Consider the following 230,686-nt stretch of genomic DNA (forward strand, 5'->3'; position numbering starts at 1 on the left):
TGCAGTGGCAGAAAACCTCCGCTTGTGGATGCTGTTTTTATGGCCTCCAAACTTAATCGCTAAGGCAAATGGCAATGTCACCTTGCTGCTGAAAACCGCTGATTAGGAAAATTGTCGTGTACAGAGGATTAGAATGCTATTTTACCTTTGTGAGTGAGCCTGCATAACTCCACTTTGGTTGCTATCACACTGTATGGACAATAATATTATCACTAAAATATGCACAAAGGACGAGACATTTGCATGAAAATTACCCTGCAAATACCTAGTCAATACTTGCTTGATAAATCAGCCTCTGAATTTGGCAAACGCATGACTTTGTATGCCGCGCTGATGATGTTTCAAGAAGGTAGCCTGTCGGCAGGTGCTGCATCCGAGTTTGCAGGTGCTGACCATTATACCTTCATCGCCGAATGCCAGCAGCACAACATCCCACTGGTTGATGAATGCCAGTAGCACAACATCCAACGGGTTAATTTCTCACTAGAAACACTGGATGCGTAACTGGAAGATTTGCGGCGAATACAGTAATGTGAGGAAAATCGTTACTGTACCCACTCCACAGGAGCAACAGCCATGTACACCTTATACAAACTCAATCCGGCTGACTTGAACGAAAACTTCCTGCAAGCCTTGCAACTGCTTTTCAGCGGAAAAACCATTGAAGTCTCTGTACGAGAGGTGGATGCCGCCAATGAATCTACCGATATATGGCAAGCGATTCAGCGTTTCCGCCAGAGCATGACCCCCACGGATTACCCTGACAATGAAGACATTTTTGCCAATGTCCGCGACCGTTCGACAGGGCGAGAGGTAGCATTGTGAGTATCCGCTATTTATTGGATACCAATATCCTGTCGGAGTCGACGCGCCCGATTCCCGATCCAAAGGTAATGCAACACTTACAACAAAAACGCCATCATGTAGCTACTGCCAGCGTTGTTTGGCACGAACTGATGTTTGGCTGCCAACGATTGCCACTATCCCGTAGACGTAGCCAACTTGAAACATACTTTCAAGACCTGCTGCTTTCTGGCTTGGTCATTTTGCCCTACACGCAAGCAGCAGCAGAATGGCACGCCACAGAACGGGTTCGCTTAACAGCAATTGGACAATCGCCCGCATTTGCCGATGGCATGATTGCAGCCACCGCTCATCAACATGGTCTGATTTTAGTAACCCGTAATGTGGATGATTTCAGCGGCTTTTTAGGTTTGCAGATCGAAAACTGGTTTGTGTGAGGTGCATCACAACACCCGCCGATAAATATCCGCCACCGTCACCCGACATTGCAGCGTGCTGATTTCCACCACATCCTGCATATCGTGACACTCGGAATAGACCCACTGCTTATCCGCCTGCCGCTGGTATTTTTCCACGCGGCAATAGTCCTGCGCCACCAATAAGTATTCCTGCAAAGACGGGATCAGTTGGTAATGGAAGAATTTCAGCCCACGGTCATAGGCTTCGGTAGATGCGGACAGGACTTCGATAATCACCAGCGGATTCAGCAACACATCGCTGTTTTCATCTTCGTATCGCTCATCGCCGCAAGTCACAACCACATCGGGAAGCTGAACTTGTTGGTTTTGTCGGTGCGTGTCCTGACCTTCATATCGCTGGAGTACACCCCACAAGGTTTTTCCAGCAGTTGCGCCCCCAATGAAACCACCAGATTGGTAGAAATCTGGTTATGTTCGCGACTTGCTCCCGCCATTGCGTAGACTTCGCCGTTCAAATATTCGCTTTTGAACTCGGCTTGGCGTTCGTGTTGGAGGTATTCCGCTTCGCTCAATAGGCAAGCAGGTTGCGCTGGCATGGTTCACGTCCTTAAATCACTACTGCCGAACATAGCACGGCTGGCAAGCTGTCGCCATCTCGACGGAAACGCTGTGGTCGGCAAGCGCATCAAACTGTATGCTGCTCGCCTTCACATACTCCTTTTAAACACCGCCAGCAGTTTCTGACACCGCGTAGGATTGGCAAAAAACGTTTTGTCCATCAATGAGGTATTCAAAAAGTCGCTATAGCCGGGGATCGCCAGCGCCTCTTCCCCATCCAGATTATGGAAACCCATCGACCAATCGGGGAATTGCCGTTCTGCCTGTTCCCCCTGCAACAAGGTGAGCAGTCCCCGGTGTCGCAGGTCGTGGCTTATTTTGGTGTAAAGCGCCCGCACTGTTTGCTCTTCACCCTCCAGCACCTGCATAAAGTTGCCGTCTTTGTAGAGCAGCATCCCGCTAACGCCCAGCCGGGTATTATTTTCTCTGGCTTTCGCCAGCAATTCGAGTAACTCAGCCTGTGAGAACAATTCATCAGCAGAACTTGCATAGACAAGAAAGAACATCGGTTTCCTCCCCAATAGGGTTATTGTTAAAAATTATGTAGAATCACCTAGCTGCAAATCTTACAACCGACAACCCAAAAAAGTAACCAACCCCAATGAACTTAAGCATTACCGACCTGCTGAGCCAGCTTTCCACCCACCCCACCCAACTCGATTTCGCCAGCGTGATCGCCAGCATCGAAGCGCATTACACCTACACCCCGCAAGCCTTCAGCAATGGCATCGGTGAGGATTGCGTCATCAGCCCCGCCGGAACCAACGCTGGCTCGTGCAAAGTATTCGCGTTTGGGCAACTGCAAGGGCTTTCCGAACAGCAAACGCTGCTCCTTTTCGGCGAACATTACCGCAAAGTGCTGGCAACGCCAGACGAAACCGACCATGCCAATATCCGCACCTTCATGCGTCACGGTTGGGCGGGCATCCACTTTGACGGCGTGGCACTGCAAACCAAGGCATAAGGAGCGATTATGGACTATTTACCTGCTTTCGAAGTTGAACCCACCTCCCCCGCTACTGCCAGCGTCATCTGGCTGCACGGTTTAGGCGCGGACGGGTACGACTTTGAACCCATCATCCCGGCATTGGGATTACCGCCGGAACTCGCCATCCGTTTCATTTTCCCGCACGCGCCCGCAATTCCTGTGACCGTCAATGGCGGTTATGTGATGCCCGCGTGGTATGACATTCTGGAAGTGGAACTTGAGCGCAAGGTGGATGTGGCGCAACTGGAGACATCTGCCCGCGACATCGGCAAGCTGATCGGGCGCGAAATTGCACGCGGCATTCCCAGCGAACGTATTGTTATTGCGGGCTTTTCGCAAGGCGGCGCAGTGGCGTATCACGTGGCACTGAGCTACCCCCAACCACTGGCGGGTTTGCTGGCGCTGTCGACGTACCTTGCCACGGCGGATACCCTCGAACCCAATGCTGCCAACGCGCAGTTACCGATCCATATTTTCCACGGCAGGCAAGATTCCATCGTGCCGGAGTTGCTGGCACTCAAGGCATACCGCTGGCTGAGTGCCAAAGGCTACCAACCCGCGTACTCAGAATACCCGCTGGGGCATAATGTATTCCCGGAAGAAATCGCGGAGATTGGGCGGTGTTTATGTGCGTGGTTGTTAGCCGCGACATAACGCTAGAATGTGCTAGCATTAACGCATTAACTCAACATATTCGGAACGCTAGTATGAAACCACGTAACAACAGAATCGGCGGCTGCCGTGTCGGAGCTGTACCCCCAGATGCCAAACGCCGCAAGGTCGGGCGTGCCGCTGAAAAGCCTTTGCCGCCCAAGGTTGATTTACGCCCTTACCTGACATCTGTTGAAGAACAAGTGGGTAATAGCTGCGTAGCCAATGCCTGCGCTGGGGCGTATGAATACCTCGCCAAACGCAATTTGGGGGAAGCGGCTGATGTTAGCCGCCTGTTCATTTACTACAACGCCCGCCTTGAAGACGAGGATGTTGAGGAAGACGAGGGAACCTCCATGCAATCCGCCATTGAGGGGCTGAAAAAATACGGGGCGTGCCGCGAAGACCTGTGGCCCAACGATGAAGATTCCATTACTGCCGAACCCGTGGAAGACGCCTACCAACACGGTGCGCGTTTCAAAATCGCCGAAGCGGAATATGTCGAAACCGATTTGGATTTGTATCGGCACACGCTGGCAGAGGGCTACCCGATTGCGTTTTGCCTGAATACGTTCACCTCATTCGACGATGCCACTGAGAATCGTGGGCGCGTCCCCGTCCCCAAAAAGGCAGAACAAGTGCGCGAAGAGCACGGTTGGCACGCTATGCTGTGCGTTGGCTACTTGGACAAAGACCAAATGTTCATCGTGCGGAACTCATGGGGCAACGAATGGGGCGACAACGGTTACTGTTATATTCCCTATAAATATGTCATCCACGAAGACCTCAATGGGCATGACACATGGGTTGTAAAATCCGTGGAAGATTTGGATTTTAGCGCTGATATAGAATCCGATGACGATGGCTCTTATTTTGCAGAAGAGGGTTCCATCCAATTGTTTGACTTCTATGTTGCCACCGAAAAGGTTGAAGAGTTTGCCACTGCCCTCGAAAAATTATGTGACAAATATGACAACGAAGAAGAGTTCTATTTCGATTACGAGGAAAGCGAAGAAGACGGTGTTACTTACGCAATTATTAGCAACTTTGATATATCACTGGACGACCCTGAAACATTTTTGGAAAAGCTGGACGAGCTTTGTAAAAAATGGGCGGATGATGAAAATTACAACTTCAGCATAGAAGGTTACGACGACGCCGAAGAAGAATCTGACGAGGAATCCGAAGACGAAACTGAGGAAGAAGAGGAGGAAGACACCGAAGAAGAGAGCGAGGATAAAACGGAGGAAGACGATTCCGAAGAGGCTTCCGTCATTTTAACTGACTTCTACATCTATACCGAAAACGGCGAAACGGTGGTAGGAAAGATAGAGAAACTCTGTTCCAAACACACCACCGACGACGACTACGCGATTGAATGGGAAGAAGATGAGGACGAAAACGGAACCTATGTCTCGTTTACCACCTTTGAAGTCACCCCCGACGACGAGGAAGCGTTCCTGACTGCGCTGGAAGCCTTGTGCGAAAAGCTGGCGGATGAGAACGGCTATAACTGGGAACAAGCGTAAGCAAATCCCCCACAAGCAGACTGCCAAGTGCGCTAATTTGCGGTAAACTGCCCCCCTTTGGAAGCAACCCTCAGGATACGGCATGGAACTCTCCGCACTTACCGCACTTTCCCCCACTGATGGGCGTTACGCCGATAAAACCAAGGCGTTACGCCCTTGGTTCAGCGAATACGGCCTCATTTACCACCGCGTGCTGGTCGAAATCCGCTGGCTGCAAATGCTCGCCAACCACCCGCAAGTGACGGAAGTCCCCGCTTTTTCCGCCGCCACCAATACCTTCCTCGAAAGCATCTTGAGCAACTTTGGTGAAACCGACGCGCTGCGGGTCAAAGCCATCGAACGCACCACTAACCATGACGTGAAAGCGGTCGAATATTACCTGAAAGAAAAAATCGCCGGGGTCGCCGAACTCGAAGCGGTCAGCGAATTCATCCACTTCGCCTGCACATCCGAAGACATCAACAACCTGTCTTACGCGCTGATGCTCAAAGGCGGCATGGAAAGCGTCATCCAACCGCAACTGGAAAATGTCGTACAAGCCATGCGCACGATGGCGCACACTTACGCCGACATTCCGCTGCTGTCACGTACCCACGGGCAACCTGCCACCCCCACCACGCTGGGCAAGGAAATGGCAAACGTGGCTTACCGCCTGCAACGCCAGCAACAACAAATCGTTGCCGGGCAAGTTTTCGGTAAAATCAACGGCGCGGTCGGCAACTACAACGCGCATATCAGTGCTTACCCCGACATTGACTGGCAAGCCACCGCTGAACAGTTCGTCACCTCGCTCGGTTTGAGCTTTAATCCTTACACCACCCAAATCGAACCGCACGATTACATCGCGGAAAACTTCGACGCGGTAGTGCGTTTCAACACCATCCTGATCGACTTCTGCCGCGACGTGTGGAGCTACATCTCTCTGGGACATTTCAAACAGAAAGTGATCGCGGGCGAAGTTGGCTCTTCCACCATGCCGCACAAGGTTAACCCGATTGACTTCGAGAACGCCGAAGGCAACCTTGGCATTGCCAATGCGCTCATGACCCATCTGGCGCAAAAACTGCCGATTTCCCGCTGGCAGCGTGACCTCACCGACTCCACCGTTTTGCGTACCCTTGGTGTAGGTTTGGGGCACTCACTGATCGCTTACCAATCCGCGCTCAAAGGCATCAGCAAACTGGAAGTCAACACCGCCAGCACTGCGGCTGACCTCGATGCCAACTGGGAAGTACTCGCCGAACCGATCCAAACCGTGATGCGCCGTTACAATATCGAACAGCCTTACGAAAAGCTCAAAGCACTGACCCGTGGGCAACGCATCACCCCAGAACGCTTGCGTGAGTTCGTCGATACGCTGGATATGCCGCAAGCAGCCAAGGATGCGCTGATTGCCATGACCCCTGCTTCTTATATTGGTAATGCGGCTGCACAAGCCAAGGCGATTTAATTATGTCCGGTATGTTTGGTGATATTTCGGTTGAAGAATTCCTGCGTGATTATTGGCAGAAAAAACCACTGCTGATCCGGCAAGCGCTCCCCGGTTTCCAATCCCCCATTACGCAGGATGAATTGGCGGGCTTGGCGTGTGAAACCGACGCTTCGCGCATCGTGATTGAGAAAGGTGGCAAATGCCCGTGGGAAGTACGGCATGGCGCATTTGATGACGACAGTTTTGCCGATTTGCCGGAAACGCATTGGACACTGCTGGTCAACGATACCGACCAGCATCTGCCGGAGTTGAAAGCGGTGATGGAACCGTTCCGTTTCATCCCTGACTGGCGCGTAGATGATTTAATGATCAGCTTCGCGGTGGAAGGCGGTTCGGTCGGGCCACACATGGACAATTACGATGTGTTCCTGATCCAAGCGCAAGGCCAACGCCGCTGGCAAATCACTACCCAACCCGCAACCCCGGATAATTTCCTGCCTGACCTTGAATTGCGCATCATGCGTGAATTTCAGCCTGAACAGGAATGGGTCGTTAACCCCGGCGACATGCTTTACCTGCCGCCCAATGTGCCGCATTACGGCGTGGCGTTGAACGAATGCATGACCTATTCGGTCGGTTTCCGCGCCCCCTTGCAGTCCGACATGCTGGAAAAGCTGGTGGATGATTTGCTGGAAGAACCGCGCCTCCAGCAACGTTTCCGTGACGAGGGACGCAGTTTGCAGGAACATCCGGGCGAATTGACCGAAGCAGATATGGATCGCCTGATTGATTTCGTGCTGGATGCATTGCCGCAGGATACCCACGCCTTACAAAAATGGCTTGGCAAATATTTAAGCGAACCAAAAGCCGATGCTGAAGCACCAGAGCCTAGCGACATCAGCAAAGCAGAGCTGGCAAAACTTATTACCCGTAAAAAAACCTTTGAGAAAACACCGAATATTCGCTTCCTTTATTTCTTATCTGGCAGCGACATCTATTTTTTCACGAATGGCCTGCAACATATTTTGCCCATTGAACAGCTTGATTTTGTCCGTTTCTTATGCAGCAGCAACCAATACAAGCACGCGGGGTATAAAGACTTGCTGCAAAACAAGGAATATCTCGATCTTTTCCTTACGTTAATCCAAGAAGGCTTGATTTACATCAATGAATAGCATGTACAAATATGCATCACCCCTGCGGCCTCATTAGTAAATTATATACCGTTCATCGGAAATTCAGGCATAGCCTAATAGACTAACATCATAAACATTTCTATCAACATATTGCATGAGGGGCTATCATGTTGATAGAAATAAATGATGGCTTGATTTTTTATTAACAGGGGAAACGTATGGGTTGCAAGAAATCCATTTTAATTGCTGTGGGCGGCCTCATGGTCGCCAGCGCAGTGGTACTATCACTTCCGTCCATTGCGAATGCGGCGGACTCACAGTACAAAATTGCAATGAAGCGCTCGAATCCTAGCGATCCGATCAGCCGCGACGGAATTTTGTCCGCAGTAAACGACAAGTACAAAGGGCGCATCCTGTCCGTGCAAGAAAAACCATCTCCCAGCACGCCGGATTGCCACATTGTACGTATGTTATCACTCACTGGCGAATACATGACCATTCGGGTGGCGTGTGATTGATGACGAAAAACTAGGCAGGCAAGCAGAGTAGCTTGCTTAAGCGAATGCCCGGAAGTTGAGGGACTTTCCGGGCATTTGTTTTTAGGGATAAATAATAATGATGGTTTTTTATTCTGGATAAGCTAGTGTATAATTTGGGCTGACCTGTTGCCGCGACCTACTTAGCGGACTGGGAAGGGTATTTTGCTTGCTGACTAACCATAAAGATTGCTGTTATGCGCGTACTCATAGTTGAAGATGAAAAAATTATCCGCGAACAAGTGGCCGATGACCTGAAGAAAAACGGCTTCACTGTTGATGTGGCAGCAGACTACTCACAGGGGCTGTACGTTGCCCTTGAGTATCCTATTGATGTCGCCGTCATTGACTTAGGGCTACCCAGTACCAAGGGCGCTGCGGTCAACAACGAGCTGGGGCTGGAAATCATCCGCACCGTCCGGGCGAAAAATAAGGACTATCCAATCATCATCCTGACCGCCCGCGACCGCTGGCAGCACAAGGTTGAAGGGTTGGAAGCCGGGGCTGACGATTACGTCACCAAACCGTTCCACACGGAAGAACTGATTGCCCGTTTGCGTGTCCAACTTCGGCGCACAGGACGCTGGACACAAGCCGAACTGAGCTGCGGCCCAATCCGCTTGAACACGTCCGAACAGCGTGTTTACGTCAATAATGACGAAATCACCCTAACGGCTTACGAATACCGGGTGCTGGAACACCTGATGCTCCATGCGGGTGAAGTCGTGTCGAAAACACGCCTGACAGACAGCCTGTATGAAGAAGATGCCGACCGTGACAGTAACGTCATTGAGGTCTTTATCCGCCGTTTGCGCATCAAGCTTGACCCTGAAGATAGCCTCAAGCCGATTGAAACCCTGCGTGGACGCGGCTACCGCTTTACCCTGTCGCGTAGCTAGGGCGGGCTGAGCACCGAACAACCCCAAAAAGTCCAAATCATGATCAGATCATTAAGAAGTCGGCAATTAATCAGTGGTTTTGGTGTCATCATGGTCGGTATCGTGATGCTCGGCAGTATGCTGCACTGGTTTTCTTATCGCTATAAAATTGACCAGAAACAAGATGAACTGACTGAAATTTCCTACAATGTGCTGGGCTATTTGGAATTTCAGGATGGCAAATTTTCGGTAGTCGACGACCCTGAAATCAAGGGCAAAGTCGAACACATGGTTGACCAATACGGGCTGCGTGATCCTGGGTTAGGGAAATTTTCTTACGTCATCGACTCCTCAACCTCCGAAGTTGTCTGGAGCGCAACCAGCACCAAAAACCCTAACGATGTAAGCAATCCAGACCAGTTCCTCTACTTTGATCTTGATGACCATCAAAGTAACTTCAAGCCTTTTTTCTCGCAGAAAAAACCACGCCCCCCCAAAGACAAGAAAGCACTTGAGAGCAACCCGCAACGCCAACAGTTATACAACCAAGAATACCTGTTGTCTGCGCAAAACTTCTACATGAAGCCCTATGGCAGCTACCAATTTATCGTCGGCATTTCGATTGCTGACGTTGAAAAGGAAATGCAGGCCATGCGCCGCAGCATTGCCATCCTGTTGTTCTTTTCCGCAGTACTGGTCTTGATTGCCCAATTGGCCTTGAGCTTCTGGGTGGTTGCCCCGATCAAAGAGTTTGAGGATGAAGTCAAATCCATCGAAGCGGGCGAAAAAGAAACCATCGGCGACCAGTACCCCGAGGAATTGATCCCCATCAAGAATGCCTTGAACGGCTTGCTGGGTTACGAAAAAGGCCAAAAACAACGTTACAAGGATTCACTCGACGACCTTGCGCACAGCCTAAAAACACCGCTGGCAGCGATGCAGAACCAGCTTGACCAGTTGAACCGGGAAGCCAGCAACAACCCGAACGCACCACCGGGATTGAAGGTGTTGGGCATACAAATCGAGCGGATGCACGAAATTATTGCCCACCAGTTACGCAAGGCAATGGTCACAAACCAAGGCGCAATGCTGATGGCGCAACCCGTGCGTCCGGTATTGTTCCGCCTGCGTGATACCCTGCAAAAGGTTTACCGCGACAAGCCGTTTGAATTCCGCCTCAACGTGGATGAATACGCCAAATGCCGCATGGATGCCGAAGACATGATGGAACTGTTTGGCAACCTGCTGAACAATGCCTGCCGCTTCTGCAAAGACCTCGTGGAAATTTCCGCCCACCATGAAAACAATATGCTGGTCATCGACATTGACGATGACGGCATGGGTTTCCCAACCGATAACCCCGCCAAGCTGTTGCAACGCGGCGTGCGCGAAGACAGCAAGACTGACGGGCAAGGCATTGGACTAGCGGTCAGTACCGAAATCATTTCAGCGATCGGCGGCAAAATTGAGCTGCTGGTTTCACCGTATGTCGGGGCGCGTGTGCGCTTACACCTGCCGATCTGAGTCAGCTTACGGCGGGCTAATCACGCGGATGGATACTTTATCTACCGCGCCAGCGCTGTCCAGCACTACCAAATCATAATCACCGGGCTGCGTAAACGTATAGCGCAGCCCCTTATGTCCCTCATCCACACCTGCCACATCCCCATTGACCAGCCACAGGTAACGGCCTTGCCCGCCTTCCGCCAATAAGTCGATGCTGACACCCCGCGCTTGCAAATACAAACGGGTACTGGCGTCCAAATGGCGGATCAGCAACTCCTTCCCAGCCTGCAAACGCATATCCGGCGGGCAACTGGCATCAAAGGCGGGCAAACGCATCTTATCCAACAAGGCATCTACCAGCCACGGTGACAATTCCACCGGCCATTGGGCAAAAGTGTGCTCCAAACGTTGCGGGGCGGTACAGTCAGCAGTCACGCGCAGCCCTGTCTGCGGGTTTATCCAGTAAGTCTGCAATCGCGCAGACCATGAGTCCTTTTGCAGGTTGGGCAAGGTGGGGGGAATATGCCCATCCAATACCCATGCTTGTTGGCGCACATGGCAATGTTCTGCGGGGGTATTCGCCGCACTTTCCCCCAAAGGCCAACAAATATCCGTGCTGCTGACATCGGGTGGACGCTGGCGGCTATTGCTGGCACGGGCTTTCGGCAGCGCCCGGAAAATATCAAATAAGATTGGGGCAGCAGCATGTGCACCAAAACTGCCCGGCAAGGGTGTGCCATCAGGCCGTCCTGTCCAAACGCCGACGGTATAACGGTCACTTACCCCCACCGCCCACGCATCGCGGAAGCCATAACTGGTTCCGGTTTTCCATGCAATGCCCTCCGGGTTAACCGAACCTTCCGGCGGTTCGACGCCCCGCAGTATGTCTTGGATAATCCACGCAGCCCCCGCCGACAGCATACGCCGCTCCACCACCGGGTCGTCAGGCACAAAGCGCGGGGCAATACTGATGCCATTCCGCGCAAAGGCCGTGAAACCGCGTACCAAATCCTCCAACCGTGTGCCAGCACCGCCCAAAATCACACTCAAGTTAGGCGCGGTATTTTCGGGAAAGCGGATTTCTACCCCACCATTACGCAGGCGTGCGACAAAACGCGCTGGCGTCAGGCGCTGCAACATATCCACTGCCGGAACATTCAGCGACTGCTGCAAAGCTTGCGTCACGCTCACCGCCCCGGAAAAATGGCGGAAAAAGTTTTGCGGCGCATAATCGTCCAACTTAATCGGTACATCGCTTAACAGGCTGGCGGAATGGATCAGCCCTTCATCCAACGCCAACCCGTACAAAAAAGGCTTCAGGGTAGAACCGGGGGAACGCCACGCTTGCACCATATCCACATGCCCAAAGCGCTCGGCACTGTGGAAATCGGCAGAACCGGCATACGCACGCACATACCCCGTCTGATTTTCCACCACCAACACCCCAATAGAGGATTTTTCCGGCAAAGCGTTTTGGCGGGTACGCACCACATTTTCCACCGCCCATTGCATATTGGCGCTCAAAGCGGTCTGTAAGCGTGCGCGGTTTTCCGCAAAAGCGCGGGCTTTCATGCGCTGGGCAAATAACGGAGCCATTAACGGCTGCTGGAAACGCGAACGCACTACGGGTTCCAAAGCCGCATCCGCCACCGTTTCTTCCGACCAAATGCCTTGCGCTGCCATCCGCTGCAATACTTTATCGCGGTATTGTTGTGCCACTTCGGGATGACGGTCGGGGCGTAAACGCGAAGGGGCTTGCGGCAAGACTGCCAGCAAAGCGGCTTCCGCATGGCTCAGGGATTGGGCGGATTTGTGTAACCACGCAAAACTGGCGGTTTGCACCCCTTCTATTGGCCCACCAAAGGGAGCCAGATTCAGGTAAAAGGTAAGGATTTCGTCTTTGCTGTAATGCCATTCAAGCTGCAAGGCGCGGAACATTTGCCGGAATTTGCCGCCCACGTCACGGCTATGTGGGTCAAGGATACGCGCTACCTGCATGGTCAAAGTGGAGCCACCGGAAACGGGTTTGCCATTCACCAACCATTGCCACCCTGCCCTTGCCAAGGCCAGCGGATTGATGCCGGGATGCTGGTAAAACCAGCGGTCTTCGTATTCCAGCAAGGCTTCCACGTAAAGCGGGGAAACCTCATCCAACGTTACTGGGTAACGCCATACTCCCGCACTGTCAGCAAAAGCCCGCAACGGGGTACGGTCTTCCGCTAGAATCAGAACACTGCGCACCCGATCAGGGTCGGGCAAAGGCCATGCCCAATCTGCAAATAGGAACAGCAAACACAGCGCCGTCCCCGCCAACAATACACCCGAGCCATACCGGACGCCCCGCCGCCACATCACTACGGCTTGATCAACAACGTACCGCCAGCCACACCCACACCATTCAATTCAGGCCGGTACATATCTTCAACCGTTGGCGCAGGAACCGTAAAGCTCCCAGCAGAAACCACCCGCACCATGTAGAACAAGTGGTGGCGAGTTTTCGCCTCCAGCGGCAGCGCGGCAATGTAACGATCATCGCGGAACTCTTGGGTACGCAGGGTGCTGCTATCGAGCAACTCGGTAACGGGTTTATCCATGCCCTCCAATTGCAGGGCTTGCAAGGATTCGTTATCGCTCAGGTTAGTGTTTTCCAACTCGAAACCCGCAGGCACAAGGTCAACCACCAACGCATCATTGATGGCGGTTTTACTGCTCACCAGCAAATGCACCAGTAACAAATCCCCCGCCTTGATGTCCTGCGGCTGTACGCGCTTGCCTTTCATGCTGTACCACTCGCGCGTCACTTCCATCGGGTCGCCATCCAACGTTGGTGCGGCAGTGGGGTAGCCATCCAACGACACATCGACGTACAGCGGCTTATTACCTGCCGAAGCAATGCTGATACCTTTGGGCAGGTCGTCGGCATTCAAAGCTCGGCTGCCTGTGCCAGTGCCTGACAGGTCAACACTGCTACCGGCAACGCTCAGTTTGGCTTTCCAGCCTTCCTTGGCTTTTTCCTGCACTTTCAAGCCTGCCAAGAAGGTAAACAACTGTTCTTGGGTACTGAAATAAGCGCGGTTATGCAGCAAGTCAGCCAAATGTTTGATACGTGCCGCTTGCTGTGGGACATCGACTTTATGGCGCAACAACAAGTAAAGCATTGCTGCTTCATCACGCAACTGGCTACCGTAATCGCCCATGTATTGCTTGTCGTCACGCACCAAACCCAAACCTTTCTGGATAGCGTCGTTGCCGCGCTTGCCGTCACCCATCGCATTCAGCGCCAAGCCCAAATGCACCAGTGGTAAGCCGGATGCGGCCTTGCCGAGGTCTTTGTCATACATCACCCGCAACGTCCCCAGAGGGGCTTGCTTAACCCGCGCCAGCACATACCCCGCGTAAGCACGCGCCGCAAGGTCAAGGTGTTCCGGCACTTCGGAAAACTCATAGCGGCTATCAATGTAACGCTCGTTTTCCTGCAAACGTTCTTGCAAATTTTTGAGGGCGCGTTGCAGCAACCACTCTGGCACAACGAAGCCTTGCTCTTTCGCATCCAGCAGGAAATCGGTCACGTAAGGCGTCAACCAGTACTCTTCTTCCCCGTAATCGCCCCACAAGCTAAAGCCACCACTGGACAATTGCATCCCCGCCAAACGTAACAATGCACTGCTGACGCGGGTATTACGCTCCTTCATTGCCAGCGGTTCCAACCCCAGACGGTCAGCAACCCCCGCTTCCAAGAATAGGTAAGGCCACGCACTACTGGTGGTCTGTTCCAAACAACCATACGGATACTCGAATAAGCCCTGCAAAGCACTGCGCATCGGCAATACCGGGGTAGCGGAGAGGCTCAAGTTGGTTTTCAAGCCATTGGGCATGAAACCTTGCAAGGTGGCGGCATTCAATTCCATCACTTCGCCCGGCTTCAGTTCGCGGGTTTGACTAGCATGTTTCGCCGCATAGGGCGGACGCACTGCCACCGACACTTGACGGTGCGCGGTAAAAGTCTTACCTGTCAATTCGAGGCTTACCTTTCCAACACCCAAGGCTTGCTGCGCTGCCAGCGGAAAACTCAAAGTCTTGCGCTGGCCTTTGGTGAGGGTCTCCTCCTGCGTCACGGGCGCAAAAGCCAGTGCGGCATCCGCTTCCAGCTTGAGCTTCACAACCTGCGTGGTATCGCTGGTATTGTTCAAATCCACCGTCAGGGAAGCGCTATCGCCAGTCGCCAAAAAGCGCGGCGCAGCCATACTCGCTACCACTGGGGATGCCACTTTCATGTCACGCTCAGCACTGCCGAAACGCTCGTTGGAAGCCGCAATCGCCATCAGCCGCAACGTGCCATCGAAACCGGGGATCGGTAGGTCAATTTTCGCCTTACCTTCACTATTAAACTGCACCGCACCGCTGAACAACGAAACAATCTGTACTCCCGGCTGTGGCAATACCCCGCCCCGGTGCATACCGGCATCCCCACCAAAACGCTGGCGTAACGGTTTGCCATCGACACTCTCGATAATCTTGCCGTAAGCATCGTGCAAATTAACGCCATAAGCGTGTTGCGCGAAATAGAAAGCAAACGGGTCAGGCGTTTTGAAATTGGTAATGTTCAATACACCCACATCCACCGCTGCCAGTGTCACCACCGCAGGTTGCCCCGCCAAGTTGTCGGAGGCCACGGTCACACTCACGGTTTGTTCCGGCAGAATCTTATCCACTGCCTCAATCGCAAGGTTCAATTTACGCTCGTTGCGATCCAATGGCAGGAAAATGACACCCAAAGCACGGTTAGGGGCAATCTTTTGCTGGCTGCTGGCAGGGCGGAACGCCGTCACCGTGACATACAAATCATGGCGGTTCCAAGACGCATCGACCGGAATGTCAACCGTCATACCCTCAGCAGGCAAGCTGACCCGTTGCGACCACAACAGCGACTCACCTTCCACCGCGACAATCGCTTCACCCGCCGCAGGTGGGGTAATTTTCAGCTTGGCAGTTTCACCCGCACGGTAACTTGCTTTATCTAGCGCCAGTTCAATTTGGTCAGGACGCGCCGCCGTGTTGCCTTCTTGCTCCCAATCCCAACCTGCATGGAAAGGGTAAACCGACTTCAGCCCAGTTTCGGCATCTTCCACTTCCAGCCGATAAGCACCGGACTGCACCGCGAAAGCGACATTGGCATGGCCTTTGCCATCCAACTGAATTTTCTTCTGCACGGTAGGGTATTCGCTGACAACATCCTTGCGCTGCCAACCTTCGGAATCGTTGTATTCCCAGAAGTATTCCTTCTCTTCCCGCACCAGCGTCACCGCCAACGGTTTCACACCTGTAGCAGGCTGGCCTTCGGCAGTGGCACGCACCAGCTCGAAGCCCGCTTCGCTATTCCCATTCACCATATCCCTGGCAAACAGCGGGCGGATACCCACCAGATTTTGGGTAGGCCAGAAAGGTGCATCCAGCTTACGGGTAACAGTGCGCCCCCCGGTTTCATGTAAGCTACCAATAACGCTCAGGGTCAAAGGGGAATTGATCTTGCCAGCCAATGGAGGAACTTCCAAAAATGCACCGCCCGTGTCATTGAGTTGGAGTTCCGGTAAATCTTCGCGCCCGATCAGCTTTTCATCTGCCGGATCACCAAAGAAATAATCCTTAAACGCATCCAAAGGATGACGGTTCACCGCAATGGTACGCACCGAAGTAAACTTGTTACCGCCCGCTGGAGCGCCATACAGGTAATCGCCCTGCACTGCCACCACCAGTTTTTCACCAAGGGTCAGCAACTTATCTTCAGTTTTCAACGCCAGTTTCATGCGTTCGGGCATGAAATCCTCAACATGGAAGCCAAAACTGCTGATCGCTGCTTCGTCTTTACTATTGATGCGCACTTCGGCTTTCCACGCCCCGGTCGGTGCATCTGCTGGGATCGGCAGGTGATAAGCAAAGAACCCCAACGCCGAATTGCTGGCAGTCAGATTTTCTTCCAGCATCATCTTAGTATCAGGCCGCACAATGCGTAAGTTCAGGTTGTTGACGGATACCGGGCGTCCATCACGGTCGCGCAACAGCACCGACAAATCCATGGTTTCACCGGGGCGGAACAAATCACGGGTACTGTAAACAAAAGGCGCAATCGGCTGGTCTGTCGCCCCCGTGACGGGGTATTCCGACAAATCCAAGGCTGCTTCCCGCAAATCCAAGAAAGTAAACTGCTGATCCAAAGCCGCAGTCAGCAACAAATTGCCTGCCGGACGATGGACAAAACTTGCATGGCCTTGCTCATCGGTCGTCAGTTCCAATGGCTCTTTTTCGCCCTGCAACTTGAGTTTGACGTTTGCCAACGGCTTGCCCGTATCCAACGCATTGGCGAATACTTCCACCCCACGCGCATAAAGGCGCACATGCAAACCAATATTGGTCACAACGAACGGCGTAACCCGGAAGGCATCATCCCCGAAACGCCCCGGCTGGCGCATCACCGCAAAATACAAACCGGGCGTTTGCAGTTCCGGGATATTTTCCACCGGAATCACCACCGTAGTACGGGCATTGGGTTTGGCATCAGTCGCATAACGGCTGGAAAACACGCTTTCCGTCACTGCATGGATTTCTTCCAATTGCCACTGCCGCACACCATCACCCAAGGTAACGCTTTTCAACACCTCCGGCAGCTTGTCAGGCTGGACGCGCAAGAATTCCATATCCAGTTCCGGCACATTCACCACGCGGATTGGCAAGCCAGTGGTCAGTTTGGCGGGCAAAATGCTGCCACGGGTAGCAAAGTCGAAAGCAGGCTGCACATCACGGGTAGTAACCGTCATATCCACGGGTTTCTGCAACTGCAACCCGTTTTTGCTGGCAAGCCCCGGCCTGACTTGCACCCGGTAAGCAGTTTGCGGCTGGATATTACTGAAATACAGGCGGCGCGGCTCACTGGCTAACACCCATGCCCCTTCCACGCCCTTGCCCCCGGCAGTCACGGTAATGAAAGAAGTAAAATCGGCGGTTGGCTCCACATCCTGCGAAAAGGTAATAGCAAGCGCAGGGCTGGTATCCAGTGCGCGTTCTGACACATCGACCGCTAACATCTGGGTCAGCAGTTCCTCATTGGTATGAGCAGGCAGAGTGGTAGGCGGGGTAGCAGCGGCTGCGGGGGCATTATCTTCCGCCCACGCAAGGGGTCGCCAAACGACTACCAAGCAAAGCAATAAAAACAGCAGCGAAAGGTTGCGGCGAAGTTGACGACCCATTGTTATTCTCCATCCTTGTAGCCAGCAGACAGGCGGTTATGTATCTGCATTATAGACTTTTGCGGAATGGGAAAGTTACAACAAAGTGAAGAATTCGACAGGCGGAAAAGCCAAGAAAGAGAAAAGTGGCGACCCTACGGGGATTCGAACCCCGGTACTCGCCGTGAAAGGGCGATATCCTAGGCCACTAGATGATAGGGTCGCTGTTTGAACCTACAACACTGCCAGTGTGAGCAATGTTTAATAAAAAGTGGCGACCCTACGGGGATTCGAACCCCGGTACTCGCCGTGAAAGGGCGATATCCTAGGCCACTAGATGATAGGGTCGCTGTATAAAACTACCTAAACTTACTTGCCGTCACCCCGAGGGGAAAACAACACGACAGTTGACAAACCGGCAAACAAAATTAAGAAGCCGAGTGGTACAACCATCAAAAACATTTTCGCCAGTTCGTCTTGTTCTGCGAACATAAAACCAAACCCTAATACAAGTCCGGCAATGGTTAGCACTAAACCCAGAATCAAACTGTAACGACCAATGCGATCCATACTAAAACCTCTCGCATCAATCAAATTTTGGTGGAGCTAAGCGGGATCGAACCGCTGACCTCTACAATGCCATTGTAGCGCTCTCCCAGCTGAGCTATAGCCCCACGGCGAAAGAGAGGCGAATTCTGAAGGAACCCGCCTTTCCTGTCAAGAGGCTTTTAATGAATTTGCAAAAATTGCTTTGTGCACATCGCCCAAGCTAATGATGCCCAATAACTTGCCACCTTCGACCACTGGAATACGGCGGATTTTCTGCACGCACATCATGGAAACAGCTTTCATAACGGGCATATCGGCAGTCGCAGAGGCTACCAACCGGCTCATGATGTCCCCTGTTTTTAACGACAGCGCATCACTGTAACTTTTTTCCATACGCTCAAAATCAGGAACGCCTTCTTCTTTGGCAACATCAGCGATGTCCGGGAACATTTTCCGCAGCACGTCTTTTTCTGACACAACGCCAACGACATTATTATTGTCATCAACAACAGGCAAGCCGCTGATTTTATTAAAGCACATGATTTCCACAATATCGCGTACTGGCGTGCTTACTTTGGCGGTTTTAACGTTTACATTCATGATGTCTTTGACTTTCATGCTTTCTCCTCTCTATACGGATTGTAATGTATCCTCGAACCGGGGCTTGGGGCAAACCCACGCTATGCGCCTGACCGTTAATTTTAGCCAGACGCTGCATGAACATAACACGAAAATACCCCCACAACCATACTGACCTTTAGGGATGGACTACCCAGTGGCAGCACTAGCCCGGATAAACTGCACAGCTTGCTGGATTCGCGCCAAACTGCGTTCACGACCGATCAGTTCCAGCGTGATTTCCAGCGACGGCGAAGAGCTGCCACCCGTTACCGCAACGCGCAATGGCGGGCCGACTTTGCCCAGTTTCAGCCCCAACTTTTCACAGGCTGCTTGGATCGCGGCATGGATCGGTTCGCCTTTCCACTCAGCCAAGGCTGCCAGTTCATCATGCACCACTTGCAAGTTAGCGGCAGTGTCGGCTTTGAACTGCTTTTGGACAGCGGTTTCGTCGTAAGCGCTGAAATCTTCGTAGAAGTAGCGGCTCATGGCGACCATTTCCACCAGTGTCTTGGCGCGGTCACGTTGGACGTTGATCACGTCTGCCAGTGCCGGGCCATTGCTGGTATCCAGTGCTTGGGTTTGTAAATGCCACTGCAATTGGGCTTCCAACTCTTCCACGGGCAAGGTTTTGAGGTAGTGCTGATTCAGCCACAGCAGTTTGTCCGCATTGAAGGCAGCGGGCGCACGGTTGATGGATTCCAGCGAGAAAAACTCCACCATCTCTTCACGGGAGAAAATTTCTTGGTCGCCGTGTGACCAGCCCAGCCGCACCAAGTAGTTCATCAAGGCTTGCGGGGTGTAACCGTCATCGCGGTATTGCATCACACTGACCGCACCGTGACGCTTGGACAAGCGTTGCCCATCGGAACCCAAAATCATCGGTACGTGCGCGAATTTCGGCGGCTCAAAACCCAAGGCACGCATGATATTGATCTGGCGCGGCGTATTGTTGATATGGTCATCGCCCCGGATCACGTGGGTAATGTTCATGTCAATGTCATCCACCACTACCGTGAGGTTGTAAGTGGGCGTGCCGTCGGAACGCGCAATGATCAGGTCGTCCAACTCGGCATTGCTGACGGTAATTTTACCCCGGATCAGGTCGTCGAATTCCACCGCGCCGTCTTGCGGGTTACGGAAACGGATGACCGGCTGGATACCTTCCGGCGGCGTTTCATCCTGACGTTCACGCCAGCGCCCGTCGTAACGCGGCTTTTCCTTGCGTGCCATTTGCCCTTCGCGCATGGCTTCCAGCTCTTCCTTGCTGCAATAGCAACGGTAGGCGTGACCTGTGTCGACCAATTGCTGGATGATGGCTTTGTAGCGGTCGAAGCAATGCGTCTGGTAAAACGGGCCTTCGTCGTAACCCAGCCCTAACCAATCCATGCCTTGCAGGATGGCATCCACGGATTCTTGGGTGGAACGTTCACGGTCGGTATCTTCAATCCGCAGGATGAAAGTGCCGCCCATCTTGCGGGCATACAACCATGAAAACAATGCGGTACGTGCGCCACCAATATGCAGGTAGCCAGTCGGGCTGGGAGCAAAGCGGGTTCTAACGTTCATGTCGTCCAATTCTTGATCTTTACGAAAGTTGTGAAGTTTAACAGTTCACCCGAGTGAAACATACCTTAAGCCTAACTGAATGAAAAATGAGCAAATCATTCAGTTGCAATTCAGTACGCCTGCGTATACTTGGCAACTGTTTAAGGGCTAAAGGGGTTAGAAGAATAATAACAGGGGCTGCACCCCTTCTTTTTATTAAGTAGGCACTCAAAGCGTCCAATAATAATAACAAGCTTTACCTATTAAAAGCCTTCCTTCGGGAAGGCTTTTTGCTGTTCAGGCTCCGGCAAAATGCGCCGCCAACTGCAACAACAGCCACGCATACACACCTGCCAACAAATCATCCAGCATGATACCTAAGCCACCGTGTATCTGACGGTCAGCAATGCGCACAGGCCACGGCTTCCAGATGTCAAACAAGCGAAACAGTGCAAAACCTAGCGCAATCCAAACCCAGCCTTGCGGCGCGGCAGTCATCGTCAGCAGGAAACCAGCGAATTCATCCCACACGATCCCGCCGTGGTCATGCACACCCAAACGCCGCGACGATTCCCCGCAAAGCCAGATGCCCACCACCGACATCACTGCCAGTACCAGCAAATACTCAAGCAAGGATAAATGTGCCAGCAATAAATAGAGCGGAATTGCTGCCAAAGTCCCCATTGTTCCCGGTGCTTTCGGCGACAAACCACTGCCGAAGCCGAAGGCCAGAAAATGCACGGGCGAACCCAAAACGGTACGGCGCAAGTTGTTATCCACTAAGGTTTTCCCCATTACAAATCAATCGTCGTTAACGGCGCACCCCGCATGGCTCCACGCCATACCGGGTCAAGTGGTTCGCCCTCAAAACAAGAAGTCATCACCAAGAGGATTGCCCCATTGCCTGCCGCAGCAATCAAGTTTGCCTGCAATTTCAAAGTATCCATGCTGGCGAGGTGGATGTGTTCCACCACCAACAAGACTGGCTGGTTCAACAGGCATTCCGAAGAACCGCTGACGAATTTCTGTAAAGCCGTATTATCCCCAGCATTGGCAAAATCGGGAATTTGGCGGCGGCAACAAGAGAAACCCCGTGAACCCGCCAATTCAATCATGGCAGTGACCAGCTCCGCTTTTTCGGCGGCATGTTCCCCCCGGAGCAGAAAACCTTGCCCACCGATATTATCCAAAATGCCGTCAATGGCAGTTGTGAACCAATAGAGGATGCGCTCGCGGTAAGATACCGGATTTCCTGCCGCAGTCAGCGGGCTAACATCCAGCCTACAGGATGGGCGGCGGCAGGTTTTTTGCGGCTCGGGCTTCGCCCCAATAAGTGCAGGCTCGTCCCCCTCCCTTCCCAGCAATAATTCATCATGCAATGCCTGGGTCAAGGGATCAGGGGCAACCCCCAATTCGCGTTGCAATACGGTGCGGCAGCGCCTGTACCAGCGCAATGCCGTGGCATAATTTCCCAAGCCTGCGTAAGCCCTCATCAAGGCGCGGTAAGCGCTTTCCTGTAAAGGGTCAATGTTCAGCAACCTTACCGCAACGTAACTAGCCCGGTCATAGTCTTGCAGTGCCAGCAAACTTGCCAAACGCTGTTCAATCGCGGTGGAAGCCCGCACGCTGTAATTATTGCGGTAGCTTGCCAGCCATTCGTCAAACGAATCCGAGTGCGGGTTGCAGCCTTCCAGAAACTCCCCTTTGTACAACTCAATAACTTCGTCCAATGATGCGTCGTCGCCTCGCGCCAGTGCGGCATTGAAACGCACCACGTCAACATCCATCTGTTGGCTATCAAGCAGCAACCAATCTTTGGTCGCGTGCAAAGGGCCAGTGTCATCAGGCATGATTTTGCGCAATTCCCCCAAAGCTTGGCGCAAACTGTGCCGCCCTTGCACTTCATCACTGTCAGGCCATAAAACCGCAGCGAGCTTTTCACGGGGATGTTGTTGGTCGGGGTTAATTGCCAGCCACGCAAGCAACGCCTTGGACTTACGGGCGCTCGGCATGACCAGTTCACCGCTGGCTTTCACCAAACGAAAACCACCAAACAACATTAATTTAAATTTTTGCATCCGCTTTTTTGACTTTGACTATCGGTTGACGCAGGGAGGGTATCCTGCGCCCATTCGGAAAATTGTAACAGATGTAAACGAGGTGCTCCCCATGAAAAAAATGCGCGGCTTTGCCGACCCCATTACCCTTGGCTTTATCCTGACAGCGCTGATTGCTGGTGCTGGCGTGAACACTTCCACCAAACCAACCGACAAGGTGCAAGCCGCCCAACCGCAAGTTGCTTCCGTGAGTACGCAACGAGCGAAAGTAATGCCTGCGCCCGTCATCATTCCAACCAAACTCAAAAAATAACCCTCAACAGCGTGCGTTGAGAAAGCGGACTTTCGCGTTGGCATCGCGTTCGTATTGGGGCAGTGTGTAGTTGCCACCATTGCCCTCTATCCGCTTTAACAAGCGCTTCATGTAATCCTGCAAGGCTCCCGCTTGCTTGTAGCGTTCAAGCGCGGGGCGTGAAAGCGTCAAGATGGAGCCAATGCGCTGGCGGCATTGCGCCGCGCCACATTGACAATTCATCGTCCAATCTGTCGGCGCAACCGTTGTTGAATAGTCGAAAGTCAGCTCTTCGCCTTTGCGGATGTCCCTTAACGCGAACAATTCGCTGGTGCGTTTTACACCGCAATTGGGATCGCAGTTGTGGTTGAATGAGCGCAACAGCGCATCCAAATCAAGGTAGGTCTTTAGCCCGATTTGCAGCGGGTCGTCCCTACGCTCCTCACCTTGGCAGATTCGGTCAACCACGAGGCTGAGCGAGATGCGTTCCCCACCGAGGGTAGCCACGATTTGCCCAGACGCAATGTCTTCTTCCGCGAAAACGCCAGTGCCGTACTTATGTGTGTTATCCACCCGTAATTTCGGGGTTGCAAGTCTCTTTTTCACGGTATTCCTCCTGCTGATACGTGAACGTTTTTCAATCACTGCGGTCATAGCTAACAGTGAACACATCACTGCTGAGGTTTACATCCTCAACCCACAGTATCGCAATACCGTTGAAACGTTTGAGTGGGATGTAGTAAGGTTCAAGGAAGAAGGGATTGGGCGGTTTATTTTACGCTATCAAGGTTTCGACCAGCTTTAGGGGCTTCCCATCTTGCTACTGCCTGCTTACAATTAGCTCAAATAATAACCATTATAAACACACATAGGAGGCTTGCTATGTCTATATTCGCTATATGCACCATGGTCGCAATCCAAGCGGCGCTCATCACCCATTTGATCCGTAAGCACCGGCGCTTGTACTGGCTGCCCGTCATTGTGTGCCCGCCCGGTATTGGTTGCGTAGCTTACGTGTTCACCCAAGTGTTGCCAGATGTAGAGTTCTAACGGGGCAAACACCGCGCTAAAAAGCTACCAATCTGCGGGTCAAATAGTTACCATTTGCTACGTTTGACTTGCGGGACGTATTCAATGAAATTTATCAAACCCTCACGTAAGGTGGTGGCCTTGCTGTTCGTCGCCTTACTGCTAGGGGCACTGGTGTTCGCCCTGACAGGCGCATACAAACGTGCTGACGCGGTGACAAATGGCATTGCCAGCCGGATGATGACAGAAATCGGCAAGATCGTGATACAACGTACCACCACGATTTTGCAGTCCACGGAAACACAATTAAAAACCGACGCCGTGCTGACCCAATACACCAACGGGACAGCCTTGCCGGATGCCCACACCTATTGGTTGCCACTGTTCTGGAAACAACTGGAACTGAACCCGCAGGTCAGCGCCATTTACATCGCCGACACCCAAGGCAACTTCATCAAGGCTGACCGCCTGCCGCGCTGGGCAACACGGGTATTAGATACCCGAAGCGGTACGCCGCTTGAGAAACGGGTGTACCGGCAAGCGGATTACTCGGCATTGGCACACACGGAAACCCCCATCCAATACGATCCACGCACCCGCCCGTGGTATGCCAGCGCCAAAGACGGCAAACCGGGAACCGTGTACTGGTCGGGCATCTACCGTTTTGCCTCGATTGATGCGGTGGGCATTACCGCCTCCATCCCGTTTTTCGATACCCAAAACAAGCTGGCGGGCGTATTGGCAGCAGACATTACTTTGCAAGGCTTGTCCGATTTCCTCTCGGAACAGGCATTCGGCGACCATGACGTAGCCCTGATCATCAACGCCCAGCAGGAATTGGTGGCTTACCCCACCCGCCTTGGACTCGATGCCGCCGCCACGGCTGCGCAACAGGCCGGGCGCTTACCAACCCTTGCCATGCTCGACCCCGAACAAGCGTGGGTTAACGAAGCATACCAGCGGCAAACACAGGGGCAGCAAGCGCAGCCCTTCGCGTTCAACGGCGACAGTTACATCCCGGTCGTGATGGATTTCCCTAACCAACCGGCAGGCTGGAAATTACTGGTTGTCGCGCCGGAAGATGACCTGCTGGCGGGAGCCAACCGTTCCATTGCAGAAAACCTGACCCTTTCCTTATTTGCCTTATTGCTGTTTGGCTTCATCCTGTACGTCACCTTTGGGCGGGCATTCAACCGCAAGGATAACGCTGCATGAATCCGCAACAGGAAACGCAACTGGCACAAGCCTTGCTGAACCTGCAACAGACCCTCCAGATGCAGCAGGCGCTCCAGACCCAAACCGTCAAGCGGGTAAACCTGCTGTACCGGATTTCGTTCATCGCGTTCACCGCGTTAGTGTTCAGCATGTCGTTGATGGTGGCAATCATGGCATTCAACTTGCCCGGTTTGACCACCGCCATCGGCAAGATGAATTCGCATTTCACCCGTATTACCAATGACATGGAATCCATGCGCCGTAACATGGACAGTATGCGCCAGAACGTTGCCGCCATGCCCAACATCGTGCGTGACATGGATGCACTGTACGGCGACATGAGCCACATGAGTGGCAATGTCACTGCCATGAATGGTTATATGTCGCAAATCAATGGGCAAATGAACCGCATGGCCTATAACGTCACGGACATGAACCAATCGTTCCAAACCATGGATCAGAGCGTCGGGCAAATGCGCCAAGACGTACACCACATGGCAGCGCCGATGCGCCTGTTCAATTCCATCAACCCCCTTTGGTGATGATCATGAAAGACACCCCTACTCTGGATCAGGCCATCACCGCCATTGCAGACTTGGAACAACAGGTGCAAGCCGCGCAAGATGCGATTGCAACCGAACACCGCAAAGCCAACCTGACCATGCGCGTGGTGCTGGTGTTGCTGGCCTGCATGGTGCTGGCAAACCTCCAGTTCGTGTACATGCTGACGGCGGAATTCCGCACCGTGGTTAAGGATATGGTCGCCATGTATGAACACTTCGGGCGGGTTGCCGACCGCATGGACGTAATGACGACTTACATACAAGCGATGGAACAGGACATGCGCCTGATGCCGGTGATGCGCGAACAAATGACCCTAATGAGCGCGGATGTTGCCAATATGTCCGGCAATATGGCGAACATGACCCGTGACATGGGCAATATGCAACAGCAAGTCGGCACGATGGACAATGGCATGGGTTCCATGAGCCAGCGCTTCCACAACCTTAATAGCAATGTCGGCAGCATGGGGCGCAATGTGGGGGATATGGCGGATACGGTTCCGTAATCGGCGGCAAATATCCCTATCATCAAGCGGCTAATAATTTCACCGCTCGCAGTTGTTCGTGGTTATAATGTTGGGCAATACCCTATGAGCCGATTTGTTCACGCACAATTGCCGAGCTATGTTGGATACCAATACCCCTGTCCGTTACATTTTCCTGAGCCACAATAGCACTGATAAGCCGGGCGTTGAGCGTCTTGCCGAACTATTGGAAAGCCGCCCACTTGCCAAAGCAAACAATGTCAAAGTTTGGCTGGACAAAAACAACCTACAACACGGTGTCCAGTATACGAACCAATTTGCCGAACATATAAATCACCCCAATACCTGCGCTTTCCTGTTGTTCATGCCGCGCGACCCGATTCGCCCTTATGTTCAATATGAAATCAATATTGCCCTTGACCGACATTTACGTGATCAGGCATCCGGTAAACTGTTCCCTATCCTGCCTGTTTATCCGGGCGCGTGTTCTGGGAGGGTGGAACTTCCAGCAGCTATACGCACCTTCAATTACCGGGAATTTGTGGATGACGATCTGCAAAAAATGGATGCCATCATTGCAGATGCCGTTGGTGAACAACATCCATCTGTAGGAGCCAGCCCTGCTGGCGACCTGACAGAAGAATCGCCAGCAGGGTTGGCTCCTACAAGAGAGAAAAAAGAAGGGTATGACGTATGGCGTTCCTTTGTGCTGGAACAACACGGCAATAACATCCGTGCAGAGGATGATGATGGCAATGTCATAACCGCGCCGCTGGGTGGCTACCAAGGCGTTGAAACTAGCCCAGAACAGTTACGCCCGCTCGCCAAGGTATTGTTGGGCAATCAAGCGGTTGATGGGGTAAAAGGCCGCTTGCGCATCATGACCAATGATCCTCTGCTGGCAATGTTACCGTGGCAACGCCTACCGCACCCCGTGACGGGCAAACCCTTGTTGGAATGCGGTTGGATGCTTGAAACCGGCCCAGTGCAGGGGCGCAGTTACCGGACAGGCTTTACCACCATTGCGCCGCATACACCGTTATTGGTCATCCCCTCAGACCGTAAATACCAAATCGCGGGCGATAAACATTATGCGCTGGTGCAAAGCTATCTGGATGCCCATCTGGGTATTCACAGCCTGATTCCGCGTGTCACCAACCCACAAGCATTGCAACGCGAGTTACGCTTACACCAGCCTGATCTGCTCTATATCTATGCCCGCTTCAACGGTGAACAAGTGGAACTGGATGCAGGGTTAGATGGAGAAGAACAAGTTTCCCTGCAAACCTTGGGCGAATGGATCACGCAAGCGGACATCCACCCCGTGGTTGTTATCAACCTCATTGGCAGGACACTGACAAGCTACCCACAAGCCTTGGTAAAATCTTCACGGCTGGTCTGGATTCAAGCCACTTCGCGCATAAAAAGGCTCAACGATCTGGAAAAAAATCTGGCTCATGTGTTGGAACACACCTCCCGCCACCATGACCTGACCAGCAGCATCATGCGCCAAGATGCCTATGACCATTTGGGGATGCAAAACCTGTTGTGGCTCAGCGGGCAGACCCCGTGTTTGGATAGCAATACCCAACACAAACGCTCGCAACAGTTACGTGCTGCTCTGTTAAAAGTCATGCTAGGGCGCAAGGTACTGAAAAACCATCTAGCCAGCGAAATCCACGAACACCTGAGCCAACGTATCCCCTTGAGTGCTTATGCCATCACCGGAACTGCTGCCGCCTGCCCGCATGATGTCCCCGCCCAAGTCCAACACCGCCTGCAATGGGAGGGCAAGGAACGTAACCTGCCGATCATGCAATTTTACTTCCACATCAACATCGAACCCTGTGACGACATCGCCAGTTTGCTGGACAACACCGTCACTGAAGGGCTTCTACACGGCACAGATGACGCAGAAGACATCCTCGAAGGGGAACTGAAACGGCGCGGACTACAACAACAAGACTGCTGCATTACCCTAAACTGGTTATTTCATGTGAGTGCTGGGCAAGAAGACGCAATCCCCCTCTGGCTGACGAACTGGGGTGCACTGGTCTGCGAATATTTTAGCCCCAACAGAATCAAGTTGGAACGTGCCATACTTGTCAACGCGGTTTGCATGGAAGTACAGACTGAAAACATTGCTCAAAGTGTACAAAGCAAAACCAACAAGGAACTGCGCAAACTCCGTAACGGCGCAGGGATGATGCAACCCATTATCTATGAAGATGCACTCGGCAAACTAAAACCATATGAAATCAATGACTTTTTAGAGTCAAGCCAGCGCTACTGGTACAACGAACTAAAATTGACACAACACGCTATTGACCCGTGGGACTTTGCCGAATGGATTGCCGAACAAACTGGGGGACTATTTGAGGACACCGTAACCCTGATCTGGAAACAATACCAACGCAACTATCAGGAATACCGCAACCATGCATGACCCTTTCCACATCATCAACAAACCGGCTGACTGGGCAACGCACGACCGTGAACACCTGCCCGGTAAACGCCAAGCCTTAGCCGCCAGTGCCCCCATTGCCGATGAACGCAATTTGGATATATCGGCGGAACGTTTCCGGCCTTCGCAAGAATTGCTGAATGCCATCAACGCAGCATTGGCGGCACGAGTCCCCCTATTGCTGACCGGCGAACCGGGGACAGGCAAAACGCAGGTGGCGTGGTTCATCAAACGCTTTTTCCAAGTTCCCTTGTTTGCGTATCAGGTGCATTCCAACAGCCAAGCCAGCGACATGCGTTACGACTTTGATGCGGTTGCCTATTTGCGGGATGCATATCTGGCACGGCATGGGGGAGAAATATCGGGGGAATCGCCTGCTTGGCAGGCTCCTACAAAACCTACCGCCTCTGCTGGCGATCATTCCCCCGACCCGCGAGCGCAAAAGCGTTATTTGAAACCGGGCGCATTGTGGAATGCCTATGAATGCGACAGCGAATGCGTGTTGCTGATCGACGAGATCGACAAAGCGCCGCGTGACTTCCCCAACGATTTGCTGCAAGAGCTTGACCAAAACCGTTTTGAGCATCCCTTCCACAAGGGCGACTATGTGGTGCGCAAAGGTGCGCCGCCCATCATCATTGTCACCAGTAATGGCGAACGGCGTTTGCCGGATGCCTTTTTACGCCGTTGCATGGTGCATCACATTGCGCTGAACAAGGAATTGCTAGTCGAAATCATGCAAGCATGGCAAAGCCAGTTCCCGCGTTTGGATGAGGCCACCCGCAAAGCAGCACTGAAACGTTTCAACGACATCCGCGAGATCAACCGTTTGAGCAAGAAACCGGGCGCGGCGGAATTGCTGCTATGGCTGAGTGTGCTGTCGGCACAGGGGGTGAAAGTGGAAAAGCTGGCGGATACCGTGGCCTTGAAAGAGTTGCCCGCGCTGATGTGTTTGATTAAGGATCATGCGGATTATGTCCACCTTGGTGGGTGAGCCACGCATCCCCGACCTCGACATGCTGCTGGAGCACATCTGCCTGCGTGGCATCCCGGTTGGTGCGACAGAATTGCAACGGCTGCAAAGCGTATTCACCCGTGCGCCCAGCCTGTCACGGGTGGAATTACTTGGTTTGCTGCAAACCGTGTTGGCAAAAGATGAGGGGCAGCGGCGTACCCTTGAACGCTTGTTTGAAACCCTTGTACCGTTTGAGGGCAATGACGCGGGGGAACCGCCTGCATGGCAGGCTCCTACACACACCTCCCCCACTTCCCCTGTAGGAGCCAGCCCCGCTGGCGATCTTTCCGATGAAACACCGACCCAAAAATCCCGCAAACCCCTAAACATCGGCTATCTCGGCCTCGGCATCCTATTGCTGATCCTGCTGCCCTTGCTGACACTCACGCTGCACCAATCCAACGAAAGCAAAAACGAGAATTCTACTACCCAAACACTGCCCACATCGCCACCTGTCGAACCCAAACCCAAAGGCCATGACGATAAGCAGAAAACCGGGCACGAACTCCAACTGCTTGACACCATTGACCTTTGGATACCCACTATCACTATCACCCCGGTTGACCCACTGCCGCGCATCCTACCGCCACTCACGCTACTGATCGGAGCAGGACTTGGCTTTGTCTGGCTGCTGCATCAAGCAATCCAACGCACCCGTGTGCGCCAGCCAGAACCACCGCGAATTCTCTATAGCGGACGTTTATTTTTACCAAACCCGAAAAATTTGCCAGCGTTTCATTTATTGAACATCGAAGCACGCCGGGAAATGGGTTTGGGTATCAGCCAATACTTGAGTGGACAATTACTTCGGCAACTTGATCTTCCCTCCAGTGTCGCGGCAACAGCCCGCAGCGGTTTACCCAGCATCCATTTCCGTGCTGCCAGCCGCGAACGGGAAGTGTGGTTATGGCAAGATCAAAGTAGCAACAATCCCGATTTGTCGCGCTTGGCAGCAGAAATTACTGCCACCTTGAAAGCGGTGAAAATTTTTGTGCAGCTTGGTTATTTTCACGGTTTCCCATCACAGGTAATCAGCACTCAGGGGGAAACCCGTTGGTCTATCCGTCATGAATACCCAGAAAACCAGCCACTGGTGGTGGTACTGAGTGATGGCAACAGTTTGGCGCAAATGGATACTGCACAAGCGGATGAAAAGCACACCACCTTCCGCCAGTTAAGCCACTGGGCGAATTTGTGCATGGTGGATTGCAGCCCACAACCGGGGGAATTGTGCCGACAACTAAAACCCTATGCGCTGAAATGCCTATTGCCGCAAGACGTATCCGGTTGGTTGGCACGGCAGGGCAGCAGCCGCGAAACCAGCAGCAGCGTGTGCCCGCTGGATGAATTGCACCGCTGGGCAATCGCCTGCGCCCTGCCCGACCGCCCGTTGATGGAAGCGGAAATCCGCGCTTTGCATGAAGCCTTGCGGCTGGATTGCGCGTGGCAGTACCACAACCTCAAACGCTATGCGCGGGAAAGCGGCATGGGGTTTGATTTTGCGGGGCAACGCCACGGCTTGTTACAGGACTTTGCCCAAATGGCGCGGGCGGGCAATGAAGATGTGCAACGGACGGTAGCATTCTGGTTGCGGCGCTATGCAGACATTGATGCGGAATTGGGGGAACGCGAAACGGTGCAGCGCCCGTGGAAGGAGAGTAAGCGGCAGCGGTTGTTGGCGTTGGAGGTGGCGTTAACCAAGTTGTGGGATAGGGAAAATAATATTCCCACCACCTCCCCAGTAGGAGCCAGCCAAGCTGGCGATCCTTTCGATTCCGCTGCCACCATACTCTACGACCTGCATAGCCACAGCGAATTGCGCAAAGAGGTGGAGCGCAAGTTAGGGGCGTATGCGTGTTTGGATTGGCCTGCGTTGCCATCCGCCGACGACAAGTGGGTTCGTTTACCGTTTCATTGGGGGGATTTACCAGCCAAGACACGCAAGCAGTTGTTAGCGGCGGGGTTTGGGGGCAAGGCGGAAAATTTGCCGCTGGATTGGGATAAAACCACGGGGGTGTTGTTGGGGGTATTGGCAGGGCTGGCACTTGGTGGGCTGGTGGGGAGTGTGCGGGCAGTGATACCACTCGCACCGAGGGTTGAGGTGCAATTGAATTCGGCGGAACCTGCTAAAAAAATCCAGTATCTGGCGGATGGCAAGCTGCTGTTGGGGACAGCGAAAGCGGGGGTGATTGAACAAACCGTGCGTGAAGATGAGATAGCGCGGGTGAAGTGGGAACGGCAAGCAAACCAACCAGCCCGCTTGCCCGTAGGGCTTGGCAGTGAACTGTGGCGATCAGGGGAACAAGCAAAACCTTCACGCCCCAGTGTGCAAGCTTGGCCTCAAGCCTCGATTGCGGTGATTGCCGCAGACCCGAAAGACCTCAAGGCGCAAACACTGGCAGCAAAACTGTTGGACAATGGCACGGCTGACCAAGTGCTGTTGGGCAATGGTTGGTACGGGCATCACGCAAAGCTAGTAGCACAATGGGCAGGGTTGCCGGATACCCAATGGCTGTACATCGGAATGCCTGCCAAGGATTTCACACACGGAGCGCACATAGCCTATTTCGATATGTCGCCAAGTGAATTGCTCGGAAAATTGAAGCAAGCGGGAATCCACAAGGCAGCGGATTTGCAGGGCACTGGTGTTGAGGGCAATCCCCGCTTGATTGGACTTATGCCAGACAAGGATAGCATTGACCTCTCGCAAGGCATAAAGCTGCTGCCGATTGCGCGTGGCAGTTTCCAAATGGGCAGTGACAAAGGTGCTGGTGACGAAAAACCTGTCCACACCGTCAACATCAACCATGATTTCTGGATGGGCGCTACCGAAGTGACATTCAATCAATACGACGCCTATACCGAAGCTGCTGGCAAGGAAAAAGCGGATGACTCCAGTTGGGGACGTGATACCCGCCCGGTTATCAATGTATCGTGGGACGATGCGCAGGGCTATGTGCAATGGTTGACCAAAAACAATGGGCAAGGCTTAAGTTGCCGCTTACCGACTGAAGCAGAATGGGAATATACGGCACGGGCAGGGACGACGACGGCTTATTTCTGGGGTAATGACATTGGCAAAAACAACGCCAATTGTGATGGTTGTGGCAGTCAATGGGACAACAAACAGACCGCCCCGGTAGGCAGTTTCCTCGCTAACAAATTAAGCTTACAAGATATGCACGGCAATGTGTGGGAATGGGTGCAAGACTGCAAACATGAGAATTATCAGGGTGCTCCTGTTGATGGCACGGCATGGGAGTCTGGCGGCGACTGTGGTCGCCGTGTGTTGCGCGGGGGGTCGTGGTACTTCAATCCCGCCTACCTGCGCTCGTCCAACCGTCTCGACTACTCGCCCGTCCTCCGTAACCTCGACCTCGGTTTTCGTGTGGTTTGCGTCCTCCCATCAACTGAACGCTGAATGGGGAATCGCGAGCATGGCTCGCTCCTGCAAAGAAGCGGGTCATCTCCCCCAACAAACGTGCGGGCACATTCCCGTGTAGGAGCCTGCCATGCAGGCGATTCCCCATCACGCACCCCTAGGACGGCACCTTCCCGTGTAGGAGCCTGCCACGCAGGCGATCCATCCCCACAAACAAAGAGGCGGCACACCGTTCACCCAGCAACATTTGCCTGATTTCGGCGTATTCCCTACCCTCTGGCAACGTCGACCACAACAATATACGCCATGCCCAAAACCGAACACCACAGCCAAACCCTGCGCCAAGGCCGGGTTTCCATCCCGAACCAGCTTTATTCGATTACCACCGTCACCCGCGAACGCATCCCTGTATTTGAAGCGTTAGACGCCGCCCGCAGCCTGATTCAAGTCTTGCGTGAGCATGAAATCAACGGCGACGCCAAAACCCTGTGCTTCGTGGTAATGCCAGACCATCTGCATTGGCTCATGCAGCTTGGGGAGAACAAAAGTTTATCCGCGACGGTGCAAAGCGTGAAATCCATCACCAGCAAATGTTGCGGCTGGGCGCTATGGCAGCGTGGATTTCATGAACGGGCAATCCGATGGGATGAGGATATTGCAGGTGTGGCACGTTATATTATCGCCAATCCGGTACGGGCTAGCTTGGTGGGGAGTGTGTGGGAATATCCGCATTGGAACGCGGTTTGGGTGTGAGATGGGGAGTCGCCTGCGGGGCAGGCTCCTACAGGGGGATGTGCCGCACCCATCCGTTGGGGAAGATGCCCCGCCTCTTTGTAGGAGCGAGCCATGCTCGCGATCCCCCCATTCAGCGTTCAGGTAATGGGAGGACGCAAACCACGCGAAAACCGACGCTGCCGTCACGGAGGCCAGGCGAGTCATCCCGGAAGGACGAGCTCACGCTGGCGGGATCGTTGTCCAACGCCCCCCCGCGCACCACACAGCGACCACAGTCGCTACTTTCCCATGCCGTGCCATCGGTGGGTGCATCCGTATAATCATCATGCCAGCAGTCCTGCACCCACTCCCGTACATTGCCATGCATGTCCTGCAAACCAAATTTATTGGCCTTGAAACTGCCTACCGGGGCGGTCTGTTTACTGTCCCATTGACTGCCGCAACCATCGCAATTGGCGTTGTTTTTGCCAATGTCATCACCCCAGAAATAATCCGTCGTCGTCCCCGCCCGTGCCGCATACTCCCATTCCGCTTCGGTCGGCAAGCGGCAACTTCCCCCGATTTCCTTTGACAACCAATTCACATAACCCTGTGCATCATCCCACGAAACATTGAGCACCGGACGGGTATCGCGCCCCCACTCTTCATCGCCGGGAGATTCGACACTAATCCCGTTCTGATCCATCAGCCAGACGTAGTAATCGTATTCAGCAAAAGTGATTTCGTGTTGACTCATGCGGAAAGGTTGCTTGATTGTCACGGCATGGATGGGTTTTTCAAAATCATACATCGCACTACCCATCTGAAACTCACCCGCCGGGATTTCCACCAGCGTCGGCAACGGCACAAACCCCAACCGCCATAAGGATTGATCATCCTGCGCCCACCACCACGCTACCTGCCCTGCGATCCCCACGATCACCGCCAACAAAAACACCCCCAGCCGCCACCCCCAATATTTCCAGCAACGGCGACCTGTAAAAGAATCACCAGCACGGCTGGCTCCTACAAATTGGGAAAAGATGTCAGCCTTAATGCACCCCGTTTGCCACCACGCGACCAGCATCACCAACGCCGCCAGCACAAACACCACCCACGCAGGCAACGGTTTATACCCCAACAGCAAAAAGCTACCACCCACGCCCACCAGCAGCCCAAGCAGCGACAACAGGGCACGGCTACGCTTGCCCCCTCCCCTGACAAGGGGAGGGCTGGGGAGGGTTTTCTTTCCAAAGGGGTTCTTAAACATCTTCATAGCCCACATTATGTTCGGCAAGCCCAACCAAGAGCAACACCGCCCGAACGCTCCCCCTTCACAAAAGTAGCTTTTCGCCCCAAATACGGCTATATTTTGCCCTACACTCCCCCATACGAAGCCAAGACCAACAACGATAGCCAATGAAAATCATACGTATTTTGGTTATTTCCAACATCGACGCGCTGCGCAGCAACCTTGCCAACACCCTACGGGAAGCGGGGTATGAAGCTGAGGAAGCAGATACCGCAGAAGCTGGTAGCAAAATTGCGTTGCTAAAGCCTGTCGATGCCGCCATTGCGGGGCCTTGCCTGCCACCCGTAAGCGATGAAGTCACCCTGATCAAAACCATCCGGCAATACGACTTGTGGTTCCCGATCATGGCGGTCAGCAGTTGTGAACGTTGGGCGCACATCTCGAATTTATTGACAGCGGGCGCGGATGAATATTTGGCGGAACCCTTCCCCACTGCCACGCTGTTGCTCCGACTGGAAAAGCTGTTGCAGTCCAGCCCGCGCCGCCAGCCGCAAGAACTCAAGCTGAATACCGAATTTGGCACAATCCGGCTACACAATCTGGGGCAACTGGTTTACATCAACGACAAGCCCACCACCGTCAGCAGTTACGATTACCTGAGCCTAAAATGCATCGCGCAAAACTTGGGGGAAAACGGCCTGACACCGCACGCACTCGCCGACCTCGCTTCACACCCCTGTGACCGCAATATGTTTGAATCAGCGGAATACCTGCTGCAACGCATCAGACCGTAAAATGGCAGGCGACCTGCCGCTCCCCTAATTGACGCAATGCTGGCACTTGTTCCCGGCACACGGCTTGCGCCTGCGGGCAACGTGGATGGAATACACAACCGGAAGGCGGTTTCAGCGGCGAAGGCAATTCCCCTACCCCCACCGTGATTCCCGCCAAACGTGCTTTTTCCTGCTGCGGATCAGGCAAAGGGATCGCCGCCAACAGCAAGCGCGTGTAAGGGTGCAATGGCGCGGCATACAACTCTGCGGTCGTGGCGATTTCCATGATGCGCCCCAAATACAGTACCAATACCCGGTCGCACAATTCGCGCACTACCCCAAGGTCGTGGGAAATGAATAGCAAAGTCAGCTTGTGTTCGCGCTGCAAATCCGCCAGCAAGGCCACGATTTGCCCCCGGATTGACACATCCAAGGCACTAACTGGCTCATCGCACAGGATCAGTTGCGGCTCCACCGCCAATGCCCGCGCAATGCCGATGCGCTGGCACTGCCCGCCGGAAAATTCATGCGGGTAACGGTTACGCATGGCACTTTCCAGCCCCACTGCCTGCAACAGCGCGTCAGCCCGTGCGCGGATCGCCGCTTTGCCCCATTCTGGGCGTAAGGCTTGCATCGGCTCTTGCACACAATCGCCCACCGTCATGCGCGGGTTGAGGGCATCCAGCGGGTCTTGGAAAATGCATTGCACGGCGCGGCGGAAGGCTTGCATCGCGGGCTTGTCGCGCACATCAAGGGAATTGCCTTGCCAATGGATTGTGCCTTGCGCGGCGGGGACGAGTTGCAGGATGGCACGGGCAAGCGTGGATTTTCCGCACCCGGATTCGCCGACAACACCCAAGGTTTCGCCAGCGTGCAGCTTAAAGGAAACATCAGTCAGCGCCTGCAACACCTGCCCAGTTTTCAGGCTGAAACGCACGCTACAGTTTTGCACCGCAAGTAAAGGCTGCGGCACTTACGCATCCATCCAGATCAGGCAAGCCATGCGCCCGGTCTGCCCGTCACGGCGATAGGAAAAGAAGCGTTGCGCATCGGTGTAAGTACACAAGTCGCCGCCAGAAATGGCACTAACCCCAGCAGCAGCCAAACGTTGGCGGGCAAGCAGGTAGATGTCCGCCAGCCATTTACCTGCATTGGCAGAAGGCTGGAACGCCGCTTGCGCCGCCGGATCGTGCTGCATGAAAGCTTCACACACTTCCGCACCGACCTCAAAGGCTTGCGGGCCAATCGCAGGCCCTAACCACGCCAACACTTCAGTCGGCGGGCAATCCAGCTTGGCAAGCGTTTGTTCCAACACCCCGGCTTGCAAACCGCGCCACCCGGCATGGGCAGCCGCCACGCGCGTTCCGGCCTTATTGCAGAACAGCACCGGCAGGCAATCTGCCGTCATTACCACGCACACCTGATTTTTGCGCAAGGCCACCGAAGCATCGCCCGTCGGGTAACACGTTCCCACATCCATGCCGCACACATCCACACCGTGTACCTGTTGCAGCCACAACGGTTCGGTGGGGAGGCGCAGCACATCACCCACGATCATACGATTACGCGCAACAGCATACGGGTCATCGCCGACGTGATCGCCGAGATTGAGGCTAGCGAAAGGGGCAACGCTGACACCGCCTTGACGGGTAGTACAAACCGCGCGGACATTGGCAGGCGCAGGCCACTCGGGGGTAAGCCAGTGGGGGTTCACGCTTTCAACCATTCTGCGACTTGCTTGGCGTAATAGGTCAAAATGCCATCTGCTCCAGCGCGTTTCATCCCCAACAAGGCTTCCATCACGCACGCCTTTTCGTTGATCCAGCCATTCATGCCCGCCGCTTTCAACATCGCGTATTCACCGCTGACGTGGTAGACGTAGGTTGGGGCTTTGAATTCATCCTTCACGCGCCGCACGATGTCGAGGTAAGGCATCCCCGGTTTCACCATCACCATATCCGCGCCTTCCTGCAAGTCGAGCGCGACTTCCCACAAGGCTTCGTCGGAATTGGCGGGATCCATCTGGTAGCTGTATTTGTTGCCGCCCTTGAGGTTAGCCGCCGAACCGACCGCATCGCGGAACGGCCCGTAGAAACTGGAGGCATATTTGGCGGAATACGCGAGGATACGCACATTCAAATGCCCATGCTGCTCCAACACGTCGCGGATTTCGCCGATACGCCCGTCCATCATGTCGGAAGGTGCGACTATATCCGCGCCCGCTTCGGCATGGGAAAGGGCTTGCTTGACCAGCGCGGCAACGGTCTGGTCGTTGAGGATGTAACCGTTTTCATCCATCAGCCCATCCTGCCCGTGGGAGGTGAACGGGTCGAGTGCCACGTCAGTAATGACGCCGAGTTCCGGTAGTGCAGCTTTGAGCGCCCGCACGGCACGTTGCGCCAAACCGTTAGGGTTCCACGCTTCTTCCGCCTTGTCGGTTTTAGCTTCTTGCGGGGTCACGGGGAAAATCGCCATCGCCGGGATGCCAAGCTTGGCAGCTTCTTCGGCCTCTTTCAGCAGCAGGTCGATGCTCAGGCGCTCAACACCGGGCATGGAAGTGATGGATTCGCGCTGGTTTTCCCCTTCCAGCACAAACACAGGCCAGATCAGGTCATTGACGGTCAGCACATTTTCGCGCATCAAACGCCGGGAAAAATCGTCGCGGCGCATACGGCGCATACGGGTGTAGGGGTACATTCCGGGGTAGTTAGCCATTGCAAGCCCTGCTCGTGGATAAGGAAGGCTTATTTTGCACGCTTGGGGGCAGAATGCAACCGCACATTAGTTGTTCAGCAGCAAGGCTTCGGGCAGTTCATGCGCTTTTCAATGCTTTGCGCATTTCCTCAGGCCACGTTTTGTACGCATCCGGCAAACGCTTTTCCTGCTGAAGCTTTTCCAAAATCGCGATGGCTTCTTGCAGCAAAGCATCGTGTTGGTCAGCCACAATTTGTGCCATTTGGTACTTGCTGCCGACGATACCCAATTGCCACTCCACCACCGTTGGTTCGGCTTTAGCCAAGGGGGTGAATAGTGTGAGTGCCTCCTCAAAAGCTGCCAAGGCTTTGGCGTTATCTTTCAGGGCGAAATGTGCCGCGCCAATGCGGTTTAAGTTGGTAGCGATTTCCCCACGAAAAGCACTTACGTCGGGCTTTGCCGCCGCCAATTGCTGGTTCAGTTCGAGAGCCTGTTGGTAAGCTTGTAACGCCGCCCGGTTATCGTTTTGCAACTGGTGGGTTTCACCCAAACGCCCGTAATTGAGGTACAAAGCAGTTTTTTGTTCGAGGTTATCCGGCTCAAGGTCAACCAGACGCTTTTGCACCGGAATTACTGCGGCTAACAACGCACCAAGCGCCTTGTTATCGTCAGATGCTTGGTAAAATTGGCGCAAGGTTTCGCCAGTCGTGACAAAATCCCGCTGCCATTGCTGGTTATCCGGGTCGAGTTGCGCCAAGGTTTGGGTGATTTCCCAAGCGTCCTGCTGGGCTTTTAAGGCCGCAGGCTGATCGGCTTTGGCACTGTAAGCTGTTGCTAAACGTTCCAATAAAATGGAGCGGTCACGTTGCCATTCGCGGTTGTGGGGATCACGTTGGGTCAGTTGCTGACTGAGCGTATCCGCACGTTGCAATAAGGGCAAAACCGCTGCGTCATTGCCTAACGCGCCTTCGACCAAGGCCATATTACTCACACTCACGAACAAATCACGCTGCCACTGGAGGTTATCTTTAGCGGATGCGAGTAACTTTTCACGCCATTTCAATGCATCCTGATGCGCCCGTTGCGCGGCGTTAAGATCACCGTGACTGCGGTAAAGTTCACCTGCGCTGCTTAATGCAATCGCAAGGTCACGTTGGCGTTGCACGTCATCCGGCGATTGCTGCTGGAGCGTGGTGTGCCATTTAATCGACTCATCCAAGGTTGCCAACGCTTGCTTGGGGTCTTGGGGAAATTGCAGCTTACCGAGGCTGAGCAAGCTGGATGCCAGTAACTCTGAGGCACGCCCTTTCTCCGGCTGTTTGTCGTGCCAAGTACGGCTGGCTGTCACCGCCGATTGATAAACCTTGAGTGCTTCGGCGTTGCGCTCCTTCAAGAACAAAATATCGCCTTCACCCAGCAACGCAGTGATGTAAACCGCAGGCTCCAACGTTTGGCTGACGTTTTGCTGCAATTGTTGCCAAGCTTGCAATGCCTGTGAGGTGTTGCCTTGTTTCTGCGCCAATAACGCCAGATTTTGCCATGCGGTGAAATTATCCGGCTGACGCTGGGTCACTTCCTGATAACGCGCCGTCGCTTTGGGGTAATCCAGCTTTAATTCGCTGATTTCCGCCAGCGCAAACGCCCGCTGCGCCAGTTGTTGGTCTGCCAGCTTTTGGTCGCGTGCGTAAACCCTTTCCAGCAAGGTTTCCGCCACATCCAAATGCCCTGTTTGCAAGGCTTTGCGGGCTTGTTGGGCGAGTTCGTCGGTAGCCGCATAACTACCCAAACGCGCTTGCAAGGCAACATAAGTTTGCGCAAGTTGACTAAACGCTTCGGTACGGCTGGCTAAATCCACGTTTTTATCCGCCAAGTTTTTCAGCAGCGTGTCGGCTTGTTGCTTGTCCAGTTGCAGCTTGTCTTGCAGTTGCTTAACTGCCTGTTCATCCGCCCCGTAAAAGTTGGTCACGTACTGGATGGTGACGTTGCCTTGCACCTGCGTGACGATGGCACTTTGGTCGCCATCAGTTTTGAGTTCCCCCGTTAGCGGTGCGGTTTGCGTGGGGTTTTGCTCGGTTTGTTGCAATACTTGCCCATTCGCAGTGGTAATTTGCTGCACACTGGCCTTGCCCTCGATACCTGCCAATGTTGGGGTTTGCTTAGTCGCAGGTGTGTCGGTAGTTGATGCGAGACTTTGTTGAGCCTGCGCAATGCGCTCGCGATCAATCACCAAATCCGCCTGCCACGCGCTGTTGTTGGGGTCAAGTTTCACCAACTGCTCAGTAATCAGCAAACTGTCCTGAAAATGTTGCAACGCTGCCTGCTTATCACCCAAAGCAAGGGACACTTCGCCCAATTTACTCAAAATCACCCCTAAACTGCGCTGCCAATCGGTGCGGGTTGGGGCGGCTGCGCTAATTTTTTTGCCAATCACCAAGGCTTGTTGGAATACCTCAAATGCCGCGGTTGGATTGTTTGCCGCTTGCTGCACCTTACCCAGATGGTCAAGCACCACCAACAAATCGTGCTGACGTTCAAGGTTGCCAGGCTCATCAGCCACCAAAGTTTGCACAATTTTCAATGCCTTGTTGTAACTGTCGATAGCGGCAGGTGCATTGCCTTGCTCACGTTGCACGTCCGCTACCGCGCTGTAAACCGGGAGCAATTCACGCTGCCATTGGCTGTTATTCGGCTCGGCTTGTGCCAATTTCTCAATCAGTTCAACGCTGTGCTGGTAAGCGGTTTGTGCGGCTAGCATATCGCCATTGGCGCGCTGAATGTGCCCGCTATAGAGGTAGCTCTGTGCGAGACTGTGTTGCCACGCGCTATTTTGCGGGGACTCGGCAAGCAATTGTTGCGCAGTTTGTTGGGCAAGTTGGTAATTAACCAATGCGCCGGTGGAATCACCTGACGAACCCAAAACCTTGCCCTCATGCAACAGGGCATTCAAGTAATCGGCAGGCGCGTTACTGATACTGGTTTGCTTGCGCACTTGCTGCCACGCGCTCACCGCCAGCGTTATATCCCCCACCCGTTCAGCCAGCAGGGCAAGTTCCGCCCAGGCTTGCCGATTATCAGGCTGTAGCGCTACCGCTTGCTGATAACGCTCAATGGATTTACTGTTTTCCAGCTTCAAGGCACTGAGTTGCGCCAATAATAAAGTGTGCTGTCCAAGGCGTTTATCGGCTTGTTGTTGATCCCGCTGGTAAGCCGCTTCCAAGAGCTTTTCAGCCTTATCCAAATCACCGGCTTGTAAGGCTGCTTGGGCTTGATGACTCAGCGCATCTGCGGTATCGACCTCGCCTAATGCGTGTTGCAAATCGGCGTATTTTCGGGCGAGACGTTCAAATTCTTGGGTACGGCTATTCACCGCCACGTCTTTATCAGCAAGGTTTTTCAGCAGGGCTTCGGCGGCTTGTTTGGAAAGCTTGAGGTCGTCTTGCAGGTGTTTAACCTCTTCGGCATTCGCACCATAGAAGTTGGTGACGTATTGAACCGTTGCATCGCCGCTGACTTGGTTGATGATGGGGCTTTGATCGCCATTCATACCAGCATTTTCGGCAGGCACATCGGTGGCGGCACGCTCGTCCTTGTATTGGATATTGACGTTTCCCGTTACGTCGCTGACCACAGCACTTTGATTACCGCTAGTTTTTGTGGGTGGAACGGTAGGCTCTTTTTCCCCGCAAGCTGCTAACAGCACCAACAAACTGAGATGGAAATAGTTTTTACCGAACATCAACGTATCCCCTTGCTATGGTTTGTCACTGTTCAAGGCTTGTTGTGTTGCTACGAACCATACCTTTTTATCTTCTGGCAAACGATTTTCGCGTTGCAACTTTTCAAAGATAGCGAGAGCATCGCGTAGCAGCTCATCGTGTTTACCGGGCTGTAACTGTGCAATTTCATAACAATTTATCGCTACATCCAGTTGCCATTGGCTATTGCTGGAATCAAGTTCTGCCAGTTTTTTGCTGATGTCTAAGGAATCTTGCAAAGCTTTGAGTGCGGCTGGCTTATCTGCACTGGCTTGGTAGATACCGCCAAGTACATAAAAGCCAACCGATAGGTCACGTTGCCATTGGGTATTTTGGGGGTCAAGTTGCGTAAGTTTCTGCCGGATACCCAAAGAATCCTGAAAGGCTTTCAGCGCGGCGGCATTATCGCCATTGGCTTGATGTACGCTGCCAACCCGTTCAAAGCTGACAGCAAGGTTACGTTGCCAATCGGTATTGCTAGGGTCGTGTTGTGCGAGTTTCTGACGGATTTCCAATGAACCCTGCAAGACTTGCAGCGCGACCGCATTGTCGCCACTGGTTTGGGCGACATCCCCCACATTGTCAAAACTGACCGCCAGATCATCTTGCCATTGGGTATTTTTGGGATCGAGTTGTGTAAGTTTCAAGCTAACGGCGACAGAATCCTGAAAGGCTTTAAGTGCAGCGGCATTATCATTCTTAGCCTGATATATATCACCCACTTTATTGAAACTCACCGACAGTTCGCGTTGCCAGTGGGTATTATTCGGGTCAAGTTTTGCCAGTTTTTGGTTAATCGCGAGGGATTCCTGAAAAGCCTTAAGTGCTGATTCGATGTCGCCATTGGTTTCGTATATTTCACCGACGTTGTTAAAGCTATCGGCTAGGTTGCGTTGCCAGAGGGTCTTATTGGGGTCGAGTTTTGCGAGTTTCTGGCTAATCGCGAGGGAGTCTTGAAACGCTTTAAGCGCGGCGGGATTGTCACCACTGGCTTGGTGCATACGTGCGATATTGTCGAAGCTCATCGAAAGATTGAGTTGCCCATCGGTGTTATCGGGTTCGTGCTGGACAAGTTTTTGTCGAACTGCCAACGAATCTTGAAATGTTTTGAGTGCTAACGCATGGTTGCCATTCATTTCGTATAATTTACCGATGTTATCCAAACTGATGGATAGCCGGTTTTGCCAGTTGAGATTATCCGGTTCTTTGAGGATAAGTTGTTGTGCAAAGGCTTGGGCAGACTGGTAAATAGGCATTGCCTCGGCATTGTTACCCTGCAAGCTCAATAGCTCACCTTCGCCTTCCAGTGCGTAGAGATATTCCGTTGGGTTGCTGGTTTTATCCGCGTTTTTACCCATTTGCTGCCAACTGTTGAGGGTGAGCGTGGTGTCACCGCTCTTTTTCGCGATTTCTGCCAGATTTTGCCATGCTTGCAATTGGTCGGGTTGGCGTTTGACCACATCTTGATAGCGCTGGATGGCTTTTGCATGGTCAAGTTTGAGTTCGCTGATTTCGGCAAGGTCAAAGGCATGTTGTGCCAGTTGCTTGTCCGCCAGTTTTTGGTCACGTTCATAGGCGCGTTGCAACAACGTTTCAGCGACATCCAAATTGCCTGCCTGTAACTCTTGCTGTGCCTGCTGCGCTAATTCGTCGGTGGCAGCATAGCTGCTCAAGCGGGTTTGCAGGTCGATGTAGGTTTTGGCGAGCGCCTCAAATTCTTGGGTACGGTTTTCCAGCGCAATGTTTTTATCGGCAAGATTTTTAAGCAGGGCTTCCGCCTGTTGCTTGTTGAGTTGAAGTTTATCCTGAAGCTGTTTGACTGCCGTGGCATCTGCACCATAGAAGTTGGTGACGTATTGGATGCTGACATTGCCTTTGACACCATTGATGACCGCGCTTTGGTCGCCAGAAGTTTGAAGTGCCGCGTCAGCCGCTTGAGACGAGGCTGCGGGAGCTTGCTCGGTTTTCTCAATCACCTTATCGTTGGCGGTGGTAATGTGCTGGATGTTGGCCTGTCCGTCTACACCCTGAACTACAGGGGCTTGATCCGTGGTTGTGGCTGCTGGATTAAGCTCTTTACTGATCAGGGCAACCCATGATTTTTTATCGGCAGGCAGACGATTTTCCTGTTGCAGCTTTTGCAGGATTGCTAACGCATCACTGAGCAGAGCTTTGTGCTGGTCGGGCTGGAGAAGCGCCAGATTATAGTCATTCATGGCGATGCCTGTTTGCCATCTCACTGTATTAGGGTCGAGCTTCGCCAAACGCTGGGCAATAACTAGGGCTTCTTGAAAGGCTTTAAGGGCTGCGGGGTTGTTTTCATTGGCTAGGTGAATGTTACCAATTTCGGTTTGGTAGCCCATTAAGTTACCTTGCCACTCGGTATTGTCGGGGTCACGTTGCGCCAATGTCTGGCTAATGGACAATCCATCTTGAAAGGCTTTGAGTGCGGCGGGGTCATCACCACTATTGTGGTATACCTCACCAAGACTTCCGTAGCTTGATGCTACATTGCCTTGCCAGTGGGCATTTTGGGGGTCAAGTTTGGCTAACCGTGTGTCGATCACCAATGCCGCTTGGTAAGCCTTCAGTGCTGCGGAATTATCGCCATTAAGTTGGTATATGTTACCGATACGGCTGTGGCTGACAGATAAATTTTGTTGCCATTCAACATTGTTAGGATCAAGGTCGGCGAGGCGTTGGTGAATAGCGAAGCTTTCTTGCTGGGCTTTGAGTGCTGCCTGATTATCACCATTAACAAGGTGTGCATCACCCACTTTTTCAAAACCTGCGGCTAAACTGTTTTGCCATTGGGTATTGTTGGGTGCGAGTTTGCTGAGTTTTTGTTTAATAGCAAGCGAGTCTTGAAAGGATTGCAGTGCGGCTTTGTTGTCACCCTTGGCTTGGTATATTTTGCCAATATTTTTAAAACTGACTGACAAGGTGAGCTGCCAATCAGTGTTATTAGGATCGAGCTGGGTGAGTTTCTTGCGAATAGTCAGTGCATTCTGAAAAGCATCGAACGCGGCATTATTATCACTTTTAGTTTGATAAATATAACCAATATTGTCAAAGCTAACCGTAAGACTCCGTTGCCATGAAGCATTGTTGGAATCAATGGCTGTTAATTTCTTACGGATTTCCAATGAGGCTTGGTAGCTATTAAGTGCGGCATTGCTGTCACCCTTGGCTTGGTATATATCACCCATCCTGTCAAACGTAACCGCAAGATCATCTTGAATATCGGGATTAGCGGGTTCTTTTATGGCAAGTTGTTGGGCGAATGTTTGGGCTGATTGGTAGCGTGCCAGTGCTTCGGCATTGCGTCCGTGGAGACTCAAAATATTGCCTTCACCCATAAGCGCATTGAAGTGTGCCGTCGTATTTTTGGTGACATCGGCATTCTTTCCCAATTGCTGCCAAGCATTAAGAGCCAAGGTGGTATCTCCCATCCGCTCCGCCAGCTCTGCTAAGTTTTGCCATGCTTGCAGGTTGTCCGGCTGCTGTTTGACCGCCGTTTGGTAGCGTTCGATAGATTTACTGCGGTCGAGTTTCAACTCACTCAATTCCGCCAGTAGCATCGAATGTTGCCCCAAGCGCTTGTCAGCCAGTTTTTGGTCGCGCTCGTAGGCTTGTTCCAACAGGCTTTCAGCTTTGTCCAAGTTACCTGCTTGCAGTTCCTTTTTGGCTTGCGACGCCAGTTCATCGGTCGTGGAATACTCCCCCAAGCCCTGCTGCAAATCGGCGTATTTGTGCGCCAGACTGTCGAACTCTTGGGTACGGTTTTCCATTGCCACGTTTTTGTCAGCAAGGTTTTTCAATAGGGCTTCGGCGGCTTGTTTGGAAAGCTTGAGGTCGTCTTGCAGGTGTTTGACTTCTTCGGCATTTGCGCCGTAGAAGTTGGTGACGTATTGGACGCTGGCATCGCCGCTGACTTGATTGATGATGGGGCTTTGGTCGCCATTCGTGCCAATTTCTTTGGCAGGTACATCGACGGCGGAATGGTCATCCTTGTATTGGATGTTGACGTTGCCTGTTACGTCGTTGATAACCGCGCTTTGAGCGCCACTGGTATGGGCTGGCGGGGCAACCGGCTCCTTTTCCCCGCAAGCAGTCAGCAGCAAGACGCTGCAAAGCACGGCTACGCGCATGGGATACCTTTAATATTTGTTGGGAGTAGGAGGAGGGCTACCGAAATTCATATTAACATCGCCTTGGCTACCGTTTACCACTGGACTTTGGTTGCCCGTTGTCACCGGGGCTGAAGTAGTGGTAGAACCCGCCACACTTGGCGTAGCTGCTGGGGCTTGCACGATGCTGTAAGCAAATCCGCCGACAATAATAAGTACACCGAGAACAAACACGAAATTCATACCTTTGTGCAGCAAGCGCTCGTTTGCTTCACTTAACTCGTTGTTACCCATGAAAACTTTGAGAAGCCCCACAAGAACAAACAGGACAAAGCCCGCAAGTACCATTGGGTGTTTAAGGTGTTCGATCCAAGAACCTAAATTATCCATAGTTATCCTCCCGTTACGTATTGTTGTGAATGATCCCGAGTGTAGCACACGGATAGCCAAGCCTTGTGCCACGTTGATAAGTGGCGGGATTGGGGAGGTGAACCTTACCAATCCCGCCAGCCGAACTGCATTACAGGCCGCAGTGCCCAAACTCGACACACTTGCTCGCCAGCATGAACAGGCCATTGATAACCAATTCACGCATATTATCGTGTCTTCCTGCCGTGTCGGTAGCAGGCGCTTGTTCCTCTGGGATGTTCACCATATTATCGGCAGTATTCCCGCCCTGACTGGCGTCAACAGTCGCCACATCCTGTTTGTAGCCAACCCGCTCTGGCGTGCCGCGAGTGACCCGCCGATCAAGTGGGTGGATAACCTGTGGTGCGGCACAGATGCTTGCTGGTACTGGGTTGCCAGCAGCCGACATGCCTCCGCAGCCTTGCAGGGAAAGCATTGAAAAGGAAGCACAAACGATTATTAAGGTTACTTTCATTGGGTTCGCTCCATTCGTGTTGACATTATTTTGTTCAGAGCAAATATTAGCCTCTAACGATGAGCGGTTGTTAACGTTTCATTCAGTTATCGTTCAGCTAATGCTGTATGAAAAGTTTGCATATTGGTAGAATATATGGCATAAAATTAAACCAATTAATATCACTAAAAAGTGAGCATCATGAATCGGGGCAACAAAAAACAAGCCCAGCACATCCCGCAGCAGGGGCAGAAGCTGCGGGAATTGCGGGAAAAGCTGGACAAAACGCAGGCTGAGATGGCTGACTTACTGGAAGCACCACTCAAACCCCACATGGGGACAGGCTTTACCATCCAACAATCTGACATTTCACGCTTGGAACGTGAAGAATCCATTCTGGATGTCCCCAGAATGCTGGCTTACGCACACCAGTTCAACGTCGACATCGGCACGTTGCTGAAACCGCACTTCCAGTCCTTGTGCAAAAGCGAAATGCGCTTGCAGCACTTCCCCACTGATGCAGAGGCTGACCAGTACCTGTGTGAAATGGAAAATAAAGGGCGAATATTGGCATTTAGTCACCTGCCTTCATCCTTTTTTCTTGCAGAAACGAGTAGCCCACGGTTTCAGCAGATCACTCAAGCCAATTACGCGGAAACCCATTTTTACACGCTGGATGCGTTGCTCAACTTCCTGTTTTCACCGATCAGCCGCTACGACAATGCGATGAAAATCAGCACACTGGACAAGTACTTGGGACATTTTCGGAGAAATTTCGCCAAACGCCTGCGGTTTTTTTCACGGGCATCGTTCCCGCGCATGAGCCGTTTCCCCAATCTGGAACTGCTACCGGAAAAATCCACACTGATCATGCTCGCCCCGGTCATGCAATACGACCAAGGGGACGTGTTACTGGAAATCCGCAGCGAAACCATCTGCCAAGAAGTTTTCAACTTTTATTCCAATGTAAAAACCCTAGATGCTGACGTTACCCTGATAAAAATCGGAAGGGAAGCCTTGGAACTGATCCAGCAAGGCAGCAGCATCGAGCAATCCGTGCGGTTTTTCTATCAAGAGGTCGTGAAACGCAGCCCCGAAGACGGCGAGGCCATCTTGGAAAACTTCAATGCCGACATGCGCCCGCAACTGAGCCAATAAAACATAGCCGATTGCCGGAATTAGCTGACATTTTCGTGAGGTTGTCTACAATTAGCAACTTCGCAAGCCAATACAGCAAAGTAGCCAAACCCATGCAGCATAACCAGAACCGCAAAGGCATTATCCTCGCCGGAGGTAGCGGAACCCGCCTCTACCCACTGACCCGCGCAGTCAGTAAACAATTGATGCCGATCTACGACAAGCCGATGATTTATTACCCGCTGTCGGTGCTAATGCTGTCAGGTATCCGCGACATCTTGGTCATCACCACGCCGGAAGATTCTGCGCAGTTCCAAAATTTGCTGGGCGACGGGGCGCAATGGGGACTGAATATCCAATACGCCGTGCAACCCAAACCGGAAGGGCTGGCACAAGCCTTCCTGATCGGTGCGGAATTCCTCGGCAACTCCCCTGCTACCTTGATCCTTGGCGACAATATTTATTACGGCGAAGGGCTATCCAGCCGCTTGCAAACTGTGGCTAAACAGGAGACGGGTGCTACCGTTTTCGCCTATTACGTGCGCGACCCAGAACGCTACGGGGTGGTGGAATTCGATGACTACGGCAAAGCGTTGAGCATTGAGGAAAAGCCGCAGGAACCGCGCTCCCCTTACGCCGTCACTGGCCTGTATTTCTACGATAACCAAGTGGTGGACATCGCCCGCGAAGTACGCCCTTCCCCGCGTGGCGAGTTGGAAATTACCACCGTCAACCAAATTTATCTCGAACGCGGGCAATTGCAGGTAGAAATGCTCAAGCGCGGCACAGCGTGGCTGGATACCGGAACTCATGCTTCCTTACTGGACGCTTCCAACTACATCCGCGTGATTGAGGAACGCCAAGGTTTGAAAATCGCTTGCCCGGAAGAAATCGCTTGGCGCATGGGTTTCATTGATGGCGAGCAATTGCTGCGGCTGGCTGACCCGCTGATGAAAAGCGGTTACGGCATCTACCTGACGGGGTTGTTGGCATGAAACTGGTCAATACCCGCATCCCTGACGTAAAGATTGTCGAACCTGCGGTATTTGGCGACCCGCGTGGCTTTTTCATGGAAAGCTGGCACGCGCAGAAATTCGCCGCACTGGGGCTGGATTTGAACTTCGTACAGGACAACCACAGCCGTTCGCGCCAAGGCATCCTGCGTGGGCTGCATTACCAAATGCAACAAACCCAAGGCAAACTGGTGCGAATCACCAGCGGTAAGGTATTTGACGTGGCAGTGGATGTACGCCGCAGTTCTCCCACCTTCGGACAATGGGTCGGTGTGGAATTGTCAGATGAAAACCACCGCATGTTATGGGTTCCACCCGGTTTTGCCCACGGCTTCTACGTGATGAGCGAGTCGGCAGACTTCCTGTATAAATGCACTGATTTTTACGCCCCCGAACACGAATGCTGCATCCGCTGGAATGACCCGACCTTGGCAATTGACTGGCCTTTGGTCGATGGGCAAGCACCGCTGGTATCCGGCAAAGATGCGGAAGGCAAGCTGTGGCAAGACGCGGAGACTTTCCCATGAAAATATTACTCACTGGTGCGAACGGGCAACTGGGTTCGGAACTGCAAGCCACCTGTCCAGCGCACATTACGCTGATCCCCACCGATTACACCACACTGGACATTACCCAGCCGGAGCAAGTCAAAGCTGCGTTGGATGCACATCAGCCGGATGCCATTATTAATGCTGCGGCTTACACCGCCGTGGACAAGGCTGAAAGCGATGCAGACCGGGCGTATGCCATCAACCATTTGGCAGCAGCCACCCTGGCGAGGGAAGCCCAGCGGCGCGGCATCTACCTGCTGCACGTTTCCACTGATTTCGTGTTTGATGGGCAGCAATCCACCCCGTACTTGCCGGATGCTAACCCACTACCGTTAGGCGTGTACGGCGCAAGCAAACTCGCGGGCGACCAAGCCGTGCAGGAATATTGCCCCACTGCCGCGATCGTGCGCACTTCGTGGCTGTATTCCGCTTACGGCAACAATTTCGTCAAAACCATGCTGCGGCTGATGGCAGAGCGTGAATCCTTGGGCGTAGTCGCTGACCAAATTGGTACACCGACGTGGACGCGCACACTGACTGACACAATATGGTCATTCATCGCACAAAAACCGCAGGGCGTCTTCCACTGCTCGGATAATGGTGTGGCAAGCTGGTACGATTTCGCCATTGCCATTCAGGAAGAGGCACTTGCCATTGGTTTGCTCACCAAGGCAATCCCGGTCAAACCATTGCGGTCAGAGGAATACCCCACCCCTGCCCGCCGCCCGGCTTATAGCGTGATGGACAAACGCGCAACAGAAAATACCTTGGGCTACACTTTGCCACACTGGCGTCCACGCCTACGGCAAATGCTCGCCCAACTGCAACAACAGGCTACCAACACATGACAACAACTTACCAACCTAACACATTGCTGGTGACTGGCGGCGCTGGCTTTATCGGCACAAACTTTGTGCATTATTGGCTGGACACTTATCCCGATACCCGCATCGTGGTATTGGACGCGCTCACCTATGCAGGCCGTTACGAAAACCTGCAAATGCTGGAAGGGCAAAGCAATTTCCGTTTCGTGCATGGCGACATCCTCGACCAGCCGCTAGTAGAAACGTTGTTGCGTGAGGAAGGCATCGACACCATCGTGCATTTTGCCGCTGAATCGCACGTTGACCGCTCGATTTACGGCCCAGATGCATTCTTGCGCACCAATATCGACGGTACACATAGCTTGTTGAAATCGGCGAAAATCGTATGGCTGGATGAAAAACCGGGATTTGCGCACCGCTTCCACCACGTTTCTACCGATGAAGTGTACGGTACGCTGTCTGCAACTGACCCGGCCTTTACTGAAACCACTCCGTATGCGCCGAACTCGCCGTATGCTGCCAGCAAAGCTTCGTCTGACCATATTGTACGGGCGTACCAGCACACTTACGGGCTGCAAACCACCACCAGCAACTGCTCCAATAACTACGGCCCTTACCAGTACCCGGAAAAGTTGATCCCGCTGGCGATTTCGCGCTTGCTGCAAGGCCAAGCTGTGCCAATTTACGGCGATGGACAACAAATCCGCGATTGGCTGTACGTGGATGACCATAACCGGGGGATTGATTTGATCATCCGTACCGGGCGCGTGGGCGAAACTTACAATATCGGCGGCAACAACGAACAGGCTAACCTGAGCCTGATCCATGAATTGTGCGATTTACTGGACGCGCGTTTCCCCTATTCACCGCAAGTACCGCACCGCCAACACATCACCTATGTGGCTGACCGCCCTGGACACGACCGCCGTTACGCGATTGATAACAGCAAGATTTGCCGCGAATTGGGCTATGTGCCTGCGGAAACCTTCCAATCGGGTTTGGCGAAAACCTTGGATTGGTATTTGGCACGCCCAGAATTCTGGCAAGACGGCGTGACCCTGTTTGGCACGCACGGTAAAGCCTGATGGAGTGCCGCATCTGTGGCGCGATCCACGAACACCGCACCTACACCGCCAAGGAAATGATGCTCGGCCTACGGGACGAGCACCGTTATTTTGAGTGTAAACAGTGCGGCTGCTTGCAAATTGTCACCATTCCACCTGACCTTGCACGTTATTACCCAGAAAACTACTACTCCTACAGCGATGCAGCAAAAGCGGGGAATTCGCTAAAAAAGGCACTGATGCGGCTGCGGGATACGTGGGCTGCTACCGGGACGGGTCAGTTTGGACGGCTGGTAAATTTCTTTGCCCCGAATGCCAAACTCGCTAGCTTACGTCCGCTCAAAATTACTAAAGATACCCGCATTCTGGATATAGGCTGCGGCACGGGGCATTTACTGCTGTCGCTGTACGGGGCTGGCTTCAAAAACCTACTGGGCATTGACCCGTTCAACCGCGAAAACATTGCCTACTCCAATGGCTTACGCATTGAAAAACGCGATATTTTCAGTGAGCAAGGGCAATGGGATGTGGTGATGTTCCACCACTCCTTTGAGCACTTGCCCGACCAACGGGCTACCTTGCAACAGGCATTCAATATCCTGAAGCCCGGTGGTGTAGCGCTGGTGCGTATTCCTACCGTGTCGTCCTTTGCGTGGCAGCATTACGGTGTGCATTGGGTGCAATTGGATGCGCCGCGCCATTTGTACCTGCATTCGGTCAAAAGTATGCAAGTATTGGCGGGTAAGGTGGGCTTTACCTTAGAACAGACGGTGTACGATTCTTTCGCCCTGCAATTCTGGGGGAGCGAACAATACGAACAAAATATCCCGCTGCGTGACCCACGCTCGTATGCTGAATCGCCCAAGGATTCGCCGTTTAGCCCCCATAAAATCCGGGACTTTGAAGCCCGCTCACGCGAACTGAATGCGCTGAACCAAGGCGACCAAGCGGCCTTTTATTTAAGGAAACCGGGATGAACGCCCCCCCGAAACTGCTCGCGATTTCCTCTCCCGGCGGGCATTGGATACAACTGACGCGCTTGTGTGAACGGCTGGAAGACCGCTACAGCATCATCTATGCCATGCCGAATACCCTGTTCAACTCCGCAGCAACCTTGGGCGGACGCAAGGTGTATTCGATCACCGATGTCAGCGCCGATGACAAATGGCGGCTCATCCCCTGCACCCTGCAAGTTTTGTATATCCTGCTGAAAGAACGCCCACAAGCCATCCTTTCCACTGGCGCGGCTCCCGGTGCGGTGGCGGTTTGGTTGGGAAAACTACTGCGCATCCGTACCATCTGGGTGGACAGCATTGCCAACGTGCGGCAAATTTCCCGCGCCGGACGGCTCGCGCAGAAACAGGCTGATGTATTCCTGACCCAATGGGAACATTTAAGCGATGGACAAAGTGTGTTGTTCAAGGGAGCAGTGCTGTGATTTTCGTCGCGGTAGGTACACAATTTCCCTTTGACCGACTGATCAGCTATGTGGATGCTTGGGTGGGGCAAAACCACGAGCAAGGCGTAGCACAGATTGCTGGAGGTGAATACCTGCCGCAGCATTTACGCTGGGAACGTTTCATGCCTGCCACGACTTTCAACCAGCATTTGCAGGCCGCCGAACTGATCATTTCCCATGCGGGTATGGGCAACATCATTACCGCACTGGAAAACCATACCCCGATTATTGTGATGAACCGCCAGCACGCACTGGGCGAGCACCGCAATGACCACCAGCTTGACGGGCTGGAATGGATGGGCAAATTACCCGGCGTTTACACCGCTTCCACACAAGATGAATTATACGCGCTGTTGGATCGGCGGCACGAACTGCAAGCCGCCAGTGCCGCACCAGACTCCCGGCGGCAAGCGTTAGCGGATTTCATTGATCAGGCCATCCGCACATGAACCTGAAAAATCCTTCCCTGCTCTTGACCAGTATGCTATCCACAGTGACGCGGTTTGCGGGCGTGGGGTTGAACTTTGCCGTGGCTATCGTGCTGACCCGCACCTTGCCAATGAGCGAGGCAGGCATGGTGTTCATGCTGATGACACTGGTGACGGGTGTTTCGCTGTTCAGCCGTTTGGGCGTGGAACAATGGATCGTGCGCGATGTGGCACGGGTGCAAGAAAACAATAGTGCTGAGCAGGGTGTCTATCTGCGTGACGCTTACCGCATGGTATTACTGAGCAGCGGGGCATTCATCCTCGGCTGGCTTGTTTTCATCCCGGTCATGCAACACTGGCTGTTCGATGACGCGATCCGGCTGCTGCCGTTGTTATTGGCTAGCAGCGGTATTTTGTTTTTCAATCTGGTGATGTTGAACTCGGCGTTCCTCAAAGCTGTCCGGCATACGTCGCATTCCATTTTGGTGCAAAATTCGCTGCCTGCCATTGCTTACATGCTGCTGCTGTTGCTGTTTTGGTTAGTATATCGGCAAGAGCAAAACTACCTGTTGCTGTACACCGTTTCACTGGCATTGGCGGGGCTGGCTTCATTCCATTGGTTACGTCCGTGGTTACACACCTTGCATCCAGCCGTGACAACCCGCTTCAGAATCAGGGAAGTATTGCGCCAGTCGCTGCCATTGGCTCCAGTATCGTTCTTTTCATTCCTGATGCTATGGGCTGATACCTTACTCACCGGATTGTTGTTAAAGAATGCGGATGTGGCGCTATTTACCGTCGCGGCGCGGTTATCATTTGTTAGCCTGTTTTTCTTGGGGGCGCTGGATGCCACCATTTACCCACGCTTACTCGCTATCCACCAGCATAAACCGGAAGCTGTAAGGCGTTTCTTCTGGCAATCGACTGGGTTGGTGGCTGGCATATTGGGGGGTGTAACGCTATTGTTACTGGCGCTGGGTAATACTTTGCTGACAGTGTTCAAGCCCGAATACGTGCAAGCGGGAACAGCTCTTGCCATCCTGCTGGTGGCGCAGTTGGCGCGGGCATTGAGCTTGACGTTTTCGTTCATGTTCATCATCCAGTCACAGGTGCGTTACCTGAATATCATGCTCATGGGAGCGTTGGTGGTGAATGTCATTGCCAATTTGGTGCTAATCCCACGCTATGGGATTGAAGGGGCAGCCAGTTCGACCTTAATTGCCAACCTGCTGATGACGGGGGGCGTAATCGGGCTGTTTTTCAGGAACCACCTGCTGAGCACACCGGGAAAGCTATCATAGAGGTATCATGCTGAGATTACTTGCCATCCTGTTCGTTGTGTCCGTCTTTATTCCGGTCGAGTTTTATACGATGGCAGGGTCAGTGCGGATTGAGCCTTACCGCATTGTGCTGGGGATTGCACTGCTCCATACTTTGCTGAATTTCAAGGCCATGCTGGAACGGGCTGATATTGTTGATGTCTGCCTGATCGGTTTATTGGTGTTGGCATTTGCCAGTATTTGGCATAACCATGATCTGCAACAAGCTGTTGAATCCAGCGGTATTTATGCCATTGAGACGCTCGGGGCATTTTTCTTGGCACGGATGTACATCACCACCCCGGAACGTTTCTACCAAATCAACCAGATGTTCATTGTTACGTTGGCATCCCTGACCCTGTTTGCGGCGTATGAGGCATTCGCCCAGCACCGTTTCCTGCATGAAATTGCCAAACAGATTACCGGGCATGACGCACTGGATTTCCGCCTGTACATGCATTATTACATCCGTAATGGCGTCATGCGGGCGACTAGCCTGTTCGAGCACCCGATCCTCTACGGTTCCTTGCTGGCGTTGTGTTTTCCATTTGCCTTTATGCTGTTGCGGCGCACCCGTAGCATGGTGGCAGGTGTCAATGTCATTGCCTTGATTGTATCCATGCTGCTGACCCTATCTTCCGCACCGTTACTGTCGCTGATTTTCCAATCGGTCATTGCAGTGTTGGTCAAGTTCTGGAATAGCGCCCGGCGTTTATGGATTGCCCTGCTGTTTGCGGGTCTGTCGGTATCCCTCCTGATCAATGCCTTCTCCAACCGAGGATTTTTCGGCATCCTGATTTCGTACCTGACCTTTAACCCCAATACCGGCTATTTCCGCATGTTGCAGTGGGAATACAGCATGGACGACATTGCGGAAAACCCAATTTTCGGCATTGGCTTGATCGGCCCCGGCTTGCACGACTGGACGCGCCCGTACTGGATCGCCAGTTGGTTCGGTAACAGCATCGACAGTTTCTGGCTGCTGTTAACGCTGCAACACGGGCTGTTTGCCGCAGCATTGCTATTGTTCGCCAGCCTGTATGCGTCGTTTAATGCCCTGAACCTGTTACACAAACACGGCGACACGACACGCTGGATGGTGGCAGCATGGGTAATGTCGTTCTTTTCCCTGATCCTGATTGGCTTTACCGTCGACTACTTCGGCAAGCTGCAACCCATGTTCTTTTTTACCCTTGGCGCAATCAGTTGGGCAAAAGATTATCCGATCTGGAACCGCCAAGCGGAAGAATTGGAAACCGAGCAAGCGATTGCCGATACTGACACAGACATAACCCGCAAGGATGGCGATTGACCATGAGATTACGCTTTGTCAACCAACGAGTGTTCATGTGGCTGGTATGGTTCCGCGACAGCTTGCTGTGGCTACGCACTTGGCACTTCCGCACCCTCTACGGGATGAAAATCGCCCCGGATGTACGCATTTCCTTCAAAGCGCGTCTGGACAAGACCAACCCACGTTGCATTGAAATTGGCGAAAAAACCTATGTTGCTTTCGATTCCATCATCCTCGCCCATGACTACGCGACCCGGCGGCACGGGGGTGGCTTTGAGCAAGTTACCCGCATCGGGGCGAACTGCTTTATTGGTTGCGGCGCGATCATCTTACCCGGCATCACTATCGGTGATCAGGTGATCGTCGGGGCTGGCAGCGTCGTGACTAAAGATGTCCCGTCTAATTGCATTGTGGGCGGCAACCCGGCAAAAGTGCTGCGTTCCGGCATCCAGACCATCGCCTACGGGAGACTGGCATGAGCACCCCTGATCTCAGCATCATTCTGGTGTCTTACAACACCGCACCGTACATCCAACGGGCGTTGGAATCTGTCCTGCGCGAAACCAACCTGTGCAAATTTGAAATTATCGTGGTAGACAATGCATCCAGCGATAATTCCGTTGCCATGATCCGTCAGCGCTTTCCGCAAGTGCATTTGATTGCCTCTGACCAAAATCCGGGATTTGCCGGAGGTGTGCGCCGTGGCGTTGCCGAAGCCAGTGGCAAATACCTGCTATTGCTGAACCCGGATACCTTGATCCAGAACTCCGCCATTGACCGCCTACTGCACTTTGCCGAACAACACCCTAGCAATGGCATTTGGAGCGGCGTCACCTTGAATAATGACCAGAGCTTAAACACCCAGCACGCTTGGTCAAAACCAACCTTTACTAGCTTGTTGTTCAGTGCCCTTGGTTTGAGCAAGCTGTTTAGCCATTCCTGCCTGTTCAACCACGCCAATTACGGCGGTTGGCAGCGCGATAGTGTTAAGGAAGTTGACATCGTATCAGGCTGTTTCTTCCTCACCACCCGCGAACTGTGGGACAAACTGGACGGACTTGATGCCAGCTTTTTCATGTATGCCGAAGAAGCCGACTACTGCCTACGGGCAAAAGCACTGGGCTACCAACCCATCGTCACCCCGGATGCCCGCATTGTCCACCACGGCGGCGTCAGCCATAACCAGTTTTCAGGTAAGATGATCAAGCTATTGAAAGGCAAAGTGGAACTGATCAACCGCCACATTAGCCCGTGGAAACGCCCCTCTTACAAATTCATGCTGTATTTGTATGTGCTCAACAAACACTTGCTGCATACCCTGTTGAAACCGGGTTCAGCACAGCGCAGTGAATGGCAAAACGTGTATGCGCAACGTACCGACTGGCTACAAGGATACCGCTGATGGCAACGGTTATTGTCCCCGCCCATAACGAAGCCAGCGTTATCCGCCGCTGTTTGGATAGTTTGAATGGACAAGCAGAGCTGGATACCCTGATCGTGGCCTGCAATGGCTGCACGGATAGCACCGCCGACATCGTGCGCACTCATTATCCGCAAGCCATTTGTTTGGACATTGCCATCCCTTCCAAGGTCAACGCCTTGAATGAGGCAGAAAAGCACATCACAAGCTGGCCTGTGTTCTACATTGATGCCGATACACGCCTCTCCGCCAATGCCATACAGGACATTTCCTCAGCATTGGCAGATGGCAAAACCCTACTTGCCGCACCGGAACCCGTCATCGACACTTCCCACTCTTCATGGGCAGTCAGGCAATTTTACCGGGTTTGGCTACAATTACCGTATATCCGCGACGGCGTGGTTGCCACCTGTAGCTATGTCATCAGCGAAGCAGGCCACCAACGCTTCAGCCGTTTCCCTGACATCATTAATGATGACGGTTTTGTGCGCTGCCAGTTTGACCGTAGTGAGCGACGCAACGTACCCGGCACTTACGTATACATTGCAGCACCGCACAATCTAGCCTCATTGATCAAGATTAAAACGCGGGCACGCTTAGGCAATATGCAACTGGCGGCAACCGGCTTATGTACCCGCAAAGAGCAAAAACCGTATTCGCGCATTCTGCGGGATAAATTGCTCAGCAGGGAGTTCATCCCTGTACTAACCTACCTGTGCATTGCAACCTTGGTGCGTATCCGGGCTGCATGGCAGTACCGTAGCCTGAAAACCTATAGATGGGAAAAAGACCAGACATCCCGTCAAGAACCGACCGGGTAGAAACAGATTTAATTGATCGAGAAAACGCAACCGCTTGTGTGTTTTTTGCGACAAATACAGCCCAAATGGTCTATTATTAAGAGCATGTTTGCAGCCTGAGTGTCATGAATGGCTGAGTATTTTTATTATATTTGTACAGCAAATCGGTAACATAACCCTGTACATCGTAGCCCGATGAGCAAAATGCCGGGTGCAGGCTGTTGCGTTCCTACAACAGCTCGGCATTGCCTCATGCAGGTATAGTGACAATAAAATCCATGATGGCTCAAGGCGCGGCCATCAACAGAGGATAATGGTTGAATGGACAATATCAAGGTAGACAAAAAAATTAGCTCCGAACTAATCTACCGTACTGCGGATACCCTGATTATCCTTGGTATCTTGATACTCGCATCCTTGTACTCCAAGGCATACAACATTGATGGATACCTCGCCGCTGGCTTTGGTGCATCCCTGTTGTTTGGCATGGTAGGCCGTTTCACCGACATCTATACCTCATGGAGTGGACGCCCGTTCTTTCGCGATGAAGTCATCCGCCTCATTGTGACTTGGCTAACCACGTTTTTGTTCCTGATCTTTGTCATTTTTGCGGCAAAAACCTCTGGGCAATTTTCCCGTTTCGTCCTGATCAGTTGGTTGTTTGTTACACCCGTCCTCTTGATCGTTAACCGCTATGCGTTGCGCACCCTACAAGCCAGCCTCAAACGGGTCGGCATCAATAACCGCACAGTCGCTATCGCGGGGATCACCGAGCAAGGCATACGCTTTGCTGAAGCACTGGAAAAACAACCGGACTCAGGCTTCCAGATTGCAGGCTTTTACGACCTTGAAGAAACCGCCCAAACCGTCACCTTGCCCAACCAATATGCCTGTATTGGCGGACAGTCAGCAATGATGGAAGCGGCACGTAACGGCGAGTGGGATCAGATTTACCTTGCCCCATCAAGGGATCAGCAATCCACCTCACTAAACCTGATAAACCAACTATCCGACACCATCACCCCCATCCGCCTGATTCCTGATAACTTTACCAGCTCCTTGCTGCACAGCCGCTTACTGGAAATTGCCAACATGCCGGTACTGTGTATTTATGACTCCCCTTTATCCGTAGAACATGCGTTCATCAAGCGCATTGAGGATGTGATCTGTGGGATGCTGATCCTCTTGTTGGTTTCCCCGCTGATGCTGAGCATCGCTGCCATTATCAAACTCACTTCCCCTGGCCCAGTACTGTTTAGGCAAACCCGACATGGCTTGCGCGGGGAAAAATTTGATGTATTAAAATTCCGCACCATGACGGTATGTGAGAACGGTCACGATATCAAACAAGCTACCCGCAACGACCGCCGCATTACCCGTATCGGCGCATTCCTGCGGAAAACCTCACTGGATGAACTGCCCCAGTTCTTGAATGTACTGCAAGGCAATATGTCCATTGTCGGGCCACGCCCCCATGCGGTTGCCCACAACGAAGAATACCGCCAACTGATTCCCGGCTACATGCTGCGTCACCTGATGAAACCCGGCATTACCGGCTTGGCACAAATCAACGGCTGGCGCGGGGAAACCGACACCTTGTTCAAAATGCAAAAGCGCGTGGAATACGACATGGAATACATCCACCGCTGGAGCCTTGGGCTGGATATAAAAATCATTTTTGTCACAGCCTTCAAAACTCTGTATGACAAAAATGCATACTAAATTGCCGTACTACCAGTGAAGCTCGAACAACTTACTTTTACTCGTTATATCGCTGCCCTGAGCGTAGTATTTTTCCACTATGGGAGTCAGGTATTCCCGGCAAACATAGCGCTGCTGAAACCTGTCCTAACCGCAGGCCCGATTGCTGTCAGCTACTTTTACGTGTTGTCTGGCTTCATTATGGCGATTGCCTATTACCGCCCCGACAAACAAGGCGCATTCCGTTCAGGACGTTATTGGCTGGCGCGGGTAGCACGGATTTATCCGGTATACTTGCTTGCCCTGTTACTGATGATTACCGCCAAACTGGGGGCTGCGGGTAGTGATCCCCTGACGGTATCATTGAGCTTAGGCATGTTACAGGCGTGGATTCCCGGCTATCCGCTAACCCTCAATGCACCGGGTTGGTCACTTTCCGTCGAAGCGTTTTTCTACTTAAGTTTCCCACTCCTGATCCTATTAGCAAAACGCCACCACTTGGTGTTGCTGGCGGGTCTTGCTGCCGTTTTCTGGCTGGCAACCCAAACCCTGCACACCTTGTTGCTGAACTCGCCGGATTATGAGCCCTTTTCCGCGCTGCATGATTTCATCTTTTACAACCCACTCATGCACCTCAACACCTTTCTGATGGGTTTCATCATCGGTGCATGGCTACTGGAAGGGAAACTTCAGTTCCTTGCCCGCCCTGCCCTTAACGCCCAAGGATTGTTCTTAGTGAGCTGCTTGATTGTTTTACTGCTGGCAATACGCCCGACTTTGATTGAATATACGGGGATAGCCTTTGACTACACTAACGGCTTGATTGCCCCGCTGTTTTTGGCTTTCATCACGCTGTTGGGGATGAACACTTCGCGCTTGAGCGTGTGGCTGCAACACAAATGGTTGGTACTGCTGGGGGAAGCCAGCTTTTCCTTGTATATCCTGCAAAAACCACTGCATGGCATCTATGAAAAAGTGGCATCCCATTGGATTGCCCCCGATAGCGCCCTGTATTTTTACCTGTTCGTAGCCTGCCTGACGGGTGCTGCTATTTTGTCCTTTTGGTTCATTGAGACACCATCAAGACGCTTTATCAACGCATTTGGCAGTTCATCCGATAAATCTGGTTAGAAAACCGGGCTAGCGGCAGACTTAGGGCAATAAATCTGAAAATTGGAAGGCACGAAGCAATGATATATTCAGCCGATATTCATCAACAAGTTTGTCAGCCAAATCACACAAGACTTGCTACAATCCGGTGGCGGGCCAGTGACTCCCGAAAACTTTGATGCTGCTGATCCAGTAATTCTACTAAACATTAGACGTATACGACCATGCAACAAGATAAACACAATACGCTTCAGAACCGTAGCAGCCACCTCCAACGCTCCGACGTAAAATCGCAGGATACCTTGGATTTACGTGAATTTTGGAACACGCTGGTACGCCATAAACGCATGATCATGCTGGTCGGTGGTACAACACTCCTGTTGACACTGGCAGTTACGCTTGCCAGCAAGAATGTCTACCGCGCTACCGCCACCCTGCAAATCGAACGCGAACCCACCAAAGCGGTGGAAATAGACTTTCTTGGCGCAGGTGACATCCGCGACACACGGGATTTCTACCAAACACAATTTGAGCTAATCCGTAGCCGTGCGTTAGCAGCAAAAGTCATTGAAGAGCTTAAATTAAAAGAAAAACTCTCCAATGTTTCCCTCTTCGGTCAGTTCAAACAATGGTTAGGTCTGACTGACAATACCAATGAACAGATGGCTCTTGAGACACTGTTACTGGAACACCTGAACCTTGAACCCATCAAAAACTCCCGGCTTGCTGCGGTGAGTTACGACTCATCCAACCCAGAACAGGCGGCAGAAATCGCCAATGCAGTGGTCGACATATTCCAAAAAATGAACATGGATCGTCGGATTACAGCGACCAATGATGTCAAAAATTACCTTAACATCAGCATCACGGAAGCTAGGGTAAAGTTAGACGAATCCGTACAAAAGCTGGAATCGTACTCCAGAGAACACGGCATCATCCCGGTAGACGGCAAAGGTGAAACCATCGCCTCATTAAAGCTCAAAAAGCTGACCGAGGAACTGCTACTGGTACAGAAGCAACGTTCTGAAAACGAAAGCAAATATGAGCTACTCAACGATAAAACCCGCAAACTGGCTGACCGCTTTGGGGTATTGGAAGATAACGCCGCTTACCTGCAAACCATGCGGCAAAACCTTGACCACCTGAAAGCCTTGCAAGACAAAAATCCGAGCGCAGCCCAACGCAAGTTGATCCGCCAAAAAGAAGGTGAAATTCAAGTCGAAGTAGACAACAAATTGTCATCCCTGCGTGGAGAACTGGCGAGCATCAAACGGAGGGAAGCAGCCATTCATGAAAGCACCGCCAGAGCCAAAACGGAAGCGCTTCAAGAGCAAGATAAGATCATTGGTCACAGCACACTACAACGTGAAGTTGACACCAATCAGGAATTGTACCAAGGACTTCTGCAACGTCTGAAAGAAATCAGCATTGCGGGGGGCATGACCTCCAACAATATTTCCGTCATTGACCGGGCACAAGTTCCCGTCAATAAATTCAAACCCAACCTGATGACCAACTTATCATTTGGTGCGTTGTTAGGCTTGTTGCTGGGCATTTCTGGCGCATTCCTGCGCGAATTTATGGACGATAAGGTCAAAAGTATTAATGAATTGGAAAGCACTACCCAACTGTCGGTCTTGGGCATTGTGCCTGAAATCCTGAACAGCACCCCTAGCCAACTTGCCCAATTGACGATCAAGGAACCCAAGTCCAGCATTGCTGAGGCATTCCGGTCTTTGCGGACAGCCATGCGCTTCATCCTAAGGACTGAAAACAACGCGGTTATTTTCGTCACGAGCGCCTGTGCAGGGGAAGGTAAAAGTACTTCGGCGACAAATCTGGCTTGCGCTTACGCCAATGCGGGTAGCCGGGTATTGCTCATAGATGCCGACCTGCGTAACCCGTCCCTACACAAAATGCTGGACATCAATACACCAACGGGGTTAGCCGATTACCTGAAGGGCAACGCCAGCATCAATACGCTAGTACAGTCCACCGAAGTCAGTAACCTCAACCTGATCCCGGCTGGCGTACTGCCGGAAGACCCTTCCGAACTGTTGTCATCCCCACTCATGCGCGAATTGCTCAGCAGCGCACGCGGGGAATACGACCAAATCATTCTGGATGGCCCACCGATTCTGGGTCTAGCCGATGCGCTGGTACTGTCTTCCCTCGCTGACGCGACCTTAATCGCGGTACGTGCTGAAAGCACCCGTTTGGGCGCAGTCAACAATGCCTTGAAGCGTTTACGCCAGTCCCATGCAACCATTTCCGGTATCTTGTTGAACCGCGTTGCCCTGCACCGTGGCAGCAGCTACGGCTATGGTTATGACTACTCAGATTACTACTACAATACGGATAAAAGCAAACCGCATTCAGCAGGCAAAAAAGCGGTAGTAACAACCCTACGTAGCCTCAGATTGCTGTAATCATCCAGCAATGCAGGTAAAATGACGCGATTGAAATTTAAGGAGAATCACCTTGTCAGTCGCGTTAGCTTTTCACGTCCTTGCCGTCGTCATTTGGGTCGGCGGCATGTTTTTCGCCTATATGGCACTCCGCCCCGCCGCTGCTGCGGTACTTGAACCCTCCCAACGCCTGACCTTGTGGTCTAATGTCTTTGCCCGTTTCTTCCCTTGGGTGTGGGCATCAATCATCGCTATCCTTGCTTCCGGCTACTGGATGCTATTTGTCTATTTTGGCGGCATGGCGAATGTTCCTGTGTTTGTCCATATCATGAATGGCCTTGGGCTGGTCATGATGCTGATATTCTTCTACGTTTATTTTTCCCCTTACCAGCATCTTCGTGAATATGTATTAGGTATGCGTTGGCAGGAAGCAGGCAAAGCCCTCGCCCGCATCCGCACCCTTATCGCTGTCAACCTCAGCATTGGCCTGCTGACTGTCACGATTGCCGCAGCAGGTAAATATTTCTTGTGAACGATGTAGTACGTTTAGCCGATGTCGGGGTAGAGCCAATGACTGCCCTATTCGCCCGTTATGGTTTGCAGTTTGAACTGGTTGCGGAGCAAAGTCCCATTCCCGGTAGCTATTGGCATGAAACGGAAGCGGGGATCATCGGCCTGAACGTACTGGCACGAATGGACTCGCCGATCCATTCGATCCTGCACGAAGGTTGCCATACCATCTGCATGGACAAGGAACGCCGCGCTGTCCTCCATACCGATGCGGGCGGGGAATTTGCAGAAGAAGATGCGGTCTGTTATCTGCAAATCCTGTTGGCAGACCAACTTCCGCACATGGGGCGAGAACGGATGATGCAGGACATGGATACGTGGGGGTACACCTTCCGCCTTGATTCTGCGGCGGCGTGGTTCCATCAAGATGCGGAAGATGCCCGAGCATGGCTTATCCAGCATGGGCTGCTGACTACCGACGACCAAATCGTTTACACACTGCGCCAATGACCGTAAGCAACGCAGTATAATGTGCTGAAAAATAACGGAATTTACTTCCCGCTCGCCTCAATTTGCTGCTGTGTTGCCTGCAAAAGCGTTAGCAAATCACCACCCTGCGCTGCCTGAAAATCCTTGGCATCACGGATCGCGCCCTCAAGGAATGCCAGCGCCTTGCCGCGCTCAAGGTAACGGTAATCTTGCTGTTCTTCCTGCACAACCGGGTATGACTGCTTGACGATAGTCAGCGGCACATCCCAATACACCACCACTTTGATGGGGTAACGGGTATCAGGATTGCCGTCGCCTTGCGGTTGCCATTGCCACCATTCATTGCCCAACACTTCGTAGGACAGCGCACTCGGGCCAAATGCAGCATAATCAAAAACGAGCGTGTTTTTCGCTAGCGGACGACCACCGCAGCCCAATAACCCCAGCAAAACAAGCAACAAAGCAATATAACGACGCCACATGGCAACTACCTTTTATACGGGGGATGAAGGGACAAAACTGCGGGTCAAACCAGCCGCACGCAACTGTTTGGCGGTTTCCGGTGGCACGGCAATGACGCCACTGAGCCATGCGAAATCCACCAGCGGGGACTTTTCGTACAAATCATCACCTATACCGTACCAGTGGACTTCGTATACCGAACCTGCTGAAAATACCCACGTATGCACCCCGCCGCGTGAGATGCCGAAACCGAACTTGATCAAATTCAGCAAAGCAATGTCTTTAGCATTCAGTGGCGTAGGGGACGTGACGCCTTCACCTTGGGTCGGGCGGTAATCCACCGCCACAAACGAAACCGGCAACTTGTAATAGTTGTGGTATTTCTTCACCAGATACCATGAAAACGGGTGTTCTTGGTCGCCATCTTCCGGGTTGCGGGTATCCGGGTTGATGTAAATGCACTCCCAATTGTGCTCGGTCGCTAGGTAGGAAATGACATTGACGCCGCTGACGATGTTTTTCCACACTTCACGCGCGGCGCGGTTATCACCTGCGCGGGTAAAACCGTAGGAAATACAATTCAGTGCGTAAGTAATGCAATTGGTGCGTTGGTAGCCTGCGTAACGTTGCGGGTCTTCCTTGTACAACTCGCTGCCGACTTCGTGCTCGTGGTGCTGGTACAAATCCAGCATTTTTTGGTGGGCATACTTGGAGAATAAATCGCTCATGGCATTATCCTTAAAATATCAACTCCATTGATGACGCTTTAAGTCTAGTACACTCCGCCACACTTTCTGCGACCATTTATCCCGATAAATAATACCGCTCTACGCCACGCAAGGCATATTCCACGGATTGCAGCCGCACTGCATCACGATCACCCGTAAAATGGCAGGTTTCAGTATGCACTTCCCCGCCTTGCCTTGCCCAGCCGAAACAAACCGTACCCACCGGCTTGCTTGCCGTGCCACCCGTTGGCCCCGCAATACCGCTGACCGACAAGGCGATTTGCGCACGGGAATGCAATAACGCCCCCGCCGCCATTTCCGCCACCACGGGTTCGCTGACAGCACCATGCTGAGCGAGCGTTGCCGCAGCCACCCCCAGCATATCCTGCTTGGCCTCGTTGCTGTAAGTGACGAAACCGCGCTCAAACCAAACGGAACTGCCCGCCAGATCGGTACAGAGCTTGGCAATCCAACCGCCCGTACAGGATTCAGCCGTCGCCAACATCCAGCCACGCATCCGCAAAGCATCAGCCAATCGCTGCAATATCAAATCCATGCATTCTTTCTCTTGCCCCCCTCGCCCGCTTCGCGGGAGAGGGGCTGGGGGTGAGGGTTCTTAACGCAAAGTAGTCCGGGGTGCTGCTTCCAGCGAAACCAGCGACTGCACTGAGGTTTCCACCCGTTCGCTCAAACGCTGGAACAGGTCTTTTTCCGATGTAAAATTAACCATATCTTCGGCCTTGATCAATTCCCGCGCCACGTAGGCATCGCTACCCAAGCCGTCGATCAAGCCCAGTTTGACGGCATCTTCACCCGTCCAGAACAGCCCGGAGAAAATGTCCGGGTTCTCTTGCAAGCGTTTGCCGCGCCCTTCCTTGACCACATTGATGAATTGTTGGTGGGTAACATTGAGCATGTTTTGTACGTGCTGCACCTGTTCGGGCTTTTCCGGCAGGAATGGGTCAAGCATCCCCTTGTTCGCCCCGGCAGTATACAAGCGCCGTTGGACACCGAGCTTTTCCATCAAATCCACAGCGCCGAAATTATCCATGCGCACACCGATGGAACCGACGATACTGGCCTTGTCCGCGTAAATGTTATCCGCTGCAACCGCGATATAGTAACCACCGGAAGCACACAGGTCGGCAACCACCGCATACACGGGAATGTCTTTGTGCTTGGCTTTCAGACGACGGATTTCATCATTGATCATGCCCGCCTGCACCGGGCTACCACCGGGGCTGTTGATACGCAAGATCACACCCTTAGTGCGCTCGTCCTCAAACGCATCCTGCAAACCGGGGATCACGAGATCAGCGCTTGCCAACGCACCGTCCATGATGATGCCGTTGATCTCGACCACCGCTGTAATTTCTTTGGCGGAAGTCAGCTTGCCATCCTTAGCGTTGCCGCCAACCAGCGCCGAAGCCAAAACAACCAACAGAAAACCGTAAAAGCACAGCTTGAAGAAAATCCCCCAACGCCGCGCTGCACGTTGTTCCTTGATACCCGCCAGCGCCACGTCTTTGAGGGCTTGAATGGCTTGTGTTTCTTCTTGACTCATTGTTTGACCTTTTGTTTCGCTAACCAATTCGGAATCTGTGCCACCGTATCAACATGACCACGCGGCTGATGTTGCAATAGGCGTTCCAACTCATGCACGCCGCAACTGACCGCCAGTGAATCCATGCCGATAGCCTGCGCCATCAGCAAATCATACTCGCTATCACCGATCATAAGCGCATCATGCGGCGCGGCATCGTAATCTGTCAAAATCTCCTCCAACATTTGGGGATGCGGCTTGGAACGGGTTTCGTCCGCACAACGGGTAATGGGGAACAGTGCCGCCAACCCGGTTTCATCCAGCACCTTATCCAACCCCCGGCGCGATTTGCCAGTCGCCACCGCCAGCATGTAACCCTGCGCCGCCAGTGCGTGCAGGGCTTCGCGTGTGCCATTGAAGAGTTCGCTGCCGTGTTTGGTGCGCACCAGAAATTCCTGCCGGTACTCACCCACAATCCGGCGGATCAACGCGGGTGTACCTTGCGGGTACAAATGCCACACCGCCTCATCCAGCCCAAGACCGATGATGTTACGGATTTCGCTATCCGTGCGCGGCTCCGCATTGACGATGGCAATCGCATTGCGCATACAGGTGGTGATGTGCGCCGCCGAATCCATCAGCGTGCCATCCCAGTCGAAAATCAGCAGGGAATAGGGTTTCATTTCAGGTTTGCCACCACCGCTTTGAGTTCATCCGGCAAGGGCGCTTCGACAATGTAGCGCCGCCCGGTCAAGTACAAGACGAAATTGACGTTGGCGGAATGCAGGAACAAGCGTTTCAAGCCCTTTTCGCGGAACTGGCGGTTAAGGGCGAAATCACCGTAGCGGTCATCGCCCAAAATCGGATGCCCCAAGTTTTGCAGTTGCACGCGGATTTGGTGCATACGCCCAGTAAGGATTTGCGCTTCCACCAAGGATGCCCCGTGCAAGTTTTTCACCGGGGAGAAAATGGTTTCGGATTCCTTGCCGCCCTCTTCCACCACCTGAACTTTTTGGCGCGTGCCTTCTTCCTTGCCCAGATTCATGGTGATGTGCTGGCGACCGAGCTTCCAACGACCTGCCACCAGTGCCAGATAGCGTTTGTCGATGTTACCTTCGCGGAACAATTCATGCAGTTCGGTCAAAGCTTGGCGCGATTTCGCCAAAATCACCACGCCGCTGGTGTCGCGGTCGATACGGTGGGCGAGTTCCACATACGGCAAATTGGGGCGTAACTGGCGGAACGCCTCGATCAGGCCGAGTTTATAGCCACTGCCACTGTGTACCGGCAACCCGGCGGGCTTGTTGATGAAGATCAGTTGTTCATCTTCGCGCAGCACTGCCGCCTCCAAAGCCTCCAACAACGACTGGGAAGCCACCGCTGGCTTGTCGGGCGGATTGATCTCTGCCTCCTGCTTGACTGGCGGGATGCGGATGACCTCACCCACCTCCAATTTCTTCTCCGGTTTGACGCGCTTTTTGTCTACGCGCACCTCGCCTTTGCGTAAAATGCGATAAATTGCGCTTTTGGGAACTTGCTTAAAGTGGCGGATGAGGAAGTTGTCAACCCGCTGCCCAGCTTCATGTTCGGTCACTGTGTGATATTGGACTGTCATAAATGAGAAACATACCCGAATTATCTGAAATCTAAATTGAATATGATTAACCGAATTGATATATTCGCTATGGGCAAAATGCAGGTGTGATCCCACCTGACAAACCGGGTTCAATCAAGAACGAGATGATATGACCCGCGCCTTAGTGATTCAATCATAAATTCCAATGGCAAACATCACGCCTACGAATTTGTGACCGGGTGGATACGACGAAAAGAGAAGTCCAACACCCAAAAATGACGCCTGCATTGCTGAAAAGTTAAGCATACAGGTCTGACATTAACAGCAGGTACTTGTTGCTGATGTCTGTTAAAAGAATACGCCAGCGGTTTACAACGCACATGCACCCGCCCTTTATGCGGCACTTTCATGACCCGTGACAACCGAACGATTCTTCGAAGAAGGTGGACAGATTAAGGTTAGCCCGCGTTGCGATCAGCCTAACTTATTGATATTCATAGAATGACAAAATCTGACCTAACCTGAAACAAACAGGTAACAGGTACTGCATGACAAGGCTTATGTAGTACATGAAACGTATTCTGATTAATGCTACGCAACCGGAAGAAATCCGGGTTGCGATGGTTGATGGGCAACGCCTATACGACCTTGATATTGAGCACCCCTTCCGTGCGCAAAAAAAGGCCAATATTTACAAGGGAATTATCACCCGTATTGAGCCTAGCCTCGAAGCTGCGTTCGTTAACTATGGCGCACAACGTCATGGTTTTCTGTCGTTCCGCGAAGTTGCGCCTGAATTTTACCACGCTGACGCAAGAAACAACGGTCGCCCCAACGTCAAAGACATGCTGCGCGAAGGCCAAGAGGTCTTGGTACAGGTCGACAAGGAAGAACGCGGCAACAAAGGTGCAGCACTTACCACTTACCTGAGCCTCGCTGGGCGCTATTTGGTGCTGATGCCCAACAACCCGAAAGCGGGTGGCGTTTCGCGCCGCATTGAGGGCGATGAGCGCCAGCAAATCAAGCAAACCCTGAACGAGCTAGATGTTCCCGACAGCATGGGCGTAATCGTGCGCACAGCCGGTATCGACCGCGAAGCCGACGAATTAAGCTGGGACTTGGATTACCTCAAAACCCTCTGGGCTGCCATCCAACAAGCCTACAACCAGCACAAAGGCCCGGTACTGCTGTACCAAGAAAGCAATGTAATCATCCGCGCCCTGCGTGATTATTTCCGTCGTGACATTGGCGAAATCGTTATTGATGACGAAAAAGTCTATAACCAAGCGCGTGATTTCATGCAAGCGGTCATGCCGCACAACATGCGCAAGCTCAAACATTACACCGATGGCACACCGCTGTTCAGCCGTTATCAGGTTGAAAACCAGATAGAAACAGCTTATCAGCGCACGGTTGGCCTGCCTTCCGGCGGCGCTATCGTGATCGACCATACGGAAGCACTGGTTTCCATCGACATCAACTCCGCCCGCGCTACCAAGGGGCAGGATATTGAAGAAACCGCGCTCAACACCAACCTCGAAGCGGCAGACGAAATCGCCCGCCAGTTGCGTTTGCGTGACTTGGGTGGCCTGATTGTCATCGACTTCATCGACATGCTGCCCAGCAAACACCAGCGCGAAGTGGAAAAGCGTCTGCGTGACGCGATGAAACTCGACCGCGCCCGCGTTCAAGTCGGTCGCATTTCCCGCTTTGGTTTGCTGGAAATGTCCCGCCAACGTTTGCGCCCGTCACTGGGTGAATCCAGCCAGATCGTGTGCCCACGTTGCACCGGGCATGGACACATCCGCAGCACCGATTCCTTGGCACTGTCCATCCTGCGCTTGATGGAAGAGGAAGCCATGAAGGAAATGACTGGCAAGGTCATTACCCAAGTGCCGGTTGCTGTTGCCACTTTCTTGCTCAACGAAAAGCGTCAAGCGCTGGCAGACATCCAAACGCGCCGCAATATTGAGCTGATCGTGATCCCGAACCCGTATCTGGATACCCCGCACTACGAAATCAGCCGTATCCGCAATGACGGGCTGGAAGACACGGAAATTGCCAGCTACAAGCACATTCCAGAGCCACCGTCGTTGGAAGACACCACCCAACAGGAAATCCTGCCGAAACAGGTTCCGGTGGAAGCGGCTGTCACCAACGTCATGCCCAGCAAACCAGCGCCACAAAACGCCCGCGCCACCGAAGTTACGGAAACAGCCAGCGATACCGCGCCTGCTGCTGCTCCGGCTTCCGCGCCTGTCAAAGGCCCTGGCTTGGTACGCCGCATTTTCAACAGCCTGTTTGGCAGCAACCCTAAAGCAGACCAAGCTGCCGAAGCCGCAGAAAAAGCCGAAGCCAGTGCTGAAGCCAAACCTGCCAACCGTCAAGAAGGCCGCCAGCCGCAGGAGCAATCCAACCGGCGCAGCAATAACGGGCGTAACGATGGGCGCAATGACCGCCGCGACCGTAACAACCGTCCTGCGGGTCAAGATGAACGCGGCAACAACAAGGCGCAAGAAGGGGCAGAAAACCCAACACCACGCAACAGCGACGATAACCGCAACCGCCGTAACGAACGCAATGACCGGGGCGAACAGCGCAACAACCGTAACGAACGCGGCGAACGTAACGAGCAACGTGAACCACGTAATGACCGTAATGGCAACGAGCAACGTGAACCGCGCAATGACCGTAACGAACGCACTGAACGTAACGGCAATGAGCAACGCGAACCGCGCAACGACCAAAACGAGCAGCGTAATGAGCGCAATACCCGCGACCGTTCCAACGGACGTGGCGGCAATGAGCAACGCGAACCGCGCAATGACAACCGTGAAAACCGTCAGCCGCGTAACGACCGTCAACGCCAAGACCGTCAAGCGGCTCCTGTTGCCCCCAATATGGACGAGCAAGCGCCAGTCGAAATCAGCTTGACGCCACCACCAGCGCAAGCCAGTGACAATGCGGTAGCAGAGGGCGAACGCCAATCACGCAGCCGCCGTGACCGTTCACGCCGTGACCGCCGTCCACGCCAAGCATTCACCGAAAACAGTGTGGATACCGCCGCAACGGAAATGCCGGAAAATGATGTCGAGGCAGTAGCAACACCTGTCGCGCCAGCAGAACCACGCCGCCAAGAGCCGCGCAACCCGCCGGTGAAGGAAGTGTTTGAAACAACGGCTGATGAAGAAGACGCATTTGAACCGGGCAACGAAGCCAACGCAAGTGACGACGTTGATACAGAAGACACCACCGATGCCGGTATGCAGCAACGCCCGCCGCGTGAATACCGTGAACGCCGTGGTCGTACCCGCCGTCCGCGTGGTGGACAAGACCGTGGCGACCGTCAACGCCAGCCACGTTCAAACGACTTGGAAGCTATGCCATCACAGGAATCAATGGAACCCTTCTTCCTTGACCTGACACCGGAAAAGCCCAAGGCAGAACGCACCAGCAAACCTGTGGAAGTCATTGTCGCGCCAGTAGCCGAAGCCGCACCTGTGGTTGAACCTACCCCGGTTGTGGAAGCGGCTCCAGCCGTGGAAACCGCACCGAGTCAGCCTGCTGAAGTTGTCGTTGAGCCAGTAATCGTCAAGGTTGCCACGGTTGTGGAAGCGGCTCCAGTCGTGGAAACCGCACCTAGCCAGCCTGTCGAAGTTGCCGCCGAACCAGCCGTTGAAGCGACTCCAGCAGCAGAACCTGTCGCGGAAGCGCCGCCAACACCAGCTCCCGCACCAGCGGAACCTGTGGTTGCAGCGGAAGAGGCAGCACCTGCGCCAGCTCCCGTCAAAAAGCGTCCATCATGGATGCACGCTGACATCGACTAAGGTTAGGTAAGACCTACAAATGATTGCGGCGGATATGTGCTAACAAGCCTGCCGCCGCATCTTCTGCCATATCCAACACCCGCTCAAAACCGCTATCGCCCCCGTAATACGGGTCAGGCACTTCATCGACATTCCACCGGCTCGCAAACTGCATGAACAAATGAATGCGTCCGTGCTGTTCCACTGGTGCAACCTGCTGTAAATCTTCTAGGTTGGCGTGATCCATCGCCATAATGTAATCAAAATGTCCAAAATCCCGCACCGCCACTTTCCGGGCGCGTTGCGCTGACAAATCCAACCCTCGGGATTTCGCCGCCGATTGCGAACGCTTATCGGGCGGATTACCGACGTGGTAAGCGTGCGTCCCTGCCGAGTCGATCAGAATGTGTTCGGACAAGCCCTCCGACTGGACTAACTGTTCAAATACGCCCTGCGCAGTCGGTGAACGGCAAATATTGCCCATACAGACAAAGAGAACCTTAACTTTTTCCATAATATCCTATTGCTCTTGATGCTTACTGCTTTACAAAGTGGTGTAAAGCGTATAATCAGGTAAGTCAGAATAAATCACAACAACACAGAAACAGTATGGCGCAATTCCTAACCCCCTTGAACGGTTGCCTACCCAAAATGCAAGCTGGCGAAAAACGTTTCGCACGGCGGCTAGAGCAGATGCTGGAAGACGATTACCAGTGTTGGTACGACCTGCCTGTGGGCAAACGCCAACGCTATTCCGATTTCATCATTGTCCACCCCTTGCGTGGCTTGCTGTTGCTGGAAGTGAAGGACTGGAAGCTGGAAACCATCCGCACCATCGACAAGCAGTCTGTCACCCTGTTGCTCAATACCGGCTTGAAAACCGTTTCCAACCCTTTGGAACAAGCGCGGCAATGTGCCTACCAGTTGGTTAACCAGCTTGAGCGCGACCCGCAATTGATCCAGTACGCCGGAAAATACCAAGGAAAACTGGCATTCCCCTACGGTTACGGCGTCGTACTGACCAGCATTACCCGCAAACAGTTTGACGCCACGGATTTAGGCGAAGTGCTGCCGTGGAACCGGGTGCTGTGCAAAGATGACATGTTGGAAACCAGCGACCCGGAAGATTTCCAGCAATGCCTGTGGAATATGTTCGAGTACCAATTCCCTAAGCCGTTGACCTTGCCGATGCTCGACCGGATACGTTGGCATCTGTTCCCGGAAATCCGCATTGGCGGGGAACAAGGCAGCTTGTTTGGGGACAATGGGCAAGCGCCGGATTCCGACGCCGAAACATTGCTGCCTGACATTATGAAAGTGATGGATATGCAGCAGGAACAGCTTGCTCGCAGTTTGGGGACAGGGCATCGCGTGATTCATGGGGTTGCCGGATCGGGTAAAACGCTGATTTTGGGGTTCCGCTGCTTGTACCTCGCCAGCCTGTTGCACAAGCCGATTTTGGTGCTGTGTTACAACATCACCTTGGCGGCACGCCTGCGGGTGTTGATGCAGGAACAAGGCATTGCCGACCGGGTGAATGTTTACCACTTCCACGATTGGTGCGGGGAATTGCTGCGGCACTACCACGTTGACCGCCCCACTGTGCAAGGTACGGAGTATTTTGAGCAGTTGGTGGCAACGGTTATCCATGCTGTGGAAGCGGGCAAGATTCCACGCGAGCAATACGGCGCGGTGATGATCGACGAAGGCCACGACTTCCAACCCGAATGGCTGAAACTGGTCAGTGGCATGGTTGACCCGGAAACGGATTCCTTGCTGTTGTTGTACGACGATGCGCAATCCATTTACAACCGTGACAAGCAACTGGATTTCAGCTTGTCGAGTGTGGGGATCAATGCGCGGGGGCGCACCACCGTCCTCAAGCTCAATTACCGCAATACCGATGAAATTTTCCGTTTCGCTGACCAGTTTGCCAAACGTTACCTGCAAGTGCAGGAAAGTGATGAGGATCATATCCCACTGCTTGCTGCCCAATCCGTAGGCCGTCATGGGCTGGAACCAGAAGTGCGGGGTTTTGACAGCTATGCGCAGGAGGTCAGGACAATTGCGCACTGGCTGCAACAATGGCATGTGCAACGCGGCATGGCGTGGTCGGAAATCTGCGTGGTGTACCGCCATGCCGCACAGGGCAGGCAACTTTTTGAGGCTTTACGGGAAGCGGCAGTTCCTTGCCAATGGCTCGGCAATTCACAGGCCAAGAAGCAGTTCAACCCCAGCGACGATTGCGTGAAACTGATGACCATACACAGCAGTAAAGGGCTGGAATTTCCGTTAGTGGTGGTTTCTGGGTTAGGCTTCATGCCAAAGGAAGGGCGAGACACGCAGGCAGAAGCGAAATTGCTGTATGTGGCGATGACGCGCTCAACCGAAAAGCTGCTGCTGACTTACCATCAGGAGACCGCGTTTACGCAGGCTATCCGTGGTCATAAACCAGCACCAGTGAATGCAGGCAGCGACGAATTTGCCGAAGTTACAACTACCTAAAGGAGCACTACCGGATGTTAAATTGGAACCGAGTCATCCATTTCGCCGAAAGCGGCAACCCCACCCCCGAACGCAGCGTGCGCAAAACCGATGCCGAATGGCAGGCGCAATTGACCCCGGAGCAATACCGAGTAACCCGCCAGCATGGCACAGAGCGGCCTTTCAGTTCGGCAATGTGCAGCCTGTTTGAGCCGGGGCTGTACGCCTGTGTTTGCTGCGGTACGGTGCTGTTTGATGCCAACCAGAAATTTGAATCGGGCACGGGCTGGCCTTCCTTCACCCAACCGCTGACCGAAAACGCGCTGGCTTATCGCGCCGACAAATCGCACGGGATGTACCGCGTGGAAACCGTGTGCAATACCTGCGAAGCGCACTTGGGGCATGTGTTTCCCGATGGCCCAGCGCCTAGCGGCTTGCGGTATTGCATGAATGCGGTGGCGCTGGAAAAGGTCAAAGCCTAAACGCGGCGAATCCTCTCCCTCAACCAGCCTTTTGCTATACTGCTGAAAACCACCGCAAAGGGCTTGCCATGTCTGCCAAACACATCTTCATTTCGCACGCCAGCGCTGACGATGCCTTCGTCAAGGAGCTGCGCATCAAGTTGGAACTGCTCGGCCTGACGGTCTGGGCGGATTCACGCAATCTGGTAGCTGGCAACAAGTTAGCGCCCGAAATTGAACAGGCGATCCGCGATGCACAACATTTCATCGCTGTCCTCAGCCCACGTACCATCAACTCCGCATGGGTACGCAAGGAAATCCGGCTGGCAGAACAGAGTAAGTTGGATGTGATTCCATTGCTGTTACCGGGTATCGAAACCAGCGCCTTGAGCATGTGGTTTGACGAAGAACCGTTAGGGGTAAAAATTGAACTCGACCCCGGCAAACTCGACGAAGCCCTCCCCCGCATCCTTGCAGCCCTCGGCGAACGCTTGCCCGACGATTTGCCACAAGAACAACAAGTCGAAAACAAACCCCTTGCCGAATTGCTGCTGAAACTCACCCGCCCCTCCCTCTCCCTTGTAGGAGCCAGCCCTGCTGGCGATTCTTCGGCATCGGGGGAATCGCCAGCAGGGCTGGCTCCTACAGGGGGAACGGTACTCAGTGCCGAAGCCGAGTTGGTATTTTACCCTGCCGATCTCAGCAAAGAACGCGAAGTCACCAGCCGCCCATTCCGCTTCACTGCCCCCATCGGGCAGATTGAGCAGGACGAATTGCGCTGGTATCTGGAAGATTACCTCCACTGGCCTGTTGGGTTGTTCCGCGAACGGGCGCAACGCACCGAAGTGCAATTGCCACAATGGGGCGCGAAGCTGCTTGCCGCCGTGCTGGACAAGACCGAATGTCAGGCAGTGAAAGCGGCTTGGCATAATACCCGCACCGAGTCCGAACGCCTGTTTTCGGTACTGGTGGAAACGGCTTTGCTGGAAGATGCCAGCGATGCGGAAAAAGCCAATGCCAACACCGCCGCCAGCCGCTTGCAAAGCCTGCCGTGGGAATTGCTGCACGATGGCAAAGGTTACGTCAGTGATGGCAAGTACCCGGTGCGCATCCGCCGCCGTTTGCCCAATTACGATCAGAAACCGCCCAGCATTACCCAGTTACCGATCCGCATTTTGCTGCTGAGTCCGCGCCCGGAACAGGATGGCGTGGGTTATATCGACCACCGTGCCAGTGCCTTGCCGCTGGTGGAGGGGGTAGCAACCCTTGGCGAGTTGGTGCAAGTGAGCGTGTTGACGCCGCCGACCTTGGGCGCACTGGAAAAGGAATTGCGTCGCGCCAGTGAAGCGGGCAAACCCTATCACGTCGTCCACTTCGATGGTCACGGGGTCTACGACCAGCAGCATGGGCTGGGCGCGTTGTGTTTTGAAGACCCACAGGATAGCCATGAGTTGAAAAATCGGCGGATGCAATTGGTACACGCCGACACACTGGCGGCACTATTGCGCGATTACCGCATTCCGCTGGTGTTTCTCGAAGCCTGCCAAACCGCGCAGACTGATACCGACCCCAGCGCGTCGGTTGCCGCCAAATTGCTGGAAGAAGGCATTGCCTCGGTGGTTGCGATGTCGCACAGCGTGTTGGTGGCAACGGCGCGGCGTTTCGTCACCCAGTTTTACCGCACCTTGGCGGAGGGGCAACGCATTGGCAAGGCAATGCTGGCGGGGCAAACGGAGCTGATGCGCGACACGTTCCGCCTGCCGATTGCGGGCGCGGGCGATTTGCACTTGCAGGACTGGTTTGTGCCGATTCTGTATCAGGAACAACACGACCCCCAGTTGTTCGCACGGTTGCCTTCCGCCACCGCGCAATTGATGACGGCGCAACAACGCCAGACGCGACTGGGCAGGCTACCCGAACCGCCACCACACAGTTTCATCGGACGTAGCCGCGAATTGCTGCAAGTCGAGCGGCTGTTGGAACAGCAACCCTACGCGGTGCTGCGCGGTCAGGGTGGCGCAGGCAAAACCACGCTGGCGGTGGAACTGGCGCGGTGGCTGGTGCAAAGCCGTCGCTTCGAGCGGTGCGCCTTCGTCAGCGTCGAGCAGTACACCCACCCCGACTACGTGCTGGAACAACTGCTCCAGCAACTGGTGAACCCGAACCACAATTTTGCGGCGGAATACGCCAGCGACACCGATAAAGCCTTGCAGGCAATCCGGCGGGTGCTGGAAAACGAGCGCGTGTTGATTGTGGTGGATAATGTGGAGGCGTTGTTGGCGGATGAGGGGAATGTGGGGGCGGTGTTGCAGCTTCTGTCGAAGCTGTTAAACCCCCCATCCCCGACCCTTCCCCCGCAAGGGGGGCAGGGAGCAAGAATGCTGTTTACTACCCGCGAACCACTCCCTGCGCCGTTCCACCACACAGCCCGCGAGATTGTGCTGGGGGCGTTGAGCGTGACGGATGCCAAGGCGTTGGTGATGCAGGTGATGAACAACGAAGGTTTGCACCTGCGCCATGATGATCAGGGCAATACGCCGCAGGAAGTGGATGATCTGGTGGGTTCGGTCGGTTGCCATGCGCGGGCGTTGGTGCTGCTGGCGCGGGAACTGGCACAGCGCGGGGTGAAGGCGACCACCGCGAATGTGCGGGCGATCATGCAGGAACTGGAACAACGCCATCCGAGGCAACGCGAATTGTCGCTGTTCGCCAGCGTGGAACTCTCCCTGCGGCGGCTGTCGCCGGAAGTACGGGAGCAGATTGCCGGGCTGGCAGTGTTTCAGGATGGCGGAAATTATGCGGCATTAGTGCAGGTATTGGATGTAGATACCGACCAAGTAGTAATCATCATCAAAGCACTGATCGAAGTCGGTCTGGCACAACCCATCGGCGACTACGGCTACATCCGCCTTGATCCCGCCTTGCCTGCAACGCTGGATTTGGGGCTGACCGCGCAACAGCGCGAGGGCTATCGGCAACGCTGGCGGGAAGTGATGGGGCAACTGGTGGGTTTTCTCTATCAGCAGCAATTCAAAGATACCAAGCTGGCAGCACAACTCACCCAACTGGAATTGCCCAATCTGATGGCCTACTTACGCATCTTGGTACAAACGGTAGCAAGCGGGCAAGCCGCAGCGGAAACTCTCGCTGACAAGACAGACAACATTGAGACATTGCTTGCACAACTCAACCAACCGCAGGCACTGGCTGAAGTGGTATGCATACGCCAGAAAGCTGCCCAACACCTGAGTGAGTGGAGCCATGCGCGTTACCGAAACGAAAATCAGAACATTGAGAGACTGTTACAGCAAGGGACATTGCAACCAGCATATGAAGCTGCACTAGCTCTGTTGCAGCAATGCCAGCAAGCTGGGAAACAGGCATATACGGGAGCAGATTATGATCTAGCATCAGCCTATTTTACTCTAGGTAGGATATTGAAAACTATCGGTGTTGCGGATCAAGCTAAAACCTATTTACAAGAAGCACAATTGCGTTTTGATATACTCGGCGATGAGGGGAAAGGAATGGCTTATGTAGCTCTCAGTGAACAAGGCGATTGCCTTCGTGATATGGGACAAATGACCGCTGCCGTAGATGCTTATGAGAAGTCGATTCAATGTGGCGAACAACAAAAGAACATACGTCATGTTGCAGCAGTGAAGTTCCAGCTTGCTACAACTTGTATGCTCCAAAAACGCTATAAGGATGCCCTAAAAGGCTATCAAGCAGCATTGGAGCTATTTACACAGTTGGATGAACCCTCTGCCATAGGAGGTATTTGGTATCAGATTGGCATGGTGCATTGGCAGTTAGGGGATTATCCACAGACTGAGCAGGCATATAGGCAGGCGCTTTCCATTCAAGTAACTCACTGCTTAGAATTGGACAAAGCGGCAAGTTTAGGTGCATTGGGCAGCTTGTATGATGACTGGGATCGATTAGAACAAGCCGTAAGCTTTTCCCAGCAGGCAATAGATTTGTACGTGTTGTTGAGGGATCAGTATCATGAAGGTGTTATTCGCGGCAATCTTGCTGGTACTTTGGTCAAGTTAGGAAGTTACGATGAAGCTCGATTGGAATTACAACAAGCTCTTCAGTGTAAGCAGAAGATTGGTAGTACCTCTGATCTTTGGAAAACATGGGGTGTTCTGTACGATTTGGAGCTGGCTAGCGGCAACCCACAAGCAGTGCAGAAAGCACGACAACAGGTGCTAGAAGCATACCTAACTTATCGACGAGGTGGAGGGGAAATCCATTCTGGGGCAGAGCATCTGTGCTTGCTCGTTGGAGAAGTGTTGAAGCAGAAGGGGGATACAACAGAAATTAAACAGGTGATTAATCAATTATTGAGGAAAGACGATTGGGATAAGAAGTTTCTAAGTCAATTACAAGTCATTCTTGCCGGGGAACGAAATTTGGCTTTAGTTGATGATGAGACTTTGCATTATCAGTCAGCGGTTGAGCTTTTGCTATTGTTGGAAGGGTTGCGGGAAGCGGGGTTGGATTCCCCGCTGCCGAAAAAAAAATCGTGGTTTAAGCGATTATTTGGGCGGTAAAACCGCTGAAGAAACCCATCCCCAGTTCTTCCCTTATCAAGTAAGGGAGCAAGAGGTAGCACGCATTCTTGCTCCTCCCCTGACAAGGGGAGGCTGGGAGGGGTTTCTTCTGCGTAGCATCGGTTCCTTGTTTTCTCTGATATACTGACCATCATGAAGCTATACCTTGACAACTGTTGCCTGAACAGACCATTTGATGACCAGTCCGACCCGCGCATCCATCTGGAAGCTGAGGCAGTCAAAACTATCCTATCGTTATGCGAAGAAGGAACATGGGCATTGGTCAGCAGCGACGTGCTGGCTTTTGAAATCAACAACGCGCCTGACATGCAACGTAGCAATATCCTGCAACTGATGAGCAAATTATCGGTCGAATCTATTCCACTGACTGAAGCCATCCGCCAGCAGGCAAACGTCTACGCAGCCGCAGGCTTACAGACATTTGACGCATTGCATCTGGCAAGCGCAGAGGGAAAAGTGGATATTTTCCTGACAACAGACGACAAGTTTCGCAAGAAAGCACAACAGATTCCGGGTTTGCCTCTCAAGGTAGCTAACCCGTTACTCTGGCTAGAAGAGGTATTACCATGAGCATCACCAGAACCTACCAAACCGAACAAGAAATCCAGCGGCAAGCACTCCAAGCCCTGCGCAATAGCCTTGGCGTAGTCGGGCTAATCCGCTTCATGCAGCAATACGATAAAGGCCACGGCAACTACACGCTAGACCGTCAGGCATGGCAGCAATCTTATTCCGTCGATAGCCTGTTTGCTGCTATCAAAGGCTAATGCCAAACGCTGCTCAGGACAAACCCCCGCCCCTCCCCTGATAAGGGGAGGTTGGGAGGGGTTTCTTACTTCCGGCTAACCGCCTCCACCCCCGCGAACGCTGCCATATTCACAATCCCGCGCACGGTGGTACTTTCCGTTAGGATATGCGCGGGGTAATTCGTCCCCACCAGCATCGGCCCGACCGGCAAGCCATCCGCCAGCATTTTGGTCATGTTGTAAGCGATATTCGCCGAGTTCAAATCCGGGCACACCAGCAAATTCGCTTCGCCTTCAAACGCCGCGCCTTTGAACAAGCGGTCACGGGTTTCTTGCGACAGCGCCGCGTCGGCGTGCATTTCGCCTTCCACCAGTAAATCCGGGTGCTTTTCACGCAAAATTGCCAGTGTCTTGCGCAATTTGTCGGAATGCACGTTCATGCGGCTGCCGAAGTTAGAATGTGACAGCAACGCGGCTTTCGGCTCCATACCAAAACCTGCCACCAGTTCCGCTGCCAGCGCGGTGTTGTCAGCAAGCTGTTCGGCGGTTGGGTCTTCGTTGACGTGGGTGTCGGTCATGAAATACGTGCCGTTTTTGAGGATCAGCATGGTGACAGCCGCAACATCGGTGAGGCCGGGGCGAGCGCCAATCAGGTCGCGGATGTAGTGCAAATGCGAAATGAAGTTGCCTTCCACCCCGCAAATCATCGCGTCAGCATCGCCACAACGCACCATCACCGCCGCAATCTGCGTGGTACGCGCCGTCATCACCCGGCGGCTGTAAGTCGGCGTCACACCTTTGCGGCACATGACAGCGTAATGTTCTGCCACATGGCGTTCGTAATCGGGGTTATTGCGCGGGTCAACCACGGTGATGTTTTCACCGATTTTCAGGCGCAAGTCGTAGGCTTCGATATTGCGTTGGATCAGCTCAGGGTTGCCCAACAAAATCGGTTTGCAAATGCCATCGTCCACCAATTGCTGCACCGCATTAATGACGCGCTGCGATTCACCTTCGGCAAACACAATGCGTTGCGGGTTGCGCTTCGCCTTTTCAAACACTGGCTTCATGGTCATGCCGGAGCGGAACACGAAGCTTTCCAGTTGGCGTTCATACGCCTCGAAATCGGTAATCGGACGGGTAGCAACCCCGCTTTCCATCGCTGCTCTGGCGACACGCGGCGGGATGATGGTCATCAAACGCGGGTCAAACGGCTTGGGGATCAGGTATTCGCGCCCGAAGTGGAATTCCGCACCGCCATACGCCGAGACCACCACGTCGGAGGCTTCGCGCATGGCAAGGTCGCCAATTGCTTCGACCACCGCGATTTTCATCGCTTCGTTGATTTCGGTTGCGCCAACATCCAACGCGCCCCGGAACAGGAACGGGAAGCACAGCACGTTGTTCACTTGGTTGGGGTAATCGCTGCGCCCGGTGGCAACAATCGCGTCGGAACGCACTTCGTAAATCAATTCGGGGCGGATTTCTGGCTCAGGGTTGGCGAGTGCGAGGATGAGGGGGTTTTCCGCCATCACCTTCACATGATGCTGTTTCAACACGCGCGGCGCGGACAAACCGAGGAATACGTCCACGCCATCCATCACATCATCCAAGGTACGGGCATCGGTGTCGATCGCATAAGCGGCATTGTACGGGTTCATTTCTTCGACCCGGCCTTTGTAGATGATGCCGAAACGGTCGTTGACGACGATGTTTTCCTTTTTCAGCCCCATTTCCACCAGCAAGTTCATGCAGGCAATCGCTGCCGCACCCGCGCCGGAACACACGAATTTCACGTCTTCGATCTTCTTGCCTGCGACACGCAAACCGTTACGGATCGCGGCTGCCACGCAAATCGCAGTGCCGTGTTGGTCATCGTGGAACACCGGGATTTTCATCATGGCTTTGAGGCGTTTTTCCACCTCAAAACACTCCGGCGCTTTAATGTCTTCCAGATTGATGCCGCCGAAAGTGGGTTCCAGCAGGCTGATCGCGTCCACCAAACGGTCTACGTCTAGGGTGTCCATTTCGATGTCGAAGGCATTCACACCCGCGAATTTCTTGAACAATACCGCCTTGCCTTCCATGACGGGTTTGGAGGCGAGTGCGCCAATTGAACCCAAGCCCAGCACCGCCGTGCCGTTGGAAATGACCGCCACCAAATTGCCCCGGCTGGTGTAATCCGCCGCACACGCGGGGTCAGCCGCAATCGCAAGGCTTGCCGCCGCCACGCCGGGGGAATACGCCAGTGCCAAATCGCGCTGGTTCGCCATGTTTTTGGTGGGGGTGACTTCGAGTTTGCCCGGTTGCGGGAAGCGGTGGTAGTCGAGTGCGGCTTGGTCTAGTTCGTCTTTCATAGCGGTGGTTATCCTAAAGCAGTTATCAAAACGCGACCGACCCCCGACACCAATGGAAAATCGTGCCGACTGGGGCTAACGCGCTATTCTTCGTCTAACTGGGTGAGCGTGCGTACTTTATTCTTGGCTTCGATATTACCTGAGTTTTTTACTCTGCGGTAAATGTTTATGATGGATTTGCACGGGCAATGCGTTTCACCCAGCAGCGGCGGAAATCCGCCACCTTCACAACCGCGTTCTGGCGGAATACCGCCGTCTGTCGGCTACCCTTTCGTTTTTCAGTACTCATAGCCATCACAACAACCAATTGATTCACAATGATATTAATCAAAAATCCTAAAAACCATCAGCACTTGGCACGTTTCTTCCAATACAACTGGGGTGATTAACCCACCCGTTTATTGGAGAGAGAGAAATGAAAAAGACATTATTAACCCTGACGACTGCCGTTATGCTCGGCCTTTCCAGCCTGTACGCCTACGCTGCTGACCCCATTGTGATCAAGTTCAGCCACGTGGTTGCGCCCGATACACCAAAGGGCAAAGCAGCAGAAAAGTTCAAAGCACTGGCGGAAGAAAAGACCAAAGGCGCGGTCAAGGTTGAAGTTTACCCGAACAGTACCCTCTACAAAGACAAGGAAGAAATGGAAGCCCTGCAAATGGGTGCGGTACAAATGCTCGCGCCATCACTGGCGAAATTCGGCCCACTGGGAGTGAAAGAGTTTGAAGCATTCGACCTGCCGTACATTTTCGACGGTTACGATGCACTGCACAAAGTTACCCAAGGCGAAGTCGGCAAAAGCCTGCTGGCGAAATTGGAACCTAAAGGCGTGAAAGGCTTGGCGTACTGGGACAACGGTTTCAAAATCATGAGTGCCAATAAGCCGCTGAAAACCACGGATGATTACAAGGGTCTGAAGATGCGCATCCAATCTTCCAAAGTGCTGGAAGCTGAAATGCGGGCGCTGGGTGCAAACCCACAAGTTATGCCGTTCTCTGAAACCTACCAAGCGCTGCAAACCGGCGTTGTCGACGGTACGGAAAACCCACCTTCCAACCTTTACACCCAGAAAATGCATGAAGTGCAGAAGAATGCCTCCGTCACTAACCACGGTTACTTAGGCTATGCGGTCATCGCCAACAAAGCTTTCTGGGACGGCCTGCCTGCTGAAACCCGCACCGGATTGGAAGAAGCGCTGAAAGAATCCACCGATTTCGCCAACCAAATTGCCAAGGAAGAAAACGACAAGGCACTGGAAGCCGTGAAAGCCTCCGGCAAAACCGAAGTTTATGTCCCGACCGAAGACGAAATCAAAGCCCTGAAAGCTGCCCTGCTGCCAGTACACGACGAAATGGCTGAGCGCATCGGCAAAGACCTGATTGACTCCATCAAGAAGGCAACAGAAGCGAAGTAAGACGAAGAATTCCCCTCACCCCCTAGCCCCCTCTCCCTCAAGGGGCGAGGGGGAACAAGAAAAAACACGTTTTTTAGCCCCTCTCCCCTTGAGGGAGAGGGGTTGGGGTGAGGGGTTCTTAAATACATTTTGGAGGAGAAATGTATGAAATGGCTTGACCGTCTTGAGGAAATTTTCATTACAGCGCTGATTGCCGTCGCCACACTGGTGATTTTCGCTGCTGTTGTCCACCGTTACCTGTCGGGGCTGCATTTAGGAGCCGTACAGGACTTTTTATTGAGCATCCATTTCAGTTGGGCGCAGGAACTGTGCATCATCCTGTTTGTGTGGATGGCGAAATTCGGCGCGGCTTACGGCGTGCGCCAAGGGATTCACGTGGGGGTCGATGTACTGGTAAACCGTTTGGCTCCCGATAATCGCCGCATCATGGTTATGGTAGCACTCGCTGCTGGGGTTTTGTTTACTGGCATTGTCGCCATTTTGGGCGCTCGTATGGTGTGGGAAAACGGGCTGGCGTATGTGGCGCTGAACATGCTGGGTATGGATGTTGGCAACCACTACGAAGGCCCGACCACGCCTGATCTGGAATGGCCGACATGGGCGGTGTATCTGGCAGTGCCGTTGGGTTCGTCGTTGATGTCGTTCCGGTTTATGCAAGTGCTGGCGAATTTCTGGCGCACGGGCGATTTGCCCCACCATGACCACGGTCATGTGGATGGGCTGGATGACGTTGAACCCTTCCCTGTCGTGGAGCAAAAACCATGAGCGCACTAATCATTTTTGGCTTATTGATGCTGCTGATGCTGACCGGGATGCCGATTTCAATCGCACTCGGCCTCACGGTATTGACCTTCCTGTTTACCATGACCTCTGTGCCGATTGAAGCGGTGGCGTTAAAGCTGTTCACCGGGATTGAGAAATTCGAGATCATGGCAATCCCCTTCTTTATTTTGGCGGGTAACTTCCTCACGCATGGCGGGGTGGCGAAACGCATGATCTTCTTTGCCTCGTCGATGGTGGGGCATTGGTATGGCGGCTTGGGTCTAGCGGGCGTCTTGGCTTGCGCTTTGTTCGCGGCAGTGTCTGGTTCTAGCCCAGCAACCGTGGTAGCGATTGGCTCAATCTTGTTGCCTGCGATGGTGAAAGCGGGTTTCCCGAAAAGTTTTGGCGCGGGGGTAATTACTACTTCTGGGGCACTGGGGATTTTGATCCCACCGTCCATCGTCATGGTCATGTATGCGGTGGCAACCAATACGTCGGTCGGAGCGCTATTCATGGCAGGGGTAGTTCCGGGCTTGCTGCTGGCAGGTTTTCTGGGCTTCACCACCTGGTATCGGGCGCGTAAACACAATTACCCGCGTCAGCCCAAAGCCAGTTTTGCAGTACGTTTGAAATCCTTCAAAGATTCGGTGTGGGGCTTGCTGCTGATCGTGGTGGTCATGGGCGGGATTTACACCGGCATATTCACCCCGACGGAAGCGGCGGCAATGAGTGCGGTGTATGCCTTCGTAGTAGCAGTGTTCGTCTACAAGGACATGGGGCTGAAGGATGTGCCGAAAGTGTTGCTGAATTCTGCCAGCATGTCGGCGATGTTGCTGTACATCATCACTAACGCCGTGATGTTCTCGTTCATCATGACCAATGAGCAAATCCCGCAAACCTTGGCGGAATGGATGTTGGCGCAAGGCTTAGGCCCGATTGTATTCCTGCTGGCAGTGAACGTGTTGCTGCTGATGGCGGGTAACTTTATGGAACCTTCCAGCATTACGCTGATTTTCGCACCGATCCTGTTCCCGATGGCGATGAAACTGGGCATTGACCCGATCCATTTCGGCATCCTGATGGTGGTGAATATGGAAGTAGGGATGTGCCATCCGCCCGTGGGCTTGAACTTGTACGTGGCGTCTGGGATTACCAAAATGGGCATCACCGAACTGACCGTAGCGGTGTGGCCTTGGTTGCTGACCATGCTGGTGTTCCTGATGCTAGTGACTTACTGGCCTGCGATGAGCCTGTGGCTACCGGGCGTAATGGGCATGTTGTAGGAAGTAATGAAAATGACTGAAATGAAACCGTTTAAAACCATTTTGTATGCCACCAACTTGGGCACGCACATGCGCCCGGTGTTCCGGCAGGCGATCAATCTGGCGCGTATCCATCAGGCGAAAATCATCATGTTGCACGCGGTTGCGCCAATTGGCTCGACTGGGCAAGCCATCCTGTCGATGTATTTACCCGACAAGGAAGTGCATGACATTGAGCAGGAAAGCATGAATCAGGTGATCGAAACCATGCGCGAACGCTTGAAAAACTACTGTGCCGAAGAGGATGACATCTGCAAGGACAAGGACGAGTTGCTCGACAAGATCGTGGTCAGCGCGGGCAATCCGGCAGATGTGATCAACCATTACGCCGAAACGCACGGGGTGGATTTGATCGTGATCGGTACGCATACCCGCCATGCTGGTGGGCATACCATGCTGGGGTCAACAGCGCGGACGGTGACGCAGCATAGCAAGGTTCCTGTGTTGATTATTCCGAACGGGGAATAGCCGCCCCTCGCGTTTTTTGTGGTATTTGCGCCTGCCGCTCCTCCGTCAGGCGCTTTTTTATAGCCAAACCCGATTACCCGTTTCAGGCGGAGGTGGTTTTACAGGTGCTGGCGGGGTGATTACTGGCGGCGCAGGCTGCCAATTGGGTTGCACGTTTGGTATGCCCCCGAATGCCGGAAAACCCTGAAAAAACTTCTGCACAAACTCGTCATTCAACGGACTGTCCTTGAAAAATGGGTCGTCAAACGGGTCTTGCTTGAAGAACGGATGGTCGAACGGGTCTTTGCCGCCGAACAGCGAATTACCCAACGGGAAACCGTTGCCAAACGCATTGCCAAACAGCGCGTCTGGGCGCATTTCCAGTGCCTGCAACACGGCCTGCTTACGGTCTTCCGGTAAATTCGCTTGCGCCAATTGCTGGCGGATTTCCTCTTGCGTACCCTCAAAGGTGAACTTGTGGGTGTCGTTGGTTTGATCCTGATAATTGATTTCCGCGTGGTAACGCCCGTCCGGCAGGGTATGGACTTGCACAGCCTGCGACTGTAGCTGGATGTTGGGAGCTGCGTGCGGTTGCTGAAGCTGGAAGGGGTCGTCTGCCCACGCGGGGCTGCTTAATAGGGTTGCCAGTGTCAACGCCAGAAGATGTTGTGCTTTCATACGTCACGCCTCATCGGGTAAGACGGCTAAGGTTTATGAATGTTACAGCAGCAATTTTAAGCCAGATGGACAGCGGGTACAGTTACGAAATGTTAAGGTTTTCACATGGCTGGGAGTATTGCTTGATACACTAGACCATAGTCAGACGTGGTGTTGTAAGCGTACATGATGATCAATAAAGGTTAATGCACTTGGGTAAACGATCCCACCACCAGTGGTTATTTTCGCGCCTCCCCCAGCGGCGACCTTTCAGTGCGGCAACGTGGTTCTGGCTACTGCTGCTATTTGCCATCATCACCTTGCTGACGGTTTACCACAGCGTGCAACAAAGCGCGGCTGACGGTTTGAAACGTGAGGCTTACAGCCAACTCGCACGCTTACGCAGCCAATTGGAATCCGCGCTCGACCGCCACGCCTACCTGCCCGAACTGTTGGCAGCAAACCGCGAAGTGCAAGATTTCCTGCAAACCTCCCCTGCCGACCCCACGAAATTGGCGCACCTCAACCAGTATTTGGAACAGGCCAACACCATTGCAGGCACGGCGGACATTTACCTGATGCGAGCCGATGGCCTGACCATCACCGCCAGCAATTGGAACAAACCGTTCACGTTTATTGGCAAAAACTTCGCGTTCCGCCCCTATTTTCAGCAGGCGATACAGGGGAAAACCTCACGTTATTACGCGCTGGGAACCACGTCTGGCGAACGCGGCTATTACTTCGCAGCCCCGGTACACACAACGCAAGGCACGGTATTGGGGGTGGTCGCGGTCAAGGTCGGGGTAGAAACACTGGAAAGCGGATTGGCGCAACGCAATATGGATTTCATCGTCACCGACCCGGACGGGATTGTGTTCATGTCCAACCCTGAACGTTGGCGTTACCATGCCTTGCAAGCCCTGCCCGCCGATAAACTGGCGCAACTGCGCGACAGCCGCCGTTATGCGGATACGGTCATTACCCCGTTGCCGGATTTGTCCATCCAACCCAACTTGCTGGAGCAACAGGTTAACGAAGACGACACGCCCTATCTTGTACTGCACAATGACATGATGGATGCCGCCGGATGGCATCTTTACCTGCTGGTTGACCGGGGAAGTGTGAGCCGCACGGCACTGCTGGCGGTATTGTTTGCCGCGATCTTGCTGACGTTGAGCAGTTTGCTGATCTATTTGTTATGGAAAAACCAGCGTCAGCGCCGCGAATACGAGCAGCACATCCGCGAAGAACTCGAAGCCAAAGTCGAAAAACGCACCCGTGAATTGCGTTACACCCAAGAAGAACTGGTGCAAGCAGCGAAAATGGCAGCATTAGGGCAACTTTCCGCCGGGATCAACCACGAGTTGAACAATCCGCTGACCGCGATCCGCGCTTACGCCGACAATGCCGCGCAGTTCCTCGACATCGGCAAACCCGAGATTGCCCGCAATAACCTCACCGAAATCGTCGCCCTCACCGAACGCATGGCAACGATTACCCGCCAGCTCAAAACCTTTTCGCGCAAAAGTACGGGGCAAATGGAAACCTGCGACCTGCACCGCGCCCTTGATTCCGCCCTTAGCATCGTGCAGCCGAAACTGGCGCAAACCCGCGTGCAACTGGAACAACTGCGGGCTGACCATACCCGTTACGTGCAGGCAGATTTGGTGTGGTTGGAACAGATTCTGGTCAACCTGCTCAGCAATGCGGTCGAAGCGGTGCAGGAACAGGACGAACAGCACATCTGGATTACCCTGCAACAAGCCGATGGGCAAGTGTGCGTCAGCGTGCGTGATAACGGCGCGGGCATCAGTGAGCAAGCCCTGCCGCGTGTGTTTGAAGCATTTTTTACCACCAAAACCGTCGGTAAAGGGTTAGGATTAGGCTTGTCGATTTCCTATCGCCTTGCCAAAGACATGCACGGGCATTTGGCGGTGCGCAATGCGCGGGAAGGCGGCGCAATTTTCACCCTGAGCTTGCAACAAGCCGCCGACGGAGGGCAGCAATGACCGCAACCAACATCATTTTGGTCGATGACGAAAAAGCGGTACGCGATTCCACCGCGCAATCCCTGATGCTGGCAGGTTTTGAGGTGGAAACCTTCAGCAACGCGCCAAGCGCACTGGCGAAAATTACCCCCGAATTTGAGGGCGTGGTGATTTCCGACATCCGAATGCCGGGGATGGATGGCTTGGAATTCCTCCAACGCATTTTGAAAATCGACCGCGATTTACCCGTCATCCTGATCAGTGGGCACGCCGACGTAGCCACGGCAGTGCTAGCCATGCGCAAAGGCAGCTATGATTTGCTGGAAAAACCGTTTTCCAACACCCAATTGGTGGATGTGATCAAACGCGCCAGCGAAAAACGCCGCCTGACGCTGGAAAACCGCGCCCTGAAAGAAGCACTGGAAAACCAAACTCGCCCCGGCCCACGCATCATCGGGCAAACCCCGTCGATCATGAACCTGCGCAAGATGATCACGCGCCTCGCCAACGTCAACGCCGACGTGCTGGTGTGGGGCGAAACGGGCACGGGCAAGGAATTGGTGGCGCGTTCCCTGCACGAACAGAGCAAGCGCCGCGACCACAATTACGTGGCGATCAATTGCGCGGCGATCCCCGAAAGCCTGCTCGACAGCGAGCTGTTTGGGCACGAAGCGGGCGCTTTCACCGGGGCAAAAGTCAAACGCATCGGCAAGTTTGAACACGCCAATGGTGGCACGCTGTTTCTGGATGAGATTGAAGGGATGCCGCTTTCCACCCAAGCACCGTTGCTGCGGGTGTTGCAGGAACGCAAGATCGAACGGTTGGGTTCCAATAAGCTGATTCCGCTCGACATCCGCGTGATTGCTGCGACCAAGGTGGATTTAATGGAAGCGGCAGAACGCGCGGAATTCCGCAAAGATTTGTATTACCGCCTGAATGTGGTGACGCTGGAAGTGCCGCCGTTGCGGGCGCGGCGAGAAGACATCCCGCTACTGTTCCAACATTTTGTGCTGGTGGCAGCGGCGCGGTGCGAAACCGAAGTGCCGCCGCTCAACAGCAAGGCGCTGCACGTGCTGATCGGGCACGACTGGCCGGGCAATATCCGCGAATTGCGCAATATTGCCGAGCGTTATGTGCTGCTGGGTGAGGCGTACAATTTCGACCTTGCCGCACTGATGAAATCCGATGAAAAGCTGGAAGGCATGTCGCTGGCAGAACAGGTTTCCTGCTTTGAAAAAATCCTGATCGAACAGGCACTCAACCGCCACAAAGGTAACACGCGGGAAGTGATGGACGCGCTCGACTTACCGCGCAAAACCCTGACCGACAAGATGAAAAAGTACGGTTTGGAACGCGGGCAATTCCGCGAGTAACCGCCCCTTACCGCTCGCGCTGGCGTTTCGCAGGCCGCACATAGATATGCCCCGGCGGATGCTTAATCACAATCGGTTGTGCACAATGCGGACAATTGGTGTAAGTCTGTAGGCGGATGTCCTGCTTGACCTCTTCAAACACCAAGCGTGCGTCAGAGCGGCTGATACCGATTTTGAGGCGCACCTTTTCCAGATAACGCAGGCCACCGAAATCCAGCCTGCCGTCTTCCATCGCTTTGATCATTTCAATACGGAAACTTTCGCGCCGCCGCTTCAATTCATTGATGATGCCAGACGCCAAAATCGCCGCAGGCAAGGCCGCCACCGCAATCCCGGTAATGATGATCATGCCGCTGAACACCTTGCCTACCGTGGTAATCGGCACGGCATCGCCGTACCCCACCGTAGCCACTGTCACCGTTGACCACCACACGGCACGGGGAATGCTGCCGAATTTTTCCGGCTGGATATGCCCTTCGACCAGATACATGCCAGTCGCGGACAACAAGATCAACATGCTGAGGATGAACAGCGCCGACACCAGCGTTTCCGCCTCCTGTTTAAGCACCACCAGCAGCAAACCGAGGGAATGGGAGTAACGGGTCAGCTTCAGCAGCCGTAACAAACGCAGGCTACGCAGCACGCGCCAATCCGCCACACCCAAAAAGAAACTGAGGTAAAACGGCAGGATTGCCACCAAATCCACCAACGCCATCGGCGACAGCAAATAGCGCCAACGCCCCCCGACCGGGTGCTTAAAATCCACATCGCTGGATTCCACGCAAATCCACGCACGCACGATATACTCGATGGTGAAAACCGCCACCGAAAAAACTTCAAACCACCAAAAGAACGCCGCATACGTCTCGTAGATGCTGTGCTCAGACTCCACCGTGACCGCGATCACATTGAGCGATACCAACACCATCAAGAAGCGGTTGATGAATTTTATCCACCCCGCGCCCTTTTGTTCCTCCAACGCCAAAAACAGCCAACGGCGAGCATTATACATACCCTAACCCTTTGCAAAGGGCGTAGCCCTACGCCCTTCCCTATCACCTGATTATTATTTAAAAACGGCTACGAATTTTCTGGTACAGCCCAGAAATTTCCTCGCCCAGTTCATGCAACTCTTCCATCACCTCAAGGCGTACATCTTCCACCTTGTCGGCAATTTTGTGTTGCAGCTTATCCACATCTTCGCCCAAATCGTGGATTTCCTCTTTGGCCTTCATGTTCAACTTCCACGTCGTAGCGGAAGCCCCACTCTTGAGTTCACGCAATTCATCCTCAAACCCTTCGATCAAGTCACCGGCTTTTTCCGCCAGCACCAGACCGGAATGTTTTAAGCGCCCTTGCAGGTTCTCCCATTTGCCTTCGGCCTTTTCCCACTCGTCGTGGGCATCCATATTGCCCAAATGCATACGTACCCGGAATTCTTCGCGCTCGGCTTTCAGTTTAGCCAGCAGTTGTTCCACTTTCTCGTGCATGATGTCATCCCTCTCTTGTGTAAGTTCATGTTCAATATACTATATCCACCACCTGCGCCGTTATGCCATTGGTCATGTGATTGAACTTTTCCGCAAAACAACGCTCAATTGGGTAACATTATACCGCCATCGAAGGGCTATGCCGGTATGTTACTTTGACCACAAACTAGGGGCTTTTTCATGAAAAAAATTCTATTTTCACTCGCAATTGTTGGGGGACTGAGCGCCTGCGCACCCATGTCGCAAATGCAGCCGCCACCCACCGTCGTTTCCGCCCAAGACTTGAACTGGATCGCCGACAAAGTTTTCAAAAACGAAACCAGCGGTGATCCAGCGAAACTTATCGTGTGGAACGCGCAAGAAGAGTTCGCCTCACTCGGCATCGGGCATTTCATCTGGTATCCCGAAGGGCGGCACGGGCCTTACACCGAAACCTTCCCCGGCTTGCTGGAATACACCAAAACCAGCGGCGTCCCACTCCCCACTTGGCTGCAAAACCGCACGGCACGCGGTGCACCGTGGCCTAATAAAGTGGCATTTGAACGGGCGCAAGGCGACAAGGAAGTGACCGAACTGCGTAATTACCTGCAACAAACCATGAATCTTCAGGCTAATTATATGTCAGCCCGCCTGACCCGTGCCTTACCGGAACTGCTGAACCACGTTGCCCCCGCAGAGCGCGACCGGGTGCTGAAAAATTACCAAGCTGTTGAAAAATCACCTAAAGGGCTGTATCCGCTGCTGGATTACGTCAACTTCAAAGGCGAAGGCATCAGCCCCACCGAACGTTACAACGGTCAAGGCTGGGGTTTGCTGCAAGTGTTGTTGGCAATGAACCCATCACAACCGGGGCCGCAAGCCCTGTCTGAATTTGCCCGCGCTGCGGAAGATGTCTTAACCCGCCGCATTGCCAATGCCCCACCGGAACGCCAAGAAGCCAAATGGATGGCGGGATGGCGGGCGCGGTTGGATACCTATCGCCCACAGAATTTGCTGGCTGGGTATTAAACCTGCGCGTGCAATGCGTGCAGCAACTCGGGGGTAACGTAGGTGTAAGTGCCTGCGTTGCCCTGCAACACCGTAAAAGGCGCATCCGGCTCACCGAATTGGTCGAGCACCAACACTGCCTTGCTGAAATCGTGATCGCGGGTGTAATCATTGACCGTGACAATCGTTTTCAGGTTTGCCGCTGTGGATGAGCGGATGCCATTGTCGGAATCCTCAAACGCCAGACATTCCGCTGGCTCCACGCCCATTTGTTGCATCGCGTATTGGTAAATATCCGGTGCGGGCTTTTTCTTCGGCACAATATCACCCGCCGCAATGCACTCGAACCAACCGATGGACTCCTCACCCAACGTGGCTTTCAGCAAATATGTAACATTTTCCGGCGTGGTCGTCGTGGCAATGCCAAGGCGTAAGCCAGCGGCACGCGCTGCCCGGATCAGGCGTTCCGCACCGTTACGCAGCGGGATTTCACCGTTTTGCAGCATTTCCAGATAGAAATGGGTTTTGCGCTTGTGCATCCGTGCCGCGAAATCAGCTACGCCTTCCGGCGGGGTGAAATCGGGCAAGTATTTTTCCAAAAAATAGCGGATGCGTTCTTTGCCGCCCGTAACGGTCAGCAGGTCGGCGTAGATTTCCACCGTCCAATTCCAATCTAGCCCCGCTTCGGCGAAGGCTTTGTTGAAGGCGGGGCGATGCCCATCGCGTTCGGTGTCGGCGAGCGTGCCGTCTACGTCAAATAAGAGTGTGGTGAGTGCCATGTCGTTACCTTTGGTTTTTAGCGTGGCTGTATTCTAGTCTGCGGGCAAAAGTGGGGAAAATAGCCCTTGTGTGCTATGGTTAACGCTATCATTCGACTCGGAGCGGCGGGCATGTCACTGGCTTATCAACTCGGTACACAAGAACACTTTACCTATGCCGATTACTGCAAATGGTCAGAGGATGAGCGCTGGGAACTGATTGACGGGGTTGCGTATGCGATGGCTGCGCCTAGCACCACCCACCAGCGGGTCATTAGTGAACTTGTCCGTCAAATTGGCAACTTTTTAGTAGGCAAACCTTGCGAAGTGTTCCCCGCCCCGTTTGATGTGCGCCTTGCCGCTACTGATGCCACCGATGACCAAACCAACAACGTGGTACAGCCTGACATTTCCATAATCTGCGATAAAAACAAACTGGATGACAAAGGCTGTAAAGGTGCGCCGGATTGGATCATCGAAGTGCTTTCCCCCTCCACCGCATCCAAAGACCTGATCCACAAGCTGCGGCTGTACGAACGTCACGGGGTACGTGAATATTGGGTCGTACACCCGGTTGACCGCGTGGTAATGATGTGGACGCTGTGCACTGACGGGCGTTACGGCGCGTGCTGATCGAAGAAACCCAAGGCACTCAAGCCTCCGCGCTATTCCCTGATCTGGTGTTGGAGTGGGATGTGCTGTTCCCTCCGCCTGAACCGCCCGTGTACCTGAAAGAACCACCAGCGGGGGTTTATTATTCCCGTTAGGCACTGATCCACCACCCAAATCAAACGATTTTCGGCGTTAAATTCCGCACAACGAAAAAGGCTAGCTAAGGGGATTTTTAAACCATCCCACCTGCGCTATGCTTCCCCTACCCCATCGCCCCGCACAAAAGGATTTGAGTCATGTCCCATTGGTATTCTGCACGAGTAAAAACGGCCTGCGTGGCGATCGTCGCCGGGTTGGCGATATTGGCCTCCCCCATCGCTTCCGCATTTGATGCCCCTCAGATTGCGGCAAAAATCAAAGCTGCCAGACCCAAAGTACGTGACCCGGCGGGCTGGGCAAACGACATACTGGGTGCATTGCAAGCACATAACCTGCCGCAAACCCCGGAAAACGTTTGCGCCTTGGTGGCGATTATCGACCAAGAATCAGCTTTTTCCGCCAACCCCAGCGTGCCCAATCTGGGCAAAGTGTCGGAAAAGGCAGTCATTGCCAAACTCAACCAGCATCCCATTTTAGGCGGGCAAGCCAGCACGTTTCTTGCCCAATACCCCAACCCACGCAACAGTTTCATGCAGCGCATCCGCCATGCCAAAACCGAACGTGACCTTGATTGGGCTTACCGCGACTTAACCGCCGGGATAGCGCAGGAATACAAACTGAGTTTCCTGATGAACAGCGACTTCGCCCGCGATTTCATCGAAAGCCAAAACGAAATCAACACCCTCGGCCCCATGCAAGTCGATGTCAACTTTGCCGTGCAACACGAAGCAGCACGACGTGGCAGAGCCTTGTCCTTGCAGGAAATTTACCAACTGCGCGACGCACTTTATACCCGCAAAGGTGGGCTGTACTACGGCACACTGCTGCTATTGGGGTATGAAACGGGCTATGGCAAAAAGCTGTTCCGCTTTGCCGACTACAACGCAGGGCGCTATACCAGCCGCAACGCCGCCTTCCAAACCGTGGTGGGTGCATTGGCAAAACTGCCTATCGCCACCGATGGTGATTTATTGATGTATGAAAAAGGTAGCGTCAGCTCAGCGGTCAGCAATACCGAACAGGCTGTGCGCATCGTCGCCGACAAATACGGCCTAATCCTGCCCAACCAGCGCATCCGCAGCGATTTGATGCAGGAAAAAACACTGGGTTTCAATAGCACCTCGACCTACAAAACCGTGATGCAAGCCTACCAATTGGTGAAAAAAGCTGCCCCGCCGTATGCAGTCGTGCCGCGCATCACCTTGCACAGTGAAAAAACCTCGCGCATCCTCACTACCGAACGTTTTGCCAATATGGTCAATAAACGCTACCAACGCTGCCTTGCCCAACCCGAAGGCGTTGTTAGCCAAGCCATTCCAGCAACCGTAGGTAAAAGCCTCAGCCCAGCAGTTCCAGCGGCAACTGATCAACGTCCAGCCCCTTCATTTCTACAAGACTGGGTAAATCTTCCAGCGATTTGAGGTTGAAATAGTCGAGGAACTGGCGGGTCGTGCCGAGCATTTCCGGTCTGCCCGGCAGTTCCTTATGCCCTACCACCCGCACCCAATCGCGCTCCAACAAGGTTTTGATGATGTTGGCATTGACCGCCACGCCCCGGATTTCTTCGATTTCTGCACGGGTAATCGGTTGCCGCCACGCAATCAGTGCCAAAGTTTCGAGGAAGACGCGGGAATATTTCGGCGGCTTTTCCTGCGAGTGACGTTGCACCCATTCTTTGAATTCAGCGCGGGTTTGCAGGCGGAAACCACTTGCTGTTTCCACCAATTCAAAGCTTTGCCCTGCACACGCGGTTTGCAATACCTGTAACGCCACGCGGATGGTTTGGCGCGTCACCCGTTCTTCTGGCGGGAAATAGCCTTCCAATTGTTCCAGCGACAAAGGTTTCTCAGCGGTAAGCAAGATTGCTTGCAGAATGGTTTCAAGCGGCATGGGCATCTCCCGCAGGACGGATATATAGCAATGCATAGACATCATCGCTTTGCACCACGTCAATCAAGTGCGCCTTGAGCAATTCCAGCACCGCCATCAGCGACACCACCACCCCACGTCGCCCCTCTTCCACTTTGAACAAATGGGTAAACGGCACAATGGCTTGCTGCTGCAACAGGCTCAGAATGTGGGTCATGCGTTCGCGGATCGACAAGTGTTCGCGCTTGATCTGGTGATGGCTGAACATATCTGCCCGCCGTAGGACATCCTGAAACGCCAGCAGCAATTCGCGTAAGGAAACCTGCGGTTGCGGGCGCGGCGGCTTGGGGAAATCGGCAGCCGTTTGCGCCACGTAATGTTCCCGCTCCAAACGCGGCAAGCTATCCAGCTCGGCAGCAGCCTGCTTGCACTGCTCGTATTCCTGTAATTGGCGCATCAACGCAGCACGCGGGTCATCTTCTTCATCAATCTCAGCATGGCGTGGCAACAACATGCGGGATTTGATTTCCGCCAACATTGCCGCCATCAGCAAGTATTCCGCCGCCAAATCGAGGTTAAAATCTTTCATCAACTCGACATAGGCCATGTATTGCACGGTCACATCGGCAATGGGGATGTCGCAAATGTCGAAATTTTGCCGCCGGATCAGGTACAACAGCAAATCCAGCGGGCCTTCAAAGGCTTCCAAAAAGACCGCTAGCGCGTCGGGCGGGATGTACAAATCCTCCGGCATGGTGACAAGCTGTTCACCACGCACAATCGCCAGCGGCATCTCTTTTTGGATGAACCCCTCACCCCCCAGCCCCCTCTCCCTCAAGGGGCGAGGGGGAGCAAGAGGTTTTCTTAGCCCCTCTCCCCTTGAGGGAGAGGGGTTGGGGTGAGGGGTAATCACAAATGATGGGTAAAACGCATGGCTTCCATCACATCCACCATCGTTGCCTTGGCAACTTGGCGGGCGGTTTCAGCCCCTTCGCGCAAAATTTCACGCACCCTCCCCCGGTCTGCCTCAAATTCGGCAGCACGTTGTTGGATCGGCGCAAGTTCCGCCTGCACTGCCGCAATCACCGGCTGTTTGCATTCGATGCAACCGATACCCGCGCTGCGGCAACCTTCCTGCACCCATTGCTTGGTGGTGTCGTCGGAATACACTTCGTGGAACTGCCATACCGGGCAACGTGCTGGATCGCCGGGGTCAGTACGGCGCACGCGGTTGGTGTCAGTCGGCATGGTGCGGATTTTCTTTTCCACACTCTCCGGCGACTCGCGCAGGGAAAGGGTGTTGTTGTAGGACTTGGACATTTTCTGCCCATCCAGCCCCGGCATTTTCGAGGCTTTGGTCAGCGCGGCTTGCGGTTCAGGCAGGATGGTTTTACCAGAGCCTTCCAAATAACCCAGCAAACGTTCGCGGTCGCCTACACTCAGACTTTGCTGCGACTCCAACAACGCCCGCCCCATAACAATCGCATCGGTACTGCCTTGCTCTTGGTATTGGCGACGCAAGTCACGGTAAGTTTTCGCGTGTTTCTTACCCATCTTATTGGCGGCTTGTTCGGCTTTTTCTTCAAAGCCCGGTTCGCGCCCGTAGAGGTGGTTGAAACGCCGCGCCACTTCGCGGGTAATTTCGATATGCGCCACTTGGTCTGCACCGACGGGTACGTGGTCAGCCTTGTAGATCAGGATGTCCGCCGATTGCAGCAGCGGGTAGCCCAAGAAACCGTAAGTGGCCAAGTCGCGCTCTTTGAGCTTTTCCTGCTGGTCTTTATAAGTCGGAACCCGTTCCAACCAGCCCAACGGAGTAATCATCGACAACAGCAGGTGCAATTCGGCATGTTGCGGCACATGCGATTGGGTGAAAACGGTCGCACAACGCGGGTCTATGCCTGCTGCCAGCCAATCAATCGCCATGTCTTCCACGTGCTGGGAAATGCCATCCGGCGTTTCGTAATGGGTGGTGAGGGCGTGCCAATCGGCAACGAAGAAAAAGCACTCGTGCTGGTGCTGCATTTCAACCCAATTTTTCAGGACACCGTGATAATGCCCCAAGTGTAACAGTCCGGTTGGGCGCATCCCGGAAACGATGCGCTGACGATGCGAAGGCGTAGTACTCACGCAAATACCTTATTCATTCAACTCAAAAGAAAAGATGCCCCAACAAGGCAGCCAATGTACCGACCAGCGGCATGATAATGTTATCCAGCACCCCAAAATACAGCAGCGCCACCACGATGATCATACCATACGGCTCAATCTGGTCGAGCACGCTGGAAATGCTGGGCGGCAACAAGCCGGAAAGCACCCTGCCCCCATCCAGCGGCGGAATCGGCAACAGGTTAAACACCAGCAACACCAAGTTGATCATAATGCCATTCTGGCTCATTGCCATGAAACCACGCGCCACATTCTCATTGGGGATCAGGTTGGCGAACACGATCAGTAAAATAATCCACAAAACCGCCATCAATAAGTTGGCTAATGGCCCAGCAATAGCCACCAACACCATGTCTTTACGGTAGTTTTTCAGGTTACGGAAATTCACTGGAACGGGCTTTGCCCAGCCAAACAGAAAGGGCGCATTCAGCAGCAGTAACACCACAGGCACGGCGATTGTCCCTATCGGGTCAACGTGCTTGATCGGGTTCAGCGACAGCCGCCCCAACATTTTTGCGGTGCTGTCCCCTAATTTGTTCGCCATCCAACCATGCGCAACTTCGTGCAAGGTGATCGCAAACAATACCGGGATAGCCCACGTTGCCAACCCGTACATAAAGGCATTGATGTCAAAATCCATATTCAAATCTTAATGCTCCACCAACCAATTCACACTGCCCTTGCCTTCACGCAGGACAACCGGACGGGCTTCCATCAAATCCACGACCGTAGTGGGTTCGTGTCCACAAAAACCACCATCAATGATCAAGTCCACCTGATGCTCCAAGGACAAACGGATTTGGTAAGGGTCAACCATCGGCAGGTCTTCCCCCGGCAAAATCAAGGTGCTGGACATCAACGGCTCGTTCAGCTCCTGTAAAAGCGTCTGCGTAACAATGTGATCCGGCAGACGGATACCGATAGTCTTGCGTTTGGGGTTTTGCAAACGGCGCGGCACTTCACGGGTAGCCTGAAGGATAAAGGTGTAAGGCCCCGGCGTTAGCGACTTGATCAGCCGATAGTTCATATTATCAACTTGCGCATACAGGGCAATTTCCGACAGGTCGCGGCACACCAAGGTGAAGTTGTGTTTGTTGTCCACCTTGCGGATACGTTGGATACGTTCCATCGCCGCCTTGTCGCCCAAATGGCAACCAATGGCATAACTGGAATCGGTTGGAAACACCACCACACCACCATCACGGATGATTTGTACGGCTTGCTTAACCAATCGGGCTTGGGGGTTTTCAGGATGAATTTGAAAATACTGACTCATGGTTCGATTATCGTTTAGAATTGGCGACTTTAAAATTAACTGATTATACCAATACGCATGAAGTTCCTGTTTGACTTTTTCCCGGTTGCACTGTTCTTTCTGGTGTACAAATTCTTTGGCGACCTGCCTGCCGCGTGGGTAGAAGCCGCCAACCAATTTCCACTGATGGCCTTGAACCAGAGCAACCCCAAGGACGCGATCCTGATGGCAACGTTGGTGATCATACTCGCAACGATCCTACAAAACGTGGCGTATTTTGCCATGCACCGCCGTTTCGAGCGGATGCACCTGATCACGCTGGGAATTTTACTGGTATTCGGCACACTGACGCTCTTCCTGAAAGACCCACTGTTCATCAAATGGAAAGTCAGCATCATCAACTGGGCATTCGCGCTGGCCTTCATTGGCAGCTTGTTTGTGGGCAACCGCAAACCACTGGCGGAACGCATGATGTCCCACGCCATCCAAGCCCCCGCCGCGACATGGAAACAGGTTAACACGCTGTGGGCCATTTTCTTTGCTTTCATTGGTGTGTTAAACCTTGTCATTGCCTACTTTTTTAGTGAAAACGTCTGGGTAAACTTTAAACTATTCGGCGTACTGGGACTAACCTTGGTATTTGTTGTCATACAAGCGCTCTACTTGCAAAAGTATGCCGACGAACCGGCTGAATAGTTACGAAAATTTAAGGACATGGCGAATATGTTATATGTAATCATCGGCGACGACACAGCGGATAGCCTGCCCGCACGGCTAGCGGCACGCCCGGCACACTTGGAACGGCTCCACGCCCTGCGTGATGCAGGCCGTTTGCTGGTAGCAGGCCCCACCCCGGCAATTGATGCCAATGACCCCGGCGAGGCGGGTTTCACCGGCAGCATCATTATTGCCGAATTTGATTCGCTGGAAGCGGCACAAAGCTGGGCAGACGCTGACCCTTACCGGGCAGCAGGTGTTTACCAGCGTGTCACCGTCAAACCTTTCAAGAAAGTGTTACCTTAAAAGAGGAAGAGTAAAACAATGCGATTGATAACCAATAAAATGCTTGTAACTGGGCTGCTTGGGCTGAGCTTGGTAGCGGCTGCCAACCTGTATGCAGAAACTGCACCGGCTGCAACACCACCAGCGGGCGCGGCTGCTCCTGCTGCTGACGCCAAAGGCGCGGATGCCGTAGTCGCCACAGTAAATGGTCAAAACATCACTAAATCTACCTTGGATACCGTCATCGGCATGGTGCGCGGCTCCAGCCCTGATGCCAAAGTCGACACCAAAGCCGTGCTTGATGACCTGATCATCACCGAAATTGCACGCCAAGAAGCCAACAAATCCGGCCTTGCCGACCGCGCCGACATCAAGCAAAAACTCCAAGACATCACCGACAAACTGGTGCTGAACGCTTGGACACAAGACAAAGCGGCTTCCTTCAAAATCACTGACGAAGAGCTGAAAGCCTCTTACGACAAGCAAATCAGTGCTGGCGACAAGTTTGAATACCATGCCCGCCACATCCTGATGAAAACCAAGGAAGAAGCCCAAGGCGTCATCAAGGAATTGGACAACAAAGGTGATTTCGCTGAACTGGCGAAGAAATCTTCCGATGGCCCATCAGCATCTACTGGCGGCGATCTCGGCTGGTTCAAGCTGGCTACAATGGTCAAGCCATTCGCTGAAGCCGTTGCCAAAATGGAACCGGGCACGATTACCAAAGAACCTGTGCAAACTGAGTTCGGCTTCCACGTCATCAAGTTGGAAGAACGCCGCGAAGTCAAACCACCTGAATTCGACGCGGTAAAACCCCAACTGCAACGCCAAATGGAGCAAGAAAAAATGCTCAAGTACATGGAAGAGTTGCGTACTAAAGCGGACGTAAAAGTCCTGCTGCCGGAAGAAAAAGCAGCCGACGCAAAACCTGCTGATGCTAAAGCAGCAGAGCCGAAGGCTGAAGAGAAGAAATAAAAGTCCCTCTTTTTCCGTATAAAGAAACCCCTCCCCATCCCTCCCCTTATCAGGGGAGGGAGCAAGAGGCGGAGTGGATTTCTTTCTCCTCCCCTGATAAGAGGAGGTCGGGAGGGGTTTCCATACACCGCAACAAGGGAGCTGTCATGAAGCCAGACTGGAAGAATTTTCTGATTGATTGTGGAGCTGAGTTTGCTGATGACTCGCTCGTTTCTTTCGGCAATCCTGAACGCGAACGCCGTATCCCCCCGCAAGGTGCAATCCTGTGCGACCTTTCACACTTTGGCCTGATCAGTGTCAGCGGCGACGATGCCACCACTTTTCTACAAGGCCAACTGACCAACGACATCCGCCAAGTGACCGATTCCGTATCGCAACTGAGTGCTTGGTGCACTGCCCAAGGCCGTGTGTTGGCAACCTTTTTCATCACCAAACGTCACGGTGCTTACTACCTAAGCGTATCAAGTGATTTGCTCGAACCTGTACTCAAACGCCTGCGCATGTACGTGCTGCGTTCCAAAGTGGTACTGGAAGATGCCAGCGCCAGCTTGGTGCATTTCGGTTACGCCGCACCCGACGGTGACAAGCGTTTGCAGGAAATCCTCGGGGCAGCGCCCGCCAAAGCCTACGACACCGTGCAAGTCAATGGCCTGACCATTATGCACCAACCCGCACCGATCCCGCGTTTCAAAATTCTGGGTGAACTGGATGAAGCGCGGAAGCTGTGGGAGTTACTCAACGTCAACTCGGCCTGCGTAGGGCGCAGTGGCTGGGAATATTTCAACATCCTCTCCGGCGTACCGATGGTTTCTAAAGCCAGCAGCGAAGCGTGGGTTCCGCAGATGTTGAACATGCACGTGATCAACGGCGTGAGTTTCACCAAAGGCTGTTTCCCCGGTCAAGAGATCGTTGCCCGCCTCAAATACTTAGGCAAGTCCAAACGCCAGATGTACCGCATCGGCATTCCCCATTGCGTGAAAACACCGGCAGTAGGAAGCCATATTGCCAGTGGCACTGACCCGGATGCTGGAACCATCCTCAACGCCACCCTCAACCCGGATGGTTATGTGGAAGCACTGGCGGTGATGAAGATTGCGGAAGCGGCAAATCCGCTGCATCTGGGGGAATATACGGTGAAAGTACTGGAATTGCCTTACGAATTGGAAACCGAGTAACTCAACTCTCTTCCAACAAAAGGGCGCAGATTGCGCCCTTTTTTATGGTCATTACTTACGGGCGTCTAGCTCCGCAGCAGAAAAGCCCGGCATACGTGCTGCCATAATGGCATTAGTGAACGTCGCACTCGGACGCATAACCGCTTTGGTCATGGCAGAATCGGCGAAGAAATAACCGCCAATATCCACAGGCTGGCCTTGGACGCTTTTCATCTCCGCAATGATGCTGTCTTCGTTTTCCGCCAGAACTTTCGCCAGCTTGCCAAAATGTTCAGCCATCTCCGGTTCTTCGGTTTGCTTGGCGAGCGCTTGTGCCCAATACATCGCCAGATAGAAGTGATTGCCGCGCGTATCCAGCTCGCCAGTTCGCGGCTTCGGTGACTTATCATTCAACAACACATTCCCGATGGCCTCATCCAGCGTGACCGAAAGCACTTTGGCTTTGTTGCTGCCGTATTGTCTAGCCACCTGTTCAAAGGAAACCGTCAGCGCCAGAAACTCCCCTAAGGAATCCCAGCTTAGATGGTTCTCTTCCAGCAATTGCTTCACCAATACCGGCGCAGTACCACCCGCACCCGTTTCATACAAGCCACCGCCGTTCATCAGCGGCACAATAGACAGCATTTTGGCGCTAGTACCCACTTCCATAATCGGGAACAAGTCAGTCAGGTAGTCGCGTAAAATATTACCAGTAACGGAAATCGTGCTCTTGCCACGGATAATACGTTCCAGACTGAAACGCATCCCGCGCAGGGGTGACATAATGCAAATATCAACATCCGTCAGGTCGTAATCCTTCAGGTAAGTTTTAACCTTTTTGATCAGCTCATTCTCATGCGGACGGTACTCATCCAGCCAGAATACCGTCGGCAATTTGGATTCACGCGCCCGTCTGACCGCCAACCCCACCCAGTCACGCACTGGCAGGTCTTTGGTTTGGCACATGCGCCAGATGTCGCCAGCTTCCACGTTTTGCTCAATCAGGACATTGCCCTGATCATCCACAATACGCGCCACGCCATCTTCGGGAATTTCAAAGGTCTTGTCATGCGAACCGTATTCTTCGGCTTTTTGCGCCATCAGACCGACGTTCGGCACCGAACCCAGTGTCCTAGGGTCGAAAGAACCGTGGGTTTTACAGAAGTTAATGATCTCCTGATAAATACGCGCAAACGTACTTTCCGGCATCACCGCCTTGGTATCTTTCAACTTACCCGCCGGACCATACATTTTGCCGCCATTGCGGATCATGGCTGGCATCGAGGCATCCACGATGACATGGTTCGGGGAATGCAGATTGGAAATGCCTTTGGCTGAATCCACCATCGCCAGTTCTGGGCGGTGTTCGTAGCAGGCATGAATGTCCCGCTCGATTTCTTCACGCAACGAGGTTGGCAGTGTGGCAATCTTTTCATACACACTGCTCATACCGTTGTTCGGGTTGACACCCAGTTCCTTGAACAACTGACCGTGTTTTTCAAACAGCTCTTTGTAGAAAATCTTGACGCAGTGACCGAAAACAATCGGGTGCGAGACCTTCATCATGGTGGCTTTCACATGCAGCGAGAACATGACGCCCGTTTCCTTCGCGTCTTCAATCTGCTTTTCATAGAACTCGCACAGGGCTTTTTTGCTCATAAACATGCTGTCTATGATTTCGCCTTCCAGCAGGGAAACTTTCGGCTTGAGCACGATGGTTTTACCGCTCTTTGTCAGCAAATCCATGCTGACATCGCAGGCACGATCCATCGTCATGCATTTTTCACTGCTATAAAAGTCACCGCCATGCATGTGTGAAACGTGCGTCCGTGACGCTTGGCTCCACTCCTTCATTTCATGCGGGTAAGTTTGTGCGTAACGCTTGACGGCAGCCGGTACACGGCGATCCGAGTTGCCTTCACGCAGCACCGGGTTGACTGCACTGCCCAGCACTTTGGAGTAACGGCGCAGAATGGTTTTTTCTTCTTCTGTTTGCGGGTCTTCGGGGTAATCCGGCAGGTTGTAGCCTGCGGCTTGCAGTTCTTTGACAGTCGCGACCAGTTGCGGCACAGAGGCACTGATATTGGGCAGCTTGATAATATTGCTATCCGGCTCTTGCGTCAGTTGCGCCATGATCGCCAGCTCATCCGATACCTGTTGCTCGGCTGTCAGGTAATCAGCGAATTCTGCAAGGGCACGTGCGGGCAGGGACAGATCACTTTTGGCGATTTCAATGCCAGCGCCTGATGCAAAAGTGCGAATAATCGGTAGCAAGGAACAAGTCGCCAGCAGCGGCGCCTCATCAGTCAGTGTGTAAATTACCTTTGGTGTTTCATTATTCATGTACAACTATTCCTGGAAGCGAGATTGTCAGACGATCTTATATAAAAACCGCAATAATCGCTACTAACTCCGAATGAAAAAACACGAATTGTCGACATTATATTGTTTTAATGCTTTTGTTGCAGCGCACATACGCTATCCTGTAACATTCGCCTTATCCCTATCAATATAGTCAGGTATTAACATCCATGCCAGAGCCAGCATTGCATAACGATCACCTTGTACGCGACATTGCCACCACCATCCTGCAAGGCTTCAACCGCCACTTTGAAATTTTCCAACGCATTACCGCCGGGGCGCGGCAGCGTTTTGAAGATGCAGATTGGCGGGCAGTGCAATTGGCTTCGCGTGAACGTATCGTGCTGTATGACCGGCGTATTGAGGAAACCATCGTTCTGGTGCGTGACCTGTACGAAATCCGCAGCATCGACCCCGACTTGTGGCGTGAAATCAAGCATTGTTACGTGCGCCTGCTGCTCAACCACCAGCAGCCGGAATTGGCGGAAACCTTTTACACCTCGGTGTTTTGCCGCCAGTTCCCACGCCAGTACTACACCAACGAATACATTTTCCTGCGCAGCTCCATTTCCACCGAATACATCGACTCGGAAGAAACCAGTTACGTTGCCTACTACCCACACGCCACTGGCTTGCGGACAAGCATCCGCAGCATCATCAACAATGCCGGGTTCACCCTGCCGTTTGAAAATCTGGAACGCGACCTGCGCAATATTTTCCGCGCTATCGTGAAACAGTTCCGGGGCAAGTCGGCGCGTAAGGCACATTTGAATTTCCAGCTTTCGGTGATCCGCCACCCGTTTTTCCGCAACAAGGCAGCGTACCTCGTCGGTTTAATGACCAATGGACGCAAGGAAGTGCCGTTTGCGCTGCCGATCCTCAATAACGAGCGCGGCGGGCTGTACATTGATGCGCTGTTGCTGGGGGAAAAACTGCTGTCGGTGGTGTTCAGCTATTCGCAGGCGTATTTCATGATGGAACACCAAGTCCCGTCGGCGGTGACTTCGTTCCTGCAAAAGCTGCTGCCGCGCCGCGACACCTCGGAGTTGTATTCCGCGATTGGCTTGCACAAGCAGGGCAAGTCGGCGTTTTACCGCGATTTCTTGCACCACCTGAAACATTCCAGCGATGAATTTGTTATCGCGCCGGGGATACGCGGGATGGTCATGATGGTGTTCACCCTGCCCTCCTACCCCTACGTGTTCAAGATCATCAAGGATCGGTTTGCACCGCAGAAAGAGTTCAGCCGCCAGCAGGTCGAGGAAAAATACCAGTTGGTCAAACGCCATGACCGCGTGGGGCGCATGGCGGATATGCTGGAATATTCTAATGTTGCGCTGCCGCGTGAACGTTTCGTGCCGGAATTGTTGCAGGAATTGCAGGACACTTGCGCCAGCAGCATCACTATTGACGGCGATAGCGTTATTTTCCGCCATATCTATCTGGAACGGCGCATGATCCCGCTGAACATTTTCATCGAAACCGCCGACGACGCCTTGCTGGAAAAAGTGATCGTGGATTACGGCACGGCGATCAAACAACTGGCGGGCGCGAACATCTTCCCCGGCGATTTCCTCTACAAAAACTTCGGCGTAACGCAATTGGGGCGGGTGGTGTTCTACGACTACGACGAAATCACTTACATGACCGAATGCAACTTCCGCAACATTCCGCCGCCACGCTGCGAAGAAGATGAATTCAGCGCCGAGCCGTGGTATTCGATAGAACCCAACGACGTGTTCCCGGAAGAATTCGGCACATTCCTGTTAACCAACCCGAAAATCCGCAAGACCTTCCTCCAGCACCACAAGGATTTGCTGACGGCTGATTACTGGCGCGGAAAACAGGCAAATATCCGCCACGGGAAATACGAAGACGTATTCCCCTACCCAGAGGAACTGCGCTTCCCTATTTCTCCCACGCGCTGAAGGCTTCGGGGTTTGATACAGTCAAAACCGCGCCATCGGCACTGATGCTGCTCCCGCCTTTGAGGTTCAGCGTCGTGCCGCCGCATTCACCCTGAAAACTCAGCGTGCCATTGGGGCCACCGGAGAATGTCCCTCCGCAGGACTTTTCTTCGCTGACGCCATTGAGGGATGCGACTGCTTTGGATTTCATGCTGGCTTCGCCATAACCGGGCACTTGGCTACCGACATTCCAGAAAGATACGGTAATGGTGGTTGTCACAATGTTTTTGAAACCACCGTAGCTGTAGTCGCCATCAAATGAGCCTGATGCCGTGACCTTGACGGGCGTTATATCGGAAGCGGCTGCATTGGGCGCAGGAGGTTCATCGGGTTTTACCTCTTCGGAATCTTTGGTGTCAGGTTGCGCTTTTTCACCTTTATTGTCTTCCTCCCCGGTCAAACCTTTCCTTACCGCTTCCCAAGCCTCCGCATCGTTATTTTTTAATGCTTCGTGGCGCTCTTCCGGGGTCATGTCAGCATAGCTCTTTTTTGCTGGTGGTTTTGGTGCTGATTCCTCTTCCTCAGCCTCTTTGGTTTCTTTTATCTTGTCTTCCAAACGCTTTCTGGCATCTTTCGCTTCTTGGGCTTCTTTTTCTTTGCGTGCTGCACTTTCCTTTTCGGCCTTTTCTTTTGCAGCCGCTTCTTCGGCTTTTTTCGCTTCATCAGCCTTGGCTTTTTCAGCCGCCTCCTGCGCTTTTTTGTCTTCTTCGGCTTTTGCCGCCACTTCTTTTTTCCAACCGTTTATGTGGCTGCTGACTTCCCGCTGAAATTTATCGAGGTCGGGAATATGCGAATAATCTGTTTCGTCGAATAAGGTAATAAAAGGGCTGGTAATGACATCGCCGACTTTAGTGGCATCCGCCAAGTTTTTATAAAGGTCGGACTCCAGAATAAAGCCCGTAATGATACGGTCATGGTATCTGACGGCTGCTTCAGGGTCGGCAGGCACTCTGTCCCACTTGGTGGGGTCTTCGGGCAATTTCATCGAATCTTGGACTGCCACTCTATCTGCCATTGCTTTGAGCTTGAACTCGTATTGCTTACCGTAAATCTTGCCGTACTTTTCCGCAATCAGGTAGCCAAAATCATGGCGTTGCGCCACTTCATCCAAGGAATCCATCGGGGCTTCAAGACCTGCTTTATTCGCATCCGTGCCGCCGCCCCAATAACCGGGGCCGTACCATTTGCCATAGCGGGCGATAGGCTCATTCTTGATCACCCCCTCACACAACGATGCCCAGCCGCGATCTGCGCGATCCGCCGTCACGCCCATCATTTTTAATGCCTGTTGACACCGATCCCGCGTGGAAATTTCCGCCAAGGCGTCATTAGCTGCAAACAGGGAATACGCTGCCAATACGGCAAGCATCACTTGGTTCGTTTTACGTTTCATCTTGTTATGCCTATGTATCAAAGTCCAAGTCACCGCGCCGCAAGCTCACTGCGGAACCTGCGTTGGGTGGGTCAACCACCTTACCCAAGATTGTAGCGTATCAGAGCCGACCCACTGCTGGGTTGCCATACGTCAAGGGTTGACGAGTCAAGTGCATGGCTGAGCAATTTTTTCAATTCACTCCCGACCAATAAAGCCGGGAGAATGTTGCGCTGAGCTGCAAACCGGCTGTCAAGCCGTGGTTTCAATCCACTCCCGACCAATAAAGCCGGGAGAATTTATCGTGCAAATGACCGTGGAACAACACACCGTTTGTTTCAATCCACTCCCGACCAATAAAGCCGGGAGAATGCCACGGAAACCGGAAGCAAGCTGCAAAGTGCCGGGTTTCAATCCACTCCCGACTAATAAAGCCGGGAGAATCGCGTGCTATCCGTAAATCACGCATTTTCAGCGGGTTTCAATCCACTCCCGACTAATAAAGCCGGGAGAATCAAATAAAGACAGCATCGCCCCCTCTTCACTCCCGTTTCAATCCACTCCCGACTAATAAAGCCGGGAGAATGAAGGGCAGCATCACCTACATGCAAGCCGCCCAAGGTTTCAATCCACTCCCGACTAATAAAGCCGGGAGAATCGGTTGCGGGTAGCGGCGTTGTCCACGCGCTCCACGTTTCAATCCACTCCCGACTAATAAAGCCGGGAGAATATCCAACTACCCTTGTTGACGAGCGTTCCCATCACCGGTTTCAATCCACTCCCGACTAATAAAGCCGGGAGAATCGCGCCGTCACCAACCCCTACGCTGACCAACTGGCGTTTCAATCCACTCCCGACTAATAAAGCCGGGAGAATAATGTCCTCGCTGATCCCGCCGCTACTGATGCCGGTTTCAATCCACTCCCGACTAATAAAGCCGGGAGAATGAGTAACAATATTCGCTGGAGGTGTGCTGTACGGGTTTCAATCCACTCCCGACTAATAAAGCCGGGAGAATTTGTCGCTGCCATTGATAATGTCCCGCGAGGCGATGTTTCAATCCACTCCCGACTAATAAAGCCGGGAGAATCTGGGGATTCTGGGACTGGGAGGCGAATCTCGGTGTTTCAATCCACTCCCGACTAATAAAGCCGGGAGAATGCCTTGAGGTTACGCGGTCTGTGTGGTATCAGCGGGGGTTTCAATCCACTCCCGACTAATAAAGCCGGGAGAATTATTTATTACAAGCTTTTCATTATCAAGAGAAAATGTTTCAATCCACTCCCGACTAATAAAGCCGGGAGAATAGTTGGACAAACTTACGTTGACTTTGCAGCAGGCTGTTTCAATCCACTCCCGACTAATAAAGCCGGGAGAATAGTACAAACGCGGCATACGAGACGCGCTGCTCAATGTTTCAATCCACTCCCGACTAATAAAGCCGGGAGAATTGACGATACCCGGCTCTTTGATGCGTAGACGCAGGTTTCAATCCACTCCCGACTAATAAAGCCGGGAGAATTGACGATACCCGGCTCTTTGATGCGTAGACGCAGGTTTCAATCCACTCCCGACTAATAAAGCCGGGAGAATATTTCTGCGGCCTGCGCATTGCGGGTCATACTGGCGTTTCAATCCACTCCCGACTAATAAAGCCGGGAGAATACTTATATCTCATAAGCGTATGTTTTTCTATGTCGGTTTCAATCCACTCCCGACTAATAAAGCCGGGAGAATGCTGTTTTCATGATTTCGATGTCGGCTTTTCCGCTGTTTCAATCCACTCCCGACTAATAAAGCCGGGAGAATGATAGTGGTCATTTGCAAGCTGCGCCGTTTGATGTTTCAATCCACTCCCGACTAATAAAGCCGGGAGAATCAAGTGTCATGCGCCGATTTGACAGTGAGCGGGCTGTTTCAATCCACTCCCGACTAATAAAGCCGGGAGAATTTCGATGGTGGCTTTTATCTGCCCAAGTGTGATTTGTTTCAATCCACTCCCGACTAATAAAGCCGGGAGAATGTTTTGTCACATCACAAACTAGCCACATCGAGCGCGTTTCAATCCACTCCCGACTAATAAAGCCGGGAGAATGAGTTCTTGTGTTTGGATGCGGTACACGAGACGGGTTTCAATCCACTCCCGACTAATAAAGCCGGGAGAATGCCATACAGCCTGATTCGCAGAAAATCGGCAAGATGTTTCAATCCACTCCCGACTAATAAAGCCGGGAGAATCTCAAGCAGTACGATTGGCTGCTTGAGCAGGTTATTGTTTCAATCCACTCCCGACTAATAAAGCCGGGAGAATCAAATTCAAGACCGCATTCAAACGACCAGTTTTTGTTTCAATCCACTCCCGACTAATAAAGCCGGGAGAATGCATGGTGGCCTACCGCCGCAACCCGCAAGTGTTGTTTCAATCCACTCCCGACTAATAAAGCCGGGAGAATCTATATAAAGCATAATTATATAATTATATTATACAGTTTCAATCCACTCCCGACTAATAAAGCCGGGAGAATGTGGATAGATGCACATTGCCTTGCAGGTACTTTTTGTTTCAATCCACTCCCGACTAATAAAGCCGGGAGAATCCCATATCACCGCAATACCCCGGAGTGGCACGAGTGGTTTCAATCCACTCCCGACTAATAAAGCCGGGAGAATCCTGTCACGAAAATCATCATAGCTATAATTGGCAGCAGTTTCAATCCACTCCCGACTAATAAAGCCGGGAGAATTCTGAGGTTATTTATGGCTGTTTTTGTGGATGATATGTTTCAATCCACTCCCGACTAATAAAGCCGGGAGAATCCTACTCAGCGAGGCAGGACACGGGACAACAAACGTTTCAATCCACTCCCGACTAATAAAGCCGGGAGAATTGCCCAGATGTAAGGGCGTAAAATACAAGAGATTTTTGGCGAGTTTGCGCGAACCGATAAGGCGGGAATGTGAAGGATGGTTCGCGGCGAGGGTTCATTGTTTCGTTCCAAGTAGAATCAACAGGTTGCGATTCCGCGAACACCTCGGCAAATTCGCCATTGCTTAGGGTTCGCGTCTCGAAGGTTTACCTTGATAATTATAGCATATTCACATCTAAATCATAATGTTACATCAAGATTTAGTTTAAGCTGTAGTCAATTGGAAGCACTGTTCCTGTCCATTTCTTCATCCTGAGAATCCCAGTTCAGACAACCTCACAGGATCAATGGTGCGTCAAAGTCAGTGGCACGAAACTTACCGAACTCCTTCACGTTTTTGGTCAGCGGCTCAGTCAGTCGGTAAATACGCAGGTTATCTTCCGCCATGTCGATTTCTTTCAACAAAGCATCTTGCAGGATTTCTAGCGTCATCGTATCCACCTTGCACTCAAACACCGACTTCTGCACCCGCTGCCCGTAGTTCTGGCACACCTTCGCCACGCGCCGCAAACGCTTACGCCCCGCTGCCTCCAAGGTCGAAACGTCATAACTCACCAATATCAACATGGAGATTTTCTCATTTGTTAAGGAACGGGACGTATGCCTCTACATCCCCACGCAGATACCGCGCCAACATCCGCGCTTGCAGCAACGGCAACAAACCGATTTCCACCTGCGCCTCCAACACCGGATGCTGCAATGTCTCCTTCTTGCGTTCCTGATACGCCATGATCACGGTTTTGCGCCCGGTGTCATTCAGCATCACCGCACCACCGGGGCGAAAATCAAAATCCTTTTGGCGCAATTGCCCGCGATTGATCAACGTCAACGCCAAGCGATCACCCAGCACGGCGCGGAATTCTTCCACCAAATCCAACGCCAACGCAGGGCGACCGGGGCGCACCACATGGAAAAACCCCAACTGCGGATCAAGCCCCACCGTCTCCAACGCGCTGCGGCAATCATTCAGCAACAACGCATACAAAAACGAAATCAACGCATTTACCGTATCTTTTGGCGGACGGCGGCTACGCCCCTTGTACTCAAACTCCTCGCGCATCTGCGGCTTAATCATGGTATTGAATTGCTCGAAATACACCCGTGCCGCATCACCTTCCAAACCCAACACCGACGCGGCGGATTCCGCATGAGCCAAATTGCGCAAGTTAATTGCCAGCGACTTCGCCGCTCTTACCAACTGCGTTTTCGCCGCTTCATCCTTGCTATCCCGCGCACTGCGCAACAACACATTGCGGCTATTGCGCAACTTGCCCGCAATGAATGCCTTACTCACTTCCAGCGCGGTTTCCACTTTGTCAGCAGCGCGGAACTGCGCCTGCCGTAACAAAATATTGCCATTCACCGGGCCTTCCACCCGCGCCTGAAAGCGCCCGTGTTCGTTCAACCACACGATGCTGCGCCCATCATCCATACAACGCGCCATCAATGCCGGACTCATGTTCACCCGCCCAAGACACACAATCGCGCCCAAATGATGCAGCGGAACTTGGTGTTTTTTCACCTTCTCCACCGACAGCACCAGCGTTTCACCCTCTAACCGTAGGTACGCCCCTTCGGTAGACACATACAAGGTATTGAGTAATTGTTTCACGCTTCCCCGTCGTCCTCCGCATCATACAAGGTATCGTGCAAACGGCGGATTCGCGCCCGATTGCCCGTCAAATCTGGCTGGCAGCTATCCTGCAACGAACACTCCTTGCACAAAGCACGCTCATCCACTGGCGACGGCATCTGCCCCGACTCCAGCAACGCCCGCACCTTCGCAATCAAACCAATGGTGAATTCACGCAACTCTGGCGTAATCGGTACAACGCGGCGGCGACGGCTTTTATGGTGGAAAATCGCACCTTCCGGCACTGCCTTGCCCGTCATTTCCTCCAAACACAACGCCTGCCCGACCAATTGCACATCATCGTGTGTCTTCTTTTGGCGCGAACCCTGCTTGTATTCGATGGGGTAAGGCGTGCCGTCATCAAGAAACTCCACTGCGTCCGCCCTACCCGTCAGCCCATACTGCTCGCTGTACAAAGGCAAAGAACGCTCCACCCGCACCCCATATTCTGTGCCACTTTCGCCACTATCCACCCGTTCATGCGCCAGATTGCCGCGTACCGTATGCACATTGTCAGTAAACGTCTGTTCCTGATGGATCAGCGCACACTGGCGCGGGCAATAGCTGTAGTGTTGCAGCGCGGAGAGCATGATGGGGAGGAGTGGTTCAGACATTGGGTAGTAACAGGTTCTCAAAGGGTTGACGGCTTTTCCAGCGATAACAATCGAAATCGCGCTGGTCAGTGGAGAGAACTCGACCATGCCCCAAGGCTTCAGCCAATAACACCATCGAAGCATCTGCCAAATCCATTGGCAAATCGGCATACTTTTCCATCAATATGGCGGCATGTTGCAATTGCTCGACTTCCAATGGAAATATCACAAAATACCCCTGCGACCCCATATCCAGAAATTGTCGAACCGCCTGCATCCCGCGACGGCTCAACAACATATAACAAGCCTCGGTAATCACAGGCCACGTTGTCACCAAAGTTTGACGACAACCCGCCAAATACGTGGTTGCTTGCGTGTGAAAAGCATCATCCTTGTTGAGTAAGGCGACCCAGAATCCCGTATCAGCGATGACCGAATTTTTCATCCAGATACCCTTTCACGTACTTTTTGTAATTCACAGAACTATCTGCCGGAGCAGACATAATGCCGCCCAGCATCTGCAACAGTTTCTGATTTTTCGCTAACGCTTCGTCCTCATCTTGACGGAGTTTGGTTGCAAAATAGCTATCCAACGCCTCTTTCAAAATATCAGAACGGTTCTTCCGCTCGCGCTGCTGCACAAGCTGAAACTTGCGCTCGTAGCTATCATCCAGCCTTGCATTAATTCTCATGGCAATATCCTCATGTATGACAAGTCATACTTAAGAGTGTACCAGCTTCAACAATGTCACGCCATTTGGCAAATCAGCCTCATCCACCGTGACGGCATAATCAGCAAAACGACGCGGCACACTGTTTGTGTCTTTCAACTCCGCCTTGATACGCTCGAACAAGCTAAACGCCTGCGCATTACCCAACTTGCCTTCATGCTTGAACACATACAGCCCACGGGTCGCCATTTCACCACGCGCTGCGGAACGGTCATGCTCGAACATATTGCCCAATGCTTGCCACAACAATTCCAGATCACCCTCTGAAAAGCCTGTTTGATCGGCTAAATGTGCAGAAACGAAACCGTGCGCAACATACAAACCATAGGGCACGGTGAATTTGCGCCCCATCGTGCGGTTGTCACCATCCTGCTTTTCCGCTTCTTTCTCAGTCGCCACAGCCATACGGGTAATCGAATGCTCACTCGCAATCACCGGATCAACCGAACGGGCAAACGTAATCTGTACCGGCCCACGTACCTGCCCACAGTTCACACCCGTTGACATAACCGCGCCGAAAGTACGCACGTCAAAGAAGTTGTGGCACATCCACTGCCGTGCTTCTTCTACCTTGTCGCCGCCTTTACGTTTTTTATCGTCGCCCGCCAACAGTTCAGCGCCGCCGGGAATGGCTTGATAAGCGCGTTCGTGCTGCTTGTTCAGAATGGCTTTTTCCTTGACGTAGATTTCATAAGGCGGCTGTTCTTCTTTCAACAACCCAATGAAATTGCGGACTTTGCGTTTCAGGCTAACATCCGTCACTAAGCCTTGCCCGGTTTCCGCATCGACACGCGGCAAATTGCCTGCATCTGGGTCGCCATTAGGGTTGCCATCTTTCACATCAAACAGCAGTACGAAGTCATAACGGTTTTGCAGGCTCATAACAATTCTCCTTGTGCCCCGGTTTCAGATTCAGGTTGGGTAGTTTCGGTTTTAGTGTGTTTCTTGAAAAAATCTTGGCGCTGATGGTAGTAACCAATCGCAAAACGCCCTTGATCAGCTAATGGCAAATGGGCAGGGAAATCGACAATGCCACCCATAATCTCGCCCAACAGTTTTTCAAAATTGCTGACTCGCCCCTTGTTATCCAGCTTGCTCAAATGATGGTTTTTCAATTTCAGCAGTGTGGAAAACACCGTGACAGGTGTAGCAGAAGCCGCCCCGTAATAACGGTCACGGATGGTGGCATTGATACCGGGTTGGGCTTCTTCCTGTATTTTTTCCAGCACCGCAAACAGACGACCTAAACGGTAGCCCGTATTTGAATTTTCAAGATCAAGTGACACGGCAAGATTCTCCGTTGGATTAAGTCGGTTCAAATAGGCTTTGATCAAAGCCGCCCGTGGGTAAGTGACTTCCTGTTCTGCACGGATACGCCGCACAGCCGAAGCCAATAATGTTTGAGGGTAAGGCAAACCTTCCAGAATACAGCGGATCACATCGCCTGCCAGATTTGGCGGAACGTTTTCGGTTTTGCCCAGCAATGCAGTTGAACGTAACAGCAACCACAGCGGTAGGAATTCTGCATCACGCTCGCTATGCTCAATCCGCAAATACTCAAAATGATCAACAATCCGCTGGCTGATTTCCCGCACGGTTCCCACATGCCAAAAACGGACGCTGATTCGCGCCGCATTGGGTGCAAGTCCCAGAATAAAAAAGCGGGTTGTTTCGCCCAAAGCAGGATTGCGTCCGTATTCCTGCACAGCCTTGTACAAGGCTTTCACTGCATTAGTGTTACGATCAGGATCATCTTTATTGTTATCCGCCGCACCCCACAGCGCGGTGAAATCATCGACCAGCGTATGTTCTTGCTCAGCCCAGAAAACGGTAGAAGCATCGCCTACCTGCATCCGTTGCGTAGAATCCTTACTCAGCAAGTGATTCAACGCCGTGGTATAGGCAAACGCCGCCTCTTTACTGACTGGCGCATTGAAACTCTGACTCTTACCGTAAGAAGTGAACGCATCAAGGTTAAAGGAAATGATGTTCGCCCCAGAACTTTGCGCCCCCCACACACCTTTGATGGAGGGATGCAGGCGTTCAATCTCGGCTTGTTCACCCGTCAACAGACAAGTGGCTTTAGCGTTATCGTCACCGCATGGACTCATCAATGCCGCTTGGACTTTGCGGCTTTGACAAACCAAATGCAGTTGTCCTTGCAAACGAAACGTCAGATTAGGGTTGGTGACAGCAATCTCTTCCCATTGCGGTTGCTGCTGTAAAACTTCGGTATCCAGATTTTCCAGAAAAGCTAATACCGCAGCGATGCCTTCATCCTGTTCTGAAATAGCTAATTGGCGGATACGTTCGGCAAAAGCGGCTTGCTGTTCCTTTACCCGCTCTGGCTTGCCTTTGGTATCAATACCCAACACATATTCAGCGTTATCCCACAGCAGGTTGGCAGCAACACCGGAGGTTTTCTTTACACCTTGCGGCACACGTTCTGATTTTGCCCGCTTCTTTTTGCCATCACCTGTGCGGGTATCTTCAATCTGTGCCAATTTGCCATCAGCGGTAACTTCCAGAATGAAAGGGATTTCTTTGTACTCAAATCCGGCAGGAGCTAAAGCAGAATCCGCGTTGGCTGATTTGCGTTGGTAGTAATCGTAGAGTGCTTGCAGAATCATCCGCGTATCTCCTCGCTATCCCATGCGGGAACGTGAACCACACCATCTTGCATTTTCGCTTGAAAGAATCGTGGCATAGGGTTAGCGGTATCGACAAAATCCATGTCATACAACATCCAACCTAATTCGCGTGTTTCAGGTAAAGGCTGGGCGAGAGCAGTGTCAGCGTCAACCAAACGGAAATCACAGGAAAATTCGCGTGCCCCCAAATAAGGCTGATTGAAACACTGCCCTTTGCTGGCGCGGCGTTTGAACATTTCAGCAAACTTGACCGGATTGTTCTCCGGGTTGTTATTCAGCATTTCAAACTCAGCGTGAAGCCGGTAGCGCACATCCCGTAAAAACAAACCTGCCCGTTGTTGGCGGTCTTCCTCCACATACATGCCTAGGTTGCCTTTACCTTGCTTCATCGCTGACCTGACCGCCCCAGCAGGTACAACCCCTGAGACTTCGTTGCGGCGCAAGTTAATCCAGCGAATCGGATTCAGCACCTCAATTTTGCGGATATGCCAACGAATCGCAGGCTTCCACAAAATCGACTCGAATACGGCACGGGCGGCAGAAGGAGTGATGACATCGTAAGATACACGTTCCACCTTCATTTCCGGTCGAGTGAAGCAGGCGAAACCACCTGAAACCTCCAAACAAAAGCTCTTCATTACCGTTCTCGCCAAAATACTAAGTTTGTGAAATGGGCGCGGAGAACCCGCGCCCGTCTATCCATTCCAACAAGTTTCAAACATTGTGTTTCAATCCACACTTGCTATCAAAACAAGTGATGAGCTATCCTAGCATTAGTTTCAAATATTGTGAAGTAAAGTTATGGATTGGAAAGTCATAAAAGAGATTAGGTTACTCCTCACCTCCTTACCAGAACGCTTGGTATGGGGAATTTTGGTGTCGATAGTTGTCATCCTACTAACTCTTATCACCAAACTAACTCCTCCGGCGCAAGCTGTAGTGGATCAACCAACAGACCAAGTTTCCCATCATACAGGCCGGGGGTAGTTTGCTCGTAAATACCGGGCAAATTGGCAAGCTCACGAATATCGCCTGACTGCAACAGACGCTTTTTCACCTGTTCACGCACAGTTACGGTGTAGCGTTGCAGCTTGCGCATCAGGTTACGTTTCGGCCCGATAAATTTCAGTTGTTCAATCAGTTTTGCGCCTTCGCCGTATGTGACCAACACCGCCGACCCATCATCGTCAATCAGTCGAAAACGCTGGGCAGCCGTGCGGAACTGGATTTTCAATTCACGCGCATTCTGAGCAAGTAAATCGACAATGCCATGCTTATCCCGTGATTCTGCCCGTGCATAGAAATGTTCAAAGTAAATCTGAAAGTGCGAATGATGTAACGGCGCTTGAGAAAAACTTGGCAACGAAAGCAAAGAGCGGCTCACGGTTACAGACCGCCCCAAATGTCCCGGCAATTTGGCATTGAGTGGCGGCACGAACACAACCACCCTACCCTTATCGGCTTGTTTACCTTCACGATTACAACGCCCCGCTGCTTGTGCAATCGAATCCAGCCCCGCTAACGCTCGGTAAACCACAGGAAAATCCACATCCACGCCAGCTTCAATCAATTGCGTGCTGACCACACGCAGCACAGGTTCACCATCTTGCAAACGCTGACGAATTTCTTGCAACTTCTCAGAACGATGTTCCCCACACAAATTCGTCGTCAGATAGTAAGTTTCAGGAGGCAACAAGCGACACAGTTCCGCAGCCTGCTTCTTGGTATTGACGATAACGAGTACAGAATCCAGTTCCGCAATTTCCTCCGCTAGCGCTTCCCACGAACGTTCTGTCACCAAATCCTTTGGCAGTTCCACATTCACGCGCTCTAACGCAGTAAACAACGCTTCGGGATCAGGCATTATTTCCTTGATCTGATCTGCACCAAACCCTTTCACCACCGCTGTTCCGAAGGAGTCTTGATAGGTATGCAAGGCAGGTTGGGTTGCAGTGGAAAGCACAAACGTCACACCGTAGTGTTCCACCAAGGCTTTCATCACGCCCAGAATCGGGTTCAGGAATTCCGGTGGCAATAATTGCGCTTCATCCAACACAATGACGCTGTTTGCCAGATTGTGCAGCTTGCGGCAACGGCTGGTGTGGCTGGCAAACAGTGATTCAAACAACTGCACATTGGTGGTAACAATAATCGGCGCATCCCAGTTTTCCGTCGCTAATCGGCTTTGCGCATCTTCCCTATCGGGGTCAAGGTTGCTGTGATGTTCCACCACGCAATTACCGAAGATATGGCGGTAAATATTAGCGGTTTGTTCGATGATACTCGTGTAAGGGATGGCATAGATGATGCGCCGTTTGCCGTGCTGGATAGCATGTTCCAACGCAAAGGCCATACCAGATAATGTTTTGCCACCACCCGTTGGTACGGTCAGGGAAAAGATACCCGGTGGTTTTGCTGCTGCTTCCTGACAATCACGCAGGATTTGCGCCCGCAAACGGTTAACGGGTGTATCTGCCGCTTTCGCTGAAAATCCCATCATGTGTTGGGTGAAACGGGTAAGCAATTGGCTCAGCTCTGGATATTGCCCACGCAAATCCTGCTTTTCTGGCTGCATGAAAGCTTCAGCATCCAGAAAATCCGCATCCACAAGGCAAGAAAACAGCATCCTTATCCACAAAGCAGCGTTATCAATGCCACCCACTGGCGCAGAGGTGGGCATTTTTGTTTGCAGAATATCTTCTGGAATGGGGACTTGCAGCGCTTTATCCAGATGAACCGCGTCTTGCAAAATTTCTTCCAACGACCGCCCATTACCTGTGTCTTCCCTGACCCAATCAGGCAAACCAGAGTGATGACCTGCAATCAGGTAAGCAAGAATTTTCCCAAACAGCTTCTTTGGATTCTGATCTTGATCAATAGCATACAAAGCACCAGCAGCGGAGTGGTTAACTTTACCGGGAGAGTGATCAGTTTCAATATGGGCATTGAGTGCGATATAGCCTGTTTTATCGCTGATATAGCGCTGAAATTCAGGGTTGTATTTACCGAGATCATGCCAAATTCCAGCAACATGCGCCCAATCCTTTCCAAACAACACCGCATAGCCTGCTGCTAACTTGGCAACCTCGTGTAAATGCTCATCCAGCCAATGCTCAATCGGCTGTTCCTGTTCATCAAAACGCACATGCGCTATCGGGCGGGCTTTATTCACCGTGCTTTACCTTGCTAATGAATTCGCTGCCCAGTCTACCACCCCTACCTAGTCAAACCGTGACAAGGCAACCGTAATTCCCCAACATTTTTTGCAGTTTTTCACATACCGCTGCCCGCAATTCCGGCGGTTCCAACACCGTTACACCATCGCCAAACCGCAGGATTTCCCCAATTAGTTCGGTGGCGTGGCTGTATGGGATGCGTAACACATACGCCCCGTCCTTCCAGCCCGATTCTTGTGCATTGTGCCATGTCACGCCTTCCACCCAACGTGCTGCTTCTGGCGTAAAGCGCAATACTGCCACTGCTGCAACCCGTCCAGAAAAGATGCCAAACGTAGAAAAAAACACGTCATCCAATTCCGTTTTCGGCACTGACAGGCTATCAACTTCAAGTTGTTCGATGTTACTGATACGGTCAAGTGAATAGGGATGTAGGGTATTTTCGCGGTGGCAATACGCCCCCAAATACCAGTTGTCACGGTAATAAATCAGCAGTTGCGGCGACAGCGTGCGCAGCAGGCATTCATCGTTGGAACGCGCATGGTAAGAAACACGCAATTGCTTACGTTGCAAACACGCGCTGGCAATGATTTGGAAGTTGCTGTACTGGTGGTCGCGGCGGTTATAGGGTAACAGACGAATGTAATTCCCCAGCGTTTCAGTGCTGTTCAATCCGGTAGTTTTACTGATAATTTCACGTAGGCGGGTTTCAATCGGGGCAATTTCATCATGCAGCAATTCCGGGTCGAAGTTCCCCAATAGTTGTTGCATCGCCAATAGGCCGTAAATTTCTTGGTCATTCAACCAAAAACCGGGCAGTGAATACGCCCCCTTGTCTTTGCAGTAATGCCAACCATTGCGGAGGCGGTCATATTCGATGGGCGCATTGAAACGGTTTTGCATGGTGATGATCACCCGCCGCACCGTGCTTTCCGAACAATGCAGCGCTTCCATAAGCCGTTTAATGGAAATGGGCGACCGTGCCGAGCCCAGCAGTTTATCGAGACGGTAAATTTTGTCGATATTTTCCATCCCCGGATTATATCGCAAAACTTGTTACCTTTTCCCTCCCCGCCTGTATAAGCTATCACTGACAATACAGGAAACCGCGTGGACATTCAGCTCATCCTCCAACACATCAGCCGGGGCAACCGACAGGCGTTTGCTGCCGTGGTTGACCGCTACCAGCGCCCGCTGTTCAGCTACTTGGGGCGCATGGGTTTACCGCAGGCGATGGCGGAAGAAATTGCGCAGGAAACCTTCCTCCGCGCATGGCAAAACCTTGGGCAATATGATCCCAAACGTGCCGAATTTTCCACATGGCTGTTTACCATTGGGCGGCGGTTGGCTTTGAATGCGCTGGAACGGGCTTCCCATCGGCTGGAAGTTGGGCAGGAAGATCACCTCATCCCCGGTGAAGAAAGCGAAGACCACAACACCCCACAACCGCTGGAACGGCTGGAATTACAGCAACAGCAGCAGCGTCTGCAAGCTGCATTACGCCGCCTTCCGCTGCATGACCGCAGCGCCCTTGCCTTGGCTTACCTCCAAGGTCTTGACCTGAAAACCATCGCCGCGATTGAAAACTGTAGCGAAGCGGCGCTAAAAGTCCGTTTACACCGCGCCCGCGAACAATTACGCCACTGGCTGGAGGCTACTGATGGAACTGCATAAGCATGACGCACTCGATCAACTGTTACGCACCGACCTGTTGCAAGTGCCGAATAATTTCACCACCGAAGTCATGCAGCAGGTCAACAGCTTGCCGTTCCCGGCGAAAACCGCCAAACCGTTGGAGTGGCTGCAATGGTTGGCGCTGATCGGCGGGGTATTGGTGGGCATCGAGCAATTGGTGGCGTTCATGCTAGGCGTGTGGGCGTTGAACGCGGCAGGGTAAGCTGTAACCTTTTCCTTCCCCGCCGGTATAAACTGACAATCACAACATTAGGAACCACCCATGCAAACTTCCGAACTTCGCATCAAACGCCGCAAACCGCTGTTCGCGCTGCTGATGTCATTTGTCCTCCCCGGTTACGGGCAGCTTTATAACGGCGAGGTGAATAAGGCCATCTGGCTGTTTTTGTGCTTTGCGTTGCTGACTGTCCCAGCGGTAGCGGTGATTGCTTTGTACTTGCCGCCGGATTGGATGTTGCCCGCGTTCCTGATCGGCTTGGTGCTAGTGCTGGGGGTATGGCTGTACGGCATGGTGGATGCGTTCCGCAGCGCCCGCCGCCAACCGGATTACGTGCTGCAAGGTTGGCAACACAGCGGCATGTACGTGCTGGCGTTCCTGCTGTGCAATACCGTTGCCCTGCCACTGCTGATTGATTACGTGCGCCAACATCAGGTGGAATCGTTCAAAGTTCCGTCCGGTAGTATGGAGCCGACGGTTATGACGGGCGACATGCTGTTTGCCGACAAGCGTTACAACTGTCCGGGGTGCAAAACGGCGGTGCAGCGCGGCGATATTGCGGTTTTCACCTACCCCAATGACCGCACCAAGTATTTCATCAAACGCATCATCGGCCTGCCGGGGGATAAGCTGCAAATCAATGGCACGGATGTGTCCATTAACGGCAAATCCCTCAAAATGCAGGAAACACCCTTACCCAAGGGCACGCAAGTTACCGAAACCGACGGCAAGGCAACCTGGCAAGTGGTGTGGGTGACTGACGGCAAAAACCTGCCACAAACCGACCTGACCATCCCCGCCGGAAATATATTTGCGATGGGTGATAACCGTTCCGCCAGCAATGATTCACGCTTTTTCGGCACTGTCCCATTGCAGGATGTAGTAGGCAAAGCGCGGCAAGTGTGGCTGTCGCTCGATAACAAAGGGCAGCATGTGCGCTGGGAGCGCTCAGGGAAGGTGTTGGAGTAAGGTACTTTTGTCATTCACCCAAGCCAGCACGATGATTTTGCGCTCGGCGTGGTAGCGGAAAAACAAGCGGTATTGCTGGAAGAATTTCACCCGGAACCAGTGTTTGTATTCCGCCCCCAAAGTGTTGCCCTGCCGGTATTCCGGGCGGGTGGGGTCTTGCGGGATAACCTCGAAAATCAAACTTTTGATAACTTCCAAACGTTTTGCTGCTGACTTACGGATGTATCCCTGAGGGTCTTTCCTCCTCAAGCGCAACACATGCAGTCTCAGTGCATCATACTGATCCAAAAATAATGGGTGCATATAAATAGACCAACCATTTATGCAAATGGGAGAAAGCTCAGGCATCGTCGTCCTCATCATCTTCCAGAGGGGCGTTAATATCGCCTATTTCCACACCTGCCAACAACTCATTCAACTCATCCAACATCGCTTGTGTAACGGGAACCAGACCTTGTGGGCGCTGGGTAATGTCTTTTTCCAGAAATTGCAGGAATGAGCCGAGCGCAGGGTCTTCCGCCTTTTCATCCTCTTTTACCCGCGTCAATACCACGCTGCCATCGGCTTGGATGGTGTAATGGATTTTGTCGCGCTTACCCAATCGCAAGGCGCGGCGTACTGGCTCCGGCACAGTCGTTTGGTAACGGTCGGTCAAGGTGGACTCGGCTTCAAACACGGATATGGGCATAACAACCTCCTTGGTAGGGTAATGCAATTGCATTGTCTTGGGCGCTATCATACATCTCTAATGGGTAAAATGGCAAAATCCATGCCGCCAAGCCCTTGTTTGTGCAGTGCAATAGCCGTCTTCATCTTTACACCAGCCGCCTACTCCCGCAAACTATCGGTACAAAAAAATCGTGGTTTTTGACCACATCATGCTCACACAGTTAACGGCAACCCGATCCACTTTCATTCAAAGGCTGTCCAATGACCCGGCAAATCAAGAAGCTTCTGGTCGCCAACCGTGGCGAAATCGCAATCCGCATCCTGCGTGCTGCGGCAGAACTCAAGTTGTGTACTGTCTCCATTTACACCTATGAAGACCGTTTCTCCCCGCACCGTTACAAGGCGGACGAAGCCTACCAGATCGGCAAGGATGACGAACCGCTCAAGCCCTATCTGGATGTCGAGGAAATCATCAAGGTCGCCAAGCGCAACCATGTCGATGCCATCCACCCCGGCTACGGTTTCCTCTCCGAAAACGTGCGGTTTGCAACCCGTTGCCGTGAGGAAGGGATCATTTTCGTCGGCCCATCCCCGGAAGCGATGCAGAAACTCGGCGACAAAGTAGCCGCCAAGGAAATCGCGCTTGCCGCTGGTTTGCCTGTCATCGAAGACAGCCGCGAACCGCTGGATACGCTGGAAATTGCCCGCCGTGAAGCTGACCGCATCGGTTTCCCACTGATGATGAAAGCCGCTTCCGGTGGTGGTGGTCGTGGGATGCGCGTGTTGCGTGATGCTTCCCAGCTTGAATCGGCGTACAACGATGCACGTAACGAAGCCTTGAAAGCGTTCGGCGATGCCACCGTGTTCCTCGAAAAATACATCGACTCGCCCAAGCACATCGAAGTGCAAATCATCGGCGACACCCACGGCAACCTCGTGCACCTGTTTGAGCGCGACTGCTCAGTACAACGCCGCTTCCAAAAAGTGGTGGAAGTTGCCCCCAGCATTACCCTGAAACAAGAAACCCGTGACAAGCTGTACGAATACGCGCTGGCAATTACCCGCCACGTCAACTACTCGTGCGCCGGTACGGTCGAATTCTTGGTCGATAAAGACGAGCGCATTTACTTCATCGAAGTGAACCCGCGTGTGCAAGTCGAACACACCATCACCGAAGAAGTGACTGGCATCGACATCGTGCGTACCCAAATCCACGTTGCCGACGGACGCAAACTGTCTGACCCTGAAATCGACATCCCTTCACAGGAATCCATCACCTGCAACGGTTTTGCCGTCCAGTGCCGGATCACCACCGAAGACCCAGAAAACGGCTTCAAACCCGACTACGGCACGATCATTGCCTACCGCAGCACAGGCGGTTTCGGTATCCGTTTGGATGCGGGCGCGGCTTATCCGGGTGCGAAAATTTCCCCGTTCTTCGACTCCATGCTGGTCAAAGTCACCTCTTGGGGACGCACGCTGGAAGGCGCGATCAGCCGCAACTTGCGTGGTTTGCAGGAATTCCGTATCCGTGGGGTGAAAACCAACGTCGGCTTCCTCGAAAACGTGCTGCAACACCCGGTCTTTTCCAGCGGTAACTGCAACGTCACCTTCATCGACAACCACCCGGAACTGTTCCACACCCCGTTGCGCTTTGACCGTGGCACGAAGACGCTGAAATTCGTCGGCAATGTCATCATCAACGGCAACCCAGACGTGAAATACGTCGACCCGAACAAGCATTTCCGCAAGCCGATCATCCCTGACTTCGACAAAGTGGGCGCGTATCCAAAAGGTACCAAAAACCTGCTGGACGAAATGGGCGCGGACAAGTTCTGCCAATGGGTGAAAGACCAAAAGCACGTCATGTACACCGACACCACGCTGCGTGACGCGCACCAGTCCTTACTGGCGACCCGCGTGCGTACCGATGACATGATGAAAATCGCCGAAGGTTTCGCCAAAAACCACTCACAAATGTTCTCACTGGAACTGTGGGGCGGTGCAACTTTCGACGTGGCAATGCGCTTCCTGCACGAATGCCCGTGGGATCGTCTGCGCCAATTGCGTGAAGCCATCCCCAACATCCTGTTCCAGATGCTGTTCCGTGGCTCCAACGCCGTCGGTTACACCGCTTACCCTGACAACGTGGTGGAAGCCTTCATCGAAAAGTCGTGGGAAAATGGCATCGACGTGTTCCGCATCTTCGACTCCCTGAACTGGATCGAAGGGATGCGCAAGTCCATCCAAGTAGTGCGCGAACGTACTGGCGGGATTGCCGAAGGCACGATCTGCTACACCGGCAATGTGCTGGATAAAAGTGCCAGCAACAAATACAACCTGAACTATTACCTCGATCTGGCGAAGCAACTGGAAGATGCCGGTGCGCACATGCTGGCGGTCAAGGACATGGCAGGTTTGCTGAAACCTTACGCAGCGGAAGCCCTGATTCCGGCGCTGAAAGAAGCGGTCAGCATCCCCATCCACTTGCACACCCATGACACCGCCTCCATCCAAGCCGCCACCTTGCTGAAAGCAATTGAAGCGGGCGTGGATGTGGTCGACGGCTGCATGAGTTCCATGTCTGGCCTGACTTCACAGGTCAATCTGAACTCGCTGATTGCAGCGATGGAAGGCCAACCGCGTGAACAGCCGTTCAACCTCAAATCGCTCAATGCTTACGCGAACTATTGGGAAGACGTGCGTGAAATGTACTACCCGTTCGAGTCCGGCCTCAAGGCAGGCACGGCGGAAGTGTACAACCACGAAATTCCGGGCGGTCAGTATTCCAACCTGCGTCCACAAGCCATCGCACTGGGCTTGGAACACAAGTTCGAGGAAGTGAAGGAAAACTACGCGGTGGTCAACCGCATGTTCGGCGACATCGTGAAAGTTACCCCGTCTTCCAAAGTCGTGGGCGACATGGCGATTTACATGACCTCCAACGGCCTGACCGAAGCGGATGTCATGGAACGCGGCGCAACGCTGGCCTTCCCGGATTCCGTGCTTGACCTGTTCAAGGGCGGTTTGGGGCAGGTACCGGGCGGTTTCCCGAAAGAGCTGAGCGAGATCATCCTCAAGGGTGAAAAGCCATACACAGGCCGTCCGAACGACCACCTCAAGCCGGTGGACATGGATGCCGAATTTGAAGCCTTCAAGCAAGAGTTCGACCCGGAACAAACCTTCCTCGACTTCCTGTCGTTCAAGATGTACCCGGCGGTGTTCCGCGAGTTCTACAAGCATCAGCAGGAATACGGTGAAATCAGCCATCTGCCGACCTCGCTGTTCTTCTACGGCCTCAAGCTGAATGAAGAAGTGCTGGTCGAATTGGGGCGCGGCAAGGTGCTGATCATCCGCTTGCTGTACCGTTCGCCTGCGGACGAAAACGGCATGTGTACCGTCACCTTCGACTTCAACGGCCAAATCCGCTCGGTGCAAATCCGCGACCTGTCCGTGAAGCCAACCCGTGCCAGCAACCGCAAGGCTGTTGACCCGAACGAAATCGGTACATCACTGCAAGGCAAGCTCTCGGTCGTCATGGTCAAGGCTGGCGATGAAGTGGATCAAAACACACCACTGTTCGTCATCGAAGCGATGAAGATGGAAACCACCATCACCGCACCGAACGCTGGCAAGATCAAAAAGGTTCACCTGCACGCGGGTGAGCTGGTCGAGCAAGGCGATTTGGTCATCGAGTTCGAGTAATCCTGTAAGGTGGGTAGAGCGCAAGCGATACCCACCGTTTCACTGGCCTGCGTGATTAACGAAAAATCTTTGACTTGATGTCCGGCGCGAACTTACTCTCCCCAACCTGCCCAACGTGGGTAAAGATTTCCATACGGCTGTTTTCGTACACCACCCACACTTCCTGCGCACCTTTGGCGAGGTAAAGCTCAACCTTTTCGGCGATTTCCACCTTAGAATTGGAGGGGGAGACAATTTCAACGCACAATTCGGGCGCTTTGGGATAAGGAGTGGCATAGCCAAACTCGGCAATGAATGCGGCGGAAGCCCACGCCACATCTGCTACTTTCACACCTTCGGAGGTTTGGATGGAGCATTCGGTAATAACCTCGCCCTCTGGCTGACGCTGCCATAACGCCCCCGCGATACGCCCTTGAAACCTACCGTGACTGTTCGAGGCGGGACTCATCAACAGCTTGCCGAACTTGTTCAGCTCAATCTTAAACGGCAAGTTTTGCAGCAGCGGATTGTCGATAACTTCTGACCATTCCATGATGATCCCTCATATTTGGCAACATTGTTATGATAAGCTAACGCGGACAGAAACCCCAACCATCGCGAGGAACCCAACAATGAAAAAACCCGCCCGACTTGCGCTATTTGCCGCCATCCTGTTACTTCCCCTGCACAGCTACGCCGCCAGCTTCAACTGTAGCAAGGCAAAAACATGGTCGGAAAAAACCATTTGTAGCACCAAACAACTTTCTAACCTTGACGAACTGCTGGCAGCTTCCTTCAGCAAAGCTCTTGCCAGCACCCGTGACAAAGCCGGTTTGAAAGCCGAACAACTGGATTGGCTCACCGACGAACGTGATGTTTGCCATGACGTGGCGTGCCTGAAAAGTGCCTACACTGACCGCATTGCCACCTTGAACGAAGCCATTGCCGACGCCGAAGTAACCGATCCCGCCCCCATCGGTTGGCATGAAGTCACCGCCCAACCTAGCCTCGTCGTCCGCGACAAACCTTCCGTTACTGGCAATAAGATCGGCACTGTCCCTCACGGCGGCAAAATCAATGTACTGGAAGCAACGGGCAAAACTGACAATATCGGCGGGCGCAGTGGCACGTGGGTGAAAGTCCAATGGCAAAGCAAGCAAGGTTACGCTTTCGACGCTTTTCTGGACAAACTCTCAACCGAAAAAGCTGACACCAGCGATGCGCCGCCAGTCACCCCAACGGTAAAACCCATGACCAAACCCGTCAAAACCAGCGGTGGCAAGCGCCTGCAAGGGGTCATCAGTTCCTATGACTGCGGCGACAATTGCTACCTGACCATCACCGATGCCAAAGGCGCAGACCACATTGGCCTATGCAGCGCCCCGACCTGCGACTCATGGAATGAAGTTGCCGAAATGCCCGCCTCATTCAAAAACAAACCCGTCGAAGTCGTGATTGGCAAAGGCACACAATACGACGGCGGCGGTAACGTCATGGGCGAAATGGATGCGTTTGAGGAAGTGATTTTCCTCGAATAAACCCGCAACGCACTCAGCAACAGCGCCGGATGCCTTCCCATTTCCGGCGTTGTTGTTGCTTGAAATAGGCTTTCCGCGCCAAAGGCTCATCGTCGGGGTGATAGACCTCGCAATGGCGCAAGTAACGCTCATACGCATCATCCCCCGACGCATGGCGGATATACCGCCACAGCCGTTTCAGCACAAATCCCCATTGCGCTTTGGAAAGCATCAGTCACGCACCCAATCTTCAACCAAACGGCTCGGCTCGTGCGGCGATTCCGACAGCGGCGGGACAGCAAGGCCATTCAGATGCCGCCATGCCACGCTCAACATATCGCCAATCACCACCCACAACACCACGACGAAAAACACCGTCAGCACCGCATCCAATTGCTGGTTGAAAATCAGTTGCGGCGCAACCGCTGCTTTTTCCGGGGGCAATGCCCCTGCTGCCAACTTCGCCGCCATATCATTGGCAGCGGACAAGAAACCGACCCGCACATCCGCGCTGAAAATTTTCTCATACGCCGCCGTGGTCGTGACAATCGCCAGCCACGCCAGCGGCAAACCCGTCACCCAAGCGTATTTCAACTTACCCGACTTGATCAGGATGCCCGTGCCCACCGACAGCGCAATCGCCGCCAGCATCTGGTTGGAAATGCCGAACAGAGGCCACAAGATATTCACCCCACCATTCGGGTCAATCACGCCGATGTAGAGGAAATAACCCCACGCCGCCACGATCACCCCGGAAGACAGCAATACCGACGGATACCACGAAGTTTGCCCCAGCTTAGGCGAGAAATTCCCCAGAAAATCCTGCAACATGAAACGCCCAACCCGCGTCCCCGCATCCAGCGTGGTGAGGATGAACACCGCCTCGAACATGATCGCAAAGTGATACCACATTGCCAGCAAGCCTTGCCCGAAGGCACTGCCAAAAATACTCGCCATACCCACTGCCAATGACGGCGCACCGCCCGTGCGGGCAAACAGGGTCTTTTCCCCCATCGCCTGCGCCAACGCACTCATTTGCTCAACCGTGACAGGGAAACCCCACGAAGAAATCTTAGCAACAGCATCCACCGCTTCCTTGCCTACCACCCCAGCAGGGCTGTTGATGGCGAAAAATACGCCCGGATCAAGCACCGTCGCCGCAATCATCGCCATGATCGCCACGAACGATTCCAGTAACATGCCACCGTAACCGATCATGCGGATGTCGCGTTCGTTCGCCAGCAATTTCGGCGTCGTCCCCGACGCAATCAGTGAGTGGAAACCCGACACCGCGCCGCAAGCAATGGTAATAAACACAAACGGGAACAATGCCCCACCGAAAATCGGCCCCGTACCATCCACAAACTGGGTCATGGCAGGCATTTTCACCGACGGCGACAACACCACAATCGCAATCGCCAGCAAAAAGATCGTCCCCAGTTTCATGAACGTCGACAGGTAATCACGCGGCGCGAGCAGCAACCACACAGGCAGTACAGCGGCAATGAAACCGTAGCCAATTACAAACCATGCCAGCGTCAGCCCCTCATGGTCGAACCACTGGCTCAAGGTCGCATTATGATCAACCCAGCCACCGCCCACCACCGCAAACAGCAGTAACCCCACGCCTAGCATGGAACCTTCCAACACCCGTCCGGGGCGGATGTCACGCATGTACAAGCCCACCAGAATCGCTACCGGAATGGTCATTGCCACGGTAAACGTTGCCCACGGGCTGTGCTTCATGGCATTCACCACCACCAGCCCCAGCACCGCAATCAGGATCACCATGATAATCAGCGTACCCACCAGCGCCGCCATGCCGCCGATTGCACCCAATTCATCCCGCGCCATTTGTCCCAAACTGCGTCCGTCGCGGCGCATGGAAAAGAACAGAGTGGTCATATCCTGTACCGCGCCACCCAGCACCGCGCCGAACAGTATCCACAAGGTTCCCGGCAAATAACCAAACTGCGCCGCCAGCGTTGGCCCAATCAGCGGCCCTGGGCCTGCAATCGCGGCAAAATGATGCCCAAACACCACCCATTTGTTGGTGGGTATAAAATCATGCCCATTGTTGAAACGCTCTGCCGGAGTCGCACGGGTTTCATCCACCACCAGCACTTTGGCGGCAATCCACGCAGCATAAAAACGGTAGGCTAAGGCGTAGACGCACACGGCAGCGGTGACAAACCAGAGGGTATTGATATTTTCGCCCCGGTTTAGGGCAATGCCGCCAACTGCCGCCGCGCCGAGCAGCGCAACGGTCAGCCAAATAAAATTGCGGATTAGCGTATTCAAGATGCAGGTTCCTCGCTAAGGTGGTGAGAAACCTGATAATAGCGCAGAAGCCGAAAAGCAGGCGCGGTTTATTCGCCCAGCAAAGGCACAGGAGAAACGATCATGCCGTCTTCGTCGGAATACAGGTACTGACCCGGCGTGAAGGCTACGTCGTGGAAACGTACCACTTCATTACGCAAACCTACGCCACGTTTGACGCTCTTCAGCGGCAATGTACCGAGGGCTTTTACACCGATGTCCATCTGACTGATGTCGACAGAATCGCGAATCAGGCCGAAAACCACGATGCCGTTCCAGTCGTTTTTCACCGCTTTCTCAGCGAGCATATCGCCCAGCAGTGCGCAACGGGTAGAGCCGCCGCCATCAACCACCAGCACTTTGCCTTTGCCATCTTCGGCAACCAGTTCGCGTACTAGGGAGTTGTCTTCGTAAATCTTGATGGTGACGATTTCACCAGAGAATTTGCTGCGACCACCGTAGTTATTGAAACCCGGTTGTACCACTTGCAGTGGCTTGTCTTCGTTGTTGTCGAGCAGGTCGGCTGTTTTGAATGTCATTGAGGAATCTCCTGAGGGGGGAAATCCCTCACCCCCCTGCCCCCTCTCCCGCCAAGCGGGCGAGGGGGAGTTAAGAGGGAGAGGCCATCTTAGCCCCTCGCCCGCTTGGCGGGAGAGGGGTTGGGGTGAGGGTCTTTCAGATTAGTGGAATTGCTCTTCTTCAGTAGAGCCAGTCAACGCTGTTACAGATGAAGCACCACCTTGGATAACAGTGGTAACGTCATCGAAGTAGCCAACGCCAACTTCTTGCTGGTGAGAAACGAAGGTGTAACCTTCTTCACGCGCAGCAAATTCAGGTTCTTGAACCATGTTGACGTAGTGCTTCATGCCTTCGCCGCGAGCATAAGCGTGTGCGAACTTGAAGGTGTTGTACCAGTTGACGTGGATGCCCGCCAAGGTGATGAACTGGTACTTGTAACCCATTGCAGACAAATCTTCTTGGAAGGATGCGATTTGTGAGTCAGTCAGGTTTTTCTTCCAGTTGAAAGACGGTGAGCAGTTGTAAGACAACAGTTGGCCTGGGCAAGCTGCTTGAACTGCTTGTGCGAATTCACGTGCAAAGCCAAGGTCAGGTTTACCAGTTTCACACCACACCATGTCAGCGTAAGGTGCATAAGCAACGCCACGGCTAATGGACTGTTCCAGACCGTTCTTAACGCGGTAGAAACCTTCAGCAGTACGCTCGCCAGTCAGGAATGTCTGGTCGTTTGCGTCGTGGTTAGAGGTGATCAAGTTAGCTGCTTCTGCGTCAGTACGTGCCAAGATAACGGTAGGAACGCCCATTACGTCAGCCGCGAAACGTGCAGAAATCAGTTTTTCAACCGCTTCAGAGGTTGGAACCAATACTTTGCCGCCCATGTGACCGCATTTCTTAACCGCAGCCAATTGGTCTTCAAAGTGAACGCCAGCCGCGCCTGCGGTGATCATGTTCTTCATCAGTTCAAATGCGTTCAGAACGCCGCCGAAACCGGCTTCTGCGTCAGCAACGATAGGCAGGAAGTAGTCGATACCACCTTCGTCAGTTGGGCTGATACCACGACCCCATTGGATTTCGTCAGCACGCTTGAAGGTGTTGTTGATACGGCGAACCATGGTTGGTACGGAATCGTATGCGTACAAAGATTGGTCAGGGTACATGGTTTCTGAGGTGTTGCCATCAGCCGCAACCTGCCAGCCGGACAGGTAAACTGCTTCCAAACCCGCTTTGGCTTGTTGCATTGCTTGACCTGCGCTGATTGCACCGAATGCATTGACGTAGCCTTTTTTCGCGCCACCGTTCACCAAATCCCACAGTTTGGCAGCACCACGTTTCGCCAGTGTGTGGTCAACTTGCAGGGAACCGCGCAGGCGTACTACGTCAGATGCGCTGTAAGTACGCTTAACGTTTGCCCAACGTGGGTTTTCTGCCCAGTCTTTTTCCAATGCAGCAATTTGCGCTTCACGAGTCATAGTCATGTAAAAGCTCCTCAGAGTCAAAAAGTGAACGAAACCGGTAAAAAAATTTTAGGCTAACTTGCCTGCGAACCTGCCCTAGCGCGGTACGCTCTACGCTTCATCGTGTTCGCTTTTGCGAATCTCTTTAGTAACAACTGTCAACAATATGTCGGCTTACCCACCATATCTTGGCTTCGAGAGCCATCAGTTGACGGTCAAGCCATAGTATTATGATAAAGTAAGTGTCGACAATAAAATTAATTCAATGTTGAGTATTGCATTGCACAATAATGTGCAATGACATAATTTTCCTATGGAAATACAGGCGGGTTATGAAATTTTATTCAGCCCCAAAGTCGACAAGGTGTACTGGCGTACTTGCTTGAGCAACTCAGGATTGTCAGCCAATGACTCGCCGTAGGATGGGATCATGGCTTTCAGCTTAGCTTTCCAGCCTTCCGAAGCCATTTGTTTGGGGAAGCATTTGCCGAGCACTTGCAGCATCGCCGGAACCGTCACCGAAGCCCCCGGAGAAGCCCCCAGCAAAGCTGCCACGCTGCCATCCGCTGCCGCTACGACTTCCGTACCGAACTCAAGCTTGCCACCCAGCTTCGGGTCTTTTTTAATGATTTGGACGCGCTGACCTGCAACTGCCAATTCCCAATCATCCTCATTCGCATTGGGGAAATATTCACGCAACGCCCCCATACGGGAATGACGGGTTTGCAGCACTTCCGTAATCAGGTAACGGATCAGCTCCATGCTGCTCAGCCCCACTTTCAGCATCGGCCACAGATTGTTCAGGCGGACGCTGGCGAACAGGTCTAAAAACGAACCGCGCTTAAGGAACTTGGTAGTGAATCCGGCAAATGGCCCGAACAACAGCGCGTTTTCACCGTCAATCACGCGGGTATCCAGATGCGGCACGGACATCGGCGGCGCACCGATAGAGGCTTTACCGTACACTTTCGCCAAATGGTGCTTGACCACATCCTGCCGTTTACACACCAACCATTGCCCGCTGACCGGGAAGCCACCATAGCCTTGGCTTTCGGCAATATGGCTTTTCTGGAGCAGGGTCAGCGCCGCGCCACCTGCACCGAGGAAAACGAAACCAGCATTAAAAACGGTGTTTCCCCCTTTATTATTTTTAGTGCTGACAAGCCACCGACCATCCGAAGTCTTTTTCAAACCCGTTACCGACTGGTTCAGCAATAACTCGAAATTGTCGTAGGATTGCAAATAGCCGACCATGCTGCGGCTCAACGCGGCGAAATTCACATCGGAACCGTATTTGACGCGCGTACCTGCCACTTTTTGCGCCGGATCACGCCCTTCCATCACCAACGGAATCCATTCGCTTAACACCGCAGGGTCTTCGCTGTATTCCATGTCGACAAACATGTGATGCTGGCTGATGGCTTCAAAACGCTTACGCAGGAAAGCCACATTGCTGTCGCCCCAGACGAAACTGACATGCGGGGTGGGGTTAATGAAATAGCGGGGTTCCGGCAATGCCTTTTCGTCAACGAGATGCGCCCAGAATTGCAGGGTTTGCTCGAACGCCTCGTTAATGCCGTAGGCTTTGCTGGCATTGATGCTGCCATCCGGGTTCTGCGGGGTATAGTTCAGTTCGCAATAGGCCGCGTGGCCTGTGCCTGCGTTGTTCCAACCACTGGTGCTTTCTTGCGCAACATCTTCCAGCCGTTCGACCATACTGATGGTAAGTGACGGATCAAGATGCTTGAGCAATACGCCCAAAGTGGAACTCATTGCCCCTGCCCCGACCAGCAACACATCGACGTTCTTCGTAGCCATAACCAACACCCTTAAAAAATTCAATGATGGAAGTTAGAATGATAGAACGGGAAGGGTGGTAATTTCTACCCACAAAGAGGATATTTTTCACACAATTGTCGACAATGTTGCAGAGCAAAAACGGGAAAAACCGTACAATCAGTAGAGATTTGCGCACTATTGTCAACAGATTGCCTAACAACAGCAGTTCCGGCAGGCAAAAAGAAAGCGGGGACTTGCCCCGCTTCTTTTCGTTCCTACGAAATTCTTATGATCAGAATTCGCGGCTAAACGCAATGCCCAAGGCATCTTGACTCATTTTTAGGTCGTATTGGTGCGCACTATCGCCGTTCACTTCATTCTCAAACGCATGAACATAAGAAGCGATAAGCTTAGACTTTGGCGACAATTTCTTCTCAACACCAAGAGAAATATGGTCTTTGGATACAGCCGGAGTCAATGCATTCAACGTAGTATCCTCCGGCCCCACAGGTGAATTGCCATGATTGTAACCAGCCATTAAAGCCAGATCAGGTTTAACTTGATGCTTAACACCTATTTTATAGGCAGTAACATCATCCCAGCCAAAACCAGTTTTTGCACCAACTTTCAGTGTTGGGTCTGTGCTATTACCAATCGCCTCAACATCTGTATAGTAAACATGCTGAACATCCGCAGCAATCAGTGTTTTGGGAGTGGCTTGCCAAGCCATACCAATAGTTGTTGCCGCAGGCACATCCATCTCACCAGCGTTTGCAATTAACCCTTTATACTTATCAAGCTTGCCCATTTTTACTTTAGTGCGGTGTGCCACACCCAATGTTACATTAGGAGAAACTTTGCCCTGCCAGCCAAGCGTTGCACCAACACCCATTGAAGAATCAGTCCCTTTGTTTGTAACAAATCCAGGGTTAGCAGATGCACTAGCCCTATCAAAGCTCTGCAATCCGTTTGCTTCAAGTTCTTGATAGACAATATTTGCCGAAACACCTATTGCATTATTATCATTAACCTTATAACTAATAGTAGGTGCCACAAATAACTGTTTCAGGTCAATGTTTGTATTGGATGTACCAAATCCAATCTCTCCAGCCTGCGGATGTCTATAAGGCAAAGCCGTATCATATGTGCTATTCATCCCCCCATTACCATAAACAACAACACCAGCAGCAACCTTGTCATTGATTTGCTTCTTATACCCACCTTCTGGGACAAGAAACATATCTTCCCCATTGCCGCTATATGTTATACCTGTTGACTTATATTTTACTTTTCGATTTGGAGAAAAGACTTCTAAACCTAAATCGTAACCATCATTGATAAAAGATGCAGATGCTGGGTTGGTTGCCATACTAGTGGTATTTGCCGCATAACCCGCAGCAGCCCCCCCCATCGCACGGTGCTCCATACCCAACCCGGTAGGCGCAAGACCGTTGGTTGCAAATGCAGCTTGAGAGCCAAGAGCCAGTACAATGGATGTTACCAGCAGGGTTTTATTGAATGAATAGCGCATATAACTCCTCCGAAAAATGCACGTGTTACAACTATATTCTTTAAGAACAGTGAGAACGCACCACGGAGAGCATTAAATGATAACCATGGCGTTATCAATGAGTTAATTGGCAAGTTTTGATGTGTTATTGTCAGTGAATTGTCTGCAAAAGTGGTTTTAGCAGATAAAGAGAGCGGGGATTTCCCCGCCTCTTTTTATCCCTACGAAGTTCTTTCGATCAGAAGTCTACGCTGTAAGCGACACCGACTGAATTTTGCTTCATGTTCAAATTAGCTTCACCACTACCAGAAGTTCCGGCAATAGAGCCGCTGCCATTCACACCTTTACTCAAAGCATGGGTATAAACAGCAGCAAGGTTAGCTTTATTATTCAGCTTCCACTCACCACCAAGTGACACATGGTCTTCAACAGTAGCAGGAGCTAACACGTTGAATAATGTTTGACTAGATTGTAATGGATTTTTAGCGTGGTTATAGCCCGCCAATACTGCGAAATTGGGTTTAACCTGATGTTTAACGCCGAGTTTATAAACCGTTTGGTCTTTCCAACCAAAACCAGACCCATTGTCAGCCCCCAATAGCCCTCCGGCTGTATTTAAATTCGCCATAGCTTTGACTTTAGAATATTCGATTTGCTGAACGTCGGCAGCAATCAGTGTCTTAGGCGTCGCTTGCCATGCAATACCTGCCGTAGTTGCAGCAGGCATATCCAAATCTCCCTGCTCAGCAAATAAACCCTTATATTTGTCTAATTTACCCATATTTGTACGGCTACGGTAAGCAACACCTGCTGTTACAGTCGGCGACAGTTTTCCCTGCCAACCTATAGTTGCCCCAATACCTGAAGAAGAGTCAACGCCACGGTCAGTAACATTCCCTACGCTGCTCGTCTGTGTTGCTTGATTAAAATTACTTAGACCTGTCGCCTTAAACTGCTGGTAGGCCAAATTGACGGAAACCCCTACACTATTATTCTCATTAATTTTCATTGACCATGTAGGAGCAATTATGAGCTGTTCTAAGTTAATACCCGGTTTAGTTGTATTAGTTTGATCAAACAAAAGAATAGGTCTGTCATAACTGGTGTTCATCCCACCATTACCATAAACCACGACACCCACGCTGTGTTTGTCATTCAGTTGTTTCTTATAACCACCTTCAGGAATAAGAAACATCTCTTTGCCATTACCATCGTAACTGCCGTTTGCGGTATTACCCCCACCCATATCATTCCCGGTGATAGTCGCCCCACGATCTGGCATAAATACTTCCGCACCAATCTCCCAACCCGCAGAAACATTGGACAAGCTTGCAGGGTTAGTACCAGCATTCATCACGTTTTCTGACGTTGCCGTAGCTGCGCCGCCCATCCCTTTTTGGACAACCCCCAAACCAATTGGAGCCATCCCGTTGGTTGCGAAAGCAGCTTGAGAGCCGAGAGCCAGCACAATGGATGTGACCAGCAAGGTTTTGTTGAATGTATGGCGCATATAACTCCTCCGAAAAATGCACGTGTTGTAACTATGTGTTGCAGAATAGTGACAGAGCACTATAGGGGTGTCAAATGATAATTATAAGGTTTTCAAGGAATTAATAAGTATATTCGGATATACGAATGTAATAATTTACTTACATTCGTGCAATAAACCTTCAACCTTCAGCATATCCGCTTCGGTGTCCACCCCGATACCCGGAATTTCCGCTGCAATATCAACGTGAATCTTGTAACCATTGGATAATGCACGTAATTGCTCAAGTTTTTCCAAGCGTTCCAAAGGAGATAGAGGCAACCTAGTAAACGCCCTAAGAAACCCCGCCCGATAAGCGTACATACCAATGTGCCGCAATGCGTAATCTTGCAACGCAACACCTGCATCCCGCTGGCACGGAATAGGCGCACGGCTAAAATACAAGGCCAGCCCCTGATCGTCCCGTACCACTTTCACCACGTTAGGGTTGAGGAAGTCACTTTCATCCTCGATTGGTGTTGCCAGCGTAGCAATCCCCGCTTGCGGAAACTTCGCCAAGTTATTCGCCAGTTGGTACAAATTGGCGACGGGGGTCAGCGGTTCGTCGCCTTGCAGGTTGACCACAATCGTGTCATCCGCCCAGCCCTGCTGTTGTACCACTTCCGCCAACCGATCACTGCCGGTTTCGTGGGTGGAAGCAGTCATTGCCACCTGCGCCCCGAACCCGCTGCAAACGTCACGGATACGCGCATCGTCGGTTGCCACCAGCACGGTTTCAAACCCGGCTGCCAGCGCCCGTTCATGCACATGCTGGATCAGCGGCTTGCCCGCAAGGACACGTAGCGGTTTGCCCGGCAAACGGGTGGAGGCGTAACGCGCCGGAATCACCACAACTGTTTTCATGCCGCCAATTGCTCCACTTCTTCTTGGGTCAAGGCGCGGGCTTCTTCTTCCAGCATCACCGGGATGCCATCGCGGATGGGGTAAGCCAACCGTGCGGCTTTCGAGATCAGTTCCTGCTTGTCCTTGTCATAAATCAGCGGGCCTTTCGTGACCGGGCAGGCGAGAATTTCCAGCAATTTCTTATCCATTTCTAGAGTCCTTGTAAACGGGTGAACAGGGCTTGGGCGAAACTTTCATCCAATACTGCCCGAATGGGCAAATACCAGCAGTTGGGCGCAGCGTATTGGCGGCATTTTACCGCATCTTTTTCAGTCATGATCACAGGAAAACCATCGTCGAAACGCAATTCTTCCCCACTAAAGGCGTGATGGTCAGGGTAAGTATGTGGCAACACCCGCAAACCCGCCTGTTCCAGCGTGGCAATAAAGCGTTGTGGATTACCGATGCCTGTGACCACATGCACCGTTTGCCCCGCCAGTTCGGATAGAAATTTGCTTTCATCCCCCGCAAGGCTCAGCAGCGTATCGCCTTGCATTTGCATGGTTTCGCCATTGATAACCACGAAATCGCAACTGGCGAGGCGTGAAACGGATTCGCGTAACGACCCGGCGGGCAGGCAATAGCCATTGCCAAAACGCCGTTGACCATCCACCACGCAAATTTCGACATCACGCCCCATGCGGTAATGTTGCAAACCATCATCGGCAATAATGATGTCGCAAGGGTGTTGTTGTAACAAGGAGGCAATAGCTTGGTTGCGATGGCGGCTAACGACGAGGGGAACACCAGTGCGTTGCACGATTAGCAGCGGTTCATCACCAATTTCGGCAGGATTCGCATTAGGAAAAACCGCCCCCGTTTTCCCCGCACTACCAAATCCCCTACTCACCACACCCGGCGTATACCCCGCCTCGCGCAACCGTTCCACCAACCAGATCACCAGCGGTGTCTTACCCGTACCACCCACCGAAATATTGCCAACCACAATCACGGGAACCGGATGCTTAACTTGCTGGCGCTTATCCCGCCAACGTTGGAATGCAGCCAACACACAGAAAATCCCCGTCAATGGCAACAGCAGGTATTTACCCAGCCGGTCATCACCGTACCAGACGTTCAGCAGCCAGCGTTCAAGCCGCTGTTTCATCTTCGTGGAACTGCATGGCGTGCAAACGGGCATATTGCCCACCCAAAGCCAGCAATTCTGTATGTTTGCCAGATTCGATGATTTCACCGTCTTGCATCACTAAAATGCGGTCAGCATTCTCAATGGTGGAAAGACGGTGGGCAATGATGAAGGTAGTACGGTTTTCCAGCAGCCTATCGAGCGCGGCTTGGATATGGCGCTCGGACTCGGTATCGAGCGCAGAAGTCGCTTCGTCGAGGATCAGCACAGGCGCATGAGAAAGGATAGCCCGCGCAATCGACAAGCGTTGGCGTTGTCCACCGGAAAGCATCACGCCATTATCGCCGATCATCGTATCAAAACCTTGCGGTAACTTGTCGATGAATTCCAGCGCGTGGGCGGCCTCAGCAGCCGTGCGAATTTGCGCATCCGACATACCACGCATATCACCATAGGCAATGTTATTACGCACAGTATCGTTGAACAGCACAATGTCTTGCCCCACATAAGCAAGCTGGCGACGCAAACTGTGTAAGCTAATGTCCCGTTGAGAAACACCATCCAACAAAATGTCACCGCTATCAATATTATGGAATCGTGGCAGCAAATTCACCAAGGTGGTTTTACCGCTACCAGACTTGCCCACCAGCGCAATCTTTTCCCCCGGACTCACCACCATATTAATGTGACGTAACACCGGACGATCTAAGCTAGGATAAGTGAAAGAAACGTCACGGAATTCTACCGCACCCCGGCAATGTTCCAACACCCGTGTACCGCCATCCTGTTCTGTTTCACTGTCCAGTAAACCGAAAATGCTTTCGCCTGCGGCAATCGCCCCCTGCAACTGCGCATTCAACTGGGTCAGATTACGGATGGGGGTCAGCAGCATCAACAGTGACACGATAAAAGACATGAATGTCCCCGGCGATAAAGTTGCCAGTGTCGCTTCACGGGTAGCAATGTAAACCATGATCGCCAACGCCACTGCCACCAAGAATTGTACCAGCGGCGTACTGATTAACTCCGTCACCAGTTGCTTCATTTGCAACTGGATGGTGCGTTCATTAGCCTCGCTAAAACGGGCAGCCTCGTATTGTTCTCCACCGAAAATGCGCACCACTTTATAACCGTGCAACATTTCATTAGCGATTTGGGTCACATCCCCCACCGAATTTTGCAAGCGGTGTCCCAAACGGCGCAAACGCTTGGTGGCGTAGACAATAATCAAGGTAAGCGGCGGTGCGATCAATAGCACCCCCAAGGTCAGTTGCCAACTTTGATACAACATCAAGCCCAGCAAACCAATGATCGTTGCCGAATCCTGAATCAACGAGGTCACACCTCTAATGCTCACCGCTGCTACCTGATCTACATAATAACTTACATAAGCCAGTAATTTTCCTGATTGGGTGGTTTCAAAAAACGTGACTGGCATACGCAACATGTGAGTAAAAACTTCATCACGCAACGTCTTGGTTACTTTTCGCCCAATCAAACCCGCATAATAACCAGACAGGAACATCGCCAAGCCGCGCAGCAAGAAAATCCCCAAAATACCCATCGGTAGCCATTTGATAACACTGGCATCTTTTTGCAAGATCGCCTTATCCAGCAACGGCCCCATGATCCATGCAAACAAAGGCTGAGTCGCAGAACTGGTCACTAAACCAATCGCCACCAACACCAGATAAGGCCAATATTTTAACGTGTAACGGACAAGCCTCGGATAAACCTGAAAACCGCTGATCGGGGTTGTGGGCGTGGTCATTGTGTTCCTGTTAATCCTATTGCTTACGCGCCGACTGGGTAGTCGCCATCGAAAAATTGGTCAAGCCAAGCCGCCCAGCAATGTCCATCGCCGTGACGACAGCCTGATAGTTGACACTGGCATCGGCGGAAATCACCAACGGTGGGGTAGTTTGCATTTCATCCAACGTCTGGCTCATGGCTTGAAAGAGGGTTTCCGGCTGGTTGTTCAGCACTTCGCGCCCGTTGATATAGTAACGCCCCTGACCATCAATCAGCAATTCAAGCTTTTCCGCTTGTGTGGCTGCTGCCGCATTACTGGCAGTCGGCAACTCAATCTTAAGTTCCGCATTTTTGTCAAAGGTGGTCGTTACCATGAAAAAAATCAGCAACATGAAAACGACATCAATCAGTGAAGTCAAGTCAACACTGCTTTCGCGCCGCTCACGGGTACGGAATTTCATGCTGGTTTTCCTCCACGCGCAGGTGCAGCCGCCGCAGGCCGTGGCGCGGCAGAAGGAACAGGCATGACCTTGCGGTTGGAGTTGGCAATTTCAATCAAACGTAAGGCTTCACGCTCCATTGTTGTTACATAGCCATCCACCCGCGCTTTGAAAAAGCGTTCAAACACCAGTGTAGTAATCGCAATCAGCAAACCCGCCACAGTAGTAATCAGGGCTTCGGAAATCCCCCCCGCCATCTGCTGCGGATTACCCACCCCGGCAGTATTAATGGCGCTGAATACACCGATCATCCCCAATACTGTCCCTAGCAACCCCATCATCGGCGCAATGGTAACAATCGTACCCAATGCTGGCAGGTAACGTTCCAATTCCTGCACCACATGACGCCCCGCCTCCTCAACGTTTTCTTTCATGATGTGGCGCGGCAATTCGCGGCTTTCCAGCCCGGTCGCCAGCACCCTCCCCATCAGGGAACTGTTGCGCAATTCATCTACTTGCGCGTCCATCGGCTTACTGCTGCTTGCCAGTTTCCGGGCGCGTTCAATATCAGCATGGGGCACAACGTTATTTACCCGCAATGACATGAAACGCTCAATGATAATAGCAACGGCAAGGACGGAACTCAGGATCAAGGGAATCATCATGATTCCGCCGGATTGGATCAATTCAAACATATCTGATCATGCCTCATTTTTATAAGATTTAGCCCACATAAACCCAGACATAATAACAACACAATGGGGTGAGGCAAAGCGGTGCTTCAACGTTTGTAAAGTTGGGGAGCACGCGCCCGGTTTGCCCGCAGACCTGAACGCCCCGGCTTACCCGCACCGAAAGGGGAATAGAAAACCGACGATACCCGCCCACCTTTCCGATGCGATACCCCAACCGCATCCATAGCAGATACCGCAGGCAAAGCCACTGCCCCGCCGTTCAAACGGTTATAAACGGTCAACACCCGGCGTACATAGTGTTGGGTTTCATTGTAAGGCGGAATACCCTGATACTTGTCAACCGCACCTTCCCCGGCATTGTAGGCAGCAATCGCCTTGTACAAATCGCCGTTGTAGCGTTTCATCAACCAGCTTAAGTAGCGTGTACCACCGCTGATATTTTGGATACTGTTAAAGGAATCTGCCACCCCGAAACGCGCCGCCGTCGACGGAATCAATTGCATCAAACCTTGCGCCCCCTTGGGGGAAACTGCCGAAGTATTGTAGCAAGACTCAACCGCGATCACGGCTTTGACCATATCGGCATCAACACCGTATTGGCCTGCGTATTTGCTGATGGATTCCAGATGTGGATCAGCCTTTTTCTCAAGGCCAGCGGCACTCATGCCCACGCAAACCTGCGCTTGCGCCACTTGCATGGCACTGATACTGAACAATATAAGTAAAAAACCTATCACTGAACGCTTCATGCGCATATCCCTTGGACTAAAACAGACCTTAATATTAGCAAATTCTAATGTTCTTAGTCGCCATTTTTCATTGAAAGTTCCACCACAAGGATAGCAGGCATCCCAGAAAAAAGGGACTGACCCGCATCAGGACAGCCCCCTTGCCTGCGTGCAGGATTAAATATCGCGCAGCAGTTCGTTGATACCAACCTTGCCACGGGTTTTCGCATCGACTTTTTTCACGATCACCGCGCAATACAGGCTGTATTTGCCATCACTGGAAGGTAAGTTACCGGAAACCACCACAGAGCCTGCCGGAACACGCCCGTACATGACTTCACCCGTTTCGCGGTCATAAATGCGGGTGCTTTGACCGATGTAAACGCCCATGGAAATGACCGAACCTTCTTCCACGATCACGCCTTCCACCACTTCAGAGCGTGCGCCAATGAAGCAGTTGTCTTCGATGATGGTTGGGCCTGCTTGTACTGGCTCCAACACGCCGCCGATACCAACGCCGCCGGATAAGTGCACGTTCTTACCGATTTGTGCGCAAGAACCGACCGTTGCCCATGTATCGACCATCGTGCCGCTATCGACATACGCGCCGATATTGACGTAAGAAGGCATCAGCACACAGCCCGGTGCGATGTAAGAACCGCGACGTGCAATCGCGTTCGGCACAACGCGCACACCACCGGCAGCGAATTCTTCCGCGCCCATACCGGCAAATTTGGAAGGCACTTTGTCGTAATAGTTGGTGCAGCCACCCGCCATCACTTCATTTTCATTGAGACGGAACGACAACAACACCGCCTTTTTCAGCCATTGTTGGACTTCCCACTGGCCTACGCCTTGTTGGATGGCGATACGCAATTTGCCTTGGTTGAGCAATTCCAGTGCCGCATTCACCGCTTCGCGGGTTTTAGCATCGGCATTGCGCGGGTTGATGTCGGCGCGGCGCTCGAAAGCTTCTTCGATAATACTTTGTAGTTCAGTAACTTCTGACATTTTAATCTCCAGATTTAAAGGGTTTCGAGGACGTGCCGGATACGTCCAGCCGCTTCGATACATTCTTGTGGTGAAGCCACCAGCGCCAAGCGCACCCGGTTACGCCCCGGATTCTGCCCCAGCACTTCACGCGACAAATAACTGCCCGGAACCACATGCACGTGCGCACGGGCAAACAATTCACGGGTAAAGGTTTCATCATCTATGGGTGTTTTTGCCCACAAGTAAAAGCCCGCTTGCGGCATTTTCACATCCATCACAGGTGCGAGTATATCCATCACTGCGGTAAATTTCTGCCGGTATAATACCCGGTTAGCCTGAACATGCGCTTCATCGTTCCACGCAGCAACGCTGGCAGCCTGAAATGGTGGCGGCATCGCACAACCGTGATAGGTGCGGTACAACAGGAATTTTTTCAGGATTTCCGCATCCCCCGCCACAAAACCAGAACGCAAGCCCGGCGCATTCGAGCGTTTCGACAGGCTGTGGAACACCACGCAGCGTTTCCACGCAGTATTCCCCATCAGGGCGGCAGCTTGCAACAAACCCGGTGGCGGCTGGCTTTCATCGAAATACAGTTCAGAATAGCACTCGTCGGAGGCAACAATGAAATCGTATTGCTCCGCCAATGCCAACACCTCTTGCATCATTGCCAACGTCATCACCGCGCCGGTCGGGTTGCCGGGGCTGCAAATGTAGAGCAATTGGCAACGTTGCCACGTTTCTGCCGGGACTGCCGAGAAATCAGGGATAAACCCGTTTTCCTCAACGCAAGGCAGGAATACCGGCTCTGCACCTGCCAACAACGCCGCGCCTTCGTAAATTTGGTAGAACGGGTTGGGCATCAGCATTGCCGCACCGGGTTTGCGTTCAACCACGGCTTGGGCGAAAGCAAACAGGGCTTCCCGTGTCCCATTGACCGGAATCACATGCTGTTCCGCATCTACCGTCCCTTCCGGCAATTGGAAACGCCACGTCAGCCAAGTGGTAATGGCCTCGCGCAAAGCCGTAATCCCCTTGGTTAAGGGGTAACTCGACAAACCACCCAAATTGGCACTAATGGCCTGATGGATAAAATCCGGCGTCGGGTGCTTCGGTTCCCCAATCGCTAGCGATACCGACGGCAAAGCCGCAGGGGTAAGCCCCGCCAGCAAAGTACGGATACGTTCAAACGGGTAAGGTTGCAGGCGGGCAAGATCAGGATTCATGCCTTTATGTCCCTGTGGTTTAACAAAAGCGTGCAGTATAGCGGAAAAAGAAAAAGCCCCGAAACGGGGCTTTCTCAGTAAAGGGCTGAAAGCTCAGGCTTTACTTGTTTTTGCTCATCATGTAGTCAACAGCAGCTTTGACTTCATCATCAGACAGTGCAGGGTTGCCGCCTTTAGCTGGCATAACTTTGCCCGGAACGTCGTTTTTGCCTTTAACCGCAGAACCGTGCAGTGCGTCAGCACCTTTAGCGATACGTGGGCCCCAGTCAGCTTTGTCACCCATTTTAGGTGCGCCAGCGATACCCATGTCATGGCAGCTAAAGCACAGACCTTTGTAAACTTTTTCGCCGTCTACAGCACCAGCAGGAGCTGCTGCCATACCAGACATACCGCTCATGCCTGCCATACCAGCCATGCCTTCTTGCTTAGGCGCTTCTTGAGCTGCCATGCCAGACATGCCGCTCATACCAGCCATACCTTCTTGCTTAGCGGCATCGCCTACTGCTTTCGCTGCATCACCTGCGGCTTGGGCAGTTGCGTCGACTGCTTTAGCTGCGGTATCACCCGCGGCTTTCGCTGCATCACCGGCTACCGCTGCTGCGTCGCCTGCGGCTTTAGCAGTAGCATCTGCCGCTGTTTTAGCTGCATCGCCAACAGCCGTTGCTGCCGCTGCCACTGGATTAGCAGGCGCTTCAGCTTTAGGTGCTTCGGCTTTAGGCGCTTCCTCTTTCTTCTCGCCACAACCACTCAGAACACCAGCCGCCAAGAACAACGCAGAAATACTAACAACGATATTTTTCATTACCTAACTCTCCTGATTTGGGAAATTTTGGGAAAACTATTGAGACGAATTTAGCCCATCAATTGGGCAAACATCCTAAATGAGCTATATGCCCATGTCAATTCAAACTTTTCGACGGTACTCCCTTGTTAATTGAGGGAAAAACTCAGGCTTACGCCCCTTGAGTATGAAGCGGCACGGAATTATGCTGGCGGCTTCGCAAACCAATGACCAAAGACACCCATGACAGCAGAACATCCCTACCTTCAAACTTTTCGCGGTTCATTTTCCGGCGTACTGCGCTGGCCCCAACTGGATGCACTCTGGCAACAGGTGCTGACCACCCCGCAGGAAGGTTGGTACGTCTACGCCGTGGGCGAAGAACCCCCAACGCAAACCCTGACGGGCGATGCACTCGGCAAGGTCATACGCGAATTGGATGAACTGTTACACCGCGAACACGATGAAGACTACTGTGGCATCGTCTATACTGACAGCATGACGAATCCGGCTTACATCAAAGTGTTCGACCCCAACAATTTGGGATCAACCTGCGGCTCCAGCGGCAATCCGCCCCTGCCCGGTTGGATTCTGTCCAAAATGCAACCGATTAACCTGCCCGCAGCCATGCCCCAACCGGGCAACCGGCGTCGCTGGTGGCACAACCTGTTTAACCATGCACACTAAGACCTTACGACCCTTCACAAAGTTCTGCCTTGCCGTGCTATTAGCTAGCATGGCTGCGTCCTGTAATGCCAAAGACGAACCAACGGCAGCAGCACCGCCCCCTGTCCAAGCGCAACAGCCCGCAACACTGCCAACCGCTGAGCACGCAAAATACCAAGCCATGCAACAAAACTTGCAGCAGATTTTGCAGGAAGTGCAAGCACTGGATAAGGAAAATGCCCGTTTGGAACAGGTCATCCAGCAAGCCGAAGGTGAAAACCAAAAGCTCGGCGATGAAATCGACAAAATCCGCCCGGAAGTGGACGCGCCTGCCTCCAAACCCTAGCCGCGCTTAAGCTGACGGACTAAAAACCGTGCCGGATGCAAGTTATGGTATAGCGTGTCCTGTACCGGCAACGGTTCGCCAGTCATCAGTGCTGCCAGCAATTCCGCGCACAAACCGCTGGTTGCCAAGCCGCGTGAGCCATACCCTGCCGAAATGAATAACCCCGGCTGGTATTGTGCGGGCGGGTATTTTTGCCTTGCGTTGCCATAGCGCAGGTCGGCGTAAGCCTGCTGAAAAAATGCCACATCCGGCAGCGCCCCCACCACCGGATAGCGGTCAGGGGTGGTCATACGCACCGCCGCGTGGGCGCTTTCAACACCGTCGAGGGAACCGGCAAGTTCTGGCAGGTAATGTTGCATTTGCTGGAAATTGGTGATGTTCGCACTTTCATCCAATACCGCCTCACGCACATTGCGGGCGAAGGTTGCGCCGAAAATGTGTTGCCCCCCCACATTCGGCGTCATGTAACCTTCGTGCCCCAGCGTGGTTTTCAGTCGCGCACTGTAAGCAGAAACGGGAACGCGGCTGGTTTGCCCCGCTACCGGCATGAAAGGCAGGAACGCCGTTTGCGCCCACTGATCGGCTTCGCGCCCGCTGGCAATGACCGTCACTTCGCTGGGGATGGGCTGGAAAGCCGCTGTTTCGGTACGCACTTCGATATTGTCGTGTGCCACCAGTGCGGCACAGAAACTTGCCGGATTCAGCCAGCCTGCTTGCGGGAAATAACTTGCGCCTGTGGTCAGCGGGATTCCCGCCACGGCTGATGCCTCTTGCGCATCAAGAATTTGAATGAAATCGTTGGGCAAACCGCGCTCACGTAAGGCTTGCTGGCGGGCAGCTTCACGCGGCTCGTGCGCCAATTGCAGTGCGCCGCATTGCTGCCAGTCGATGCGATGACCAGCGGCTTCCAGTTGGGTAATTTGCTGTACGGCGTAGCTGAATGCTTGGCGGTAAAAGGTTTCGCCCCAACCGGGTTCGGCGGTCATTTTCGGGGTGAGCACTCCGGCGCGGTTGCCGGAAGCTTCGGTGGCGATACGCGCATGGCGCTCCAACAGGGTGATTTGCCAGCCGCGTTCGGCGAGGGAACGGGCAATTTGGCAACCCGCGACACCACCGCCAACCACCGTAGCGCGGCGGCTAGTCTCAGCGGCGGGGCGGGCGAACCACGGCATCTGCGGCGCGGGGATAAGGTCGGGCATAAAGCGGGCATCCTGTTCAGGCAAGGGCGTTAAGATAATAGCGGATTTACCCTATACTTTACGCACCAACACACACGGATTTACCCATGCACGTACACTATTTACAGCACGTCCCGTTCGAGGGCGATTTAGGCAGCATGAAGGACTGGCTGCTGCAACGCGGCGCACGCATTTCCTGCACACAATTTTTTGCCAACGAAGCCCTACCGGAAATCGAGAGCATTGACCTGCTGATCGTCATGGGCGGGCCGATGAGCATCAACGACGAAGCCGAATTTCCGTGGCTGGTGACGGAAAAGCGTTACATCCGCACGATGATTGCCGCCGGAAAACCCGTGCTGGGCATCTGTTTAGGGGCGCAATTGATCGCTTCCAGCCAAGGCGCAGCGGTTTATCCGAATGCGGAAAAGGAAATCGGCTGGCTGCCCATCCACGCGGCGGATAACCTCCCGGACCATGCCTTCCGCTTTCCTGCCGAAGCCACAGTATTCCAGTGGCACGGCGAAACGTTTGATTTGCCAGCGGATGCAATCTTGCTTGCCAGCAGCCCGGCGTGCCGCCATCAGGCATTTCAGGTCGGCAATAAGGCGATTGGGCTGCAATTCCATCTGGAAATCATCCAAGGTTCGGCAAAAGACTTGGTGGAAAACTGCGAACACGAGTTGGTGGAAGGCAAGCCCTACATCCAAAGCAAGGCGGAAATTTTGGGGGCAGATGCGGCACATTACCGCGCCATCCACACGCTGGCGGAAGAAGTGCTGAGCTTCTTGCTGGCTTAGTGCAAATCGACTTTGCCGCGCAGGGCTTTGGTTTGCCCTTTGAGCGCTTTGCCTTGCAGCCGCCGTTCTTGTGAGCCTTTGGTGGGCTTGGTGGCGCGGCGGGCTTTTTGCACTACTGTGGCGGTTTTGATCAGTTCGTGCAGGCGTGCGAGTGCGGCTTCGCGGTTTTTTTCTTGGGTGCGGAATTGCTGCGCTTTGATGATCACCACGCCGTCTTTGGAAATGCGCTGGTCGTTCGATGCCAACAACCTTTCCTTGTAGAAATCGGGCAAGGATGAAGCGCGGATGTCGAAACGCAAATGCACCGCCGACGAGACTTTGTTGACGTTCTGCCCGCCGGAACCTTGCGCACGGATGGCGTTCAGCTCAATTTCGGCTTCGGGGATCGTGACGGTGTGGGAAATGTAGAGCATGGCAACCTCAGTTAGTCACGTTGGCGGGCAACAGTTCGCTTCCACCCAATCCCCATACGGCGCGTACACATGCTCCAGAGCCACGGCGAATATCGCGGGCAACTCATAGGGATGCAGGGCGCGGATGGCGGCTTCCAGCGCGGGGTAACAGGCGTCGGTAGTTTTGAGCACAACGCGGAATTCCTTGTCGTGCTGCACCGCATCCTCCCAGTGGTAGAAACTTTCAATCGCGGAAATCTGGGCGCAAGCAACCAACTTCTGCCCAACCAGCGTGCTGGCGAGTTTCTGCGCTTCTTCAAGGCTTCCGATGGTGGTGGTGACGGCTAGGAGCTTGTTCACGGGACGGCTAACGTTTGAATGATGGGTCAGGAGTTAGGTGTATCAATTGATAGTCTCCCCCTCTTAACACTTAAATGGCCAATGGATGGATTTCTAGTTAGAAGCGCCCAAGCTGGCTGACCTTCTGCGGTCATGAAAGAAACAACCCTCAAGCCATTTGAAAAGGAGATAGAAATCTCTGGCAAATGACCAAATACCTGAACATCGGTTACAGATGCACCAAGAAGCTTTTTAAACATCCCTGGCCATTTTCCTTCAGAACTCCATGAACCACCCAAAATTGAGTATTTACGTTCAAATCTCCAGCTCCACTCAACCATTAAGGTGATTTCACCATTAGGATTGCCATCCTCATCACTCCTTCGTTTTCTCGGCGTGAGCTGACCAAACTCAATAAATAGAGCAGAACCATAACCGCGCCAGACGTGAGAAACCGTCTTTCCAATTAGGGCATTGATGAATGGACTCGGATCAACCAATCAGTAACTCCCAACGTAAACTCAGCGACCTGATGTCACCATTAAAAATGACATTCTGCCGCATATCTCCGGCTGGATGCCAACAATTTCCAGAAATTTTGAGCTGCGTTATTTTGGTTCTCTCCATTCCGGCAGGCAAAGCAGCCATGTGGGTCTGAGGCGCGTAAACATTTCAATTCCGGCAAGTTTGCTTTGCAAGATTTCCCAGCGAGCCAGATCAAACAAATCCCGATACAAGTAGGCCACCCAGTCCGCCAGTAGCACGGCTGCATAGGTTTCTGCATCGTCGGTATCGCAGATAGCAAGCCCTGCACTGTGCTGGTATCCAGCCACAACAGTTGCCGCGTCATAGCCCCAGCGGTGGAGAGCAACCCCCGCCGTGCCTGCCCGAAAAGTCACGTCTTCAGGCAGACTCGCTTCGGCATCTGTGGCAATCGGATTGAGTGCGGCGGGTAATTCTGAGAAATGCAGGTTGGCAAACAAGGCTTGGACGTGCGCCGCCAGTTCGGGGGTGTTCGCCACATGCCAGAAATTGAAGACCAGTGTTTGGCGAGGCTGGGTAACTTCGGTGACACCGTGGTATGACTCTGCGTGCAACAGGAAACCAAAGGCTTTGTTGTATTCAGGGGCAACACTGCATACGGCTTTGCCTTCTAATGATGCAAATAACTCCAGCAAACCACCGTGTTCTGCTTGCCAGTGCTTATTGAGTTGCACCACCAACCGCGCAATTTCATAGCCCAATAACGGGCGGTCGCTGTGTATGCCAATGACGTGTCCGGGCAGCATCCGTTGCGCCGTGACCAGAAAACGGTTGACCAGTGGCAAGCCCGTAATCTCGCGCATTCTGGCGAGTACTTCGGCGTGAAACGTGGCAGGAATAGCTGCCGTAACGTCGCACAACGAACAGCGGTAAAACGCGCCATCCCGATGTTGCCACTCACCGTCTTGCACAAATAGCTGCTCAAGCGCTGCGCACTGTTCCTCAGAAAAGGCGGCATCCACAGCAAAAAAGGGGAACGGGTTTTGGTGGTGGTTGGGATGCAAGAGCAAAGGCTAAACTCCTAATCTGAGGATATGCGGATGTTGGGCGCTTCACCATCCCACGAACCCAACGTGATTACCAGCAGAGATTGCAGCTTCCCGGCAGACGCCCACCCGCGCATTTTTCTCCGCAGCAGGGGCGCTGCCCCTGCACCCCGTAGCGCGAGCGGCTTCGCCAAAGTCTGGCGCTGCTTCCGCGCAACGCGCCTGCCTTTGGCTACACCGCCCGCGCAAGGATGCCGCCTCCGGCGGTTGCGGCTTCGCCGCCCTGCCCGGCCTTAGCTCAATGACCTAAAAGCAAACGGAAGCCACAGTTGCTGCCACGGTAAACAGGCCCGCCCCTGAAACGGTAGGCAGAACGGCAGTACCTGCCGTTGTCGTACCACGAGCCGCCGCGAACGACGCGCTCAACGCCCGTTTGTGAACCCTCCGGGTTCGTTACCGGCTCCGCCGGGTAAGAACCGTAACAATCTTGACACCATTCCCACACATTGCCGTGCATTTCGTGCAAACCCCAAGCATTCGGAGGGTAGCTTCCCACTACTCTGGTTTTACCATTGGTATTCCATTCATCCCACTTTCCTGAGTAATTCACCCTGTCCAGATTCAAATCATCCTTGCCACCAAAGCTGAAGGCGCTGGTTGTCCCCGCACGGCAGGCGTATTCCCACTCTGCTTCCGTTGGCAAACGCAAGCTCACACCCGTCACCAGCGAATTCAGCTTTTGGATAAAGCCTTGCACGTCATTCCAACTGACCATTTCCACCGGATTGTTGGGACTACCCTTGAAATGGGCGGGATTATTGCCCATCACCGTCTGCCACAAGGCTTGGGTGCAAGCTGTATCCGCCAGCCAGAAACCTTGCGTTAGGATCACTTTGTGCTGAGTTTCACTATCGAGACGCCCCGGTTCTGACGGCGGCGAACCCATCAGGAATGTGCCGGGTTTGATCTGACGGAAGCGTTGGATGATACCTTTCACATTCAAATCAGCGTAATGACCGTATTGGTCATCGCCTGCCGCGCTTGCCCATGCGGGTTTAGATGGTCGGGTGACAACGGGGGGCGTGCTAATGACGGGTGGAGCGGATGGCGTTGCGGTTTTCTCACCGACCAAAGTATGGATTTGGGCGGACAACTTCGTGAAATCGGCATGGTTAGTCTCACCGCCCCACGTGATGAAATTACCTGCCTGCACGATCTGAAAACCAAACGGCGGTTTGACATCATCCAAACGGATCGGTAACAAAACACCCCGATGCTTGCCTTCAATGGCTTCTTCAATGACCCACTCTGAATGCACGGAAGATGCCGACCATGCCACCACTACGCAGCGGCTTTCACTGACTGCCTTACCAATCACTTGTTGCCAGTGTTTTCCAATCGGGACTGAACGGTGATCCCAAAACACCGACCAGCCTTGTTGCTCCAATGCCTTCACCAACGGCATCAGGCGTTCGCGGTCTTGGGTCGAATAACTGAGAAAAATGTCGTACATGCGGTTAGGGCTGCGGCTGCAAAGATGGGGGAGATAATAAACCATATTGGCTGCCAATTCATGCGCCAATCCACCCCGCCCATTACGGCTTCTCGACACCTGCGCCACTCTCTGGTTTGCTTCCCCCATTGTCCGAACACTTTCCTTCCCCCCTCGCCCCTTGAGGGAGAGGGGCTGGGGGTGAGGGGACGGCGCTACACCACCACAGGATTTCCCATGCGAGCCTTGAACTTCGATAACCGCTTTGTGCGCGAACTGCCCGGCGACACCGACGGCATCAATATGTCCCGTCAGGTTTACGATGCACTTTGGTCAAGTGTGCAGCCGACCGCCGTCGCCAAGCCGCGTTTGCTAGCACATTCGCCGGAAGTCGCGGAAATGCTAGGTTGGACGGCGGCGGACATCGCCGATCCTGATTTCGCATCCGTATTTGGCGGCAATCAGTTGTTGGCAGGAATGCAGCCCTACGCGGCCTGTTACGGCGGACACCAGTTCGGCGGTTGGGCAGGGCAATTGGGTGACGGACGCGCCATCAGTTTGGGTGAAACCGTCAACAGCGCTGGGGAACGTTGGGAACTGCAACTCAAAGGTGCAGGGCCAACACCGTATTCACGCCGTGCGGATGGGCGGGCGGTATTGCGCTCTTCGGTGCGCGAATTCTTGTGCAGCGAAGCCATGTACCACCTCGGCATCCCCACGACCCGCGCCTTGAGTCTGGTGGCAACCGGCGACAGCGTGATGCGCGACATGCTTTACGACGGCAACCCCGCGCTCGAACCCGGCGCAATCGTGTGCCGCGTCGCGCCGTCTTTCATCCGCTTCGGCAATTTTGAGCTGCCTGCCTCGCGGGGTGATAAAGCGCTGCTGGAACAACTGGTCGATTTCACCATCGCCCGCGATTACCCCGAACTGCAAGGCGACACGCAAGCCAAGCGCAGCGCATGGTTTATGGAAATCTGCCGCCGCACGGGGGTGATGATCGCGCATTGGATGCGGGTCGGTTTTGTACACGGGGTCATGAATACCGACAATATGTCGATCCTCGGCCTCACCATCGACTACGGCCCTTACGGCTGGCTGGAAGATTACGACCCGATGTGGACGCCGAACACCACCGACGAAGCGGGCAAACGTTACTGCTACGGGCAGCAGCCTTACATCGGGCATTGGAACCTTGCCCACCTGCGCGATGCGCTGAAACCCGTGATTGCCGATGCACAAGTGTTGCAAGCGGGTTTGCAGGCTTACGCCGACACTTACAGCGAAACATTTGGGGTAATGCTTGCCGCCAAATTCGGCATCCGCGAACTGTCGGACAATGATGCGCCGTGGATCAATAGCGCGTTTGAACTGCTGCACAAGTCGGAAGTGGACATGACACTGTTTTTCCGCAACCTCGCTGACGTGGATGTGCAGCAACCGGAACTTACGCCGTTGCTGCCTGCGTTCTACCGCGATGATTTATTGCAGCAATACCGGGCAGAATGGGAACAGTGGTTGGGGCAATACTGCGCCCGTTTGCAAACGGACAATCTGCCGCCGGAAGAGCGCCGCGCCCGCATGAATGCCGCCAACCCGCGTTTCGTGCTGCGCAATTACCTTGCACAACAGGCCATCGACCTAGCCACGGCGGGCGATAACAGTAGGATCGTGGAATTGCTCGACACTTTACGCCACCCGTATGACGAGCAACCCCGCTACGCGCACTTTGCGGAAAAACGCCCGGAATGGGCACGGCATAAGGCGGGGTGTTCGATGTTATCATGCAGCTCGTAGGGTAATGTGGGGTTTAGCGCCCCGACCTGATGGTAAACGGCGGTTTTGCCCACCAAATCAGCAACACCAGCGACAGCATCATCAACCCACTCAGCAACATCGTGTCATTGGTTGCCAGCAAATATGCCTGCGTTTGGATTTGCCCATTGATCCATGCCAACCCCGCAGTGTGTGGCAAACCCAGCGCTGCCAGCTTATCCAGCGTCAATTGGGTGGGCGCACTGTAATCGGTAATACCTTCCACCAATTGGGCTTGATGCACCGTGGCGCGATGGCTCCACAATGACACCATCACTGCCGTACCAAAGCTGGAGCCGAGATTACGCATAAAGCTGGAAAGCCCCGACGCCGAAGCAATTTGCCGCCCTTCCAACCCCGACAGGTTGATCGTCACCAATGGCAGGAAGAAGCAACTGATGCCAATCCCCATCAGCAAGCGGGTCAAAGCTACCGACCAAAAATCCACATCGGGGGTGAAGCGCGTGCTCCAAATCGACACCGCCGCCGACACCACGAAGCCAAACGTAGCAATCGCCCGCGCATCAATGCGGTGGATATTCGCCCCCACAATCGGCCCCATCAGCAAGGCCAGCATTCCACCGAACGCCACCACCTTGCCTGCCCACAGCGGCGTATACCCTTGGAAACTTTGCAACCACAATGGCAGCGTCACCACAATGCCGAAAAACGCCATTGACCCCACCATCAAGCACACCGCGCCCACCAGAAAGTTACGCCGCGCAAACAGGTGCAAATCCACAATCGGGTGTTCGTCGGTCAGTTCCCACGCCACAAACAGCGCCAGCGTCATTACCGACACCACCGTCAGCGTCACAATGAAGGGCGAACCAAACCAGTCGAGTTCATTGCCCTTATCCAGCACGATCTGCATCGCGCCCACGCCAATCGCCAGCAGGATTAGCCCAACGTAATCCACCGGCAGTTTGCGGCATGGCGTTTCGTAATCCTTCACCAGAATATTCGCCAGCATCGCTACCGTGATCCCTACCGGCAGATTGATCAGGAAGACCCAGTGCCACGTCAGGTTTTCGGTCAACCAGCCGCCCGCCAATGGCCCCACCACGGGCGCTAACACGGTCGTCATCGACCACAAGCCCAAGGCCAGCCCTCGCTTGTGTGGAGGGTAAATGGTGGTCAACAAGGTTTGCGATAGCGGAATCATCGACGCCCCCACCATGCCTTGCAATACCCGCGCCCCCACCAGCATTTCAAACGAAGGCGCTAACCCGCACAGCAGCGATGCCAAGGTAAACAGCAAGGTTGCCATTACGAACATACGCACTTGCCCGAAGCGTTGCGCCAACCAACCCGTCATCGGCAACATGATGGCTTCGGATACTGCATAGGAAGTGATGACCCACGTCCCCTGCGTGTAGCCCACCCCAAGGTCGCCGGAAATGGAAGGCACGGACACATTCGCAATCGACAGGTCGAGGATATTCATGAACGAACCCAGCCCCAGAACCAGCGTGGTCAACGCCAACGTACCTGCACACATCGGGCGTGGCAAACTACCCGCAGCAGCTTGGCTCACGGGACAGCCTTGCTACTATTTGCCGCAATAATCCGCGCAATCTCGGCATCGGCAGCTTTCGATTGCAAGGTAAACACGTCGGTGCTGCTCAAGGTGGCTTTGTCCTTACCGCTGCCTTGCGCCACGATTGCGCCACTGCGGTCATGCGTATCCACTTCCACCCGCACCGACAGGCCAATGCGTAAGGGGTGTTGCTGCAATTCGGCGGGGTCTAGTTCAATCCGCACTGGAATGCGTTGCACGATTTTAATCCAGTTACCGGAAGCATTTTGCGCAGGCAATAAGGCAAATGCGCTGCCCGTCCCCGCCGCAAACCCCGCAATCTTGCCGTGGTACACCACCCCGCTGCCATACAGGTCGGCAGTCAACTTGGCTGATTGCCCGATACGCACGTCATCCAGTTGGGTTTCCTTGAAATTGGCGTCGACCCACATTTGTTCGGGCGGAATCACCACCATCAGCGGCGTACCAGGAACAACCCTTGCGCCCACTTGCACTGCCCGTTGGGCAACGTCACCCGTCACTGGAGCAAGGATGCGGGTACGTTCCAAGGTCAAATACGCCTGCCGGACTTGCACCGCCGCACTTTGCACCCGTGGATGTTCGGCAATTGAGGTATTTTCTGTCTGCCCGACCGCACCTTCGCGTTGCGCTTGGGCTTTTTGCAGGGCAGCTTCGGCTGCTTGCAGGGTGGTTTTGGCTGCCGTCAGCGCTTCGGCGGAAACGAATTGGCGGGTACGCGGGTTGGACAAGCGTTGGTATTCGGTACGGGCGTTTTCCAATTCCGCCCGCATTTGCGCAACCCCGGCGTCGCTCTGATTGGTACTGGCGTAGAGGCCACGCACGCTGCGTACCGCATCCGCCAACGCTGCTTCTGCCGACTGCAAGGCAACTTGCGCGTCAGTTTCGTCCAGTTGCGCCAGTAATTGCCCAGCCTTTACCCGGTCGGTATTGTTGACGTTCACCGCTTTGACCGTGCCGGAGGTTTGCGGCGTCACCTGCACGATATTTCCGGCGACATAGGCATTGTCAGTATCAGCGCGGTATTGGGCGATGAAAAACCACCACAGGAACCACGCCAGCCCCACGCTGCCAAATACTGTCAGCAGCAATGCCAACGCTTTACGCCGCCGTCCGCCGGGAGCTGGGGATGCGGGCGGTGCGGATTCCGCTTGGTTCATGAGCTAGCCTTAATAAATCAGCGAGAACAGCTTGTTGCGGTACTTTTTCACCAGCGGGTTGCCCGCGCCAATCAATTCAAACGCACTGAACAAGCCTTTCTTGCCTGCCCCATCCTGAAAAGCGCTATTTTTCTTATGGACGGTGAAATACAGTTCCAGCCCCGCTTCGATCTCATCCATCGCAATGCGTAGCTTCGCCAGCTCCAACATGGTGGCAAGGTCATCGGGGTTTTCTGCCAATGTTTTTTCCAAGGCGCTGGTATCAATGCCCACCACCTGTGCTTGCAGCTGGGCCCGTTTCGCATCGGCTAACAGTTGGCGTAAGGCATCATCGCCAACAACTTCGGGGGGAACGTCTTTCAACAAGGCTTCGGCTTCCGCGCCTTTGCCTTGCTGGATCAGCATTCCGGCGAGTTCGACCACAGCTTCGTAGAAATCGGGTTCGTGTTGCACCACTTGCTGCATCAGGTCGACCGCGCCTTGAATGTCACCACCTTCGTACATAGCGATGGCTTGCTGACGGTACGGTTCGGTCTGGTGCATCTTGTGCTTGTTGATGAACTTGCGTATTTCGCTTTCCGGGATTGCACCCATGAACTCATCCACGACTCTGCCGCCTTTGAATACCTTCACGGTCGGCAAACTGCGCACGTTAAATTGTGCTGCCAATTGTTGGTGTTGGTCAGCGTTAACTTTGGCGAGCAGGAATGCGCCTTGGTATTCATTTGCCAGCTTTGCCAGCATCGGCATCAAGGTCTTGCATGGCTGACACCAATCAGCCCAGAAATCGACCAGCACCGGCACTTGATGGGAGGCATCGACCAGTTGCTGGAAATTTTGCGGGTTCGCTTCATAGATATAGGGGGAATCAGCCATTACCTCGGAATCCTTCATGAATATGATTAGTCAACACAAGATAAGGGCGTGACGGGAAAATGCAAGGGCGACCGACAGGCCGCCCCCACAGATTTACTTCTTCTCGTCCGCTGGCGCTGCTTCTTGCATTTGCTGCAACTGCTTGAACATGTCCAACGTTTCCTTCGGCACGTCGCCGCTTTCTTCCAATGTTTTCAACAGTTCTGGCGTCAGACCTTCTTTCTGGATGCGCTCCATCAGCTCAGGGGGAATACCCAAATCAGCGGCGGAAGTATCACCTCCAGCGGTATCAGTTGCACCGCCCAAATCACCTGATTCCGGTGCTGCTGCCCCCATGTCTGGTGCTAGCAACTGCAACAGTTCCTCAAGGCTCATTTGCTTGCCGTTCAGCGTTACGCTTTCACCAGCAAGGGTAAGTTCGCTCTTGATTTTTGCGCCATCCAATTTAAGCAGACCTTGTTCAGAAAATGGCGTCAGCATCATTTCTGAGCCTTCTGGCAGCATCGCTTTGTCAGCATCCACTAGAACCTTGCCTTGCACCATCTTTGACCAATCCGCCGGGCCATAGCTGACCAGTTCCATCATTTTCGGCGCGGTCTTCCCGGTGTAGGTCAGGTCGATGTCAGCATTCAACTTACCCTTGGTGCTTTCCGCTGCGAGCACGCTATGCAGACGGCTTTTGCCTGTTTTCAACACTTTGCTGAAAATGGTATCGACCACTTGCTCGCTGGTCTTGCTGACTTTTTCCATCAGCTCTTGCTGTTTTTGCTGGCCTTCTGGGGTTTCCATCGCATCGGCGTTCCAGTCGGTCTGGCTCAAAGCGCTTTGCATTTCTGCTTGGAGCTTGCTGACTTCTTTCAAGCCATCCACATCCATCCCGGCAATATCCAGTTTGTAACTGAGCTTGCTCACGGTATCTTTAACACCTTTGATGTTATCCACACCCAGCGTCATTGAGCCGACCACTTCATTGTCCTTGATGTCGCTGGAAGTTTGCACCGCCAGATCAAACACCGCAGGCTCGGTGGTGCCTTCTGCCAAAATGGAAACTTGTGGCGCTTTCATCTCAAAGTTACCCAGCACCTGTTCGCCAACCATGCCGGTCACATTACCCGTGACATCCATTGAGGGGATGCTGGCGCTACTGTTAGCGTCCTTGATTTCCAGCTTGCCAACATGCACGTTTATTTTACCCGTCATGTCAGTAGCGGAATTACCGGACAGGTTGAAGCCTTCAGCAGTAACGATTGTGCCGTCCTGATCCAGCTTCATTGGATTCATGCTGAAATCGTAAGTGGTGCTGCCACCAAAACCAATCACGGTATGCCCTTCCATAGGCGGTTTGCCTGCGAATGCCGTCGTCAAGGTTTGACGTTTGGCGGCATCCAGCTTATCCATATCAATGCGGGTATTGATGCGTGACATGCCGAACTGTACGGCACTGCCACCGCCCAAGAATATCGGGCCATTTTCAATGTCGTTGACGAATTGGACTTCCCCAATGGCTTCGTTAAACGGTGGCATATCGAATTTCAGTTTGGTAATGGCTTTTGCCCCAAACGTGGTTTTTTCGTAACTGACCAGTTCCTGCTTAACGCCGCGTCCCGCAGCTTGTTGGTTCTGTTGGTCAATAAACTGTTCAACCGTTGATTTGGTCTGTTGACCGACATACAAACTAGCGCCGCCCCATGCCACCAGCAATGCGACAGGAATCGACAACAGCGTTACAATTTTTTTCATGGGAGAAACTCCTGATTAGTCGGTATTAATTTAATCCGTTGTTATAAAGATTGGTTCTGACCCCGCCGAGTGTAGCAGAGAAGAACCGCTTAACGCCCTAGCATCTGCCTAAACGGCATTCCCAGTAAGCGCAAAGTGCCAAAATAGCTACCCAGTGCCAGCACGATCAATCCCGTCAGTGCCGCCACCTTACGCCACGTTCCGGGGGCTTGCCACCAAGCATCCGGCGGTGAAGCCAGCCAGATCAACCCGCCCATCACCACACAGGCCAAGCCAATTTGCACCAAAAACGTAGACCAACCCTTTTCTGGGTCGAAAATTTGCTGCTTGTGCAAGTTGTAAAACAGCAAACCTGCATTCACGTATCCCGCCAGCGCCGTTGCCAGTGCCAGCCCAGCGTGCGCCCCCGGCGTACCGGAAAAATACCACGGCAATACGATCAGCACATTCAGCGCCATGTTGGAGAATATCGCAATCACCCCAATCTTGACCGGCGTTTTGGTGTCTTGGCGGGAATAGAAACCCGGAGCCAGCACTTTCACCATGATAAAACCGCTCAGACCTGCTGAATAGGTCATCAGGCTCAAAGATGACATCTGTACATCGTGCCAAGTGTATGCACCGTGCATCATCACCGTCGCAAGAATCGGTTCTGACAATAGCATCAGCCCCAGCGTTGCGGGCAAAGAAACCAGCAAGCCTAAGCGCAATGCCCAATCCATCGTATGCTGGAACTGTTTTGCATCCGCTTTCGCATGGTCGCTCGACAGCTTGGGCAGGATCACAGTTCCCAGTGCTACCCCAACAATCGCCAGCGGCAATTCCACAAAACGGTCGGAATAGTACAGCCACGAAATACTACCTACCGCCAGAAATGATGCCAGCACGGTATTGATCAACAGGTTCAATTGCGCGATAGACGAACCAAACAGTGCCGGAATCATCAGATTCATGATCCGGCTAACCCCTTCGTGCCCACGACGGATGCGGAAACGCGGCAGCAAGCCCAAGCGGGTCAGCGTCGGCAACTGGAACGCCAACTGCACGACCCCCGAGAAAAATACCGCCCAAGCCAAAGCTAACACTGGCTCATCGAAATACGGTGCACCCCAAATCGCACCCGCAATCATGGTAATGTTCATCAACGCGGGCGTCAGCGCAGGGATCGCAAACTTGTGGAAGGTATTAAGGATGCCGCTGACGAATGCGGTCAGGGAAATGAACAAGATGTACGGAAAGGTAATGCGTAACATTTCCACCGCCAAATCGGGGCGGGCTTCCGGCTTGGCATCAAACCCCGGCGCAAACACCCACATCACCACTGGCGCTGCCACAATTCCGATGACCGTAATCACTAGCAAGATCAAACCCAGATAGCCCGCCACATGGTCGAGCAAACCTTTCAGGGTTTCGCGGTCTTGCTTTTCTTTGTATTCCGACAACACCGGCACGAACGCTAGCGAGAACGCCCCTTCGGCAAACAAACGCCGCAGCAGGTTGGGGATGCGGAAGGCGACGTAAAAGGCGTCAGTTGCCCCATCGACGGGGAAATAGCGGGCAACCACCATGTCGCGCAGCAACCCCAACACACGGGAAATCATCGTCATGGCGCTAATGACAGCACCGGAGCGTAAAAGTCGGCTGCTCATCTTGTTGTATTTAATCCTATTACGTGGAGTGGGGATTCTGCATCAATCATGTGCAAAGGTCATTCAGATTATGTGAATTTTTTCCTGATACACTGTCAACATTGATGCAGTGAATGCGTTAATAAACCTGACAAATAACAACGAGTGCAACAAAACAGGGGGCACACACTCATGACGATCACGGTACAATCGGCAGCCGCGTTGCCGTTGCTGGCAATTCTGCTGTTCAACACCACTGTTTCCGCCAATCCAAGCGCTAGCCAACCGGGCTTTCCCCAACTGGATACCAACCGCGACGGAAGAATTTCTTGGCAAGAATACCTCGCCCGTAACCCGGTTTCCGGCAGGCTCAATCCGCGCCGCATTTTCGACAACGTAGACCAGAACCTCGACGGCTACATCGACCGCGCCGAATTCGACTCCATGAAACGCCGTTCCGCCACGACCAGCTCACGGCTACCTTAATGTATCCCGCATGGATTCTGCCGTTTATTTATTTGCTCAGGCAGGTAGAATGTAGCCCACGAACATCGAAACTTGAGGATTAAGCAAATGAGCGCATTGGAGCGTATTGATCAGGCTGTCAAAAGCAACCCTGTCGTCATTTTCATGAAAGGCACACCGCAAATGCCGCAGTGTGGCTTTTCCAGCCGTGCCGCGCAGGCGTTGATGGCTTGTGGCGAAGAATTTTCCTACGTTAACGTACTCGTCGACCCGGAAATTTTCCAAGAGCTGCCACAGTACGCCAACTGGCCTACTTTCCCGCAGATTTACATCGCTGGCGAACTGATCGGCGGCTGCGACATCACGCTGGAAATGTACCAGAACGGTGAATTGCAGAAGATGGTGAAGGAAGCAGTAAAAGGCGCAGCCCCTGCGGGTAACGCGGCTTAAACAGTTCGGGGCGTAAATCCTTACGCCCCTGACAACTTCACACCAAACTCTTGTTCACAATCTCAAACACATCTCCCGACAGTCCCGCCTGCGCTTGAATCCGTTCCAATTGTGCTTTCATCAAAGCGCTACGGATCGGCTCGTAATGCCGCCAATTCATCAACGGGCGTACCATCCGCGCTGCAATCTGCGGGTTCATCGCATCCAATTGCAATACATTATCGGCTAAGAAGCTGTAGCCACTGCCGTCTTGTGCGTGGAAATGCAACGGGTTGCGCATGGCAAAACTGCCGATCAGCGCCCGCACTTTGTTGGGGTTACGCAAATCAAACAGCTTGTGCTGCATCAGCGTTTGCACTTGCACCAACGTTTCTGGCAGGGTGGAAACGGCTTGCAGGGCAAACCATTTGTCCATCACCAGCGGGTCGTGCTGCCAACGGTCATGGAAATGTTGCAAAGCCTCGTCACGCTGCGGGCACTGGATTTGGTTCAGCACCACCAATGCCGCCAGCGCATCGGTCATGTTTCCGGCTTGCAGGTATTGTTGGTGGCAAAGCGCGTGGATGCCATCGTCATTGACGCGCCCCAAGTAATCCAAACACACGTTTTTCAGGCTGCGACGCCCAATTCTGGCGGCATCGACACGGTATTCGCCCTGCTCATGCAATTCGGCATACAAGGTTTCAAGGTCAATACGCAGCGCTTTTGCCAGCGTGGTATAGATGAATTCGCGCACCGTATGGATCGCTTCGGGGTCGGACGGACGCGACACTTCAGCAATATCGGATTCGGGCGGTAACTGCATGGCTTCCGCACGCAGCGCATGATCCAAAGAGCTGTCGGTCAGCACCGCCTGATACGCGCTGATGAAAGCGTGTTCCAAACCAAAGGCTTCGCCCTGTTCGTGTGCTTTGAGCAGGTTGAGGATAGTCCGCATCGCCAAACGCTGCCCCGCATCCCAACGGTTGAAAGCATCGCTGTCGTGCTTCATGAGGAAAATCAGTTCGGTTTCGCTGTACGGGTAATTCAGACGTACTGGGGCAGAAAAACCGCGTAACAGCGATGGCACTGGCTGTTCCGCAATGCCCGTAAAGGTGAAGGATTGCGCTGCTTCGGTCAGGCGCAAGACCTGCGTCTCCAGCATATCCTGCCCTGCGCTGCCCAATAAACCCACTTCAACCGGAATCAGGAACGGCTGTTTTGCGCTCGCTTCCGGTGTTGCTGGGCAAGTCTGGGTGAAATGCAGGGTACAAGTCTGTGCTGCTGCGTCGTAATCCATACTCACGGTCACATCCGGCGTCCCGGCTTGGTCGTACCAACGTTGGAACTGGCTCAAATCCGCGCCGTTGGCATCCGCCATTGCTGCAAGGAAATTTTCCGTCGCCACCGCTTGCCCGTCATGGCGTTGGAAGTACAAGTCCATACCCTTGCGGAAACCGTCACGCCCCAGCAAAGTCTGGTACATACGCACCACTTCCGCGCCTTTTTCATACACGGTCACGGTGTAGAAATTGTTGATTTCCATGTAAGACGCCGGGCGGATCGGGTGCGCCATCGGGCTGGCATCCTCCACGAACTGCCACGTGCGCAACTTACGCACATCTTCAATGCGCTTGACTGGGCGCGAATGCAGATCAGCGGTAAATTCTTGGTCGCGGAATACCGTCAAGCCCTCTTTCAGCGACAACTGGAACCAATCGCGGCAGGTAACACGGTTGCCCGTCCAGTTGTGGAAATATTCATGCCCAATCACCGCTTCGATACTGACGTAATCGAAATCCGTCGCGGTTTCTTGGCTGGCGAACACGAGCTTGGAATTGAACACGTTCAAACCCTTGTTTTCCATCGCGCCCATGTTGAAATCGTCGACCGCCACCACCATGTAAATATCGAGATCGTATTCCAATCCGAAACGCTGTTCATCCCACTGCATCGCCCGCTTGAGTGACTGCATGGCGTGGTCACACTTGTCGATATTGTGCGCTTCGGTATAGATGCGCAGGGTCACATCGCGCCCTGATGTGGTGGTGTAATGGTCTTCCACATGCTGCAAATTACCCGCCACCAACGCGAACAAATACGCCGGTTTGTGGAACGGGTCTTCCCACCGCGCCCAATGCCGCCCATCACCGAACTCACCGCTGCCAGTCAAATTGCCGTTGGAGAGCAACACCGGGTACTTGGCCTTATCCGCCAAAATCTGGGTGGTGAACACGCTCATCACATCCGGGCGGTCGGGGTAATAGGTAATCTTGCGGAAACCTTGCGCTTCGCACTGGGTACAGAAATTGCCGCTGGACTGATACAAGCCTTCCAGCGAGGTATTCTTTTGCGGGTAAATGCGCGTAACGATTTCCAACGTACACATTGCCGAAACGTGCGGGATGCTCATGCCTTCATCACTCAGCACGTAATCGCCCTCAGCCAAAATCACACCGTCAAGGCGCACCATGAGCAACTCCAGCCTCTCGCCGTACAGTTCCAGCGGCGCATCTGCCGCGACACCGGGGTTACGTCGGTAATTGGCAACGCAAGTTACTTGAGTGGCGTCCTCGCCCAAATCAAATACCAACGACACTGCATCCACGGCGTAAGCGGGTGCGGCGTAATCCTTAAGGAAAATGGTTTTCGGTTGTCCTTGTTTCATGTTCAGTCTCTTTTACCAGCGTTGTACAGGACATCGCAAATTGCGGCGTAATCAGGGTGTTGCGCAGTCAGCAATCCCATACGCAGCAATAGGTCAATATTGACCAGCGTGCAATTGTCCTTAAATTCTTGCGTGTTTGCCGTCAAATGGGCGATTTCCGCCAGTGGCAGCAACTGGAAACCAATCACCTCGCCATCGGTGTTCTCTGGCAAAAAATCTTCCGGCAACCACAAGTCATAGATGTAGATGGTGGAATTGTCCAGCCCGCGCCAGCCTTCTTGCCGATAACTGACTGTTCCCACCGCTTTGGCCTGTTGTGCTAGCGCTTGTGGAATGTTGGCTTCTTCCTTGGACTCTTTCACCACATTGTCCATCAAGCCCAAACCGACGGGCTGTCCACCTGCCACCATTTGGTCGAGTTTGCCGGGCCAGAAGGGTTTATCCAGCGAGCGCGTCCCCACCCATACGTGGATGCCATCGGCCTTTTGCACCAAACCATTGACGTGGATGCCGAAACTTTGCACGCCGAAAAAGTTGGTCGCTGCCCGCTCGATTTCCATTTCCGCATGACCGCCAAAACGGTGCGTAATCGGGTAAGCCTCACCCACCCACGTATCAATCACGCCTTGTTCATGCAAATGGCGCAATACCGGAGCCACCGCTTCAGTACGTGAGGCGTAATCCGCGAGCGTTGGGTTCAACGTGACATGCGTCGGCGTCACTGAAAAAATATCAGGCCAATTTACCAACTGATCGGCGAAGGCAGGCTGAACCTGACCGTACACTTTGTCATCAATCAGCAAGCTGCGGTAATGGGTGGCATCGAAATTGTTGCAGGTGTAAATACGCTCAAGGTAGCTCATGTGTCCGCGTCTGTTGTGGGTGGCTTAGGCTTAATGCATTCATGCTGACAAGTAGTGTCCAACCGAGCCAGAGTACTGCCACTACCCCCACGACGGCAAGTACACGCCATACACGATGCCCTAAAGACGAAAGCCGTTCATAACGTTGCAGGTTGGCATACGCCTCACGGCTCATAAAGGCATTAGCTTCATTGAACGCGGTAAAATCAATGGTAAAGGTTTCACCTTTGTTACGTAGCAGCAATTCAGCCACCAGCGGTTCTTCGCGCTTGTAAATCGAACGTGCGGAATTGATCCGCCCATCCCTATCGAGCGTCGTCACACCGCTCACTTTACGTTCACGCCCGAATTCGTCGCTGACCTGCCAGCTTATCGAACCTTTTTCCGGGGAAATGGTGGAACGGGTAACAGAGTGGATGGTAAAGGTTTTTTTCATTGTTATTGCCATGAATGGATGTGGGAGCGAGTTTAGCAACAATGGGGGGAGGTGCAAACAGGATTACGCTTAAGCGGCAACTACCCAATCAAATGCTGTAAAGCCATGCGATGCACATTGAAAATCTGTTCATAGATCATCAAGTGCCACCTTAATATTGAGTTCATGTTCACGTGCCTTTACCTTAGCCAGCAATTCCAAATCGTCTAGCCACTCCAATTCTATCAATGCTTCATTGACTACTTGTGCGCTGAGTACAACACCACACCGTTCAGTTAACACATTGGCAGATGAATGCTTCGACGACGCATCATCGGTAAAAAATTCATCGCTCATACATATCCTCACGTTTTAATAGCCCAAACGGTTTAACTAAGCGGGGAACAACGGAGGATTTGCTGCATGTCACTTTGGGTGACTCGACGGCGTATTTCTGTAATAAAAACTGATAGAAATCCACCAGTTCGCGGCGGGCAAACTCTGGCAATGCGTCCAAGTCTAGCACTTGCATAGCGGTATCTTATCGTTGTGTCAGTGAAGGCAGATTAGCTTAGGACAGCACCTAAAGCAAACACCGTCGTTATGGACGGCGCTCCTGTTTGATGACATAATTGACAACATGAGCGAAGCAACCAAAATCTTCCAGCGCCGCATTGAATTCCCCGAGGGCTGTGTACTCGAAGGTGTTGTGTGGCTCCTACCAACCCAACCCGTTTTAGGTAGCCGACATCTTTACAAGTACCGCCTGTATTACGGTTGCGAAGGAAGACGCGACATAGGTTACGACAACGAGCGCGGCAAAGGCGATCATCGACACTACGGCGAACGGCAAGAACCGTACACGTTTGTCACACCAGAGCAATTATTGGAAGATTTCTTCACAGACGTGACCGCACTCAGAATGGGAAGCAAACCATGAACAGAAAATTAATTATCAGCATCACTTCTGAAACGGATGCTATGCAAGATTTCAAAGCGGGGTTCCTGCAAGCCTTCAACACGGGCAGCTATCAGGATGAACACATTTATTTCACTTCCCCTACCGCCCTGTTCCAGAAAATCACCCCCAAGCGTTGGGAGTTGATTGCCAAATTGCAGGAAGTTGGCACAGTCAGTATCCGCGAACTGGCAAGACTGTTAGGGCGTGACATCCGACGAGTGCATGACGACACGATTGCTCTGATTGAGGAAGGCGTGATCGAGCGGAATGGTAACGGGGTTTGCGTGCCTTTTGCCGAGATTCATACTGACTTCTCCCTGAAAGCAAAAGCAGCCTAATTTTATTTTCAATAAGTTTTACAAATAGATCGTTTTTGCAGCATAATGGCGACATCTGCAATTTGCTCAAGGAATGCTCATGCGCGAATATCTTTACCCTGCTCACCCCTGCAACGATTGGTTTCAAATCAAAGTAATTGACGCATGGCAATCTAGTGGAAAACCATTCTTTGCATTTTCATTCTGCACATACACACCTAATATTTTGATAAACAATGAGAATCATCATAATGACCAACAACCTTTCTGGATTTACATTTATTACTCAAAGAAAAAAATCGACGAAGGTCTCGAAGGCGGATGGTGTGATGATGACGATGCAAAAGTAGCGATGGAGGTAGAGTATCGTCTTAGGGTTCTTACGTTTAAGCCTGGAAATAATAATCCATTTGCAAATACCGACACTCATGATTCTTCCCCGTGTGATCATGGAGAAGAAACGATCTGGTTCAAATGCGATAGAATTGAAGAAATTAGAAAATTAGACCAGAGTGGTAAACTTGTTAATTTGCATCTTCACGATTTTCAACATGCAATAGACCCCACAAAAGCCGTAGGACAAGCAATGATTACTTCAATTGTACCTGTATGCAGAAAGTCACCCTTAATTATACGAAAGTCTTGGCAGCACAACGATGAACCTGCAAGTTGTAGCTCACAACCTTGATAAGCAAAACGCCGCCCTACCAAGCGGCGTTTTTCATTCAGCGCCAAATAGCTTTAAACCTCCTGCGCTTCAACCAACGCCATAAACGTCAGCCGACCCTCTTCCACCCCCACCGCAATCGTATCCCCCGGCATAAACTTGCCACCAAGAATCTGCTGTGCCAATGGGTTTTCGACCTGTTGCTGGATAGCGCGTTTGAGCGGACGTGCGCCGTACACAGGGTCGAAGCCTGCTTCCGCCAGCAAATCGAGTGCTGCATCGGTAATCTGAATCCCCAAATCCCGCGCTGCCAAGCGTTGGCGCAAGTTGTTGAGCTGAATGTCGGCAATGCGGCGAATTTCGCCCTGACCCAGCGGATGGAATACCACCGTTTCGTCGATCCGGTTGATGAATTCAGGGCGGAAATGCGTGCCGACCACCTCCATCACCGCTGCTTTCATGCGCTCGTAGTTGGCTTCGCCCGACATCTCTTGAATGAGGTGCGAACCGAGGTTGGAAGTCATGATAATGACGGTGTTGCGGAAATCCACGGTGCGGCCTTGCCCGTCGGTCAAACGCCCGTCGTCCAGCACTTGCAGCAGCACGTTGAATACGTCGGGATGGGCTTTTTCCACCTCGTCCAGCAGGATCACGGAATACGGGCGGCGGCGCACCGCTTCGGTCAAATAGCCACCTTCTTCATAGCCGACATAGCCCGGAGGCGCACCGATCAGGCGGGCGACGGAATGCTTTTCCATGAATTCGGACATATCAATCCGCACCATCGCGTCGTCGGTGTCGAACAGGAACGTTGCCAACGCCTTAGTGAGTTCGGTTTTACCTACGCCCGTAGGCCCCAAGAACAGGAACGAACCGCTGGGGCGATTGGGGTCGGAAAGCCCTGCCCGCGCTCGGCGGATGGCGTTGGAAACCGCGACCACCGCTTCGGTTTGCCCAATCACGCGCTTGGCAAGCACCTCTTCCATTTTCAGTAGCTTGTCTTTTTCGCCTTCGAGCATTTTGCTGACGGGGATGCCTGTCCAACGCGACACGATGTCGGCAATTTCGTCTTCCGTCACTCTGGTTTTCAGTAACTTGGGCGCTTTGGCTTCGTGGCTATCCACAGTGGCATCCGCTTTGGCGAGTTGCTGTTCGAGTTCGGGGATGCGCCCGTATTGCAACTCCGCCATGCGTTGCAAATTGCCCGCACGTCGGGCGGTTTCAAATTCGAGCCGCGCTTGGTCGAGGGCTTCCTTGATGTGGGATGTGCCTTGCACGTCGGCTTTTTCGCTTTTCCAGATTTCTTCCAGATCGGCGGATTCGATTTCCAGACGGTCGATTTCAGCCTGCAAGTCGGCAAGGCGCTTTTTGGACGCATCGTCGGATTCCTTTTTCAAGGCTTCGCGTTCGATCTTGAGTTGGATCAGACGGCGGTCAAGCTTGTCGATCACCTCCGGTTTGGAGTCGATTTCGACGCGGATGCGCGACGCGGCTTCGTCGATCAGGTCGATGGCTTTGTCTGGTAACTGGCGGTCGGTGATGTAACGGTGCGATAACGTAGCGGCAGCGACTAACGCAGGGTCGGTGATTTCCACGCCGTGATGCACTTCGTACTTTTCCTGCAAGCCGCGCAGGATGGCGATGGTGTCTTCCACGGTCGGTTCGTCGACCAACACTTTCTGGAAGCGGCGTTCGAGCGCGGCATCCTTTTCGATGTACTGGCGGTATTCGTCGAGGGTGGTTGCGCCGAGGCAGTGCAATTCGCCACGAGCGAGGGCGGGTTTGAGCATATTGCCCGCGTCCATTGCGCCGTCGGCTTTGCCTGCGCCGACCATGGTGTGTAATTCGTCGATGAACAGGATGATATTGCCTTCGGCTTTGGCGATGTCGTTGAGCACGGCTTTGAGGCGTTCTTCAAAGTCGCCACGGTATTTTGTACCCGCAAGCAATGCGCCGAGGTCGAGCGAGAGCAGGCGTTTGCCTTTCATGCCTTCGGAGACTTCGCCGTTGACGATGCGTTGCGCCAAGCCTTCAACCAACGCGGTTTTGCCCACGCCGGGTTCGCCGATCAGCACGGGGTTGTTTTTGGTGCGGCGTTGCAGGATTTGCACCATGCGGCGGATTTCTTCGTCACGCCCAATGATCGGGTCAATTTTGCCCTGTTCGGCGCGTTCGGTAAGGTCAATGGTGTATTTGTCGAGGGCTTGGCGTTGGTCTTCGGCGTTGGGGTCGTTGACGGTTTGCCCGCCGCGCATCCCTTCGATGGCTTTTTCGACTGCGCCTTTGGTTGCGCCCGTTTCACGCAACAGATTGCCGAGCGTGCCTTTGTCTTCCAGTCCGGCGAGGATGAAGAGTTCGGAGGAAATATATTGGTCTTTGCGTTGCTGGGCAATTTTGTCGGTAACGTTCAGCAGCTTGCTGAGATCGTTGGACACATGCACGCTGCCTGCATCGCCGCCGGACACGGAAGGCATCCGGTCGAGGGCTTCGCCCAGTTTGGAGCGCAACTGGTTGACGTTGACATCGGCTTTGGTGAGCAAACCGCGAGTGGAACCGCCTTCCTGATCAAGCAGCGCGATCATTAAGTGGGCGGGTTCGATGAATTGGTGATCACGCCCTAACGCGAGCGATTGCGCGTCTTGCAGGGCGAGTTGGAACTTGCTGGTGAGTTTGTCCATTCTCATGTGGGCTTACCTATTATTGGGTTGGACGCGAATGCGTCAGATAGGACAAATCTGGGGTGGCGGGTGGGAAATTCAAGGCGGAGGATGTGGATAAGTTTGACTTGCATCAACTCCCCCGCCATTAAATCACTTCCCTATAAAAGCCGGAAAGTCATCAGCAAGTTAAGCAGTGACAAAAAAACAAGGCATAAAATCAACTTGTACTCGATAGTCATATCGTCTTCTCTCTAATTATTTTTATTGGTTACGTTATGTGCCACCTGATCAAGCAAACTGCCGAAACCGCTGCCTGTCACCGACAAGACAAACTATACATTTAGATTAATTAATACTCAATTAACCAAAACATCCAGCGCCTCACGGATAACCGCATAAGCATGGGCAAGCTCCTCCTGCGTCACGCAATACGGGGGCAACAAGTACACCACATTCCCCAGCGGACGCAGCAACAAACCGCGCTCGTGGAAAAACGCCTTGAGTTGCGGGCCGATTTGCGAGGTATAGCCTGCGTCTTCTGTCACCACGTCGAAGGCGGCAATCGTGCCCATTACCCGCACATGCTGCACTTGCGGATGCGTGGCAAGTTGCGCCAAACCTTGCCGATGCCAGCTTTCGATCTGCGGTAATTTCGCCAGCGTCTGTTCATCCGCAAACACTTGCAGCGAAGCCAATGCCGCCGCACACCCCAATGGATTCGCAGTAAACGAATGCCCATGCACCAACGCCCGATCAAAGTTTTCACCCAAAAACGCCGCGTAAATCGACTCTTTCGCCACCGTCACCGACATCGGCAGAAAACCCGCCGTCAGCCCTTTGGAGAGGCAAATAATATCCGGCGTAACCTGCGCGTTGAGGCTGGCAAACATCGCGCCCGTGCGCCCAAAGCCCGTCATCACTTCATCAAAAATCAGCAAAATACTCGCCGCTTGCAGCTTTGCCGCGAGTGCTTGCAGGAACGCAGGGCGGCACATACGCATCCCAGCAGAACCTTGAATCAACGGTTCAAGGATCACAGCCGCGATGGTATTGCCGTGGTCGACAAGGTAATCATCCAGCCGCACCAATGCCGCTTGCTCTTTCCCCCCTACGTCGTCATCGCCGTCCCACGTTGCCGGAAATGGCAGCAAGCCAACCTCAAACAGCAAACTACCGTAAGTATCAAAGAATCCGCAGCCCTTCCCCGCCGACATTGCCCCTACCGTATCGCCGTGGTAGCCACCTTCAAACGCCAGAAAGCGGGTGCGCTGGCCTTCGCCGTGGTTGCGCCAGTATTGCAGTGCCATTTTCAACGCCACTTCCACCGCCGTCGAACCGTCATCACTGAAAAACACGCGGGTCAACCCGTCGGGCAAACGTTGCACCAATTCAGCGGCAAGCTGCGCGGCAGGTTGGTGAGTGAATCCGGCAAAAATCACTTGTTCCAACGTTTGCGCCTGCTTCGCAATCGCGGCGGCAATGGTGGGGTGCGCGTGCCCGTGCAGGTTCACCCACCATGAGGAAATCAGGTCGAGGAATTCCCGCCCGTCTTCGGCATACAGGCGGATACCTTTGGCGGAAGTGATGGGGATGGGGTCGGGCGCAGTCTGGGCTTGGGTGAAGGGATGCCAGACGTGGCGGCGGTCGAGGGCGGTAATAGTCATTCTTCTGCTTCCTGCAAAGTTAGTTCTAACTCACGCCGCAACTCTTCTACGTTGGGCAAATAAAGCTGATATTTCTGTACGAAAAGCTGGCTATTCATTTGATACGTGGCGTATTCAACCAACAACTCATCCTTGTGACGGCTCAAAATAATCCCAATTGGTGGGTTGTCACCCTCAACATTTTCCTCATTCGCAAAGTACCCCAGATACAGGTTCATCTGCCCAATGTCGTGATGCTGCACCTCGTTGATTTTCAGGTCAATCAGCACGAAACAGCGCAAAATACGGTGGTAAAACACCAAATCGACTTTGTAATGGGTGTTATTGATAGTGATCCGGTATTGCCTCCCTACGTAGGTGAAGCCTTTACCCAGTTCCAATAAGAACTGTTGCAAATGATCACAAAGCAGTGTTTCAAGCTGCAATTCTGACACACGATACGGTTCTGGAATTTTCAGAAATTCAAACACATAGGGTTCGCGCAACAAATCGGCAGGCTGTCCGACCAATTGCCCTTGTTGCGCAAGCCTCAGAATACCTTCTTTGTCAGTACTAGCGGCAAGGCGCAGGAACAAGGCAGTGTCTTTTTGCCGTTTCAATTCTGGCACTGACCAGCGCTCATTGATGGCTTGTTTTTCATAGAATCCACGTTCCAGCGCATTATCTATTTTGAGAAGCTCGACATAATGTGACCAACTCAATTGGTGAGAAGGTTTCTGACTTTTTGGATAGTATTTATACAACTGACGCATATACACCAAATTGCTGCGGCTGAACCCCTTGCCAAAACGTAGCGTTAGATCAGTAGCAAGCTGCTTGATGAGCGATTTTCCGTAGCCAGCTTTGGCGCTACCTGCTTGTTCAAACTCAACGATATGCTGACCAATTTGCCAATACGTTTCCAGCAGTTGTACGTTGACAGCCTGCACCGCTCGTAAACGCCCTTGGTCGTAGGTACTGGTAATCGTGGCTATCAGTGTGTTGTAAGGTTGTTCGGGTAAAACACTATGCATGATCATTGTCTTCTAGCATAAAGGGGGGAGAGGAAAAAATGCGGCGACATGGTACTCGCTCAACCATAATGAGCTTTTCGATGGCAATTCGGGCACAACGCAATCGCGTTTTCAACAGAATCTTCGCCATCATCCGATAGAGGAATACGATGATGTACTTCAAGATATGGAGTTCCATCTACTTTCTTGAGGAATGGTGCTGGCACACAACAGGACTCACACTTGCCATTTGCCCGGAACAAAACTTCTGCTACTACATCAGGATTTCGTACAAAAGCTCTGGTTTCAACTTTAATTTTTCTGGGTATTTTAGAAGCTTGAGCAAGACGTTGGAGGTGCAGTTCTCGTCCATCGGCAAGGGCATCGTTTACCTCATCCAAAAAACCTCTTTCCAAAACAGCATAAGGATCAGTATAAATACTCCAGAAATCCGAAAGACGTGTTTTTTTACGTCTTAGTTGGACAATATCTCTATCTTTAGCTAACGGAGAATCCATAACCTTGCGTGTGGCACTAGCGAATGACTCCCACAATTTTTCATTACGAACCATGCCGACTAATACATCGTAGGAAGCAGAATATCCCCACTGTAATGGATATTTTGATTTTTCTGTGGCTTTAACCGAACGGTATTTTAGCCCTTTGATGCGAGGGGCATTTTGATCAACCAATATCCAGAGTCCTTCATCATCATCTGCTGAACGATGAATAGCTGCTACATACAATCCACCAACAACTAAACTGGTACGTGTAGCGTGGATACCAAACCATAGCTGTCGCGGATACTGAGTATGGGTAAATGCTCTCTCAAAAAAATGAATGCAATGAGTGATTAAGCCATCAGGAAACTTGCGATATTTGCCTAACCAGTCCTGTAAATCTAGCTGCCAAGGATTTTCCACATTGGCAACGGGGACAGCTTCAAAATACTCGATAGCATCAATCATCTGTGTTCTCAGCTTGTTCACCATCATCTTCCTTGTTGCACCCTTGCGACTCTATGCGGCAGTAACGCACCTTGTCGAGACCCAACAAGCATACCAAATCACACACACTAGGATATTGGAAAAGTGCTAAGATGTGCGCCCTAAGCAACCAAAAAATAGAGAAATATCAACAATGGAGGATAACCGATGGACAGCAGCATTTTCCTCACCCTACTCGAATTCCTAGCCGCCCTGTTCATCGTCGTCATCGGGGCAGCGATCCTACTCGGCATCGGCGTTTACTTGCACGACATCAACCAGACCAAGAGTGCAATCCTGCGCAACTACCCAGTGATCGGGCATTTCCGCTATTGGTTGGAACATCTGGGCGAATTTCTGCGCCAATACTTTTTTGCGATGGATCGGGAGGAAATGCCCTTCAACCGCGCCCAACGTTCGTGGGTGTACCGCGCTGCCAAAAACCTCGACAACACCGTGGCGTTTGGCTCGACCATCAACCTCAGCACCCCCGGCACAACCCTGTTCGTTAACTGCGCCTACCCGGTGCTGGATACCGACATTGCCGAAACCCAACCGCGCCGCATCGGCCAGTATTGCCGCGAACCTTACGATGCACCGTCATTTTTCAATATTTCCGCGATGAGTTATGGCGCACTTTCCGGCCCTGCAATCCGCGCCCTATCACGCGGGGCGGCACAAGCAGGTTGCTGGCTGAATACCGGCGAAGGCGGCTTGGCAGACGCGCATTTGGACGGCGGCTGCGATGTGGTGTTCCAGATTGGTACAGCGAAATACGGCGTGCGTGATCTGGAAGGCAAACTCAGCGACGCCAAATTGCGCGAAGTGGCAGCGATCCCGCAAATCAAAATGTTTGAGCTAAAACTCAGCCAAGGCGCGAAACCGGGTAAAGGTGGCATCCTGCCTGCGGAAAAAGTGAGTGAGGAAATCGCCCGCATTCGCGGCATCCCGGTGCATCAAGCCTCTATCAGCCCTAACCGTCACCCGGAAGTCAACGACGAACAAGACTTGCTCGACATGCTCAACCACATCCGCGAGGTGACAGGCAAACCCGTCGGTTTCAAAGCGGTCATCGGTGGTTATCGCTGGCTGGAAAAATTGTTCCACGAAATCAACCGCCGTGGCATCGAAAGCGCCCCCGATTTCATCACCCTCGACAGTGCCGATGGCGGTACGGGCGCTGCGCCCATGAGCTTGATGGATTACGTTGGCCTACCGATCCAAGAAACGCTGCCCAATGTGGTGGATATGCTCTACAAATTCGGCTTACGTGAGCGCATCCGCATCATTGCCGCCGGTAAATTGCTGAACCCATCGCAAGTGGCGTGGGCTTTGTGCGCTGGAGCAGATTTCATCAATAACGGACGCGGATTCATGTTTGCCTTGGGCTGCATCCAAGCCATGCAGTGCAACAAAAACACCTGCCCGACTGGCATCACCACCCACGACCCCCGCCTGCAAAAAGGCTTGGTGGTGGAAGACAAAGCCACTCGGGTTGCCCATTACCACCACAATTTGGTGCACGAAGTCAGCACGGTAGCGCATTCCTGCGGGGTAAATGAACCGCGAGACCTACGCCGCCAGCATTGCCGCATTGTGCAACCGGATGGGCGGATTGTACCGCTGGATCACCTCTACCCTTACCCTGAACGCAACGGCAAACCGGACGCGGCAACCCGTTAAAACGCACTGCCCCGCGCCCGCACCCAACCCGTCAGGCTGAAACGTTCACGCCGGGCGGGCATAACCTCATGCCAAAACTTCGCGCTGCGGAACAATACCAATTGCCCCGCATGGGGGTAAATATCGACGTATTCGCCGCCATCCGAGCCGTCGGTATAAAAGCGCAGTTGCCCGCAATCGCTTTCCTGCCAGTTTTCGTTGAGGTACAGCACGGCGGTCACGATCCGCGCCGAAGTCCCGCGAAAATTGTCTAGATGCCGCCGGTAAAACGCACCCGGCGGATACACCGCAAAGTGTGATTCAAACTCGAACAACCCCAGATACAGCAAACGGTTCAAATTCACACGCAAATCTTCGATGAACGTCTGATAATCAGCCAATGCGCCCTGTTCCGCCCGCTCCAGCCATTGCACATAATCACTGCGGATCGACTCATCGACATTCAATTCTTGCCCACGCCCAATCCCAGCCGCATGAAATGCGCCCTCGTCCCACTGCGTCCGCGCTTGCTCGCGCAACTCACGCACCTGCTCCAGCGGCAAGAAATCAGGCAATACAATCCAGCCCTTATCCGCCAAGGTATCCGCAATGGTTTCTACATCTACCGTCATACTTTCAATCCTAAGCCCCGTGCCAGCCGCGTTTGCCGCTGGCGTAAACCCATCCCCTGCCGCGCATTCCAATGGCGCAAGGGCGCAACGCGGTCAACCGCCATCAAACCCACTGCCCGCGCATGTCCCAGCGGGGCAAAATCGTTGGAAAACACCCGTACCAGCGTGTCGGTATAACGCACCACTCCTTGCTGATCCTGACGGCGCAGTTCCTCGTAATGTGCCAGTAAATCCGCCGCACCGGGGTCACTGCCCTGCCGTGCCGCTTCCGCCAGCATTTCTGCAAGCTGTGCCACATCGCGCAAACTAAGGTTCAAACCTTGCCCCGTCACCGGATGCAGCGCGTGGGAAGCATTGCCAACCACTACCGCACGGCCTGCCACTTCCTTAACCGCTTTCTGCAACACCAGCGGGTAAGCGGCACGTTGCCCAACCTTGGTAAATTCGCCCTGCCGAAAGCCAAACGCCTCCTGCAATTTGTGCAGGAACGCGGCATCATCCAGTTGCATGGTCGCTTCCACGTCTTCATCGCGATGTGTCCACACCAGCGAATAGCGCCCTTCCGTCAGCGGTAACAACGCCAACGGGCCACTCGACGTAAAGCGCTCGTAAGCCAGATTGCGGTGCGGCTCGGCGGTGGTAACATTGGCGATAATCGCGGTCTGGTGGTATTCGCTACGGGTAACGCCAATCCCCAGCATTTCACGTACCCCGGAATCCCTGCCATCCGACACCACCAACAAGCGGGTTTGCAAGGTATCCGCCACACCATTGCGCTCGATTTTCACCTGCACACTATCCGCATCTTGTTCCACCCCGAACACCTTCGCGGGAACAATCAGCTCAATCTCGCCAGTATCCAGTTCTTCGTACAACAGCTTGCCCAACACCCTGCTTTCCACCACATAGCCCAACGCAGGCACGTTTTCTTCCGCCGCTTCCAGCCGCGCCGCGCCGAAATGCCCCCGGTCGGAAATGTGGATATGCTGGATACTTTCTACCCCGGAACGCAACTTGCTCCAAATGCCCATGCCCTGATAAATGCGGCTCGAACCGTAGGACAGCGCGATGGAACGGTCATCGTAGCTCGGCTGTTCCACCACACCGAAGTTATAGGCTTCAATCAAGCCAATTTTCAGACGTAAGGGTTTGAGCGCCACCGCGAGGCTCGCGCCGACCATGCCACCACCGACGATTAGGACATCAAACATGATAACCTCATACTTTCGCAAATATCATCCATTTTAATGCAAAATTAACACCAAAATAGTACACTTTAATGCAATTCATTCCATAAGGCAGCAAACAAACCATGTTCAACCGCCAAACCGTCACCGACATTATCCATTGGTATCAGCAACCCCAACGTAAGCCGCTGGTCATCCGGGGCGCACGTCAAGTGGGCAAAACCACTGCAGTGCGCATGGCGGGCGAACAATTGGGCGTTCCTGTCATTGAAATCAACCTCGAACGCCATGCCGAACTCGACCCATTATTTCGTCGTTACCAACTGGACGAATTGCTATTCAACTTTTCGCTAATCACTGGCGAAGCCATCACGCCCGACAAACCGCTGATCCTGTTTCTGGACGAGGCTCAAGCCACACCCGCTGCCTATTCATGTCTGCGCTATTTCTGGGAAGACATGCCCAAACTGGCGGTTATCCTCACTGGCTCATTGCTTGATCAGGTCTTGCACAATTACCAATTACCCAGCCCTGTCGGGCGCATCGAACCGTATTTCATGGGTGCATTGCGTTTTGACGAATTCCTACAAGCCATTGGTGCGGAAAAAGAATATCGCGCCCTCAATATGCTCAACAAACACAATATGCACCTGATCCCGGACAGCCTGCATGAAAAACTGCTGGGTTTGGTACGCCGTTACACCCTGACAGGCGGGATGCCGCACTGCATCCAACTGGGATTGGACACAAACTTCAACCATGCCGACATCCTCAAATACCAAACAGCCTTGCTGCAAACCTACCGGGATGATTTCGCCAAATATCGCGGCTCACAACCTGCCCTTACCCTCAATGCACTGTTCAACGGTATTCTAGGGCAAGTCGGGCAACAATTTTCCCACAAACAAGCGCAAGAAATTGCCAGTCACACCAGTGCAGACAACCGCCAACTCAATGCCGCGATTGAACACTTCTTGGCTGCCCGTTTATTTTACCGGGTCTTACACAGTCATGCAGATGCAGTCCCCTTGGGTGCAGAAACCAAAATCCGCATCAGCAAATTCCTGTTCCTTGACATTGGGCTGTTGCTCGCGGCACAAAACATCCCTGCCCAAACCCTCATGCACGCGCCCTTGGAATTGGCAAACCGTGGCCTATTGGCAGAACAATTTGTCGGGCAGCAGTTGCTTTACGCCAAACCTGCTTACGTCAGCCCCGAGCTGTATTACTGGCAACCACCCAAAGCCGAAGGACAAGCCGAAGTCGATTTCTTATTCACGCAAGGCAATGCCATTATCCCCGTCGAAGTCAAATCAGGCAGCACGGGAACCATCAAATCCTTGCACACGTTTGTCATCAAGAAACAAGCTGACCGCGCTATCCGCATCAGTTCTGCCAAGCCATCCGTGGAATCGCTGGAAGCCCGCCTGATGCAACAAGTGAAACCATTCCAACTTTTCAACATCCCATTTTATCTGGTGAACCGTATTGAACAATTACTGACAGCGGATTAAGCCGCCATCAACCCCTCAATATCCGCAACCTCTTTCACCACATCGCGGCTCAATACCTCGTTGCCCTCTTCGGTAATCAGCACATCATCTTCAATGCGGATGCCGATATTCCACCACTTGGGGTCAACATTTTCCGCCGGGGAAATGTACAATCCCGGCTCGACCGTCAGCACCATACCGGGTTGCAAGGTGCGCCAGTCTTCGCCGATCTTGTAATCGCCCACGTCATGCACATCCATGCCCAGCCAATGTCCAGTCTTGTGCATGTAAAATTGGCGGTAAGGCTCGTCTTCGTTTTCCGGGCCTTTCTTCAGCACGCCGTCAATATCGCCTTGCAGTAAGCCGAGTTGCAGTAAACCTTCCGCCAGTACCCGTACCGCAGCTTGATGCGGATCATCCCATGTTTTGCCGGGGCGGGCTTGATCTATGGCAGCTTTTTGCGCATCCAGCACCAGTTGATAGAGGGCACGTTGTTCCACACTGAATTTGCCATTGACCGGGAAGGTGCGGGTAATGTCGCTGGCGTAACATTCGTGTTCCGCCCCCGCGTCAATCAGCAACAGGTCGCCGTCACGCAACACCGCACGGTTTTCGATGTAGTGCAGGATGCAAGCATTTTCACCGCCGCCAACGATGGTGGTGTAAGCAGGCTCCATCCCTGCCCGCCGAAATTCGTGCAGAAATTCGGCCTCAATCTCGTATTCGATTTTACCCGGCTGGCACACTTGCATGGCGCGGGTATGGGCTCGGGCGGAAACCTGTGCTGCATGGCGCATCACCGCCACTTCCGCCGGGGATTTGAACAGGCGCATTTCGTGCAGAATACGGTCAAGCATCACAATCACGTGCGGGGCACGAATACCGGCACGGGCTTTTGCCCGCAACTGATTAATCCAACCCAGCATCTGCTGGTCGAATTCGGCATTTGCCCCAAGGTCGTAATGTACGCTGTCACGCCCAGTCAGCAATTGCGGCATCAGTTTGTCGAGGTCGCCGATAGGGTGCGCATCGTCCGCACCGTGCAAGTGCTTCACGCCTTCCAACCCGGCACGCAGACCCGACCAACGCTCGGCCTGCGGGTCTTTTTCGCGGCAAAACAGCACGTATTCACCCGCCTCACGCCCCGGCACGAACACCGCCACCGCTTCCGGCTCGTTGAAACCCGTCAGGTAGTGGAAATCACTGTCTTGGCGGAACGGGTATTCCGCATCGCGGTTGCGCACCTTCAAACCACCGGATGGCACGACCGCAATCGCATCCTTACCCAAGCGTTCTAGCAAACGGCGGCGGCGGGCAGCGAATTCTTCTTTGGGGATAACGGGTCTATCCATCTCAATGCACCTGCGGCGATGTTTTCATCGGCTGCATCTCTTCATTCATCATCAACACCCCGACACGCAGATATTCCACCAACTCGACGAAAGCGCTTTCGGACTCTTCCTCATCATCGAGATCGAATTCGCCGGATGTGCCAATGCGCATGACATCTTCCGCCCATTCGCGGGAATCGGTAGGCAATTTTTTCATGTCCTTGACCCCGGCAGCAGCAATGCCAAAAGCGAAACCTTGACACCAATCCTGCATCGCTTCGACACGGCTTCCCAGATCATCAGTATCGGGCAAGAACAGCTCAAAGCCCAAATCGCCGTCATTCATTTGCTGGCGGGTCAGGATGAACAATTCACGCAACAAGTTACGCGCATCCTGTAAGTGGAAATCCTGCGGATCACCTTCCAGCACTTGCACCAACCACGCATTCTGGTCAGCGGCCTGATTCACCACCAACAGCCCACAACCCATCCCGTGGCTTTCCGCTGCCGAAAAACCGCAGTTGGCACGCTCCAGCGCCCGCTCTACATCGGCATAATCAGGTAATGTGTCTTGCAAAACTTTCTTCTCCGTTTCAAATCCATATTATGAGATGATTGACCATCTTCCGCACTCTTTACTAACATTAATGCATGAATGCACAAACCCCCAACATTTTGCTGAAAAATCAGCTCGACGCCATTGAAGAACGCTCCCAGCGTTTGCTTGCTTTGGTCGAAAAACTATTTCTAGAAAACAGTGAACTGAAAAAGCGTGAAAAAGTACTAACCCAAACGTGCATCGAGTTGCGCAGCCGTAATGACAAAGCCAGCACCCAACTGGAAACCCTAATCAATCGCCTGAAACAGCAGCAAAACGGGGCAACGTAAGCACATGGACAAAAATATCAAGGCCGTCAGCGTGCGTATTCTGGACAAGGATTACATGGTTGCCTGCCCAGAAGGCGAACAGGACGCGCTGGTTGCTTCCTCACGCCGGGTTGACCGGGAAATGCGCAAGATACGCGATTCCGGCAAAGTACTAGGCACTGACCGCATCGCAGTGATGGTGGCGCTGAACCTTGCGCATGAACTCATGCATTCCAACCGCCTCTCACCCGCTGTTATCGCCAGCAATGAGCAAGAACTGGTCGGACGCCTACAACAATTACAACAACAGCTAGATTCCGCGCTGGATAAGCACAAAGCCTGAGCATTTGTCAATTCTTCCCCCCAAGCAACAAATGTAATAGTATGGATGACAAGGACACCTCTGGGGGGCTCGTGAGAGGATGGGTATTATCCTTGAGCCTAATTTCTTACCCCGGGAGCAGTTGTAGTGTTTTGGTGTGCATGACCGCTTGTCGGTAAGCCTGAAAAACATTCGCCGCACCCACTTGAACCACTGGTTCAAGGTCGAAGTCTTCCACGATTCTTTGGAGTGTGTCCCATTCCTACCTTATTCCCCCCTGCCTTTTGCCTTCTTTTGTAGTACATTGCTTCAAAGGAGGAATTTCGATGCAAAACAAATCTTATTTAGTCGGCATTTTACTGCTGTTGGTGTCACTCATCACTTGGCAATGGGCGCAAGCTGCTGACCCCGAACCGGAAACCCAACACCGCCTAGTGATTCAGGTCAACAAAAATGACCAAGACATTCAAGACCATCTATTGACCAATATTGTTAACCTGCAAAAGCACTACGGGATGGACAATATCGAAATCGAAGTGGTGGCTTACGGCCCTGGCATTTGGCTAGTTACAGACCAAAGCAAGTTCAAAGAGCGGGTCGAAAGCCTGCTGATGCAAAATGTCGTTTTCACCGCCTGCGGCAATACGATGGACACGATTGAAGCCAAAGAAGGCAAGCGCCCCACCCTGCTAGACGATGTGGGAACCACCCAAGCCGGGATTGCGCGGCTGATCGAGTTGCAGGAAAAAGGCTACAGCTACCTTAGCCCGTAAGGCACGCAGGGTAAGTGCAATGTCCAGCGGGGCAGTCGCAAGCTGCCGCCGCTGCCTGTGCAATCAGGCTCGGCATCAGGCTGGAAACGCCGAGGTAGGGAGCCATGCGGATGCGGATATGCGGGTATTCGCGCTGTTTTTCACGCACCAATTCAGGCACATCCGTCACCACATGACGCCCGGCAGAGAGGAAAAATGGCATGATCGTGACCGTTTCCGCACCCTGTTCAATGCACTGCTGGATACCGTCGGGGATGGAAGGTTCCGCTAGTTCAAGGAAGGCGCTGCCGACAAAGCCGTAAGTTTCGCCTGACTGTTGCGCTACCTTTGCTGCAAGGGCGCGGATTTCTTCATTAGATTCGGCGCGGCGGCTACCGTGGGCAACAATCAGCAGGGCTTGCATCAGGGCATGTTCCTTATCGGGATAAACTTTTCAGGGGCAGTAGCGGGCAGTAATTTCGGTGCCCACGCATGACCATACACGACTTCATAGGTCGCCGGATACAAACCATCTTCTGCGCGGAAGTATTCGTAAGCTTGCAAAAACGCCTGTAGCCGCGCTTTACCTGTCAGCCCATGATTACGCCCGTAAGTGGCATTGTTTGCGCCGATGCCCTTGAGGTCACGCAGCAAACCACGCACATCCGCATAGGTCAGGGTAATGGTTTCCATATCCATCACCGGGTCGCGGAAACCGGCCTGCAACAGCGCGTCGCCCACATCATGCATATCGGGAAAACGGCTGGCATGGGTGAAACCATCAACCTTGCCCCAACTTGCCCGCAGCTCTTTGAGCGTATCGGGGCCGAAGGTGGAAAACAGCAGCACCCCGCCCGGTTTCAGCACTTGCGCAAATTCGCGGAAAACCGCTGGCAAATCGTTGCACCATTGCAGCATCAGGTTCGACACCAGCATTTCGGCACACTGCGCTTGGAACGGCAAGCTGGCAACATCGGCACACACGCCTTGCGGCTTACGGAACCAGCCACCGCGTTTACGGGTTTTCTGCACCATGTTCAGTGCCAGATCGACCCCGATAATGCGGGCTTTTTTGTAACGCTTGAGCAGGTGGTCGCTGATTGCCCCGGTTCCACAACCTAAATCCAGCACAGTTTGCGGCTGCATCAACAGCAAGTCCAAACGTTCCGTTAGGCGCTCACCGATTTCGCGCTGCAATACGGCGTTGGCATCGTAAGTATCCGCCGCCCGCTCGAAACCAAGGCGGGTTTTACGCCGATCCAGCCAGTGTGGATTAGGATCAGTTGGCATCCAGAAAGGCCCCGATATGTTCCATGAAAAGCTCCGGGTGGGTAACGAAGGGTACGTGCGCGGCACTGTTGAGTTGCGCGATGTGCTTATACCCCATTTCCGCCAAGGCGTCAGCCAAAGAAACGGGGATCAGCTTATCCAAGCGCCCCAACACCCACAGCGCGGGCTGCTTGACTGGCGTTTGGGAAAAATCGGCAGTGCGCAGGATGTGCAAACCATCTTCCAACGCCCGCATGTCCGCTGGGTGCTGCATGATGGTATCACGCAAGGCATTCACGGCGCGGGTATCGGTCTTGCTGCCCAAAAATTGCAGGGCGAAAAAGCGTTTCACCGTACCGAGGTAATCAGTTTGCAGGTTTTGCGCGAACGTGGCGAGAATGTCGGGGGAAAGCGCGTGTTCCCAGCTTGCATCCGCGACAAATTTCGGGGTACTGGCAATCAGGATCAGTGCGGCAACCCGTTCTGGCAAGGCGTGCGCGAGTGCTTGCGCGATCAAGCCGCCGAGTGACCAGCCCACGATAATGGCATTGGGGGGGATGTGATCGGCAAGTTGTGTTACCGCAGTTTCCAATGCGCCTAATGGCAAATGGCTGTTAACGCCATGCCCCGGCAAGTCGATGGCAATGACTTGGGCGCGTTGCGCCAGCGCGGGCAAGATGGGTTGCCAGACGTGGCTATTCATCCCCCAGCCGTGGAGGAGAACGAGGGGTCTGCCCTGCCCTTCAATGTTGGTATACAATGCTTTCACATTTTAACTCGCATAAAAAATGGATACACCATGGCTTATTTGCTGATCATACTCGCTTACCTGCTCGGCTCGATTTCCACCGCCATCATCACCTGCAAGCTGTTGGGCTTGCCTGACCCACGCACGGTTGGCTCGAACAACCCCGGTGCAACCAATGTGTTGCGTTACGGTGGTAAGAAAGCGGCGGCTGTCACCCTGCTGGGGGATTTGCTCAAAGGCTTGATCCCGGTGCTGATCGGGCAGGCTTGGGGGCTGGATTATACAGGACTGATCCTGATTGGTATCGCTGCGTTTCTGGGGCATTTATACCCACTTTACTACGGCTTCAAGGGCGGCAAAGGCGTAGCGACAGCGATTGGCGTGTTTCTGGGGGTAAATTTCTGGGGCGGGCTGGCATTCGTGGCAACGTGGATGCTGATGGCTAAGGGCTTCAAGATTTCCTCATTGGCAGCACTGATTGCTACTGCACTGTCACCGTTGTATTTCTGGTTGATTACCGGGCATGGCGGCTTAACACTGGGGGTCATATTCATGGCGGTGCTAATCTTTTGGCGGCATCAATCCAACATCCGCAAACTGCTGTCAGGGGAAGAAGATAAAATCCAATCGAGGGAAGGTGCGGAACAGGACGGGGATGATTGAGAGGAACGCCCAACGAAAGACCAGTCAAGCTTATTGAGGGCTTGACTGGCAAGAGGGTATTACAGGTCGCGGCTCAGCACACGTTTGAGCGCGGCGGTATCAAAATCGGCAGTGACGATGGATGCACCCAGCGATTTCATCAGCACCAGCCGTAGTGTGCCATCCAGCACCTTTTTATCGACGGACATATAGCGCATGAAATCTTCACCCGTCATCTGTGCAGGTGGATCAACTGGCAGCTTGGCGCGTTGCAGGATATGGCGGGTATAAGCCACATCATCGGCGCTGAGCCAACCCATTTGCTGTGACAACTCCGCCGCCATCACCATGCCCGTAGCCACGGCTTCCCCGTGCAACCAGTTGCCGTAACCCATTGCCGCTTCAATCGCGTGCCCAAAGGTATGCCCCAAATTCAGCAGCGCCCGCTGGCCTGATTCGCGCTCATCCGCCGCCACCACTTCCGCCTTGTGTTCGCACGAACGGAAAATTGCATAGGTTAAGGCTTCCGGGTCACGCGCCAGCAGCTTATCCATGTTCGCATCCAGCCATTGCAGGAATGCAGGGTCACGGATCAGGCCGTATTTCACCACTTCCGCAATCCCCGCACTGAGTTCACGGTCTGCCAAGGTATTCAGGCTATCCGTGTCGATCAGCACACATTGTGGCTGGTGGAATGCACCGATCATGTTCTTGCCGAGCGGATGGTTAACACCCGTTTTACCACCGACGGAAGAATCCACCATTGCCAGCAAAGTAGTGGGAATCTGGATGAAATTAATGCCGCGTTGGTAACTCGCTGCTGCATAGCCAGTCATATCACCAACCACCCCGCCACCCAAGGCAATCAATGTAGTCTTGCGGTCTGCCCGCTGTTCCAGCAAATGGGTGTAAATCTGGTTGAGTACATCCAAATTTTTGTATTCCTCGCCATCGGGGAGGATCGCGGCGGAATGTTTCAAACCGTCCAACAAACGTTCAGTGGCAGCTAAATATAGCGGGGCAACGGTGGTGTTAGAAACGACCACGGCGCTTTTGCCTTTAATATGGGGCGTGACCAGTTCGGCCTGTTGCAGTAAACCTTGCCCAATGTGGATCGGGTAACTACGCTCGCCAAGGTCAAGATTGAGGGTTTGCATGAGACGGTTCCTGTCCTGTGTGTTTCAATTTGGTATGGATTTCGCGCAGGATGACATTCACCTTTTGCTTGCCCGTGGGTACGACTATATCCGCGACCTCCAGATACAAGGGTTCGCGGGTTTTCAGCAGATTGCGTAAGGTTTGCAGCGGGTTTTCGGTCTGCATGAGGGGGCGGTTACGGTCATGTTTGATACGCTGGAACAATTGGTCGGCAGCGGCTTTCAGGTAAATGACCGTGCCACCTGCTTTGATGTGTTCCCGGTTGGTTTCACGCAAGACGCTGCCGCCGCCCGTTGCCAGCAAAATATTGGGCATGGCGGTGAGTTCCGCAATTGCCTGTTCTTCGCGCTCACGAAAGCCCGCTTCACCTTCGAGTTCAAAGATGGTGGGGATACTGACACCCGTGCGCTCTTCGATTACCTTGTCGGAATCGTAGAAAGTCAGGTTCAGTTTACGCGCAAGCTGTCGGCCTATGGTGGATTTTCCCGCGCCCATCAATCCCACCAGAATGATACTGTTCTGCATGTGGGATTTATGCCAGTACTGGGCGCGGGAATCAAGCCGCTTATGGGGATGGTTTACGATTTACCGTCCACAATTTTGGGGGTAACGAAAATCAGCAGTTCACGTTTGTTATCACTTTTGCTGTCGGTGCGGAACAACCTGCCCAGCACCGGCACATCACCCAATACCGGAACCTTTTTGGTGCTATTGATGTTTTCTTCCTCATGCACACCGCCAAGCACGATGGTTTGACCGTTTTCGACCAAAACCTTGGTCTGGATTTCGCGGGTGTTGATGCTGGGGATACCGCTGTAAATGCTGCCCACGGTATCCTGGTTGACTTTCAAGTCCATCGAAATGTGTTCATCCGGTGTGATCTGCGGCGTCACTTCCATACTCAGCACCGCTTTTTTGAACGATGTTGTGCTCGCACCGCTGGAAGACGCTTCTTGGTACGGGATTTCGACACCCTGCTCAATCAGTGCCTTAGTCTGGTTGGAAGTAATGACTTTCGGGCTGGAAATGATTTCACCCTTACTTTCAGCTTGCAGCGCGGAAAGCTCCATATCCACCATGAAATCCTTGCTTAGAAGCGAGAAGCCATAGGTTCCCGCTGCCCCAGCAACCGGCAAATTGACGCTCAGACGGTCATTCAAGCCCGGTAAGGTAATTGCGGTTTTACCCGTCGGATCAGCAGCAGCCGCTGCAATACTGGTGTAATACTTATCTGACCCTGCCAAATTTCCGATCCCTACGCTGTCTTTATTAATCCAGCGGGGTGTCACCCCAAAGCGAGCGCCAAGGTCTTTGCCAAACTCATCCGTGGCACTGACAATGCGTGACTCAATCAGCACTTGCTGTACCGGCACATCCAAGGTTTTCACCAATTCGCGGATCGACTGTACTTGGCTGACGGTATCTTTGACCAACAAGGTATTGGTACGCTCATCCACCGATACCGTGCCGCGTGACGACAGTAAGGACTGTTTTTCATCGCCCTTGGCCTTTTCAATCAACGCCGAAAGGTCTACTGCTTTAGCAAAATTGACCGCAATGTATTCGGTAATTAACGGCTCCAACTCCTGTTTGGCCTTGAGTGATTCCAGTTCCTGCTTTTCTTTGGCTTCCAACTCTGGCGCAGGCGTAACCCAAATAACGTTACCGTTTTCACGCATCCCTAGGTTTTTGGATTCCAGCACAATGTCCAACGCCTGATCCCAAGGCACGTCTTTCAGGCGCACAGTGATATTGCCTTGCACCGTGTCGCTGACCACGATGTTTTTGTTGGTGAAATCTGCCAACAATTGCAAAACGGCACGCACCTCAATGTCTTGGAAGTTGAGCGAGAGCTTTTCGCCATTGAAATTTTTCTTTTTCCCTTCCCCGAGTGTCAGCTTTTCTTCTGGCTTTACTTTGATCTTGTTGATAAGCACCACGTACTCGTTGCCATTACGCTCAGTACGGTAGTCAAAGTTTTCATGCCCAGAAATACGGATACGCGCCCCCATGTCACGCTGGGCAACATCGACCTCACTGGCAGGCGAGCCAAAGTCCATAACATCCATGCGATGTTGCAGGTTTTTCGGCACATCCACATCAGCGAGGGAAAGCGTCACGGTATTGCCGCGCTTTTCATCACTGACCTTTGTTTCAGCCGATGGCAAAGTAATGACCACGCGCCCACCGCCATCCGCTTCACGGCGGAAATCAATGCCCCGCAATGCAGACGCATTGTTAGCCACGGCTGTTACAGGTGGTGGTGGCGGGGCAGAAGCTGGTGTTGCAACGGCGACCGGAGGCGTTGCAACTGGAGCAGCCTTCGGTGTTTCTTGCGGCTTGGCGGCGGATGGCGTAGCACCTACGGGCGGTACATACCATGTATAACTGGGGTCAGGTGTCGACTTTGCCGGAGCAGGCAACACCACCGATGGCGGTAATTCAGGCACAACCGCAGCAGACTGTTTTTTATCATCTGCCGTAAGGTTGGGTGATGCTTTCGCAGCCCCTGAGCGGATCGGGGTTGACGCAGGCGGCGCACAAGCTGTGCCACAATCACCGTCAAACATCATGACAACGGCATTACCTTGGACTTCAACCGTGTAATTGACCAGTTGCTGCATCCGCACCACAACCCGCGTCTTGCCTTTGTTATCGGCAGCTTCAACGGTTTGTACCTTGCCGATATTGACCGTTTTTTGGCGGCTATTGGGGTTCACTTCCGTACCGGAAAAATCAAACACCAAGCGCGGGGGATTTTCCAACACCTCACCTTTGGGCAGGTTGACTGGCGAATCAAATTGCAGCCGCACTTCCGTCTGGTTGGAACCCGCCGCCTGTGCAGTTACTTCCTGTAGCTTATGTCCCGAGGCCAGCACAACGCCCGCGACAGAAGCTGAAGACAGGAATATTGCCATCGCAACGGCATGTTTTATTGTTTTCATTATGTGCCAATCCTTTATTGATACATCGCAGGGTACTGTGTAAATTTCATTGCTTATTTTTTCTTTTCATCTTTATCGGATAAAGCAATCGAATTTTCCTGTTCTTTGTAACCGCCGAAACCGTTTTCTACCAATTCCTGCAACGTCACACTCGTTTCTTCCACTTTAGTAACCTTGCCATTATTTTTACCTAAGTAATTCCCCGCCCGTACCCGGTGTACCGCGCCATCAGGAATGCGGATCAGCGCCCACAGGTCTTTGCCCTGATTCACCGTGCCGACCATGCGCAAGCCATCCAGCGGGAAACCTTCCAGAAATTCGTGTACCCGGTTGGGGTCAGGCACAACACCTCCCGCTTGGCTCGCCCCTTTGTCAGGCGCAAGTATTTTGGCATCAAACGGGTCGATTTCATGCCCCGGATAAATAAAACGGACGTAGGGTTTTATCTCTGGAATCGGTTCGATGGGGGTCGCAGGCCGTGCCTTGACTGACGCCATGTAGGCATCCAAATCAGCATTATCCTTGCCGCAGGCTGCCACCGAGAGTAACAAGCCACAAGCAGCCAAGCACTTATGAAGGTTCATCCGGCCTTACCCCCCTTCTTGGCGTCCGTGCCTGCGGCGGGCGCTGCACCTGCTGCGGATGTTGCCGCAGGCGCATCGACAGAATCATCCAAGTAACGGTATGTCCTGACCATAGCCTCCATCCGCAAGTTGTCGTTTTTCTCGCCCGGTTTCAGGTCAATGTCATTGATGGTCACAATGCGTGGCAACCCAGCAATATCACTGACAAACGTCGCCAGTTCACGGTAACTGCCGTGGGCAATGATCTTGATGGGCTTTTCCGCATAGAAATCCATCATAACGTCACCACCGGGTTCAAATAATTCCAGCTCCAAACCATTGGACAAGCCTTTCTCAGAAATATCCAGAATCAGCCCCGGAATCTCCACATCACTCGGCAACTGCCGCAGCAAATCACCGAAAACGCGCTGCATTTCACCCAGTTGTGCCTGATACAGCGGTAACTGGCTGGCGCGTTTCTGGCGCGTTTCAAAGGTTTGGCGTAATTCCTGCTCTTTTTGCTCAGCGCTAGCCAACGTATCCATTTCATCCACAATCACCAGCTTGTATCCCAAGAACAGGATCACCAGCATGATAACTGCCAACGCCAATGACTTGACTGACCATGAAACACTGCCAGGGTCTTCCGCCAAGCCGTTTATTTCATTTAGGTTCACGACCCACCCCCCGGTTTGCTTTCGGCTGCCACTTTATTTTCCTCGCCCCCTTGGGTAAGCAACTGGGTAACGTCCAGCTTGAAATCACGCAGCATCAACTGCCCATCACTTTCCGCCACCTTGCTGTCGGTGGAAATGATGTTCAGGTTGGAAGAATTCATCCACGGCGACGCATCCAGTTGCTTCATGTAACTGGAAACCCGCGCATAAGACTCGGCTTTACCCTCCAGTTGCACCAGCGTGCCTTTCTGTTGCAAGTGCAGCAGGTACATGCCTTTAGGCAGGGCATTCACCATTTCATCGAACAAATGCACAATCGCTGGGCGGGTACTTTGCAAGTTCTCAATCACCTTGATCCGATCCAGCAACGCCTGCCGGGTCTTGTCCAGCTCCTCAATTTTTTTGATTTGCAGGTCTAGCGAGGCGATCTCGGTTTCCAATACTTGGTTGCGGCCTTGCTGGTATTCCTGCGCATACTGCATGTAAAGGTGCGCCAGAAACACCATCCCGGCAGCACCCAACAACGTAGCGCCGACTAAGGTAAAGAACTGCTTTTTCTTCGCTTCGCGCTCTTTTTCCCGCCAAGGCAGTAAGTTTAAGCCCGCCATTAATCCAGCCCCCGCAGCGACAAACCTGCCGCAATCAGCAGGGCTTGCATGTCATTGGTAAAACGCACCGGACTTACCTTCGTCCCCAAGGCAACGCGCGTAAACGGGTTCACAATCCGCACTGGCGTTCCGATCACAGACTGGATTTGCTCATCAATCCCCGGAATCCGGGCGCAACCGCCACAGACCAAAATTTGTGCCACGCTGTCCCGCTGGCTGGAGGCATAGTAGAACTGAAGAAAACGGTGCAACTGGCGCACCATATTGTCTTTAAATGGCTCCAACACTTCCGAAACGTAGTTTTCCGGCAAATTGCCTTCTTTCTTCGCCAAACCCGCCTCCTGCCACGAAAGGCCGTAACGGTGCATGATTTCTTCTGTCAATTGACGCCCGCCGAAAGCCTGTTCTCGCGAAAAGGTCAACCTGCCCTGCTCGAAAACACTGATGCCGGTCATGGTTGCCCCAAAATCGACGATGGCGAGTGACTCATGCTGCTCCAACTCGGTGGTCAGGTAGCGCAAGACCTTTTCCAATGCGTGAGTTTCGGTATCAACGATTTCCACGGTCAAACCCGCCATTTCCGCCGCCGCAACCCGCACCTCGACGTTTTCTGAGCGCGTTGCTGCCAGCAAGACATCTACCGTGTCTGGCGAATGGGCAGACGGCCCCAGCACTTCAAAGTCGTAATTGACCTCGTTCATCGGGTAAGGGATATGCTGTTCCGCTTCCATCGCCATCTGTGCTTCCATTTCTGCACGGGGGACAGCGGCGGGCATGGAAATGATTTTACTGATCGCCATTGAGGTGGGGACAGCCAAGGCACAGCGTTTCAAACGGGTGCGGCTATCACGTAAGGCTTTGCGGATCGCTTCGCCGACAGGCTCTGGTTCGACAATATCCTTTTCGTTGGCAACACCTTCCGGCAAGGGAGCCACAGCATAGCTTTCGATCCGGTAGTCACGCCCCTTGCGGGTCATTTCCACCAACTTGATCGCAGAGGAACTGATGTCCAGACCAAGCAGCGATTCTTTACGGGGATAAAATGAAAACACAGGCAACATCCGGGTTATTGTTATTATTAATAGTTAGGGATCACGTTTTTTTAATCCTATTTGTGGCTCAATGGTAGCGTCGAACCGCAAAATAGTCTACTCTGCCAATCTCGGCGGACACCTTTTCAGACAAACGGAATCTGCGCGAAATGAACAAAACGTACTCACAGTACAATACAACAAACGCGATTCCAGACCATGTATCTACTGGCTCGGATATTCCATCAGCTAGGGGCTTAGCCCGATGGTCAGCTATCGACACTTACACTTTTTGGCTTGAATGTAGTCATGCGATTCATTGGTAAATTTATCCAAATTATTTTCGGGTCATTTTTTGCACTCCTAACTTTAGGGGCAATTGGCCTATTCGCGGTTTATTCTTATTACACTCCGCAACTGCCCAGCGATGCCGATTTGCGCAAAATTGAAGTGCAAGTCCCATTGCGCATTTATAGCCGTGAAAATCAGTTAATCGCTGAATACGGCGAGAAGCACAGCCGCCCTGTCAAACTCTCAGAAGTCCCCGAAAAGCTCCAGTTGGCGTTCTTGGACATTGAAGATGCCCGCTTCTACGACCACGGCGGGGTTGACTTCAAAGGTGTTGCCCGCGCCCTGTACAGTGCAGCGTCCACTGGCGAAACCAGCCAAGGGGCAAGTACGATTACCATGCAGTTGGCACGCAATTCCTTCCTCAATGCCGAAAGGACTTTCGACCGCAAACTTAAGGAAACCCTGCTAGCCTTTAGGATTGAGCAAGAACTCAACAAGAAAGAAATCCTAGAACTCTACCTAAATAAGATTTATCTGGGAAAAAGTGCCTACGGTGTCGCATCCGCTGCCGAAACTTATTACGGCAAACCCTTAGGCCAATTGACGCTGGCACAATACGCCATGATCGCTGGCCTGCCGAAAGCACCGTCACGCTACAACCCCATCGTCAATCCCGACCGCGCCATGCAACGCCGTAACTACATCCTGCAACGGATGTTGGAATTCAAGCACATCAGCCAATCGGAATACGACACTGCCACCCACGAGCCAAACACCGCGACCGTGCACGAGATTGCGATTGAAACCAATGCACCTTATCTGGCGGAAATGGTACGGGCAGAAATCGTCAAGCGTTACGGCATTACCAATGCCTATACCCAAGGCTACAACGTTTACACCACCCTAGACTCCAAGCAGCAAGCCAGCGCGGAAGAATCCCTGCGCAGCGCGTTAATGTCCTATGACCACCGGCATGGCTACCGGGGCGCAGAAGAGAAACTGGATTTAGGCGATTTCAAAAACGAAGAAGAACTACGTGACAAGCTATCGACCTATCCCACTTTAGGGGGGCTTGAACCCGCACTGGTATTGCAAGCCAGCGCCAGCTCTGCTGAATTAATGGTGGGCGAAACCAAAATCAACCTGAAGACCAGCGATGTCGCGTGGGCACGTCCGTTCAAAAGCGCCGACCAACGCGGGGCATCCCCCAGACGGGTCAACGATGTTTTACACGTTGGCGATATTGTCCGTGTCCGCCAAACGGATAAAGAAAAAAATACGTGGACCTTATCCCAAGTTCCAACGGTTGGTGGGGCACTGGTGGCACTTGACCCCAGCGATGGCGCAATCCGCGCAGTAGTCGGTGGGTTTGATTTCTACCACTCAAAATTCAACCGCGTCACGCAAGCATCACGCCAGCCCGGTTCCAGCTTCAAACCTGTGATCTATTCTGCGGCATTGGCAAAAGGCTTCACTCCTAGCAGCGTCGTCAACGATGCGCCCATTACCATTCCGGGCAGCAACTGGCATCCAGAAAACTTTGGCGGTCATTACGTTGGCCCCACCACGATAGCGGAAGCTCTTGCCAAGTCACGCAACCTCGTTTCCATCCGACTATTACGCAGCATTGGCATCAATTACGCAGTGGATTTCGCCACCCGCTTTGGCTTTCCGCGCGAAGACCTGCCCGCCAACCTGACGCTGGCACTCGGCACTGGCATGACCACCCCACTGGGCATGGCAACGGCTTACTCAGCCTTCGCGAATGGCGGTTACAAAATTGAGCCTTATTTCATCACCAAAATCCAAGATGGCTCCGGCAAACTGATGGATGAAATCAAACCCATCAAAATCTGCGGCGATAATGTAGAAACTTGCACGATAACCCCGCCGGAAGACAAAAGCGCAAGCAAAGAAGCAGACACCAACAAAGATAAAAACAAAAAAGATGCGAAAGCTGGAGAAAGCAAAGCCAAGGACGAAGAGAAAACTAAGGATGCAGGCAAGCCCATCTGGGAAACTGCCGCACTCGGCGCTGGCAACACTACCCCCGTCCAACCCGGTGCAGTCCAATACCCAGCCGCGAAACGCATTCTGGATAAACGCACCCATTACCAAATTGTCAGCATGTTACAAGGCGTAACCCAGTTTGGAACTGCCGCACGCGCAGGCCGCGCCCTTAACCGCAAAGACATTGCAGGCAAAACCGGCACGACCAATGACCAGAAAGATGCATGGTTCTGCGGCTTTACGCCAAACCTCGTGGCGGTTAGCTGGATGGGCTTCGACGATATGGCTAAGCTCGGCGAAGGTGAAACTGCCACTAACGTTGCCCTGCCCATGTGGATTGATTATATGCACCGCGTACTGGCAGGCACTCCATCCAAAGAATGGGAACGCCCAGTTGACCTCAAAGAAGCCGACCTCACGCCACCCGACTTAATTGACGGCGTAGATGGGGAAGGCAACCCTGCAACGGATGAAAACAGGCCAGCGGCTGGCTTCCAGTACCAAAGCGAAGGTGACATTGCCGCCCAACGGCAAGCAGCACAACCGCAGCAACCAAACAGCCCAAATCAGCCTGCACGCCCTGCTGCACCGCGCCGTCCACCAGAACGGGTTGAAATTCCCGAACAGCTTTTTTAAATGCGCAATACCCCAGATGAACTCCGCAGCTTAGTTGCGGAGGAAGCGGCTCGGCTGATTTACGAGGAAGGTTTCCGTGATTACCGGATTGCCAAGCTACGTGCAGCCGAACAGTTAGGGGTCGGCGCACAAAGCACCGCACAGCCGACTAATGAAGAAATTGAAGCCGCTATTCACCAACGCATCCGCTTATTCGAGGCCCAAACACACCCCGAACTGTTACGCCTGCATCGCCAAGTGGCACTGGAAGCGATGGAATTCCTGCACGCTTACCGCCCTTACCTGACGGGAGCCGCGCTTGAAGGCGTATCCAGCATCCATTCTGCCGTTACACTGAACCTGTCAGCATCCAGTATGGAAGAGGTCATGTTTTTTCTGGAAGACCAGCACATCCCTTTCCAGACACATGAGCGGAAAATGAAAGTTGGGGGAAAAAAGGCGGAATACTTCCCGCTGCTACGCTTTTACGTCGATGAGGTGGAAGTGGAATTGATGGTGTTTCCCGATGACGACCGTTTTGCTGGCGCACCGATAAGCCCGGTAACAGGCAAGGCTGTTAAACGGGCTGACCGCAAAAAGGTTGCGGCATTACTGGATCAGACGTGATATTGACGGCCTAAGTCGTGGACTGCATCCACTAAGACGGCAACATTTTCTGGATTGATGTGCTGGTGAATACCATGCCCCAGATTGAAGACATGCCCTGAGCCTTGCCCGAAGCTTGCCAATACGTTAGCAACCTGCTGACGGATAACATCCGGTGACGCATACAATACGCAAGGATCCATATTCCCCTGCAAGGCCACCCGATCACCAACGCGGCTACGTGCGTCGCTAATATTGATCGTCCAGTCCAAACCTAATGCATCACAGCCAGTATCAGCCATCGGCTCCAGCCATTGTGCCCCGCCTTTGGTGAAAAGGATAACAGGCACGCGACGGCCTTCACTTTCACGCTGCACGCCATCAACAATTTTTTGCATGTAACGCAAGGAGAATTCGCGGTAAGTGGACGGCGTGAGTGTTCCACCCCACGTGTCGAAGATCATTGCCGCCTGCGCCCCAGCAGCAATTTGTGCATTCAGGTAAAGGATAATACTGTCGGCGAGCTTATCTAGCAGCAAATGCAATGCAGTGGGATTGCCATAAAGCATCCCCTTGACCTTAGCAAACTCCTTGCTGGAGCCACCTTCAACCATGTAAGTTGCCAGCGTCCACGGGCTGCCGGTGAAACCGATCAAGGGTACGCGCCCATCCAAAGCGCGGCGGATAGTGCGCACGGCATCCATCACATAGCGCAACTCACCTTCCGGGTCGGGAATACCAATCTTTTCGATGTCAGCTTGGGTGCGTACTGGATTAGTGAAGCGCGGGCCCTCGCCTTCCGCAAAATATAAACCCAACCCCATTGCATCAGGCACGGTCAATATGTCGGAGAAAAGGATGGCAGCGTCCAGCGCGTAGCGTTCCAGCGGCTGCAAAGTGACTTCGCAAGCCAGCTCAGGATTTTTACACAAATCCATGAAGCTACCGGCACGCTCACGGGTAGCGCGGTATTCAGGCAAGTAACGCCCAGCCTGACGCATGATCCAAACGGGAGTGGTATCAACTGGCTGTTTTAGGAGTGCACGAAGAAAACGGTCGTTTTTGAGTTCGGTCATGTCGACACCCCTTGAAAGCGTGATGGTATGCTTAGTTGCCGAGGCGGGTTTTGATCAACCCACTCAGCTTCCCCATATCAGTACGGCCTTGTACTTTCGGCTTGAGCCAGTTCATGACTTTGCCCATATCCCGCACCGAAGCCGCCCCGGTTTCTTCAATACCTTGCTGGATCAGGGTTGCCAATGCTTCTTCCGCTAACGGTTGAGGCAGATAATCCTGAATAATGCCCAGCTCGAATTCTTCTTGGGCAACGAGGTCGGTGCGTCCTGCATCCGCATACTGGCGGATTGACTCGCGGCGCTGCTTGGTCATCTTATCCAACACGACCAGCACGGTACTTTCGTCCAACTCAGTGCGCGTATCCACTTCCAACTGCTTGATTGCAGCCAGCATCAGACGGATAACCCCCAAGCGTGGCTTATCGTGCGCACGCATGGCAGCTTTCATGTCTTCAGTGATTTGCGCCTTGAGGGTCATTAGTACAGGCGAACGCGGCGATTCAGATCGCGGGAGATACGCTTCAGATTGCGTTTAACAGCAGCAGCACGCATACGTTTGCGCACGGAAGTAGGCTTTTCGTAGAATTCACGGCCACGGACTTCGGCTACAACGCCCGCTTTTTCACAGGTGCGCTTGAAACGGCGCAGGGCAACTTCAAAAGGCTCAGTATCACGTACTTTTACACTTGGCATAATAATCCTGTCTCAAATCCACAGTTGAGTAAAGCGCGGGATTATACCGTTATGCCAGCCAAATGCAAAAGCCATTCATGCCTTTTCATCATTATTGTCAAGAAATTCCCCGTAAAGAATCAGTGAGTGCCCAGTAATGCGGAAATTGTGCTGGTGGGCAAGCTCCCGTTGGCGCTGTTCAATGATTTCATCGCAAAACTCCAACACCCTGCCCGTCCTCATGCACACCATGTGGTCGTGATGTTCTTCGGAAGCCAGCTCAAACACCGCTTGCCCACCCTCAAAATGGTGGCGGTTAACCAGCCCCGCTGCCTCGAACTGGGTCAAAGCCCGATAAACGGTTGCCAGACCGATTTCATCGCCATTGCCCAACAGAATCTTATAAATGTCTTCCGCGCTCAGGTGACGTTCCCGCGTATTTCCTAGCAAATCAAGGATTTTCAGGCGGGGCTGAGTGACCTTTAATCCGGCTCGTTTAATATCCTGCTCTTCCACCCTGCACTCTCCGTCGCGAATAGTCTATTATGGTACGCATGTTTACTTTGGATGGTTCAAGATTAACATGATAAAGCATCTCATTTCACTCACCTTAGCGGCTGCGTTGTTAGGTGGTTGCAGTTTTTACAAAATGGAAATTCAGCAAGGCAACCGCATTAGCAGCGAAGAGCTTGCCATGGTTCACCCCGGTATGGGTGCTGCACAGGTGCAAGCCATTCTTGGCACGCCATTGATGGCTGACGATTTCCACAAAGACCGCTGGGATTATGTGTTCTACCTGAAATCCCCGAATGGGAAGGTGGAACGCAACGGTGTTACCGTTTTCTTCCAGAACGGCGTTGTCCGTAACGTCACCCAAGACCCCGCTCCCACAAACTAACGGTGATCGCGGCGAGGTTTACCCCTCGTCGCTTTCCACATCGCCGCCCCCGCGTTTCATGCGCTTGCCTTCTGCTGCGCGTTGCTTACGCACGGCCTTAGGGTCAGCAATCAGCGGGCGGTAAATTTCAATACGGTCACGTTCACGCAACGGCTCATCCAACGTAGCCAATTTGCCGAAAATGCCCGCTTCCAAGGTATCGAGACTCAGTTCGGGGTAACGTGCCAGCACCCCAGAGGCAAGGATTCCTTCACGCAGGCTTGCGCCTTCTGGCACATGGGTCTCCAACAACAGTTGTTCATGGGGTAAGGGGTAAACCACTTCGATGCGCATCAAATTACTGTTTGCCATAGACCTTCCGTGCACGCTCGACAAAAGAATCCACCAGCGTATTGGCAACTTGGTTGAACACCGGGCCAACCGCAATGCTCAACAGTTTGTTGGAAAATTCAAAATCAAGGTCAAGCGAGACCTTACACGCGCCCTGCCCCAATTCATCAAAACGCCAAAAACCGTGCAGGTGACGGAAAGGCCCATCAACCAAACGCATCTCAATGGTTTTGTTGACCTGTAAGCGGTTCAGGGTGGTGAAGCGCTTGTTCACCGCACCTTTGGCAATTTCGATACTGGCTTTAACTTGGTCTTCGTCACGGGCGTGCTCAACAGCCGTCCGACACCACGGCAGAAATTGCGGATACAAGGGGATACAATCGACCAGCCGGTACATCTGTTCCGGGCTGTAGGGTACTAACGCGCTACGGCTGATATGCGCCATGCCTGTTCCTAAGCTTGCCTGAAAGCGGGAAGTATCCCATATCTGTTGGGAAGAATCTGCCTGCTGATGCGGACACTGGCATTACTGGCGGATGACGATGGTTCCTGCCAACTTATCGTGCCAACCTTGGGACTTGCGCTTATCAAAAATACCGACCAAGCCCAACCCTAGCGAACAGATATTTAACAAATAACCAAAGTAACGCACCAGACATTGCGCACCCGTTAATGGCTCATAGGTTTTCGCATCAACGATATGCAGTGATAACAACATCTTACCGGGGGAAGAATCCGATAAACACCAGAACCCGACAAAATACAGAAAAGGCACACACACCAATAGCACGGTAACATCTGCCAGCAATATCCGCTCTTCCTCACCCACCTGCCATGTACTGCCTTCCACCAGCAGCAAGGTAAACATAATCAGCAACCCCACCAACATCCAGTCGAATAGGGTCGCTAACAGCCGCATCCGCACATCGGCGCAAACGGGGTAGGCTTTGGAAAAACGATGATGAGAGGGCAAGGGCATCCGCCCTGCACATCCGCCTGAGTAGCCCACTTCCGCAGCAGGCGCATTTACTGTTTCGTTACCTTTCATGTAACGACACTCCTTGTCATAGTGAAACATTCGCTACACCAAAGTATAGACAAACGCGCCAAGGTTGCCGTTAAATTCCGCCCATATTGAGGTATTTCAACTCCATGTACTCATCCAACCCGTATTTAGAACCCTCACGCCCCAGCCCGGAACTTTTCACCCCGCCAAACGGTGCAACTTCCGTCGACACAATGCCGGTATTGATCCCGACCATACCGTATTCCAGCGCCTCAGCAACACGCCACACCCGTCCAATGTCACGCGCATAAAAATACGAAGCCAAGCCGTACTCGGTATCATTCGCCATCTGAATGGCTTCAGCTTCGTCCTTAAACTTGAACAACGGCGCAACCGGGCCGAAAATTTCCTCTTTCGCCACCCGCATGGTCGGCAATACGTTGGTCAACACAGTGGGCTGGTAAAATGTACCACCCAATTCGTGCCTACGCCCCCCACCGACCACCATTGCGCCAGCGGAAACCGCATCTGCCACCAAGGCTTCTACCTTGCACACTGCCGCTTCATCAATCAGCGGCCCTTGGCTTACTCCAGCATCCAAACCGTTGCCGACTTTCAAACTAGCTACGGCTGCTGCCAATTTTTCGGCGAAAGCATCATACACACCGGCTTGCACCAAAAAACGGTTGGCGCACACACAGGTCTGCCCCGCATTACGGTATTTGGAAACGATAGCCCCTTCGACCGCTGCATCCAAATCGGCGTCGTCAAACACCATGAAAGGCGCATTACCACCCAATTCCAAGGACAGCTTTTTCAAGGTCGGCGCACACTGCTGCATGAGCAACTTGCCCACTTCGGTGGAACCCGTAAAGGACAGCTTGCGCACTACCGGGCTAGCCGTCAATTCGCCACCGATAGCCACTGGGTTGCCTGTTACCACGTTGAATACACCGGCAGGAAGCCCCGCCTGCTCACCCAAGACAGCCAAGGCCAATGCCGTCAGCGGGGTTTGTTCTGCCGGTTTACAGACCATCGTGCAACCCGCCGCCATTGCAGGCCCCAGCTTGCGGGTAATCATTGCTGCCGGAAAATTCCACGGGGTAATTGCCGCGCACACCCCAATCGGCTGTTTGATGACCAACAGACGCTTACCTGCCTGCGGGGAGGGAATGACATCGCCATACGCCCGCTTACCCTCTTCCGCAAACCAGTCGAGAAAAGCCGCTGCGTAAGCAATCTCGCCCCGTGCTTCCGCCAAGGGCTTGCCCTGCTCAGAAGTCATCAGCAGCGCCAAATCATCCTGATGTGCCAACATCAATTCTGCCCAGCGTCGCAAAATACGTCCGCGTTCTGCTGCCGTTATCGCACGCCACGCAGGGAGAGCTGTTTCCGCTGCGGCAATGGCTTGACGGGTTTCCTCTGCCCCACAATTCGGTACAGTCGCCAGCACCTCCCCGGTTGCCGGGTTACGCACGGCTAAGGTTTTACCCGTTTCAGCAGCTACCCACTGACCGTTGATGTAGCACTGGGAACGGAATAGTTCCGTGGCTTGCAGTTTCAGCATGGCAAACTCCTTTTCACAGATGGAAGGCAGGTAAAGTGTAAGTGTCCGGCAAGCCAAACGCTTCCGGGTAATTGACATGGACGAAATACAACCCGGCAGCAGGCGCTGTCACCCCCGCAACACTACGGTCACGCAAGGCCAACAGTTCCGTCATCCATGCTATAGGCCGTTCCCCTGCACCAACTTTCAGCAGTGAGCCGACAATATTCCTGACCATGTGGTGCAAAAACGCATTCGCCACAATGTCCACGTACACATAATCCTGTTCGCGCTGCACCTGCAATTCGATGATCTCGCGCACGGCATGGCGTGCTTGGCAACCGGCAGCGCGGAAGCTGGAAAAATCCTGCTCACCTACCAACACTTGCGTGGCTTCATGCATGGCCTCCGCATCCAGCGGATTGTGTTGCCAGCACACCCGTTTCTGCAACAACGCTGGGCGAGCTGCCCGATTGAGAATGATGTAACGGTAACGGCGCGAACGGGCAGAAAAACGTGCATGGAAATCATCCGCCACGGGTTTTATCCAGCGCATGGCAATCCCATCCGGCAGATTGACGTTCGTACCGAACAGCCACCCCCGTTCGGGGCGCTGCGCCGTGGTTTCAAAGTGAATCACTTGCCCAATGCCGTGAACGCCCGTGTCAGTACGTCCTGCGCACACCACGCTGACAGGTTGCGCAGCCACCTTGGAAAGTGCTTGCTCCACATGCTCCTGCACGGTGGGTGCATGGCTGAGGCGCTGCCAACCATAGAAGGGGGTTCCATCGTATTCGATACAGGCTGCAAATTTCATCGGTTCGGGTTCGCGGTTACAAATAAAAAAGGCCGGGTAGACCGGCCTTTATAGCGGGAAAGCAGCGATTCCTCAACCTGTCTGATGCAACAGGACTTCGGCTTCGCGGCGTTGGTCGTCATTACCCTCGACCATAACCTCTTCCAGTGTACTGCGTGCGCCTTCGATGTCACCCATGTCCAGATAGGCACGCGCCAAATCCAGCTTGGTGCTGATGTGCGCTTCGTGCAGATCAATTTCCTCATCCGGGAAATCGAGGAACGACAATGCATCATCAATATCACCCAACCAATCCTGACCTTCATCACCCACGGCTGGGGCGTAGAAGGTATCTTTCGGCAGGATGCGGTTAACATTGGCGCTATCCAGATGCAGATTCAGGTTAGTTGCAGGCGCTGTGCTGGCAGCTTTAACAGGAGCGGCCTCTGGCATATTGGCAGCTACACCGGAAGCGATAGCAGCACTATGATCTTCCATGTCGTCGGTGATGAAGTCCAACAGGTTGTCATCATCCTGCACCCCTGCGTGGCTATCAGCGACTGCCGCACTGGGCACAGCAGGCTTGGCCTCGGTTTCGTCCATATCCAGATCAAATGGATAATCCATGTCCAGATCAAAGTCATGGGCATCATCCACACTGTTATCTACAGCAGCAAGGTCAGCACTTGGCACTGGTGGCGCAGAAACAGCCGGTTGCGCAGCAGGACGCTCGTCATCCCGTAACAGTTTATCGAGGTCAATGTCGTCAAAATCTAACTCACCAAGGTCAAGATCGCCGAGATCGTCCATTGCCGACAATGGAGTTTCTGTTGCTGTCGTATCAAGCTGGTTGAGACCTGCATCGAACGCATTTGTTTTGGCAACAGGATCAGGCTTGTTGTCATCAGCAAGTGCTACAGATGCCGCAACAGCAGCAGCGACACCGCCCAAAGCAGTGGCGGCGGCAGCCGTCCCAGTGCCGACGAAGCTCTTTCCATCCCGATACAGCACGTTATCTGGACTGATCTTGCGCCCCCATTCGAGGATACCTTTCCACAGGTTTTCCTTACCCTTGCCATCCATAACCGCGAATTGTTCTGCCTGACGGTCAAACGCTTCACGGTTATTGGCAACGAAATAGCATTCCAGCAACTTGTGGCGGTATTCCAATTTTTCAGGGTTACGCTCAATGCCTTTCTTCAGCTCACTTTCGGCCTGTTGGTACAAACCATAAGCAATGTAGACGTTTGCTTCCGTCAGCAAATCATCTTCTTCGGGATGCTCAGCCGCTCCCGTCAAACGCTGCCCACCTGCCGCAGTTGGAGTATTCCCGGTGTTGCTTGCAGGAGTTTTAGGTGTTTCACCCCAAGCACTGCCGCCGTCCAGACCGAACGGGTCAGTCTCAGGCTCTGCGGTGTAACGTTCGCCTTTGGCATCGGCTTTGCCCAGCTCGCTTTCCAGTGAAACCAGATCAAAATCATCGCCCGCTATGTCGTGATCGACAGGTGGATCCATCCCCGCCGATAAATTGCTCTTTTTACCACGCGCAGTGCCATCATCCGTGGATTTGCGGCGACGCCCCAACAACCACAGCAACAACAACAGTGCCAAAGAACCTGCGCCAATCTTAAGCGCCAATGGAGAAGTTAACAGCCCCAGAAGGTCATTATCATCTTGCTGGTCGGCAAAGACAGGAGATGGCGCCTTGCTTCCTTTACCCGCATCACTGACAACGGGCGCAACAGGCACAACAGGAGGTGTCGGCGGTGTGGATTTTACTACCGGCGGAGCCAACGGTGTAGGAGGCGTAGGCACTGGTGGAGTAGCAGGCGGCGTACTGCCTACAACTGGCGTAGGCTGCCCTGTCGTGGCGGATGGTGGCGTACTGGTTGCAGGGGTTGTTGGAACCGCTGGCGCGGGCTTTGAACCATTCGCATTCGGGCTGCTAGGCTGTTGCTGACCGCGCAATACTTCATCTGCCGTTTTACCGGCAACATTAGCCATGTGCGTCTGAATGTCTTTGCCCTGATCCGTTGGCGCAGGCGTCACCGCAGGTATGTTAGGCTGTACGGTTTGCGTCCCCATACCACTGCTTGGCTCAGCCACATCCCCTAAGGCTTCCGTCTTGATGCCATTATCTGCCAGTTGCTTTTGCAACCCGGCAAGCTGCTCATTACGCAAGTCAATCAGGCGGTTTTTCTTGCTCATCATGGACTCAAGGTCAGTAACCCGTGACTTGAGTTCATCATTCTCTTTCTGGCGAGTAGCGAGTGATTCGCGTGCCAAGGAAAGTTGTTTTTCGAGGTCGGTCAGCTTCGCATTGCCTGCTGCAACCGCTGCACTGCTAGCCACTGGCTGGTCTTTCTTGGAACCCAATACTTCCAACCGCGCTTTATCAGACTGCGCTGGCGTCACTGGGGTAGCCTTGTCAGCAGGTTTAGCGGCTGTAGCCTGTGTTTTAGCCGCAGGCGCTGTAGCTGTTGACTTCTGCGGAACCGTATTTTTCGCTAAGGTCTTACGGAATTCACGCCATTCGGCATTTTGTTGGCGAATTTGGCGACGTGCCTCAGCCCGCGTCGTAGACCCAACATCACCGGCTGATGGCGCTTTGAGGTTCACGCCAGAACGCAGGTTATTGATGTTGCGGCTAATGAAAGCGCCCGGATTGGCACGGAACAGCGCCATCATCATCTGCTCATTGCTAAGCCCCGGACGCTGGAGGCGCGAAGCCACCCTGAACAAGGTATCACCTGGCTTGACGCGGTAAGTGTTACGCCCGCTGGCTGCTGACGCAGCCTGTTGCGCGGGTGCTGCACTTGCTTGGGCGTCTGGTGCTGACGGACGGCGTACTGTCCCGGCAGATTTTGGCTCTGCCCGCACTGCCGCTTCGCCACCTGCCACGGTATTACCCGGTTGCAGCATCACAGGTGGGTCGAGCATGACCGTATATTCTTTTAGCAACTGACCTTGGGGCCAGCTTACTTCCAACAGGAAATTGACGAACGGCTCCTGCATTGGTGAATCAGATGTCACCAAAATAACTGGCTTACCGCCCTGCACTGTCGGGGTAAAATGCAAATTAGCCAGAAAATCGGGGCGCGCAACACCGACCCGGTTAAATACATCCGGGGAAGCGAGGCGTACCTGAATTTGGCTGGCATCCGCTGGGGCTGATGATAGCAGCTCAATTCTGGCGCGAAGTGGTTGGTTAAGGTGAGAACTGGACTCAATGTCTCCAAGCCCTAAGGCACTGGAGGCCGCAGGATAAGCTCCAGCGATAAATACAGCTAAGCTCAATGCCTGTTTATTCACTGCAATTCCCCTTGTATCGGTACGATAGTGGCATCCCTGATTCATCCTGTCTGATCATATTTTAGTAAGCCCTTTTTATTATGGATGAACAGTGGTTCTGGTTCTTGTTTCTTGGTTGGAACTATATATCAGTACGTTATGGCACGCAATCTTGCACCAAGCTTAGCCCCGGACACTGGGTAAAAGTACTTCATGTCCAGGTACATTGTCAGCAATAGCGAATTAATTCCCGCTTAACCGTATTTTATAGATAATCGCGGATTAATACTTCAGCTATCTGGACACTGTTCAGCGCAGCGCCCCTACGTACATTGTCTGCCACCACCCATAAGTTCAGGCCAGCCGGACAAGAAATATCCTCACGGATCCGCCCGACGTACACAGCATCATTCCTCACTGCGTCTGTCACAGGTGTCGGATAGCCCCCTGGCACATGTTCATCCATTACAATTATGCCGGGCGTACTACCCAAGATTCTGCGTGCTTCCACCGCCGTCAGTTGGCTTTCAGTCTCGATATGAACCGCTTCCGAATGCCCGAAAAAGACTGGCACACGCACGGCGGTCGGGTTCACCTGAATACCGGGAAGCCCCATCACCTTGCGGGTTTCCCACACCATTTTCATCTCTTCCTTGGTATAGCCGTTCTCTAAGAAAACATCAATGTGAGGAAGCAAATTAAAGGCGATTTGTTTAGGATAAACTTTGGCCTCAACGGGGCGGGCATTCAATAACTGTGCTGCCTGCTGCGCCAATTCTTCAACACCTGCCCTGCCAGAGCCAGAAACAGACTGATAAGTGGCTACATTTATCCGAGTAATGGTGGCAACGTCATGCAGGGGCTTGAGGACAATCAACATTTGCGTCACACCACTGCCGGGGTTAGCAATGATGCCTCGCTGCGTGTATTGCGCAATGGCTTGCGGGTTGACTTCCGGCACGACTAACGGCACGTCGTCGTCGTAACGGAAGCAAGTACTGTCGTCAATCACCACGCAACCCGCCGCAACCGCTAGCGGCACGTATTCAGCAGCAATCTCTTCGCTGGCAGCAAACAAGGCAATTTGCACACTGGAGAAGTCGAAGCCTGCCAGTTCTTCGACATCCAGCGATTTATTGCCAAAATCGACATCCTGTTCGCCATCGGTTTGATATTCCAGCGCGTAAACCTTACCGAACGGGAACTTGCGTTTTGCCAGCACGTCCAGAATGGCTTCACCCACCAAACTGGTCGCGCCGACCACCGCGATATTGTAAGTCTTGGTCATTATTTAACCTTGCAAGGCGGCAACAACAGCATCACCCATTTCCACCGTGCCTACCTTGCGGCAACCTTCGGTGTAAATGTCGCCAGTACGCACGCCAGATGCCAGTACCTGTTTCACTGCCCGCTCAACGCGCTCAGCCAGTTCTGGACGATGGAGGCTGTAACGCAGCAACATGGCTACGGACAGGATGGTTGCCAGCGGATTAGCAATGCCTCGGCCTGCGATGTCAGGCGCAGAACCGTGGATAGGCTCGTACAGGCCGCACGCAGAGGAATTCAACGACGCAGACGGCAACATGCCGATAGAGCCGGTCAGCATCGCCGCAGCGTCAGATAGCACGTCACCGAACAAGTTACTGGTCACGATCACATCAAATTGCTTAGGTGCGCGTACCAATTGCATTGCAGCGTTATCGACGTACATGTGGCTGAGTTCGACTTCGGGGTATTCCTTGCCGACTTTTTCAACGATTTCGCGCCACAGTTCGCACACTTCCAGCACGTTAGCTTTGTCGACGGAACACAGGCGCTTGTTGCGCTTCATCGCGGTTTCAAAACCGACGCGGGCAATGCGTTCGATTTCGGATTCGGTGTAAGTGGCAGAGTTGAAACCTTGGCGCTCACCGTTTTCCAGCACACGGATACCACGCGGCTGACCGAAATAGATACCGCCGGTCAGTTCGCGCACGATCATGATGTCCAACCCTGCAACCACTTCAGGCTTGAGGGTGGAAGCGGAAGCCAGTTCTTCGTACAAGATTGCCGGACGCAGGTTAGCAAACAGGCCGAGGTCAGCACGGATGGCAAGCAGGCCGCGTTCTGGACGCAATGGGCGGTCGAGTGTGTCGTATTGCGGGCCGCCAACAGCGCCGAGCAGAATGGCGTCAGCTTTTTGTGCCAACGCACGGGTGGAATCCGGGTACGGCTGGCCTTCTTTGTCGTAGGCAATGCCGCCGATATTGGCGTATTCCAACTCTAGGGACAGGTTGCCTTCTGCGGTGAAGACGTTCAGTACTTTAACGGCTTCCGCCACGATTTCAGGGCCGATGCCGTCACCGGGCAATACCAGAATTTTGTGTGTCATAATTTTCAAACCAACCAAATCATAAATAATTTTAGAATAACCAAGGCGCTGCTTGCTTACGCTTCGTTTCATACGCACGGATGTCGTCGGCGTGTTGCAGCGTCAAGCCAATGTCGTCCAAACCGTTCAGCAGGCAATATTTGCGGAATTCGTCAATGCTGAAACCAAACGCTTCACCACTGGGTGTTACCACTTGCTGTTCCGCCAGATTGACAGTCAACTGGTAGCCTTCGGTCGCTTGGGCTTCGCGGAACAATTGGTCGATGGTTTCAGCAGGCAAAGTCAACGGCAGCAAGCCATTCTTGAAGCTGTTATTGAAGAAAATGTCCGCGTAACTGGGGGCAATCACCGCACGGATACCGTAATCGGTCAGCGCCCACACTGCATGTTCACGGGAAGAGCCGCAGCCGAAGTTTTCACGCCCCAATAATACCGAAGCACCTGCATAACGCGGGAAATTCAGCACGAAATCGGGGTTGGGGGTACGCTTGCTATGATCCATCCCCGGTTCGCCCGGTTCGAGGTAACGCCAGTCATCAAACAGCGTGGGGCCGAAGCCAATACGCTGAATAGATTTCAGGTATTGTTTGGGAATAATCGCATCTGTATCGACGTTGGAACGGTCGAGCGGGACTACCAAACCCGTGTGTACAGTAAACTTTTCCATTAGAGCGCCCTCACGTCTGCGAAGTGACCAGTAACCGCCGCAGCGGCTGCCATTGCTGGGCTGACCAAATGGGTACGTCCGCCCTGCCCTTGCCGCCCTTCAAAGTTGCGGTTGGAAGTCGAGGCGCAACGTTCGCCCGGTTCTAGACGGTCAGCATTCATGGCGAGGCACATGGAACAGCCCGGCGCACGCCATTCAAACCCAGCTTCGATGAAGATTTTGTCCAGACCTTCGCTTTCCGCCTGTTGTTTCACCAAACCAGAGCCGGGAACCACCATCGCCAATTTGACATTGGCAGCGACTTTGCGGCCTTTGGCAACTTCAGCGGCGGCGCGGATGTCTTCGATACGCGAGTTGGTGCAGGAACCGATGAACACTTTATCCACCTGCACCTCGGTAATCGGCATATTCGCTTCCAGCCCCATGTATTTGAGCGCGGCGCGAATGGCGTTGGCCTTGACCGGATCAGCTTCATTAGCGGGATCAGGGGTTTTGCCATCGACAGGCAATACCATTTCAGGGGAAGTCCCCCACGTCACTTGCGGTTGGATGCTGGCGGCATCAAGGCGCACTACGCGGTCAAACACGGCATCCGCGTCGGAATGCAGGTCTTGCCATGCAGCCACGGCTGCGTCCCAATCTTGCGCTTGCGGGGCGTAAGGGCGGCCTTTGACGTAATTGATGGTGGTATCGTCCACTGCAATCATGCCAGCGCGTGCGCCGCCTTCGATTGCCATATTGCACACGGTCATGCGCCCTTCCATCGACAAATCGCGGATGGCTTCGCCGCCGAACTCGATGGCGTAGCCAGTGCCGCCCGCCGTGCCGATTTCACCGATGATGGCGAGCACGATGTCTTTGGCGGTTACGCCTGCGCCAACTTTGCCATCGACGCTCACCAGCATGTTTTTCATCTTTTTCTGGATGAGGCATTGGGTCGCCATGACGTGCTCGACTTCGGAAGTACCGATGCCGTGCGCCAGTGCGCCGAATGCGCCGTGGGTAGATGTGTGGGAATCGCCGCAAACCACCGTCATACCGGGTAAGGTAGCACCCTGCTCAGGGCCGATGACGTGGACAATGCCTTGGCGGATGTCGCCGATATTGAATTCGGTGATGCCGAAATCACGGCAGTTGGCATCCAGCGTTTCGACTTGCAAACGGGCTACCGGATCGGTAATGCCGTGTTCCAAGCCGATAGTCGGAACATTGTGGTCGGGAACTGCCAACATCGACGTACTGCGCCACGGTTGACGATTGGCGATTTTCAGCCCTTCAAACGCTTGCGGGGAAGTGACTTCGTGAACTAAGTGACGGTCAATGTAGAGCAAACCTGTGCCATCGGCTTCTTGCCGCACCACATGCGCATCCCAGACCTTATCGTAAAGTGTTTTGCCTGCCACAAAAAACGCCTCTGAAATGATAGATTGGCGGAGGATAGCACCACCGCATGAATAAATAAAATTCATAATTTTCATATCCTGCATTCCAACGTAGAATGCAAAACATGGACATCAATAACCTCAACGCTTTCATCGAAGTTGCCCGCCGCCAATCCTTTTCCTTGGCAGCCGAAGCCTTATTTATCACCCAGCCCGCCATCAGCAAGCGTATTACCTCGCTGGAGAATGAGCTGGGAACACTGCTTTTCAACCGCATCAACCGCAAAGTGACGTTAACGGAAGCGGGGCATACGCTGTTGCCGCGAGTGCATGTATTGCGCAATGAACTGGAAGACATCCGCCGCATTGCCTCCAACCTGTCGGGTAATCTTCACGGTGAGTTGGTGATGGGCACGAGCCATCACATTGGCTTGCACCGCTTGCCGCCCGTGCTAAGCCATTTCAACCTGCACCACCCCGAAGTACGGCTAGATTTACGGTTTGTCGATTCAGAACTGGCTTGCCAATCGGTTGAACGCGGCGATTTGGAAATTGCTGTCGTAACACTGCCCAGCGAACTGCCCGAACAGTTACAAACGCAAAGCATTTGGACAGACCAACTGCACATTGTAACCAGCTGTGACCATCCGCTCCGCCAATTGCCCGAGGTTTCACTGGAAACACTGGTGCAGCACCGTTGCGTGTTACCGGGTAAAGATACCTATACCTACCAGATTATCAGCCAAGCACTTGCCCCTTTCGACAAGCAAATCAATGTCTATCTGACCACCAATTACCTAGAAACCTTGAAAATGCTCGTAACTGCTGGCTTTGGCTGGTCATTGCTGCCGCACACACTGCTGGATGAGGGATTGGTAATCGTAAACACACCACTGCATTTACAACGCCAACTTGGGGTCATATTCCACCGCAAACGCACCTTGTCGAATGCCGCGAAAACTCTGTTAGCCATCCTGCACCAATTTAGCGACACCTAAAAAGCAAAAGGCCAGCACAAGGCTGGCCTTTTTTACCGGGACACTGAATCCAATCAGTCTTCCCGACGGCGGCGGAAGAATGCGGCTGTTGCCAGCAACATGCTCATGATCGCCACACCCCATTCGCTCAAGGTCGGGATTTGCAGGTTCGGTATGAAACCGAAACCAACCGTGATGTTGCTTGCACCACCACCTTGCGGTTCCTCACCCCACTTGAGGTCAATTGGGTTACTGATCACGCTACCGTCCGTTTGCGGCACGCCATTGCTGTCAGTGTTATCGTTATTGTTCGGATCAGAAACAACCATGGTAGGCGCGTAGCCCGGTGGCGGTGTCACTTTGATCAGATACGAACCTTCACTCAAGCTACCGAACAGGTAGTTACCATCCGCGTCCGTGGTTTGTGGCGCAACAACCTTACCGTAGAGGTCAGTGGCAGGCTTACCGCTGGCATCCAACAAGGTAACTGTTGCACCCGGTACGCCCGGTTCCCCAGCATCCTGCTTACCGTTGGCATCAAGGTCGATCCACACCCGCTGACCGAGGGAAACGGCGCGGAAGAAACCACAGTCAAGCGTGCTGTTGCGGCTTTCGTCATCACCGTCCACTTTTGTCCCCGGTTCGGAACCCGGTGACAAGGTAACAGCCGGTGTCATGAATTCACTTCCCGCGACTTTACAGTTGCTGTCCTTGTCGGAAGTGTCATCATCCGCGTCTGCGCCGCCTTTGGTCAGTGAGTAACCATCTTGCGGTTTCACTTTGACAACGTAGTCACCCGGTTTCAGGTTGTCGAACAGGTAGTTGCCGGTAACGTCCGTGGTTACTGGCGCTACCGCTTTCCCGTTGATGTCGGTTGCTGGTGTCGTGCCATCCGCATCGAACAAGGTAATCACTGCACCTTCGATACCTGCTTCCGCGCTGTCTTGCTGCCCATCGGCGTCCGAATCCAGCCAGATTTTGTTACCCAGTGAAACAGGACCGTAGAAGCCGCAGTCAACCGTCATGTCACCGTTGGCATCATCACCGTCAGTGCCCGGTTCCGTACCTGCTGTGAGCGTGAACGGATGGGTTTCGATGGTGCTGTTGAGCGGGTTGACCCGGCAGTTGCTGTCCGTGTCGCTGGCGTCATCATCCACGTCGATACCACCCAACGTCAGGTAGTAGCCTGCCGGTGGTTCCACGGTCACGATGTAGTCACCGTCGTTGAGGTTGGTAAACTTGTATGCACCATCCGCCGCTGTCGTTTGCGCCGCAACAGGTTGACCATCCTTGTCGTTGACGGCATGACCGGCACTGTCAGTCAGTGTGATTTTGGCAGCAGCAAGCCCTTTTTCGGTTCCATCTTGGATGCCATCGCCGTTGGTATCTACCCAGATGCGGTTCCCAACCGCAACAGGTGTACCCGGTTCAACAGGGGCTGGTGGCAGCACACCGAAGTCAACAGTCAGGTTGGAACGTGCATCTTCAGTACCTGCGCCATCATCACCTGCGTTGCCGCTGGCGGTTGGCAATTCACCGGCTGGCTCTTTGTCATCCAGAATGATGTTGTTGGAACACAGGCCATCTTGCAGGTCGTTTTCACCGTTGTCGTTGTTGTCACCATCGGCATTGGCGTCAACTTCATCGCCGCCCGCGCTGGCGGTGTAACCTTTCAGCAAGCCGAGGTCAAAGTTGCCGTGTGCTACGCAGACGCTGTACTCACCAGCAGCAAGGCCGCTGAACACGTAGTAACCTTTGTCGGTCGGCGTTTCGCTAAGGACAATACCATCCTTATCACGCAGTTCCATGACTACGCCGTCTGGCACTGCCATTTCCCCAGCGTCACGCTTGCCGTTGTTGGCGTTGGCGGCAGTACCTGCACCATCGTCAACCCAGACCATGTTGCCGACACTATGGGTAGGTTCAGGCACTGGTTTGTAGAAGCCGCAGTCAACTGAGAGGTTGCTGGAAGTGTTATCGCCGTCATCAGCGGTATCAGGTTCCCCAGCAATGCTCAGGTTGAACGGCGCAGTTTTGCCATCCGCAGCGCAGTTGCTATCGTTATTGGCTGGCACGTCATCAACACCACCCGCGTTAGGTGATGGCTGATAACCTGCTGGCGGTGCAACACTGACGATGTAATCGCCTTCTGGCAGGCCGCTGAACAAGTACTTGCCATCTACATCAGTAATAACAGGCCCGACAGCGATGTCACCCAATACCACAGGGCTGCCATCTTTGGTTAGCAGGGTAACAGTAGCGCCTGCCAATGCCGGTTCGCCCACATCCTGCTTGCCATCCTTATTGGTGTCATCCCAGATGTAATCGCCCACAGAAACGGATGTTGGCGGTGGCGTTGCTTCCTTGTAGAAGCCGCAGTCAACGCTGAGGTTACTGTTGGCGTCAGTGTCGCCGTCGTCAACGGGTTCGCCGCCAACGCTCAGGCTGAACAGGGAGGTTTTGCCGTCCGCCGCGCAGTTGCTGTCGTCGTTGGCTGGTGTGCCGTCGATGTCGCTGACGGCGGTGGTGGCGACGTAACCTGTTGGTGGGACGAATACAACTTGATATTGGCCTTCTGGCAGGTTGCTGAACAGGTATTTGCCGGTGGCGTCGGTGGTGACGGCGGCTACAGCCGTGCCTGTCAGGTCTTTGGCGGGGTTGCCGTCCTTGTCCAGCAGGGTGACTTGTGCGCCTGCCAGTGGGGTTTCGCTTGCGCCTTGCTTGCCATCTTTGTCGGTGTCTTCCCAGATGATGTCGCCAACAGAAACAGGTACTGCCGGTGGTGGGGTGATGCCGAAGTCGATGGTGAGGTTGGAGCGGGCGTCTTCCGTGCCCGTGCCGTCGTTGCCGTCAGCGCCAGTGGCGGTGGCTTCGAGGGTGGGTTCTTTGTCGTCTAAGACGATGGCATTGGAGCAGAGACCTTTGGCGGTGTCGTCACTGCCGTTGTCGTTGCCGTCAACGTCGAGGTTGGCGTCGGCTTCGTTGCCACCAGTGCTGGCTCCATAGCCTTCCAGTATTGCGCCTTTGTCGAAGTTGCTGGCGACGACACAAACGGTGTAGCTGCCTGCGGCGAGGCCGTTGAACAGGTAACGTCCGTCAGCGTCGGTGGTGGCGTTACCCACTACTGCGTTGGTGCTGTCTTGGAGTTCCAGTTTGACGCCCATGGCAGCGGGGAGTTCGCCCACGTCGGCGAGGCCGTTGTTGTCGGTGTCAATCCAGACGCGGTTGCCGAGGCTGTGGGTGGGGGCTGCGGGTTTGTAGAAGCCGCAGTCGACGGTCATGTTGCCGTCCGTGCCGTCGCCGTCAGCAGCGGTATCGGGTTCGCCGCCTGCACTGAGAGTGAATGGCAGGGTGGTGTTGCCGGAGGCGCTGGCGGAGCAGTTGCTGTCAGTGTCAGAGGCATTGGTGTCAACGTCTGCGTCTGCGCCAGTTTTGGTGGCGATGTAGCCTGCTGGGGCAGCGACGGTGATGCTGTAGTCACCTTCTGGCAGGTTGCTGAACAGGTATTTGCCGTCCACGCCGGTGGTGATGGGGTCGATGGCCTTGCCGTCAAGGTCAACGGCTGGTTTGCCATCTTTGTCGAGCAGGGTGACAGTAGCACCTTCTAGGGCTTTTTCACCGGCGTCTTGTGTGCCGTTGTTGTCGGCATCTTCCCAGATGTAGTTGCCGACGCTGACCGGAATTATTGGTTTGGGCGGAATGACGGCGAAGTCGACGGTGAGGTTGGAGAGGGCGTCGCCAGTGCCTGCGCCGTCGTCGCCTGCCGTGCCGCTGGCAGTGTCGGTTTCGCCAGTGGGTTCGTCTGCACCCAAGGTGATGAGGTTGGAGCAGAGGCCGTCAGCGGTGGTGTCAGTGCCGTTGTCGTTGCTGTCAACGTTGCTGTTGGCGTCAGCTTCGTTGCCGCCGGTGCTGGCGCTGTAGCCTGCGAGGGTTGCGCCTGCGGCGAAATTGCTGGCTACCACGCAGACTTGGTAGTCACCGGCTGCGAGGCCGCTGAACAGGTAGTAGCCGTCTTTGGTGGTGGTGCTGGTGATGGCAGCGCCTGCCTTGTCACGCAGTTCGAGGGTGACACCATCGGCGACAACTTTTTCACCGGCATCCAGTGTCCCGTTGTTGGCGTTGGCGGCAGTGCCTGCGCCGTCGTCAACCCAGACTTTGTTGCCGAGGCTATGGGTGGGTTCGGTGGGCTTGTAGAAGCCGCAGTCGACGGTCAGGTTGCCGTTGGTGTCGTCGCCGTCGGCGGCGGCGTCGGGTTCGGCTCCAGCAGTCAGGGTGAAGAGCTGCGTTTGTACCGTCCCGGACAGGGAGGCAGCCATGCAATTGTTATCGGTGTCGGAAGCGTCAAGATCAACATCCACACCACCTTTGGTAAGAACGTAATCTGCCGGTTGCTCAACAAAAATACGGTAATCGCCTTCTGGCAGGTTGCTGAACAGGTATTTGCCATCTGCACCCACGGTAATAGGTGCAAGGACTTTGCCATCCACATCCGTTGCTGGGCGGTCTGCTCCATCGACTAGCGAAACTATTGCACCTTCCAGACCCTTTTCACCAGCGTCTTGTTGTCCATTTTTGTCAGCATCGTCCCAGATATAATTACCAACGCTGACGGGAACTACGGGTTTTGGTGGAGGTGGGATGACGGCGAAGTCGACCGTGAGGTTGGAGAGGGCGTCACCAGTGCCTGCGCCGTCGTCGCCTGCCGTACCGCTGGCTGTGTCGGTTTCGCCAGTGGGTTCGTCTGCACCCAAGGTGATGAGGTTGGAGCACAGGCCATCGGCAGTGGTGTCAGTGCCATTGTCGTTGCTGTCGACGTTGAGATTGGCGTCGGCTTCGTTGCCGCCAGTGCTGGCGCCGTAACCGGCGAGGGTTGCGCCTGCGGCGAAGTTGCTGGCAACCACGCAGACTTGGTAGTCACCGGCTGCGAGGCCACTGAACAGGTAGTAACCGTCTTTGGTGGTGGTGCTGGTGATGGCAGCGCCTGCCTTGTCACGCAGTTCGAGGGTGACGCCATCGGCGACAACTTTTTCACCGGCATCCAGTGTCCCGTTGTTGGCGTTGGCGGCAGTGCCTGCGCCGTCGTCAACCCAGACTTTGTTGCCAAGGCTGTGGGTGGGTTCTGTAGGTTTGTAGAAGCCACAGTCGACGCTGAGGTTGCTATTCGCGTCAGTGTCGCCGTCGTCAACGGGTTCACCGCCAACGCTCAGGCTGAACAAGGAGGTCTTGCCGTCTGCCGCACAGTTGCTGTCGTCGTTGGCTGGTGTGCCGTCGATGTCGCTGACTGCGGTGGTGGCGACGTAACCTGTTGGTGGGACGAATACAACTTGATATTGGCCTTCTGGCAGGTTGCTGAACAGGTATTTGCCGGTGGCGTCGGTGGTGACGGCGGCTACAGCCGTGCCTGTCAGGTCTTTGGCGGGGTTGCCGTCCTTGTCCAGCAGGGTGACTTGTGCGCCTGCCAGTGGGGTTTCGCTTGCGCCTTGCTTGCCATCTTTGTCGGTGTCTTCCCAGATGATGTCGCCAACAGAAACAGGTACTGCCGGTGGTGGGGTGATGCCGAAGTCGATGGTGAGGTTGGAGCGGGCGTCTTCCGTGCCAGTGCCGTCGTTGCCGTCAGCGCCAGTGGCGGTGGCTTCGAGGGTGGGTTCTTTGTCGTCTAAGACGATGGCATTGGAGCAGAGACCTTTGGAGGTGTCGTCACTACCGTTGTCGTTGCCGTCAACGTCGAGGTTGGCGTCAGCTTCATTGCCGCCAGTGCTGGCACCATAGCCTTCCAGTATTGCGCCTTTGTCGAAGTTGCTGGCTACGACGCAGACGGTGTAGCTGCCTGCGGCGAGGCCGTTGAACAGGTAACGTCCGTCAGCGTCGGTGGTGGCGTTACCCACTACTGCGTTGGTGCTGTCTTGGAGTTCCAGTTTGACGCCCATGGCGGCGGGGAGTTCGCCCACGTCGGCGAAGCCGTTGTTGTCGGTGTCAATCCAGACGCGGTTGCCGAGGCTGTGGGTGGGGGCTGCGGGTTTGTAGAAGCCGCAGTCGACGGTCATGTTGCCGTCAGTGCCATCGCCGTCAGCAGCGGTGTCGGGTTCGCCGCCTGCGCTGAGGGTGAATGGCAGGCTGGTGTTGCCGGAGGCGCTGGCGGAGCAGTTGCTGTCAGTGTCAGAGGCATTGGTGTCAACGTCGGCGTCTGCGCCAGTTTTGGTGGCGATGTAGCCTGCTGGGGCAGCGACGGTGATGCTGTAGTCACCTTCTGGCAGGTTGCTGAACAGGTATTTGCCGTCCGCGCCGGTGGTGATGGGGTCGATGGCCTTGCCGTCAAGGTCAACGGCTGGTTTGCCGTCTTTGTCGAGCAGGGTGACAGTAGCACCTTCTAGGGCTTTTTCACCGGCGTCTTGTGTACCGTTGTTGTCGGCATCTTCCCAGATGTAGTTGCCGACGCTGACCGGGATTATTGGTTTGGGCGGAATGACGGCGAAGTCGACGGTGAGGTTGGAGAGGGCGTCGCCAGTGCCTGCGCCGTCGTCGCCTGCCGTGCCGCTGGCAGTGTCGGTTTCGCCTGTGGGTTCGTCTGCACCCAAGGTGATGAGGTTGGAACAGAGGCCGTCAGCAGTGGTGTCAGTGCCGTTGTCGTTGCTGTCAACGTTGAGGTTGGCGTCAGCTTCGTTGCCGCCAGTGCTGGCGCTGTAACCGGCGAGGGTTGCGCCTGCGGCGAAGTTGCTGGCTACCACACAGACTTGGTAGTCACCGGCTGCTAGGCCGCTGAACAGGTAGTAGCCGTCTTTGGTGGTGGTGCTGGTAATGGCAGCACCTGCCTTGTCACGCAGTTCGAGGGTGACGCCATCGGCGACAACTTTTTCACCGGCATCCAGCACCCCGTTGTTGGCGTTTGCGGCAGTGCCTGCGCCATCGTCAACCCAGACTTTGTTGCCGAGGCTGTGGGTAGGTTCGGTGGGTTTGTAGAAGCCGCAGTCGACGGTCAGGTTGCCGTTGGTGTCGTCGCCGTCGGCGGCGGTGTCGGGTTCGGCTCCGCCAGTTAAGTTGAACAGGGCTGTCCTGATATTGCCATCAGCCTGGGCTGAGCAGTTATTGTCGTCGTTGGCAGGGACATCATTTACACCACCCGCATTCAGGGTGGGGATGTAGCCTTTGGGTGGGACAACATTGACGATGTAATCGCCTTCCGGCAAGTTGCTGAACAAGTATTTGCCGGTGGAATCCGTGGTGACGGCTGCAACAACAGTGCCCGTCAGGTCTTTGGCAGGGTTGCCATCTTTGTCCAGCAGGGTAACGGTAGCACCGACTAAGGCTAGTTCACCTGCGGTTTGTTTGCCGTCTTGGTCGGTGTCTTCCCAGATGTAATCGCCCACAGAAACGGGGGTAGGAACAACATTAATGTCGACGCAGGATTTGTCATTGGCTGGGTTTTCATCACCCGTAGCGGCAACCTGCGCACAGTTAGTAATAGCGTCGGCGGCATACGCTGCGGGCAATGCTGCCAACAAACCGACCATGGAAATGCACAAAGAGAGCTTTCTTATTTTCATCGCACTGCCCTAATTAGTTAAAATTCTTGAGGCTAATTGTTATTAATTGTCCAAGGATAACGGCTTGCAAACCACTCGTCAGCAAAAAGCCGCCGAGTGGTCATATACCGATTTAATCCACCTTGGCGGTAATTTTTAGTATTTTGTTTTCGCTGACCGCCAAAGCGCCCACTGTCCACACACCTGTTGCTGAGTCGTAGGTCATTCCGTTACTGCTGGCATCATCCGACACGTAAGTAACCCCTGTCGGCAACTTGTCTGAAACCACGGCATCGGTGGCGGCATCTGGCCCGGCGTTAGTCACCGTCAGGGTGTAAACCACGGTATCGCCATGATGGACATCGGTTTTATCCACGGTTTTGATCACGCTAACGTCAACTTTAGGCGCAGCAGGTGCGGTAACAAACCCAAAGTCCACGGTTTTGTTGGAAGCAATATCAGGCCACGCATCGTTGTCGTCGTCTGAACCATCAGTACGCAACACTTCATTTTCCGGCTCTGCGGGGGTTGCATCCACCGTCACTTCGCCAGAAACCAAGCCCAAAGCAGGGTCAATGCTGACGCCATTATCGTTGTTGTCCACGTTAGCATCAGGGGAAGCCTCTTCACCCGTACCGGAAGATTTCAAACCTACCAATGCCGCCTGTGTGGTAGGCGTTGGAATTACCACACGGTACTTACCCGCTACCAAGCCCTCAAACAGGTAGTTCCCATTGGCATCCGTTTTGGTGGTTGCCACTTTAGCATTGGTACTGTCGTACAGTTCCACATCCACGTTAGCAATTCCGGCTTCACCAGCATCAGCAATACCGTTGCCGTTGTCGTCTTTCCACACCAAGTTACCCAAACGGTATTTTAGAGTTGGAACGATAATACCGACTTGGCGTGGTTCCGCCGTATCCAAACGCTGAGCATTGGATTGCTGGGTAACACGGTGTGCCAGTGAGTTCCACGCTGGGCTGAAGTAACGGGTATTACCCACGATACTCGGTGGCGCGTCTTCAGGCGCTTGCATCGGCACATTGAAAGTCAAGGTTTTCAACGGCTCCCAATAAGGGGCTGAAGCAAACGCTGCCTTGATGCGAAAAGCCGTTACTTTGGAAAAGTCGGCAGGCGCTGCCGTCCAATCATCCGTACAGCCGGATTGCCAATGGTCGGCAGGGGTTTCTGTGGCGGAAGATGAAACTTCCGGGCGGCAAGGGTTCGCAGCCGTGGAATATTCAAACACTGCACTGGCGGCTTTAGTATCCGCATCCGCCGCTGTAATTGCCCCAGTCATGACCGGATGCCATTTACTGCCACGTTGCAGGCCGGAAACAGGCTGACCAACCCCGGTATCACCCAGCGCAGGCAACACGTCGTACAGGATGTAGTTGATCAAGGCTTCATTACCCTTGTTGCTTACCACCAATTTGTAATCAAATGCACCGCCATGTTTTACCTGCGCCACGCATGGGAAGCGGGTATAACCGTCACCATTCAATGGGCACTTGTCACTGGTCACACTCGGGCTAGTCAGTGGGTCATCCACGTTTGGCAACGTCGGGTATTCACCTTTTACCCACTTTTCTGCCGCGATGACTGCCGCAGAAACCACGGGCACGCTAGTTTCACCGTAGCAAACTTGCTCAGTCTTGTTGGCGTCACCGTCAACATCGTTAGCATCCACATCGGTTTTGCTGTTCCACAAACACGTAGCACGCGGGCTATTGTCAATCACCGTAGCTTGGTTGGTATAAGAACCGGGAATTGTCCCCGCCTTGACTTTGGCAGTCAGGGTGATTTCCGCCCTGCCATTAATCGGCAAACTGCCTGCATTGGCAACACCGGCGGAACCATCCATACGTACAGCACCTGCCGCCGGGGTCGCTGACCAAGTGAAGCGCACGAGGGTACGACCTGTGCCATTGTAATCCGGGATAGTTTCCAAATTAGGTTGCGGGAAAGCAGGCGCGGCATCATTGACGCTAAAGTTATCCCAACTGGCGAACTCCAGCTCTTTAGGCAATAAGTCTGCCAGTACCGGGTTAACGACTTCGCCTGTTGAGTCACCCCACGGGTTTTCGAGAGTCAGCTTGAATTGGACATCCGCATCCGGCGCGAAAGCACTCCCATTGACCACCGCTTTAGTGATACCTATGGCAGGTGTTGCATCCTCAATGTTTGGCGCATGGCAGGAAGACCCCGCTTCCCCAGTGCTTCCATCAAACTTGGTGAACGTTGCGGACATACAGTTGTTCGCCTGAACTGGGAACGGCCCAGCAACACCGGATGTGTCCACGAAAACATTCTGTGCCCAGTAAGGGTTATACGCCCAACCACGCGGTACTGCCGGGCCATCTGGCCCCATGTCCTTGAACTTCCAACGCAAGCATTTGGTCGCGGGATCAAGGTCATAACTGGTATCCGCCGATTTGGCGTCCACTACTAAATCGGTATAGGTAGCCGTCTTACAATCGCTGCTATCCGTTGCATAGCTCAGCGTCGCACGCACATCACTGCCATCCGGCGCATGAGTTGTCGCGGGTGAAGGCCAATACCCCAAGAGCACACGCTTAGGAACCAAGCCAGCCGGAGCCGTCGGTAAAGCGTCATACACGATCAAATCAGGTACGGGCGCGTTGGAGCTATCCACATTCGCCACCACGCCCCAGTTCAAGCTACCACCTGCCCCTGACAAAGTGTCGGCTGACCATTTCCCCAAATTTGCCCCCGGCGTCGGCTCACCAATCTTTTCATTAATGGTGACAGGCGAACCCACAGGGCCTTCGCTACTGCCTTCTGGTGTACCCGTTGCTGACAGCGTATTAACAATATCTGTCCCAATCGGGAACGTACCCAGCGGATAACGCAGGGTGTAAATCTTGACCGTGCAATATTGGGAGTTGTAATCCCGGCCTGCATACAGGGTTGCTAAATCTTGGTTGCCCAAATCCCAAACCAGATCACTGCCGCCAGCCGTTGCCCCGCCGTTGTTTACCACGGTTGCACCTGCTGGGAACGCATCCGTCAGTTTGACCCCTGCCAAACTCACGTTGCCCACCGCACCATCCGCACAGAATTTAACCTGATAGCTGACATCCGTACCCGGCGCTGGCAGTAAACTGGTATTAGGGGAAATGCGCTCTTTAACAAGACTCCAATGCGGGGAAACACTATCCACAGTCACATTACTGGCAGTGGATGGCAAGCTGCCATTATCTGGCGCATCGGGCGAAGTAATAACGGAAGTCGCGGTATTCGCCAGCACTGTACCGGCTGCCGTACCCAGCTTGACGCGGGTAGCCACATCAATCGTGAAGCTATCTCCTCCGTTAAACAGATCATTTTTAGTTATTTTGATCGTTGGATTAGAAGAGTCACAGGACACCGCCGTAAACCCACTGGGGACAGAGCAGTTAAGTGCCTCAAGCCCATCCGGCAAGGTATCGTTAACCGTCAGATTACCGCAGTCCGAAGTCAAGCTAGAACAGGCCAGCTTGAAACGGTAGGTAACGGTTTCACCCGGCTTAGCGGTTGCCCCCGTCAGCAGTTCTTTGGTGAACGTTTGCGTACCTGTTGCATACGACGGCGCTGCTATCAGTAACAACACCCCCGCACCCAGCCCAGCCACAAGAGAGGAAGCCCTTTGTTTATGCATCTCAACTTACCCAATTTTTATAATTTTTAATTTACTGTCGCCGTAATGCTTAAGACTTTCTTATCATCTTTGGCTAAAGCCCCAACAGCCCATATTCCCGTTGCCTTGTCATAAGCACCTGCGCCGTCATCACTGACATAGGTAATGCCTGCTGGCAATACATCGGTGACATTGACAGCCGTTGCCGCATCTGGCCCTTGGTTAGTGACAGTCAGGGTATACACCACTGTGTCACCGTGTTTAGGGTTGGCGTTATCCACGGCTTTGATAATGGAAAGGTCAGATTTAGGTGGCGGCGGTTGGTAGCCAATGTCCAGCGTGTGATTATTTTCACCCGCATTGCCTACGGTAAACGTAATTTCCGCCATTCCCGTATTATCTTTGGCATCCGAATCACGCAGGTCAGTTACGGGATTATTGTCAGTTACCGTATCCGCATCTTGCTTAGTTAGGGTATAAGTCTTAAGCGCAGCTTGGCTGCTATCCACCTGAATGGTGCAGCTTTCGCCGGACTTCATGGATGCAGCATTGCCGCCCGTGGCATTGGAGAAGACGTATTGCCCACCGTTTGCGGTTGTCGCGGTAACATTGCCAGAAACGCACACCAGTTTCACGTCTACGCCGTCAATGCCTACCTCATCAGCGTCTTGGATACCATTGTTATTTTTGTCCAACCACACGCGGTTGCCGACTTCGACTGGCGGTGTATCACTGAGTAGCTCAATGTCACCAAAGCCCGTGCCTTTACCCATGTAACCATCACTACCGGCATTGTTCAAGGTGTACCAATTGCTGACCTTACCATCGTTCAGGCTATACGTGATCACACCTTGGGTACTCCAGTATGGCTCGCCTGTATCACCTTGAGGATGGGGATCCATCAGCACGCCGTTTAATTCTTGCGAACCACGCAGCATAGCAATCGCCCCCGCAGCACTTTCCACCCGCCCATCACCTGCGGTGTCGTCGAAGAACTCGCCTGCCCCATTCGGCCCCGCACTACTGGCTGTATTCACCGGGCAATCAGCACTCCCTTCAAGACTAAAACCTGCCGCTGTTTTACAGGCTTTCAGCACATCCCCGTTGTCGATGCCATTGACCCAACTATTGTCCCCGGTAAATGGCAGGTGGTTGTAATTGCCTGTCTGGTGCGCAAACAAATCCATGACTTCCAGATACAAATTGCCGCGTTCATCAAAGTCGATGTCGGACAGGATGCCGTGAGGGAAATCAATCTGGCCTCCAGCACCGGGCAATTTGCTATTAGCTGCCGCTACCGTCATCCACGGCTCGAATGGCTTATCGGAATCACGCGCATAATTCAGAGGGAAATCCAGCACTGGCGTCAAACCAGCCGCCACATTTGCTGGGTTAAACGACATAACATAAGCGTGTAAATCTTTAGCATCTTGGCTATCAACCGCATCACAGCTCAGGCCAACATAGCCCTTGCCTTCAAAAAAGCCCAGCGCCCACGGGTGCAATTGCCCACCTGTACATGAAGGTGCGCCAGTCAGTGTTGCCAATGGATATTGGTTAACCCCTGTTCCCGGCAATAACGCCACATCCGCCGCACTGGCATCTACACTGATCAGGGCTTTCTGGTTAGCGTTCACCAACCACAAGGTGTTAGTACCCGGCTGCACATCAATGTCACCAAAACCCACTGTACCGACTTTGTAGAAAGCATCCATGTCGATGCTAGGATCACCAATGGAATCCGGTAATACGTAATCAGCCGCATTGCCCGTATTGCCTGCTTGCGAAGCACATGTCGCGTCACGGCAAACCGACCCCAAATCAATGGCAGCACCGCCATTCGCAGGCGTCACCCCTTGCAGGTTAAACTTGCCCACCAACTTGCCCGGTGCTGTCGTTTCATCAAAGGCATACACATAACCCAAACCGTCACGCACACCTACATGCCGCTTGAGGAATGCCGATGCAAACACCCGTTTTTTGTTTGCTTGCCAACCAATCCCCCACAAGCTGCCGACATCATTGACTGACGCCTCTGCATCTGGGATTGGCCCCGTACCTTGTGTGCCCGGATAGTTCTTAAACTCTTTGTTCAAGCCTTGACTGGAGCGCAGGAATGAAAATACCCCACCATCGGCTAAACCAATCCCTGTACCGTTGCGGTAGCCGGGAATCACCATACGTGGATCAGGTTGGGAATAATCTTCCGGGCGTTGGAAGCCCATATTGGTATCGCAAGCCGTTGCATCGACAAAACGCACGGAGGATTTCGATTGGCTCCCCACAGCACCGCTTTGCAAGCCTGTGGTCGGTGCAAACTCAACCCGCAGCGGAAAGGCCGGGGCAGCAACTGACCAGTCGCCATTGGCATCGGTAGTAACACTTTGTTCCTTGCCCGTACTGTCAGTCACTTTGACCGTAATACCTGTCAGCCCCGGCTCATTGGCTTCACGTTGCCCGTAAATGTTAGCTGCTGCGCCACCCGGCGCGACAGGCAATTCGAGGTACGCGGCTCCACCCACATCGCCCGCGTTACAAGCTGCGTGGGAGATGACCGGAAACAATGAAAAAGCTAATGGGAAGACCAGTTTAAGACAATGCCACAGAGGTGTTTTTTTATACATTTTCCCGAATCCATTATTATTTTATTTGAGAACTGGTAATTTGTTGCTCAATTGACCTTCGCAGTAATTTTTAAGGTCTTGCTGGCATCTTTCGCCATATCACCCGCCGTCCAAATACCCGTGGCGGAATCGTAACTGCCCGCACCATCATCACTGACGTAAGTGATACCGGCTGGCAATACATCGGTCACTTTTGCTGCGGGCGCAGTATCTGGCCCTGCATTAGTGACAACAAGGGTATACACCACCGTGTCGCCATGGTTGGGGTTGGCATTGTCCACTGTTTTGTTGATGCTTAAGTCAAACGCTGGCAGATAACCAAAATCCAAGGAATGGTTGTTCTCGCCGGGATTGCCCACCGTAAAGGCGACTTCTGCCGTCGTACCATTCGGCTTGGCATCTGAGTCGTGGATGTCAGTCTGGATAGCATTGTCTGTTTGCCCGCCTGCATCGGTTGGACTCATACTGCGGTTGGCAATCGCGGTTTGTTTATTATCAACGCTCAAGGTGCAGCTTTCCCCGGCATCCATGAAGGTTGCATTTCCGCCCGCAACATTGGTGAAATAATACTGACCGCCATTGGCTGTTTGGATTGTCTTTTCATCCGTGCCACATTTCAGGGTGACATCCACACCGTCAAGACCCGCTTCATTGCCATCTTGAATGCCGTCTTTATTCACATCCAACCAGACGCGGTTGCCAATTTCGATGGATGGGACGATTTCAACCGTTTCCAAATCCCCCAATCCAGCAGCCTTACCAAAGTTGGCAGGGCCAGGGTTTGTACCGCCCGCACTGTAGAAAACTTCATAGCCAGTATCGCCGTGTACCCGCGAACCGTCTTTGTTGTTGTACAGATGCACACCTGCCGACCAAATATCTACCGGATCCATAAAGGTTGACATCACTTGGTCGCTGGCAGCGGTATGGTGTACCGCCAATGCGCCTTGGGAGCTTTCCGCGTGTTTAAGGTTATCGTTATAAAACTCAGGCGTGGTTTGGATATTGTACTTACAGGCTTTTACCGACGTATCACGGGCGGCACGCAAGGTTTCCCCGGTAGTGGCAATGCTGATAAAGCTAGTACCCGACAAATTATAGTTATTGTGACCAAGGCGATGACCGCGCACGTCCATGACACCAATGATGAAGTTGCCACCGTTGTCAAACTCAATATCGGACACTAATGGCTCACCGCGTTCCCAATCCCCAGTCCATGCGGTCGAAGACCACGGATGCCACGGCACGGTTCCCCACGGATCAACCCCACCCACTTCACGGTAGTCGAAGGGGAAACTCACCAACGGTGTGCTGTTCCACGTTTGGGCTTTCAAATCAAATTCAAAAATATCCCCGGTCATGTCCGCCGTTGCACCTGTTACCGCCCCAGAAGCATCTTCACCGGAACACGTTACCCCAACATACGCCTTACCACGGGCTATTTTCAGACCAAACGGACGGGCTTCGCCGCCTTTAGCCGAACAAGCATTGGGGACAGCAAACCCTTTGGCTTTTGCCGCTGTAGGAGCAACAGGTTTAGCGGGGTCAGTCAAATCCAACTCGTATAACTTGCGGTCATACAGGTTCACGACATAGAGGTAACGCCCATCCTCGGAAATGTCCATGTCACCCAAAGACACTTTGCCCACTTGGGAATACGCCACCGGGTCAGCGTTCGGGCTGCCCTTCGAGGAAGGCAAACCCCGTTCCGTATTCGTACCGATCACTGCATTGTATTGGACAGTTAGGCTATCAGGGCTAACAACCGCGCTATATGCACCAGACTCATCGCTAGTAGCTACCCCGATGGCACCCAAATCCACAAAGCTCACGTTAGCGGCAGTGTCAAACGGTGGTTCGGCGTTTAGCATGTAAATGCCGCCGCCGCCCAACGGCCCCATACCGGAATGCCGTTTCATAAAGGCCGAAACGAACACTTTCTTAGCCTGACGCGAGTAAGCCGTACCGTAAACGGAACCCACTTGCTTTTGGATAGCAGCCACATCATACGCAGGCGCTGCACCTCCCCCACGCTCAGAGTTTGCCGCAACCCCAGAATCTTGGTAATGGAAGCTCATAACTGCTGGAAAATCAGCAACATCACCACCCGCCAGCGGGTCGCCATTCGCCATCCGGGTCAAAAATACCCGTGGGTTATCATCGGTGGAAAAATCGGCAGGGTAGTTGAAAATAAAGTTATGCACTTCCCCATCCGCACTCGCAAACTGCGTGGACGTGCCATACTTATCGCCATTGGTCGCGGGGAAATCTAAAGTTGGGTCTAACCCACAGGTATCGGTTGGGAATGAAAACTCCACACGTACTGGGTAAGCTGGTGGTTTTAAGGTGTATTGACCAGAAGCATCGGTCACGGCACTGGCTGTTTCAACCGGATTGCCCGCTTGGAACGCCTTGACGATGATCCCCGCACGCCCCACTTCCCCAGCTTGCTGGACACCATCACCGTTGAAATCGCTGAAAGCAGTGCCGGTCATATCCGCATAAGCAGCCACTGAAGACAATAGCAAGATGCTTACACCAGCCCTACCCCATGCCCATGAAGATTTCTTTTTATACATTTTTGCCGCGCCCATTATTATCGTTGTTGGGATGGTCGAATATTTACGGTCGATAAATATCACTAATCGTCAAAAGCATACCACTGATCGACTGGAGGGCAAACCAGAAACCGAAGAGCGGTCGTTTTATTCACCAGCCTCCGGCGTCGCCCCCGCGAACTGCCAGCTATCTTGCACTGCCTGATAAACGAACCGATACATGCGTTTGTGCGGGTTATTTTCCGCCATCAGCCGGAAGCCGAACTCCGCCTCCTTCACTTGCATCAGGAACTGCCCCTGCTGATCCTGCCCGAAACTGAACTTACGCACACTCGTGCTATTGCCATCCGGCAAACTTGCCAGCGCGAACTCGTGGCGCAAGTCGTCTGTAAAATCCCCCTTCGCATCCAAAGCTACTGAGTACACATCCGACGAACGTGCCGCCCCGAAATACAGGCGCTTCTGGGTTGCCCCATTGAATACCCCGACCCCCAAGGCATCGGTATTATCCAACTGGTTCACCACCGTTTTCGTTGCCATATCAATGCGGTAAATCCGCCCCAATACCTGCCGCGCCCCCGACCCCGCCAACGAACTGGCGTACAAGCTATGGGTATCGCAATCGTAAAACAGCCCCATCACCCCGAATGGGTTAGACGATGACGCTGGTGCTGCCGCAGGCAATTCCAACCACTGCGCCATTTCCCCGGTTTTGGCATCAATCCGGTAAATGCGGTTTTGCAGTGCGGGCGGATTTTCCGCAAGGCTGACTTCCGGCGTTGGTGCAACGTAAATATTCCCTTCCCGGTCACGCGCAAACGCCCCCACATGCCCCGCATCATCCCACGTCGGATGCTGCCAAGCCTGCCCCGATTCCGGTTGCAGTAAGCGCAATCCGACATACCCCTGCTGCTGGGTATCAATCGCCACCCGCGAACCCAAGCCGGTTTTGGCAATGAACGCAGGCATCGCCCGGCAAGCATCCGCCACACCCGGCTTAAAATTACCCACATCCGGTTTGCCGCAGCCTGCCAGCAGCACCATCAAACCCAGCACAACATAGCGTTTTTGCATATCATTTCACCGGCACAAACATAGGCCCCGACCAGCAAGGCCAGACCTCGATATTCTGCACGCCATCCTTGACCCGCGTATCTGCCCAGCAATATTCACTACCCGGATTACCGTCATTTTTCATTTGCGGCACATACCACAGTACCAGATTCTTATCCTGCAACGGCTCCGCTGGCTCGATGAAGTGTTCCGGCCCCTGCTTGTAATCTTTGTTGCAGCACGAACCCAGCGTCACCGTATCCTGCTCACCCTCTTCCGGCTTGTAGGCACTGAAATAGGTAAACGCATGGTCGCCGCGCCCACCATCGCCAAACTGGGCATTACCCGGCTCGACGTAGAAACCTTTGCCATCTTTGCCCGTTACCCGGTATTGGTAGCCTTCAGGGGTAACTTTGGCATCATCTTGCAAACGCCATTGCTCTTTATCCCACGCCGTCCAATCCGTGCCATTCCATTCCGCCACCGTTTCGGCGCTGCCCGCCCCCGCTGCATCCAAATCAATCCGTGCCACCGGGCGATACATCCCATCCGTCCCACAACCGCGCCCGAAATCAGCCTGCGCCACCCGGAAACGCCCATCCTTGTAAAAT

207 protein-coding genes, 3 tRNA genes, 1 other RNA gene and 1 CRISPR repeat array (1 of these 212 cut by a window edge) are annotated in these 230,686 nt (G+C 53.2%); of the genes, 85 read left to right on the forward strand and 126 right to left on the reverse strand.

Annotated features, from left to right (window positions below):
* Positions 1-243 precede the first annotated feature (243 nt).
* The 3 genes from PHE17_RS02940 to PHE17_RS02950 all read left to right on the forward strand — a co-directional run bounded on the left by PHE17_RS02940 (position 244) and on the right by PHE17_RS02950 (position 1,241).
* Positions 244-456 (forward strand): UPF0175 family protein, encoded by a 213-nt coding sequence (locus tag PHE17_RS02940; protein ID WP_301014322.1) that lies wholly within the window; start codon positions 244-246, stop codon positions 454-456.
* A gap of 120 nt (positions 457-576) precedes the next feature.
* The gene (locus PHE17_RS02945; RefSeq protein ID WP_301014323.1) at positions 577-825 is read left to right on the forward strand and encodes a hypothetical protein; all 249 of its coding nucleotides are present in this window, start codon (positions 577-579) and stop codon (positions 823-825) included.
* Positions 822-1,241 (forward strand): type II toxin-antitoxin system VapC family toxin, encoded by a 420-nt coding sequence (locus PHE17_RS02950; RefSeq protein ID WP_301014324.1) that lies wholly within the window; start codon positions 822-824, stop codon positions 1,239-1,241. The genes PHE17_RS02945 and PHE17_RS02950 overlap by 4 nt, the downstream gene beginning before the upstream one ends.
* Positions 1,242-1,247: 6 nt before the next feature.
* Here the strand turns inward: PHE17_RS02950 and PHE17_RS02955 are convergent, their stop codons facing one another.
* From PHE17_RS02955 to PHE17_RS02965, 3 genes are all read right to left on the reverse strand, one after another.
* Positions 1,248-1,559: a Uma2 family endonuclease gene (locus PHE17_RS02955; RefSeq protein WP_301014325.1), complete on the reverse strand. Its 312-nt coding sequence runs from the start codon at positions 1,557-1,559 to the stop codon at positions 1,248-1,250.
* Positions 1,556-1,819: a Uma2 family endonuclease gene (locus PHE17_RS02960; protein ID WP_301014326.1), complete on the reverse strand. Its 264-nt coding sequence runs from the start codon at positions 1,817-1,819 to the stop codon at positions 1,556-1,558. The genes PHE17_RS02955 and PHE17_RS02960 overlap by 4 nt, the downstream gene beginning before the upstream one ends.
* Positions 1,820-1,930: 111 nt before the next feature.
* Complete coding sequence (locus PHE17_RS02965; protein ID WP_301014327.1) at positions 1,931-2,347, reverse strand: BLUF domain-containing protein; 417 nt, start codon at positions 2,345-2,347, stop codon at positions 1,931-1,933.
* Positions 2,348-2,442: 95 nt separating this feature from the next.
* Here PHE17_RS02965 and PHE17_RS02970 point away from each other — a divergent pair, with 95 nt between their 5' ends.
* From PHE17_RS02970 to PHE17_RS03005, 8 genes are all read left to right on the forward strand, one after another.
* The gene (locus tag PHE17_RS02970) at positions 2,443-2,805 is read left to right on the forward strand and encodes a HopJ type III effector protein (RefSeq protein WP_301014328.1); all 363 of its coding nucleotides are present in this window, start codon (positions 2,443-2,445) and stop codon (positions 2,803-2,805) included.
* Positions 2,806-2,814: 9 nt separating this feature from the next.
* Positions 2,815-3,483, forward strand: a complete 669-nt coding sequence (locus PHE17_RS02975; protein ID WP_301014329.1) for a carboxylesterase — start codon at positions 2,815-2,817, stop codon at positions 3,481-3,483.
* 53 nt (positions 3,484-3,536) lie between these two features.
* Positions 3,537-5,009 carry a C1 family peptidase gene (locus tag PHE17_RS02980; protein ID WP_301014330.1) on the forward strand — a complete coding sequence of 491 codons (1,473 nt, stop codon included), beginning with the start codon at positions 3,537-3,539 and terminating at the stop codon, positions 5,007-5,009.
* Between the two features lie 82 nt (positions 5,010-5,091).
* Positions 5,092-6,459 carry an adenylosuccinate lyase gene (gene purB, locus PHE17_RS02985; protein ID WP_301014331.1) on the forward strand — a complete coding sequence of 456 codons (1,368 nt, stop codon included), beginning with the start codon at positions 5,092-5,094 and terminating at the stop codon, positions 6,457-6,459.
* A 2-nt stretch (positions 6,460-6,461) separates the two neighbouring features.
* Positions 6,462-7,616, forward strand: coding sequence for a cupin domain-containing protein (locus PHE17_RS02990; protein WP_301014332.1), 1,155 nt, complete (start codon positions 6,462-6,464; stop codon positions 7,614-7,616).
* Between the two features lie 179 nt (positions 7,617-7,795).
* Positions 7,796-8,095, forward strand: coding sequence for a hypothetical protein (locus PHE17_RS02995; RefSeq protein ID WP_301014333.1), 300 nt, complete (start codon positions 7,796-7,798; stop codon positions 8,093-8,095).
* Positions 8,096-8,310: 215 nt separating this feature from the next.
* The gene (locus PHE17_RS03000; RefSeq protein WP_301014334.1) at positions 8,311-9,012 is read left to right on the forward strand and encodes a response regulator transcription factor; all 702 of its coding nucleotides are present in this window, start codon (positions 8,311-8,313) and stop codon (positions 9,010-9,012) included.
* Between the two features lie 39 nt (positions 9,013-9,051).
* Positions 9,052-10,515 (forward strand): ATP-binding protein, encoded by a 1,464-nt coding sequence (locus PHE17_RS03005; RefSeq protein ID WP_301014335.1) that lies wholly within the window; start codon positions 9,052-9,054, stop codon positions 10,513-10,515.
* Positions 10,516-10,521: 6 nt separating this feature from the next.
* Here PHE17_RS03005 and pbpC read toward each other — a convergent pair whose 3' ends face one another.
* The 10 genes from pbpC to PHE17_RS03055 form a co-directional block, all read right to left on the reverse strand.
* Positions 10,522-12,849: a penicillin-binding protein 1C gene (gene pbpC / locus PHE17_RS03010; protein WP_301014336.1), complete on the reverse strand. Its 2,328-nt coding sequence runs from the start codon at positions 12,847-12,849 to the stop codon at positions 10,522-10,524.
* A gap of 2 nt (positions 12,850-12,851) precedes the next feature.
* On the reverse strand, positions 12,852-17,738 hold the full coding sequence (locus PHE17_RS03015; protein ID WP_301014337.1) for an alpha-2-macroglobulin: 4,887 nt from the start codon (positions 17,736-17,738) through the stop codon (positions 12,852-12,854).
* A gap of 126 nt (positions 17,739-17,864) precedes the next feature.
* Positions 17,865-17,940, reverse strand: a tRNA-Glu gene (locus PHE17_RS03020).
* Between the two features lie 49 nt (positions 17,941-17,989).
* Positions 17,990-18,065: transfer RNA gene (locus PHE17_RS03025), tRNA-Glu, on the reverse strand.
* 21 nt (positions 18,066-18,086) lie between these two features.
* On the reverse strand, positions 18,087-18,287 hold the full coding sequence (locus PHE17_RS03030; RefSeq protein WP_301014338.1) for a hypothetical protein: 201 nt from the start codon (positions 18,285-18,287) through the stop codon (positions 18,087-18,089).
* A 28-nt stretch (positions 18,288-18,315) separates the two neighbouring features.
* Positions 18,316-18,391: transfer RNA gene (locus tag PHE17_RS03035), tRNA-Ala, on the reverse strand.
* 43 nt (positions 18,392-18,434) lie between these two features.
* Complete coding sequence (locus tag PHE17_RS03040; RefSeq protein ID WP_301014339.1) at positions 18,435-18,884, reverse strand: CBS domain-containing protein; 450 nt, start codon at positions 18,882-18,884, stop codon at positions 18,435-18,437.
* Between the two features lie 150 nt (positions 18,885-19,034).
* Complete coding sequence (gltX, locus tag PHE17_RS03045; protein ID WP_301014340.1) at positions 19,035-20,453, reverse strand: glutamate--tRNA ligase; 1,419 nt, start codon at positions 20,451-20,453, stop codon at positions 19,035-19,037.
* 276 nt (positions 20,454-20,729) lie between these two features.
* Positions 20,730-21,227, reverse strand: coding sequence for a phosphatidylglycerophosphatase A (locus tag PHE17_RS03050; RefSeq protein WP_301014341.1), 498 nt, complete (start codon positions 21,225-21,227; stop codon positions 20,730-20,732).
* On the reverse strand, positions 21,227-22,510 hold the full coding sequence (locus PHE17_RS03055; RefSeq protein WP_301014342.1) for a BTAD domain-containing putative transcriptional regulator: 1,284 nt from the start codon (positions 22,508-22,510) through the stop codon (positions 21,227-21,229). The genes PHE17_RS03050 and PHE17_RS03055 overlap by 1 nt, the downstream gene beginning before the upstream one ends.
* 91 nt (positions 22,511-22,601) lie before the next feature.
* Between PHE17_RS03055 and PHE17_RS03060 the strand changes: the two genes are divergently transcribed.
* Positions 22,602-22,802, forward strand: coding sequence for a hypothetical protein (locus PHE17_RS03060; RefSeq protein WP_301014343.1), 201 nt, complete (start codon positions 22,602-22,604; stop codon positions 22,800-22,802).
* 3 nt (positions 22,803-22,805) lie between these two features.
* Here the strand turns inward: PHE17_RS03060 and PHE17_RS03065 are convergent, their stop codons facing one another.
* Positions 22,806-23,387, reverse strand: coding sequence for an SET domain-containing protein-lysine N-methyltransferase (locus tag PHE17_RS03065; RefSeq protein WP_301014344.1), 582 nt, complete (start codon positions 23,385-23,387; stop codon positions 22,806-22,808).
* A 276-nt stretch (positions 23,388-23,663) separates the two neighbouring features.
* On the opposite strand from PHE17_RS03065, the gene PHE17_RS03070 reads away from it, so the two are divergent.
* The 8 genes from PHE17_RS03070 (at position 23,664) to PHE17_RS03105 (ending at position 33,687) form a co-directional block, all read left to right on the forward strand.
* Entirely contained in the window at positions 23,664-23,831 is a 168-nt protein-coding gene (locus PHE17_RS03070) for a hypothetical protein (protein WP_301014345.1), read from the forward strand.
* Positions 23,832-23,915: 84 nt separating this feature from the next.
* The gene (locus PHE17_RS03075) at positions 23,916-25,025 is read left to right on the forward strand and encodes a cache domain-containing protein (RefSeq protein WP_301014346.1); all 1,110 of its coding nucleotides are present in this window, start codon (positions 23,916-23,918) and stop codon (positions 25,023-25,025) included.
* On the forward strand, positions 25,022-25,567 hold the full coding sequence (locus PHE17_RS03080; RefSeq protein WP_301014347.1) for a hypothetical protein: 546 nt from the start codon (positions 25,022-25,024) through the stop codon (positions 25,565-25,567). Before PHE17_RS03075 ends, PHE17_RS03080 begins: the two co-directional genes overlap by 4 nt.
* Before the next feature lie 5 nt (positions 25,568-25,572).
* Positions 25,573-26,094 carry a hypothetical protein gene (locus PHE17_RS03085; RefSeq protein ID WP_301014348.1) on the forward strand — a complete coding sequence of 174 codons (522 nt, stop codon included), beginning with the start codon at positions 25,573-25,575 and terminating at the stop codon, positions 26,092-26,094.
* Positions 26,095-26,212: 118 nt separating this feature from the next.
* Positions 26,213-28,519 carry a toll/interleukin-1 receptor domain-containing protein gene (locus PHE17_RS03090; protein WP_301014349.1) on the forward strand — a complete coding sequence of 769 codons (2,307 nt, stop codon included), beginning with the start codon at positions 26,213-26,215 and terminating at the stop codon, positions 28,517-28,519.
* Positions 28,512-29,531 (forward strand): MoxR family ATPase, encoded by a 1,020-nt coding sequence (locus PHE17_RS03095; protein WP_301014350.1) that lies wholly within the window; start codon positions 28,512-28,514, stop codon positions 29,529-29,531. Before PHE17_RS03090 ends, PHE17_RS03095 begins: the two co-directional genes overlap by 8 nt.
* Positions 29,512-32,973 carry a formylglycine-generating enzyme family protein gene (locus PHE17_RS03100; RefSeq protein WP_301014351.1) on the forward strand — a complete coding sequence of 1,154 codons (3,462 nt, stop codon included), beginning with the start codon at positions 29,512-29,514 and terminating at the stop codon, positions 32,971-32,973. The genes PHE17_RS03095 and PHE17_RS03100 overlap by 20 nt, the downstream gene beginning before the upstream one ends.
* Positions 32,974-33,240: 267 nt before the next feature.
* Positions 33,241-33,687 (forward strand): transposase, encoded by a 447-nt coding sequence (locus PHE17_RS03105; RefSeq protein WP_301014352.1) that lies wholly within the window; start codon positions 33,241-33,243, stop codon positions 33,685-33,687.
* A 112-nt stretch (positions 33,688-33,799) separates the two neighbouring features.
* Here PHE17_RS03105 and PHE17_RS03110 read toward each other — a convergent pair whose 3' ends face one another.
* Complete coding sequence (locus PHE17_RS03110) at positions 33,800-34,918, reverse strand: formylglycine-generating enzyme family protein (protein ID WP_301014353.1); 1,119 nt, start codon at positions 34,916-34,918, stop codon at positions 33,800-33,802.
* A 149-nt stretch (positions 34,919-35,067) separates the two neighbouring features.
* Here PHE17_RS03110 and PHE17_RS03115 point away from each other — a divergent pair, with 149 nt between their 5' ends.
* On the forward strand, positions 35,068-35,694 hold the full coding sequence (locus PHE17_RS03115) for a response regulator (protein ID WP_301014354.1): 627 nt from the start codon (positions 35,068-35,070) through the stop codon (positions 35,692-35,694).
* Here PHE17_RS03115 and PHE17_RS03120 read toward each other — a convergent pair.
* The 7 genes from PHE17_RS03120 to PHE17_RS03150 form a co-directional block, all read right to left on the reverse strand.
* Entirely contained in the window at positions 35,684-36,646 is a 963-nt protein-coding gene (locus PHE17_RS03120) for an oligopeptide/dipeptide ABC transporter ATP-binding protein (protein ID WP_301014355.1), read from the reverse strand. The genes PHE17_RS03115 and PHE17_RS03120 overlap by 11 nt on opposite strands.
* Complete coding sequence (pgeF, locus tag PHE17_RS03125) at positions 36,647-37,399, reverse strand: peptidoglycan editing factor PgeF (RefSeq protein WP_301014356.1); 753 nt, start codon at positions 37,397-37,399, stop codon at positions 36,647-36,649.
* Positions 37,384-38,388: a porphobilinogen synthase gene (gene hemB, locus PHE17_RS03130; RefSeq protein WP_301014357.1), complete on the reverse strand. Its 1,005-nt coding sequence runs from the start codon at positions 38,386-38,388 to the stop codon at positions 37,384-37,386. Before hemB ends, pgeF begins: the two co-directional genes overlap by 16 nt.
* Before the next feature lie 97 nt (positions 38,389-38,485).
* Entirely contained in the window at positions 38,486-42,103 is a 3,618-nt protein-coding gene (locus PHE17_RS03135; protein WP_301014358.1) for a tetratricopeptide repeat protein, read from the reverse strand.
* A 15-nt stretch (positions 42,104-42,118) separates the two neighbouring features.
* Entirely contained in the window at positions 42,119-46,273 is a 4,155-nt protein-coding gene (locus PHE17_RS03140; RefSeq protein WP_301014359.1) for a tetratricopeptide repeat protein, read from the reverse strand.
* Positions 46,274-46,282: 9 nt separating this feature from the next.
* Positions 46,283-46,642, reverse strand: coding sequence for a hypothetical protein (locus PHE17_RS03145; protein WP_301014360.1), 360 nt, complete (start codon positions 46,640-46,642; stop codon positions 46,283-46,285).
* A 130-nt stretch (positions 46,643-46,772) separates the two neighbouring features.
* A complete protein-coding gene (locus PHE17_RS03150; RefSeq protein ID WP_301014361.1) occupies positions 46,773-47,135 on the reverse strand; it encodes a hypothetical protein in 363 nt (120 codons plus the stop codon).
* A gap of 180 nt (positions 47,136-47,315) precedes the next feature.
* Here PHE17_RS03150 and PHE17_RS03155 point away from each other — a divergent pair, with 180 nt between their 5' ends.
* The 18 genes from PHE17_RS03155 (at position 47,316) to PHE17_RS03240 (ending at position 64,662) form a co-directional block, all read left to right on the forward strand.
* Entirely contained in the window at positions 47,316-48,272 is a 957-nt protein-coding gene (locus PHE17_RS03155) for a helix-turn-helix transcriptional regulator (RefSeq protein ID WP_301014362.1), read from the forward strand.
* A 92-nt stretch (positions 48,273-48,364) separates the two neighbouring features.
* The gene (gene rfbA, locus PHE17_RS03160) at positions 48,365-49,246 is read left to right on the forward strand and encodes a glucose-1-phosphate thymidylyltransferase RfbA (protein ID WP_301014363.1); all 882 of its coding nucleotides are present in this window, start codon (positions 48,365-48,367) and stop codon (positions 49,244-49,246) included.
* Positions 49,243-49,791: a dTDP-4-dehydrorhamnose 3,5-epimerase gene (gene rfbC, locus PHE17_RS03165; RefSeq protein WP_301014364.1), complete on the forward strand. Its 549-nt coding sequence runs from the start codon at positions 49,243-49,245 to the stop codon at positions 49,789-49,791. The genes rfbA and rfbC overlap by 4 nt, the downstream gene beginning before the upstream one ends.
* Complete coding sequence (rfbD, locus tag PHE17_RS03170; RefSeq protein ID WP_301014365.1) at positions 49,788-50,663, forward strand: dTDP-4-dehydrorhamnose reductase; 876 nt, start codon at positions 49,788-49,790, stop codon at positions 50,661-50,663. Before rfbC ends, rfbD begins: the two co-directional genes overlap by 4 nt.
* Positions 50,660-51,724 carry a dTDP-glucose 4,6-dehydratase gene (gene rfbB, locus PHE17_RS03175; protein WP_301014366.1) on the forward strand — a complete coding sequence of 355 codons (1,065 nt, stop codon included), beginning with the start codon at positions 50,660-50,662 and terminating at the stop codon, positions 51,722-51,724. Before rfbD ends, rfbB begins: the two co-directional genes overlap by 4 nt.
* The gene (locus PHE17_RS03180; protein WP_301014367.1) at positions 51,724-52,680 is read left to right on the forward strand and encodes a class I SAM-dependent methyltransferase; all 957 of its coding nucleotides are present in this window, start codon (positions 51,724-51,726) and stop codon (positions 52,678-52,680) included. Before rfbB ends, PHE17_RS03180 begins: the two co-directional genes overlap by 1 nt.
* Complete coding sequence (locus PHE17_RS03185; protein WP_301014368.1) at positions 52,677-53,141, forward strand: oligosaccharide biosynthesis protein Alg14; 465 nt, start codon at positions 52,677-52,679, stop codon at positions 53,139-53,141. The genes PHE17_RS03180 and PHE17_RS03185 overlap by 4 nt, the downstream gene beginning before the upstream one ends.
* A complete protein-coding gene (locus tag PHE17_RS03190; protein WP_301014369.1) occupies positions 53,138-53,611 on the forward strand; it encodes a glycosyltransferase in 474 nt (157 codons plus the stop codon). The genes PHE17_RS03185 and PHE17_RS03190 overlap by 4 nt, the downstream gene beginning before the upstream one ends.
* Entirely contained in the window at positions 53,608-54,891 is a 1,284-nt protein-coding gene (locus PHE17_RS03195) for an oligosaccharide flippase family protein (RefSeq protein ID WP_301014370.1), read from the forward strand. The genes PHE17_RS03190 and PHE17_RS03195 overlap by 4 nt, the downstream gene beginning before the upstream one ends.
* A gap of 7 nt (positions 54,892-54,898) precedes the next feature.
* Positions 54,899-56,221: an O-antigen ligase family protein gene (locus tag PHE17_RS03200; RefSeq protein ID WP_301014371.1), complete on the forward strand. Its 1,323-nt coding sequence runs from the start codon at positions 54,899-54,901 to the stop codon at positions 56,219-56,221.
* Positions 56,222-56,223: 2 nt separating this feature from the next.
* Positions 56,224-56,682, forward strand: coding sequence for a DapH/DapD/GlmU-related protein (locus tag PHE17_RS03205; RefSeq protein ID WP_301014372.1), 459 nt, complete (start codon positions 56,224-56,226; stop codon positions 56,680-56,682).
* A complete protein-coding gene (locus tag PHE17_RS03210) occupies positions 56,679-57,605 on the forward strand; it encodes a glycosyltransferase family 2 protein (protein ID WP_301014373.1) in 927 nt (308 codons plus the stop codon). The genes PHE17_RS03205 and PHE17_RS03210 overlap by 4 nt, the downstream gene beginning before the upstream one ends.
* On the forward strand, positions 57,605-58,444 hold the full coding sequence (locus PHE17_RS03215; protein WP_301014374.1) for a glycosyltransferase family 2 protein: 840 nt from the start codon (positions 57,605-57,607) through the stop codon (positions 58,442-58,444). The genes PHE17_RS03210 and PHE17_RS03215 overlap by 1 nt, the downstream gene beginning before the upstream one ends.
* Before the next feature lie 300 nt (positions 58,445-58,744).
* On the forward strand, positions 58,745-60,145 hold the full coding sequence (locus tag PHE17_RS03220) for an undecaprenyl-phosphate glucose phosphotransferase (protein ID WP_301014375.1): 1,401 nt from the start codon (positions 58,745-58,747) through the stop codon (positions 60,143-60,145).
* 15 nt (positions 60,146-60,160) lie between these two features.
* Positions 60,161-61,255 carry an acyltransferase gene (locus PHE17_RS03225; protein ID WP_301014376.1) on the forward strand — a complete coding sequence of 365 codons (1,095 nt, stop codon included), beginning with the start codon at positions 60,161-60,163 and terminating at the stop codon, positions 61,253-61,255.
* Positions 61,256-61,458: 203 nt separating this feature from the next.
* Positions 61,459-63,663: a polysaccharide biosynthesis tyrosine autokinase gene (locus tag PHE17_RS03230; RefSeq protein ID WP_301014377.1), complete on the forward strand. Its 2,205-nt coding sequence runs from the start codon at positions 61,459-61,461 to the stop codon at positions 63,661-63,663.
* Positions 63,664-63,715: 52 nt separating this feature from the next.
* Complete coding sequence (locus PHE17_RS03235; RefSeq protein ID WP_301014378.1) at positions 63,716-64,174, forward strand: CopD family protein; 459 nt, start codon at positions 63,716-63,718, stop codon at positions 64,172-64,174.
* Positions 64,171-64,662, forward strand: a complete 492-nt coding sequence (locus tag PHE17_RS03240) for a hypothetical protein (protein ID WP_301014379.1) — start codon at positions 64,171-64,173, stop codon at positions 64,660-64,662. Before PHE17_RS03235 ends, PHE17_RS03240 begins: the two co-directional genes overlap by 4 nt.
* A 41-nt stretch (positions 64,663-64,703) precedes the next feature.
* On the opposite strand, the gene PHE17_RS03245 is transcribed toward PHE17_RS03240, so the two are convergent.
* The 6 genes from PHE17_RS03245 to PHE17_RS03270 form a co-directional block, all read right to left on the reverse strand.
* Positions 64,704-65,123, reverse strand: a complete 420-nt coding sequence (locus PHE17_RS03245; protein ID WP_301014380.1) for a hypothetical protein — start codon at positions 65,121-65,123, stop codon at positions 64,704-64,706.
* A 12-nt stretch (positions 65,124-65,135) separates the two neighbouring features.
* Positions 65,136-65,831, reverse strand: coding sequence for a hypothetical protein (locus PHE17_RS03250; RefSeq protein WP_301014381.1), 696 nt, complete (start codon positions 65,829-65,831; stop codon positions 65,136-65,138).
* A gap of 76 nt (positions 65,832-65,907) precedes the next feature.
* The gene (pncC, locus tag PHE17_RS03255; protein WP_301014382.1) at positions 65,908-66,387 is read right to left on the reverse strand and encodes a nicotinamide-nucleotide amidase; all 480 of its coding nucleotides are present in this window, start codon (positions 66,385-66,387) and stop codon (positions 65,908-65,910) included.
* A 60-nt stretch (positions 66,388-66,447) separates the two neighbouring features.
* Positions 66,448-67,395 carry a S49 family peptidase gene (locus tag PHE17_RS03260; RefSeq protein WP_301014383.1) on the reverse strand — a complete coding sequence of 316 codons (948 nt, stop codon included), beginning with the start codon at positions 67,393-67,395 and terminating at the stop codon, positions 66,448-66,450.
* On the reverse strand, positions 67,392-68,057 hold the full coding sequence (locus PHE17_RS03265) for an HAD-IIIA family hydrolase (protein WP_301014384.1): 666 nt from the start codon (positions 68,055-68,057) through the stop codon (positions 67,392-67,394). The genes PHE17_RS03260 and PHE17_RS03265 overlap by 4 nt, the downstream gene beginning before the upstream one ends.
* Positions 68,054-68,989, reverse strand: coding sequence for an RluA family pseudouridine synthase (locus PHE17_RS03270; protein WP_301014385.1), 936 nt, complete (start codon positions 68,987-68,989; stop codon positions 68,054-68,056). Before PHE17_RS03270 ends, PHE17_RS03265 begins: the two co-directional genes overlap by 4 nt.
* 530 nt (positions 68,990-69,519) lie before the next feature.
* Between PHE17_RS03270 and PHE17_RS03275 the strand changes: the two genes are divergently transcribed.
* On the forward strand, positions 69,520-72,777 hold the full coding sequence (locus PHE17_RS03275) for an Rne/Rng family ribonuclease (RefSeq protein WP_301014386.1): 3,258 nt from the start codon (positions 69,520-69,522) through the stop codon (positions 72,775-72,777).
* A gap of 13 nt (positions 72,778-72,790) precedes the next feature.
* Here the strand turns inward: PHE17_RS03275 and PHE17_RS03280 are convergent, their stop codons facing one another.
* The gene (locus tag PHE17_RS03280; RefSeq protein WP_301014387.1) at positions 72,791-73,270 is read right to left on the reverse strand and encodes a low molecular weight protein-tyrosine-phosphatase; all 480 of its coding nucleotides are present in this window, start codon (positions 73,268-73,270) and stop codon (positions 72,791-72,793) included.
* Positions 73,271-73,365: 95 nt separating this feature from the next.
* Between PHE17_RS03280 and PHE17_RS03285 the strand changes: the two genes are divergently transcribed.
* The 5 genes from PHE17_RS03285 to PHE17_RS03305 all read left to right on the forward strand — a co-directional run bounded on the left by PHE17_RS03285 (position 73,366) and on the right by PHE17_RS03305 (position 81,048).
* Positions 73,366-75,261, forward strand: a complete 1,896-nt coding sequence (locus tag PHE17_RS03285; RefSeq protein WP_301014388.1) for a 3'-5' exonuclease — start codon at positions 73,366-73,368, stop codon at positions 75,259-75,261.
* 14 nt (positions 75,262-75,275) lie between these two features.
* Positions 75,276-75,722, forward strand: coding sequence for a peptide-methionine (R)-S-oxide reductase MsrB (gene msrB, locus PHE17_RS03290; RefSeq protein WP_301014389.1), 447 nt, complete (start codon positions 75,276-75,278; stop codon positions 75,720-75,722).
* 68 nt (positions 75,723-75,790) lie between these two features.
* Positions 75,791-80,260 carry a CHAT domain-containing protein gene (locus tag PHE17_RS03295; protein WP_301014390.1) on the forward strand — a complete coding sequence of 1,490 codons (4,470 nt, stop codon included), beginning with the start codon at positions 75,791-75,793 and terminating at the stop codon, positions 80,258-80,260.
* A gap of 153 nt (positions 80,261-80,413) precedes the next feature.
* Positions 80,414-80,851 (forward strand): PIN domain-containing protein, encoded by a 438-nt coding sequence (locus PHE17_RS03300; RefSeq protein WP_301014391.1) that lies wholly within the window; start codon positions 80,414-80,416, stop codon positions 80,849-80,851.
* On the forward strand, positions 80,848-81,048 hold the full coding sequence (locus PHE17_RS03305) for a hypothetical protein (protein WP_301014392.1): 201 nt from the start codon (positions 80,848-80,850) through the stop codon (positions 81,046-81,048). The genes PHE17_RS03300 and PHE17_RS03305 overlap by 4 nt, the downstream gene beginning before the upstream one ends.
* 65 nt (positions 81,049-81,113) lie before the next feature.
* On the opposite strand, the gene PHE17_RS03310 is transcribed toward PHE17_RS03305, so the two are convergent.
* Positions 81,114-83,384, reverse strand: a complete 2,271-nt coding sequence (locus tag PHE17_RS03310; protein ID WP_301014393.1) for an NADP-dependent malic enzyme — start codon at positions 83,382-83,384, stop codon at positions 81,114-81,116.
* 166 nt (positions 83,385-83,550) lie between these two features.
* Entirely contained in the window at positions 83,551-83,679 is a 129-nt protein-coding gene (locus PHE17_RS03315; RefSeq protein ID WP_301014394.1) for a hypothetical protein, read from the reverse strand.
* A 120-nt stretch (positions 83,680-83,799) separates the two neighbouring features.
* Between PHE17_RS03315 and PHE17_RS03320 the strand changes: the two genes are divergently transcribed.
* The 4 genes from PHE17_RS03320 to PHE17_RS03335 all read left to right on the forward strand — a co-directional run bounded on the left by PHE17_RS03320 (position 83,800) and on the right by PHE17_RS03335 (position 87,350).
* Entirely contained in the window at positions 83,800-84,798 is a 999-nt protein-coding gene (locus tag PHE17_RS03320) for a TRAP transporter substrate-binding protein (RefSeq protein ID WP_301014395.1), read from the forward strand.
* A gap of 144 nt (positions 84,799-84,942) precedes the next feature.
* Complete coding sequence (locus tag PHE17_RS03325; protein WP_301014396.1) at positions 84,943-85,563, forward strand: TRAP transporter small permease; 621 nt, start codon at positions 84,943-84,945, stop codon at positions 85,561-85,563.
* On the forward strand, positions 85,560-86,843 hold the full coding sequence (locus PHE17_RS03330; protein WP_301014397.1) for a TRAP transporter large permease subunit: 1,284 nt from the start codon (positions 85,560-85,562) through the stop codon (positions 86,841-86,843). The genes PHE17_RS03325 and PHE17_RS03330 overlap by 4 nt, the downstream gene beginning before the upstream one ends.
* A gap of 12 nt (positions 86,844-86,855) precedes the next feature.
* Positions 86,856-87,350: a universal stress protein gene (locus PHE17_RS03335; protein ID WP_301014398.1), complete on the forward strand. Its 495-nt coding sequence runs from the start codon at positions 86,856-86,858 to the stop codon at positions 87,348-87,350.
* Positions 87,351-87,407: 57 nt separating this feature from the next.
* Here PHE17_RS03335 and PHE17_RS03340 read toward each other — a convergent pair whose 3' ends face one another.
* Positions 87,408-88,007, reverse strand: coding sequence for a hypothetical protein (locus tag PHE17_RS03340; protein WP_301014399.1), 600 nt, complete (start codon positions 88,005-88,007; stop codon positions 87,408-87,410).
* A 191-nt stretch (positions 88,008-88,198) separates the two neighbouring features.
* Between PHE17_RS03340 and PHE17_RS03345 the strand changes: the two genes are divergently transcribed.
* On the forward strand, positions 88,199-89,995 hold the full coding sequence (locus PHE17_RS03345) for an ATP-binding protein (protein WP_301014400.1): 1,797 nt from the start codon (positions 88,199-88,201) through the stop codon (positions 89,993-89,995).
* Positions 89,992-91,347: a sigma-54 dependent transcriptional regulator gene (locus PHE17_RS03350; protein ID WP_301014401.1), complete on the forward strand. Its 1,356-nt coding sequence runs from the start codon at positions 89,992-89,994 to the stop codon at positions 91,345-91,347. The genes PHE17_RS03345 and PHE17_RS03350 overlap by 4 nt, the downstream gene beginning before the upstream one ends.
* 7 nt (positions 91,348-91,354) lie before the next feature.
* Here PHE17_RS03350 and PHE17_RS03355 read toward each other — a convergent pair whose 3' ends face one another.
* Both PHE17_RS03355 and PHE17_RS03360 read right to left on the reverse strand, forming a co-directional pair.
* Positions 91,355-92,359 carry an ion transporter gene (locus tag PHE17_RS03355; protein WP_301014402.1) on the reverse strand — a complete coding sequence of 335 codons (1,005 nt, stop codon included), beginning with the start codon at positions 92,357-92,359 and terminating at the stop codon, positions 91,355-91,357.
* A gap of 58 nt (positions 92,360-92,417) precedes the next feature.
* Positions 92,418-92,837: a hypothetical protein gene (locus PHE17_RS03360; RefSeq protein WP_301014403.1), complete on the reverse strand. Its 420-nt coding sequence runs from the start codon at positions 92,835-92,837 to the stop codon at positions 92,418-92,420.
* A gap of 180 nt (positions 92,838-93,017) precedes the next feature.
* Here PHE17_RS03360 and PHE17_RS03365 point away from each other — a divergent pair, with 180 nt between their 5' ends.
* Positions 93,018-93,845, forward strand: coding sequence for a hypothetical protein (locus tag PHE17_RS03365; protein WP_301014404.1), 828 nt, complete (start codon positions 93,018-93,020; stop codon positions 93,843-93,845).
* Here the strand turns inward: PHE17_RS03365 and PHE17_RS03370 are convergent.
* On the reverse strand, positions 93,842-94,603 hold the full coding sequence (locus tag PHE17_RS03370; protein WP_301014405.1) for an HAD family hydrolase: 762 nt from the start codon (positions 94,601-94,603) through the stop codon (positions 93,842-93,844). The genes PHE17_RS03365 and PHE17_RS03370 overlap by 4 nt on opposite strands.
* 111 nt (positions 94,604-94,714) lie before the next feature.
* Here PHE17_RS03370 and PHE17_RS03375 point away from each other — a divergent pair, with 111 nt between their 5' ends.
* From PHE17_RS03375 to PHE17_RS03385, 3 genes are all read left to right on the forward strand, one after another.
* Positions 94,715-95,215, forward strand: coding sequence for a Uma2 family endonuclease (locus PHE17_RS03375; protein WP_301014406.1), 501 nt, complete (start codon positions 94,715-94,717; stop codon positions 95,213-95,215).
* Positions 95,209-95,349, forward strand: a complete 141-nt coding sequence (locus tag PHE17_RS03380; protein WP_301014407.1) for a hypothetical protein — start codon at positions 95,209-95,211, stop codon at positions 95,347-95,349. Before PHE17_RS03375 ends, PHE17_RS03380 begins: the two co-directional genes overlap by 7 nt.
* A 141-nt stretch (positions 95,350-95,490) precedes the next feature.
* Positions 95,491-96,774 (forward strand): DUF1615 family protein, encoded by a 1,284-nt coding sequence (locus tag PHE17_RS03385; protein WP_301014408.1) that lies wholly within the window; start codon positions 95,491-95,493, stop codon positions 96,772-96,774.
* Here the strand turns inward: PHE17_RS03385 and scpB are convergent.
* From scpB to PHE17_RS03410, 5 genes are all read right to left on the reverse strand, one after another.
* Entirely contained in the window at positions 96,692-97,243 is a 552-nt protein-coding gene (gene scpB / locus PHE17_RS03390) for an SMC-Scp complex subunit ScpB (RefSeq protein WP_301014409.1), read from the reverse strand. The genes PHE17_RS03385 and scpB overlap by 83 nt on opposite strands.
* Positions 97,233-98,015, reverse strand: coding sequence for a segregation/condensation protein A (locus PHE17_RS03395; RefSeq protein ID WP_301014410.1), 783 nt, complete (start codon positions 98,013-98,015; stop codon positions 97,233-97,235). The genes scpB and PHE17_RS03395 overlap by 11 nt, the downstream gene beginning before the upstream one ends.
* A 116-nt stretch (positions 98,016-98,131) precedes the next feature.
* Positions 98,132-99,352, reverse strand: a complete 1,221-nt coding sequence (locus tag PHE17_RS03400) for a tryptophan--tRNA ligase (RefSeq protein WP_301014411.1) — start codon at positions 99,350-99,352, stop codon at positions 98,132-98,134.
* A 22-nt stretch (positions 99,353-99,374) separates the two neighbouring features.
* Complete coding sequence (locus PHE17_RS03405; RefSeq protein ID WP_301014412.1) at positions 99,375-100,031, reverse strand: site-2 protease family protein; 657 nt, start codon at positions 100,029-100,031, stop codon at positions 99,375-99,377.
* A 9-nt stretch (positions 100,032-100,040) separates the two neighbouring features.
* Positions 100,041-100,667 (reverse strand): L-threonylcarbamoyladenylate synthase, encoded by a 627-nt coding sequence (locus tag PHE17_RS03410; RefSeq protein WP_301014413.1) that lies wholly within the window; start codon positions 100,665-100,667, stop codon positions 100,041-100,043.
* Positions 100,668-100,724: 57 nt separating this feature from the next.
* On the opposite strand from PHE17_RS03410, the gene PHE17_RS03415 reads away from it, so the two are divergent.
* The 4 genes from PHE17_RS03415 to PHE17_RS03430 all read left to right on the forward strand — a co-directional run bounded on the left by PHE17_RS03415 (position 100,725) and on the right by PHE17_RS03430 (position 103,798).
* Entirely contained in the window at positions 100,725-101,342 is a 618-nt protein-coding gene (locus PHE17_RS03415; protein WP_301014414.1) for a septation protein A, read from the forward strand.
* A 27-nt stretch (positions 101,343-101,369) separates the two neighbouring features.
* Complete coding sequence (locus PHE17_RS03420; protein ID WP_301014415.1) at positions 101,370-101,669, forward strand: YciI family protein; 300 nt, start codon at positions 101,370-101,372, stop codon at positions 101,667-101,669.
* Between the two features lie 18 nt (positions 101,670-101,687).
* On the forward strand, positions 101,688-102,623 hold the full coding sequence (locus PHE17_RS03425) for a peptidylprolyl isomerase (RefSeq protein ID WP_301014416.1): 936 nt from the start codon (positions 101,688-101,690) through the stop codon (positions 102,621-102,623).
* A 146-nt stretch (positions 102,624-102,769) separates the two neighbouring features.
* A complete protein-coding gene (locus PHE17_RS03430) occupies positions 102,770-103,798 on the forward strand; it encodes a folate-binding protein (protein WP_301014417.1) in 1,029 nt (342 codons plus the stop codon).
* 51 nt (positions 103,799-103,849) lie between these two features.
* Here PHE17_RS03430 and PHE17_RS03435 read toward each other — a convergent pair whose 3' ends face one another.
* Positions 103,850-106,120, reverse strand: a complete 2,271-nt coding sequence (locus PHE17_RS03435; RefSeq protein ID WP_301014418.1) for an NADP-dependent isocitrate dehydrogenase — start codon at positions 106,118-106,120, stop codon at positions 103,850-103,852.
* A 188-nt stretch (positions 106,121-106,308) separates the two neighbouring features.
* Between PHE17_RS03435 and aceK the strand changes: the two genes are divergently transcribed.
* The gene (aceK, locus tag PHE17_RS03440; protein ID WP_301014419.1) at positions 106,309-108,066 is read left to right on the forward strand and encodes a bifunctional isocitrate dehydrogenase kinase/phosphatase; all 1,758 of its coding nucleotides are present in this window, start codon (positions 106,309-106,311) and stop codon (positions 108,064-108,066) included.
* Here aceK and PHE17_RS03445 read toward each other — a convergent pair.
* The 11 genes from PHE17_RS03445 to PHE17_RS03495 form a co-directional block, all read right to left on the reverse strand.
* Positions 108,047-109,498 carry a hypothetical protein gene (locus tag PHE17_RS03445; protein WP_301014420.1) on the reverse strand — a complete coding sequence of 484 codons (1,452 nt, stop codon included), beginning with the start codon at positions 109,496-109,498 and terminating at the stop codon, positions 108,047-108,049. The two genes, aceK and PHE17_RS03445, sit on opposite strands and share 20 nt — an antisense overlap.
* A gap of 170 nt (positions 109,499-109,668) precedes the next feature.
* Positions 109,669-112,365: a CRISPR direct-repeat array (repeat unit 37 nt; unit sequence GTTTCAATCCACTCCCGACTAATAAAGCCGGGAGAAT).
* Positions 112,366-112,680: 315 nt separating this feature from the next.
* Positions 112,681-112,971 carry a CRISPR-associated endonuclease Cas2 gene (cas2, locus tag PHE17_RS03450; protein ID WP_301014421.1) on the reverse strand — a complete coding sequence of 97 codons (291 nt, stop codon included), beginning with the start codon at positions 112,969-112,971 and terminating at the stop codon, positions 112,681-112,683.
* A gap of 10 nt (positions 112,972-112,981) precedes the next feature.
* The gene (cas1c, locus tag PHE17_RS03455; protein WP_301014422.1) at positions 112,982-114,016 is read right to left on the reverse strand and encodes a type I-C CRISPR-associated endonuclease Cas1c; all 1,035 of its coding nucleotides are present in this window, start codon (positions 114,014-114,016) and stop codon (positions 112,982-112,984) included.
* Entirely contained in the window at positions 114,013-114,651 is a 639-nt protein-coding gene (cas4, locus tag PHE17_RS03460; RefSeq protein ID WP_301014423.1) for a CRISPR-associated protein Cas4, read from the reverse strand. The genes cas1c and cas4 overlap by 4 nt, the downstream gene beginning before the upstream one ends.
* Positions 114,644-115,075 (reverse strand): PIN domain-containing protein, encoded by a 432-nt coding sequence (locus tag PHE17_RS03465; protein WP_301014424.1) that lies wholly within the window; start codon positions 115,073-115,075, stop codon positions 114,644-114,646. The genes cas4 and PHE17_RS03465 overlap by 8 nt, the downstream gene beginning before the upstream one ends.
* Positions 115,053-115,322, reverse strand: a complete 270-nt coding sequence (locus PHE17_RS03470; protein WP_301014425.1) for a hypothetical protein — start codon at positions 115,320-115,322, stop codon at positions 115,053-115,055. The genes PHE17_RS03465 and PHE17_RS03470 overlap by 23 nt, the downstream gene beginning before the upstream one ends.
* Positions 115,323-115,352: 30 nt before the next feature.
* The gene (gene cas7c, locus PHE17_RS03475) at positions 115,353-116,243 is read right to left on the reverse strand and encodes a type I-C CRISPR-associated protein Cas7/Csd2 (RefSeq protein WP_301014426.1); all 891 of its coding nucleotides are present in this window, start codon (positions 116,241-116,243) and stop codon (positions 115,353-115,355) included.
* On the reverse strand, positions 116,240-117,991 hold the full coding sequence (gene cas8c / locus PHE17_RS03480) for a type I-C CRISPR-associated protein Cas8c/Csd1 (protein WP_301014427.1): 1,752 nt from the start codon (positions 117,989-117,991) through the stop codon (positions 116,240-116,242). The genes cas7c and cas8c overlap by 4 nt, the downstream gene beginning before the upstream one ends.
* Positions 117,988-118,650: a type I-C CRISPR-associated protein Cas5c gene (cas5c, locus tag PHE17_RS03485; protein WP_301014428.1), complete on the reverse strand. Its 663-nt coding sequence runs from the start codon at positions 118,648-118,650 to the stop codon at positions 117,988-117,990. The genes cas8c and cas5c overlap by 4 nt, the downstream gene beginning before the upstream one ends.
* Before the next feature lie 269 nt (positions 118,651-118,919).
* Entirely contained in the window at positions 118,920-121,184 is a 2,265-nt protein-coding gene (cas3, locus tag PHE17_RS03490) for a CRISPR-associated helicase Cas3' (protein WP_301014429.1), read from the reverse strand.
* 52 nt (positions 121,185-121,236) lie between these two features.
* Positions 121,237-122,238, reverse strand: a complete 1,002-nt coding sequence (locus PHE17_RS03495) for a transcriptional regulator (protein WP_301014430.1) — start codon at positions 122,236-122,238, stop codon at positions 121,237-121,239.
* 60 nt (positions 122,239-122,298) lie between these two features.
* Here PHE17_RS03495 and PHE17_RS03500 point away from each other — a divergent pair, with 60 nt between their 5' ends.
* The 3 genes from PHE17_RS03500 to lepB are packed head-to-tail and all read left to right on the forward strand — an operon-like array spanning position 122,299 to position 124,069.
* Positions 122,299-122,862: a sigma-70 family RNA polymerase sigma factor gene (locus PHE17_RS03500; RefSeq protein WP_301014431.1), complete on the forward strand. Its 564-nt coding sequence runs from the start codon at positions 122,299-122,301 to the stop codon at positions 122,860-122,862.
* Positions 122,849-123,085 carry a hypothetical protein gene (locus PHE17_RS03505; RefSeq protein WP_301014432.1) on the forward strand — a complete coding sequence of 79 codons (237 nt, stop codon included), beginning with the start codon at positions 122,849-122,851 and terminating at the stop codon, positions 123,083-123,085. The genes PHE17_RS03500 and PHE17_RS03505 overlap by 14 nt, the downstream gene beginning before the upstream one ends.
* A 60-nt stretch (positions 123,086-123,145) precedes the next feature.
* A complete protein-coding gene (gene lepB / locus PHE17_RS03510; RefSeq protein WP_301014433.1) occupies positions 123,146-124,069 on the forward strand; it encodes a signal peptidase I in 924 nt (307 codons plus the stop codon).
* On the opposite strand, the gene PHE17_RS03515 is transcribed toward lepB, so the two are convergent.
* A complete protein-coding gene (locus PHE17_RS03515; RefSeq protein ID WP_301014434.1) occupies positions 124,049-124,372 on the reverse strand; it encodes a type II toxin-antitoxin system YhaV family toxin in 324 nt (107 codons plus the stop codon). The two genes, lepB and PHE17_RS03515, sit on opposite strands and share 21 nt — an antisense overlap.
* Positions 124,373-124,409: 37 nt before the next feature.
* Positions 124,410-124,757 carry a type II toxin-antitoxin system PrlF family antitoxin gene (locus PHE17_RS03520; protein WP_301014435.1) on the reverse strand — a complete coding sequence of 116 codons (348 nt, stop codon included), beginning with the start codon at positions 124,755-124,757 and terminating at the stop codon, positions 124,410-124,412.
* A gap of 242 nt (positions 124,758-124,999) precedes the next feature.
* Between PHE17_RS03520 and PHE17_RS03525 the strand changes: the two genes are divergently transcribed.
* Positions 125,000-128,443, forward strand: a complete 3,444-nt coding sequence (locus PHE17_RS03525) for a pyruvate carboxylase (protein WP_301014436.1) — start codon at positions 125,000-125,002, stop codon at positions 128,441-128,443.
* Positions 128,444-128,498: 55 nt separating this feature from the next.
* Here PHE17_RS03525 and PHE17_RS03530 read toward each other — a convergent pair whose 3' ends face one another.
* Entirely contained in the window at positions 128,499-128,975 is a 477-nt protein-coding gene (locus PHE17_RS03530; protein WP_301014437.1) for a Uma2 family endonuclease, read from the reverse strand.
* A gap of 79 nt (positions 128,976-129,054) precedes the next feature.
* Between PHE17_RS03530 and PHE17_RS03535 the strand changes: the two genes are divergently transcribed.
* A complete protein-coding gene (locus PHE17_RS03535) occupies positions 129,055-129,960 on the forward strand; it encodes an SH3 domain-containing protein (RefSeq protein WP_301014438.1) in 906 nt (301 codons plus the stop codon).
* A 13-nt stretch (positions 129,961-129,973) separates the two neighbouring features.
* Here PHE17_RS03535 and PHE17_RS03540 read toward each other — a convergent pair whose 3' ends face one another.
* The 17 genes from PHE17_RS03540 to PHE17_RS03620 form a co-directional block, all read right to left on the reverse strand.
* Positions 129,974-130,171: a YbdD/YjiX family protein gene (locus tag PHE17_RS03540; RefSeq protein WP_301014439.1), complete on the reverse strand. Its 198-nt coding sequence runs from the start codon at positions 130,169-130,171 to the stop codon at positions 129,974-129,976.
* Positions 130,171-132,240 (reverse strand): carbon starvation CstA family protein, encoded by a 2,070-nt coding sequence (locus PHE17_RS03545; RefSeq protein ID WP_301014440.1) that lies wholly within the window; start codon positions 132,238-132,240, stop codon positions 130,171-130,173. Before PHE17_RS03545 ends, PHE17_RS03540 begins: the two co-directional genes overlap by 1 nt.
* Before the next feature lie 68 nt (positions 132,241-132,308).
* The gene (gene rraA / locus PHE17_RS03550) at positions 132,309-132,797 is read right to left on the reverse strand and encodes a ribonuclease E activity regulator RraA (protein ID WP_301014441.1); all 489 of its coding nucleotides are present in this window, start codon (positions 132,795-132,797) and stop codon (positions 132,309-132,311) included.
* A 141-nt stretch (positions 132,798-132,938) separates the two neighbouring features.
* A complete protein-coding gene (gene aceA / locus PHE17_RS03555) occupies positions 132,939-134,252 on the reverse strand; it encodes an isocitrate lyase (RefSeq protein ID WP_301014442.1) in 1,314 nt (437 codons plus the stop codon).
* Between the two features lie 309 nt (positions 134,253-134,561).
* Complete coding sequence (gene mqo / locus PHE17_RS03560) at positions 134,562-136,049, reverse strand: malate dehydrogenase (quinone) (RefSeq protein WP_301014443.1); 1,488 nt, start codon at positions 136,047-136,049, stop codon at positions 134,562-134,564.
* Between the two features lie 253 nt (positions 136,050-136,302).
* Positions 136,303-137,541, reverse strand: coding sequence for an outer membrane protein transport protein (locus PHE17_RS03565; RefSeq protein WP_301014444.1), 1,239 nt, complete (start codon positions 137,539-137,541; stop codon positions 136,303-136,305).
* 217 nt (positions 137,542-137,758) lie between these two features.
* Entirely contained in the window at positions 137,759-139,030 is a 1,272-nt protein-coding gene (locus PHE17_RS03570) for an outer membrane protein transport protein (protein ID WP_301014445.1), read from the reverse strand.
* 135 nt (positions 139,031-139,165) lie between these two features.
* A complete protein-coding gene (gene kdsB, locus PHE17_RS03575) occupies positions 139,166-139,912 on the reverse strand; it encodes a 3-deoxy-manno-octulosonate cytidylyltransferase (protein ID WP_301014446.1) in 747 nt (248 codons plus the stop codon).
* Positions 139,909-140,100, reverse strand: a complete 192-nt coding sequence (locus tag PHE17_RS03580) for a Trm112 family protein (RefSeq protein ID WP_301014447.1) — start codon at positions 140,098-140,100, stop codon at positions 139,909-139,911. Before PHE17_RS03580 ends, kdsB begins: the two co-directional genes overlap by 4 nt.
* 2 nt (positions 140,101-140,102) lie before the next feature.
* A complete protein-coding gene (gene lpxK / locus PHE17_RS03585) occupies positions 140,103-141,059 on the reverse strand; it encodes a tetraacyldisaccharide 4'-kinase (RefSeq protein ID WP_301014448.1) in 957 nt (318 codons plus the stop codon).
* On the reverse strand, positions 141,043-142,809 hold the full coding sequence (gene msbA / locus PHE17_RS03590; RefSeq protein ID WP_301014449.1) for a lipid A export permease/ATP-binding protein MsbA: 1,767 nt from the start codon (positions 142,807-142,809) through the stop codon (positions 141,043-141,045). Before msbA ends, lpxK begins: the two co-directional genes overlap by 17 nt.
* A gap of 16 nt (positions 142,810-142,825) precedes the next feature.
* Positions 142,826-143,251: a biopolymer transporter ExbD gene (locus tag PHE17_RS03595; RefSeq protein ID WP_301014450.1), complete on the reverse strand. Its 426-nt coding sequence runs from the start codon at positions 143,249-143,251 to the stop codon at positions 142,826-142,828.
* On the reverse strand, positions 143,248-143,925 hold the full coding sequence (locus tag PHE17_RS03600) for a MotA/TolQ/ExbB proton channel family protein (protein WP_301014451.1): 678 nt from the start codon (positions 143,923-143,925) through the stop codon (positions 143,248-143,250). The genes PHE17_RS03595 and PHE17_RS03600 overlap by 4 nt, the downstream gene beginning before the upstream one ends.
* 86 nt (positions 143,926-144,011) lie before the next feature.
* The gene (locus PHE17_RS03605; RefSeq protein WP_301014452.1) at positions 144,012-144,674 is read right to left on the reverse strand and encodes a lytic transglycosylase domain-containing protein; all 663 of its coding nucleotides are present in this window, start codon (positions 144,672-144,674) and stop codon (positions 144,012-144,014) included.
* 156 nt (positions 144,675-144,830) lie between these two features.
* Positions 144,831-145,664, reverse strand: coding sequence for a 2,3,4,5-tetrahydropyridine-2,6-dicarboxylate N-succinyltransferase (gene dapD / locus PHE17_RS03610; protein ID WP_301014453.1), 834 nt, complete (start codon positions 145,662-145,664; stop codon positions 144,831-144,833).
* A 14-nt stretch (positions 145,665-145,678) separates the two neighbouring features.
* Positions 145,679-146,872 (reverse strand): succinyldiaminopimelate transaminase, encoded by a 1,194-nt coding sequence (dapC, locus tag PHE17_RS03615; protein ID WP_301014454.1) that lies wholly within the window; start codon positions 146,870-146,872, stop codon positions 145,679-145,681.
* Positions 146,873-146,972: 100 nt separating this feature from the next.
* On the reverse strand, positions 146,973-147,674 hold the full coding sequence (locus PHE17_RS03620) for a c-type cytochrome (protein ID WP_301014455.1): 702 nt from the start codon (positions 147,672-147,674) through the stop codon (positions 146,973-146,975).
* 222 nt (positions 147,675-147,896) lie between these two features.
* Between PHE17_RS03620 and PHE17_RS03625 the strand changes: the two genes are divergently transcribed.
* Positions 147,897-148,340 (forward strand): hypothetical protein, encoded by a 444-nt coding sequence (locus tag PHE17_RS03625; RefSeq protein ID WP_301014456.1) that lies wholly within the window; start codon positions 147,897-147,899, stop codon positions 148,338-148,340.
* Positions 148,341-148,389: 49 nt separating this feature from the next.
* On the forward strand, positions 148,390-148,665 hold the full coding sequence (locus PHE17_RS03630) for a hypothetical protein (RefSeq protein ID WP_301014457.1): 276 nt from the start codon (positions 148,390-148,392) through the stop codon (positions 148,663-148,665).
* Here the strand turns inward: PHE17_RS03630 and mnmC are convergent.
* Complete coding sequence (mnmC, locus tag PHE17_RS03635) at positions 148,662-149,864, reverse strand: FAD-dependent 5-carboxymethylaminomethyl-2-thiouridine(34) oxidoreductase MnmC (protein WP_301014458.1); 1,203 nt, start codon at positions 149,862-149,864, stop codon at positions 148,662-148,664. The two genes, PHE17_RS03630 and mnmC, sit on opposite strands and share 4 nt — an antisense overlap.
* 86 nt (positions 149,865-149,950) lie before the next feature.
* On the opposite strand from mnmC, the gene PHE17_RS03640 reads away from it, so the two are divergent.
* Entirely contained in the window at positions 149,951-150,643 is a 693-nt protein-coding gene (locus PHE17_RS03640) for a gamma-glutamyl-gamma-aminobutyrate hydrolase family protein (RefSeq protein ID WP_301014459.1), read from the forward strand.
* On the opposite strand, the gene arfB is transcribed toward PHE17_RS03640, so the two are convergent.
* From arfB to PHE17_RS03665, 5 genes are all read right to left on the reverse strand, one after another.
* Entirely contained in the window at positions 150,640-151,056 is a 417-nt protein-coding gene (gene arfB, locus PHE17_RS03645; RefSeq protein WP_301014460.1) for an alternative ribosome rescue aminoacyl-tRNA hydrolase ArfB, read from the reverse strand. The two genes, PHE17_RS03640 and arfB, sit on opposite strands and share 4 nt — an antisense overlap.
* Positions 151,057-151,071: 15 nt before the next feature.
* The gene (cutA, locus tag PHE17_RS03650; RefSeq protein WP_301014461.1) at positions 151,072-151,395 is read right to left on the reverse strand and encodes a divalent-cation tolerance protein CutA; all 324 of its coding nucleotides are present in this window, start codon (positions 151,393-151,395) and stop codon (positions 151,072-151,074) included.
* Between the two features lie 26 nt (positions 151,396-151,421).
* Positions 151,422-151,874 (reverse strand): hypothetical protein, encoded by a 453-nt coding sequence (locus tag PHE17_RS03655; RefSeq protein WP_301014462.1) that lies wholly within the window; start codon positions 151,872-151,874, stop codon positions 151,422-151,424.
* A 108-nt stretch (positions 151,875-151,982) separates the two neighbouring features.
* Positions 151,983-152,927: a 2OG-Fe(II) oxygenase gene (locus PHE17_RS03660; protein WP_301014463.1), complete on the reverse strand. Its 945-nt coding sequence runs from the start codon at positions 152,925-152,927 to the stop codon at positions 151,983-151,985.
* 274 nt (positions 152,928-153,201) lie between these two features.
* A complete protein-coding gene (locus PHE17_RS03665; protein WP_301014464.1) occupies positions 153,202-154,545 on the reverse strand; it encodes an SUMF1/EgtB/PvdO family nonheme iron enzyme in 1,344 nt (447 codons plus the stop codon).
* An 87-nt stretch (positions 154,546-154,632) separates the two neighbouring features.
* Here PHE17_RS03665 and PHE17_RS03670 point away from each other — a divergent pair, with 87 nt between their 5' ends.
* Positions 154,633-156,192, forward strand: a complete 1,560-nt coding sequence (locus tag PHE17_RS03670; RefSeq protein ID WP_301014465.1) for a protein adenylyltransferase SelO — start codon at positions 154,633-154,635, stop codon at positions 156,190-156,192.
* 13 nt (positions 156,193-156,205) lie between these two features.
* Here PHE17_RS03670 and PHE17_RS03675 read toward each other — a convergent pair whose 3' ends face one another.
* The 5 genes from PHE17_RS03675 to murJ all read right to left on the reverse strand — a co-directional run bounded on the left by PHE17_RS03675 (position 156,206) and on the right by murJ (position 163,193).
* Complete coding sequence (locus PHE17_RS03675; RefSeq protein WP_301014466.1) at positions 156,206-157,747, reverse strand: DHA2 family efflux MFS transporter permease subunit; 1,542 nt, start codon at positions 157,745-157,747, stop codon at positions 156,206-156,208.
* Positions 157,744-158,928, reverse strand: coding sequence for an HlyD family efflux transporter periplasmic adaptor subunit (locus PHE17_RS03680; RefSeq protein WP_301014467.1), 1,185 nt, complete (start codon positions 158,926-158,928; stop codon positions 157,744-157,746). Before PHE17_RS03680 ends, PHE17_RS03675 begins: the two co-directional genes overlap by 4 nt.
* Positions 158,929-158,937: 9 nt before the next feature.
* Entirely contained in the window at positions 158,938-159,804 is an 867-nt protein-coding gene (gene trxA / locus PHE17_RS03685; protein ID WP_301014468.1) for a thioredoxin, read from the reverse strand.
* A gap of 93 nt (positions 159,805-159,897) precedes the next feature.
* The gene (locus PHE17_RS03690) at positions 159,898-161,544 is read right to left on the reverse strand and encodes a DUF945 family protein (protein WP_301014469.1); all 1,647 of its coding nucleotides are present in this window, start codon (positions 161,542-161,544) and stop codon (positions 159,898-159,900) included.
* An 89-nt stretch (positions 161,545-161,633) separates the two neighbouring features.
* Entirely contained in the window at positions 161,634-163,193 is a 1,560-nt protein-coding gene (murJ, locus tag PHE17_RS03695; RefSeq protein WP_301014470.1) for a murein biosynthesis integral membrane protein MurJ, read from the reverse strand.
* A gap of 171 nt (positions 163,194-163,364) precedes the next feature.
* Here murJ and PHE17_RS03700 point away from each other — a divergent pair, with 171 nt between their 5' ends.
* Together PHE17_RS03700 and grxD are read left to right on the forward strand one after the other, a co-directional pair.
* Positions 163,365-163,658, forward strand: a complete 294-nt coding sequence (locus tag PHE17_RS03700; RefSeq protein WP_301014471.1) for an EF-hand domain-containing protein — start codon at positions 163,365-163,367, stop codon at positions 163,656-163,658.
* An 87-nt stretch (positions 163,659-163,745) separates the two neighbouring features.
* Entirely contained in the window at positions 163,746-164,087 is a 342-nt protein-coding gene (gene grxD / locus PHE17_RS03705; RefSeq protein ID WP_301014472.1) for a Grx4 family monothiol glutaredoxin, read from the forward strand.
* A 37-nt stretch (positions 164,088-164,124) separates the two neighbouring features.
* On the opposite strand, the gene pepN is transcribed toward grxD, so the two are convergent.
* The 5 genes from pepN to PHE17_RS03730 form a co-directional block, all read right to left on the reverse strand.
* Complete coding sequence (gene pepN, locus PHE17_RS03710) at positions 164,125-166,734, reverse strand: aminopeptidase N (protein WP_301014473.1); 2,610 nt, start codon at positions 166,732-166,734, stop codon at positions 164,125-164,127.
* A gap of 2 nt (positions 166,735-166,736) precedes the next feature.
* Positions 166,737-167,597, reverse strand: coding sequence for a DUF4743 domain-containing protein (locus tag PHE17_RS03715; protein ID WP_301014474.1), 861 nt, complete (start codon positions 167,595-167,597; stop codon positions 166,737-166,739).
* Positions 167,584-168,033, reverse strand: coding sequence for a hypothetical protein (locus tag PHE17_RS03720; protein WP_301014475.1), 450 nt, complete (start codon positions 168,031-168,033; stop codon positions 167,584-167,586). The genes PHE17_RS03715 and PHE17_RS03720 overlap by 14 nt, the downstream gene beginning before the upstream one ends.
* Positions 168,034-168,162: 129 nt before the next feature.
* On the reverse strand, positions 168,163-168,369 hold the full coding sequence (locus PHE17_RS03725) for a hypothetical protein (protein WP_301014476.1): 207 nt from the start codon (positions 168,367-168,369) through the stop codon (positions 168,163-168,165).
* The gene (locus tag PHE17_RS03730; protein WP_301014477.1) at positions 168,359-168,544 is read right to left on the reverse strand and encodes a hypothetical protein; all 186 of its coding nucleotides are present in this window, start codon (positions 168,542-168,544) and stop codon (positions 168,359-168,361) included. The genes PHE17_RS03725 and PHE17_RS03730 overlap by 11 nt, the downstream gene beginning before the upstream one ends.
* Positions 168,545-168,652: 108 nt before the next feature.
* Here PHE17_RS03730 and PHE17_RS03735 point away from each other — a divergent pair, with 108 nt between their 5' ends.
* The 3 genes from PHE17_RS03735 to PHE17_RS03745 all read left to right on the forward strand — a co-directional run bounded on the left by PHE17_RS03735 (position 168,653) and on the right by PHE17_RS03745 (position 169,978).
* A complete protein-coding gene (locus tag PHE17_RS03735) occupies positions 168,653-168,952 on the forward strand; it encodes a DUF6516 family protein (protein ID WP_301014478.1) in 300 nt (99 codons plus the stop codon).
* Positions 168,949-169,311, forward strand: coding sequence for a transcriptional regulator (locus PHE17_RS03740; RefSeq protein ID WP_301014479.1), 363 nt, complete (start codon positions 168,949-168,951; stop codon positions 169,309-169,311). The genes PHE17_RS03735 and PHE17_RS03740 overlap by 4 nt, the downstream gene beginning before the upstream one ends.
* Before the next feature lie 79 nt (positions 169,312-169,390).
* A complete protein-coding gene (locus PHE17_RS03745; RefSeq protein WP_301014480.1) occupies positions 169,391-169,978 on the forward strand; it encodes a hypothetical protein in 588 nt (195 codons plus the stop codon).
* A 53-nt stretch (positions 169,979-170,031) separates the two neighbouring features.
* Here PHE17_RS03745 and clpB read toward each other — a convergent pair whose 3' ends face one another.
* The 4 genes from clpB to PHE17_RS03765 form a co-directional block, all read right to left on the reverse strand.
* Entirely contained in the window at positions 170,032-172,641 is a 2,610-nt protein-coding gene (gene clpB, locus PHE17_RS03750; RefSeq protein WP_301014481.1) for an ATP-dependent chaperone ClpB, read from the reverse strand.
* Between the two features lie 332 nt (positions 172,642-172,973).
* Positions 172,974-174,281: an adenosylmethionine--8-amino-7-oxononanoate transaminase gene (bioA, locus tag PHE17_RS03755; RefSeq protein WP_301014482.1), complete on the reverse strand. Its 1,308-nt coding sequence runs from the start codon at positions 174,279-174,281 to the stop codon at positions 172,974-172,976.
* Positions 174,278-175,294, reverse strand: a complete 1,017-nt coding sequence (locus PHE17_RS03760) for a PDDEXK nuclease domain-containing protein (RefSeq protein ID WP_301014483.1) — start codon at positions 175,292-175,294, stop codon at positions 174,278-174,280. Before PHE17_RS03760 ends, bioA begins: the two co-directional genes overlap by 4 nt.
* 59 nt (positions 175,295-175,353) lie before the next feature.
* On the reverse strand, positions 175,354-176,241 hold the full coding sequence (locus PHE17_RS03765; protein WP_301014484.1) for an HNH endonuclease signature motif containing protein: 888 nt from the start codon (positions 176,239-176,241) through the stop codon (positions 175,354-175,356).
* A 186-nt stretch (positions 176,242-176,427) separates the two neighbouring features.
* Here PHE17_RS03765 and PHE17_RS03770 point away from each other — a divergent pair, with 186 nt between their 5' ends.
* The gene (locus PHE17_RS03770) at positions 176,428-177,942 is read left to right on the forward strand and encodes an FMN-binding glutamate synthase family protein (RefSeq protein WP_301014485.1); all 1,515 of its coding nucleotides are present in this window, start codon (positions 176,428-176,430) and stop codon (positions 177,940-177,942) included.
* Here the strand turns inward: PHE17_RS03770 and PHE17_RS03775 are convergent.
* Both PHE17_RS03775 and ubiH read right to left on the reverse strand, forming a co-directional pair.
* Complete coding sequence (locus tag PHE17_RS03775) at positions 177,939-178,553, reverse strand: 2OG-Fe(II) oxygenase (protein WP_301014486.1); 615 nt, start codon at positions 178,551-178,553, stop codon at positions 177,939-177,941. The genes PHE17_RS03770 and PHE17_RS03775 overlap by 4 nt on opposite strands.
* Positions 178,550-179,764 carry a 2-octaprenyl-6-methoxyphenyl hydroxylase gene (gene ubiH, locus PHE17_RS03780; protein WP_301014487.1) on the reverse strand — a complete coding sequence of 405 codons (1,215 nt, stop codon included), beginning with the start codon at positions 179,762-179,764 and terminating at the stop codon, positions 178,550-178,552. The genes PHE17_RS03775 and ubiH overlap by 4 nt, the downstream gene beginning before the upstream one ends.
* A gap of 101 nt (positions 179,765-179,865) precedes the next feature.
* Between ubiH and PHE17_RS03785 the strand changes: the two genes are divergently transcribed.
* Positions 179,866-181,254 carry an AAA family ATPase gene (locus PHE17_RS03785; RefSeq protein WP_301014488.1) on the forward strand — a complete coding sequence of 463 codons (1,389 nt, stop codon included), beginning with the start codon at positions 179,866-179,868 and terminating at the stop codon, positions 181,252-181,254.
* Here the strand turns inward: PHE17_RS03785 and pepP are convergent.
* On the reverse strand, positions 181,251-182,585 hold the full coding sequence (gene pepP, locus PHE17_RS03790) for a Xaa-Pro aminopeptidase (protein WP_301014489.1): 1,335 nt from the start codon (positions 182,583-182,585) through the stop codon (positions 181,251-181,253). The two genes, PHE17_RS03785 and pepP, sit on opposite strands and share 4 nt — an antisense overlap.
* 1 nt (position 182,586) lies before the next feature.
* Positions 182,587-183,141, reverse strand: a complete 555-nt coding sequence (locus PHE17_RS03795; protein WP_301014490.1) for a UPF0149 family protein — start codon at positions 183,139-183,141, stop codon at positions 182,587-182,589.
* Between the two features lie 74 nt (positions 183,142-183,215).
* Here PHE17_RS03795 and PHE17_RS03800 point away from each other — a divergent pair, with 74 nt between their 5' ends.
* The 4 genes from PHE17_RS03800 (at position 183,216) to PHE17_RS03815 (ending at position 184,526) form a co-directional block, all read left to right on the forward strand.
* Positions 183,216-183,452: a hypothetical protein gene (locus PHE17_RS03800; protein WP_301014491.1), complete on the forward strand. Its 237-nt coding sequence runs from the start codon at positions 183,216-183,218 to the stop codon at positions 183,450-183,452.
* 4 nt (positions 183,453-183,456) lie between these two features.
* On the forward strand, positions 183,457-183,774 hold the full coding sequence (locus PHE17_RS03805; protein WP_301014492.1) for a cell division protein ZapA: 318 nt from the start codon (positions 183,457-183,459) through the stop codon (positions 183,772-183,774).
* A gap of 54 nt (positions 183,775-183,828) precedes the next feature.
* Positions 183,829-184,007, forward strand: a non-coding RNA gene (gene ssrS, locus PHE17_RS03810) — 6S RNA.
* Positions 184,008-184,079: 72 nt separating this feature from the next.
* Positions 184,080-184,526, forward strand: a complete 447-nt coding sequence (locus PHE17_RS03815) for a DsrE family protein (protein WP_301014493.1) — start codon at positions 184,080-184,082, stop codon at positions 184,524-184,526.
* On the opposite strand, the gene PHE17_RS03820 is transcribed toward PHE17_RS03815, so the two are convergent.
* Genes PHE17_RS03820 through bioH form a run of 3 tightly spaced genes read right to left on the reverse strand, consistent with a single transcriptional unit; the run spans position 184,516 to position 186,543 of the window.
* Positions 184,516-184,929, reverse strand: coding sequence for a CbiX/SirB N-terminal domain-containing protein (locus tag PHE17_RS03820; protein WP_301014494.1), 414 nt, complete (start codon positions 184,927-184,929; stop codon positions 184,516-184,518). The two genes, PHE17_RS03815 and PHE17_RS03820, sit on opposite strands and share 11 nt — an antisense overlap.
* Positions 184,929-185,795: a malonyl-ACP O-methyltransferase BioC gene (bioC, locus tag PHE17_RS03825; RefSeq protein WP_301014495.1), complete on the reverse strand. Its 867-nt coding sequence runs from the start codon at positions 185,793-185,795 to the stop codon at positions 184,929-184,931. Before bioC ends, PHE17_RS03820 begins: the two co-directional genes overlap by 1 nt.
* Entirely contained in the window at positions 185,785-186,543 is a 759-nt protein-coding gene (gene bioH, locus PHE17_RS03830; protein WP_301014496.1) for a pimeloyl-ACP methyl ester esterase BioH, read from the reverse strand. Before bioH ends, bioC begins: the two co-directional genes overlap by 11 nt.
* 30 nt (positions 186,544-186,573) lie before the next feature.
* On the opposite strand from bioH, the gene plsY reads away from it, so the two are divergent.
* On the forward strand, positions 186,574-187,185 hold the full coding sequence (plsY, locus tag PHE17_RS03835; protein WP_301014497.1) for a glycerol-3-phosphate 1-O-acyltransferase PlsY: 612 nt from the start codon (positions 186,574-186,576) through the stop codon (positions 187,183-187,185).
* A 59-nt stretch (positions 187,186-187,244) separates the two neighbouring features.
* On the opposite strand, the gene aroB is transcribed toward plsY, so the two are convergent.
* The 7 genes from aroB to PHE17_RS03870 are packed head-to-tail and all read right to left on the reverse strand — an operon-like array spanning position 187,245 to position 194,167.
* Positions 187,245-188,321, reverse strand: a complete 1,077-nt coding sequence (gene aroB / locus PHE17_RS03840) for a 3-dehydroquinate synthase (RefSeq protein WP_301014498.1) — start codon at positions 188,319-188,321, stop codon at positions 187,245-187,247.
* Positions 188,302-188,907: a shikimate kinase AroK gene (aroK, locus tag PHE17_RS03845; protein WP_301014545.1), complete on the reverse strand. Its 606-nt coding sequence runs from the start codon at positions 188,905-188,907 to the stop codon at positions 188,302-188,304. Before aroK ends, aroB begins: the two co-directional genes overlap by 20 nt.
* Positions 188,901-191,267 carry a type IV pilus secretin PilQ gene (pilQ, locus tag PHE17_RS03850; RefSeq protein ID WP_301014499.1) on the reverse strand — a complete coding sequence of 789 codons (2,367 nt, stop codon included), beginning with the start codon at positions 191,265-191,267 and terminating at the stop codon, positions 188,901-188,903. Before pilQ ends, aroK begins: the two co-directional genes overlap by 7 nt.
* A gap of 53 nt (positions 191,268-191,320) precedes the next feature.
* Positions 191,321-191,851 carry a pilus assembly protein PilP gene (locus PHE17_RS03855; protein ID WP_301014500.1) on the reverse strand — a complete coding sequence of 177 codons (531 nt, stop codon included), beginning with the start codon at positions 191,849-191,851 and terminating at the stop codon, positions 191,321-191,323.
* Complete coding sequence (locus PHE17_RS03860) at positions 191,848-192,507, reverse strand: type 4a pilus biogenesis protein PilO (RefSeq protein ID WP_301014501.1); 660 nt, start codon at positions 192,505-192,507, stop codon at positions 191,848-191,850. Before PHE17_RS03860 ends, PHE17_RS03855 begins: the two co-directional genes overlap by 4 nt.
* A complete protein-coding gene (locus PHE17_RS03865; RefSeq protein WP_301014502.1) occupies positions 192,504-193,115 on the reverse strand; it encodes a PilN domain-containing protein in 612 nt (203 codons plus the stop codon). The genes PHE17_RS03860 and PHE17_RS03865 overlap by 4 nt, the downstream gene beginning before the upstream one ends.
* Positions 193,115-194,167 carry a pilus assembly protein PilM gene (locus PHE17_RS03870; protein WP_301014503.1) on the reverse strand — a complete coding sequence of 351 codons (1,053 nt, stop codon included), beginning with the start codon at positions 194,165-194,167 and terminating at the stop codon, positions 193,115-193,117. Before PHE17_RS03870 ends, PHE17_RS03865 begins: the two co-directional genes overlap by 1 nt.
* A 288-nt stretch (positions 194,168-194,455) precedes the next feature.
* Here PHE17_RS03870 and PHE17_RS03875 point away from each other — a divergent pair, with 288 nt between their 5' ends.
* Positions 194,456-197,083, forward strand: a complete 2,628-nt coding sequence (locus PHE17_RS03875) for a penicillin-binding protein 1A (RefSeq protein WP_301014504.1) — start codon at positions 194,456-194,458, stop codon at positions 197,081-197,083.
* Complete coding sequence (locus PHE17_RS03880; RefSeq protein ID WP_301014505.1) at positions 197,084-197,689, forward strand: hypothetical protein; 606 nt, start codon at positions 197,084-197,086, stop codon at positions 197,687-197,689.
* On the opposite strand, the gene hemE is transcribed toward PHE17_RS03880, so the two are convergent.
* The 4 genes from hemE to fur form a co-directional block, all read right to left on the reverse strand.
* Positions 197,680-198,744, reverse strand: a complete 1,065-nt coding sequence (gene hemE / locus PHE17_RS03885; protein WP_301014506.1) for a uroporphyrinogen decarboxylase — start codon at positions 198,742-198,744, stop codon at positions 197,680-197,682. The two genes, PHE17_RS03880 and hemE, sit on opposite strands and share 10 nt — an antisense overlap.
* 31 nt (positions 198,745-198,775) lie before the next feature.
* Positions 198,776-199,222 (reverse strand): GatB/YqeY domain-containing protein, encoded by a 447-nt coding sequence (locus PHE17_RS03890; protein ID WP_301014507.1) that lies wholly within the window; start codon positions 199,220-199,222, stop codon positions 198,776-198,778.
* On the reverse strand, positions 199,222-199,437 hold the full coding sequence (gene rpsU / locus PHE17_RS03895; protein ID WP_002710445.1) for a 30S ribosomal protein S21: 216 nt from the start codon (positions 199,435-199,437) through the stop codon (positions 199,222-199,224). Before rpsU ends, PHE17_RS03890 begins: the two co-directional genes overlap by 1 nt.
* A gap of 75 nt (positions 199,438-199,512) precedes the next feature.
* Entirely contained in the window at positions 199,513-199,932 is a 420-nt protein-coding gene (gene fur, locus PHE17_RS03900) for a ferric iron uptake transcriptional regulator (RefSeq protein WP_301014508.1), read from the reverse strand.
* A 67-nt stretch (positions 199,933-199,999) separates the two neighbouring features.
* On the opposite strand from fur, the gene bamE reads away from it, so the two are divergent.
* On the forward strand, positions 200,000-200,314 hold the full coding sequence (gene bamE / locus PHE17_RS03905) for an outer membrane protein assembly factor BamE (RefSeq protein WP_301014509.1): 315 nt from the start codon (positions 200,000-200,002) through the stop codon (positions 200,312-200,314).
* A gap of 18 nt (positions 200,315-200,332) precedes the next feature.
* Here the strand turns inward: bamE and PHE17_RS03910 are convergent, their stop codons facing one another.
* The 10 genes from PHE17_RS03910 to leuC all read right to left on the reverse strand — a co-directional run bounded on the left by PHE17_RS03910 (position 200,333) and on the right by leuC (position 211,724).
* On the reverse strand, positions 200,333-200,665 hold the full coding sequence (locus tag PHE17_RS03910) for an RnfH family protein (protein ID WP_301014510.1): 333 nt from the start codon (positions 200,663-200,665) through the stop codon (positions 200,333-200,335).
* On the reverse strand, positions 200,652-201,089 hold the full coding sequence (locus PHE17_RS03915; RefSeq protein ID WP_301014511.1) for a type II toxin-antitoxin system RatA family toxin: 438 nt from the start codon (positions 201,087-201,089) through the stop codon (positions 200,652-200,654). The genes PHE17_RS03910 and PHE17_RS03915 overlap by 14 nt, the downstream gene beginning before the upstream one ends.
* A gap of 81 nt (positions 201,090-201,170) precedes the next feature.
* Positions 201,171-201,692, reverse strand: coding sequence for an RDD family protein (locus tag PHE17_RS03920; RefSeq protein WP_301014512.1), 522 nt, complete (start codon positions 201,690-201,692; stop codon positions 201,171-201,173).
* A 70-nt stretch (positions 201,693-201,762) separates the two neighbouring features.
* Positions 201,763-203,217 (reverse strand): NADP-dependent succinate-semialdehyde dehydrogenase, encoded by a 1,455-nt coding sequence (gabD, locus tag PHE17_RS03925; RefSeq protein ID WP_363320062.1) that lies wholly within the window; start codon positions 203,215-203,217, stop codon positions 201,763-201,765.
* A 13-nt stretch (positions 203,218-203,230) separates the two neighbouring features.
* Positions 203,231-204,013, reverse strand: coding sequence for a tRNA pseudouridine(38-40) synthase TruA (truA, locus tag PHE17_RS03930; protein ID WP_301014513.1), 783 nt, complete (start codon positions 204,011-204,013; stop codon positions 203,231-203,233).
* Between the two features lie 72 nt (positions 204,014-204,085).
* Complete coding sequence (locus tag PHE17_RS03935; protein ID WP_301014514.1) at positions 204,086-207,304, reverse strand: FimV/HubP family polar landmark protein; 3,219 nt, start codon at positions 207,302-207,304, stop codon at positions 204,086-204,088.
* 244 nt (positions 207,305-207,548) lie between these two features.
* Positions 207,549-208,571 carry an aspartate-semialdehyde dehydrogenase gene (locus PHE17_RS03940; RefSeq protein ID WP_301014515.1) on the reverse strand — a complete coding sequence of 341 codons (1,023 nt, stop codon included), beginning with the start codon at positions 208,569-208,571 and terminating at the stop codon, positions 207,549-207,551.
* A gap of 3 nt (positions 208,572-208,574) precedes the next feature.
* Entirely contained in the window at positions 208,575-209,654 is a 1,080-nt protein-coding gene (gene leuB / locus PHE17_RS03945) for a 3-isopropylmalate dehydrogenase (protein WP_301014516.1), read from the reverse strand.
* A 31-nt stretch (positions 209,655-209,685) separates the two neighbouring features.
* Positions 209,686-210,321 carry a 3-isopropylmalate dehydratase small subunit gene (leuD, locus tag PHE17_RS03950; protein ID WP_301014517.1) on the reverse strand — a complete coding sequence of 212 codons (636 nt, stop codon included), beginning with the start codon at positions 210,319-210,321 and terminating at the stop codon, positions 209,686-209,688.
* Positions 210,321-211,724 (reverse strand): 3-isopropylmalate dehydratase large subunit, encoded by a 1,404-nt coding sequence (gene leuC, locus PHE17_RS03955; RefSeq protein WP_301014547.1) that lies wholly within the window; start codon positions 211,722-211,724, stop codon positions 210,321-210,323. Before leuC ends, leuD begins: the two co-directional genes overlap by 1 nt.
* Before the next feature lie 104 nt (positions 211,725-211,828).
* Here leuC and PHE17_RS03960 point away from each other — a divergent pair, with 104 nt between their 5' ends.
* The gene (locus PHE17_RS03960; protein WP_301014518.1) at positions 211,829-212,701 is read left to right on the forward strand and encodes a LysR family transcriptional regulator; all 873 of its coding nucleotides are present in this window, start codon (positions 211,829-211,831) and stop codon (positions 212,699-212,701) included.
* 53 nt (positions 212,702-212,754) lie between these two features.
* Here PHE17_RS03960 and PHE17_RS03965 read toward each other — a convergent pair whose 3' ends face one another.
* The 6 genes from PHE17_RS03965 to PHE17_RS03990 all read right to left on the reverse strand — a co-directional run.
* On the reverse strand, positions 212,755-220,221 hold the full coding sequence (locus PHE17_RS03965; RefSeq protein ID WP_301014519.1) for an IPTL-CTERM sorting domain-containing protein: 7,467 nt from the start codon (positions 220,219-220,221) through the stop codon (positions 212,755-212,757).
* A 112-nt stretch (positions 220,222-220,333) separates the two neighbouring features.
* Entirely contained in the window at positions 220,334-223,861 is a 3,528-nt protein-coding gene (locus PHE17_RS03970) for an SdrD B-like domain-containing protein (RefSeq protein WP_301014520.1), read from the reverse strand.
* 26 nt (positions 223,862-223,887) lie between these two features.
* The gene (locus PHE17_RS03975) at positions 223,888-226,464 is read right to left on the reverse strand and encodes an SdrD B-like domain-containing protein (RefSeq protein WP_301014521.1); all 2,577 of its coding nucleotides are present in this window, start codon (positions 226,462-226,464) and stop codon (positions 223,888-223,890) included.
* Positions 226,465-226,511: 47 nt separating this feature from the next.
* Complete coding sequence (locus PHE17_RS03980) at positions 226,512-229,043, reverse strand: SdrD B-like domain-containing protein (protein ID WP_301014522.1); 2,532 nt, start codon at positions 229,041-229,043, stop codon at positions 226,512-226,514.
* 126 nt (positions 229,044-229,169) lie between these two features.
* Positions 229,170-230,096 carry a hypothetical protein gene (locus PHE17_RS03985; RefSeq protein ID WP_301014523.1) on the reverse strand — a complete coding sequence of 309 codons (927 nt, stop codon included), beginning with the start codon at positions 230,094-230,096 and terminating at the stop codon, positions 229,170-229,172.
* A gap of 1 nt (position 230,097) precedes the next feature.
* Positions 230,098-230,686, reverse strand: partial view of a hypothetical protein gene (locus PHE17_RS03990; protein ID WP_301014524.1) — the end only. It continues 1,190 nt past the right edge of the window; 589 of the gene's 1,779 nt are visible here — the last part of the coding sequence; its start codon lies beyond the right edge, outside the window; it ends in the stop codon at positions 230,098-230,100.

It is taken from the genome of Thiothrix sp. (assembly GCF_028714775.1).
Lineage (GTDB): Bacteria > Pseudomonadota > Gammaproteobacteria > Thiotrichales > Thiotrichaceae > Thiothrix.

Coding starts and splice junctions, on each gene's coding strand:
- PHE17_RS02940 (WP_301014322.1), top strand. CDS start 244: ATGAAAATTACCCTGCAAATACCTAGTCAATACTTGCTTGATAAATCA.
- PHE17_RS02945 (WP_301014323.1), top strand. CDS start 577: ATGTACACCTTATACAAACTCAATCCGGCTGACTTGAACGAAAACTTC.
- PHE17_RS02960 (WP_301014326.1), bottom strand. CDS start 1,819: ATGCCAGCGCAACCTGCTTGCCTATTGAGCGAAGCGGAATACCTCCAA.
- PHE17_RS02965 (WP_301014327.1), bottom strand. CDS start 2,347: ATGTTCTTTCTTGTCTATGCAAGTTCTGCTGATGAATTGTTCTCACAG.
- PHE17_RS02970 (WP_301014328.1), top strand. CDS start 2,443: ATGAACTTAAGCATTACCGACCTGCTGAGCCAGCTTTCCACCCACCCC.
- PHE17_RS02975 (WP_301014329.1), top strand. CDS start 2,815: ATGGACTATTTACCTGCTTTCGAAGTTGAACCCACCTCCCCCGCTACT.
- PHE17_RS02980 (WP_301014330.1), top strand. CDS start 3,537: ATGAAACCACGTAACAACAGAATCGGCGGCTGCCGTGTCGGAGCTGTA.
- purB (WP_301014331.1), top strand. CDS start 5,092: ATGGAACTCTCCGCACTTACCGCACTTTCCCCCACTGATGGGCGTTAC.
- PHE17_RS02990 (WP_301014332.1), top strand. CDS start 6,462: ATGTCCGGTATGTTTGGTGATATTTCGGTTGAAGAATTCCTGCGTGAT.
- PHE17_RS02995 (WP_301014333.1), top strand. CDS start 7,796: ATGGGTTGCAAGAAATCCATTTTAATTGCTGTGGGCGGCCTCATGGTC.
- PHE17_RS03000 (WP_301014334.1), top strand. CDS start 8,311: ATGCGCGTACTCATAGTTGAAGATGAAAAAATTATCCGCGAACAAGTG.
- PHE17_RS03005 (WP_301014335.1), top strand. CDS start 9,052: ATGATCAGATCATTAAGAAGTCGGCAATTAATCAGTGGTTTTGGTGTC.
- pbpC (WP_301014336.1), bottom strand. CDS start 12,849: ATGTGGCGGCGGGGCGTCCGGTATGGCTCGGGTGTATTGTTGGCGGGG.
- PHE17_RS03015 (WP_301014337.1), bottom strand. CDS start 17,738: ATGGGTCGTCAACTTCGCCGCAACCTTTCGCTGCTGTTTTTATTGCTT.
- PHE17_RS03030 (WP_301014338.1), bottom strand. CDS start 18,287: ATGGATCGCATTGGTCGTTACAGTTTGATTCTGGGTTTAGTGCTAACC.
- PHE17_RS03040 (WP_301014339.1), bottom strand. CDS start 18,884: ATGAAAGTCAAAGACATCATGAATGTAAACGTTAAAACCGCCAAAGTA.
- gltX (WP_301014340.1), bottom strand. CDS start 20,453: ATGAACGTTAGAACCCGCTTTGCTCCCAGCCCGACTGGCTACCTGCAT.
- PHE17_RS03050 (WP_301014341.1), bottom strand. CDS start 21,227: ATGGGGAAAACCTTAGTGGATAACAACTTGCGCCGTACCGTTTTGGGT.
- PHE17_RS03055 (WP_301014342.1), bottom strand. CDS start 22,510: ATGCAAAAATTTAAATTAATGTTGTTTGGTGGTTTTCGTTTGGTGAAA.
- PHE17_RS03060 (WP_301014343.1), top strand. CDS start 22,602: ATGAAAAAAATGCGCGGCTTTGCCGACCCCATTACCCTTGGCTTTATC.
- PHE17_RS03070 (WP_301014345.1), top strand. CDS start 23,664: ATGTCTATATTCGCTATATGCACCATGGTCGCAATCCAAGCGGCGCTC.
- PHE17_RS03075 (WP_301014346.1), top strand. CDS start 23,916: ATGAAATTTATCAAACCCTCACGTAAGGTGGTGGCCTTGCTGTTCGTC.
- PHE17_RS03080 (WP_301014347.1), top strand. CDS start 25,022: ATGAATCCGCAACAGGAAACGCAACTGGCACAAGCCTTGCTGAACCTG.
- PHE17_RS03085 (WP_301014348.1), top strand. CDS start 25,573: ATGAAAGACACCCCTACTCTGGATCAGGCCATCACCGCCATTGCAGAC.
- PHE17_RS03090 (WP_301014349.1), top strand. CDS start 26,213: ATGTTGGATACCAATACCCCTGTCCGTTACATTTTCCTGAGCCACAAT.
- PHE17_RS03095 (WP_301014350.1), top strand. CDS start 28,512: ATGCATGACCCTTTCCACATCATCAACAAACCGGCTGACTGGGCAACG.
- PHE17_RS03100 (WP_301014351.1), top strand. CDS start 29,512: ATGTCCACCTTGGTGGGTGAGCCACGCATCCCCGACCTCGACATGCTG.
- PHE17_RS03105 (WP_301014352.1), top strand. CDS start 33,241: ATGCCCAAAACCGAACACCACAGCCAAACCCTGCGCCAAGGCCGGGTT.
- PHE17_RS03110 (WP_301014353.1), bottom strand. CDS start 34,918: ATGTTTAAGAACCCCTTTGGAAAGAAAACCCTCCCCAGCCCTCCCCTT.
- PHE17_RS03115 (WP_301014354.1), top strand. CDS start 35,068: ATGAAAATCATACGTATTTTGGTTATTTCCAACATCGACGCGCTGCGC.
- pgeF (WP_301014356.1), bottom strand. CDS start 37,399: ATGGTTGAAAGCGTGAACCCCCACTGGCTTACCCCCGAGTGGCCTGCG.
- hemB (WP_301014357.1), bottom strand. CDS start 38,388: ATGGCTAACTACCCCGGAATGTACCCCTACACCCGTATGCGCCGTATG.
- PHE17_RS03135 (WP_301014358.1), bottom strand. CDS start 42,103: ATGTTCGGTAAAAACTATTTCCATCTCAGTTTGTTGGTGCTGTTAGCA.
- PHE17_RS03140 (WP_301014359.1), bottom strand. CDS start 46,273: ATGCGCGTAGCCGTGCTTTGCAGCGTCTTGCTGCTGACTGCTTGCGGG.
- PHE17_RS03145 (WP_301014360.1), bottom strand. CDS start 46,642: ATGGATAATTTAGGTTCTTGGATCGAACACCTTAAACACCCAATGGTA.
- PHE17_RS03150 (WP_301014361.1), bottom strand. CDS start 47,135: ATGAAAGTAACCTTAATAATCGTTTGTGCTTCCTTTTCAATGCTTTCC.
- PHE17_RS03155 (WP_301014362.1), top strand. CDS start 47,316: ATGAATCGGGGCAACAAAAAACAAGCCCAGCACATCCCGCAGCAGGGG.
- rfbA (WP_301014363.1), top strand. CDS start 48,365: ATGCAGCATAACCAGAACCGCAAAGGCATTATCCTCGCCGGAGGTAGC.
- rfbC (WP_301014364.1), top strand. CDS start 49,243: ATGAAACTGGTCAATACCCGCATCCCTGACGTAAAGATTGTCGAACCT.
- rfbD (WP_301014365.1), top strand. CDS start 49,788: ATGAAAATATTACTCACTGGTGCGAACGGGCAACTGGGTTCGGAACTG.
- rfbB (WP_301014366.1), top strand. CDS start 50,660: ATGACAACAACTTACCAACCTAACACATTGCTGGTGACTGGCGGCGCT.
- PHE17_RS03180 (WP_301014367.1), top strand. CDS start 51,724: ATGGAGTGCCGCATCTGTGGCGCGATCCACGAACACCGCACCTACACC.
- PHE17_RS03185 (WP_301014368.1), top strand. CDS start 52,677: ATGAACGCCCCCCCGAAACTGCTCGCGATTTCCTCTCCCGGCGGGCAT.
- PHE17_RS03195 (WP_301014370.1), top strand. CDS start 53,608: ATGAACCTGAAAAATCCTTCCCTGCTCTTGACCAGTATGCTATCCACA.
- PHE17_RS03200 (WP_301014371.1), top strand. CDS start 54,899: ATGCTGAGATTACTTGCCATCCTGTTCGTTGTGTCCGTCTTTATTCCG.
- PHE17_RS03205 (WP_301014372.1), top strand. CDS start 56,224: ATGAGATTACGCTTTGTCAACCAACGAGTGTTCATGTGGCTGGTATGG.
- PHE17_RS03210 (WP_301014373.1), top strand. CDS start 56,679: ATGAGCACCCCTGATCTCAGCATCATTCTGGTGTCTTACAACACCGCA.
- PHE17_RS03215 (WP_301014374.1), top strand. CDS start 57,605: ATGGCAACGGTTATTGTCCCCGCCCATAACGAAGCCAGCGTTATCCGC.
- PHE17_RS03220 (WP_301014375.1), top strand. CDS start 58,745: ATGGACAATATCAAGGTAGACAAAAAAATTAGCTCCGAACTAATCTAC.
- PHE17_RS03230 (WP_301014377.1), top strand. CDS start 61,459: ATGCAACAAGATAAACACAATACGCTTCAGAACCGTAGCAGCCACCTC.
- PHE17_RS03245 (WP_301014380.1), bottom strand. CDS start 65,123: ATGTGGCGTCGTTATATTGCTTTGTTGCTTGTTTTGCTGGGGTTATTG.
- PHE17_RS03250 (WP_301014381.1), bottom strand. CDS start 65,831: ATGAGCGATTTATTCTCCAAGTATGCCCACCAAAAAATGCTGGATTTG.
- pncC (WP_301014382.1), bottom strand. CDS start 66,387: ATGGATTTGATATTGCAGCGATTGGCTGATGCTTTGCGGATGCGTGGC.
- PHE17_RS03260 (WP_301014383.1), bottom strand. CDS start 67,395: ATGAGTCAAGAAGAAACACAAGCCATTCAAGCCCTCAAAGACGTGGCG.
- PHE17_RS03265 (WP_301014384.1), bottom strand. CDS start 68,057: ATGAAACCCTATTCCCTGCTGATTTTCGACTGGGATGGCACGCTGATG.
- PHE17_RS03270 (WP_301014385.1), bottom strand. CDS start 68,989: ATGACAGTCCAATATCACACAGTGACCGAACATGAAGCTGGGCAGCGG.
- PHE17_RS03275 (WP_301014386.1), top strand. CDS start 69,520: ATGAAACGTATTCTGATTAATGCTACGCAACCGGAAGAAATCCGGGTT.
- PHE17_RS03280 (WP_301014387.1), bottom strand. CDS start 73,270: ATGGAAAAAGTTAAGGTTCTCTTTGTCTGTATGGGCAATATTTGCCGT.
- PHE17_RS03285 (WP_301014388.1), top strand. CDS start 73,366: ATGGCGCAATTCCTAACCCCCTTGAACGGTTGCCTACCCAAAATGCAA.
- msrB (WP_301014389.1), top strand. CDS start 75,276: ATGTTAAATTGGAACCGAGTCATCCATTTCGCCGAAAGCGGCAACCCC.
- PHE17_RS03295 (WP_301014390.1), top strand. CDS start 75,791: ATGTCTGCCAAACACATCTTCATTTCGCACGCCAGCGCTGACGATGCC.
- PHE17_RS03300 (WP_301014391.1), top strand. CDS start 80,414: ATGAAGCTATACCTTGACAACTGTTGCCTGAACAGACCATTTGATGAC.
- PHE17_RS03305 (WP_301014392.1), top strand. CDS start 80,848: ATGAGCATCACCAGAACCTACCAAACCGAACAAGAAATCCAGCGGCAA.
- PHE17_RS03310 (WP_301014393.1), bottom strand. CDS start 83,384: ATGAAAGACGAACTAGACCAAGCCGCACTCGACTACCACCGCTTCCCG.
- PHE17_RS03315 (WP_301014394.1), bottom strand. CDS start 83,679: ATGGCTATGAGTACTGAAAAACGAAAGGGTAGCCGACAGACGGCGGTA.
- PHE17_RS03320 (WP_301014395.1), top strand. CDS start 83,800: ATGAAAAAGACATTATTAACCCTGACGACTGCCGTTATGCTCGGCCTT.
- PHE17_RS03325 (WP_301014396.1), top strand. CDS start 84,943: ATGAAATGGCTTGACCGTCTTGAGGAAATTTTCATTACAGCGCTGATT.
- PHE17_RS03330 (WP_301014397.1), top strand. CDS start 85,560: ATGAGCGCACTAATCATTTTTGGCTTATTGATGCTGCTGATGCTGACC.
- PHE17_RS03335 (WP_301014398.1), top strand. CDS start 86,856: ATGACTGAAATGAAACCGTTTAAAACCATTTTGTATGCCACCAACTTG.
- PHE17_RS03340 (WP_301014399.1), bottom strand. CDS start 88,007: ATGAAAGCACAACATCTTCTGGCGTTGACACTGGCAACCCTATTAAGC.
- PHE17_RS03350 (WP_301014401.1), top strand. CDS start 89,992: ATGACCGCAACCAACATCATTTTGGTCGATGACGAAAAAGCGGTACGC.
- PHE17_RS03355 (WP_301014402.1), bottom strand. CDS start 92,359: ATGTATAATGCTCGCCGTTGGCTGTTTTTGGCGTTGGAGGAACAAAAG.
- PHE17_RS03360 (WP_301014403.1), bottom strand. CDS start 92,837: ATGCACGAGAAAGTGGAACAACTGCTGGCTAAACTGAAAGCCGAGCGC.
- PHE17_RS03365 (WP_301014404.1), top strand. CDS start 93,018: ATGAAAAAAATTCTATTTTCACTCGCAATTGTTGGGGGACTGAGCGCC.
- PHE17_RS03370 (WP_301014405.1), bottom strand. CDS start 94,603: ATGGCACTCACCACACTCTTATTTGACGTAGACGGCACGCTCGCCGAC.
- PHE17_RS03375 (WP_301014406.1), top strand. CDS start 94,715: ATGTCACTGGCTTATCAACTCGGTACACAAGAACACTTTACCTATGCC.
- PHE17_RS03385 (WP_301014408.1), top strand. CDS start 95,491: ATGTCCCATTGGTATTCTGCACGAGTAAAAACGGCCTGCGTGGCGATC.
- scpB (WP_301014409.1), bottom strand. CDS start 97,243: ATGCCGCTTGAAACCATTCTGCAAGCAATCTTGCTTACCGCTGAGAAA.
- PHE17_RS03395 (WP_301014410.1), bottom strand. CDS start 98,015: ATGCCGCTGGCGATTGTGCGTGGTGAACAGCTTGTCACCATGCCGGAG.
- PHE17_RS03405 (WP_301014412.1), bottom strand. CDS start 100,031: ATGGATTTTGACATCAATGCCTTTATGTACGGGTTGGCAACGTGGGCT.
- PHE17_RS03410 (WP_301014413.1), bottom strand. CDS start 100,667: ATGAGTCAGTATTTTCAAATTCATCCTGAAAACCCCCAAGCCCGATTG.
- PHE17_RS03415 (WP_301014414.1), top strand. CDS start 100,725: ATGAAGTTCCTGTTTGACTTTTTCCCGGTTGCACTGTTCTTTCTGGTG.
- PHE17_RS03420 (WP_301014415.1), top strand. CDS start 101,370: ATGTTATATGTAATCATCGGCGACGACACAGCGGATAGCCTGCCCGCA.
- PHE17_RS03425 (WP_301014416.1), top strand. CDS start 101,688: ATGCGATTGATAACCAATAAAATGCTTGTAACTGGGCTGCTTGGGCTG.
- PHE17_RS03430 (WP_301014417.1), top strand. CDS start 102,770: ATGAAGCCAGACTGGAAGAATTTTCTGATTGATTGTGGAGCTGAGTTT.
- PHE17_RS03435 (WP_301014418.1), bottom strand. CDS start 106,120: ATGAATAATGAAACACCAAAGGTAATTTACACACTGACTGATGAGGCG.
- aceK (WP_301014419.1), top strand. CDS start 106,309: ATGCCAGAGCCAGCATTGCATAACGATCACCTTGTACGCGACATTGCC.
- PHE17_RS03445 (WP_301014420.1), bottom strand. CDS start 109,498: ATGAAACGTAAAACGAACCAAGTGATGCTTGCCGTATTGGCAGCGTAT.
- cas2 (WP_301014421.1), bottom strand. CDS start 112,971: ATGTTGATATTGGTGAGTTATGACGTTTCGACCTTGGAGGCAGCGGGG.
- cas4 (WP_301014423.1), bottom strand. CDS start 114,651: ATGTCTGAACCACTCCTCCCCATCATGCTCTCCGCGCTGCAACACTAC.
- PHE17_RS03465 (WP_301014424.1), bottom strand. CDS start 115,075: ATGAAAAATTCGGTCATCGCTGATACGGGATTCTGGGTCGCCTTACTC.
- PHE17_RS03470 (WP_301014425.1), bottom strand. CDS start 115,322: ATGAGAATTAATGCAAGGCTGGATGATAGCTACGAGCGCAAGTTTCAG.
- cas7c (WP_301014426.1), bottom strand. CDS start 116,243: ATGAGCCTGCAAAACCGTTATGACTTCGTACTGCTGTTTGATGTGAAA.
- cas8c (WP_301014427.1), bottom strand. CDS start 117,991: ATGATTCTGCAAGCACTCTACGATTACTACCAACGCAAATCAGCCAAC.
- cas5c (WP_301014428.1), bottom strand. CDS start 118,650: ATGAAGAGCTTTTGTTTGGAGGTTTCAGGTGGTTTCGCCTGCTTCACT.
- PHE17_RS03505 (WP_301014432.1), top strand. CDS start 122,849: ATGGAACTGCATAAGCATGACGCACTCGATCAACTGTTACGCACCGAC.
- lepB (WP_301014433.1), top strand. CDS start 123,146: ATGCAAACTTCCGAACTTCGCATCAAACGCCGCAAACCGCTGTTCGCG.
- PHE17_RS03515 (WP_301014434.1), bottom strand. CDS start 124,372: ATGCACCCATTATTTTTGGATCAGTATGATGCACTGAGACTGCATGTG.
- PHE17_RS03520 (WP_301014435.1), bottom strand. CDS start 124,757: ATGCCCATATCCGTGTTTGAAGCCGAGTCCACCTTGACCGACCGTTAC.
- PHE17_RS03525 (WP_301014436.1), top strand. CDS start 125,000: ATGACCCGGCAAATCAAGAAGCTTCTGGTCGCCAACCGTGGCGAAATC.
- PHE17_RS03530 (WP_301014437.1), bottom strand. CDS start 128,975: ATGGAATGGTCAGAAGTTATCGACAATCCGCTGCTGCAAAACTTGCCG.
- PHE17_RS03535 (WP_301014438.1), top strand. CDS start 129,055: ATGAAAAAACCCGCCCGACTTGCGCTATTTGCCGCCATCCTGTTACTT.
- PHE17_RS03540 (WP_301014439.1), bottom strand. CDS start 130,171: ATGCTTTCCAAAGCGCAATGGGGATTTGTGCTGAAACGGCTGTGGCGG.
- rraA (WP_301014441.1), bottom strand. CDS start 132,797: ATGACATTCAAAACAGCCGACCTGCTCGACAACAACGAAGACAAGCCA.
- aceA (WP_301014442.1), bottom strand. CDS start 134,252: ATGACTATGACTCGTGAAGCGCAAATTGCTGCATTGGAAAAAGACTGG.
- mqo (WP_301014443.1), bottom strand. CDS start 136,049: ATGGCTACGAAGAACGTCGATGTGTTGCTGGTCGGGGCAGGGGCAATG.
- PHE17_RS03565 (WP_301014444.1), bottom strand. CDS start 137,541: ATGCGCTATTCATTCAATAAAACCCTGCTGGTAACATCCATTGTACTG.
- PHE17_RS03570 (WP_301014445.1), bottom strand. CDS start 139,030: ATGCGCCATACATTCAACAAAACCTTGCTGGTCACATCCATTGTGCTG.
- kdsB (WP_301014446.1), bottom strand. CDS start 139,912: ATGAAAACAGTTGTGGTGATTCCGGCGCGTTACGCCTCCACCCGTTTG.
- PHE17_RS03580 (WP_301014447.1), bottom strand. CDS start 140,100: ATGGATAAGAAATTGCTGGAAATTCTCGCCTGCCCGGTCACGAAAGGC.
- lpxK (WP_301014448.1), bottom strand. CDS start 141,059: ATGAAACAGCGGCTTGAACGCTGGCTGCTGAACGTCTGGTACGGTGAT.
- msbA (WP_301014449.1), bottom strand. CDS start 142,809: ATGACCACGCCCACAACCCCGATCAGCGGTTTTCAGGTTTATCCGAGG.
- PHE17_RS03595 (WP_301014450.1), bottom strand. CDS start 143,251: ATGAAATTCCGTACCCGTGAGCGGCGCGAAAGCAGTGTTGACTTGACT.
- PHE17_RS03600 (WP_301014451.1), bottom strand. CDS start 143,925: ATGTTTGAATTGATCCAATCCGGCGGAATCATGATGATTCCCTTGATC.
- PHE17_RS03605 (WP_301014452.1), bottom strand. CDS start 144,674: ATGAAGCGTTCAGTGATAGGTTTTTTACTTATATTGTTCAGTATCAGT.
- dapD (WP_301014453.1), bottom strand. CDS start 145,664: ATGTCAGAAGTTACTGAACTACAAAGTATTATCGAAGAAGCTTTCGAG.
- dapC (WP_301014454.1), bottom strand. CDS start 146,872: ATGAATCCTGATCTTGCCCGCCTGCAACCTTACCCGTTTGAACGTATC.
- PHE17_RS03620 (WP_301014455.1), bottom strand. CDS start 147,674: ATGAAAAATATCGTTGTTAGTATTTCTGCGTTGTTCTTGGCGGCTGGT.
- PHE17_RS03625 (WP_301014456.1), top strand. CDS start 147,897: ATGACAGCAGAACATCCCTACCTTCAAACTTTTCGCGGTTCATTTTCC.
- PHE17_RS03630 (WP_301014457.1), top strand. CDS start 148,390: ATGGCTGCGTCCTGTAATGCCAAAGACGAACCAACGGCAGCAGCACCG.
- mnmC (WP_301014458.1), bottom strand. CDS start 149,864: ATGCCCGACCTTATCCCCGCGCCGCAGATGCCGTGGTTCGCCCGCCCC.
- PHE17_RS03640 (WP_301014459.1), top strand. CDS start 149,951: ATGCACGTACACTATTTACAGCACGTCCCGTTCGAGGGCGATTTAGGC.
- arfB (WP_301014460.1), bottom strand. CDS start 151,056: ATGCTCTACATTTCCCACACCGTCACGATCCCCGAAGCCGAAATTGAG.
- PHE17_RS03665 (WP_301014464.1), bottom strand. CDS start 154,545: ATGGGGGAAGCAAACCAGAGAGTGGCGCAGGTGTCGAGAAGCCGTAAT.
- PHE17_RS03670 (WP_301014465.1), top strand. CDS start 154,633: ATGCGAGCCTTGAACTTCGATAACCGCTTTGTGCGCGAACTGCCCGGC.
- PHE17_RS03680 (WP_301014467.1), bottom strand. CDS start 158,928: ATGAACCAAGCGGAATCCGCACCGCCCGCATCCCCAGCTCCCGGCGGA.
- trxA (WP_301014468.1), bottom strand. CDS start 159,804: ATGGCTGATTCCCCCTATATCTATGAAGCGAACCCGCAAAATTTCCAG.
- PHE17_RS03690 (WP_301014469.1), bottom strand. CDS start 161,544: ATGAAAAAAATTGTAACGCTGTTGTCGATTCCTGTCGCATTGCTGGTG.
- murJ (WP_301014470.1), bottom strand. CDS start 163,193: ATGAGCAGCCGACTTTTACGCTCCGGTGCTGTCATTAGCGCCATGACG.
- PHE17_RS03700 (WP_301014471.1), top strand. CDS start 163,365: ATGACGATCACGGTACAATCGGCAGCCGCGTTGCCGTTGCTGGCAATT.
- grxD (WP_301014472.1), top strand. CDS start 163,746: ATGAGCGCATTGGAGCGTATTGATCAGGCTGTCAAAAGCAACCCTGTC.
- pepN (WP_301014473.1), bottom strand. CDS start 166,734: ATGAAACAAGGACAACCGAAAACCATTTTCCTTAAGGATTACGCCGCA.
- PHE17_RS03715 (WP_301014474.1), bottom strand. CDS start 167,597: ATGAGCTACCTTGAGCGTATTTACACCTGCAACAATTTCGATGCCACC.
- PHE17_RS03720 (WP_301014475.1), bottom strand. CDS start 168,033: ATGAAAAAAACCTTTACCATCCACTCTGTTACCCGTTCCACCATTTCC.
- PHE17_RS03725 (WP_301014476.1), bottom strand. CDS start 168,369: ATGAGCGATGAATTTTTTACCGATGATGCGTCGTCGAAGCATTCATCT.
- PHE17_RS03730 (WP_301014477.1), bottom strand. CDS start 168,544: ATGCAAGTGCTAGACTTGGACGCATTGCCAGAGTTTGCCCGCCGCGAA.
- PHE17_RS03735 (WP_301014478.1), top strand. CDS start 168,653: ATGAGCGAAGCAACCAAAATCTTCCAGCGCCGCATTGAATTCCCCGAG.
- PHE17_RS03740 (WP_301014479.1), top strand. CDS start 168,949: ATGAACAGAAAATTAATTATCAGCATCACTTCTGAAACGGATGCTATG.
- PHE17_RS03745 (WP_301014480.1), top strand. CDS start 169,391: ATGCGCGAATATCTTTACCCTGCTCACCCCTGCAACGATTGGTTTCAA.
- clpB (WP_301014481.1), bottom strand. CDS start 172,641: ATGAGAATGGACAAACTCACCAGCAAGTTCCAACTCGCCCTGCAAGAC.
- bioA (WP_301014482.1), bottom strand. CDS start 174,281: ATGACTATTACCGCCCTCGACCGCCGCCACGTCTGGCATCCCTTCACC.
- PHE17_RS03760 (WP_301014483.1), bottom strand. CDS start 175,294: ATGCATAGTGTTTTACCCGAACAACCTTACAACACACTGATAGCCACG.
- PHE17_RS03765 (WP_301014484.1), bottom strand. CDS start 176,241: ATGATTGATGCTATCGAGTATTTTGAAGCTGTCCCCGTTGCCAATGTG.
- PHE17_RS03770 (WP_301014485.1), top strand. CDS start 176,428: ATGGACAGCAGCATTTTCCTCACCCTACTCGAATTCCTAGCCGCCCTG.
- PHE17_RS03775 (WP_301014486.1), bottom strand. CDS start 178,553: ATGACGGTAGATGTAGAAACCATTGCGGATACCTTGGCGGATAAGGGC.
- ubiH (WP_301014487.1), bottom strand. CDS start 179,764: ATGTTTGATGTCCTAATCGTCGGTGGTGGCATGGTCGGCGCGAGCCTC.
- PHE17_RS03785 (WP_301014488.1), top strand. CDS start 179,866: ATGTTCAACCGCCAAACCGTCACCGACATTATCCATTGGTATCAGCAA.
- pepP (WP_301014489.1), bottom strand. CDS start 182,585: ATGGATAGACCCGTTATCCCCAAAGAAGAATTCGCTGCCCGCCGCCGC.
- PHE17_RS03800 (WP_301014491.1), top strand. CDS start 183,216: ATGAATGCACAAACCCCCAACATTTTGCTGAAAAATCAGCTCGACGCC.
- PHE17_RS03805 (WP_301014492.1), top strand. CDS start 183,457: ATGGACAAAAATATCAAGGCCGTCAGCGTGCGTATTCTGGACAAGGAT.
- PHE17_RS03815 (WP_301014493.1), top strand. CDS start 184,080: ATGCAAAACAAATCTTATTTAGTCGGCATTTTACTGCTGTTGGTGTCA.
- PHE17_RS03820 (WP_301014494.1), bottom strand. CDS start 184,929: ATGCAAGCCCTGCTGATTGTTGCCCACGGTAGCCGCCGCGCCGAATCT.
- bioC (WP_301014495.1), bottom strand. CDS start 185,795: ATGCCAACTGATCCTAATCCACACTGGCTGGATCGGCGTAAAACCCGC.
- plsY (WP_301014497.1), top strand. CDS start 186,574: ATGGCTTATTTGCTGATCATACTCGCTTACCTGCTCGGCTCGATTTCC.
- aroB (WP_301014498.1), bottom strand. CDS start 188,321: ATGCAAACCCTCAATCTTGACCTTGGCGAGCGTAGTTACCCGATCCAC.
- pilQ (WP_301014499.1), bottom strand. CDS start 191,267: ATGAAAACAATAAAACATGCCGTTGCGATGGCAATATTCCTGTCTTCA.
- PHE17_RS03855 (WP_301014500.1), bottom strand. CDS start 191,851: ATGAACCTTCATAAGTGCTTGGCTGCTTGTGGCTTGTTACTCTCGGTG.
- PHE17_RS03865 (WP_301014502.1), bottom strand. CDS start 193,115: ATGGCGGGCTTAAACTTACTGCCTTGGCGGGAAAAAGAGCGCGAAGCG.
- PHE17_RS03875 (WP_301014504.1), top strand. CDS start 194,456: ATGCGATTCATTGGTAAATTTATCCAAATTATTTTCGGGTCATTTTTT.
- PHE17_RS03880 (WP_301014505.1), top strand. CDS start 197,084: ATGCGCAATACCCCAGATGAACTCCGCAGCTTAGTTGCGGAGGAAGCG.
- hemE (WP_301014506.1), bottom strand. CDS start 198,744: ATGACCGAACTCAAAAACGACCGTTTTCTTCGTGCACTCCTAAAACAG.
- PHE17_RS03890 (WP_301014507.1), bottom strand. CDS start 199,222: ATGACCCTCAAGGCGCAAATCACTGAAGACATGAAAGCTGCCATGCGT.
- rpsU (WP_002710445.1), bottom strand. CDS start 199,437: ATGCCAAGTGTAAAAGTACGTGATACTGAGCCTTTTGAAGTTGCCCTG.
- bamE (WP_301014509.1), top strand. CDS start 200,000: ATGATAAAGCATCTCATTTCACTCACCTTAGCGGCTGCGTTGTTAGGT.
- PHE17_RS03910 (WP_301014510.1), bottom strand. CDS start 200,665: ATGGCAAACAGTAATTTGATGCGCATCGAAGTGGTTTACCCCTTACCC.
- PHE17_RS03915 (WP_301014511.1), bottom strand. CDS start 201,089: ATGGCGCATATCAGCCGTAGCGCGTTAGTACCCTACAGCCCGGAACAG.
- PHE17_RS03920 (WP_301014512.1), bottom strand. CDS start 201,692: ATGAAAGGTAACGAAACAGTAAATGCGCCTGCTGCGGAAGTGGGCTAC.
- gabD (WP_363320062.1), bottom strand. CDS start 203,217: ATGCTGAAACTGCAAGCCACGGAACTATTCCGTTCCCAGTGCTACATC.
- truA (WP_301014513.1), bottom strand. CDS start 204,013: ATGAAATTTGCAGCCTGTATCGAATACGATGGAACCCCCTTCTATGGT.
- PHE17_RS03940 (WP_301014515.1), bottom strand. CDS start 208,571: ATGACCAAGACTTACAATATCGCGGTGGTCGGCGCGACCAGTTTGGTG.
- leuB (WP_301014516.1), bottom strand. CDS start 209,654: ATGACACACAAAATTCTGGTATTGCCCGGTGACGGCATCGGCCCTGAA.
- leuD (WP_301014517.1), bottom strand. CDS start 210,321: ATGGAAAAGTTTACTGTACACACGGGTTTGGTAGTCCCGCTCGACCGT.
- PHE17_RS03960 (WP_301014518.1), top strand. CDS start 211,829: ATGGACATCAATAACCTCAACGCTTTCATCGAAGTTGCCCGCCGCCAA.
- PHE17_RS03965 (WP_301014519.1), bottom strand. CDS start 220,221: ATGAAAATAAGAAAGCTCTCTTTGTGCATTTCCATGGTCGGTTTGTTG.
- PHE17_RS03970 (WP_301014520.1), bottom strand. CDS start 223,861: ATGCATAAACAAAGGGCTTCCTCTCTTGTGGCTGGGCTGGGTGCGGGG.
- PHE17_RS03975 (WP_301014521.1), bottom strand. CDS start 226,464: ATGTATAAAAAAACACCTCTGTGGCATTGTCTTAAACTGGTCTTCCCA.
- PHE17_RS03980 (WP_301014522.1), bottom strand. CDS start 229,043: ATGTATAAAAAGAAATCTTCATGGGCATGGGGTAGGGCTGGTGTAAGC.
- PHE17_RS03985 (WP_301014523.1), bottom strand. CDS start 230,096: ATGCAAAAACGCTATGTTGTGCTGGGTTTGATGGTGCTGCTGGCAGGC.